Consider the following 225678-nt stretch of genomic DNA (forward strand, 5'->3'; position numbering starts at 1 on the left):
TTGCCGGAGCCGGACGGGCCGACCACGGCGACCACCTCGCCGCGGGCGACATGCAGGCTGACGCCGCGGAGTGCGAGCGTCTCCTCGTCCCCCGAACGGTAGAACCGGTACAGATCGTCGCACCGCAGTACATCGGCGCCCATCACGCCCACCGGAACGAGTCGGAGACGGTCTTCCACGGGTCGACGTTGTCGGCGTTCACCGGACCCACCAGGGTCAGCGCGACCAGCTTGCCGCCGCGGTAGAACAGGTATCGCTCGAAGGCGTCCCGCACCACCTTCCCGGTCACCGGATCCTGCGCCGAGTCCCCCTGGTACGTGACCAGCACGACCTTCCCCGCGGACCGGCTGATCTCGCTCACCTTGCCCATCGCGAACCGCGGCACGCTCCGCCCCAGCTCGGCGACGACCGTACTGCTCACCGACTGCGCCGTCGGCGCCGACGACGTACTCGACGGCGCGGTCTCGATCCGGTTCAGCTTGTCGGTGAACGACGTCGTCGTCCCGCTCACCGTGCGCGCCCACCCCTCCGGCACCTTCACCGAGAAACCGGCCCCCTGGAACGCGACGAATGCCTGGTTGTCCGGGATGTCCCCCGGCGGATTCGACTCGGTCGCCACCGGCTTCGACGGCTGAACCGGCTGAACCGGCTGAACCGACTGGCTCGAAGGCTGAGCCGACGGCTTGGGCGCACTTGAGGTCGAGGACGACTGCGCAGGAGACGGCGCGGCAGAGCCGCCACCGCAGCCAGTCATGAGAACGGCGGCACCGAGACACAGCACGAGGATCTTCATGCCGTCGACGCTAGGAAGCGGCGGGTAAGCGTCCGCCCCGCCCGAGGTTAGAGGACGGCAAAACCTTCCCCCACCACACCTTCCACCCCGGCATGATGGTGAAATGCGGCGTCGTGTCGTCAGAGTCGCCCTCGCGGCCGCCCTGGTCTCGCTGATCCTGGTGGCGGTCCCGCTGGCGATCGGCATCCGGATCTCGTTCTTCGCCGACGAACGCGCCGAACTCGAACGCGCCGCCCTGGCCGCCGCGGTCCAGGTCGGCCCCGACTTCACCGCCAACGACCCGGTCGAACTGCCCCGCCCACCCACCGACGGCCAACTCGCGGTCTACGACCGAACGCTCCACCGACGCGCCGGAACCGGACCACAGTCCCCCGACGACACCACCCGCGCCGGACTGGCCGGCCACGCCGTCCAAGGCAGCTCGGCCGGCTCGCTCGTCGTCGCCGTACCGGTGGCATCGTCCGAGCAGGTGATCGGCGTCGTCCGCGCGTCCTCGCCGGTCAGCGCGGTCTGGACCCGGATCGTGCTCGCCTGGCTCGCCGTCCTCGGCGGCGCCGTCGTCGCGCTGCTGATCGGCGTAGCGGTCGCGACCTGGCAGGCGAAACGCCTGAGCGCCCCGCTCGAGTCGCTGGCCCGGACCGCCGACGCGGTCGCCGCCGGTGACCTGTCGGCCCGCGCCACCCCGACCGGCATCGCCGAGGTAGATGCTCTCGGCAACGCCCAGAACGCCATGGTGGAACGGCTTGCGCGGGTCCTGGACCACGCCCGCCGGTTCGCCACCGAGGCAGCCCATCAGCTCCGTACGCCGTTGGCCGGGCTCCGCCTGACCCTCGAATCCGCCCAGACCGACCCGACCGCCGACCCCCGCGACGCGGTCGACGACGCGCTCCGCCAGACCGGCGGCCTGCAACGGACCGTCCAGGACGTCCTCGAACTCTCCCGGCTGCCTGCCGACGGCCCGCGCGGCGCCGCCGTCACGATCGCGGACCTGTTCGCCGAGACCGAGCACCGCTGGCACGGCCTGCTCGCCGACGCCGGCCGCCGGCTCGTCGTCACGATCGAGCCGCCGGTCGGCGACCGCTCCGTACCGCTGGCGAGCTGCCGGCAGATCCTCGACGTACTGCTGGACAACGCCCACACGCACGGCCGCGGCACGGTCCAGGTCACGGCCCACGACGTCCTCGACACCACCGCGATCGACGTCGAGGACGAGGGCAGCATCACCAGCGCTGCCCCCGCCCCCTTCGACAACGGCTCCAGTGATCACGGCTCCACGATCGGGTTGCCGCTGGCCCGCAACCTGACCGAGTCAGCGGGCGGCCGGCTCACCCTCGCGGCAGCGTCGCCGACCCGCTTCCGGCTGCTGCTGCCCGACGACCGGTCAGGGTAGCGACCGCAGCTGCTGCGCGGACGCCGCGCTCTGGAAACCGCGCAGCGGGAGGAACACGCCCTGGTTCCCGACGACCCGCTGCCCCTGCTTGCTGATCACGAACTTGATCAGCTCCTGCAGCACCGGGTCCATCGCACGGCCCGGCGCCTTGTTCAGGTTCAGGTACACCAGCCGGCTCAGCGGGTACTGCGCCGACGCGACGTTCTCGTACGTCGGTGCGTACGCCGGATCGTTGTCGTGGTTGCTCAACGACAGCACCTTCACCGGCTGGTCGACGTACGCCATGCCCGTGTACGCGATGCCGTACGGGTCGGTCGTCACGCGCTGGGCCTGCTTGAAGACCGTCGTGTCCCAGGAGACCTGCGGGTCGGTGCCGGCCGCCCGCCACTCGCCGCGGTTGCCGTTGTAGTCGAGGACGCGCTCGCGGACGAACTCCTCGAACCCGTTCCACGGCTGGATGCCGTAGATGTGGATCGGCTTGTCCTTCCACTCGCCGGTCAGGCCGAGGTCGCCCCAGGTCCGGATCGGCGTACCGCCGCGGTTGTGCGTGGTGGACAGCAGCCGGTCGAGCTGGTCGAACGACAGCTTGTTGATCGGGTTCGACGCGTTCACCACGAAGCCCATCGAGTCCAGGAACCCGAAGTGCCGGTAGCTGCCGCCGGAGATCGGGATCGAGGTCGGCCCGTAGCCGAACTTGGCCCGGAACGCGACGTCGTCGGACGGCTTGAGTTCGCGGGACACGAACACGCAGTCGAGCTTCCCGTCGATCAGCGCGAGCGCGCCGAGGCTGCCGGCGTACGGCGGGTCGATGGTGATCTTCACCTTCGGGTACATCCGGGTGAACTCGGTGACCCAGTCCTTCGAGAGCGCCGCGAGCACGTCGGACGCGGCGCAGTTGTAGGTGCCGCTGAGCTTGTTCTTGCCGAGCGGTTTGTACGCGGCGAGGCTGCTGTCGAGGCTCGGCTGGAGCAGCTCGGGCGTCGGCGTCGGCCGGCCGTGCTCCTGGTTGTACTTGTCCTGCTCATCGGTCTGCTTGGTGACCGTCTGCTGCGGCGCGACGGCCCAGATCGCCAGCTCCTTCGCGTTCAGGTCGGGAACGGCCAGGGCACTGACGGCGCCGGCGGCGGTCAGCGCCGCGCACGTGGCCAGGATCGTCGCGAGTCGTACCGGGCGGTGTCTCATGCTGTCCTCCTCGGGGGTGGACCGTCACCGTAGGAAGGAGCGTTGGTACGGCCTACGTTGCGCGCGTTCCCGGCGTTGAGTTCATAAAGATCACGGCCGCCGGCCGGTCCGCTGAAGCGGCGTTCGCCGTAGGGTTCGGGCTGTGCGCCTGATCAGTGTTGCCGTGCGGAGGCCGCGGCTGCGGTTGCGCGACCAGCTCCTGCTGCTGGTGACCGCGCTGGTCGCGGCCACGCTCGTGATCTCGGTGGTGATCGCGACGTACGTCGTTCGCGCGATCGTGCAGCGGCAGTTCGAGATCCGGGCGCTGACGATCGCCCGCGGGGTGGCGCTGGACACCCGGTACGCGGCGTGGCTCGGGAACGGTCCGCCGGTGGCGGGCGGTCCGGTCCAGCTCGAGGCGGAGCGGGTCCGGGCCGGGACGAACGCGCAGTACGTCGTGGTCGCGGACACGTCCGGGATTCGTTACAGCAGCCCCGATCCGGGACAGGTCGGCGTCCGGACCGGGCCGGAGCTGGCCGTCGTGCGCACGGGCGGTCAGCTGATGACGATCGACCACGAGCCGTCCGGTACGTCGGCCACCGGCAGTGTCCCGCTGCGCGCGGCCGACGGCCGGATCGTCGGCACGGTCAGCGTCGGGCTGGCGATGAGCCGCGTGAACGAACGCGTCTGGACCCTCACCCGCCAACTCGTTGCCGGCGGCATCGTCTCGCTGCTGCTCGGTGTCGGCGGCGCGATCGCGCTGGCCCGCCGCTTCCGCCGTACCACCCACGGCCTGGAACCCGCCGAGCTGGCCGACCTCCTCCGCGGTCAGGAGGCGATCCTCAGCGGCGTCCGCGACGGCGTCCTCGCCGTCGACCCCACCGGCACCGTCACAGCTTGCAACGCAGAAGCCGAACGCCTGCTCGACCCACCTCCGGTGGTGGGCAGAGCCGTCGAGGAGGCGGGGTTGCCGAGGGTCGTGGTCGAGTTGCTGACGCGGGTGGAAGCGCCGGTGGGTGAGAGTGTGGTGATCGGGGACAACACGTTGCGGGCGACCCGGCTGGCGGTGGTGCGCGACGGCGTCGACCTCGGGCAGGTGCTGGTACTGCGGGACCACTCGGACCTCGACCACATCGCCCGCGAGCTCGAGGCGACCCGCGCACTCACCGACGCGCTCCGGGCGCAGGCCCACGAACACAACAACCGCATCCACGCGGTCTCCGGCATGCTCGGGCTCGGCCACGTCGACGAGGCCCGCGACTACCTCCGCGAACTCGGCGGCTCCACCACCGTCTGGGGCGACCGGATCGCCGACCCCTACCTGGCCGGGCTGCTCACGGCGAAGTCGGCCGCCGCCTCGGAGGCCGGCGTACAACTGCGGCTCGGGGAAACGACCTGGGTCGACGGACGCCTGACCCAGCCCCTGGACTGCATCACCGTCGTCGGCAACCTGGTCGACAACGGCATCCGCGCCGCCGCCGGATCCGCCGCTGCATGGGTCGAGGTCACGCTCGCCTCGGACGAGCACGCGCTGGTAGTCCACGTCGTCGACTCCGGCCCCGGCGTACCGGAGGCGTCCCGAGCGGAGATCTTCCAGCAGGGCTTCACCACCCGGGACCTCGGCCGCGAGAACCACGGCCTCGGCCTGGCCCTCGCCCGGCGTACCGCCCGCCGCTACGGCGGCGACGTACAACTCACCAACCCCGGTGTGCACGGGGCGGTGTTCTCGGCGCGGCTGGAGGGCGTTGTCGCGGCCGCGGGGGTGGTGGTGCCGTGAGGCTGCGGGTGCTCGTCGTGGACGACGACTTTCGGGTGGCGAAGTTGCACGCCGACGCGATCGACACGATCGCGGACTGCGAGACGGTCGGCCAGGCTCGGAGCGCGGGCGACGCGATCCGCCTCGCGCGGACCCACCGCCCCGACCTCGTACTGCTCGACGAATACCTCCCGGACGCCCCCGGTACGACGCTGATCGGCCGGCTGGGCGCGCCGTGCATCATGATCACCTCGGCGAACGATCCCGGCACGGTCCGCCGGGCCTTCGCGGCCGGGGTCGTGAACTACATCCTCAAGCCCTTCCCGATCGAGGTCCTCGCCGAGCGCGTCACGGCGTACGCGCGCAGCTTGGCGACCCTCACCGGACCGCGCGCGGTCGACCAGTCGCAGATCGACCACGCGTACGCGGTCCTGCACAGCGGCGACCTGCCTGCCGCCAAGGGCCGCTCGCAGGAGACCACCGCCCTGGTCCGGGACATCCTGATCGCCGCCACCGGATCGGTCACCGCGGCGCAGGTCGCCGAGGACGCCGGCCTCTCCCGCGGCACCGCCCAGCGCTACCTCGCCGACCTCGCCAAGACCGGCCGCGTCACCCTCACCCTGCAATACGGCTCCACCGGCCGGCCCGAGCACCACTACACCTGGCGGCACTGAAAATTTCGCTGGGTGTGCTCGGTATTGCCGCGGTTCCGCCTTCCTGGGCAAGGTTTCAGGGCTCTTTCGGTGGAGTTCGAGGAGGCCTGAGGAATGACACTGGACATCACTCGGCGGCGGCTTTTGCAGGCTGCCGGTGCGACTGTTGCCGCCGGCTACGTCACGACCGAGGCAGGGGCCGCGTCCGCTGCGACCGTGCCGCCGGCGGTGGCTACGTATGCGGTGCCGGACGGGATCCCGCGGGGGTCGACGTTCCAGATGGAGGTGCGGGCCGGGGGTGGGCGGTGGACGCCGGTGGCGACGTACTCGGTGGATCTGAAGCTGATCGACGCGCAGACCGGGGCGGGGCAGATTCTCACGTCGTCGCTGGCGTACTTCGACTTCGCCGGGTCCGTGCAGGTCCGCGTCAAGTACACGAAGGGGCGGATCCGGACCGCGCGGATCCGGCCGTTGTCGTACGGGATGACGCCGCACGTCGAGCACGGGGACACGCTGGTGTTCACGCTGGATCGGCCGCGCAAGCTCGTCGTCGAGGTGAACGGCGAGATCTTCGATTGCCTGCACCTGCTGGCGCGAGCCGTGGAGACCGACGCGCCGAGCCCCGACGACCCGGACGTCATCTACTACGGACCCGGCGTGCACACGACCGCGACCGGCACGGTGGAGGTCCCGGACGGCAAGACCGTGTACCTGGCCGGTGGCGCCGTACTGAAGGCGTCGGTCAACTTCACCGGGACCACGAGCGGTGCGCTGGTCGGACGCGGGCTGATCTACGGGACCAGCGGTGGCGGCTGCACGATGGTGAAGGCCAAGCACATCCGCGTCGACGGCATCACGATGCTGAATCTCAAGACCGGGTACGCGATCACCGCCGGCGAGTCCGAGCAGGTGGCGATCACCGACTTCGGGTATTTCAGCGCCGGCCAGTGGGGCGACGGCATCGACGTGTTCTCGAGCAGCGACGTACTGATCGACAACTCGTTCCTGCGCTGCTCCGACGACTGCGTCGCGATCTACGGGCACCGCTGGGACTACTACGGCGACACCCGCAACGTCACGATCCGGAATACCAGCCTGTGGGCGGACGTCGCGCACCCGGTCAACATCGGCACCCACGGAAACACCGACGCGCCGGAGATGATCGAGAACCTGACCGTCAGCAACGTCGACATCCTCGACCACCGCGAGCCGCAGAAGTGGTACCAGGGCGCGATCGCGCTGAACCCGGGCGACAGCAACCTGGTCCGGAACGTGCGGATCGACAACGTCCGGGTCGAGGACTTCCGCTGGGGACAGTTCCTGCACCTGCGGGTCGCGTACAACACGTCGTACAACACCTCGGCCGGCCGCGGCATCGACGGCGTCTACGTGAAGGACCTCACGTACACCGGGCAGCACGCGCAGACCGCGATGATGCTGGGGTACGACGCGGCGCACGGCATCAGCGACGTCACGTTCCAGAACCTCGTGCTGAACGGCACCGTGATGGCGTCGACGATGCGCAAGCCCGGGTGGTTCACGGTCGCCGACATGGCGAACATGCACGTCAACGAGCACGTGACGAACCTCCGCTGGCTCGACGCCGCGACCGCGCCGACGACAGCACCGCCCGTCGTCACGACCCCCGGCACCGCGGACCTCGTCGCCGGCGCTCCCGTCGTACTGACGATCAGCGCCACCGGCTACCCGACCGGCTTCACCGCCACCGGCCTGCCGCCAGGTCTGATTGTCGACAATCCTACGGGCGTCATCTCCGGTACGTCGGCCGCCGGCACGTACGACGTCGCGCTGACCGTCACGAACGTAGCCGGCAGCACCACCAAGAACCTCGTCCTCACCGTGAAGTAGCACCCTCAACCGCCCCAAGGAGCAGGATGAAACGACGCACACTGTTCAAGACCGCCGCAGGCGCGGCCGCGGCCGCCGTCGGGGTCGCCGCCCTCGGCCGGACGGCCGACGCCGCTCCGGCCACCTTCACCCACCCCGGAGCACTGCACAACTGGGGTGACCTCAACCGGGCCAAGGTCCGGGTTGCCGCCGGCAACGACCCGTGGCTGTCCGGCTGGAACCGGCTGACCGCGAACGGGCACGCGCAGTCGACCTGGCAGCCGAACCCGCAGGCCACGATCATCCGCGGCGGCACCGGCGAGAACTACGGCATCCTCTACAACGACATCCACGCCGCCTACCAGAACGCGCTGCGCTGGCACGTCCAGGGCACCGCGGCGAACGGCGACTGCGCCCGCAACATCCTCAACGCCTGGTCCGCGACGCTCACCAGCGTCAGCGGCAACGCAGACCGGTTCCTGGCGGCCGGCATCTACGGCTACCAGTTCGCGAACGTCGCGGAGCTGATGCGCGACTACCCGGGCTTCGACCTGGCCCGATTCAAGACCATGATGCTGAACGTCTTCTACCCGATGAACAACTCGTTCCTGACCAACCACAACGACGCCTGCATCACGAACTACTGGGCGAACTGGGACCTGTGCACCATGAACTCGATCCTTGCCATCGGCATTCTCTGCGACGACGCCGCGAAGTACGACCAGGCGGTGAACTACTTCAAGAACGGCGCCGGCAACGGCGCGATCGCGCACGCGGTGCCGTTCGTGTACGACGACCAGGGCCTCGCGCAGTGGCAGGAGTCCGGGCGCGACCAGGGCCACACGATGATGGGCATGGGCCAGATGGGCGCGTTCTGCGAGATGGCGTGGAACCAGGGCGACGACCTGTACGGGTACGACAACAACCGCTTCCTGAAGGCCGCGCAGTACGTCGCGAAGTACAACCTGGGCGAGGACGTGCCGTTCACGAAGTACACCTGGGGAACCGGGCAGAACTGCGCGTACCAGGAGCACACGGTCATCTCGAGCGCGAGCCGCGGGCAGCTGCGGCCGGTATGGGAGATCCTGCATTTCCACTACACGCGCCGCAAGAACCTCTCGGTGCCGTACATCTCGGCGATGGCCGCCCAGGTCCGTCCCGAGGGCGGCGGCGGTGACTATGGCTCGACCAGCGGCGGGTTCGACCAGACAGGCTTCGGGACGCTCGCCTACGCCAAGTAGAACCAGCAGGGGCCCGGCCGATCATCGGCCGGGCCCTTGTCGTGTCTCAGGCCAAGGACACGTTGTCGAAGACCGCGGTGCTCAGCGTGAACGGGTCGCCCGAGACGACCGCGAGGCCGGCGTAGTACGGCGCTGTGCCGAAGGCCGGGATCTCACCCGGTACACCAGTCGCGTTCCAGGTCTCGCCGTCCGCGGAGACCTCGGCGGCGAAGACGTTCCCGGTACGCCGCAGACGCAGCCACGTCGCCGTACCGGTGGCGGACGTGGTCACGAGGCCGGTCGCGACGCGCAGTCGCTGGACGAACTGCGGCGCACCGCCGGTGTCCAGCACCACGCCGGACAGCTGGTCGAACGGCGACAGCGACTTGGTCATCAGCAGTCCCAGGCGGCCCGGCCCTTCACGGGTCACCAGCCGCGCCGTCAGCGTCGCGTCGCCGGACACCGGGACCCGGGCGAACTGCGCGGTCATCCCCTGCCCGATCACGTTCAGGTCGGAGCCGGCGCCGCGGATCGTGAAGCGGCCGTCGTAGCTGGTGATGCCGGGCGTCCTGATCGCGACGGCGCTGAAGCTGCCGAGCTGACGCTCGTCCAGTACGTAGTCGCCGATGTCGCCGTACTGCCAGGGCGCGGGCGGCGGAGTGGTGATCGTGAGGGTCAGCTTGGCCTCGGCGACACCGGCGGCGTTGCGCGCGGAGACAGCCAACTGCATCGTGCCCGTACGGCGCGGCACGCCACTGATCACACCACTCGTTCGATCCACCACCAACCCGTCCGGCAGACCACGCACGGCGAAAGTGACGGGATTGTTGCTCGCGGCAACGCGGTAGCGGAAGTCCACACCGACGTTGGCATCCGCGGCACTCGCACTGGTGATCACCGGGGCGATCGCCACCGGCACCGTCACCGTGATCCGCGGCGTGTCCGGCCCGGTCCCGGCGACGTTGGTCTTCGCCACCACGTAGTCGTACGTCTGCCCCGGCACCGCCGATACGTCCCGATACCGCGTCTCCACCCCGAACCCGACCGCCCGCACACCCGTAGCAATCACCCGATAACCCCCACCGCCCTGCCGCCGCTTGACACTGTACGTCCCGGCCGCATCCAGATCGGACCACGCCAACTCGCCGCCCACAGCCCGCAGCTCCCCCAGCGGGGTCCCGGGAATGGCGCCGACCCACCCCATCCGCGCCCCGCCCGGGCCCGGGTGCGTCGCTCCCTCGAGTGTCACGTTGTCGAACGTCGCCGTGGTCGACTCGGCGTACGGCTCGTCGACGCCCAAAGCCGAGCAAACCGCCAGGCCGGCGTACACATCCCGCCCGAGGTTCACCCGCGACGAGCCGACCTGCGTCCACGTGGTCCCGTCCGGCGAGATCAGTCCGGTGAGCCTGTCGCCGCGCCGGATCAGCCGGACCCAGTACGGCCGGCGGAGGCGGTACCCGTCGCCGGCGGCCTCGACGTACGGCGGTGGGAGCGGGGTCGCGGACTCCGGCAGCGTCCCGAGGTCCGAGATCGGGAAGCCGGCCGCGGTCGTGATGCACTCCTGCTGCGTCGGCGGTACGACGGTGCTCCCGGTCGCCGAGGTGGCGCCGCCTGACCGCACGCTCCACACCCCACTCCAGGTGTGCAGCGGCAACCCCTTGATCAGCATCGACGCCTGCGCCGACGACGCCGACAGGCTCTGCCGCAGCATCACCCCGACGGTCGCGTACTGCGAACTCACCGGATACACCACCCGCGCCGTCACCACTCCATCACCCCGCAACGGCACGTACACGAACCGAAAACTGTCCTCGACCCCGCCGATCTCCGCCCCACCGGCCTCGACCGTGAACCTTTCCCCGTCGTACGCCGTACCGCCCGTCACCACCACCCGCCCGATATCCCCACTCTGCCAGGGATCCGCCCGCGCAACAGTCACCGGCAACGACACCGCACTCGCACCGACCGCGTTCACCGCCTGCACCTGATACGACCCATGCAAGGCGCGGTCGACCCACGACGTGGCTCGGAGGCCCGAAGCAACAACCCGCCCGCCACGCAAGACCGTATAGCTGCTCGCCGCCACCCCACTCCGAGGCTCCACCGACCCCGCCCAGCTCACCACAACTCCGCCGTCCGTAGCCCGGGCTGTCAACCCGCCAGGCGTACCGGGCGGCGCCGCCAGAGCCACATCCCCAGGCTCCCGAGCCTGCGTGAACGTCCCCCACGCCGGATGATCATCGCTGTTCCCCTCGACATTGCGCGCCCCACCGCGAAACAGCACCCGTTCGGCATTCGGCGCACTCAGCCCCCGCCGACTGACGTAGTGCGCGTACACCAACTCGTAGATCGGCTGGAACACCCCACGATTGATCGGCGAGATCACGGTCTTGATGTACTTCCCCGTCCGGTCCAGATCCGCAGTGAACGGCACCGAGTCGCCCAGGTTGTACGCCGCCGTGTACTCGAACCCGCGCAGGATCCGGTCGTCGAGATGCCCGAACAGGTCGATCCCCTGGTTCCACGCCACCGCCGCACAGTTCGCGAGCAGTCCCAGCGCGAGCTGCGCATACGACTGCGACCGCCCGCTCTCCTGCCCCTGCCCGGTCGCCGACACCACGATGTGCTCGATCCGCCCGTTCCCCGCACCGGCCACGGCGTACCGTACGGCGTCCTCCAGCATTACCCGGTCCTCGCAGAACACCGCGATCGCGAGGATCGACTGCAGCGCCGCGAGATCCCAGTTGCCGTTGGCAAACAACGCGTTCCCGGAGATCGCCGGGTACCACACCTTCCGGAACGACTCCGCGCACCGTTGCACCGCGTCCGGCGGCCACCCGTCGTACAGGCGCAGGATCTCCGCGGCGTTGACGAACTTGAACACCTGCAGCCCGGCCCCGAGCTGCCCGTCCGCGCCGGTGATCGCGGTCAGGCTGTCCGCCCAGGCGTCGAGGATGTCCCGCGCCTTGTCGGCGTACCGCGCGTCGCCGGTCGCCGACCACATCAACGCGTTCTGGTACGCCGCGCCCGAATCGCTGACCGCCTCCGCCAGGTAGTTGGACGGCCCACGGCCCCACGAGGTGATCTGCCCGACGTTCCGGATCACGTAGTCGTACGACGACCTGTTGTTCGCCGCCATCGCCCGGAACCCGTCGTACACCGGGCCGACCTGCCCGGCCACGCACGTCCGCATCCGCTCGAGGTCGTCCGCGTCGTGCAGCACTCCGGGATGTCTGAAGATCGTCGCGGTCGATGCGGCGGCGGGTCTGAGCCGGCTCGCCAGCGCCGCACCACCGGAGGCGATCAGCAGCGTACGGCGGCTGAGTTCGGTCATCGGGAGCTCCTCTCACGGGCGGAGGGCGGTCAGCCAGCTCTCCACCAAGTTGACGAACTGGCGCGGACGCTCGTGGTGCAGGAAGTGTCCGCAGCCGTTCCACAGCACGATTCGTGACCCGTACGGCAACGACAGCCCGATGTCCCAGGACGCCATCGACGGGACGGATCGTAAGGTCAGCAAAGGGTGCGTGAGCCCGGCCAGCCGGACGGCCGCCGCCGGTCGGGCACCAAAGGCGTCGGGGTCGGTGTACATGCCGGCGTAGCTGTCTGCCAGGACATGTCCCGGCGTCGCGAGCAGCTGGTCCCGGACCGCACCGGCGGGCAGCCCCAGTTGGCGGGCGGCCGCGATGGCGCCGTCCCGACGGAGCGCGGCAAGGCGTTCCGCGAAGGTCGCCGCCTCGGCCGCGTCCGCGCCGTACGCCGGATCCACCGCGACGACCACCGACACCAGCTCCGGGTACTCGAGCGCGAGCTGTACGACGATCTGTCCGCCCATCGAGTGGCCGACGGCAACGACCGGGCCGAGCTGCAGCCGCTCGACGACGCCCGCCAGGTCACGCGCGTAGTCCGCCGGCCGGTACCCGTTCCGCAGTACCGGAGAGCGTCCGTGGCCACGAAGGTCGACCGTGACGACCCGGTGCCGCCCGAAGTTCAGGCCGTTCCAGGCGCGGGCGTCGCCGCCCCAGCCGTGGACCAGCAGCAAGGGCTCGCCGGCGCCGCTGTCCCGCACCCGGAGCGGCACCCCGGCTTCGACAATCGCCGTCATGGATGGCAGCATAGTTAACGTTTTCCATGCGGTGCAGAGGCAGAAAATTTCGAGCGGAACAGGAGTTCCCGCGTGGCCAGAGCGATCGCCGGGGGCCGCCCGACGGTGAAGGACGTCGCGGTCGCCGCGGGTGTCAGCGCGACCACCGTGTCCCGCGTACTCGCCGGCAACTATCCCGTCAGCGCCTCCACCCGCAACCGCGTACTCCGGGCCGTGCAGGACCTGGACTTCGTGATCAACGCCCAGGCCCGCGCGCTGGTCGGCGGCTCGACGCGGACCGTCGCGTTCGTCGTCCGGGACCTGGTCGGGCCGCTGTTCGCGTACATCGGGCAAGGCGTCGAGCAGCAGGCGACCGCCGAGGGCCGGGTCTGCCTGGTCTGCACGCATCACGGCGACGCCGACCGCGAGCTCGAGCTGATCGAGCTGATGCGCGAGCAGCAGGCCGAGGCGGTCGTGCTGGTCGGCGGCGGGCTGCGTACGCCGGCCCACGTCGAGCGGATGGCCCAGATCGCGCGCTCGCTGGAGCGCGTCGGCTCCCGGCTGGTCCTCTGCGGCCGCCCGCCGATCGGCCCGGACGCCCCGGCGACCGTCGTCGAGTACGACAACGAGGGCGGCGCGTTCGCCGTGACGAACTACCTGATCTCGCTCGGCCATCGCCGGATCGCGTTCATCGGCGCGGCCGAGCCGAACCACACCACCACCAGCGCCCGCTTCGAGGGTTTCGCACGGGCGCACGCCGCGCACGGCCTGGACGTCGGCGAAGGCCTGGTCGTCGGCGGGACGTTCGACCGCGAGTCCGGCTATCGGCAGACCAAGGCACTGCTCGCCCGCGACGCCGGGATGACCGCGATCCTCGGCATCACCGACATGGTCGCCAGCGGCATCCTCGCCGCACTCCGCGAGGCGGGGCTGCGGGTCCCGGAGGACATCTCGGTCGCCGGGTACGACGACATCCCGCTGAGCGCGGACCTCAGCCCGGCGCTGACCACCGTGCACCTCCCCCACGAGGAGCTCGGGCGGGCCGCCGTACGGCTGGCACTGCACCGCGACGAGTACGCGCTCGACCAGCATCTGATGCTCGGGACGCATGTGGTGATCCGGGACTCGACCGCTCCGCCCAAGGAGAACGATGCCTCCTAAGCGCAAGACCACGAACTCGCCGACCCTGGCCGACGTCGCCGCGCATGCGGGCGTCTCGCCGGCCACGGTATCGCGCGTGCTGGCCGGCAACTACCCGGTGTCCCGGTCGGCGAACCAGCGGGTGATGCGGTCGATCCGCGAGCTCAACTACGCCGCGAACACCCATGCGCGGGCGTTGGCCGGCGTGCAGTCGAAGACGATCGCGTTCATCCTCGCCGACGTCCGCGGGCAGTCGTTCGCGGACGCGGCGCACGGCGTCGAGCAGGAGGCGTCCCGGCGCGGCTGGCTGAGCCTGATCGGGACCAGCCAGGGCGACTCGGCCCGGGAACTCGCGCTCGTCCAGCTGATGCGGGAGCAGCGTGCCGGCGCGGTCATCCTGATCGGTGGCATCACCAACGAATCGGCGGACGACCGCGCGCGGATGACAGAGCTGGCCCGGTCGTTGCACGCGTCCGGATCACTGCTCGTCCTGTGCGGCCGCCCGGCGCTCGGTGACGACGTACCGACGGCTGTGATCGAGTACGACAACGAGCAGGGCGCGTACGCGATGACCAGCCACCTGTTGTCGCAGGGGCATCGCCGGATTCTGTTCCTGGCCGGGCCTGAGCGGCAGAGCACGAGCATGCAGCGGCTGGCCGGTCATCGCCGAGCGCTGCGCGACTTCGGCGTACCCGACGACGGGACGCTGGTCGAGCACGGCGTCTTCACCCGCGCGTCCGGCTACCAGCTCAGCAAGAACCGGCTGGCCGCGGACCAGGACTTCACCGCGGTCTTCGCGGCCACCGACGTCGTGGCCGCCGGGGTGTACGCCGCCGCGGCCGAGTTCGGCCTCACCGTTCCCGACGACCTCTCGGTGGTCGGGTACGACGACGTCGAACTGGCCCAGGACCTGCGGCCCCGGCTGACCACGGTGCACGTCCCGTACGAGGAGCTCGGCCGGACCGCGGCGCAGATCGCGCTGGACTCCCGGCACCAGCAGCCCGGCTGGACCGGCGACCACCGGCTCTTCACGACCCACGTGGTCGTCCGCAGCTCGGTCAGCCGGCGCGGCTGAGACAGGTCTCGCCCAGGACGGTCGCCAGCACCTCGGGAATTGAAGACCCCGAATCCACCGCCACACAAGGGATCTCGTACGCTGCGAGGTACGCCAACTGCGTGTCGGTGAACTCCACATCGAGGCCGACCACCCCGCGCGTACCCCGCGCGAACAGCCGTTCCAGCCAGAGCCGAGGCACCGGCTCGGCCCCGTTCACCGTGGTGACGACGAGCGCCAGCCCGGGCTCCCGGGCGGCGTCGGCCAGGCCGGCGAGTACGTCGCCGGCCCGGCCGCTGCTCTGACTGGCGACCACCACGTCGACGAGCGCGGACTCCTCGCGACGGTCGCGGTCCACCGGATACCCGGCGCGCCGCAGTACCTCACGCACCCGGGTCCGGGTCGCGGGCGCCACGTCCGGGTAGGCCCGCAGTACCTTCGAGACCGTCGAGATCGACACCCCGGCCTCGCGGGCGACCACCGCCAGCTTCCTCCGTGGGGCGGACATCGGAGTCACTGGCCCTTGAGGTACGCGTCCGCCTGCCGCTGCATCTCCGCCTGCAGGTCGTTCAGCCCGGCCTTCTCGACCGCCTTCTTCAGCGTGTCCAGCCCCTTGTCGACGTCGACCGCGCCGATCCACAGCGGGTTGCCGTACTGCGTCATCGCGGCGCTGACCTGGCTGTCCTGCCGTTTCACCGGCGTCACGTCCGGGACGAACGACGCGTACGGGTCGAGCGTGAAGTTGTCGTAGCTCTGCGCCCACTCGAACCAGGCGTCCTCGGTCGGCGTGATGTCCTTGATCTTCAGCTCGAGCTTCTGCCGCCAGCACAGCGCGAACCCCGGGAAGCCGTACTGGGTGAGCTGCTCGAACTTGTCGGTTCCGACCGGCTTCCAGTCCTTGCCCTCGACGCCGTAGCTGATCAGGTCGTGGTTCTCCTTGATCGAGACCCAGTCCTCCAGCTGCATCGCCCGCTCGCTGCTCTGGCCCTTGACGTTCAGTACGACGAAGTTGTCCGCCTGGAACGTCTGGTTCGGCTTCGCGGCCTTCCCGCCACGCAGCGGTACGACGTTCGCGATCTGCGCGGCCGGCACCGCCTTGCGCAGCGGCGCCAGCGACTGCGAGGAGAGGCCGTCCGTCATCGCCCACCGGGTCGCGATCCGGCCGGCCTCGAACTGCGACCCGATCGTGCTCGAGTCGACGTTCAGCGCGTCCTTGTTGATGATGCCGTCCAGGTAGTACTGGCGGACCTTGCGGAGCGCGTCCAGCACTCCGGGCGCCTCCCAGAACGGGATCGGGTGTGCCGACCCGGTGCTCTTGCCGTCCTGCGCCAGGAAGAACGGGAACGAGCCACCACTGAAGGTCTGCACGCTGACGTGCGGGTTCTCCCAGTCGTGCTGGTTCAGCCAGCCGACCGGCGCGAACGCGACCAGCAGCTTCGGCATGTTCGAGGAGATCCCGACCGGGGTGATCTTCGCCTTCTGCTTGACGTCGTACCAGTACTTCTCCAGCTGGCCGAACGTGGTGATGTCGCCGATCCCGAGCTTGTCGGCGAGGTCCTGGCGGACGGTGAAGTGGTGGAACCGGGCGGCCGAGTTCACCTGCGGGATCCCGTACAGCTTGCCGGACCACTTGTTCTGCTCGAGCAACTGCGGGGCCAGGTTCTTGCTCAGGTTCGGGTACTTCGGGATCAGATCGTCGACCGGGACGAGCGACTTGCTCGCGACCAGCTGGATCATGTTCAGCCAGCGGGCCTGCAGCGCGGTGTCGAACGTCTCGCCGGCGGTGAACTTGAGCAGCGTCTGCTGCTGGTAGTTCGACCACGCGGTGAACTGCGGCGTGATCGTGAAGCCCAGGTCCTTCTCGAGCTTCTCGTTGACCTTGGCAAGTACTGCGTCCCACCCGGCCGGGGCGTCGCCGGGGAGCAGCAGCGCGAGCGTGTCGGCGGACTTGCCGGAACCGCCGGTCGACGATCCGCCGCAGGCGCTGAGGCCGAACGCGGCTGCGAGGGACAGGCCGCCGCCGGCGGCCAAGAAGCCGCGCCTGCTGAGGCCGGCTGAGGGTGTGGCGGGCACGATGCCTCCTGATGATTACGGGCGTCAGCCTTTGGTGGCGCCCAGCGTGATGCCTTTGACGAAGTAGCGCTGCGCGAACGGGTACGCGAGCAGGATCGGGCCGATGGTGACGACCGTGAGCGCGAGCCGGAGCTGGTAGACCGGCGTCGTCTGCTGGGCCGCTGTCGGCAGCATCTGCGAGAACGAGACGTTCGAGATCAGGTTCTGCAGCAACAGCGGGAGTGGGTACTTGTGCACGTCGGACAGGAACAGCAGCGCCGTGAACCACTCGTTCCAGTAGTGCACCGCGTAGAACAGGCCGACGACGGCGAGGATCGGTTTGGACAGCGGCAGCCCGATCCGGAAGAAGATCGCCATCTCCCCCGCGCCGTCGACGCGGGCCGAGTCGAGGATCTCCTCCGGCAGCTGGCGGAACGCCGACACCTGGATGAACACCAGGAAAGGGGCCACCAGCAACGGCAGGATCACCGCGAAGTAGCTGTTCTGGAGTTTCAGGTACTGCGTGACCAGCAGGTAGAGCGGGACGAGTCCGCCGCTGAACAGCATCGGGATGTACGCGAAGACCGCGAGCGGCCGGCTGACGTACGGGAGCCGGCGGGCGATCACCCAGCTCAGGCCGGACGTGAAGCTCAGCGCGAGCGCCGTACCGACGAGCGTGATGAACACGGAGGCGACGTACGCGCTGACGAGAGTCGGGCCGGTGAAGATGAGCTTGTACGCCGACGTCGAGAACGGGTGCGGGACGAGGCTGTAGCCCTTGACCGCAAGAGTTTGCTCGTCGGTGAACGAACCGGAGAGGATCACCCAGAACGGGATCAGGCAGGCGATCATGAACAGCCCGACACCGACGATGCTGATCAGGGTGAACGGCTCGAGACCACCGGTCCTGCGGTCCTTGGTCCGGGTCGTCGCCTTCGCGAGGGTCATCGTGGTCACAGCAGACTCGTCTCCTTGGAGTACCGGCGCTGGATCAGCACCGCGGCCGACACCAGCACGAAGCCGACCACCGACTGGAACAGGCCGATCGCGGCGGTGGTGCCGAAGTCGCCGATCTGGCGCAGCGACCGGAACACATAGGTGTCGATCACGTCGGTGGTCGGGAACAGCGTCCCGTTGTCGCCGACGATCGCGTAGATCGTGCCGAAGTCGCCGTAGAAGATCCGGCCGACGCCGAGCACCAGCAGCACCGCGGCCGTCGGCTTCAGCAGCGGGAGCGTGATCCGGAGCGCCATCTGCGCGCGGCTCGCGCCGTCGATCTGGCCCGCTTCGTAGACGTCCTCCGGGATCGAGGTGATCGCCGCCAGGAAGATCACGCTCATGTAGCCGCCGAGCTGCCAGACCTTGACGAACGTGAGGATCCACGGCCACGGGCCTGGTTCGGTGTACCAGCTGACCGTCGGCAGCCCGAACCCGGCAAGCGCGTCGTTGACGACACCACCGGAGCCGTTCGGCCCGGACAGCAGCACCTGCAGCATGATCGCGATCACGACCGGCGAGACGAAGTACGGGAAGAAGATCGTCGACTGCGCCGCGCGCTTGAAGAACCGGCCGCGGATCTCGTTCAGCATGATCGCGAGCGTCACGCCCGCCGCCAGGGTCGCGGCCAGGAACAGGACGTTCAGGACGATCGTGTTCAGCAGGATCCGCTGCGCGTCGCCGGAGCTGAAGAAGTACCGGAAGTTCGCGAGGCCGTTCCAGGGGCTGCCGAAGATGCCCTTGCTGATGTCGAACTCCTTGAACGCCACCACCAGACCGGCCAGTGGCGCGTAGCTGAACACCAGGAAGAACACCACGGCGGGAACGGCCAGCACCCCCAGCCAGAGGCCCGAGCGGACGGTTCGGTTGGTCATTCTCGAAGCTCCTTTTGGAAAGCGCTTTCTATCTGCCGTGAAGGTAGCGCTCACGATTTTGGGTGTCAAGGCGTGGCAAACGTTGTCTTTTGGCTCAGGCGGCGCGGTCAAGATCTGTCACGGTGATGCCGTAGCGCAGCGGTTCGCCGTTGAGCAGGCGCTCGAGTTCGTCGGTCACGCAGCCGCCGAGACGGGCGAGTTCGTTGCCGTGCGAGCCGGCGATGTGCGGCGTGACGAAGGCGTTCGGGAGCGTGAACAGCGGCGAGTCCGCGGGCAGCGGTTCAGGCTCGGTGACATCGAGTACGGCGCTGATCCGGCCGGACCTCAGCTCGACGATCAACGCGTTCGTGTCGACGATCGGGCCGCGGGCGGTGTTGATCAACGTCGTACCGTCCCGGAGCAGGGCGAGCTCCGCGGCGCCCAGCATCTGCTCGGTTTCCGCGGTCATCGGGGCGTGCACGCTGACGATGTCGCTCGTCCTCAGGAGCGTCTCGAGATCGACGGACGGGAGGTCGGTGGCGTACGGGTCGTACACCTGGACGCGGAAGCCGAACGGGCGCAGCAGGTCCAGCACCCGGCGGCCGATCCGGGAGGCGCCGATCAGCCCGACCGTACGGCCGTGGTTGCCGACCTCGGGGTGGATGTAGCCGAGCCCGAACGTGCGCTCGCGCCGGTACCGTTCCCGCAGGTCGAAGGCGCCTTTCCCGGCCAGCAGGATCGCGCCGAGCGTGAACTCCGCGACCGGTACGGCGTTCGCGTCCGCGGCGGACGAGACCGCGATGCCGCGCTCCCAGACCTCGCGGCCGAGGTGCCCTTTCACGCTTCCGGCAGCGTGCAGTACGGCGCGCAACTTCGGCGCCGCCTCCAGAACGTGCCGGTCGACGGCGGGACAACCCCAGCCGGTGATCAGAACTTCCACTTCGGCCAGGCGATCCGGGTCGAACCGGTCGACCGGTCCGTCGAGCCGCACCAGCCGGTCGAGCCGGTGGCGGAGGTCCGGCGGGAACAGCAGCGGCCAGTGCTCGGCCGCGAGGGCGACCAGCGCCGGCGGTTTCTCAGGTGACATGCGGTCAGGCTGGCATAGAAAACGTTAACTATCAGGCCACCAAAATTTTCGAGCCCTCCTCCGCGCTACCAACCCTCATCCCCCACTGCAAAACTCCCAGCCGCCCGTTCAACCAGTTGGAGAGTGTTTGATGGCTCGTTTCAGGTCGATCGTGTTGGTCACGCTGGCCGTGCTGCTCGCAGTTGCCGGTGTCGCGCCGGTTGCTCGCGCCACACCCACCGGCACTCCGCTGCCGGTGCTGACCCAGGTGCGGTCGAGTGCCGGCTTCGTTCACCCTGGGCTGGCGGTGAGCGCTTCGTCGCTCGAGCTGGCCCGCACGCAGACCCGCGCGGGCGTCGAGCCGTGGGCGTCGTATTACGCCGCGATGACGGCAACGGCGTACGCCTCGAAGACGTTCAGCTCGCGCAATCAGGGCTCGGTCGTCGACCGCCCGGGCACCGCCGCCTTCAACTCTCAGGGCGTCGAGTCGAAGTTCATCGACGACGCGTTCCGCGCGTACACGCAGGCGATCCTGTACTTCGTCAACGGCGACCCGGTCTACCGCGAGAACGCGCTGAAGCTGATCCGCATCTGGGCCCACATGGACCCGAACACCTACGCCTACTACCCCGACGCCCACATCCACAGCGGCGCCCCACTCCTGCGGATGCTCGCCGCCGCCGAGATCCTCCGGTACTCCTCCGTCACCGCCCCGGCCCCCGACGGCTACGACCTGACCTGGACCGACGGCGACACGACAGACCTCACCGGCAACCTGATCGTCCCGCTCACCCAGACGTTCCTGTACCGGAACCGCAACTTCATGAACCAGCACAGCTACTCGCTGATCGGCGCCATCGCCGGCTACGTATTCACCGACAACCTCCCGCGCTACCGCGAGGCCGTCGAGTGGTTCTCGGTCAATTCGACCAACCCCGACGACGACACCAACGGCGCGCTCAGCAAGGTGATGCCGGTGATCTCCAAGGACGACCCGCGGAACCCGTACCACAAGACGTTCGTGCAACTGCAGGAGATGGGCCGCGACCAGGCGCACGCCTGGGACGACGTGACCATGCTGACCCAGCTCGCCCGCGTCATCGACATCCAGGGCACCAAGCTGGACCCGGTCCACGGCACCGTCTCGACCGCACCCGACGCGGTCTCGGTGTACGCGTTCGGCGGCGATCGCCTGCTCCGCGGCGCCGAGCAGTTCTTCGCGTTCATGCTCGGCAAGACGATCCCGTGGATCGACACCACCCAGCGCGGCGGCGTGCTGTCCCAGGCGTACCGCGGGCGGATCTTCGACCCGACGAACGAGCTCTACACGATCTACCGGCGCAAGCTCGGCCCGGCGATCGCCGCGATCGCGCCGAGCATCACCGAGGTCGCGACCAGGCAGGACTCGGGCGCACAGTTCTACTGGGGTACCTCGGCGTACAACTTCTGGAACAGCAACCCGGACTTCAACCCGGACTCGTGGCTGTCCTTCCCGGCCACGGTCGCCGGCGCGGCGCCTCCGGTGCAGCACGACGCGCTGGTTCAGGCGGAGACGCGGAGCACGCCGCTCACTCCCGGAACCTCGGTCGGCGACGGGTACGTGCGGATGCGGCCGCTGCCCGGCGGTACGACGATCGCCGTACGGACGATGCTGTACGACAGCCGCAACGGGTACAGCCCGGTCGGCGTACGGATCCGGACGAACGGGACGGCGACGCTGCAGATCCGGAAGGAGCAGGGGGTCGCGCCGTACTACACGCTGACGCTGCCGGACACGCACGGCGTCTGGCGGTACGTCACGTACGACATGGACACGAGCAAGCTGCGCGGGAACACCGGCGGGGACTCGCTCGCGTACTACACGGTGACCGGATCGCCCGCCGTCACGGTCGACGTCGACGCGATCAACCTGCAGGCGAAGGCGCAGCTCACGCCGCCGGTGTTCGCGCAGGGGTCCGACGTACGGCTGCTCGCGGTGGCCGGCGAGCCCTTCTCCACAACGCTTTCCGCCGGCAACGCGCAGTCCTACAGCGCAACACTTCCCGCAGGAGCGGCGCTCGACCAGGCGACCGGTGCGTTGACCTGGCAACCAACGGCCGCGCAAGTCGGGGACCACAAGACGTTCGTCGTCGCATCCAACGCGACTACCGACGCAGTACTGCGGGTGCGCCTGAGCGTCAGTGCGACACGTCAGGACGCGATCGCCGCGGCGCTCACCGGCTACGACCCGGGGACGACGTACGTCCGCTCGACGCGGGCCGCGGTGGACGCGGCGAAGGCGGCCGCCGAGGCGGCCGCCGCGGATGCCGGCCCCGCGGCGTTCTCCGCGGACCTTCTCGCGTTGCAGTCGGCGGTCGCGAAGCTCGAGCAGCTCACGCCGACGATGAGCGACGACGGCTCGTTCGACTACTGGGGCCACGCGACGTCGGCGTCCCTGTCACAAGTAGCCCTGGGCAACATGCTCGACGGCGACTTCAACACCTACTCCGGCGATCTCCGCGCACCGGCCGTCATCGACTTCGGCGCCGGCTTCCGGGTCACCGCGGACGCGTTCGGCCTGCAGGCGCGGTACAACTTCGGCAACCGGACGCAGGGCGCGAACGTGTATGGCTCGAACGACGGCCGAACCTGGACGTTGCTCACGTCGCGGGAGACCACCGACACCTCGAACCAAGGGTTCGCGCTGGAGAAGATCCCGGTCCGGGACGAGGTCAAGGGCCTCGGCTTCCGGTTCCTGAAACTGCAGGTGGACCACCCCGGCCCGCCCACGGACCCGGCCTACCCAGGGATCTCCAGCTTCAGCGAGTTCCGGATCTACGGGCAACGGGCGGAGATGAGTACGGCGCTCAACGCGGTCTCGCTGTCCTCCTCGGACGCCGACCCGAAGCTCGCGCAGAACGGCGACACGGTCACACTGACGATGTCGGCCACCGAACCACTGAGCCACGTGGAGGCATCGATCGAGGGCCTCGCCGCCGAGGTCACGCGGACCGACGACCAGCACTGGACGGCGTCCGTCGTACTCCCCGACGACGTCGCGTACGGGCGGGCCCTGCGGTTCAGCGTCGACTACACGACCGCCGCCGGGCAGCCCGGCGCGACGATCGTCGACACCACCGACGGTACGTCGCTCGCGCTGTGGAACACGCAGGTCCAGACGGTGCCGATCCAGCAGGGCTGGGTGGTCGCGTCGAGCCCGGCCTTCCCCGGCGTCGGCACGCCGGAGGCCAACGGCCGGCGGATGTTCGACGGCGATCTCGCCACCTTCACCGACACCACCACCGGCAACGGCTGGGTCACCGTCACTCCACCGAGCGGTACGACGCTGACGTTCGACACGGTCCGGGTCCGCCCGCGCAGCAACCTCCCGGACCGGGCCAACGGTGACCTCGTGCAGGGCTCGGCCGACGGCGGTACGACCTGGACGACGCTTGCCACGATCAACGGCATCACGGACGGCAACCAGTGGTACACCTTCCCGCTGGCGGCGCGTGCGACGTACCCGATGATCCGGATCGCCGACCAGCACGGCGGATTCACCAACCTCGCGGAGGTGCAGCTGCTGGCCGGCTGAAGCGGACCGCTGTTGTCACGCCACCGTTCGTGATTGATCCGGCGACGGTGGGCGACCGGACTGTCACCCGGTGACGTACTTCGCGTCGTTCTTACGTTGGTGTTGCCTACGACTTGCGCGAGCAGGTAATAATCAATGCAGTTCTTGACGTGGCTGGGGGGCCGCGTCCACGGGGAGGAAGTATGACTGGGGGCTTACCCTCGCCTGCCGTCACGGTGGTGGCGTTGCTGCCGGCACACAACGAGGAAGCGTCGCTACCGTCCGCACTGGCCGCATTACGCTGCCAGACGAGGCGTCCCGACCACATCATCGTGATCGCCGACAACTGCACCGACGGCACCGTGGAGGTCGCGCGGGCGCATCAGGTCGAGGTCTACGAGACCGTCGGCAACGTGCACAAGAAGGCCGGCGGCCTGAACCAGGTCCTCGACCTGTTGCTGCCGAGCCTGTCCGACGACGACGTGATCCTGGTCCAGGACGCGGACTCGTTCCTCGATCCGGGCTTCATTCAAGCGGGCTTGAAGGCGTACGCCGGGAACGTCGGCGGCGTGGGTGGTGTCTTCCGCGGCCGGATCGACTCCGGGACCCGCTGGGGCCGGTTCGTCGAGTGGCTGCAGGCCAACGAGTACGCGCGGTACGAGCTCGACATCCGCCGGCAGCGTGGCAAGGTGCTGGTGCTCACCGGTACGGCGACGTTGCTGCGGGTCGGCGTACTGCGGGAGGTGGTCCGGGCGCGGGCCGACGGGCGGCTGCCGGGTGCGCCGCAGGTGTACGACACCCGGGTCCTGACCGAAGACAACGAGTTGTCGTTCGCGTTGATGAAGCTCGGGTACATCCTGCGGTCGCCGTCCGGCTGCACGCTCACCACCGAGACGATGCAGAGCTGGCGGACGCTGGCGAACCAGCGGATCCGCTGGAAGCGCGGCGCGCTGGAGAACCTGTTCGACTACGGCTGGAGCCGCACGACCCGCCCGTACTGGGGCCGTCAGGCGCTCGGCGCGGTCGGCGTCCTGATCACGGCCGCGTACCTGGTGTCGCTCGGGTACGGCTTCGTGCACGGGCTGACCCTGCACGGCTTCTGGCTCGGGGTGACGCTCCTGTTCATGGCCGAGCGTGTCGTCACGGTCCGCCGGCGCGGAAAGCTCGCGATGGCGGTGGCGGCGACGCTCGTCGTGGAGATGGTCTACGACATGTTCTTGCAGGGCGTGCAGGCGACCGCCTACCTGCACGCGGCAACCGGACGCGAGAGGAGGTGGTAAATCGTGTACAGCGCCAGTGAACTCGCATCGACCGGTGCAGCGGCGGCCTTTTGGCTCCCGCTCGCCGGCTTCGCCCTCGTCATGCTCGGTGTCGCCCTGTGGCGCGCCGCCGGCACCTTCCGTCGCACCACCGACGACCAGTAGCACGTGGACCGGGCGCGGGCGCGGGGACCTTCGCCCGGTCGAACACCATCCTCGGGAAGGCATACTGACGTCATGCGGGGAGTACTGCGCGGACTGGGGATCGTGCTGCTGGTCGCCGGGCTCGGCGTGCTGGGATGGGTCGGCTGGCAGTACTTCGGTACCGGCATCGCGTCCAACCAGAAGATGGACCAGGCCGAGAATTCACTGCGAAATCAATGGAAAGCGCCGACGTCCACCAAGACCACCAATGCGACAGCCAAGCCGGCCGACGGCCAGGCGTTCATGTTGCTGCGGATCCCGAAGTTCGGCGCCGGCTGGGTGAAGCCGATCGTCGAGGGGGTCACCGCGGACGACCTCGCCCGCGGCATCGGCCACTACCCACAGACCCAGCTGCCGGGACAGCCCGGGAACTTCGCGATCGCGGGACACCGGGTGACCCACGGGTCGCCGTTCCGCAAGCTGCTGCAGCTGAACAAGGGCGACCAGGTGATCGTCGAGACCCAGAACGCCGTCTACACCTACGAACTCGACAGCTCGCCGCGCGACCTCACCGTCAAGGCCTCCCAGACCTGGGTCCTCGACCCGGTCCCGGGCAAGCACACCACGCCCACCCAGTCCCTGATCACCCTCACCACCTGCCAGGACCTCTTCCACTCCCCTGACCGCTCCGTTGCCTTCGGCCACCTCGTGAAGGTCACCGAGAAGTCCTGACCGGCGGCTGTCAGGCCGCGAGGAGGGCCTGGATGATCAGGTCGTTGCGGGCGTCTTGGCCGGCTGGGACGGTGGTGTGGACGCCTTCGCGGAGCAGCTGCGTGAGGCGGGACGGCTTGGCGGCCAGGTACTCGGCCCAGCGGACGATGTCGAGGTTCGGGTACTTCTTCGCGGCGTCGTGGAGCTGCGAGTTGATCCAGGCGCTGTTGCGCTGGTCGGCGACCTGGATCGCGGCGGACTTCGCGGTCCGGGAGATCTGGGTGTTGACCCAGATGACCTTCCGGTTCGAGCCGACGATGCGCATCGCGCGGTCCACCTGCGCGGCGAACACCGGCGGGTTGAAGACGTCGTTGGTCCCGGTCGCCATCAGGATCCGGCGCGGCAGCCCGTACTTCAGCGCCCAGTTCTCGAGCGCGTCGACGGCCGGCGCCGTCGGACGGCCGGACCAGTTGTGCACCGCGAGGCTGATGCCGCGGCTCAGCAGCTTGCTCGCCAGCGTCTTGCCGTCCTGGACAGCGATGCTGTCACCGAACATGCACACGCCGTCATGGTCGCGGACATAGGTGATCGTCGCCGCGGTCGAGATCGACCGGCCGAGGATCGTCCAGTCGCCCAGCTCGCCCGACCCGTACAGGTCGGCGGCGCTCGCGGTCTCGGCGGCCACGACTCCGGCAACGGCCGCCGCGGCCCCCGCCACGAACAGCTGCCGGCGATTCGGTTTCAGTGCTCTCAGACTCCCCACAGACAGGAACTGTGGGCTATACCAACTGCTACGCGCAAGTACGGCTATTCGAACGTTATATGCGGAGGGTGCGGATTGCAGCTTGTTGCAATCCGCACCCCCAGAACAAGCTCAGACGGGCCTCAGCTGACGGTCAGGATCTTGTTCCCCGTGAACGCCTGTGCATGGTCCCCATCGGTCGGGAACCACACCCGGTAGACGATCTGCCCACGAACCGCGGGCTTGACCCCGAAGGCGTACGCGCCCGACGTACTCAGCTTGACCGAGGCGATCGACTTCCACGCCCGGTTGACGTACTGCTGCAGGTAGACCGGCTTGCCGTAGTGCGCCGGTGCGACGTACCCGCTGAGCTTGCTCGCCTGTCCGAGCCGGATCGACGCCGGCGCCAGCGTGGCCGAGATCGTCGGCGCGACCTGCACGGTGAGGTCGGCGCTGCGGGTGCCCATCAGGTCGCCGTTGCCCGGGAACGTCATCATGAACACCGAGGAACCGGCCGGCTTGTACGCGTAGCTGACCGCGCCGGTGGAGGTCGTCTTGAGCGCCGCGAGCAGCTTGAACGTCTTCGAGTTCGCCGGCCGGACGTACAGGTTGACGGGCAGCCCGGCGTACGCCTTGTTGTCGATCCGGACCGTGCTGCCGCGCAGCGTGATCGTGCCGCCGTAGTTCAGCGAGGCCGCCGTGGTGCTGATCGCGGTCCGCATCCCGAGCAGCTGGGAGACCGCAATCGGGCTGTACTTCCCGCCGCGGTCCTTCGCCCAGGCGCCGTACGTGTACGTGACGCCTTGCGCGAGCCCGGTGTTCTTGTACGCCGCGGCGGTCCCCGAGTAGACGAGCGTGCCGGTGGTCGGCGTCGGCGCCTTGCTGCCCGAGTTCCGCCGTACGACGATCTGGTCGAGGTCCGGCAGCGCCGGCACCTTCCACGTCAGGTTGGCCGCCAGGTACGCGCCGCTCGCGTCGAACGTGAGCTGCGGCGGGGCGGCGTCCAGCGTCGAGAACACGCTGGTGAACGGCTCGAGATCGGTCCCGCCCGTCTCCTGGACGCCGCTGACGGAGATCCGGTACGGCGTGTTGTCGAGCAGCGGCGCCGACGGGGTCAGCACGGCCAGCCTGTTCTCCGCGTCGTACGCGACGGTGGCGCCGATCGTCGCGCCGGTCTTGCCGTGCAGCAGCCGGACGGTCGACGCGGTCACGCTGCTCGCGACGACGTCCCGGGCGAACGTGACGCTCGGCCGGGTGTCCAGCCCCTGGCCGCTGGCGAGGTCGGGCGGCGACACGTCGCGCACCGGGTAGTCGAGGCCCGGCTTGGTGCTACCGGTGCCGGCGTCCTCGACGGTCAGCGAGTACGGACGGGTGTCGCGAGAGCCGTTCGCGTTCCGGACCGCGATGAAGGTGCTGCCGGCCGGCACGCTCACGGCGGTCGCCGCGGTGAGCGGACCCCACTTCGGCCCGCCGGTCGCCGGATCGGTCGCCGGGTACGGCGTGACCGCGGACACCAGCGACTTCAGGTTGCCGTCGTACAGGTCGATCCGCGGGCCGAAGTTCACGGCGTACTTGTCGCCGTTGAACTCCGGACCGGTCAGCGAGACGCTCAGGTTCCGCGCGGCGGAGCTGACCACCTCGTACCAGTCGGTCTCGCCCTCGGTGCTGATCGTCGTACTGATCGAGCTCGACAGCGGGATCGCGCGCTCCGGCGAGTCGTTCAGGTCGATCGAGCTCATCGGGAAGTCCGGCGCCCAGCGGCCGCCGAGCGCGGCGTACGCGTCCAGCATGCCGGCGCCGAAGTACGGGTCGGTGCCGCGCGGGCCGGCGTCGCGGGAGTACGCCTTCAGCCGGGCCTTCAGCTGCGCCGGGGTGAGCGCCGGCCACTTGTTCTTCACCAGCGCCGCGACACCCGCCACGATCGGCGCGGCGCACGACGTACCGCTGCACAGCCAGTACGGCGACTGGCTGAGGTTGCGCGCGCCGGTGGTGACGATGTCCCAGCCCGGCGCCGCGAGGTCGACCCAGTCGCCGTACGAGCTGAAGTCGGTCAGGACGCCGCCCGCGTTGGTGGCCGCGACCGCGATCACCTCGGGGTACGCCGCCGGGTACTGCGCGACGTTGCTGCCGTCGTTGCCGGACGCCGCGACCACGATCACGCCCTTCGCGACCGCGCGCTTGATCGCGTCGTGCAGGACGGTGTTGTCGCCGGGGTTCGCGATCGAGATGTTCAGCACGGTGGCGCCGTGCGCGACCGCCCAGTCGATGCCCTCGACCAGGTCCAGGTCGTTGGCGACACCGTTCGATCCGGCGACCTTGATCGGCATCACCTTCGAGCTCCAGCCGACGCCCGCGATCCCGGCGCCGTTGTTCGCGCCGGCCGCGATGATGCCGGCCACCATCGTGCCGTGGCCGTTGTCGTCGACCGGGTTCGGCCGGGTGGTCGAGACCGCGTTGTAGCCGGCGACCAGGTGCCCGGCGAGGTCCGGGTGGCCGGCGTCGATACCGGTGTCGAGGACCGCGACGATCTGGCTGCCGGTGGACTTCGACACATCCCACGCCTGCGGCACCCGGACGGTGTTCAGGTACGCCTGCTGAGTGGAGGCGAAGTACGGGTCGTTCGGGACCGCGGCGACCTGGCGCCGGTAGCTCAGCGAGGCGAGCTCGACGGCCGGGTCGGCCTTGACCTTCTTCAGCAGGTCGCGCGCGGGCAGGTCGCCCTTGAGCTTCACGACGTCACCGGAGGACTCCTCGGCGGTGCCGAACTTCGACGCCGCCGCCTTCCGGGCCGACGCGGTGCTCTTGCGCTTGAACTTCACGAGCACCGCGTTCGGCTCGACGTCGGCCGCGGACGTACCGTGCCGCGCGAATCCGGGCCGGTACGGACCCGGCTCCGCCGCGGACCCGGACGATCCGGTCAACGCGACCAGCGAACCGGCCACCAATGCCGCCGGCAGCCCCCACCGCAGCAGCTGAACAGGACGAACCACAACGCCCCCAGGTCTGAGAGTTACGAACGCGGGGAGTATGTCAGAGGTCTGCTCCGGAATCCTCCTCGCCGGGATGTCAATACCTGCAACACGCGGTGGGGTGGCGCGCGGCGGTGGTTGCACCGACTCTGTTCACGTAAACATTCCTGGTGGCAACCGAGGAGCAGATGTGCACAGGACTCGGATGGTGATTGGTGTGCTGCTGGCCGCGCTCGGCCTCAGCTTGTTGGTGGTCCCGACAAGTACAGCGACGAGTACGGCAACGACGGACGGCTCGTTCCGGCCCGGTCAGCCGTGGCTCGACACGAACGGGCAGGTGATCCAGGCGCACGGCGGCCAGGTCGTCACCGCGAAGGACGAGGACGGCCGGAAGATCTACTACTGGTACGGCGAGGACCGCAGCAACGGGTACTACAACAGCCCCGGCGTGCACCTGTACTCGTCGTACGACCTGTACCGCTGGAAGGACGAAGGGCTCGCGCTGCGGGCGATGAGCTCGGTCGACCAGTTCGACAACGACAAGTACTTCGCGAAGCTCTACAGGCACTACACGCCCGCGCAGAAGGAGAGCGTCTGGCGGGACCTGTCCACGAACAACGTCCGTACCGACGGCTGGGCGACCTCGTCGATCCTCGAACGGCCGAAGGTCATCTACAACAGGTCCACCGGCAAGTGGGTGATGTGGGTGCACTCCGACGGACCGTCGTCCCCGACCAGTACGTCGAACTACGCGCGCGCCGAGGCGGGGGTCGCGATCGCGGACTCCCCGAAGGGGCCGTTCCGGTGGATCGACTCGTACCGATTGGACCACGTACCGAGCGACTCGGTGCCGTGGTGCGGCAGCGGGTCGTCGTTCGACCCGGCCGGCGGGATGGCACGGGACATGAACCTGTTCGTGGACGACGACGGGACGGCGTACATCATCTACTCCTCCGAGGAGAACCGGACGATGTACATCTCCAAGCTCAACAAGTCGTACACGTACCTGTCCGCGGCGCCCGACCAGGCCGTGCAGGGCAAGGACTTCACGCGGACGCTGGCGTGCAACCAGCGCGAGGCGCCGGCGATGTTCAAGTCCGAGGGGACGTACTACCTGCTCACGTCCGGCGCGACCGGGTGGGACCCGAACCCGCTGCACTATGCGACGTCGCAGAACATCCTCGGGCAGTTCACCGACCGCGGCGTACCGATCACCGGGGCCGGTGCGGCGACGACGTACTCTTCGCAGAGCACGAACGTGGTCACGGTCGACGCCAAGCAGAACAAGTTCCTGTTCATGGGTGATCGGTGGACGCCGAGCGATCTCGCGAACGCGCCGTACGTGTGGATGCCGATGAGCTTCGGCGAAGGCGGCTCGCTGACCGTGGGGCCGGACAACGAGTGGTCGTTGGGCGACCTCACGCCGTACACGCGGTGGACCGTTTCGAGCACGATCCCGGATCACGTATGGCTCGACGACACCAGCAACCTGCCGTCCTCGGTCACGGTGACTACTGCCCGCGGATCGCAGCAACTACCTGTCACGTGGGACCCGGCGAGCGTTGTGCAACCCGGCCCGGCCCAGCTCCGCGGCACCTTGTCCGACGGCCGGACCTTCACCCGCTCGGTCGTCGTCATACCCCACAACCTCCGGTACGCCGTCAACGCCGGCGGCACCGTCACCCCTGACTGGACCACCCTCGCCACAGCCGGCGGCCCGCTGCTCAACTCCTCACCGGAACAACCCCTGGGTACCGACCCCACGACGGGCACCACCTGGGGCTACACCGGCGCCAGCGCTCCGTCCGGCACCGGCAACCTCTACACAACCCTCCGCTATGCGAAGAACCACGAGCCCCTCGTCTATACCTTCGGCGGCCTCGAGCCCGGCACCTACACCGTCCACGCCGGCTACTACGACCCCTGGCCCTGGGCCAACCGCGCCGCCCAGGTCACCGTGAACGGCACCGTCGTAGACACCCAACGCCTCTTCACCACCACCGGCACCGCCGCCTCCTACCCCGGCATCCAGGTCGGGGCCAACGGCAACATCACGGTCACCATCACTCCCACCCGCTCCCCCGACATCCAACTCAGCTGGCTAATGCTCGCCCGCACCAGCTGATCCACCTCTCTTATATTGATCTCATGTCGAACCAGGCCAAGCCGTCGCGGCGCGGAGTCAAGGGGCATCCGAAGTCGGGGCCTTCGATCGGGGACGTGGCGCGCTTGGCCGGGGTTTCGGCGCAGACTGTGTCGCGGGTGTCGACCGGGGCGGAGCCGGTGCGTCCGGAGACCAAGGAACGGGTGCTGGACGCGATGCGCGAACTCGGGTACGCGCCCAACCACGCGGCCCGCGCACTCCGGCGCGGCAACTTCCGGTCGATCGGGCTGATCGCGCACCAGGTGATCCGCACCGGCGAGTCGAAAACCATCGAGGCGGTCATCGAAGCGGCCCGCCGCGAGGGGTACTCGGTCAGCCTGGTCGACGTCGAGACCCCCTCGTCGAGCGACGTCAGCGACGCGGTCCAGCAGCTCAACCACCAGGCGATTGACGGCCTGATCATCATCCGCGCCGAGACCGCCACGCCGACCGCGCTCGCCCTCCCGCCGACGCTGCCGGTCGCGGTCTCGGACTCGCGGTTCATCGGCCATCACCCGGCGATCGGCGCGGACCAGGCCGGCGGCAGCAAAGCCGCCGTACAGCATCTGCTGGACCTCGGCCACAAGACCGTGCACCATCTCGCCGGCCCGGACGACTCCGGCCCGGCCGACCTGCGCGCGACCGCCTGGCGGCAGACGCTGGAAGAGGCGGGCCGCAAAGTACCGGCGATCCTCCGCGGCGGCTGGTCCGCGGACTCCGGGTACGAACTCGGCAAAGCGATCGCAAAGCGCAAGGACGTCACAGCAGTCTTCGCCGCGAACGACGAGATGGCGTGCGGCCTGATCCACGCCCTGCACGAGGCCGGCCGCGACGTACCGCGCGACGTGAGCGTGGTCGGCTTCGACGACATCGACCTGGCCGAACACTTCTGGCCGCCGCTGACCACGGTCCGCCAGCAGTTCCAGCAGATCGGCAACGAACTGGTCGAGCTGATCCTCCGCCAGCTCCGCCAGCGCGCCCCGCTCACCGACTTCCACGGCACCGTCGCGGCACCGCTCGTCGTCCGCGAGAGCACCGCCGCACCCCGCAAGCGCCGCTGACCCTCCAGCTCGGGCCCGGCTGACTCCTTCGTCACACGCCCCTAGACATGTTCACGTAAACAAGCTAGCGTCCGGCTCAGATGTTTGCGTAAACAGAAACGAACAGAAACGGAGGTCGACGGACATGGCGGAGTCCGTGGCCCAGCAGCCGGCGCACCGGGTGGTCGTCACCCCCGCGACCCGGCGCAAACGGTGGTCGAAGGACGGGAAGGGCTGGCTGTTCGTCGGCCCGTTCCTGGTCGTCTTCGCGGTCACCTTCCTGGCCCCGATCGGGTACGCGATCTACCTCAGCCTGTTCCGCGAGCAGGCGTTCTTCGGCGGCCGCACCTTCGTCGGCCTCTCCAACTACGCCGAGGCGCTGCAGGACCCGAAGTTCTGGGAGTCCTTCGGCCGGGTGGCGATCTTCCTGGTCGTCCAGGTCCCGGTGATGCTGGTCCTCGCACTGCTCGCGGCGCTCGCGATCGACAGCGCCCGGCTGCACGCGGCCGGCTTCTTCCGGATCGTGATCTTCCTGCCGTACGCCGTCCCCGGCGTGGTCGCCGTCCTGATGTGGGGCTACATCTACGGCGACAACTTCGGCCTCGTGGCGAACCTCAACGACCTGCTCGGCACCGCCCTGAAACCGCTGAGCGGCAACTGGATGCTGCCGTCGATCGCCAACATCGTCACCTGGGAGTTCGTCGGCTACAACATGCTGATCTTCTTCTCGGCGCTCCGCACCGTCCCCGGTGAGCTGTACGAGGCGGCGGCGATCGACGGCGCCGGCACGTTCCGGACGATCCTCGCGGTGAAGCTGCCCGCGCTCCGCGGCGCGATCGTGATCGCGACGATCTTCTCGATCATCGGCAGCTTCCAGCTCTTCAACGAGCCGAACATCCTGCGCACCCTCGCGCCGAACGTGATCAACACCTACTACACCCCGAACATGTACGCCTACAACCTCTCGTTCGCCGGCCAGCAGTTCAACTACTCGGCCACCGTCGCGATCGTGATGGGCATCATCACCGCGATCATCGCGTACGTCGTCCAGCTCCGCGGCTCCCGGGAGGCGCTGTGAAAACCAAGCGCTCCAAAGTCCTGACCGCGGTAATGGTGCTGTACTTGCTCTACACAATCGTCCCGCTCGCCTGGCTGTTGCTGAGCGCAACCAAGACCCAGGACGACCTGCTCTCCACGCCAGGCCTGTGGTTCGGCAAGAGCTTCGCGTTCTTCGCCAACATCAAGGACACGCTGACGTACGACGGCGGCATCTTCCTGCACTGGCTCGCCAACACGGTCCTGTACGTCGTGGTCGGCGCCGGCGGGGCGACGCTGCTCGCGACCGCGGCCGGCTACGGGCTGGCGAAGTACAAGTTCGCCGGCCGCCGCGCGGTGTTCGCCGTACTGCTCGGAGCGGTCGCCGTACCGGGCACCGCGCTCGCGGTCCCGACATTCCTGATGTTCTCGAACCTCGGCCTGACCAACACCGTCTGGGCGATCATCATCCCGTCGCTGGTCAGCCCGTTCGGCCTGTACTTGATGTGGGTGTACTCCGCCGACGCGGTCCCGCCGGAGCTGCTTGAGGCGGCCCGGATCGACGGCGCCGGCGAGGTCCGCACATTCTTCACGGTGGCGCTCCGGTTGCTTGCCCCCGGCATCGTCACCACCTTGCTGTTCGCGATGGTCTCGACCTGGAACAACTACTTCCTGCCGCTGATCATGCTCAGCAAGCCGAATCTGTACCCGCTCACGGTCGGGCTCACCCAGTGGAGCAACCAGGCGACCGGAGTGGGCGCCCGCCCCATCTACAACCTGGTGATCACCGGATCGTTGCTGACGATCGTTCCGCTGGTGATCGCCTTCCTCCTTCTCCAGCGCTTCTGGCAGTCAGGCCTGTCCGCTGGTTCGGTCAAGTGAAAGGCACCAAGATGAAGGTAAGTCGGTGGGGCATCCGGCGGCTGGTGGTCGCCGGAGCCGCGCTCACGGCGCTCGCGGCGGTCGCCGCCTGCGGCGGTTCCAGCACGTCGAGCAGTTCGAGCAGTTCGAGCACCGGTTCGCCGGACGCGGTCGACGCGGCGTTGAAGGCGGGCGGCGAGCTCACGTACTGGAGCTGGACGCCGTCCGCGCAGGCGCAGGTCACCGCGTTCATGAAGCAGTACCCGAACGTGAAGGTGAACCTGGTCAACGCCGGCACCGGCAACGACCAGTACACCAAGCTCCAGAACGTCATCAAGGCCGGCTCCGGCGCCCCCGACGTCGCGCAGGTCGAGTACCAGGCGCTCCCGCAGTTCGCGCTGCCCGGTTCGCTCGTCGACCTGAACCAGTACGGGTTCTCGCAGTACGAGTCGTCCTACACCGCCTCCACCTGGTCCTCGGTGCACGCCGGCAGCGGGCTGTACGGCCTCCCGCAGGACTCCGGGCCGATGGCGCTGTTCTACAACAAGGAGGTCTTCGCCAAGTACGGGATCGCCGTACCGAAGACCTGGGACGAGTACGTCGCCGCCGCGAAGAAGCTGCACGCCGCGAACCCGAAGGCGTACATCACCAACGACTCCGGCGACGCCGGGTTCACCACCAGCATGATCTGGCAAGCCGGCGGTACGCCGTTCAAGACCGACGGCAAGAACGTCACGGTCAACCTGCAGGACGACGGCTCGAAGAAGTGGACCGGCACCTGGAACCAGCTCGTCCAGGGCGGCCTGGTGTCGAACATCCCCGGCTGGACCGACGAGTGGTACAAGGCACTCGGCGACGGCACGATCGCGACGCTGCCGACCGGTGCCTGGATGCCCGGCGTGATGGAGTCCTCGGTGAAGGCCGGCGCCGGCAAGTGGGCGGTTGCGCCGATGCCGACGTACGACGGTCAGCCGGCCACCGCGGAGAACGGCGGCAGCACGGAGTCGGTCCTCAAGCAGAGCAAGAACCCGGCACTCGCGGCAGCGTTCGTCCGCTGGCTGAACCATGACGAGGGCGTCAAGACGTTCCTCGCCAGCGGCGGCTTCCCCGCGACCACCGCGGACCTCAAGGACCCGGCGTTCGTCGGCAAGGCCAGCGCGTACTTCGGCGGCCAGAAGATCAACGAGGTCCTGACCGCGGCGGCGGGCGATGTCGTGAAGGGCTGGACGTACCTGCCGTACGAGCTCTACGCGAACAGCATCTACGGCGACACCGTCGGCAAGTCGTACCAGAACAAGTCCGACCTCAACACCGGCCTGAAAGCCTGGCAGGATGCCCTGGTTTCGTATGGTAACCAGCAGGGCTTCCAGGTGAACGGCTGACAAGGCCTCGAGAGAAACGAGATCCCGTGCCCGACTTCGCGATCGGCGAGTCCGACTTCCTGCTGGACGGCCGCCCGTTCCAGATCATCTCCGGTGCGCTGCACTACTTCCGGGTGCACCCGGACTGCTGGGCCGACCGCATCGCGAAGGCGCGGCAGATGGGGCTCAACACGATCGAGACGTACGTCCCGTGGAACCTGCACGCGCCGCGCCCCGGCGAGTTCGGCAGCACCGGAATCCTCGACCTCGGCCGCTTCCTGCGCGAAGTGGCCGCGGCCGGGATGTACGCGATCGTCCGGCCCGGGCCGTACATCTGCGCCGAGCTCGACAACGGCGGCCTGCCGCCCTGGCTGCTGCGCACGCCGGGCATCGGAGTACGGCGGTACGAGCCGCAGTTCATGACCGCGCTGACGTCGTACCTGGACAGCGTGCTGGAGATCGTCCGGCCGTTGCAGATCGACCAGGGCGGACCGGTTCTGCTCGTGCAGGTGGAGAACGAGTACGGCGCTTTCGGGTCCGACCAGACGTACCTCAAGGCGTTGACCGAGGTGATCCGCGCCCGCACCACGGTCCCGCTCGTCACGGTCGACCAGCCGACCGACGAGATGCTCGCCGCGGGCGGGCTGGACGGCGTACTGCGGACCGGGTCGTTCGGGTCCCGCGCCGCCGAACGGCTGGCGACCCTGCGCCGGCACCAGCCGACCGGGCCGTTGATGTGTATGGAGTTCTGGGACGGGTGGTTCGACTACTGGGGCGGGCGGCACCACACCACCTCGGCGGCCGACGCCGCGGCCGAACTCGACGCGCTGCTCGCCACGGGCGCGTCGGTGAACATCTACATGTTCCACGGCGGGACGAACTTCGGGCTGACCAGCGGCGCGAACGACAAGGGCGTGTACCGGGCGACGATCACGTCGTACGACTACGACGCGCCGCTCGACGAGGCCGGCCACCCGACCGAGAAGTTCTTCGCCTTCCGCGACGTGATCTCGCGGTACGCCGACGTACCTTCCGCGGTGCCGGCGGCGGCGCCGTCCGCGCCTGAGTTCAACGTTGCATTGGCGGACCCGGTCGGCCTGCTCGCCTGCCCGGGCGGGACCTGGTCGGAGCATCACGCCGTACCGACGCTGGACGACCTCGACGCCCGGCTGGCGATCTTCCGCACCGAACTCCGGCACGGCGGACCGGCCGCGCTGTCGTTCGGCGAGGTGCGTGACCGGCTCCAGGTGTACCTCGACGGCGCGCCGGTCGGCGTACTGGAACGGGAACGGCACGAACGCACGATCATGCTCCCGCACACCCGCGGCCGTCTCGAACTGGTCGTCGAGGACATGGGGCGCGTCAACTACGGCCCCCGCATCGGCGAACCGAAGGGCCTGATCGGTCCGGTGACGCTGGGATCCGCGGAACTGGACGACTGGTCCGTGTGCGTGATCGACCTCGACCACCTGCCCCGGCTGTGGCAGTCCGCCGGCGCCACGCCCACCACGGTCGGCACCGGTCCCACCGCCTGGCGCGCAACCTTCGAGACGGACGCGACGTCCGACCTGTTCCTGAAGACCGATGCCTGGGGCAAGGGTTACGCCTGGATCAACGGCTTCCCGCTCGGCCGCTACTGGCGCCGTGGGCCCCAGCAGACGCTCTACGTCCCCGCCCCCGTGCTCGTTGACGGCACCAACAACCTGACCGTCCTCGAACTCGAGACCCTGGAATCCCCCACCGCCGGCTTCGCCGCCGGCGCCTGGCTCGGCTACACCGACCTGTAGTGGAACTCCTGCTGCTGGGCGGAGTCGTCCTGCTCGGAGCGTTCGTGCAATGGCTGACCGGCATGGGCTTCGCGCTCGTGTCGGTCCCCGCGCTGGTGATCGTGCTCGGGCCCGCCGACGGCGTCACCTTCGCGAACTGCGCTGCCGGCGTCGTCTGCCTGCTCGGCCTGGCCCGCGGCTGGCGTCACGTCCGCCTCCGCGCGATGGTCCCGCTGATCATCGCGGCCGCCTGCACCGCCCCGATCGGCGCCTGGTTCGCTCGCGTCCTCCCCGCCCCCGTACTGCTGACCGTCATGGGTGCCCTCGTCACGCTCACCGCGACGCTCCTGCTGATCGGACTCCGGATCCCCGCCCTCAAAGGACTTCCCGGCGCCCTCACCGCCGGCGCCACCGGCGGTTTCATGAACACCGCCGCCGGCCTGGGCGGTCCACCCGTCTCGCTGTACGCCGTCAACGCCGACTGGACCATCCGCGAATTCGTCCCCAACGCCCTGTGCTACGGCGCAATGGTCAACCTCTTCTCGCTGCTGACCCGCGGCGTCCCACCCCTGACGGCCCCGCAATGGCTGGCCACCGCCGTCACGCTCCCCCTGGGCGCCGCCCTCGGCGCCCTCCTCGCCACCCGCATCCCCAACTCCATCGCCCGAACCCTCGTCCTCCTGCTGGCCCTGACCGGCGGCCTCCTCACCACCACCAAGGGCATCGCAGCCCTCTGAGAACGCTAGGACTCGGTCGGCAGCGTGTTCCCGCGTTCGTCCGGTGCCGCCGCGAACACCGACGGCTTGTCCTTCACCAGCGCACGCCAGCGGTTGAAGAACAGGTTGAGCAGTACGGCGGTGACGGCCGCGGCGCTGATGCCCGAGTCCAGGACGACGCCGACGCCCGACGGGAACTTGTCCCAGAAGTGCGGCCGCGCGATCGGTACCAGGCCCATCGCGATCGCCACCGCGACCACGACCAGGTTCAGGTTGTCGGCGTACTCGACCCGCGACAGGGTCCGGATGCCGCTCGCCGCGACCGATCCGAACAGTACGATCCCTGCCCCGCCGAGCACGGGCGCGGGGATCGCCGCGACCACCCGGCCGAAGATCGGCACCAGCCCGAGCAGGACCAGCACCCCGCCGCCGACCGCGACGGTGAACCGGGACTTGATCCCGGTGATCGCCACCAGCCCGACGTTCTGCGCGAACGCGCTCGCCGGGAACGCGCCGAACACCGGCGCGACGGTGCTCGACAACATGTCCGCGCGCAGCCCGTTCGCGACCCGCTTGTGGTCGACCGGGGTCTCGACGATCTGCCCGATCGCGACGATGTCGGCCATCGTCTCGGTCATGATCACGAAGATCACGATCGTCATCGCGACGATCGCGCCGGCGTCGAACACCGGCGTACCGAGCCCGAAGATCGGCGGGAACGCGACCACCTTCCCGTGCGGTACGGCGGAGAAGTCGGCCTTGCCCCACGGGACCGCGACCAGGGTGCCGGCGATCATCCCGATCAGGATCGACAACCTGGACACGAATCCCTGGAAGACCCGGCTGATCACCAGGATCACCAGCAGCGTCAGGCCGGCGAGCGCGATGTTGCTCGGGTTCCCGTACCCCTTTGCGCCGACCCCGCCGAGCGCCCAGTCGAACGCCACCGGCAGCAGCGACACCCCGATCACCGTGATGATCGACCCCGTGACGACCGGCGGGAACAGCTTGACCAGGTGCGCGAAGAACGACGACGCGATCACGCCGACCACGCCCGCCACCAGGATCGCGCCGAACACCGGCCGGACCCCGCCGTGCGACGCGATCGACACCATCGTGGACACGCTGGCGAACGAGATCCCTTGCACGATGGGCAATCGGGCACCGAACGGTCCGAGTCCCAGCGACTGCAGCAGCGTCGCGAGACCGCTGATGAAGATGCCGGCCGTGACCAGCAGCCCGATGTCCGGCGCGGACAGCCCGGCCGCGCTGCCGACGATCAGCGGCGGCGCGATCAGCCCGCCGTACATCGTCAGGATGTGCTGCGTGCCGTAGACAAGGAGCTGCGGGAAGGGCAGCCGTTCGTCTTCGGGGCGGGCGGGTGCAGCGGTGGTGGATGCCATGTCTGCCTCCTCAGCGGAGCGCTTTTCCGGTCTACGGAAAGAAGATTCCGAACAGCGATAGAGTGGCACACGGGTGAAACGGCGTCAACGGTTTGTTGAAGTGCAATCTGGCTTGTTCGCGGAGCATCGGGGATTGCTGTACGCCGTCGCGTACCGGCTGCTCGGGAGTGTGGCCGATGCGCAGGACGTCGTACAGGACGCCTGGCTGCGCAGCGCGGCGGTCCGGCGGGAGTCGTACGTCGGCCCGTGGCTCCCGGACCCCTGCTCACCACGCCGGATGCTGCCGAGGACGTCGTACGGGCGGACTCGGTGTCGACCGCCGTACTGCTCGTCCTCGAGGCGCTGTCGCCGACCGAGCGGGCGGTGTTCGTGCTGAACGAGGCGTTCGGGTACAGCTACGCCGAGATCGCCGGCGTCCTCAACCGGCAGGTCGCCGACGTACGGCAGCTGGCGCATCGCGCGCGGAAGGCGGTCGCCGCGCGGCGCCGGCGGTACGACACCGATCGTGCCACCCAGCAGCAGGTCACCGAACGGTTCCTCGCCGCCTGCGAGAACGGCGACGTGGAGGCGCTGATGGCGGTCCTCGCGCCGGACGTCACGCTGATCAGCGACGGCGGCGGACTCACCGGGGCGCCGCGCAAACCGGTCGCCGGGCCGCTGGCCGTCGCGCGCGCGTTCCTGGTCGGATCCGGGCGGCGTCCGGCCGGATCGCAGTACGCGATCGAGGAGCTCAACGGGGCGCCCGGCCTCACGATCCGGTCCACGGACGGGCCGGTGCTCGGGGTCACGCTGCACCTGGTCGACGGCGCGGTGCAGGCGATCCACGTGGTCAGCAATCCGGAGAAACTCCGCGGACTGTCACATCCGGCGTAGGTGCCTCGCCCGTGAGGCACCTCTACGGATCGGAGTCCTCGTGTACGCCGCCTACCTGGCCACCACCCTGCTCGGGGCCGGGGCGCTCGGGTTGGTGGCCGGGCTGGCGGTTCCGGTGCTGGGTGTGCTGGCAGCCGGTGGTCTTGTCCTGTACTTCCTCGGTGCGCTCACCGCGCACGTCCGCGCCCGCGCGCTGAACCTCGGCCCGTGGTCCCTCTACTTCCTCACCTGCTTGGCCGCTCTGGTGACCACTGTCCTGTACCGATGAATGGGTTCTTCGGTCCTATGCTGGGCGATCATGGTGGCGGACGGCGGCGATCCCTCGCGGTTGCGGCGGCTCAACGAGCGGGCGGTGCTGGCCGCGGTGCGTGCCGCCGGGGAGCTGCGGGTCGCGCAGATCGTCGAGGAGAGCGGGCTCGGGCGGACTGCCGTCGAAGAGGTGCTGGCGAGTCTGGTCGAACGGCGCTGGCTGGTCGAGGAGAGCCCCGCGATCCGCGGCCGCGGGCGGCCGGCCCGCAGCTACCGCTTCCGCGCGGAGGCCGGGTACGTCGTGGGGCTCGACATCGGCGCGTACTCCGTCCGCGGGGTGCTGGTCGACCTCGACGGCCGGATACTCGCGAACACCCGCCAGACGGTAACCCCCGAACTCCCCCGCGCCGAACGACTCGCCGTCGCCGACGAAGTGGTCACCGCCTGCGCCGCGGAAGCCGGCGTCCCCGCAAGCCGCGTCTGGGCAGTCGGCGCCGGCACCACCGGAATCGTCGACCCCACCGGCACAGTCGTCCAGGCCAACGCCATCCCCGACTGGGCCGGCACCAACCTCCCCACCCACTTCAAGACCCACCTTGCAGTAGCCGACAACGACAGCCAACTAGCAGCCCTCGCCGAACAAAGAAGAGCCTGGCCACCACCACCCGCCGCCGGCGGCGGCGGTCGCGTTGGTGGTGGTGGCGTTGGGGGCTTGGGTGGAGCGGGCTCGGCGCTGCCGACGGACATGGTGTTCTTGCATGCGGGGCGGCGCACGGGGCTGGCTCTGGTGCTGGACGGGAAGTTGCGGCGGGGGGCGTTCGGGGCGGCGGCTGACATGTCCGGCTTGCGTGGTGTGGCGTGGGAGGCGGCTCTCGGCTACTTGCACGACGTCGTGGCGGACGACGTTCCGGTGGTGGACAAGGCCGAGCGGGCCTTTGCCGCTGCGCGTACCGGGGATCGCGCGGCGCGTGCCGCGGTGCGGAGGTACGCGCAGGCGATGGCTGTCGCAGCAGCGACAGCGATTGCGATCGTCGATCCCCGCATGCTCGTCCTCGGCGGCGCGTTCTCACAGGCAGCCGACGTGCTCCTCGACCCGCTCCGGGCCGAGCTGGAGAAGCTCTGCCCGCGCGTCCCCGAGCTCCGCGCCTCCACCCTGGGCGCACTCTGCGTCGCGCTCGGCGCCGCGAGCCTCGCGCTGGACGCGCTCAACGACCGCCTCCTCTCCCCCGCCCGCGGACCGCTTCCGCAGTTGGCCGCACGCAGTATCTGAGTTCCGCCTTTGTTCAGCGGGCCGTTGACGGCCATCCGATCTCGCGGCTTAATAATGTCGGAAAGAGGCAATAATGCGCAAGAACGCGCATCCCCCTGCCAGGAAGTAGGTTCGCTGTGAACAGTCGGATCCGCCGCCGGACGTTCCTCACCGCCACCGGAGCCCTCGCCACCGCCACTGCGGTCGGCGACGTCGCCTACGCCACCCCGCACGCCCTAGACGCCACCGCCGACGCCTCCGGGTACGTCGACGTACAGCTGCTGAACATCACCGACCTGCACGGCTACCTGCAGCCGACGACGCCGAGCCAGGGCAGCGTGATCACCGGCGCCGGCGGCGTCCAGGTGACCGTCGGCGGTGTCGGGTACATGGCCACGCATCTCAAGCGGCTCCGCGAGGGCCGGAAGAACTCGCTCTTCTTCTCCTCCGGGGACAACTTCTCCGGCTGGCCGTTCGAGATCGACGCGCACGCCAACGAGCCGACCGTCGAGGCGCTCAACGCGCTCGGCCTGCAGTTCAGCACGGTCGGGAACCACGAGCTCGACCAGTCGGTGAGCTTCCTGGTCGACCACATGGAGCACGGTGCGCCGTACCCGGTGAACGGCCGCGACGACAACTTCGTCGACTCGACCGGCCACAAGTTCCGCGGCGCGAACTTCCGGTTCTACACGGCCAACATCGTGCACAAGGACACCGGCCGGACGATCGTCCCGCCGTACAACATCGAGTGGGTGGACGCCGGGCACGGCAAGAAGCTGCCGATCGCGTTCATCCACCTGACCGTGATGGACACCCCGACGGGCTCCACGTCGTACCAGCCGGGCCTCAAGTCGCTGTCCGACGTCGAGCAGGCGAACAAGCTCGCCGCCCAGCTGAAGGCCCGCGGCGTGAACGCGATCGTGATCAACATCCACGACGGCGGCGTCGCCGGGAACGACTACAACGCGGGCACGAACCCGTCCGGCCCGGTGTTCCAGCTGGCCGCGAACGCGTCCCCGGACATCGCCGCGATCGTCACCGGGCACTGGCACTGCCGGTTCAACATGATGGTCCCGGACCCGAACGGCGTACCGCGGCCGGTCGTCGAGGCCGGCAACCACGGCTCGCTGATCAACGAGATCAACCTCAAGCTGGACCCGCGCACCGGCGAGGTGATCCGCGAGCTCACCACGTCGACGAACCACGCGAACACCCGCGACGTCCCGGTCGACGAGGAGCTTCAGCACATCGCCGACTACTGGACCGCGAAGGGCCAGAAGCGGTACGCCGCCCCGCTCGCGAAGATCACCGGCGACTTCACCCGGACGGCGAACGCGTCCGGCGAGAGCACGATGGGCAACCTGGCCGCGGACTTCGCGTACTGGGACGCGAACCAGCACCGCGACGGCCGCGCCGACCTCGCGCTGATCTCGACCAAGCCGGTGTCCGGGTCGAACGCGCTGACCGGCGACCTGTTGTTTGCCAAGGGCACCAATGCGGCCGACGCCGACGGGACCGTGCTGTTCGGCGAGGCGTGGAACGCGTTCGGGTACGGCAACCCGATCCTGACCGTCACGCTGCCGGGGACCCAGCTGCATGCGGCGTTCGAGGCGCAGTGGGTGCCGCAGGCGAACGGGACCGTGAAGTTCGCGCCGTTCGCGGTGTCGCAGAACGTCAGCTACAGCTACGACACCGGCAAGCCGATCGGTCAGCGTGTCGACCCGACGAAGGTCCTCATCGACGGCAAGCCGCTCGACCTGACGCGGAACTACCGGGTCGCCGCGCTCGCCTACACGCTGATCGGCGGCGACGGTACGACGGTGTTCACCGGCTTCACCGACCCGGTCCGCAACGACCGCGACCACGAGGGCTTCATCGCGTACCTCCGGGCGCACCCGGTCCTCACCCCGTCCACGCTCGACCGCGCCCGTCCGGTGAGCTGACCTGCAAGGCCGGCGGCGGACTCCCGACGAGAACGTCCGCCGTCGGCCGGTGCATCAGACGTCGACCGGCAGATCCGCAGATTGTCGATCGTCGACAATCTGCAGGCCGCTGACCAGCCCGGACATCCCCGGGTGCGTCTTCGGCCGCCACGCGCACACGAACGCCCCGAACTGCAGCAACCCCGCGAGCCCGTCGAACGACTCGACGTACGTCGCGAGCCCGGAGAGCACGAAGTACCCGAAGCAGCCCGCCGCCAACGCGACGACCATCCGCCTGCCCGGCCGACCGCCGTCCGGAGCGACCCGTCGAAGCCGGACCGACAACTGCCCGATCGTCGCCTGCCGTTTGCTCAACGCCGGGACCGCCAGCAGCAACACCGCCGGCAGCCAGGTGGTCAGCACGACCTGGACGAACCGCCCACCGCCGGACTGGTACAGCCAGTGCCCCGACACCGTCACCGTGATCAGGTTCGCCAGTACGCCGAACGCGCCGCCGAGGACCGTCACCGAGACCAGGTCGATGATCATCCCGAGCCAACGCCGCCGGGTCGTCACGGGCCGCGGTTCGTCGACCGTCGCGCCCGGCGTCCGCCGATCGATCAGCCGCAGCGCCGGCGCGAGCAGCAGCCCGACCGCCGTACCGAACGTGTTGGTCAGCAGGTCGTCGACGTCGAACAACCGGTACGGGCAGTCGAACAGGAACCAGTTGCCGGTCAGCTGCGTGGTCTCGATCAGCAGCGAGACACCGAACCCGGCGAGCACGATCAGCACCGGATTGCGCCGCGTGTAGTGCCGGAGGTACGCGCCGAACGGGATGAACAGGAAGACGTTGAACACCGTCTGCTGCACCGCCGGATTCACCAGCAGCCCGCCGGCGCCGCGCGCACGTTCCTTCGCGATGTCGTCCAGGAACTGGAACGGGTTCAGTTGCGGATGGGTCAGCGCCTTGTGCGCCGCGCACCACGCGTCGTCGATCGTCGGCACCGGGAACAGCACGTACGCCACCACGGCGAGCCCGTAGACCAGCGAACTGAACGCGAGCAGCAGCGCCCCGAACCCCAGCTCACCCCGCCGCCGATAGGTCCGGTACACGAACGGCGTGAGCAGCACGAACGCCAGCGCTACGCCACCGACAACGGCCAGGACAGCAGGCAACACCCGGGACACGGTGGGAACCCTAGCCGTCAATCACCCTGAGTCGGTCGACGGACACTCTGAGCGAGGTGCCGCAGCATCGCGACGAACACGACCAGCCAGGCCGCGAAGGCGACCCACAGCTCCCAGCGCCCGATCGTGCTCACCACGGGCAGATTGTCGGCGTGGCTCAGGTAGATGCCCGCGACGGCGTACATCCCGAGCGGGAACACGATGCTCCACAGCGCCGCGTCGTACTCGAGCGGGATCCGGTGCCGGGTCGCGGCGACCATCGGCGCGTCGGCCATCTCGACGATCCGGGCGCCGGCCAGCACGGTGATCGACAGCGCCCCCATCGACACCCAGTACGGCGCCGTCAGGTCGGCCGGTTTCACCTCGTACAGCATCAGCCGGAGCGCGACGAAGATCCCGGCCGCGCCGTACAGGAAGACCCGCTCGACCGTCGCCGCGGCCACTGCCACCGACTGGCTCGCCACCACCCACACGAACCAGGTCCCGTTCGCGGTCGCCACCACCGGACGCTCGGCCCGCCCGAGCACCGGCGGTCCACGGCACGACGTACCCGAGAACCAGCCAGGCGAGGCCCGCCACCAGCAGCAGGACGAGCGTCATCGTGTGCATCCCGGCCAGCCCGAGCCGTACGCCGAGAACGTTGATCCCGGCAACGAACGTGAAGAACCCGAACGCCCGCCGCGGATCCAGGAAGTCCTCCGCGAGCGCGTCCCGGTACCGGACCAGCCGCCACCCGTTCAGCACCAGCAGGACGACGAACGCCGCCGCGCAGATCACCAGCAGGATCCGCGACAGCAGCACGAAGCCCTCGAGGCTCATCCCGACCGAGACGATCCCGGTGCCCATCACGACCGCGAAGTACGCGGGCGGAAGCCCCCGGACCGCCGACCGCATCCGATCGCCCATCCTCGGAGTCTGTCACGTCTCGTAATTGCCGGTGTATGACTACGGCATGACGGCGCACGGCGTACAGCGGGACAGTGTCCGCAGCAGCGGGCTCGAGGCGACGGTCGAACTGCTCAACCAGGTCTACCCGAACCGGGTCCGGCTGCTCGGCCGGACCCGGGACAACGGCTCACTGGCCCTCAGTACCGCCGACCACGGCGGCGTCGGCGCCGATCGGTGCCGGATGGAGATGCGGTTCGACGCGCTCACCGATCCGTGGCGCGACCTGAACGCGATCTGGCTGATGAAGGGCCGTCTCGGTCTCGGCGACCGGTCCGGCGAGCACACGCTGACCGCCGGCGACACCTTCCTGTACTCGGTCAAGGACGTGATGCGGTTCCGCCCGCGGCCGCTGGAGCTGGTCGTGATCCGGGTCGGCCAGGAGGACGTGGCACGGGTGGCCGCGCGGCACTTCGGCGCCGTACCGGCCGACCTCTGGCCGGGCGCGGGCCGTCCGGTGTCGCGGGCGATGAACACGCACTGGCAGATCCTGTCCGGCTACGTCCGCAAGACGCTGGCCGCGGCGCCGTCGGTCGCGGAGCATCCGCTGATCGCCGGGCAGCTGCTCGAGTACGTCGCCGCATCGATGCTCGCGGTCTTCCCGAACGCGACCATGCAGCTGTCCCACGTCGCGTCCCCGGGATCCGTCGGTACGGCGACCCTGCGCCGCGCGATCGCGTACGTCGACGCGAACGCGGACCAGGCGATCACCGTCGAGGACATCGCGACCGCGGCGGGTACGAGTGCGCGCGCGTTGCAGTACGCGTTCCGCCGGCACCTGGACTGCACGCCGCGCGAGTACCTGCGCCGGGTCCGGCTGGAACGCGCGCACCGCGAACTCCAGGACGCCGGCCCGGACGCCACCGTCGCGGCGATCGCGCTCCGCTGGGGCTTCACGTCAACCGGTTGGTTCGCCCAGCACTATCGGGCGGCGTACGGCTGCTCGCCGGGCGAGACCCTGCGCTGCTGAGCGATCACCGTCGCCAGCTCGTGCCGGTACACCGGCCGCGCCACGTCGCAGGTGTGGGTGAGATGCCGGTTCCGGAGCATCCGCTGGACCTCGTCGACGTCCACGCCGAGCGCACTCGCGGCGGTCGACAACGTCAGCCACCCCTCCCGCAGTTTCGCCAGGACGTCGACGTCGTCGCGGCGCAGCGGCAACTCCTTGCCGTGCGCGGCCAGCAGCCCGGCGGAGATCAGCCGCCGGACGCCGGTCTGCCCGAGGCCGAGGACCGCGCCCGCCTCCGCGACCGACATCCACTGGTCGAGACCTGACTGGACCACGTCGGACAGCAGCAGCCGGCGGTGCGACCGCGACCGGGCCGGCAGATGACCCGCGCGGACGAGTCCGGCGACGCGCTGCGGCGAGATGCCGAGCAGGACCGCGGCCTGCGCGGTCGTGATCAACGGGTCGTCCATCATGAGCGGCTCACCGAGCAACTCGGTCAGCCGTGTCCGATAGTCCCGCGCCAGATCCCCGACCGCCATCGCAACCCCTCCCCAGGTTCGCCGCCGCCATCACGAGCAGTGACACGGGTCCGGGGTCAGGCGCTCTGTGATGAATTCTGACACATACCGCGACGCAGTGACGCATGTCAGCAGCCACGACACCAGCGCGGCCTTCGGATCCCGGCGCGCGGCTTCGCGTTCCGGAGTGGCGGCTATTGGAGCAGGCCGTTCCAGTCGATGGTGGGGCCGCCGTGATCGTTGGCGTTCCGGACGAACTTCGCCGGGTCACCGGCCGCCCGCGGATTCGACGCGAGCCAGGCGGCGACCCGGTCCGGGTGCCGCCGGTCCAGCTCGTCGAGGTACGCCCGGCGCTCCTCGACGACCCGCAACTGCTCGGCGGCCGACCCGGCACGCTGCAGCCCGGGGAAGCTCGCCCGCCAGGCGAGACACAACGCCTCGTCGCTCAGGTCCGCCAGATCCTCACTCGCCTGCACCTTCCGGGCCGGCCGCCGCACAGGCCGCGGCGTACGCACCACCGGCTGTTGGCCGAACCAACCGATCCAGTGCGGTACGACGGCCGGCGCACCGACGACCGCGAGCAGCGCGATCAGCACCGCGGTCCAGGCGCCGGCCAGCGAACCCAGCCCGGCCAGCACGATCGTCCCGGCGCCGGACAGAACGGTGCACTTGGCAACGATCGTCCAGACTTCCCGCGGCCGCCGGGTGGTCTCGTCCGGATTCAGCACGACCAGCGCGATCATCCCGCCGGTGGCTCCGGCCACCGCGAACAACAGGATCAGCACGGACAGCGGCCAGTCAGCCGCGCCGACGACGCCGGCCAGCCCGGCGACACCGCAGAACCCCACCCAACCGATCCGGCACACCGTCGCGATCACTTCGACCTCCACGCTCGCCTCGCGCGGATTTATATCGTAACACGATACTCTAGGCCTATGGAGGCACTGACCAAAGCGGACTTCGAGGCGCTCGCCCGGTTCCGCTTCGGCATCCGGCGGTACCTGCGTTTCAGCGAGCAGACCGTCCGCGAGCACGGGCTGGCCCCGCAGCAGTACCAGTTGATGCTGGCGCTGAAGGGCTACCCGGGTCGCGACTGGGCCACGTTGCGTGAACTGGCCGACCGTCTGCAGTTACGGCACCACAGCGTGGTCGAGCTGGTCGACCGCGCGCAGGCTCAGGAGCTGGTACGCCGTGACCCGCATCCCGACGACGCCCGCTCCGTCCAGGTCCGGCTGACCCCGAACGGCGAACGCGCCCTGGCCCGCCTCAGCGCCCTGCACCGCGACGAGCTCCAGCGAATGTCCGCCGTCCTCACGCTCCCCGAGTGGACCGAGCCGTAAGCGCGGCCCGGACCGCCGCGATGGCCGGGGCGCTCGTACTCCCCCGGCGTACCGCGATCGAGATCGTGCGCGTGGGGTTGCCGTCGAGCGCGCGCGAACGGACGGCGGTGGTGTCGCACGCCTGCAAGGCCAGCCCGGGCACCAGCGCGACGGCCGCCCCGGCGGCGACCAGCCGAACATGCAGCAGTACGTCGGTCGACTCGAACGCGACGACCGGCTCGAAACCCGCCCGGCGGCAGGTCGCCTCGGCCGCCGCGGCCAGTTCACGGACCGCGTCCGGGACCATCGTGTGCGCGGCCGTCTGGAACGTCGCGATCCGGACCCGCCCGCGGACTGCCTCGTGCGCCGCCGCGATCTCCGCCTCGGCCTCTTCGAGGTGCCGGAGGATGTGCTCGGTGTGTTCGACCAGGATGAGCGCCTCCGCGGTCAGCCGGTCGCTCGACGACGCCGGCGTACGGACCCGACGGCCGCTGGTCGTCGCGGCGTGGACCGAGGAGGAGGGCATCCGGTTCGGCACCGACATGCTCGGGTCGGCGGTCGCGGCCGGGCGGCTGAGCCGCGACTACGCGTACGACCTGGTCGACGCGGACGGCCTGCGGCTCGGCGACGAGCTGGTCCGGATCGGCTTCCGCGGCGACCGCCCGGTCCGGCTCGACCCGCCGTACGCCTATGTCGAGTGCCATATCGAGCAAGGTCCGGTGCTCGCCGAGCAGGGGTACGCCGTCGGCGTGGTCACGGGGGTGCAGGCGATCTCGTGGCAGCACGTCACGCTGCACGGCCGGGCCGCGCACGCCGGTACGACGCCGACGGAGCTGCGCGTCGACGCCGGGCTGGCGGCGGCGCAGGTGGTCGTGCACCTCCGCGAGATGGTTGCTTCGGGCAAGTACGGGCGGTTGCGCGCGACGGTCGGCCAGTTGCGGACGTACCCCGGCGTACCGAGTGTGGTCCCGGATCGCGCGGAGCTGACCGTGGACCTGCGGAACCCCGACGACGTGCTGATGGCGGCGGCCGAGGCGGACCTGGCGGCGTACCTGGAGACGTTGGCGGTGCTCGAGGTGGAGACTCGGAGGATGGCGAAGACGACGGCGGTCCCGTTCGACCCGAAGATTCAAGAAGCGATCAGGGCGACCGCGGACGCCCTCGGCCTCCCGACGATGCGGCTGATGTCCGGAGCCGGGCACGACGCACAGGAGCTGGCGGCGATCACGCCGACCGCGATGATCTTCGTCCGCGGGCAGTACGACGGGATCAGCCACAACCCGCGCGAGTACTCGACCCCCGAGGACTGCGCGGCGGGGATCACCGTACTGGCGAACACGGTCGTACGACTGGCCTCGGAATGAACGGCCTCGAGTTCCATCGGAGCATGCCCGGGTACGCGCCGACGCCGTTGATCGAGGTGCCCGGAGCCGGCTGGGTGAAGGACGAGTCGAACCGGTTCGGACTGCCGGCGTTCAAGGTGCTCGGCGCATCCTGGGCGGTGAACCAGGCCCTCGGCCCGGCGCGGACGTTCGCCGAACTGGCCGCGGTGGTCCGCCCCGTCACGCTGGTGACGGCGACGGACGGGAACCACGGGCGGGCACTCGCCTACCTCGCCCGGCAACTCGGGCTGACGTGCCGGATCTACGTACCCGCGGGCCTCCCCGAACCCACCCTGCAAGCGATCCGCGACGAGGGCGCGACCGTCCTCGCCACGGGACGTCCGTACGACGGCGCGGTCCAGCTGGCGGCCGACAGCATCACGAACGACGACGTTCTCATCCAGGACACGGCCTGGCCCGGGTACGAGGACGTGCCGCGGTGGATCGTCGCCGGCTACGACACGCTGTTCGCGGAGATCGACGAGCAGTATCCCGGCGTACCCGAGCTGGTCGTGGTCCCGACCGGAGTCGGGTCGCTCCTGCAGTCCGCGCTCGAGCACTACCGCGGCCGCGCGAAGGTGCTCGCCGTCGAACCCACCACCGCGGCCTGCGTCGGTGCATCGTTGAAGGCCGGAAAGCCTGTCTCCGTTGACACTTCGGCACCGACGATCATGGCCGGGCTGAACTGCGGCACCGTCTCGTCGATCGCCTGGCCGACGATCCGCGACCACCTCGACGCGGCCGTCGCGGTCACCGACGACGAGGCGCGGGCCGCGATGGAGTTCCTGCACGCGCACGGCGTCCCCGCCGGACCCTGCGGTGCCGCGGCCCTCGCCGGCGCCCGGGCAGCCGCATCGCCGGCAGCCTCCGTCGTCCTGATCAGTACCGAAGGCGGCTAATTTCCTTCATCCCTTGACGATGCAGGAATCCCGGACCTACATTCACTTAACCGTCTAGAAAGTATCCAGACGGTGTCCGAACGGACCGAGGTGGCCGATGTCCGGAGGTAGTCCGCGGTTGCTGCGCACGCTCAACGAGCGTGCGGCGATGGAGCTGTTGATCGAGCACGGCCCGTTGACCCGGGCCGAGCTGGAGGAGCTCACCGGACTGTCGAAGGCGTCGGTCGCCGAGGTACTGCGACGGCTCGAGACCGCGGACCTCGTGCACAAGGACGGGTCCAAGCCGAGCGCCGCCGGGCCGCCCGCGCAGCTGTGGGCGATCCAGGGCACCGCCTCGCTCGTCCTCGGCATCGACGTGACGCCGAAGGCGATCGACGTGGCGGTCGCCGACCTCGCCGGCCAGGTGCGCGGCGAGGTGCAGGTCCGGACACCGAAGAAGTACGACGCGGTCGCGATCCTGTCCGACGCCGTGGCCGCGGCCTGTACGGCGGCGGGCGTGGCGACCGAGGACGTCGACCAGGCCGTGATCGGGATGCCCGGCGTGGTCGATCCGCACACCGGGCAGCTGACCTCGGTGCTGCAGGTGCCGAGCTGGTCCGGGTTCCACGTACTGAACTCGGTCCAGGAGGCGCTCGGGATCGAACACGTCCGGATCGAGAACGACGTCAACCTGGTCGCGCTCGAAGAGCTGGCCAAGGGAGCGGCGCGCGGCACCGACACGTTCGTCCTGCTGTGGATCGGCGAGGGCGTCGGCGCGGGCCTGGTGCTGCGCGGACAGCTCTGGCGCGGCGCCACCGGACGCGGCGGCGAGCTCAGCAGCCTGATCGTGCCGGACCCGGTCAGCCGTTCCCGCGTGTACGACGAACAGGGCGGACCGCTGGAAGGAATCCTCGACGCCCGCGCGCTGCTGCGACTGGCCGCCGCGCACGAACTCAAGGCCCGGACGCCGGTGGACGCGGTCCGCACCGGCTTCACCGACCCCGGCCGGTACGCCGGGTTCCTGGACGACCTCGCCTCCCGGATCGCGGTCGCGCTGATCAACGTGGTCGGCATGGTCGATCCGGAGCTCGTCGTCCTCGGCGGCCCCGTCGGCCAGACCGGCGGCGCGGGCCTGTGCGAACTGCTGACCCAGCGCCTGGCCGGCACGTTGCTGGCCCGGACGCCGATCGTGACCAGTGCCGTGCAGGGCAACCCGGTGCGGGCCGGGGCCCTCGAGTTCGGCCTGTCCTTCACCCGCGACCGGATCCTCGAAGCCGGCACCGCCGGCCGCTGATCCACCTCACCTCTTACTCCGCCTTCTTACTCCGCCTTCGCCTCCGATCCTGACCCTGGAGGATCCTCATGACCCTCGATCTGTCCCGTCGCGCCTTCTTCGCCCTGGGAGGCGTGGCCACGCTCGCCGCATGCAGCGGTAACAGCGGCAAACCCGGCGCCGGCAAGGGCGCCCTGATGACCCTGGCGTGCGAGAACAGCCGCACGTTCACCCGGAACTTCAACCCGTTCTCCCCGACCTCGCGCTGGGCCTCGACGAAGGCCATGTACGAGCCGTTGATGATCCAGAACTTCGCCACCGGCAAGCTCGAGCCGTCGCTGGCCACGGCGTACAGCTGGTCGAACGGCGGTCGCCGGCTCGAGCTGAAGCTGCGCAGCGGCGTGAAGTGGTCGAACGGCAAGCCGTTCACCGCCGACGACGTGGTGTTCACCTTCGAGCTGATGAAGGCGAACCCGGGCCTGATCGGTCCGGCCTCCGGCGTCTGGCACGACTTCCTCGGCGCGGTGTCCGCACCGGACCCGGCGACCGTCCGCTTCGACTTCCGCAAGGTGTACTCCCCCGGCCTCTACCTGCTCGTCGGGCAGTACGTCGTCAGCAAGGAGGTCTGGTCCGCGGTCAGCGACCCGGTGAAGTACACCGACGAGAATCCCGTTGCCACCGGCCCCTTCACGACGATCTCGGTGTTCGGCGCGCAGCAGTACCAGCTGACCCGGAACCCGCACTACTGGCAGCCGTTGAACATCCGCGGCCTGAACATCCCGGCGTACTCCGGCAACGACCAGATCGCGGCCGCCCTGGTCTCCGGACAGCTGGACTGGGGCGGTACGGCGGTCGACCCGGACAAGACGTTCGTCCCGAAGGACCCGAAGCACTTCGGGTACTGGTGGCCGCTGACGAGCACGGTGTTCCTCGCGATGAACACCACCAAGAAGCCCTTCGACGACGTCCGTGTCCGCAAGGCGATCAGCCTGGCGCTCGACCGGCAGCGGATGATCCAGGTCGCGCTGTGGGGCAAGAGCGAACCGGGCAACGCGAGCGGCCTGGCCGAGGGCGCGTTCAAGGCCTGGATCGACCCGGCCGTGGTGACCGCCGGCAAGTCCTGGGTGAGTCATGACCCGGCCGCGGCCGCCGCCCAGCTCGATGCTGCCGGCATCAAACTGGTGAACGGCAAACGGGTCGGCCCGGACGGCAAGCCGCTGCAGTTCACGATCGAGGTACCGACCGGCTGGACGGACTGGATCGCCTCGTCGCAGGTCGTGTCGCAGAGCCTGAACGCGATCGGCATCACGGTCGACCTGCGGACCCCGGCGGTCGAGACCTGGACGGACAACACGCAGAACGGCCGGTTCGACCTGACGCTGACGAACAACGACCTGTCCGCGACGCCGTTCGAGTTCTTCCGCGCGATGATGTCCAGCCAGACGTACGTCCCGGTCGGTACGCCGTCGCCGCTCAACCTGCAGCGGTACAAGGATCCACGGGCGGACGCGCTGCTGGAGAAGTTCGCCGCGACCTCGGACCAGGAGGCCCAGAAGGGGTTCTCGCGGCAACTGCAGGCGTTGTTCTCCGAGGACGCGCCGGCTGTCCCGCTGTACGGGCAGCCGAGCTGGGGCACGTACAACACCAAACGGTTCAGCGGCCTGCCGTCGAGCAAGGACCAGTACGCCCCGTTGAACAACCAGGGCGCGGGCACGACGTACCTGATCTGGCCCAAGCTCTCCTACACGGCGTGATCAGATGGCCTTCCTGATCAGGCGTTTCGGCTTCTACCTGCTGGCCGCGTTCGTCGCGGTCTCGGTCAACTTCTTCCTGCCCCGGCTGGCGCCCGGCGATCCGGCGTCGACGATGTTCGCGCAGTACGGCAAGAACCTGACACCGGCCGCGCTCGACAGTCTCAAGCAGGCGTACGGCCTGTCGAACGACCCGCTCGTCGTGCAGTACCTGCGCTACCTGGGCGATCTGCTGCACGGCAACCTCGGGGTGTCGCTGTCGCAGTTCCCGTCGCCGGTGACGTCGGTGATCGCCACCGGCCTTGGCTGGTCGGTGCTGCTCGGCGTGCTCAGCGTGCTGGTCAGCTTCGCGGTCGGCTGCGGGATCGGCGCGATCGCCGCCTGGCGGCGGTCCGGCGCGGTCGACCGGATCGCTCCGCCGGCGCTGATCTTCGTCGGCTCGTTCCCGTACTTCTTCCTCGCGCTGTTGCTGCTGTACCTGCTCGGCCTGAAATGGAGCGTGTTCCCGCTCGGGCACGCGTACGACGACGGACTGGTGCCGGAGTGGTCGTGGACGTTCGTGTCCAGCGTGATCAGCCACCTGACGTTGCCGGTGACAACGATCGTCCTGGTGTCGCTCGGCGCCTGGACGCTGAACATGCGCAACACCATGGTCGCGGTGCTCTCCGAGGACTACCTGGCGCTGGCCGAGGCGAAAGGCCTGCAGCCGGGCCGGGTACTGCGGCACGCCGCACGGAACGCGCTGCTGCCGAACGTGACCATGCTCGGCGTCGTCCTCGGCGGTGTACTGAGCGGGCAGATCCTGACCGAGATCGTGTTCTCGTACCCGGGTCTCGGCTACCTGCTGCTGCAGTCGGTCAACACCGTCGACTACCCGCTGATGCAGGCGTTGTTCCTGATCATCACGCTCGCGGTGCTCGGCGCGAACTTCGTCGTCGACTCGCTCTACGTCCTGCTCGATCCCCGTGTCCGGCTGGGAGGCGCCCGATGAGACCACCGCGTTCGTTCTCGTTCTGGCTCGGCGCCGGGGTGCTGGCGGTGCTCGTCGTCGCCGCCGTCCTCGCGCCGGTGCTGGCGCCGTACGGGCCTTCCGAGGCCGGGCCGCTGAACGCCTCGCCGTCGTTCGCGCATCCGCTCGGGACGACCGGCCAGGGGTTCGACGTCCTCAGCCAGTTCCTGTACGGCGCGCGGACGTCGTTCCTGGTGTCGTTCTCGGTGGCCGGGCTGACGACGCTGATCGGGATCGCGGTCGGCCTGGTCTCGGCGTACGCCGGCGGGTGGGTGGACGACGTACTGTCCTTGCTCACCAACGTGTTCCTGGCGCTGCCCGGCGTACCGCTGATGGTGGTGCTGGCGGCGTTCCTGCCGCCGGGTGAGCTGACCATCATTCTGGTGCTGACGTTCACCGGGTGGTCGTTCGGCGCGCGGCTGTTCCGGTCGCAGGCGCTCAGTCTGCGCGAGCGGGAGTTCATCGCGGCGAGCCGGCTGGCGCGGGAGGCGCGGTGGCGGATCATCGTGGTCGAGCTGCTGCCGAACATGCTGTCGATCACCGTTGCCTACCTCATCAATCAGGTAATCTACGCGATCACCGCCGAGGCCGGGCTGGAGTTCCTCGGCCTCGGGCACAGCAGCAAGGTCACCTGGGGGCACGATGCTGAACTGGGCGCAGAACGACTCCGCTCTCCTGCAGGGCTATTGGTGGACGTTCGTGATCCCAGGGCTCGGGATCGCGCTGACCGCGTCGGCGCTGGCGCTGATCAACCACGCGGTCGACGAGAAGGCCGATCCACGGTTGCGCGCGGCACCGATGCTGCGCCAGGCCTTCGGGTTGCGGACCCGCAGCGCGTCCCTCGTCACGCCGGTGGTGAGCCATGACTGAGGTACTGCGGGTCGAAGGGCTGCGGGTCGGGTACGCGACCGAGGACGGCAACGTGCTGGTCGTCGACGGGCTGGACCTGGAACTGCACCAGGGCGAGTTCCTCGGCCTCGCGGGCGAGTCCGGCTCCGGGAAGTCGACGGCGGCGCTCGCGCTGCTGCGGCTGCTCCGCCCGCCGGGCTTCATCTCCGGCGGCCGGGTGCTGCTCGGCGACGACGACATCCTGACGATGACCGACCAGCAGGTCCGCGACGTCCGCTGGCGCGAGGTGTCGATGGTCATGCAGAACTCGCTGAACGCGCTCAACCCGGTCGCCCGGATCGAGCGGCAGCTGGCCGAGGTACTGGACCGGGCGCGACCCGGCGAACGCGCCGCGGCCACGCCGGCGGAGCTGCTCGACCTGGTCGGCATCGACCGCCGCCGGGTCCGTGCGTACCCGCACGAGCTGTCCGGCGGGATGCGGCAACGGGTCGCGATCGCGATGGCGCTCGCGCTCCGGCCGCGGGTCGTGCTGATGGACGAGCCAACGACCGCGCTCGACGTCGTGGTGCAGCACGACATCATCGGCCAGGTCCGCGAACTCCAGGCCGAGCTCGGGTTCGCCGTACTGATGATCACCCACGACCTGCCGCTGCTGCTGCAGACCGCGGACCGGGTCTCGGTGATGTACGCCGGCCGCCTCGCGGAGACGGCCGCCGCCGCCGACTTCGCCGTACGGCAACAGCATCCGTACTCGCAGGCGCTGGTGTCGGCGGTGCCGTCGCTGACCGGTGGACCGGTACGGCTGGCCGGGCTGCCGGGGCAGCCGCCGGATCCGAGCGAACCGCCGACTGGCTGCCGGTTCCATCCGCGCTGCCCGCTCGCCGAGGAGGTGTGCTCGGTCGAGCAGCCACCGCTGGTCACGCTCGGCAACGGCCGCCGGGTCGCGTGCCACGTCACCACCAGGATCATGGAGGGTTCGCGATGAGTACGCCGTTGATGGAGGTCCGCGAACTCAGCAAGGTCTACCGGCCGAGCGGTCTCTGGTCCCGCTCCCGCGTGCACGCCGTCCGCGACCTGTCGCTGACCATCGACCCCGGCCAGATCGTCGCGCTGGTCGGCGAGTCCGGCAGCGGGAAGACCACGGCCGGGCGGATCCTCGCACGGTTGGTGACGCCAACGTCCGGTGCGGTCGACTTCGAAGGACGGCCGGCCGGTCAGCAGCCGGACCCGGCGGTGCAGATGATCTTCCAGGACGTGTTCGGTTCGCTGAACCCGGCGCACCCGGTCGGCCATCACCTACGCCGGGCGATCGTCCGCTCGCCGCATTCCGGCGACGTCGAGCAGACCATGTACGAGCTGCTCGGCTCGGTCGGGCTGCGGCTGGCGGAGCGGTTCGCGAAGAAGTACTCGCACGAACTGTCAGGCGGCCAGCGGCAGCGCGTCGGCATCGCCCGGGCGCTCGCCCCGGCGCCGCGGCTGGTGATCGCCGACGAACCGGTGTCGATGCTCGACATGTCGGTCCGGGTCGACATCCTCAACCTGCTGGCAGGCCTGCGCGACGAGCGCGGCGTGGCGTTGCTGTACATCACCCACGACCTGGTCAGCGCGCGGTACCTGGCCGACCGGATCACCGTGATGTTCAGCGGGTACGGCGTGGAGTCCGCGCCGGCCACCGCCCTGCTCGACGAACCGCTGCACCCGTACACCCGGTTGCTGATCGCATCCGTTCCCGGCTCCGACACCACGACCACCGCACCGACCGGCGCACAGGCGACACCCACGGACGAGGGCTGTCCGTTCGCGGCCCGCTGCCCGCTGGCGACCGCGAAGTGCGTGACCGACATGCCACCCGTGACCACCCTGCCCGGCGACCGCTGGGTGCGGTGTCACGCCGTCACTCCCTGAGGAGGCTGTGTGCTGAACATCGGTATCGACGGACGCAAGTTCCCCCAGGCGGCCGAGCTCGGCCCGTTCAAGCTGCTCGAACGGTGCCACGAACTCGGGTACGCCGGGGTGTTCTTCCGGACCGTCCTGGACATCACCCCCGACCTCGACCGGGCGGTACTGACCGACGTCCGGCGGCTCGCCGACGAGCTCGGGCTGCGGCTCGACATGGGCCTCGGCAAGGTCAACCCGTTCAACACCGCGGAGGCGCCGGAGGTCCGCGACCTCGGCGGCGGCGACTACCTCAAGGGCATGACCCGGATGATCGAGGCGGTGACCGCGATCGGCTGTCACGCCCTGTGGGCCGACACCGCGAACTACCAGCGGCACGGCTGGGGCCTGCACGCGATCGACCGGTTCCGCACCGACGTCACCTGGCCCGAACAGCTCGTTGCCACCCGCAACTTCCTGCGCCGGCTCGCCCCGGTCCTGCGGGACCACGCCGCGCAGGCCGCGGTCGAGACCCACGAGGAGATCACCACGACCGAGATCGTGCAGCTGATCGAGGACGTCGGCGCGGACGTGCTCGGCGTGACGTACGACCCCGCGAACGTCGTGGTCCGCGGCGAGGACCCGGTGCAGGCGGCCCGCCGGGTGGCGCCGTACACGCTACTCACGCACCTGCGCGACGTCGTGCTGTACCCGACGCCGCGGGGCCTCGCCCGGCAGATCCGCGCGTGCGGCGACGGGATGATCGACTGGACCGCGCTGCTGGAGCCGATCGTCGCCGAAGCGCCGGTGAGCGTGCTGACGATCGAGAACGTCGTCGACCGCGACTTCAACGACATCCCGATCTACGACCCGGCCTGGCAGGCGGGTCATCCCGACCTGGCCGTCGGCGAAGTACTCGAGCTGGTGCGGCTGTCGCAGCGCTACACCGACGACGTCGCCGCCGGCCGCAAGCCCGATCCCGACGGCTACTACACCGAGGAGCTCGACCCGATCGACTTCATCACCCGCTCGGCCCACACCCTCCGCGCCACCCTCAGCGAACTGGAGACCCGATGACGCACGCCCTCAAAGTCCTGGTGGTCGGGGCGCACCCCGACGAAGCCGACATGTACGCCGGCGGCACGTCCGCCCTGCTCGCCGACGCCGGGCACGCGGTGAAGTACCTCTCGCTGACCAACGGCGACGCCGGCCACCACGCCCTCGAACGCGGCCCGCTGGCGAGGCGCCGCGCGCACGAGGCGGTCGACGCGGCCCGGCTGCTCGGCGTCCTGGAGTACGAGATCTGGGAGTACCACGACGGGGAGCTCGAGGCGTCGATCGAGGTCCGCCGGCGGGTGATCGCGGCGCTGCGGTCGTGGCGGGCAGATGTGGTGATCGCCTTCCACGGCGAGGTCCCGGGACATCCCGACAACCGCGCGGCCGGACGGGTGGTCCGGGACGCGGTGTCGTTCACCAGCGTGCCGAACGTCGTACCCGACTCGCCCGCGCTCGACCGGCCGCCGCTGTGCCTGCTGATGCCGGACTACGGCTCGCTCGAAGGGCACCGGCACGACGTCGCGGTGGACGTCGACCCGGCCATCGAGGCCAAGCTGGGCGCCTGCGCCGCGCACGCGACCCAGTTCTTCGAGTTCGCGCCGTACCAGCGCGGGCTGATCGACCAGGTCCCGCCGGACGGCGACTGGCCGGCCCGGCGGGAGTTCATCCTGACGTACTGGGACGAGTTCATGGCGGTCGGCGAGGACGTCCGCCCGGCGCTGGCGAAGTACTACGGCGAGGAGCACGCGGACGCGGTCCGGCACGCCGAGACGTTCCAGCTCGCCGACTACGGCCGCACCGTCTCCGACGAGGAACTCCGCCGCCTGCTGCCGCTGTTCGGCTGAGCGGGCGGGGTCGTCGAGGATCGCACCATCAACCGGCTCGGCACGATCGTCCGGCGTTCGGCCGGCGGCTTCCCGTTGAGCTGGTCGAGCAGGATCTGGGCTGCCCGGCGGCCCAGGTCCTGGCTCTGCAGTGCGACCGAGGTGAGACCGGTCGCCGAGGCGGCGGCGGTGTCGTCGAAGCCGGCGACCGAGACCTCGGTGGTGCCTTCGCGCAGCCGTTGCAGGACGCCGAGGGCCATACCGTCGTTGAAGGCGAAGATCGCGGTGGGCGGGTCAGCGCGGGTGAGCAGACGGGCGGCCGCGGCGTACCCGGACTCGGTGGTGAAGTCGCCGCGGTCGGCCAGGGACGGATCGCGGGCGACGTGCGCGTCGGCGAAGGCGCGTTCGACGCCGGCGAGGCGGGCCGCCATCGCGAGGTGGTTCTCGGTGGGACCGTTGACGATGCCGATCCGCCGGTGGCCGAGCGCGAGCAGGTGCTGGACGACGGCGTACGCCCCGCCCTCGTCGTCCGGGTGCACCATCGGCAGGTCGTCGTCGGCGTACCCGATCACGACCGCCGGGTAGCCCTGGAGCAGTAGGTCGGACAGGCCGGTGAGCCCGGCGCCACCCTCGACCAGGAACCCGTCGACCAGGCTCCGGCGGTCGAAGCGGGTGAACGCCGACAGCGCGTCGCCGCCCGGCTCGCGGGTCGACAGCAGCAGCCCGTACCCGCGGGCCGCCACCTCCTGCTCGGCGCCGCCGATCAGCCGCATCAGGTGGTCGTTCCCGAACGTGAACCCGGCGGCGTGAGGCACGACGAGCGCCACCACCTCGGTCCGGCCGCGGGCCATCGCCCGGCCGCCGGCGCTCGGGCGGTACCCGAGCTGGGCGATCGCCGCCCGGACCCGCTCCCGGACCGGCTCGGTCACCGACTGCTCGTCGTTCACCACCCGCGAGACGGTCTGGTGCGAGACCCCGGCAGCGGCCGCGACGTCGCGCATGGTCGGTCGGCCTGCCAACTTCGCCTCCTCCAAGGATCGAACGGCCCGAAGCCTTGACGGCCCGGCCCTGGGAATCCTAGCGTTCCGTACCGGCGATGTGAACGTTCACGTGCTTGTCACTTTCCCCCGCCCGCTAGCAAGGGATTCCGACATGAACGACAAACCCGGGCTCACCCGCCGCCAGGCCCTCGCGGCCGGCGGCGGCGCCTTCCTCTTTCCCACCCTCCTCAACGCGCTGCCGGCGTCCGCGGCCTCGAGCCTCACGACGTCATGGGTCGGCAACACCTACTCGGGCGCCACCGAGTGGATGCAGGACTTCGTCTTCAACATCGCGGTCACCCCGGCCGGCGCGGTCTACACCGTGAGCTTCTGGGACGAGGCCGGCAACTACGCCGGCATCTACAAGGACGGCCACCTGACCGGCAACTGCCGCGGCGCCAACGGTGACGCGGTCGCCGTCAACAGCACGAACGCCTACCTGTCCGTCGGCAACGGCCTGACCGCCTTCACGTTGGCCGGTGCCGCCACCTCCCTGACCTTCCCGGTCGGCAGCCCGCCGGCCGCCGCGGCCGCCACCGATACCCAGGTGATCGCCACCGACCGGGTCCAGAACCGCGTCATGGTCTTCGACGCCAAGACCGCCGCCATACTGCGGACCTGGAGCGTGAACCAGCCCGGCGCCGTCGCGGTCGACAAGACCAGCGGCGAGATCTGGGTGGTCGCGAACATCACCCGGGACGCGAACGACGGCCACTTCTGGCACGTCGACACCGCGAAACCCGCGCAGATCCTGCACTTCGCCGCCACCGGTACGGCGCTCGGCGGCACCATCAACGGCCCCGCCGCGACCTGGATCCCGACCTCGCTCGCGGTCGACCGCGACGGCAGCCTGCTGGTCGGCGACAACGGCCCGCGCCGCCAGGTGCACACGTACAGCACGCCGTCGACAACCCCGCGACTGACCCGCAGCCTCGGCACGTCCGGCGGCATCGGCTCCGGTACGCCGGGCGTCGTCACGCCGGACAAGCTCTGGGGCATCGCAGGCATCGGCGGCGACGCAGCCGGGAACGTGTACGTCGCGATGTCCGAGTTCGGCTCCTGGCTGCGCAAGTACGACCCGAACGGCAACCTGGTCTGGGAGCTGATGGGCGCCGAGTTCGTCACCACCGCCGACTTCGACCCGGCCTCGGACGGCAAGGACATCTACAGCCAGCAGAACCACTACCGGATGGACTACACCAAACCGCCCGGCAGCAACGCGGCGTTTGTCGGGCACTCGCTCGACTCGGTCCGCTACCCGCAGGACGCGCGGCTGTACCTGCCCGGCCACCAGCACCACATCACGTCCCCGTTCCTGAAACGCCTCGGCGGCCGGCTCTACCTGTACGCCACCGGCATGTACGCCTCGCACCTGGTCATCTACCGGTACGACGGCGAGATCGCGCGCCCGTCCGGCGCGATCTTCAAGGCGCACTGGACCGGCGACGACCCGAGCTGGCCGCCGTACCAGCCCGCGGCCGGCGAGTGGATCTGGCGGGACGCGAACGGCGACGGGAAGTTCACCGCCGACGAGTACCTGCAGACCGGCACCGGGCAGAACTCCCCCGGCAACTGCTGGGTGTGGTTCGTCGACGACCGCGGCGACATCTGGGAGGGCGGCGACCGGGACCTGCGGCGCTATCCACTGAAGGGTTTCGACAGCTTCGCCAACCCGATCTACGACTACGCGAGCCGGGTCACGATCCCGCTGCCCGCACCGTTCAAGGTGGTCCGCCGGTTGCACTACGACGTCGCCACCGACGTGATGTACATGTCCGGCTACACCGCCGACCAGCCGTTCGAGAACGCGTACTGGAAGGAATGCGGCAAGGTCCTGGCCCGGTACGACCGCTGGAGCACCGGCAACACCACCCCGACCTGGACGATCCTGCTCCCCTGGGACACCACCGCGTCACCACTGGTCACGACGGTGTCCTGGAAGCCGGCCGGCGACTACATCTTCAGCTGCGGCGTCGCCACCCGGGGCAAGGTCTGGGCCTGGCGGGCGGCGACTGGCGCGGCCGCGGGCAACTGGTTGCCGGGAGCAAATGTCGGCGGCGTCGACCGGACCGGCTGGGTCGACGTACCGTACGGGCTGAACGCGGCCAAGCGGTCCGACGGGTCGTACCAGGTCACGGTTGAGGACGACCTGTTCAACAAGGTGCTGGTCTACAGCTGGATCCCCGGCTGACCGTGATCACGTCGACTGGCGCTGGACGAGATCGGTGCCGAACAGCGTCGCCTGCGGCGGCTGGTCCGGGTTCGCGATCCGGTCCAGGATCAGCTGCGCCGCGGCCTGCCCCTGGCGGCGGATCGCGACCGCCATCGTGGTCAGCCCCGGCCGCACCAGCGCCGCCGCGTCGATGTCGTCGAACCCGACCAGCGCGACGTCCCGCGGTACGTCGAGACCGCGGTCGAGCGCCTCCTGCATCGCACCGATCGCGACGAAGTCGTTGGTGCACACAACGGCCTGGGGCGGATGCTCCAGCGCGAGCAGCCGGTCCATGCCGGCGGCGCCGCCCTCCCGGCTGATCGCACCGTGCACGACGAGTTCGTCGTCGATCCGGATCCCGGCCGCCGCCAGCGCGGCGCGGTACCCGGCGACCCGGTCCGCGGGCGGTCCGATGTCGCTCGGCCCGGTGCTGCTCGGCCCACTGATGAAGGCGATCCGGTCCCGGCCCCGGGACAGCAGGTGCTCGGTCGCCAGCCGGCCGGCGCCGACGTCGTCCGTGGTCACGGTACTGATCCCCGGGTACGGCGCCCGGTGCCCGAACAGCACCACCGGGACACCGGCCTCGACCGCGGGCTCCGCGTCGGTGTGGTCGTCGTAGTACCCGGAGATGCAGATCCCGTCGACGCGGCGGGCCAGCATCTGCTCGACGATCTCGCGGCGCGACACCGGTTCGGCGTCGGAGCTGCAGATCAGCGCCTGGTAACCCTTCGGGGACAGCACGTCCTGCATCCCGCGGGCGAGCTGCGGGTAGAACGGGTTGGTGATGTCCGGGACGATCACGGCGACCGTGGTGGTCGGCTGGCCACGGAGGCTGCGGGCCGCCTCGTTCGGCCGGTAGCTGAGCTCCTCGATCGCGCGTTGCACCTTCGCGCGGGTGCCCTCGGACACCGGGCGGCGGCCGCTGAGCGCGTGCGACACCGTGGTGATGCTGACGCCTGCGCGCGCGGCTACGTCGACGATCCGCACCCGCTGCTTGCTGTCGACAAAACGTCTTGTTGCCATGCCCTGAAGTATGCCATCGCTACATCCCTTGATTTCAAGGGCTCTCTTGACACCGCTGCCGCTGTCCATCACAGTCGGAGCACTCCGAAACGCAAAACGTTCTGCATCCCTGTCCGGAGGTTGGCTCATGCCTGAAATCCCGCCCATCACCCGTCGTCGAGCTCTTGGGTACGGTGCCGCCGCTGCGGCCGGTGCCACGTTCGCCTCGACACTGACCGGGCTGACCGCCCTGCCCAGTGAGGCCGTCGTCGCGGCCGACGACCCGTCGGTCACCTTCACCGCCGCGTTCGATGACGTCACCGCGCTGTACGTCGCCCCGGCCGCACCCGAACTGGTCGTCACGATCACCTCGACGGTCGCGCTGACCGGCACCGTCAGCTGGAAAGTCCTTGCCCACGGCACCGAAGCGGCCGGTGCAGGCAGTACGCCGGTGACGGTCGCGGCCGGCGGTTCCGGCGCGGTCCGCTCCGCCCTCGGGCCGCGCACCCCGGACTTCTACGCCGTCCAGGTCGACCTCACCGACGGCACCGGCAAGCTCCTCGCCACCCGCACCCTCGGGCTCGGCGTGCTGCACCCGCCGACCGACGGCCTGCGGCCCGGGTCGTCGTTCGGTCTCGGCCTGCGCGGCGAGTCCGACCCGGTGATCACCAAGCGGATCGCGCAGCGGATGGGCGCCAAGTGGACCCGCGGCGTGCTGTCGATCTGGCCGGACGCGGTCTGCACCGCGCCGGGCAAGTTCTGGAACCAGGCGGCGATCGACAAGGCCCGCGCCGAGGTCGCCGAATGGCGCTCGTACGGTATCGAGCCGATCGGCTTCATCGCCTACAACATGTGGTGGAACGTCGCCCCCGGCCCGAACGGCGAGGCGCTCAAGCTGCACCAGAACAAGCCGCTCGACCTGAACGCGCACATCGAGATGACGTACCGCGCGATCGCCCCGATGCAGGACCTGGTGAAGAACTGGGAGATCTGGAACGAGCCGTGGGTCCACGGCTGGACCTGGAAGACCGGCGACGCCCAGGACTACCGCGACCTGCTCAAGAAGACCTGGGACCGGATCAAGCCGGAGTTCCCGGACGTGAACCTGATCGGCGGCGGCTCGGTCCCGTACCAGCGCGACATCGTGTACGCGAAGGGCTCCCAGGACATCGGCTACCTGGATGGCTCGGTCAACCACGCGTACGGCGTACCGGATCCGGTGCAGTACGCGCTGACCAAGGTCCAGATCAAGATGGACAAGCTCTGGTCGAAGTCGAACGGCCGCGCCGGCCAGTGGCAGACCGAGCTCGGGACGGCGGCTGACTCGTTCCCCGGCCTGCCGTTGGAGGACGTGCCCTACGCCGTCGCGCGGACGCTGGCACCGACGTACCTGCTGCATCTGCTCGCGGGTGCCGAGGAAGACTCGCCGATGAAGGTGTTCTGGTTCTCGCTGTCGTACGACAAGGGGTACTCCGGCGACACGTTCAACATCTACGACGTCGGCACGAAGACGCCGCGGCCCGCGGTGGTGGCGTACTCGGCGATGACCAGCCGGCTCGAGGACTCGCGGATGCTGCGGGAGCTGTACCCGGACGCGCGGTCCACGTGGGGCTTCCTGTTCGAGGACACCGACGGGCACGGTCGCGCGGCGTTGTACTCGGTCCCTCGCGAACCGGATGGTTATGCCCACAAGGAAAGCGGTTACCGGGGCACGCTCACGCTGCCGGACGCGCGCGGCATCAAGGTGTACGACTACCTCGGCCGCGAGCTCAGCGACGGCCGCGCGCCGCAGGTCACGCTGCCGGTGAACCCGTGGGAGGTCCTGTACTTCGACAGCGACCGCTCCCCCGAACAGCTCGCCACCGCGCTGACCAGGTCGGCGCGCTTCGACTACGACACGCCGCTCGACATCCGGCCGCTGTCGTTCACCCAGCCGATCGACGCGTCCGGCGCACTCGCCGTCCGGGTCGAGAACGTCACCCCGCAAAGCGTCAGCACGCTGCTGTCCGTGCAGGCGCCGGCCGGGTGGGTCCTGCAGACGCAGCAGGTGGAGGTGGACGGGCTCCGTCCCGGTGAGGTCCGGACCGTCCGGTTCCCGGTGGTTGCCTATCGCAACGATCCGTCGAACGCGTACCTGATCAAGTACTCCGCGAAGATCGCCGGGAAGCTCCGGCAGAGCGGCGAGCGGGAGATCCAGCTCGCGTACGCGCCGTACCGGACGATCACCATCGGCGCGGACGCGTCGCAGTGGGCCGGGATCGCGGGCGTGAGCGTCGCGAACACCTCGGCCACCGGCGACCGGAAGGAGTACCGGCTGTGGTCGGCGTGGGACGAGGACTTCTTCTACGTCCGCGCCGTCCTCGAAGACGCGGTGCACTTCGGGAACAAGCCGTTCCCGCAGGACCAGTACGCGTTCCCGTTCAAGGCGGACAGCCTGCAGCTCGCGTTCGACGCCGGCCCCAAACCGGACGACCTGCTCGCCGGGGACCGGCACTACGCGAAGTGCGGCGGGTCGTTGTCGCACCTGTACGTCGCGACGCTCGCGCAGGGCGGGGTGTCCGAGCTGCACCGGCAGGCCGCGCCCGGGACCAACTACCAGACGTTCTACCCGACCAACGCGCCGCTCGATCCGCCGCTCGGGCTGCTGCCGGCCGCCGAAGGACGGGCCTTGGTCACCCGGGACGAGACCGCGAAGACGACGACGTACGAGGTCGCGATCGCGTGGGACCAGCTGCCGGAGCTGGCACGGAGGACGGCCGCGCTCGGAGCCGGTGAGCACCTGCAGACCACGTTCGCGTTCGCGGTGGCCGACGCCGGGACGGGCGGGCACGGGATGACGTACTGGACGACGGAGAACGGCCCGGTCACCACCGGGTGCTACAACTTCGCGCCGTTCTGGGGTACCGGCGGGCTGGCGCTCGGCGGCCGCGTCGACACTCCGTGGGGACTCGGCCGATGACTGTGCCGATGCCGCCGTGGGAAGGGTCGGACGTGCGGATCACGGGCGTCCAGGCGTTCCTCACGGCTCCCGAGGGGACCACGCTGGTGGTGGTCCGGGTCGAGACCAGCGAGCCAGGCCTGTTCGGCGTGGGGTGCGCGACGTTCACGCAGCGCGCGAACGCGGTCGCCACCGCGGTGACCGACTACCTGGCGCCGCAGCTGATCGGGCGGGATCCGGCAGACATCGTCGACCTCACGACGATCCTGCACCTGAGCGGGTACTGGCGGTTCGGTCCGGTGCTGAACAACGCGATCTCCGGTGTGGACATGGCGTTGTGGGACATCAAGGGCAAGCTCGCCGGGATGCCCGTCTGGCAACTGCTGGGCGGCCGCACCCGTACCGCCGTCCCCCTCTACGGCCACGCCTCCGGCCGCGACCCCCAGGAAGTAGCCGACGAAGTACGAGCCCTCCTCGAAGCGGGCTACACGCACGCCAGATGTCAGGTAGCCGTCCCCGGCGGAAGCACGTACGGCGCTCCGTCCACCGGTTCTGCGACCGGAGCGTGGGATCCCCGGAAGTACGCCCGGACGGTGGTTGGGCTGTTCGAGCATCTCCGGCAGGAGTTGGGGGATGAGGTCGAGCTGATCCACGACGTGCACGAACGGGTGGCTCCGGTGGATGCGATCGGGCTGGCGCGGGAGCTGGAGCCGTACCGGTTGTTCTTCCTGGAGGACCCGGTGGCGCCCGAGGACCTGAACTGGTTGCGCCGGTTGCGCGAGCAGTCGTCGATCCCGATCGCGATCGGCGAGCTGTTCACGAACCCGGCGGAGTACCGCCCGCTGCTCGCCGAAGGGCTGTTCGACTTCGTCCGGGTACACCTGTCCGCGATCGGCGGCATCACCCCGGCCTGGCGGCTCGCGGCGGCGTGCGACCTGTTCGGCGTACGGACCGCCTGGCACGGTCCGGGCGACGTGTCGCCGATCGGGCACGCCGCGAACCTCGCGCTCGACCTGGTCAGCCCGAACTTCGGGATCCAGGAGCAGCACCCGTTCAACGCCGACGCCGAGGAGGTGTTCCCCGGCGTACCGCAGCCGCGGGACGGCCACCTGTGGCCGAGCGACCGTCCCGGCCTCGGCGTCGACTTCGACGAACGGGCCGCCGACAAGTACCCACCGCGGCCGCGCGACCCGTGGAAGCCGCCCCGCCGCCCGGACGGCGCAGTGCAACGCCCGTGAAAACCGTTTCTGGAAAGGACATTCCGATGAGAGCAAGAATCCCGGTGCTGCTGCTGTGCGGTAGCCTCGCGCTGGCCGCGACGGGCTGTACGGTCGGCGGCTCGGCCGACTCCGCCGCGGGCTCCGGCGCCAAGAAGACCCTGGTGGTCGCCGAGTGGACGAACCCGTCGGCGATCGAGGCGACCAAGAAGATCAACGCGATCTTCGAGAAGGAGCACCCGGGCGTCACGGTCAAGCTGGAGAACGCCCCGACCGCCGCCGGCGCCTGGGGCACGCTGACCAACAGCCTGCTGTCCGCGAAGTCGGTCGACGTACTCGCGCAGTTCGCGCCGACGCCGGCCAAGTTCCCGCCGGCCGACACCGGCCTGAAGTCGTCCGGTTCGGCCGCGCTGATCACGGCCGGCCAGATGACCGACCTGTCCGGTCAGGACTTCATGAAGTCGTACGACCCGGTGCTGCAGAAGTACGGCGCGGGCTACAGCGGCGGGATCTACGGCGTGGTCGCCGCGGAGTACATCGGCCACGGCGCGATCTGGTACAAGAAGGACCTGCTGGACAAGTACGGCGTGCAGGTGCCGACGACGTACAGCGAGTTCGTCGCCGCGCTGAAGAAGTTCAAGGACGCCGGCAAGACGCCGATCTTCGTGGCCGGCAAGGACGGCCTGCAAGGCATCGTGTACGGCGGCGCGGTCCAGCAGCTGCTGATGAAGGGCCAGACCGGGTCCGACTCGACCGCGGTCAGCGACCAGCGGGCGAAGGCCTTCTGGGCCGGTACCAAGACCTGGAACGACCCGGTCTACAAGGAGGCCGCGACCAAGTACACCGACGTCATGCAGTACATCGAGCCGGCCGCGTCCGGTGTCGCGCAGCTGACCGCGCCTGGTGTCTGGGCGGCGAAGTCCGACGACTTCCCGTTCTTCCTGGACGGGTCCTGGGACGGCAACACGATCAAGGAGGCGAACCCGGACCTGAAGTTCGGCTTCTTCGTGATGCCGGCCACCGACGACGCCGCGAACAACCGGATCCCGGTGAAGGCCGACCTGACCTGGATGGTGCCGACCTGGGCGCCGAACAAGGACCTGGCGATGGACTGGCTGCGGACCTTCTCCCGGCCGGAGAACTACAAGCTCTGGCTGGACGCGACCGGCTCGACGTCGACCCAGCCGGGCGTCACCTCGTCGACGCTGCCGTGGATGGACTGGCTGAACGAGCACAGTGACCAGCGGTTCGTCGCGCTCACCGACCCGTGGATCCCGGCCGGTGCGCCGCCGGAGGCCGCCGGACCGGACCTGACCAAGATGACGCCGTTCGGCAAGCAGAGCGTCGACGCCGCCCTGACCGGCGCGGCCGCGGCGTACCAGAAGTCGGTGGGGAAGAAGTAGCGATGACGACCTGTCCGTTCGGCACCCGCCGGACCCGCCGCTGGATCCCCTGGCTGTCGATCGCGATCCCGGGGATCGGCTGGCTGGTGTTCGGCCTGTACCCGTCCGTCGCCACGGTCGGCTACTCGTTCACGAAGTACTCCGGGCTCCCGGGCACCGCGCTCAACGTCTGCGGGCTGTGCAACTACCGGGACGCCTTCACCACGATGCTGCCGGACGTCGCGGGCAGCCTGAAAGTGACGATCATCTACGTGATCGCGGTGACCCTGCTGCAGAACGGGGTGGCGCTCGGACTCGCCGTGCTCTTGAAGGAGAAGCGCCCGCTGTACGGGTTGTACCGGGCGCTGATCTTCATGCCGCAGATCTTCAGTGTCGCGGTCGTCGGCGCGATCTTCTCGCTGCTGCTGGACCCGTACAGCGGGCCGGTGGCGCACATCCTGCGGTCGGCGTTCGGGATCACGTCGTCGCTGCTCGGGTCGACGAAACTCGCGCTGCCCCTGGTGATCGGCGTGAACGTGTGGATGTTCAGCGGGTACTCGATGCTGATCTACATCGCCGGGCTGCGGCACATCCCGAAGGACGTGTACGAGGCCGGCGCACTGGACGGCGCCGGCCGGTGGGCGGTGTTCCGGCACATCACCTGGCCGCTGCTCGCGCCCGCCACCACGGTCAACGTGTTCCTCACCGCGATGGGTTCGATCGGTGAGTTCGCGCTGATCCTGGTGCTCACCAACGGCAACTTCGGCACCCGGACCCTGGGGCTCTCGATGTTCACCACCGCGTTCGGCAGCAACTCGCAGCTCGGCTACGGCTCGATGCTGGCGATGCTGCAGTTCTTCCTCACACTCGTGATCGGCGGCGGCCTGCTGGTCGTGCTGCGTCGTCGGGAGGTCTCGCTGTGAGAGCTCGCCATTTCACGAGCCAGGCGGCCTGCCTGGTGATCTCGGTCGGGATGTTCGCGCTGCCGGTGATCTACCTGGCGCTGCAGTCGGTGAAGCCGTACACGGCGTTCCTGCGCGATCCGACCGGCATCCCGTCGGTGGTCAGCGGGACGAACTTCAGCCAGGCGTGGACGCAGGGCGACTTCGGCCGGCAGATGGTCAACAGCCTGGTGTACGCCGTGGTGCCGGGGGTGATCACGTTGATTCTCGGGGTGTTCCTGGCTTTCCCGATCTCGCGCGGGTACTTCCGGCACTCGAACGCGCTGTACGGGTTCTTCGTGTTCTCCGGGTTCCTGCCCGGCGGGCTGATCCCGCTGTTCGTGGAGGCGCAGGCGCTGCACCTGTACAACAGCATGGTCGGGTACCTGATCATGACCAGCCTCGCGGGCGCCGGGTTCTTCTTCTTCGTCGGCTACATCAAGGGGATCCCGCGCGAGCTGGACGAGGCCGCCGCGATGGACGGCTGCGGGTACGTCCGGTTCATCCTGCAGATCATCGTGCCGCAGATGAAACCGGCGCTGGCGACATTCGGGATCTTCGGGTTCATCGGCAGCTGGAACAACCTGATCCTGCCGCTGGTGATGCTGTCGGACTCGAAGCTGTGGCCGGTGACGCGCGGCCTGTACTCGTTCTTCGGCGAGTACAGCCAGAACTGGCCGTTGATCGCGGCCGGGACGCTGATCGTCGCCGGACCGGTGATCGTGGTGTTCGCAGTCCTGCAGCGCTATCTGGTCGACGGCGTCGCCGGCGGCGCGATGGCCGGCAGCCGCGGCGTCGCCCAGCCCGCCGTGGAGTCCGAGTGACGGACTGGCCCGCCGGAGCTCGGAGCATCCGCTTCGAGCTCCGGGACCGCCTGAACCACTCCGAGTTCAGCTGGCCCCACACGCTGGTCACCTACCGCGTCCGCTGGCCGGTCCCGGCCTACGACCAGCTGCAACTGATCGACGGCTCCGGTACGCCGGTCCCGTGCCAGCTGTCCGAGGTCCGCCGCGACCACGGCCTCCTCACCGAAGCCTCCGTCTCCTTCCTCACCGACCTTCCCCCAGGCGAATCCCGCACCTTCGAACTACGCCCCGGCCCGCCCACCATGGCCCGGAATTCACTGGTGGTCTCCTACGAAGCCGATTCGATCATCGTCGACACCGGTCGCCTGCGGGTCCGCCTTCCCCGGGACACCGCGGCGGGGATCGCCTTCGACCGCGGGACCGGCTGGCTCGGGCGGACGTCCTTCCGCAACGCCCCGCCGATCGTCGGATTGCAGACAATCCTGCAAGACGCCGGCGACCTCTTCGCGACCTTCCGGCTGATGTACGACTTCGACGGCGGCGGCCGGTACGTCGCGACGATCCGCTGTGTCGCCGGCTACGACCACATCGAGCTCGACGAGGAGATGAGCGGGCTCGGCGACGCGTTCTGGGAGCTGGAGTGGACCGGCTTCCGCCCCACGCACCGCTTCTCCTCCACCTGGCCGTACTCGCAGGACCTGTCCGTCCACGAGTGGCTCCCGATCGACGAGCCGCTGGTGATCGGCGACGCCGGCGAGGACCCGGCGTTCTTCGGCCGTGCCCGGACCGAGGATCCGGCCGCCGAGATGGCGTTCACGGTCGCGCCGTACGCGCCGTCGTACGCGTTCGACGTCCGCCCGCACGCGACGTTCTGGAACGCCGGCACCGGCGTCGGCGTCTTCGTCCTCGACCCGGAACATTGGGACGACCAACAGTACGCGTTGTGGGCGTCGTCGCCCGCGCTCCGGATCCGCTTCCGGTACGACGGCGTACTGCGGTGGACGTGGCCGTTGCGGGACGGCACGCGGCGCACGGGGATCGCGTGCTACGACCACGGCCTCGGCGTACCGCAGGAGTTCCGGACCACGCACGTCCGGCAGCTGCAGCACTGGTACAGCACGCTCAGCCTGGATCGCGTCAAGGACTGGCAGCTCTGGTACGACGGGACGCGGCCGCCGTCGCCGTACCACGACGGGCCGATCACGTCGGCGGAGGAGCTGCTCGACGAGCTGTTCGACGGGGCCGAAGGGCCGCGGCTGATCGCGCGGGGCGTGAACGACGTCGCCGGGTACAGCAACATCGGGCAGCGGCCGTTGTACGAGCGGCTGGTCGACGGGTACGCGCGGCTCGGCGACAAGCTCGACCCGGGCGATCGGGAGCGGGCCGAGGCGTTGCTGCTGCTGAATGCGTACGTCGCGGCGTCCGAGGAGATCGGGCCGATGCGGCGGATGTTCGGCGGGCACCCGAACTTCATGGCGGACGGGAAGGCGGCCCTCGGATGCTTCGCCTGGTTGTTCCCGGAGCATCCGGCCGCGGCGTCGTGGCTCGACCAGTTCGGGAAGTTCGTCGAACTGGTGGCGGCGTTCCACACCCGGCCGGCGGACGGGGACGCGCGCGGCGGGCGATGGACCGAAAGCCTGGCGACGTATGTGTGGGCCTTCTTGCGGCCGACCGTCCTCGGGAACATCTGCGGGATGCTCGCGGACGGGCGCAACCGGCTGGCGAACCCGCAGCTGGCGGCGATGGGTTCGTGGCTGGTCGAATCGTTGACTCCGCCAATGCTGTTCGGCGGGCGGGTGCATCCGCCCCAAGGGGCGCACGCGTACTGGCCGCGGCGTCCACCGCTGGAGTTGCGGCTGCTCGCGCAGGCGCTGCGGAACTACGCGCCGCTGGTCGCCGAGCATTTGCTGTGGGCAAGCAGTACGGACGCGTCGCTGCTCGAGCACCGGCCGGGCGCGGCCGATCCGTGGCGGTTCGCGGTCGAGGCGGGAACGGGGACGAACCCGCGACTGCGGAGCACGAAGCACGCCGGGTACGGCGTCACGCTGCGCGCGGACGTGGACCGGCCGACCGAGATCGCGGTGTTCCTGCAACAGACGGACCCGGGGCCGAACTACCGGTGGGGCGTACCTGGCGACAACGGTTCCGGGACGATCTACTACTACGCGGACGGCCGGAGCCACAGCGGGCACGGCCCGGAGGACGCGGGCGATCGCCGCGCGCCGGGCGCGACGTACACGAGCTCGTTCGGGGTCTGGGCGGACGGGTCGTACCGTTCGATCGGGCCGCATGCGCTCGAGCGGCCGCTGTACGACCTCGGCTGGGCGCAGTACGCCGAGATCGTCGGGGACGGGGTGTACCGGAGCCGGTCGGTGATGCTGATCGGGAGCGACTACCTCGTCGTGTACGACGCGGTGGCGCCGAACCAGCGGACCGCGTGGACCTGGTCGGTGGCGACCGCCGCCACCGGGTGGGACGCGAACAGCGTCGACGAGGTGGTGGACGAGCTGCCGTTCATCCACGTCGCGGGACGGGAGCTGTCGGAGTTCAGCACCGAGTACAGCCGCGGCGTACGCAGCGAAAGCCCCGCGGACGGCACCGGCGGCAACGTCCTCGCGCTCGTCAGCCACCGCCCGGACGTCGAGGTGACCGACACCCCGTGGGGATTTCAGGTCCGGACTCCCGACGCGGTCGACCACATCTTCCGGCGCTCGCCCTCCGTCTACTACGAGCCCGCCCAGATCGACCATGACGCCGCCATTCACTTCACCGGCACCGCAGGCGCCGTCCGCCTCTCCGCCGACGGCTCCCAGCGCCTCGCCCTCTTCCAAGGCTCCCGCATCGGCACCCCCGCCGTCACCCTCACCACCCCCGACCCGGCCCTCGCCGTCACCCTCGACCTCCCCACCTTCAAAGGCGTCTACTACTCCCCCACACCCACCGCCTTCACCCTGTCGGAAATACCCGGCGACCTCTACGTCGACGGCGCACCCGCCGACTCCACCGCCCTCCCCGCCGGCCGCCACCACTGGGAGATCACCACCGGCAAACCCCAACCCCTCCCACCCGAAATCACCCACCTCACCGGGGCAACCGTCCACTTCACGCCGGTCGCCGGCGCCGAGGACTACGAACTCCAGCTGAGCGAAGACGGCGGCCTCACCTGGCAGGCCATCGCCGAACTCACCGGACGCGAGCAGGACGTGCATGTGCGAGTGATCGCCCTCAACAGCGACCAACGCAGCGAACCGAGCCGCGACTATCCGGTGAGGATGTCCAACGACCCGCCGGACGGGCTGAAGGTCCAGGTGGTGGAGCGCGTCGCGACCGTGACGTGGGGCCAGGTCCTGGGAGCGTCCGGCTACCGGTTGTACCGGTCGACTGGTGGGGAGGTGTATCGCGGGCTTGGGCAGGAGTTCGTGGAGGAACTGGAGGACGGAGTGCACCAGTACACCGTCGCGACGGAGAACGCGGACGGCGTAGGCCCACGGTCCGCACCAGTGGACACCGATCCGGACAGCTGGCAGAACTGGCAGCCGCCGGGCGGAGCGACCTTCCGGCGCGGCCACACGTACAACCAGCCGCCGTCCACCGACCAGGGCGGGACCGCGTCGCCGTCCGCGGTCCCGCCTGGTGAACGGGGCCGATGACGGGCGGACGCGGTCCTGCCGTGGTGTGACCCCGCCGGGTACGGACGGGGTCACGGGGTTAAGTCTACTGATTTGGTAGACATTCCTGGTGGTGTCTCGGAGTGCGGACGGGACCCCGGTCGGAGGGTCGGGACATGAAGGGGGGTGAGTACGGGACGATCTGGAGGTGGCGGTGGGTGACGCGGAGTTGTGGGAGCGGGGACCGGACGGCTTCGGGGTGCGGAACGAGCGCCGACGGCAACGGTTCCGGTGGCTGAACCTGCACAGGCAGGTGCCGGCCCCGGACGAACCCGATCACGCCGACCGGGTGGCCGCACGGATCGACGACGAACGGGAGGCCCGGCGGTTGCGGGCGCTGCTGGAGAAGTTGCCGCGGCACGAGCAGGAAGTCGTCGAGCTGTGCTTCTGGAGCGGGCTCGACGCCCAGTCCGCGGCGGTCGCGCTCGACGTACCGCTCGGCACCGTGAAGTCCCGGATCGCCCGCGCACGCAAGCGGCTGCGCGAGCTCAGCGTCGACGTACCGTCGGATTCCCTGGAGAAGCTGCCATGAACGAACTGTTGACCCGCCGGCCCGACCACCCGCTGCCGCCCGAGACCCACGAACGCCTCCGCGCGGAACTGCTGGCCACCATCGAGACCAAACCCCGCCGCACGCTCGCCCCGCTCGTCGCGGCTGCCGCCGTGCTCGTCGTGGTGGCCGGCCTGGTGGTCGCGATCCGAACGTCGAAGCCACACACCGCACCACCCGCCGCCCAGCCGAACGCGACCAGAGCGCTGACGCCGGCCGAAACCGAGACCCTCCGCCAACAATGCCTGACCGAGGCGAACCGCATCACCAGCAAGGGGATGCCGCACCCGTTCACCGACTTCACAGTGCTGAAGGCGTTCGAGTTCAGCACCGTGCGGGACCCGAAGGTGGTGAACACCTGGCTGATCGGGCGCGGCGTCGAGACGTTCCGCAAGCTGCCGGGACTGGAGCAGCCCAAGTTCTGGCTGTGCAGCCGCACCGCGGGTGGGGTGATCAGCGAGTCGAGCATCCGGTTCGCAACGGGCGCCCGGATCACCGGAGGCCCGTTCCTGCGCTTCGCCCGGAACGCAGGCGTCTACACGAAGACGGTCGCCCGCGTCACGGTCCAGCCGAAGGGGCAGGAGCCGATCGACGCAGCACTGTGGAACGGCTTCTGGTTCGCGCCGACGGTCGGCCGTACCGGCTGGGGGCCATACGACTCCGGGGACCCCGGCCGCGACGACTTCGTGATCCGGGCGTACGACGCGGCCGGCAGACTGCTGAGCACCGAACCCGAGCCGACACCACGCACCGCGCCGGTGACCTGCCCGCAGGTGTTCGTGACGCTTCCGAACGGGAAGACGGACACCGTGCCGCAGACACCGACGCGACCCGAGTGTGTGGAGTACCGCTGGCCCTCCTAACCGACGGACGGGCCGAGGCCCAGGGACTGCGGCGTGCTGGAGTCGGGGGAAGGCTGGTGGAGGCCTTCGTCCAGCGCGCCGTACTCGGTCATCAGCGACGGGCTGCCGCCCCACGGGGTCTGTTCCTCGGCGATCAGGGTGTTGGTGGTGAGGAGCAGGCCGGCGACCGAGGCGCCGTTCTGGAGGGCGGAGCGGGCCACCCGGAGCGGGTCGATGATGCCCATGGCAAGCATGTTGCCGTAGCGGCCGTCGAGGGCGTCGAAGCCGTCGTCGACGTCCATCGCGGCGGTTCGTTCGAGGACCTCGGCGCCGGAGTAGCCGGCGTTCGCGGCGATCAGGTACGCCGGTTCGCGCAGCGCGCGCCGGACGATGTCGACGCCGATCCGGTAGTCACCCTGCACGTCGAGGTCGTCGAGCGCCGGCGATGCGTGCAGCAGCGCCATCCCACCGCCGGCGACGATCCCCTCGGCCATCGCGGCCCGGGTGGCCGACAACGCATCCTCGACACGGTGCTGCAGCTCCTTCAGTTCGACCGGTGTCGGTGCGCCGACCCGGATGATCGCGACCTTGCCAGACAGTGCGCCGATCCGCTCGGTCAGGACGTCCTCGTCGACGCCGAACGTCGCCCGCTCCAGCTCCGCGCGCAGCTGAGCGATCCGGAACGCGACGTCCTGCTCGTGCCCGGACCCGGCCACGATCGCCGTACGGTCGGCGTTGACCCGCACCTGGTCCGCGCGGCCGAGCTGGTCGAGCGTCATCGTCTCCAGGCTGAACCCGGAGTGCCGGCTGTACACCGCGCCGCCGGTGATCGCCGCGATGTCCTCGAGCTTGTGCAGCCGCCGGTCGCCGAACCCGGGCGCCTTGATCGCGACGCACTGGAACAGCCCGTTCACGTGGTTGTGCACCAGCATGCTGAGCGCCGTACCTTCGAGGCTCTCCGCGATGATCACCAACGGCCGCGGCTCCCGCATGATCTTGTCGAGCAGCGGCATCACCTCCTGCACCTTGGTGATCTTCTCGCTGCACAACAGGATGTACGGGTTGTCGAGGACGGCCTGCAGACTCCCCGGATCGGTCACCATGTACGGCGACAGGTAGCCGTTGTCGAACTCGAACCCCTCGACGAAGTCCACGCTCATCCCGTGTACGGCGGACTCCTCGACGGTGACGATCCCGCCGTCGCCGACCCGGTGCAGCGCGCGGGCGATGACCGCGCCGACCACGTCGTCGTCGTTCGCCGAGATCGCCGCGACCCGGGCGTAGTCGTGCTCGGTCTGGACCGGGTGCGCGACCTCGCGGAGCCGTTCGACCAGCCGGGCGACGGCCAGGTCGATGCCGCGTTTCACCAGCACCGGGTTGCCGCCGGAGCCGATCGCCGCCATGCCTTCGCGGATGATCGCCTGCGCGATCACGGTCGCGGTGGTGGTGCCGTCGCCGACGATGTCGTTGGTCTTGATCGCGGCTTCCTTGACCAGCTGGGCGCCCATGTTCTCGAACTGGTTCTTCAGGTGTACTTCGCGGGCGATCGTGACCCCGTCGTTGGTGACCACCGGGGAGCCGGTGATCTTCTCCAGGATCACGTTGCGCCCCTTCGGGCCGAGCGTCGACTTCACTGCGTCAGCCAGCTGATCAACACCGGCCAGCAGCAGTTCACGAGCAGTCTCTCCGAACCGCAGCTCCTTCGCCATGACTTCCCTCCAGAATCACGGAACGAGAATCGCGCGGCCGCGGATGCGGCCGGCGTCGAGGTCGGCGACCGCTTCGACGGCCGCGTCCAGCGGGTAGGTCCGGGTGTGCAGCGTGACCTTCCCGGCCTGCGCGAGCGCCATCAACTCGGCCAGTTCGTTGAACGTGCCAACGATGTTGCCGACGATGTTCCGCTCGGTGGAGATGATGTCCAGCGTCGGGATCCGCACCTGCCCGCCGTACCCGATCACGAAGTACGACCCGGCCCGGCCGGTCATCGCGAAGCCGTCCTGCTCCGCGCCCTGCTCGGCGACGAAGTCCAGGACGACGTGCGCGCCGGCACCGTCGGTCAGCTCCAGGACCTTCTCCACCTGATTGCCGTCAGCAACGACCGTCTGGTCGGCGCCGAGCTGCTCGGCCAGCTTCAACGCGTCCGGGTTGCGGTCCACGACGATGATCCGGGCCGCGGTCAGCGCCGCCAGGCACTGGACGCCGATGTGTCCCAGACCGCCCGCGCCGATCACCACCGCCGTCGTACCGGGTGGCAGCAGCGGCAGCGCCTTGCGGACCGCGTGGTAGGCCGTGATGCCCGCGTCCGCGAGCGCCGCGACGTCCTGCGGCCGGGTACTCGGATCGAGCTTCACGCAGGCCCGCGCCGACGTCAGCAGGTACTCCGCCATCCCGCCGTCGCTGTCCAGCCCCGGGAACGTGCTGTTCGAGCAGTGCATGTCGTCCCCTGCACGACACGCACGGCAGAGCCCACAGGTCGGCGTCGGGTGCAGGATGACCGTGTCGCCGACCTGCACGTTCGTGACCGCGGAGCCGACCTCGTGCACCCAACCGGCGTTCTCGTGCCCGATCGTGTACGGCAGCGCCGGATGCATCGCGGCATCCCACTGCCCCTCGATGATGTGCAGGTCGGTCCGGCACACGCCGGCGCCGCCGATCCTGACGACGACGTCCAGCGGGCCCTTCACGGCCGGTTCCGGTACGTCGTCGACAACTGGTTGCTGGTGGTACCCGTGCAGTCGAACGGCCTTCATCCCAGCTCCTCCTCGCCCGCACCGGTCTCGGCATACCGGTGCTTCAGCATTCCTCTGCAGATCCCGGTGTTGGCCTCGATCCCGGTCCGGGTCAGCCGGGCCAGCCCGAGATGCCGCGCCGCCGCCGGTGCGGCGACCGCCTCTCCGGTGCTGACATCGACGAGCAACGGCGCGTCCGGCCCGGCCGGCAACCCGAGCTCCGCCCGGCGGCGGAGCAGCCGCTCGAGGGCCGGCGACGGTGGTACGCCGGCGACCGTCAGCCCGGCGATCTCCGCCGGATCGATGCCGGACGCAACGAGCGGCCGACAGACCTGGTCGGTCCCGGCCAGCACCGCCTTGGACACGAACAACCGGCGGAGCTCGTCGAGCTCCGCCGTCGCCTCGCCGTCGAAGGACGCGACGAACCCCGCCCGGGCGGCCACCCCGGCGTTGATCTGCGCGGCCGCGAAGTGGTCCTCCAGGGCGACGTCGACCGTGCGCACGGACGGCAGTGCCGCGACCGCGTCGTAGGCGTCGGCCACCATCAGGAAGGCAAAGTTCGGTGCGCAGAAGTACGTCGGCAGGCGGAGGCGGACGACCGCGTCACCGGCGGCCGACACGACGCAGGTGGACACGAAGCCGAGCGTCGTGATCGGCTCGTCCAGCTCCGGGTCCCGGACCGCACCCAGCGCGTCCAGGACCCGGTCCCGCTCGGTCACCACTGCCGTCATCAGGACGTGACCAACTTCGAGTCGTCCTGCGCGGCCGGCGTCGCCTCCTTCAGTTGCAGTTCGCCGGGCACCTTGAGGTCGTACAGCTTGGCGGCGTTCAGGCCGAGGATCTTCTTCTTGCCCTCGACACCCAGCCGCGGGTAGTCGGCGAATTCCGGATCGTCCGGGAAATCCCAGTCGACGAAGCCCTCGATCTGCCACTTCGGTTCCCAGATCCCGTAGTCGCTGCCGAAGGTCATCTTGTCCTCGCCGACCCAGAACAGCAGCTCGCCCATCACCTTGGCGAAGAACCGCGGCCGGGCGTGCATCAGGCCGCCGATCACGACCGACAGGCCGGCGTACACGTTCGGCTCCTGGGTGGCCATGAAGCAGAAGTCCTCGATCCGCGGCAGGCCGACGTGCTCGACGATGAAGTTCAGGTCGGGGAAGTCGGTCGCGGCGTGGTCGACGTCCGCGACGTCGAACGCGTCCTTGTCCAGCGGCCAGATCGTGGGGCCCTTGTGGACGTGAATGTTCTTGATCCCGAGCTCCTGCGCCTTCGCCAGGTAGGTGTAGGCCGCCGGGTCGGTGAGCTTGTACCCGCGGGATCCCGCGTTCCACTCCGCCGTGTAGAGCTTGACGCCCTTCGAGCCGTACCGGCTGACGTTAGCTGCCAGCTCCTCGAGGCCGGCGTCACCGTCGCGCGGGTCGAACCGGGTGTTCAGCACGAACATCCCCGGGTGCTTCTCGCCGAGCGCCGCGTTCTGCTCGGTGGTGTTGAAGCCCTCCTTGTACCACTCCTTCAGGTACGTCGGCTGGAAGATCGCGACGTCCACGTAGCCGTCCTCGAAGACGTCCTTCATCAGGTCGTCCTCGGTGTAGCTCATGAACTTCTCGATCGGCCAGTGCGTCTCCTTCGGGGCCAGGCTCATGTACGCGTGGAAGCACTCGATCCAGCCCTTCGCGTACTGTTCCGCGCCCGGTACCCAGTTGTCCGGGCCTGCCTTCCAGAAGTGCATGTGGCTGTCGACCACGTAGTACTTCTCACCGTTCTTCTCGTACACGAGAGACCCCCTCTGTCAGCTGGATGCGGTCAGGTCGAAGCCGATGTAGTCGGCGGCGTCCTCGGGGTTGGCGAACAGGATGGTCCGGTCGTCGAGGTGCACCATCCGGCCGTAGTGGGTGGACATGTTCTCCTCGAACTCGGCCTGGTCGAAGTACCCCGGCTCCTCGCCGAGCGCCTCGGACACGTCGTCGTACACGACATCCATCCGGCCGGTCGCGTCCACCCGGATCATCGACGGCAGCGGCGTCACCGTGACGTTGTCGTAGGCCTTCATGACGTCCGCGACGATCACGCCGACCTGGTTGTTCATCAGCGTGAAGCCGCACCGGTTGGACGCCGTGCTGTCGGACTTGAACGGGCTCTCGACGACTGCCTTGAGCGTGGTCACTGTGCCAACTCCTTCGGTTCCTCGAGGCCCAGCGCGATGACGATGCCGCTGAACCGGCTCTTCACGCGGTCGAGCCCGTCCTCGAACCGCGGCGGTTTGGCGTCCGGCTGCGACCACAGCGGCTGCAACGTCCGGGCCGCGGCCAGTGCCTTTGCGGTCCAGGTGCTCGCCCAGCCGTTCATGATCGCCTTGTTGTGCGCGGCGAACTCCTTGTCCTCGGTCAGCAGCTCGAACATCGCGGTGGTGTAGCGCAGGTCGCGTTCGGCGAAGTCGTACTCCGCGGCGCCGATCACGGTCGGGGTGACGAAGTCGCCGTTGCGCGGCGCCGCCTGCTGCACCAGCTGGCTGCGGAACAACTCACCGACCAGCGGCTCGAAGACGATGTTCGCGGCGAAGATCGCCTCGCACCAGTCGTCGATCGCGGTCAGCGACTCGGCGAGCTCGCGGACACCCTGCCAGGCCGGGTCGTGGTTCCAGGTCTCCAGGTGCGCGGAGCCGTCGAAGCCCGGGATCTCCTCGGACAGCGTGAGGTTGTAGAGCGCGAGGTCCTGCGCGGCGCGGATCCGGTGCATGCTGTTCACCGAGATCGCGTTGTTGTGCATGTTCGTCGGCGCGCGCCGGTTCGCGTTCGCGTACAGGTACAGGCCGAGGCCGTGGTCGACGTGCATCCAGGCGCCGACGTGCTGCTCGACGAACCGCACCCAGTTCGGGTTCCACTGCTCGAAGGCCTTGGTCGCCTTGGCGGCCTCGACGTTCTGGGTGACCTGGCGGACGACGTTCGAGTTGTACCGGTAGAGCGTCAGCTCCCATTCCTCGTTCGGGTCCCGGAACTCGTGCCAGCCGGTGGCCGGCCACTCCTTCACGATCATCCCGCCGGAGCCCGGGCCGCGCAGCGGTGACGGCTTGTCCGAGCCCCACGCCTTGAGCACGGTCCAGTCCAGCGGGTAGCCGCCGCGGCCGTCGGCGAAGCCGTACAGCCAGCCCTGCGTCAGGTAGTGCCGCGGGTCGGGCTGGACGTCGACCGTGACGTCCTCGTAGTGGCTTTGCTTGCGCTTCTGCGGCTTGTAGTAGTTGTAGTGCCGCAACGTCGAGTCCGGGAACTCGCGGGCGCCGGCCTCGGCGTCGGTGAAGACCGGTTTGGGCACACTGCGTTCAGTCTTGGGTGATTCCTGTGTGGCGGTCATCGTGCCTCCAGCACCTTCGAGTCACCGGCGTCGCCGGTCGTCGTGAACTTGTCGTAGTAGATGTGCTTGGTCGCCACGCCGAGCCGTTCGAGCAGCGGGATCGCCGCCTCGACCATCGGCGGCGGCCCGCACACGTAGGCGTCGGCGCCGGCCAGGTCCGGTTCCAGCCGTTTCACCACGTCGGTGATCAGCCCGTTCTCGCCGTCCCAGTCGTCCTCCGACAGTGCGGCGACGTACCGGAACCGCGGCAGTTGCTCCTCCAGGGCCCGCAGCTCGTCCTCGAAGCACAGGTCGCGTTGCGTGCGGGCCCCGTAGTAGAACGTGGTCGGCCGGTCGATCCCCCGCTCGGCCATCGACCGGAGCAGCGCCAGGATCGGTGCCAGCCCGGCGCCGCCGCCGACGAAGACCAACCGGGCGTCCAGGTTGTCCCGGAGGGTGAACACCCCGAACGGCCCGGTCAGCTCCAGCCGGTCGCCGACCTGCAGCCGTCGGTCGAGGAACTCCGAGAACACGCCGCCCGGGTACACCTTGATGACGAACTCGAGCCTGCCGCCCTCCCGGCTGGAGGTGTTCGCCATCGAGAACGACCGCGTCTGATCGGTCTCCGGTACGGCGATGTCGACGTACTGCCCGGGGAAGTACTTCAGCTCCCCCGGCTCGGTGAGCCGCAGCACCAGGTGCCGCAGGTCGTGGGTCACCGGGGTGATGGCCACGACCTCGGCGGTGCGTTCCTGGATCGGCAGCCCGGAGCGGATCATGTCCGCGTCGTAGTTCAGCAGCTCGATCGTGAGGTCCTCGAAGGCGTGCGCGCGGCACAGCAGCGTGTAGCCCTCGTCCAGTTCGTACTCCGGCAGCGCGAAGGTCGAGTACCGGTCCAGGTCGATGTCCTCACCGTCGAGGACGAACGACTTGCAGGACGCGCACTGTCCCTCCTTGCAGCCGTGCATCAGCATCACGCCCTGCTCGGCCGCGGCCCGCAGGATCGTCTGGTCCTCGTCGACCTCGATCTCGATGCCGACCGGTTCGAACCTCACGACGTGCTTCATCAGGCGTCGGCGGGTGCGAAGCGTCCGGCGGGACCACCCTTCACGTAGCGGGCGGCGAACGCGGTGCGCTCGTCGTCGCTCATCTCGTTCAGCAGTACGTTCGGGCTCGCCAGCGGCGGGCACTTGCGCAGGTGGTCCAGCGTCCACATCTTCGTCGGGTCCAGGTCGAGATGCGGTTGCGCGACCATCGTCTTGCCGTCGTCGCGGACGAAGCCCATGTCCGACACCACGTCGGCCCAGTTCCACCCGTGGTACAGCGTCTCCCACTCGCGGTGGCCGATCAGCTTGCCCATGTTCGGGGTGTTACGGCCCATGTACGTCGGCCGGAAGGCGGTCTCGTCGGTCCACTTGCACATCTCGTGGCAGTACGTCCGCCACTGCCCGTCGACCTTCGCCATCACCATGTCCTCACGGACCAGGCACGGCACCATGCACGTCCAGCAGCGGTGCGGGTACTCGTAGTCCACGTCCTCGAAGACGATCGGCTTGTGCCCGTTCGGCATCGACAGCCGGTTGTAGTTCTCCCACCACTTGCCGTACTTGTCGTACCAGCCCGGGTACTTGTACTCGAACCACTCGAAGTCCTTGTCGGTCATCGGGTCGATCCGCCAGTAGTTGGCCAGCCACCCGGTGGCGAAGAACTGCGCGACCTCGTGCACGTAGCCCTTGTTCCAGATCTGGTTCCAGGACTCCTCGATCAGGTCGTGCGGGATCTCGAGTCCGTACTTCTCCAGCGGCACCAGGTAGCTGCGGTAGTAGTCGTCGTAGATCCACCGGCGCCACATCTCGGCGTACGACTCGCGGTCCTTGCGCCGGTCCTTGGTGCCGTACTCGATGAACGTGCCGATCGCCGCGTCGACGACGCGGTGGTTGTTCCACCAGGCGTACCGCAGGTCGCGGGCCAGCAGCTGGTGGTTGTCCTCGTCGGCGAGTGCCATCAGCAAGGTGGCGTACCCGTTGCTGATGTGCCGGGACTCGTCGGACTGCACCGAGTGGAAGACCGTCGGCAGCAGGTAGTCGCCGTTCGCGGCGGCCTCGGCCGGCATCGCGACGAACAGCGTGTTGGTGAACGCGGTCTCGGCCACGATGGTCAGGTAGATGCTGGCCGCGGTGATCGCGTCACCGGTGATGAACCCCTCGGCGAACTGCCGGCCGATGGTGCCGCAGTAGTCGCTCTGGAAGTTCCGCAGGCTGGAGTTGAAGCCCGCCGGGTCGATGTAGTTGTTCATGTACAGGCGTTTGAGGTTCTGCTGGATCGTCGAGTGCCTGACCTCGTCGATCATCTGGATGGCCTGCCCGTTGTGCAGTTCGGGGTTCGGCACGGTCCGGAACAGCAGCGGCATCGCCCGCGCGGCGGAGATCTCCGGCAGCGGGATGATGCTCAGGAACAGCTTCTGCCATTCCAGCCAGCGCTCCTGGACCTGGCGGAACATGTTCCCGCGGATCGCGCCGTCGGAGGCGCCGTACACCCGGTGGTCCTTCTCCTCCTGCATCGGGAAGTACGACCGCAGGACCTGCTTCAGCGGATCCTTCTTCTGCGCCTTGCGGAACGTGTAGTCGGTGCCGTACTGGGAGACCGGCTCGTGGTACGCCGGTTCCCAGGACAACTCCTGGATCTTCTGGTGGGCCTTCGCCACACTCTGGCGACTCATGGCACTCCTCCCGCTCATGTGACCGGCTGTCACCTGCAGTACAGCCCGGGCGGGAGTGTGATGGAGGTCTCAAATTGAGAAGCGGTCAGGATTCGCCGAAGTACGCCTTCCGGAGCTCCGCGAGCTTGGCGTCCTTCTCCTCCGTGAGCCGCTGATCGCCTTCCGGATCGGGCCGGATCCCCAGGCAGCGCAGTAGTTCCGCGGCCGGTTCGCCGGGATGTCCGGTGCTGCCGAGGACCGGGTGCAGGCCGGCGTCGGCGAGGTGTTCGAAGACCAGGTGTACGACCGACCACGGGTTGTAGGACTCGCCCTCCATCTGCCCAGCACAACCCACAGCGGAACAGTCGGTTGTCTCAATCTGAGACAGCAGTTGCGGCCCACTGGACTACGCTCGGAACAGGCGTCAGGGAGGCCCCGTGGACGAACTCACACCTACGGCGGACGACAACCTCCGGACCGCACGGGCCCGGTTGAACTTCCTCACGTTCGATCCCGTCGAGGTGCGCGACGTCCGTCCGCCGATCCTGGCCTCCTGGGTCCGCTCGCAGCACTGGAACCTCCCGCCGGACAGGATCCAGCTGCCGTACGTCGCCGACCCGGACCTCGAGGTACCGCTGGCCCGCAGCGCCGCCCCGGTCCTGCACCGCCTGCACGAGAACCTCGACGGGCAGCCGATCAGCGTCATCCTCACCGACCGGTCCGGCCTGGTCCTGGAACGGCTGACCGCGGACGGCGGGCTGGCCCGGCACCTCGACCGGGTCTACCTGGCGCCGGGGTTCAGCTACGCCGAGGAGTTCGCCGGGACGAACGGGATCGGGACCGCGCTCGAGGGCGGCGGGCCGATGCAGGTGTTCGGCCACGAGCACTACGCCGAGGACCTCGAGGACCTGGCGTGTGCCGGCGTACCGATCAAGCATCCGCTGAACGGCAAGACGATCGGGGCCATCGACCTGACCTGCTGGCGCAAGGACGCCGGGTCGCTGCTGATGGCGCTCGCGAAGACGACGGCCGAGAACATCCGTGCCGCGCTGCTCAAGGACAGCTCCACCCGCGAGCTGACGTTGCTGGAGACGTACCTGCAGCGCTCGCGCCGGCTCGGCGACCTGGTGATCGCGATCGACGAGGACCTGCTGCTGATGAACTCCAAGGCGCGGCAGTCGCTGGACACCGACGACCAGCGCGCCGTCCTCGGGTACGCGGCCGAGATCCTCACCGCCGGCGCGACCGAGGCGATCCTGACCGAGCTGCCGAGCGGCTCCTGGGTGCGGATCACCTGCCGGCCCGTCGGCGGGCGGCCCGGCGCCGGGATCATCCAGGTCACCCCGCAGTCGACGGCCGTCGACCTCCGGTCCGCGGAGTCCGGCCATCGCCCGCCGCCGCGGCCGGTGCTGCCCGGGCTGGTCGGCCGGAGCGCGCCGTGGCTGGGCAGCAGCCGTGAGGCCGACAACGCGTGCCGCGCCGGTCAGTGGGTCGTACTGACCGGCGAGCGCGGCGTCGGCAAGGTCGCCCTGGCACGGGCGGCCCATCGGCAGAACCGGGCGGGCCTGTTCCACGTCGTCGACGCCGATCAGCCGGTGGACACCTTCGTCGCCGAGCTTGATGCGGAGCTGGCCGACGACTCGGTGCACAGCCTCGCCGTACGGCATGCCGAAGCGCTCGATCCGGCCGGAGTGGCCCGGCTCGTGGAGGCCTTGTACGGCGTCCTCGAACGGCGGCCGGCCGAGCCGCCGTGGGTCGTGCTGACCCTGTGCTGTGAGGACGCGGCGCATCTCGGCGAACTGCTCACGCTGTTCCCGCTGACCGTCGAGGTACCGCCGTTGCGGCACCACATCGAGGACGTCCGCGAACTCGTCCCGTACTTCCTGGAGCAGCTCAGTCACGGCGAGCTCACCTGCGGACCGGACACGATGCAGCAGCTGCTCCGCTCGGCCTGGCCCGGCAACACCGCCGAGTTGTGCCAGGTACTGCAGCAGGTCGTCGTCCGGCGGCGCCGCGCGGGCGTGATCGTGCCCGCGGACCTGCCGGGCCGGACTCAGGCGGTCAGCCGCCGCAGCCTCAGCCAGCTGGAGGCACTCGAACGGGACGCGATCATCCGCAGCCTGATCGCCAACGACGGGCACAAGGGCCGGGCCGCGAAGTCGCTCGGGATGTCCCGGGCCACTATTTACCGGAAGATCCACGAATATGGAATACAGCCTCCGTAATTGTGATCGGAACTGCACCTGAGTTCGCGGTTCCTAACAGATTTGATCAACTTCCTCTTGCCGTGAGCGAGCCGCTCGGGGTGAGATTGGCAGATGACGGACACGCGACCCGCCGGGACGGCGGAGGGGCGGGGCTTCTCGTACCGCCCGTTCATCTGGCTCGCGGTCGCGACGTTCTCAATGGGCATCGACGGCTACGTGCTGGCCGGGCTGCTGCCGCAGATCGCCGGCGACCTCTCGGTCACCCCGGCCGCCGCCGGGCAGCTGATGTCGGTGTTCGCGTTCACCGCCGCGCTCGCCGGCCCGGTGCTCGGCACGCTGACATCGCGCTGGGAACGCCGTACGACGATCTCGCTCGCGCTGGCCGTGTTCATCGTCGGCAACGTGGTGGTCGCGGTCGCGACGAACTACCCGGTCGCCCTCGGCGGGCGGGTGATCGCGGCGCTCGGCGGCAGCCTGCTGAACGCGGCCGTCACCGGGTACGTGATCGCGCTGACCCCGTCGGAGCACCACGGCAAGGCGTTGTCGTTCGTGCTCGGCGGGTGGATGACCGCGACCGCGCTCGGCGTACCGATCGGGCTGGTGATCGGGCAGTCGAGCTGGCGGTTCCCGATGGTCATGGTCGCGGTGGTCGGCACGATCGCGCTGGCCGGGATCATGCTGCGGCTGCCCCGGCTGCATCTGCCCGGCGGCACGCTGATCGAACGACTCCGGCCGCTCGGGCAGCCGCGGCTGGTGGCCGGGCTGCTCGTCACCAGCGGCATCCTGTGCAGCAGCTACGCGTGTTTCACGTACGCGACGCTGATCCTCGAGCCGCACTTCCACGTGAAGTGGGCGATGATCGCGATCATGTTCGGGTACGGCGTGTCCAGCATGGCGGGCAATGCCGTGACGGGGCGCCTGGTCGACAAGTTCACCGCCTTGAAGGTGCTGACGGTCGTCCTCGTCGGGCTGTTCCTGAACGCGGTCCTCGGCATGGTCGCGCTGATCTTCGCGCCGGCCACCGTCGCGGCGGTCTGGGGTCTCGTGTGGTTCTTCTCGGCAGGCGTCGGCAACGGCGGCGGCGCCGTACCGCAGCAGGCTCGGCTCGCCTCGATGGCACCGGACTCGGCCGCGATCGTGATGGCGCTGAACGGCAGCGCGATCTCACTCGGCGGGGCGATCGGTAGCGCCCTGGGCGGCGTCGCGCTGACCGCGGGCGCCGCGCCGAACGGGCTGCTCGGCGTCTCCGCCGTCGTGCTGGCGATCACGGTCGGCCTGCACCTGCTGGTCGCGCGTGCCTCCAAAGCATCCCTCGGGTGACGACCTGCGCCCCTGAGACTGAGTTCTCGTACCGCCCGCTCGCCTGGCTGGCGGTGGCCACGTTCTCGATGGGCATCGACGGGTACGTCCTGACCGGGTTGCTGCCGCACATCGCGGCGGACCTGCACGTCAGCGTCGCGGCGGCCGGCCAGCTGATGTCCGCGTTCGCCTTGCCCGCGGCCTTCGCCGGAACGCCGTACGACGATCGCGGCCGCGCTGGCGGTGTTCGTCGTCGGCAACCTCGTCGTCGGGCTCGCGACGACGTACCCGATCGCGTTCGGCGGACGGGTGCTGGCGGCGCTCGGGGCCAGCCTGCTGAACGCGGCCGTGAGCGGGTACGTGATCGCGGTGACGCCGGTCCGGCACCGCGGGAAGGCGTTGTCGTTCGTGCTCGGCGGGTTGCTGACCGCGACCGCCCTCGGCGTACCGCTCGGGCTGCTGATCGGGCAGTCGAGCTGGCGTTATCCGATGATCCTGGTCGCCGTCATGGGCACGGTCGCGCTCGCCGGCATCCTGCGCGGACTCCCGCGCCGGCACCTCCCGGCCGGGCGGCTCGCCGACCAGCTCCGCCCGCTCAGCCGGCCGCGGCTGCTCGGCGGGCTGCTCGTCACCACCGGCGTCCTGGCCGGCAGCTTCACCTGCTTCACGTACGCCGTCCTGATCCTCGGCCCGTTCTTCCCGGCCGGCTGGATGATCGTCGCGATCATGTTCGGGTACGGCGTGGCCAGCGCGGCCGGGAACGCCGTCACCGGGCGGCTCGCGGACCGCTTCCCGGCGCCGCGGGTCCTCAGCGTCGTACTGGCCGTCCTGCTGCTGAACTCGGCCCTCGGGATGGTCGGCCTGGTGCTCAGCTCGGCCGCCGTCATCGGCGTGACCTGGTTCCTCGCGCAGGGCGTCGGCAACGGCGGTGCCGCCGTACCGCAGCAGGTCCGGCTGGCCGGCCTCGCACCCGAGTCCCCCGCGATCGTGATGGCGCTGAACGGCAGCGCGATCTCGCTCGGCTCCGCGATCGGCAGCGGCATCGGCGGACTCGCCCTGGCCGCCGGGACCGCGCCGCACGGCCTGCTCGGGATCGCCGCGGTCATCCTGGCGCTGACACTCGGACTCCACCTGGCCGTCGGGCGCGGCAGGTAGAATTCGGTCATGGCCGGAAAGTTGCGGACTGCCCTGGCGGCGACGCCGTCGTACCTGAAGATGGTGTTCGCGCCGGAGAGCATGGCGCGACTGGAGTCGCTCGGGGAGGTGGTCGTGCTGCCCGATCCGGCGAACGCCGACGCGTTGCGGGCCGCGCTGCCCGGGACCGACGTACTGATCACGTCGTGGGGTGCGGCGCCGCTGACCGCAGACGTGCTGGACCACGCTGACCGGCTGCGGCTGATCGCGCACAGTGCGTCGTCGGTGAAGCACTTCGTCACCGACGAGGTGTTCCGGCGCGGGCTGCGGATCACGCAGGCGGGGCAGGCGATGGCGGAGCCGGTCGCGGAGGTGTCGCTGGCGTTCACGTTGAGCCTGCTGCACCGGATCCAGCGGTTCGACCACGGCATGCACGCCGGCGGCTGGCGGGACGGCTTTGGCCCCGTGCCGCCGCAGCACGGGCTGACCGCGTCCCGGATCGGCGTCGTCGGCGCGTCGCGGACCGGCGTCGAGTACATCCGGATGCTGGTCGCGCTGGGCGCCGAGGTGGTTGCCTACGACCCCTATCTGACCGACGAGCGGGCGGCCGGGCTCGGCGTACGGCGAACCGGCCTGGACGAGCTGTTGCGCACCTGCCGGGTGGTGGCGCTGCATGCGCCGACGCTGCCGGAGACGCACCACATGATCGGGGCCCGCGAGCTGGCGCTGATGCCGGACGGCGCCGCGCTGGTGAACACGGCCCGGTCGTGGCTGGTGGACATGGACGCGCTGCTCCGCGAGCTGCGGTCCGGGCGGCTGGATGCGGCGCTGGACGTGTTCGACCTCGAGCCGCTGCCGGCCGACAGTGGGTTCCGCGGCCTGCCGAACGTGCTGCTCACGCCGCATCAGGCCGCGGCCACCGTCGAGTGCTACCTCGGCATGGGCGCGATCACGGCCGACGAGATCGAGCGGTACGCCGCCGGGCAGCCCCTGCGGTACGAACTGACCGAGGCCGCCCTCGCCCGGATGGGCTGATCAGCAGGTCGCCGCCGAACCGGTCCGCAGCGCGCGGCGGTGCAGCGGGTCCAGGTGGTGACGGGCCGCGACCGTCGCATCCGCGACCACCAGCGCAATGTCGCACCGCAGCCCGCTCTGCCGCAGGTGATCCACGCGGACCAGCTCGGCCAGCAGCTGGGTCGTGAGCGCGTCCAGCTTCTCGCGGATCACGTTCAGATCCGGGCCGCTGGTCGGCGCCTTCTCCGGGTGCGCCGCCCAATACGCCAGCAGCCCGCGCTGCACCACCTTGCTGGCGTCGATCTGCGCCTGGAAGAACGCCGCCGTCGAATCCGGGTCGATCCCGAGCTGGACGGCCGACGCCCGGACCGCGGTGAGAATCTGCTGCTCCCGGACCGGGTCGTCGACCGGCTTGCCGCTGAAGTACTTCGAGGCGGCGACGTCGTCACCGATCAGGATCCGCTGGACGACGAGCTCGGTCAGACCGTCGAACGCCACCTGACCGTCGTGCACTCCCCCGAGCCGCACGGACGTGTCAGGTGCCGCGTTCGCGGCCGGCGCCAGGAGTAACGACGTACCGGCCATGGTCGCCGCCACGGCGCCGGTGATCAGCTTGCGCAGCACTTGCTCCACCTCTCCCACGACGATTCCGAACGGCAGGCGACTGTACGCCGCCAAGGGTGCACTTTCAGACCCATCCGGCTCGCGACCGGCGCCGAAGTACCTCTGGAACCACATCTCCGAGGAAGGCCCGAGCCATGCCCGCGAACGCTACGGTGAGCTGATCGTGTCCGAACCCACCGCGCTCCCCTGGCCCGGCGGACCGCAGCAGCGGCCCGGCGCGGTCACGGACGGCGACCTGCTGGTCCTGACCGCGACCGGCGACACGGCCGCGTTCAGCACCCTCTACGACCGGGTCGCGCCCTGGGTCTTCGGCCTGGTCCGCCGGATCCTCCGGAACCCGGCGCAGTCCGAGGAGGTCACCCAGGAAGTGATGCTCGACGTCTGGCGGACGGCCACCCGGTACGACGCCGGCCGCGGCTCCGCGCACTCCTGGATCCTCACCATCGCGCACCGCCGCGCCGTCGACCGGGTGCGCTCCGAACAGGCCGCCGCCGACCGCACCGAACAGGCCGGTGCACGCTCGGTCGACGTCGACTTCGACCAGGTCGCCGAGACCGTGAGCACCCGGCTCGAGGCCGAACAGGTCCGCCGCTGCCTGGACAGCCTCACCGGGCTGCAACGCGAGTCGATCGAGCTCGCGTACTACAACGGCTACAGCTACCCGGAGGTCGCGCAGCAGCTCGGTGCCAAGCTGCCGACCGTCAAAGCGAGAATGCGCGACGGCCTGATCCGGCTCCGCGACTGCCTCGGAACCACGAAGGGGCCCGCGTGATGACCGAATCCGACGTCCACACCCTGACCGGCCCGTACGTCCTCGACGCGCTCCCGGACGACGAACGAGCCCGCTTCGAGGCGCACCTCGCCGACTGCGCGTTCTGCCGCACCGAAGTCGCCGAACTCCGCGCCGCCGCCGTCAAACTCGCCACCCAGGTCGCCGCGCCGCCACCGCCCGCGCTCAAGGCCGACGTGATGGCCGCGATCGAACACGTCCGTCAGCTCCCTCCCCTCGTCGAGGAGCGGGAAGCAGTCGTTCGCCGTCGCTTCGGCCGCCGGTCGGTACTCGCTCTCGCCGCCGCGGCCGCGGTGATCGCCGTCAGCGGCGGGATCGCGATCGACCAGTACCGCGGCCGGACGGCAGCCGAACAGGCCAGCCGGCAGATCGCCGCCGTACTCGCCGAACCCGACGCGCACACCGTCCACGGCCCCGTCCGCGGCGGCGGCCAAGCCACCGTCGTCACGTCCGACCGCGCCGACAAGTCGGTCGTCGTACTCCGCGACCTCCCGAAACTCCCGACCGGCCGGACCTGGCAGCTCTGGATGATGGACCCGCAACAGAACGCCCACTCCATCGGCCTCGCCACCGGCGACCTCACCCGCGTCATCACCGGCTCCACCACCGGCATGGCCACGTTCGGCCTCACCGTCGAACCCGACGGCGGCTCCCGCACCCCGACCCTGCCGGCGGCCGCGGTGGTGCCGCTGGCCTAGTACTCTCCCCGCATGGTGGAGGCAACAGCCGAAGTACGCGACCGGATCCAGTCAAGTTTCGACCGCCAAGGCCTGATGGAACACCTCGGCGCGCGAATCACCCACATCGGCGTCGGCGAGGTCCACATCCAACTCCCCAGCCGTCCCGAAGTCACCCAGCAACACGGCTACTTCCACGCCGGCGCCACCACCGCCATAGCCGACACCGCCGGCGGCTACGCCGCCTACACCCTCTTCCCCGAAGACACCTCGGTCCTCACCGTCGAATTCAAGATCAACCTCCTCGCCCCCGCCGAAGGCGCCCACCTGGAAGCCAGAGGCACAGTCATCAAACCCGGCCGAACCCTCACCATCTGCCACCTCGAAGTCTTCACCCCCAACCACACCCTGATAGCCACCGGCCAACAAACCCTGATCCAAATAGAATCCCGCACCGAACGCTGAGCGCCGGAAAGAGAGAACGATTCAGAGCGTTGGCTAGCTTCAACCGCCCAGACGGGACAAAGAAGCGGTAGGCGGAGCAGGTGGGCTCCGTGCGCATAGTTCGCGATCGACCAGGTGCCACGCATCCGGCGCGCACTGAGGGCAACAGCAGGTATCACCGCGACCGTAGTGAAGCGATACCACGGGTACGCCCCGTGCAGCGAACCCGCAGGCCGACAGTTAGGACGAATACCGCGAGTACGACGGGTGCAACGGGCGCTCGCGGAGTACGGCGACTGCTGCGGGTCGACCTACGGCGAGTACCCCGGTCCGGCGAATCGCGGAGGAGCCACGCATCCGGCGCACGCCGAGGGCGACAGCAGGTATCACGGCGACCGTAGGTGGACCAGCGACCCCGACTGCCACGGGTACGACGGATGCAACGAACGCTCCGGGAGTACAGCGAGAGCTGCGGGTCAACGTACGGCGAATACCCCAGGTCCGGCGAATGGCGGAGGTGCCGCGCAGCCGGCGCATGCTGAGGGCAACAGCAGGTATCGCACCGCGACCGTAGGTGGAGCAGATACCACGGGTACGCCGCGTGCAGCGAACCCGCAGGTCCGACAGGACGAATACCGCGAGTACGACGGGCGCAACGAGCGCTCGCGAAGTACCGCGAGTCCTGCGGGCCGACGTACGACGACTCCGGCCAGTGGCGGAGGTGCCGCGCATCCGACGCGCACCGAGGGCGACAGCAGGTACTCCGGTGACCGCGGGCGGAGCAGGTACGTCGCGTACGCCCCGCGCAGCGAACCGCAGGCGCGGCAGTTAGGACGATCGCCGCGAGTACGAGGGGTGCAGCGCACGCTCGCGGGGTACGGCGAGTGCTGCGGGCCGACATACGACGAATACCCCAGGTCCGACGAGTGGCGGAGGTGCCGCGCATCCGACGCGCACCGAGGGCAACAGCCGGTATCACGGTGACCGTAGGTGGAGCAGGTACGACGCGTACGCGCCGCGTCCGGCGACCGCAGATCCGGCGGTAGGACGATGGCCGCGAGTACGACGGGTACCGCGGGGCCGCAGGTATGACCACCACCGGGGACTCCAGGGGTCCGGCGGATGCCGCACGTGTGGTGGATGCCGTGGGTGTGGAGGTCGACGACGCTGCGTGGACTGGCGGCGGGCGGGTGTAAGGGGGCGCGTGAGTGCTGAAGCGGATGGCGCCGGGTGCTGGCGGTGTGGAGTTGAGGTTGGGCGGTGAGCGGCTTGCGGCGGGTGGGGCTCGGCTCTTGGGCGGATGAGTTGCAGCGCTTGGGGTGGGTCGGATGGTGGGTGAGCGTGGGTCGTGGGCTGTGGAGATCGCCGGGCTGATCGGGGAGCGCTGGATTTGGAGGCGCCTCGTGGTGGTCGGAGCGGGTGAACGGCGTACGCCGGTGGTGGGTTGCTCCGGATGGGTGAACGCGCTCGCCTTGGGGTGGGTGCGTGGGCGGTCTCGGGGTGGGTGCGTGGGCGGTCTCGGGGTGGGTTCAGATGGTGATGAAGGGTGGTGGGTCGGTGGCGGGTTCGGTGGGGGTGCGGGTGCCCCAGACGGCGAAGCGGGCGGCGGCGGTGAGGGTTGCTTCGTCGGCTTTCCAGCGGGTGGTGCGTGGGGTGGGTGGGTCTGTGTAGTCCCATGGGTTGGGGTTTGCGGGCTCGGCGGGGTTGTTGTTGGGGTGTTGTGGGCGTGTGGGGGTGGCACCCGGTGGTGGTGATGGTGCGGGTGTGTCGGGGAGTTCTTGTGGTGGGTTGGGTGGTGGTGGGTTGGGTGGTGGTGGGTTGGGGCGTGTCGGGGGTGTGGACGGAGTTGTCCTCTGGTTTGTGGTTGCGGGTCGCGCGGGTTCTGCGGCTGCGGGTTGGGCAGGGTGTGGGCGTGCGGGTTGGGTGGGGTGGGTGCTTTGTGGCTGGGCGGGGCCGGTGCTTGGGGCTGTTGATGTGGCCCAGGTGGGGCGGGCTACGTGGACTTTGCCGTTGGTGATGGTGATGTGCCAGCGGCCGGCGTGGAGGTCTACGTGGTGGCGGCGGCACAGGAGGGCGAGGTTGGTGAGGGTGGTGGGTCCTCCGTCGAGCCAGGAGGTGAGGTGGTGGGCGTCGCACATCACGGGTGGTGCGGCGCAGACGACGCAGCCGCGGTCGCGGGCGTTGAGGGCGTGGCGGATGGGGCGGGTGACGAGGCGTTCGCGGCGGCCGACGTCCAAGGGTTCGGAGTTGGAGCCGAGGACGAGCGGGATGATGCCTGCGTCGCAGGCGAGGCGGCGGACGGTGGCGGCGGAGAGGTCGTCGCCGTAGACCATCCGACCGGTCCCCGCGCTCTGGCCGGTTCCGCCGGTTCCGCCGGGCTGGCCGGTTCGGCCGGGCTGGCCGGTTCCGCCGGTTCGGTCGGTTCGGTCGGTTCCGCCGGGCTGGCTGGTTCCGCCGGTTCGGTCGGTTCCGCCGGGTCGGTTGGTTCGGCTGGGCTGGTGGGTTTGGCCGGTTGTGTTCGCGGTTGTGTTCGCGGTGGTGGTGCGGAGGTCGTCGAGGTCGATCGTGACCGTGATGTTGGCTTTGGCGCCGTAGCCTGGGGTGTCGGTGTCCCAGGCGTTCGAGGCGACGGTGAGGGCGGTGGTGAGGGCGTCGGCTTGGCGTTTGTCGCGGGGGCGGGGGTCGTGGTCGCCGTCGGTGGTTTTGTGGGGGCGGGCGCCGGTGTGGATGACGGTGCGGAGGAGTTCGGCGTTTTCGTTGGCTAGGTAGCCGCGGAACTTCACGCCGTTCTCTGCAGCCGTCAGGGTGAGGGACTCGCGCTGGTAGGCCTTTTGTTCTTCGGGTTCGGGGCCGTCGGAGTCGAGGAGGTTGCAGAGTTGCTTCGCGGCGGTGCGGAGCTCGTTGGGGGTGAGGTGGGCCGCTAGCCCGACGAGTTGGGTTTCGGCGATGTCGAGGTCTTCTACCGGGACGCGGGTACGGACGCGTTCTAGTTCGGTGGTGATTGCGGAGGCGTGGGCGGTTTGGAGGGTGTTGAGGGCTGCTTGGACGGTCTTGTACTTGGGGAGGGTGCGGGCCAGGCGGACGTCACGCCAGGCTTCGGGGCGGTTGCGGTGGTGGCGGAAGGTGAGGAGCTCGACCGTGTCTCGGGCGCCCAACTCCTGGGGGAGCCCGGACTCTTCGATGCGGGCGATGACTTGGAGGCGGAGGGATTCCAGGCGGAGGATCTCGGTGTTGAGGGTGTCGAGAGCAGGCAGGAGGTCGTGGTTGCTTAGGGCAATCACCTGCCGACCCTCGAGGATGTTCATGGGGAGAAGCTTAGGCAAGGCCTCCGACAGTTTCCAAGCTGGGATCGCCTTGTTTTTAAGGGAAATAGTTATCCACAGATTGCTGAAGGCGGCTGGGGTGAAAGTTGTGGTCATCGGAGCGATGAGTTTGGGGGTGCTGGGCTGTCTATAGGGGTGACAGCAGATCACCTGGAGGGTCTTGTGCGAGAGCGTTGGGTTTTGGGGTTGACTTCCCTTGGGTCGTTCATGGTGGCGTTGGACACGTTGGTGGTGGCTGCGGCGCTGACGACGATTCGGGGGGATCTTGGGGCTTCGGCGGAGCAGTTGGAGTGGACGGTCAACTCGTATGCGTTGAGTTTTGCGATGCTTCTGATGACGGCTGCTGCGATCGGTGACCGGCTGGGGCGGCGGCGTGGTTATGCGGCCGGTCTGGCGCTCTTCACGGCTGCGTCGGTGGCCTGTGCGTTGGCTACCTCGTTGCCGTTCCTGATCGTGGCGCGGACGGTGCAGGGTGCGGGGGCGGCGTTTGTGATGCCGTTGGCGATGAGTTTGCTGGGGGCGGCGTTTCCGCCGGAGCGGCGGGGGCGGGCGATCGGGGTGTTCAGCGGGGTGACGGGGATCGCCGTACTGGGTGGCCCGCTGATCGGTGGGGCGGTGACCGAGGGGCTGTCGTGGCAGTGGATCTTCTGGATCAACGTACCGATCGGTGTGCTGGCGATCGTGCTGGTGCTGGCGAGGATTCCGGAGAGTACCGGGCCGGCGCGGCGGCTGGATCTGGCCGGGGCGGTGTTGATCAGTCTTGCGGTGCTGGGGCTGGTGTGGGGCACGGTCCGTGGCGAGACGGCGGGCTGGACGAGTGCCGAAGTACTGTCGGCGTTCGCGGTCGGCGCGGTGATGCTGATCGCGTTCACAACCTGGGAACGGCGGACCGATCGCGCGATGGTGCCGCTCGCCTTCTTCCGGAACCGGACGTTCACGGCGGCGAACTCGGCCGGCTTCTTCCTCAGCGCGGCGTTGTTCAGCGCGGTCTTCTTCCTCTCGCAGTACATGCAGGTCGTGCTCGGGTCGGCGCCGCTCAAGGCGGGGCTGCAGTTGTTGCCGTGGACGGCCACGCTGTTCGTCATCGGGCCGATCGCCGGGCGGCTGGTGGACCGGGTCGGTGAGCGGCCGCTGGTCGTGATCGGTATGGCGTTGCAGGCGGCCGGCATGTTCTGGGTCAGTCGTGGCACCAGCCACTACTGGGAGCTCGTCGTACCGCTGATGGTGACCGGGTCGGGGATCTCGCTGGCGATGCCGGCGGCGCAGAGTGCGGCGATGGCCTCGTTGCCGCGGGAGTCGGTCGGGATCGCGTCCGGGGTCTACAGCATGAACCGGCAGCTCGGCGGCGTCGCCGGGGTCGCGGTGCTCGGGTCGGTGTTCAGCGCGTCCGGTGGGTACACCGGGCACGGTTTCACCCGGGCGCTGGCAGGTTCCGGCGTACTGTCGTTGCTCGCGGCAGTGTCCGGTCTGGCGATCGCGACCCGCCGCCGGACGGCCCCACGGGCGAACGCGGGCACGAAGGTGGTGGAAGGAGTCCGATGAATCTCGAGGAGGAGTTCGCGGAGCACCGGGGCGAGCTGGTCGCGCACTGCTACCGGATGCTCGGCTCGCTGCACGACGCGGAGGACGCGGTGCAGGAGACGTACCTGCGGGCCTGGCGCGGGCACGCGGACTTCGAGCACCGTTCGTCGGTCCGGACGTGGCTGTACCGGATCGCCACCAACGTGTGCCTGAACCTCCTGCAGCACAGCAGCCGGCGGGTGGTCCCGTCGGCGCTGGGTGCCCCGGGCAACGATCCGGAGGACATCCACGGCCAGGCACTCGAGGTGCCGTGGCTGGAGCCGTTCCCGGACCAGTTGCTCGGGGCGGATCCGGCCACCGTGGTCGGCGACCAGGCGAGTCTGCGGCTCGCGATGGTGGCCGCCATGCAGCACCTGCCGCCGCGGCAACGCGCCGTACTGATCCTGCGCGAGGTGCTGACCTGGCCGGCCGCGGACGTCGCGTCGTTGCTCGACACAACCACTGCCGCGGTGAACAGTTCGCTGCAGCGGGCCCGTGCCGAGCTCGCCCGGCTGCGGCCGCGCGAGGACGAGTTGAGCGAACCGCACGAACCGCTGCAACGGGCGCTGCTGGACCAGTTCCAGGCCGCGATGGAGAGCAAGGACCTGGTGCTCCTCGAAGGTCTGTTCACCGAGGACGCGCGCTGGGAGATGCCGCCGATCCCGACCTGGTTCAGCGGGCGTGCCGACGTACTGCGGCTGCTCGACGCGAAGCTCCGGCCGGGTCCGGACCAGCGCCGGCTCGTCGCCACCTCCGCGAACGGGCAGCCCGCGTTCGCGATGTACATCCGCGGCACCGACGGCCAGTTCCACGCGCACTCGGTGAAGGTGCTGACGCTCACGAAGGACGCGGTCTCGGCGGTGCTCGCGTTCCACCAGCCTGCTTTGTTCCCGGCCTTCGGGCTGCCCCTGATCCATGGGAGATCCTGATGTCTTTGGCAACTACATTGCGAGACCTGCACGTGCCCGGTACACCGTTGGTCGTCCCCAACGCCTGGGACGCCGCCTCCGCGCGGCTGATCGAAGAGGCCGGGTTCGCCGCGGTCGCGACCAGCAGCAACGCGACCGCCGCGGTTCTCGGGTACGACGACGGCGAGCACGCCCCGGTCGCCGACGTCCTCGCCGGCGCGGCCCGGATCGCGCAGTCGGTGTCGGTCCCGGTCACGGTCGACTTCGAACGCGGGTACCGGCTCGCCCCGGCCGAACTCGTCGAGCGCTTCCTCGCCACCGGCGCCGTCGGCGTCAACCTGGAGGACTCCGACCCGGCCGCCGGCACGATGGTCGATCCGGCCGAGCAGGCCGATTTCCTCGCCGCCGTACGGGCCGCGGCCGGTGACGCGCTGGTGATCAACGCCCGCATCGACGTCTTCCTCCGCAAGGCCGGGACGACGGAGGAACAGTTACGGAGCGCGCTCGATCGCGGTACGAAATACCTGGCCGCGGGCGCCGACTGCGTGTACCCGATCGGGATCGGCGACCTCGACGTGATCGGCACGCTGACGAAGGACCTCGCCGGTCCGGTGAACGTCGCGTACGGGCAGGGCGCGCACACGACCGCCGCGTACGCAGCACGCAGCGTGGCCCGGATCAGCTTCGGGCCGATGTTCCAGCGGCACCTGTACGGCGTGTTCGCCGCCAGCGTACTCCCCGCGCTGCAGGCGGACCGGAATCCGTTTACCGGATGAAGGCTTCGGCAACCGTCGGCGAGTCCTTGTGTGGAATCGGCCGGATCGGGTAAGACGGGCTAGGTAGTGGAAGGCAACCATCGAAGGAACGGGGAAAGACGATGGGTTTGTTCGACGAGATGAAGGACAAGGCCGAGGAACTGGCCAAGGACCATCCGGACCAGGTCAACGAGGGTCTCGAGAAGGCCGGCGACTTCGTCAACGAGAAGACCGGCAACAAGTTCGGCGACCAGATCGAGCAGGGTGAGAACTTCGCCCGCGACCAGCTCGGCGGCCAGGGCGGCGACAACAACCAGGACAACAACAACCAGTAGTCCTGACGCAGCACACCCAGCGGCCGCGGCCCCTCGCCGCGGCCGCCGCGTGTGCACCCTTTCTCTCAGCAGAATCCCAGCCCGCACTCAGCGCCAGATCACGGCCTCGATCTCCCGCCGTTCCTCCGCGAACACTCCGTCGTCGGCCGCGTCCGTGAGCAACGTCCGCAGGTCGGCCTCGAAGGCCTCCCGGTCCGCGCCGAACTGGTGCGGCGTCGAGCTCGACAGCGAGAACACCGCGGCGACCACCTCGTCGACGGTCCGGTCCTCGATCTCGTTCCCGCCGACGATCAGCCTCGTCGGCCCGGCGTACCCGGCCGCGCGCATCACGTCCTCCTCACCGCCCTGGGTGCCCTTCGGCAGCGCGCTCCGCCCGGCCCGGCGGACCGGCCCGAGGTAGCGCGTCACCAGCTCGTCGATCGCGGACCACGGCGGCCGCGGGTGCGGCAGCTCCGCCGTACCGTCGAGCCCGCGATGCGTCGTGGCACCGACGTGCACCCAGGCGCCGCCGGGCGCGAGCATCCCGCGGACGCGGTCCGCAACCAGCGCTTGATCCATCCAGTGGAAGGACTGCGCGAACGTCACCACGTCGAACGTTCCCAGCTCCGCCGGCAGTTCCTCGGCCCGCGACTGCCGCCAGCTCGTGTTCCGTACGCCGGTCTCCGCGGCCCGCGCCGCCGCCACCTCGAGCATGCCGGCGTCCGCGTCCACCCCGACCGCTTCGGCGAAGTACGGCGCCAGCAGCAACGTGACCGGGCCCGGTCCGCAGCCGACGTCGAGCAACCGGCCTTGACCGTTCAGCTCGAGTTCATCCCGGAGTACTTCGCCCAACGCGGCCGGATAGGCCATCCGCCCGACCGCGTAATGCTGCGCGCTGCCGGCGTACAACGTCTCGTCCCATTGCCAGTTCCAGTCACTCACCAGCAGAGGTTACTCTGCACCTCGGAAGGACGTTCGGACTTGCAGGGGGGAACTGCATGACGCTGGACTTTTGGCTGTTCTCAGGCGGACCGCGATGACTCCGCTGCGCCGGATCCTGGTCTGGATCTCCGGCGCCTCGGCCGGACTCGGCGCCGCGCTCGCGGCGACGGTGCCGTTCGAGAACGCCGAGCTCGTCGACATCTCCCGCCGCGGCGGGACGGCCGTCACGCACCACGTCGCCGTGGATCTCGCGGATCCGGACTCGTGGCCCGTGGTGGACAAGGACTTCCGGCAGCGGATCGAGGCCGGAAGCCCGTCGCTGGTCGTGTTCATCCACAACGCCGGCACGCTGGCCCCGCTCGGACCGGCGGACCGGGTCGACACCGCGCAGTACACGCGGAACGTACTGCTGAACTCAGCTGCCGCTCAGGTTCTCGGGCACTCGTTCCTCAGCGCGCTCGACGGCGCGGACTGCGAGCAGCACCTGATCATGGTCTCGTCCGGTGCCGCGAACCACCCGCATGAAGGCGAATCCAGCTACTGCGCGGGCAAGGCGGCGCTGGACCAATGGGTTCGTACGGTCGGTCTCGAGCAACGGCGCCGAAGTCCCGGCTGCCGGGTGCTCTCGGTCGCACCCGGCACGCTCGACACCGACATGCAGGCTCAGCTGCGCGCGGCCAGTCCCGACGTACTGCCGGAGACGGGCCGCTTCCGCGAGCTGGAGGCGTCGGGCAGGCTGGAGAAGCCTGAGACGGCGGCGCGCGCGATCTGGTCGCTGCTCGGCCGCGACCTCGACAGCGGCACGGTCCTGCACCTGCGCGACGTCACCTAGTGTCCCGTAAGCGATGTGGCTTGAACGATAGCGGTGTCCAGGTGCGTGCATCGGGGTGCTTGGTCAGTGGCCTCGATGCGGAGCATCGTGGGCGCTGGGCAAGTGCCGCGAGGTGCGTGCCTGGGCGCCGATAGCGCCAAGCTACATCGCTTACGGGACACTAGCGAGCCGGTGGACCAGATCCCGGGTCGCGGGGTACAGCTCGGCGTACGCGTCGACGAGCGTCCGGTACGTCGCCGCGGTCGACGGATCGGGCGCGACGACGTGATCCGGCCTGGTCCAGTCGGTCTCCGGCGGGACCGCGCCGACGCCGATCGCGGCGAGCAGCGCGTCGCCGTACGACGCCCCGATCGTCTGCTGGGGAACGGTTTGCCGGACGCCCGCGACATCGCTGACGATCTGCGTCCACAGCCCGCCCTGCGTCCCGCCGCCGACGGCCACGATCCGCTCCGCCGTATCGAACACGCCGAGGATCTGCCGTACGCCGCAGGCGATTCCCTCGTACGTCGCCCGCAGCAGGTGACCGCGTCCGTGCCGCAGCGTGAGGCCGGCGATCACGCCGCGCGCGAGCGGGTCGTAGACGGGCGTCCGTTCGCCGCTGAAGTACGGCAGCAGGACGAGGCCTTCGCTGCCGGCCGGTACGGCGGCCGCCTCCCGCAGGAGCGTCTCGAACGGGACGCCGCCGGTGAGGTCCTGCAACCAGGTGGTGATCGTCCCGGACGTCGCCATTCCGGCGGCCAGCGTGTGCGATCCGCGCTCGACGCCGGAGGTCGTCCAGAGCCCGCGGACAGTCGTTGGGGCGGCCAACACTTGGACGATGAACATGGTCGAGCCGTACATCAGCATCAGGTCGCCCGGACGGCGTACGCCGACGCTGAACGCCTCCGCCCACGCGTCGACGGTGCCCGCGACGACCGGCGTCCCTTCGGCGAGACCCGTCTGCGCCGCGGCGTCCCGGCGTACGGTGCCTACCTGTTCGGAGGGCCAGACCAGGCGGGGCAGGGCGAGGCCGGGCAGGACCTGCTCGGCCCAGTCGGTGGCCCATTCCTGGCGTTCGATGTCGTAGAACGGGTCGCACTGGCTGGCGGTGTGGTGGTCGAGAACCCACTCGCCGGTGAGGTGCGCGACGACGTAGGTGTGCGCGCTGAACCAGCGGTCCTGCGGGCGCCAGGCGTCGCCGGCGTCGCGCCTGAGCCAGGCGAGTTTCGGGCCGATCGCCTGGCTGGACAGGTCCTTTCCACAGCGTTCGAGGATCGCGTCGGCGCCGAACTGTTCGGTGATCTCGGCGATCTCCCGGGTCGAGCGGGTGTCGACGCCGTACAGGATCGCCGGGCGCCGCGGGCGCAGCTCGTCGTCGGTCTGGACGACGCACGGGCCGAGACCCGACACGCAGACCGCGACGACGTCGGCGAGGTCCAGCTCGGCGAGGACCGCCACGACGTCACCCCACCAGTCGCGGACCGGATCCATCTCGGCCCAGCCCGGCCGCGGCAGGCTCGGCGCGTGGTCGCGGCGCGCGACCGCGACCACCTCACCGTCGAGCGTGCAGCGAACGGCCTTCGTACTGCCGGTCCCGATGTCGACGCCGATGACGAAGCTCATCCCCTGATTGTCCAGGTGTACGGGACGTTCGCGGCGAGGGACACCTCCTCGCGGCGGTCCTGATGACGGACGACGACCGTGGTGTCGTGGTCGGCGGTGAGTACGGCGGTTGCCGCCTGAGGTGACCAGGTGAGGTCGACGCCGATGCCGCCGCGGGCGCGCAGACCGGTGATCGCGCCGTCCGGCCAGGCGTCCGGGAGGGCCGGGAAGACCTCGAGCTCGCCGGTGTGGCTCTGCAGCAGCATCTCGGCGATCCCGGCGGTGGCGCCGTAGTTGCCGTCGATCTGGAACGGCGGGTGCGCGCAGAACAGGTTCGGGTACAGGCCGGAGCCGTCGCCGACGTAGTCCGTACCGGAGGCGCCGGCCGGGGTGAGGAGTTCGCGGACCAGGCGGTGGGCGGCGGCGCCGTCGCGAAGCCTTGCCCACAAGGAGATCCGCCACGCCAGGGACCAGCCGGTGCTCTTGTTGCCGCGGAGCTCGAGGGTACGGGCGGCGGCCGCGGCGAGTTCCGGCGTACCGTCCGGAGTGATCTGGTCGCCGGGGTGCAGGCCGATCAGGTGCGAGGTGTGCCGGTGCAGCGGCTCCGCCTCGGGGAGGTCGTCGAGCCACTCCTGGAGCTGGCCAAGGGCGCCGATCTTCGGGTCCGGGATACGTTTGCGGGCTGCCTTCAGGTCGTCGACGAACGGGTCGGTGAGGTCGAGGATCTCGGCGGCCTGGGCGCAGCGGTCGAACAGGTCGGCGATCAGCGACAGGTCCATCGTTGCGGACGTGGTCACCGAGGCCGGGTTGCCGTCGGCGGCGACGTACTCGTTCTCGGGGGAGGTGGAGGGGGCGGTGCCGAGGGTGCCGTCCGGGAGTTCGATCAGCCAGTCGTGGGCGAACTCGGCGGCACCGCGCAGGGTCGGCCAGACGTCGTTCAGGTAGTCGCGGTCTCCGGTGAACGCGTAGTGGTCCCACAGGTGGCGGCACATCCACACGCCGGCCATCGGCCAGTTCGCCCACTTCGGATTGCCGTCCACCGGGGCCGTCCAGCACCAGGCGTCCGCGTTGTGGTGCGCGGCCCAGCCGCGGGCGCCGTACAGGTGTCCTGCGGTCTGCTTTCCGGCGTGGGCGAGGTTCTTCACGTAGGTGAGGAGCGGCTCGTGGCACTCGGAGAGCGAGGTGGTCTCGGCCGGCCAGTAGTTCATCTCGGTGTTGATGTTGACCGTGTAGTTGCTGCTCCACGGCGGCTGCAGGTGCTCGTTCCAGATCCCCTGCAGGTTGGTCGGCAGCCCACCGGGACGCGAGCCGGCGATCATCAGATACCGCCCGAAGTTGTAGATCAACGCCGCCAGCCCCGGGTCCTCCCCCGCCTCCCGCAACCGCCGCCCCGTCGTCAACTCCACCCTCGAAGGCAACGTAAGCACCGACCGCCGGAACAACTCCTGGTAATCCCGCACATGCTCCTCACGCAAACCCTCCGCGTGGGCGAGGGCGGCCTGGACAGCGGCGTCTGCTGCGGCGCGGCACTCCTCGTGGGTGCGGGTTGGGGCAGTGTGGGGGTCTTCGTAGCCGGTGGTGGTCGAGAGGACTACGTAGAGGTCGGTCGCGTTGGTGACGGTCAGCTTGTCGGCGGTCGGGGTGAGGGTGCCGTTCGTGTGGGCTCGGAGTACGACGGCGGCGTTCATGCCGCGGTCGTCGCCGTCGGAGTACTGGATCGGCTCGCCGGCGCCCTTGTGGGGCGGGGCGACCGAGGACGGGCAGGTGGCGAGCAGGGCCAGGCCGTTGTCGTCGACCGCGGCGGTGGTCGCGCGCAACTGGGACGTGAGTGTGAGGCTCAGCGACAGCGGCTGCGAGGCACCCAGACGTAGGACCAATGCCTGCGCCGGCGCACTCACGTACACCTCCTGCCAGACCTCCATCCCGTCCACCGTGTACTCCGCCCGCGCGGCCGCCGTATCCAGATCAAGCCGCCGCCGGTACGCCGTGACCTCGCCGCCGGCGAAGTCCACCAGCAGATCGCCCAGCGGCAGGTACGCCTGCGAATGCCCGCTCTGGAACCCGCCCGCCAGCTCCTCCGCGGCCCGCACGTCCGCACGCGCGATCGCCGCCCGCACGGCCTCGACCGCGGCCGGCCCCACCGCACCGTTCGGAGTGGCCAGCCGGCGGGTCGTCGCCGGGCTGCCCGACCAGCAGGTCTCGTCGTTCAGCGCGATCCGGTCCTGCGTCGTACCGCCGAACCACATCGCGCCGATCCGGCCGTTGCCGAGCGGCAGCGCCTCCAGCCAGTTCGCCGCGGGAGCGTCGTACGTCAGCTCGGTGGCGGCCGCAGTCATCCGATCTCTCATGCCGGAATCCTCCCCCGGCCGCGGTCCCGCCCGCGACCTGGGGTCCGGCTGGTGGTCAGGCGGCCGTCGCGAACTGCGTCGCGTACAGGTCGGCGTACAGCCCGCCCTGGGCGAGCAGCTCGTCGTGCGTGCCGCGCTGCTGGATCCGTCCGTCGTCAAGCACGAGGATCACGTCGGCGTTCCGGATCGTGGAGAGCCGGTGCGCGATCACCAGCGACGTACGGCCGGCCAGCGCGTTCGCGAGCGCGGTCTGCACGGCCGCCTCGGACTCGGAGTCCAGGTGCGCGGTGGCCTCGTCGAGGATCACGATCGACGGCGACTTGAGCAGCAGCCGGGCAATCGCCAGCCGTTGCCGTTCACCACCCGACAGCCGGTACCCGCGGTCGCCGACCACGGTGTCCAGCCCGTCCGGCAGGCTGTCGACCAGCGTCGCGATCTGCGCGGCCTCGAGCGCTTCGTGCAGCTCCGCGTCGGTCGCATCCGGCCGGGCCAGCTGCAGGTTCGCGCGGATCGTGTCGTGGTACATGTGCGAGTCCTGCGTGACCACACCGATTGCCGAGCGCAACGAGCTCTGGGTGACCTCGCGTACGTCGTGCCCGCCGACCAGCACGGCCCCGCCGGTGGCGTCGTACATCCGCGAGACCAGCGACGACAGCGTCGACTTGCCGGCGCCGGACGGTCCGACGACGGCGACCATCTGCCCGGGCTCGACGGTGAACGAGACGTCCTTCAGTACTTCTTCCCCGGTCTCCGCGGACAGCGTCGCGACCGACTCGAGCGAGGCCAGCGACACCTCCTCGGCGGACGGGTAGTGGAACGAGACGTGGTCGAACCCGATCGACGGCTCGGCGGAGGCCGGGAGCACCTTCGCGTCCTTGCGGTCGGCAACCATCGGCGGCAGGTCGAGCACCTCGAGCACCCGCTCGAAGCTGACCAGCGTGGTCATCACGTCGACCTGGATGTTGGACAGCGCGGTCAGCGGCCCGTACAGCCGGTTCAGGTACGCCGTCAGCGCGACGACCGTGCCGATGCCGAGCGTCCCGGCGACCGCGAGTACGCCGCCGACGCCGTACACGAGCGCGACCGCGAGCGCCGCGACCAGCGTCAGCGAGACCCGGAACACGCTGGCGTACATCGCGGTGGTGACGCCGATGTCACGGACCCGGGCGGCCTTGCCGGCGAAGTCCCGCGACGAGTCCTGGGTGCGGCCGAAGACCTTGGCGAGGACGGCTCCGGCGACGTTGAACCGCTCGGTCATCGTCTGCGCCATGGTGGCGTTCAGCTTGTACGTCTCTGCCGTTGCCTCCCGCAACTTTCCGGCGAGCAGCCGGGCCGGGATCACGAACAGCGGCAGCACGACCAGGGCGAGCAGCGTGATCTGCCAGGACATGACGAACATCGCGCCGAGGACGAGGACGACGCTGAGCAGGTTGCTGACCACGTTCGAGAGCGTGGACGTGAACGCCTGCTGGGCGCCGAGCACGTCGCCGTTCAGCCGCTGGATCAGCGCGCCGGTCTGCGTCCGGCTGAAGAACGCGATCGGCAACTGCTGGACGTGGTCGAACACGGCGGTGCGCAGGTCGTAGACGAGACCTTCACCGATCCGCGCCGAGAACCAGCGCTCGCCGAGCGTGATGGCGCCGTTGGCCAGCGCGAGCAGCGCGACCACGAGGGCCAGCCAGACGACGACGTTCGCGTGCCGCGGCACGATGCCCTTGTCGATGATCGCCTTGAACAGCAACGGCGTGACCGCGCCGGTGCCGGCGTCGAACGCCACCAGCACGAGAAACGCGGCCAGATAGCCGCGGTACGGACGGGCGAACCCGAGGATCCGGCGGAGCGTGCCCGCCGAGAGTTTGTGATGCCGGACCGAGGAGTCCTTGAGCAGCGAGCGCATCGCCCGCCCGCCCCCGCCTCCCCCGCCCGGGATTCCGGAAATCTGCGACATGCAGTGCCTTTCACCAGGGACCAGATATACTGAGGTTAACTCACTATGAGCAAACCTCACAAGATCCCTGTTTGTTCCCCCGCGTGCGCGGCAACCCCCGCGGACGCCGACCACTAGGCTCTGCACATGCGCGACCCCGACGACCTCGACGACGCCGCCGAGCAGATCGCGGCACTCCTGGACGGCATCGTGCGGCGGCAGCGCCGGGCCTCCCGCGAAGGCTTCGGGGAGAACGTGACCCACGGCCAATTCCGGGTCCTGCGCACCCTCGACCACGCCGACCAGCCGATCCGCCTCAGCGAACTCGCCGCCCGCCTCGGCATCGTCCCCCGCTCCGCCACCTCGGTCGTCGACGACCTCGAGTCCGCCGGCCTCCTGGCCCGCCGGCCCGACCCCCACGACCGCCGCGCCACCCTCGTCGCCCTGACCCCCGCCGGCCACCAGATCCTCACCACCCTGCGCCAGAAACGCCGCGACGTCATGGTCAGCCAACTCGCCCGCCTGACCCCCACCGAACAACAAGCCCTCGCCACCCTCCTCCACCGCCTGGCCGAGGAATAGGAACAGGCGCCGCACTCGCCGGGGAGCACGGCGCCTGCGAAGGAAAGCTGCGTCAGGCCTTTTTCAGGTGGGCGATGACGCCGTCGATGTCCTCGACGAGGCGGTTCTGGCGGACGAAGTGGCCGCCTGGTTCCTCATATGCGGTGAAGGGGATCTTGGCGGCAGTGAGGGCGGCCTTGAACTCGCGCTGGCCGGCCAGGACCTCGGTTTCGTTGGCGTAGTCGAACGGGTCGGGGCTCGGGCTGGTGCCGGCGACCATGAAGATGCGCTTGCCGCGGTAGCGCTCGAGGTTCTGCATCGGGTTGTCGTTGGTGACCCGGGTCTCGTCCCAGGCGGGGGCGCCGTAGATGGTGCCGCCGGCCAGGTCGACGGCCGCGGAGGAGACGTTCGCCCAGTGCACGACCAGGCCGGCGTCGCGGCGCAGGCTCGGCGGGCCGGAGTGGGCGCTGACCGACGCGAAGTGGCCGTAGTACTTCTCGGCGTACTTGAGCGCGCCGAAGCCGCCCATCGAGAAGCCCGCCACCGCACGGCCGGAGAACTCGGCGTAGGTGCGGAAGTTGGCGTCGATCCACGGAACCAGCTGGTTCAGGTGGAAGCTCTCCCAGTTGTGCGGGCCGCTGTTGCTGCTCACCGGGTTCGAATACCAGCCGGCCTTGCCGCCGTCCGGCATCACCACGATGATCGGCTTGCCCGCGGTCTTCTCGCGGATGCCGATGTGGTCGAACTCCATGAAGTCGCCGGTACCGCCGTGCAGCAGGTACAGGACCGGGTACGTGCGCCCGCTGGTGTGATAGTCACTCGGCAGCAGGACGTTCACGCCCGGCGCCCAGCTGATCTCGGCGGTCTGGAAGCGGTAGTACCACATCCGCGGATCGCTCTCGCTCCGATCCGTGATGTGCAGGCCGAACCCGTCGCCGGCGGCGTTCGCGGCGAGGGAGGTGGCCAGAATGGTGCCGGCGCCGAGGCCGGCGGCGACGGACAGCCCGCCGGCGGCCTTGAGCATCGTGCGCCGGGTGGGGCGTGGTGCGCTCACCATGATCTCCTGAGGAGTAAGGGACAGAACAGATCACCGTCGGTGACGGCGTCGATCTAAGTTAGTAGCATAACTTTGGGGTCAGCCCCGAACAGAGGAGGGTTGTGACAGCGAATCCGCCCCGCCGAAAGACCGGCGGTCGCCAGGCACAGATCACGGTCGCGGACATCGAACGCGAGGGCTTGCGGCTCGGCCTGCCGAACCTGACCGTGAACGGCGTCGCGACCGCGCTCGGCGTCAGCCCGACCGCGCTGTACCGGCACGTCGACGGCAAGCTCGGCCTGGAGGCGCTGGTCGGCGAAGCGGTGCTGCGCGATCTGCGGATTGTCGACAATCCTACGGATGGGATCCAAGCACATCTGCAGTCGTTCGCGCAGCAGATCCACGACTTCGTCCTCGGCCACCCGGGGCTGGCCGGCTACATGCAGGGCCTGTTCCCGCGCGGCGCCGCCGGGATCCGGCTCCAGCGGGAGGCCGTCGAGGCGCTCGGGCGGCGCGGCTACGGCCCGGGCGCCGCGATGATGCTGTCCGGCGGCGTCGCCGCGCTGGCGATCAACCTGAGCGCCGCCGAGGAACGCCATCGCCCGTACTTCGAGGGCTCACACCGCCGCGAACTCGAGAAGGTGTACGCCCTGCTCGCCGCCGACGACGTCCTCGCCGGCGCCCAGACCGAACTGCCCGAGATCAGCGGCGAGGCCTACTTCCGGATGGTGATGACGGCCTGCATCCGCGGCCTGGTGACCGCCGCGGCCCCCGGCCGGCCGGTCGACGACGTCCTCGACGAGCTCGGCTACCAGGCGACCTAGCTGCCGTCGTTGCCGTTGCTGCGGCTGTTGCCGTTGGCAAGAACGCGGGCGCTCGCAAGTTCGAAGAGCAGAGTGTTGATTGGGGTCGGGACGCGGGAATCGCGGCCGAGGCGGACGACGGCGCCGGTCCAGGCGTCGAGTTCGGACGGGCGGCCGGCGATCAGGTCGCGCTGCAGCGAGGTGGTGCCGTCGGCCGGCAGCTGGTCGATCCAGTCGAGCGTTCGCTCCACGACGTCGGCGGCCAGCTGGATCCCGCGGGCCCGGGCCAGGTCGCGGATCTCGCCGGTCGCCTCGGTGAGCAGCTGACGGGTCGCCGGCTGCGTCCGGAGTACGCCGTACCCGGCGCCGGTCGCCGTACCGAGGCCGCCGGTCGGGACCACCGAGAGGAACTTCGTCCACAGCGCGGCCCAGATGTCGGCCGGGATCGTCGCCTGCAGCCCGGCGCCGGCGACCGCGTCCCGGAGTCGCTCCAGGCGCGGCGTCGACCCGTTCTCCCATTCGCCGACGTTGAGCTTGCCGTTGCCGAGATGCCGGATCACGCCGGGACCCTCGACGTACGCGATCACCTCGGCGGCACCGGGCAGTACGGCGTCCCGCCCGTAGACCTGGGCGACCTGCTCGGGGGCCTCGACGCCGTTCTGCACGGTGACGATCGCGGTGTCCGGGCCGACCAGCGGGCGGATCGTCTCGATCACGCCGGGCAGCTGCCAGGTCTTCACGCAGACCAGCACGTACTCGACCGGGCCGATCTCGGCCGGGTCGTCGGTGGCGCGCACCGGCAGCCGGAGATCTCCCGCCGGGCTGTGCACGACCAGCCCGGCCGACCTGATCGCCTCCAAGTGATTGCCGCGAGCGACGAACGCGACGTCCTGCCCGGCCGCCGCCAGCCGGGCGCCGAAGTACCCGCCCACACCGCCGGCGCCGACGATCCCGAACTTCACGCCCATCTCCTCTGTTAGGGGTTCAGCTGATGATAGGAGCCCGCCGATTGCGGAGTTCGCGCAATCCGGCGGCGCGGGCCGCGGGCGGCTGGTTGATTGGCCGTCATGCGCACACCGACGACGACACCGGCCCAGGCGGCCGGGATGATCCGCCGCGACCAGGAACTGCTGCTCAGCCGGGTCGACGGCCGGACCGAGGACGAACTCCGGACGCCGTACGACGTCCACGACGGGCCGCTCGGGCACTTCTGCGACTCGCTGCACGACCTGGTCGCGCACGTCCTGATGTGGGACGAGATCACCCTCGCCGTCCTGCGGGACGCCCGGATGGGCCGGCTGCACTGGAGTCTGGACCCGCGCTGGGAGACCGCGGAGATCGGCAGCGCGCTCAACCGGGGCGGTGTCGAGGCCGGCCGGCTGATCCCGTCCGAACTGGTCCTGCACCGGTTCCGCAGCGTCGGCGCCGCACTGCTCGCGGAGATCACGCAGTACGATGAGGCCGCCTGGACGGATCCGGCCACCGGTGCGGGGTTCGACGGCGGGATCGGGGCGCTCGCTGAATACGTATCCACCACGCCCGACGGAATGCTGTTCGCGCACGCGGCGCGGCACCTGCAGCCGGTGTCTGCATGACGATTGTCGACAATCCACAGTTCGGCCCGGAGACCGACGCGCTGCTCAAACACCTGGCGGAGCTGCCGAGCTACCCGGACCTCGACCCGTACCAGGCGCTGCTCCTCGACCGGGAGGATCTCCCTGACCCGGCGATCGCCGGCGAGGCCGATCCGCGGGTGGCAACCGAGGACATCACGATCGCCCTCCCGGGGAGAGCACTGAGGGCCCGCGTCTACCGGCATTCGATCCGCCCGCGCCCGATCCTGCTCTGGCTGCACGGCGGCGGCTTCGTCGGCGGCGACCTCCGCGACATCGAGTACGCCACCTCCCGGATCGCTGCCTACGGCAACGTCACCGTTGTCTCGCTCAACTACCGCCTGGCCCCGGAAAGCCCTTGTCCAGCAGCACTTCAGGACGTCTACGACACGCTCGGCTGGCTACGTAACAACCTCGACGGTGACGGACGGATCGCGATCGGCGGCCAGAGCGCGGGCGGTGCCCTCGCCGCGGGCGCCTGCCTGCTCGCCCGGGACGCCGGTACGCCGCTCCCCGATCGGCAGATCCTCTGCTACCCGGTCCTCGACCTGCACCCGAGCTCCGACTGGCACGAGTGGTACTTCGGAACGCGCGAGCTCCCGGTGGGCGCCGTACCGCTCCAGGCCGCCTCGCTGGCCGGTCTCCCGCCGACGTTGATGCTGGCGGCCGGGCGGGACTGGTTGCGGGACGACGCGATCGCGTACGCGGACCGGCTCGAGCGGGACGGCGTACCGACGGAGTTCGTCGAGTACGCGGACACGATGCACGCGTTCCTCAACTTCCCGGCCGCACTGTCCGCCGGGCGGCATGCGGTCGAGCTGATCGCCGCGGATCTGCAGGCCGCGTTCAGTGCACGCCGCTCATGAGTCGGCGGATCGGCCGGACCGCGAGCGCGAGCAGGCCGCCCAGCAGGATCGCGACGCCGCCGATCACGCCGAAGTACGCCCGTTCGTGGCTGGTGCTGTAGAGCTTCGCGAGGACGCCGGACATCGCCGTTCCCAACGCGACCGATAGGAAGAACAAGGCAACCATCTGGGTCCGGAACGCTGCCGGGGCGAGCTTTGTCGACAGCGACAGACCGACCGGGGACAGCAGCAGTTCGGCGATCGTGAACACCAGCAGGATACCGGCGAGCCCGAGCAGCGGCGCGCTGTTCGGGCCACCGCCGGCCATCGTCAGGAACAGCAGGAACGCGACGCCCATCACGGCCAGCCCGGCGCTGAACTTGATCGGCGTCGACGGTTGCCGCGGCCCCAGCTTCGTCCACAGCGCGGCGAACACGCCGGACAGCACGATAATCATCACCGGGTTGATCGACTGCACGAACGACACCGGCATCTGCCAGCCGAAGATGTTCCGGTCCAGCCGCTGGTCGGAGTAGATCGTCACGACTGTGAACTGCTGCTGGTACAGCGACCAGAACGCCGCGCTGGCGATGAACAGCGGGATGAACGCCTGCACCCGGCGCCGCTCGACGTCGGTCAGCTGCTTGCTGCCGAGGATCACGGCGAAGTACACGACCGCCGCGACCGCGCTGATCACGGCGATCGCAGTGGCGTACCGAGACGCCGGGACCACGCCCGAGATCAGCAGCGCGACGACGACCAGGACCCCGCCCGCGGCGACCAGCACGGTACGCCGGAGCGCTGCCGGGGGCAACGGATTCGGAACCTCACGGGCGGAGGGGCCGAGGCGACGGCGGCCGGCGCCGTACTGCACGATGCCGAGGAACATCCCGGCCGCGGCCAGGCCGAAGCCGTAGTGGAAGCCGGCGCTCTTCTGCAGCAGGCCGGTCAGGATTGGTCCCACCAACGCACCGAGGTTGATGCCGAGGTAGAACAGCGAGAAGCCGCCGTCGCGACGCTCGTCGTGTTCGCCGTAGAGCGTGCCGACCAGGGAGGTGGCGTTCGCCTTCACCCCGCCGCTGCCGAAGCCGATCAGGACCAGGCCGACCGCGACGCCGCCGAGGGCCGGGATCAGCGCCAGCGCGATATGGCCGCACATCACCACGATCGCGGCGTAGAACAAGGTGCGTTCGGCACCCAGCAGCCGGTCGGCGAGCCAGCCACCGAGGATGGTCGACAGGTAGACGAGGCCGCCGTACGCGCCGACGATGCTGGTCGCGGTGCCCTCGTCGATACCGAGGCCGCCGCGTTCGGCGGAGTAGTAGAGGTAGATCAGCAGGATGCCCTGCATGCCGTAGAACGAGAACCGTTCCCACAGCTCGACGCCGAAGAGGTTGGCGAGCACCGGCGGGTGCCCGAAGAACGTGCGGTACTTGTGTGCGGTGCCCGTCCCGCTCACGGCTGGATCTCCTTGGGGTTGGCTTTCAGTGGTCGGCGCGGTGGATGAAGAAGCGGGCGGGGTCGCCGGCGGCGCGCGGGTTGGAGGCGAGCCAGGTGGCGAACGAGTCGGGGTGCCGGCGTTCGAGTTCGTCGAGGTAGGCACGGCGTACGTCGACCATCGCCTGCCGGTGGTCGGTGCTGACGGTCCGCTCCAGCTGGGTGAAGCTGCGGCGCCAGGCCAGGCACAGTTCCTCGTCGGTCAGCTCGCCGACGCTGCGGACAACAGCCGTCAGGTACTTCGGCAACGGCAGCTGCTCCGGCAAGGCGGGAGCCTTCGGCAACTTCTTGTCGGCCCGCCGGGTGCGCCGCATCCGCCACCGGATCCGCGCCGGCCGGCCCATCCCGTCACCACGCCGGCCACCCGCCGAGCCGTCGCCCGGTTCCGGCTTCCCGCGCCCGGATCCCGTACGGCGTGAGTCGTCGGCCAGGTACCAGGCCGCCGACCGTCGCCACTCAGGTCGCCCCACGGCGATCCCGGCGATTCCGGGCCCCACGACGAGCCTGCCGAGCCGGCGCCCCATGACGTGGCGCCACGGTTCATCGGCCCCCACGGGGAGCCGGCGCGGCTCGAGCCCCGCCCGGAGCGCGTCCGCCCCGCGGGTTTCGTCCAGGCGGGCGCACCGTTCGGCGATCCTGACCGGAGCCAGCTGACGACCGGCGGGGAGACACCGGCCACCAGCAGCACGAGCACGACGGTGCGCGCGCCGACCGCGGCGGCGTACCCGCAGATCGCCAGCACGCACAACGCCCCGAGCACCGCGCCGCGCGGCACGGTCCGGAGCAGGTCCGCGTTCGGCAGGTCGCGGCCCAGACCGATACTCAGGCAGACCGCCCCGATCGTGAACGCGGCGACCAGGAACGCCGCCAGATTGGTCGCCGGTGACACGAACACCAGCGCCGTGAGCACACCGATCGTGGCAAGCAGCCCCACGGCTACCCGCCAGATCCGCTCGTACCGCAGCCCGACGTCCACCATTCTCACCAAGTGCCCCATCACCCGGTCCTCCAACCGGAGTCGGACGGCTCCTAATCCAGTGTTACTCGTTTTAGGGATTTGATGAAGGCTCTCGTGGCCGGCGGGTCCGGAGGTTCGCCGTAGGTGGCGAGCAGGATGCGGCGGACGATCGGGAGTTCGGTGGCGTGGACGCCCGGGGTGCGGTGGGCGCGGAGTGCCAGGCCGGGGGTGGTGGTGACGCCGAGGCCGGCTCGGACGAAGGCTTGTTTGACGATCACGTCGTCGCTGGTGAACGCGATCCGCGGGGTGAATCCGGCGTCCGCGCAGTGCTCCAGCAGCTCCCGGCGGCAGTTCACGCAGCCGGCGATCCAGTCGGAGTCCTGGTGGTCGGCCAGCGTTTCCCCGGTACGGCGGCTGAGCAGGTGGATCGGGTCGTCGCGCAGGTACGTGTAGCGGAGGCCGTCGTCCGGCGTCTCGTCGTCGTACCGGAACACGATCGCGAGGTCGAGCTCGCCCGCGCGCAGCTGCTCGACGGCGACGCGCGGGTGGACGTCGGTGAGTTCGAGTTCGAGGTTCGGGTGGTCGCGGCGGAGGGCGACGGCGGCGGGCGGGACGAGTTCGCTGAGCGCTGAGCTGAACGCGCCGACCCGGACCCGCCCGGAGCGCAGGCCGACCAGCGCGGCGAGCTCGGCGTCGGCGGCGTCGACCCGGCCGACGATCTCGGCGGCGCGGCGCGCGAGCACCTCGCCTTCCGGGGTGAGCCGGATGCCGCGGCCGGACTTCTGGACGAGTTTCGCGCCGGTCGCGGCCTCCAGCCGGGCGAGGTGATGGCTGACGGTGGGCTGCGTGTAGTGCAGCGCGGTGGCCGCCGCGGTCACCGAGCCGTGCGCGGCGACCGCGGCCAGCACCCGGAGCCGGACGAGGTCGAGCATGTATCGATGGTATCTATGGGTTCGTCGCCGGATTGGCATTGGACGCATGAATCCGCCCGGGCGCAGGCTGGTGGTCATGACCGGGAAAGTGATCTGGCACATGACGATGTCCCTCGACGGCTTCATCGGCGACCGCGACGACGGCGTCGACTGGATGTTCCACGCCGATGCCGCCCCCTCCGGCCTTGGCGCGGAGGTGGTCGCCGGCTGCGGCGCGTTCCTCTGCGGCGGCCGCCTGGTCGACGTGATGAGCGAGAACCGCCCGTACGGCGGCAACTGGTCCGGCCCGGTGCTGATCTACACCCACAAGGACCCCGCGACGCGGCTGGTTCCGGAGTTCACGTATGTCTCCGGCGACATCCGCGACGTGGTCGCCGACGGCCTGAAGGCAGCGGCCGCGAAAGACCTGGTCGTCACGGGCGGCGCCGTACCGCGACTGGCCCTGGAGGCCGGCCTGGTCGACGAGATCGCCCTCCACATCGCGCCCGTCCTGCTGGGCGAGGGCACCCGCTTCTACGACAGTCCCGGGGTTTCGCCGACCCGTCTGAAGGTGCTCACGTCCGAAGGCCTGAACGTCAGATTCGCAGTTGTGAGGTGATCAGCTTCCCCACCTGATCCAGCTCGATCAGGAAGCCGTCGTGGCCGTACGGCGAGTTGATGAGGTGCAGCGGACCGGCCGGCGGATGAGCCGTGGTGATGGCCCTGGACTGCGCCGGGAGATAGAGGCGGTCGGAGTCGACAGCCGCGACGACCAGCCGGGACCTGAGACCGGCGAGGGTGGCCGGGAGGTCTCCGCGGTCACGGGTGATGTCGTGGGTGTTCATGGCCCGGGTGAGGACGACGTACGAGCCGGGGTCGAAGCGGTTCGCGAGTTTGGCGGCGTGGTGGTCCAGGTACGACTCGACGGCGAACCGCGGGTCGTCGGGCGCCTGCCGATCGCGGCCGAAGCGGGTGGCGAGCTCGTACTCCGACCGGTACGTCACGTGCGCGATCCGCCGCGCGATCCCGAGGCCGGTGGCCGGCGTACGGCCGGTGCCGTAGTAGTCGCCGCCCTGCCAGTCCGGGTCGGACGTGATCGCGGCGAGTTGCGGCGCACACCAGGCGATCTGCTCCGCCGTGGCGGCGGGCGTCGAGGCGAGGACGATCGCCGTACCGACGCGCTCCGGGTACATCAGCGGCCATTCCAGTGCGCGCATCCCGCCCATCGAGCCGCCGATCACCCCCGCCCAGCGGTCGATGCCCAGGGCATCGGTCAGCGCCGCTTCGGCAACAACCTGGTCCCGGACGGTGAGCGCGGGGAAGCGGCTCCCCCACGCCCGCCCGTCCGGGGCCTCGGTCGACGGCCCGGTGGTCCCCTGACAACCACCGAGCACGTTGGCAGCGACGACGTACCACTCCGCCGGGTCGAGGTACCGGGTCAGCCCGTCCCACCAGCCGGGCGTCGGCTGCCCGGGACCGGCCGGCCCGATCACGTGCGCGTCGCCGGTGAGCGCATGACAGATCAGTACGCCGTTGCTCCGGGCAACGTTGGGCCGACCCCAGGTCTCGTAGGCGATCCGGACACCGGGCAGCGTCGTACCGCTCTCCAGCCGGAGCTCCCCGACCTCGGCGAAGGACTTCACTTGGCGGCCGCGAACCCGACCTCGAGATCGGCCAGGATGTCGTCGAGGTGCTCGATGCCGACGGCCAGCCGGACCAGCCCCGGCGTCACGCCGGCCGCGGCCAGGTCCTCCTCGGCGAGCTGGCTGTGCGTCGTGGACGCCGGGTGGATGACGAGCGAGCGGACGTCACCGATGTTCGCCACGTGGCTGTGCAGCTTGAGCGCGTCGACGAACCGCTTGCCCGCGTCGACCCCGCCCTTGATCTCGAACGACACCACCGCACCCGCCCCGCGCGGTGCGTACTTCTGCGCCAGCTCGTACCACGGCGACGACGGCAGGCTCGCGTACGCGACGGAGTCCACCTCGTCCCGCTGCTCCAGCCACTGCGCCACCTTGAGCGCGTTGTCGACGTGCCGCTCGATCCGCAACGACAGCGTCTCCAGGCCCTGCGCGATCAGGAACGCGTTGAACGGCGACGCGGCCGGCCCGAGGTCGCGCAGCCATTGCACGCGGGCCTTCAGGATGTACGCCAGGTTGCCGAGGTCCGACCCGACGCCGAGGTCCCGCGCGTACGTCAGCCCGTGGTAGCTCGGGTCCGGCTGGTTGAACCCGGGGAACCGCTCCGGGTCGGCCGCGTAGTCGAACGTGCCGGAGTCGACGATCACGCCCGCGATCGCGGTCCCGTGCCCGCCGAGGTATTTCGTTGCCGAGTGCACCACGACGTCCGCGCCGTGCTCGAGCGGCCGGATCAGGTACGGCGTGGCAACGGTGTTGTCGACGATCAGCGGAACGCCTGCCGCATGCGCGATGTCCGCGACGGCGGCGATGTCGAGGATCTCGCTCTTCGGGTTCGCGATCGTCTCGGCGAAGAAGGCCTTGGTGTTCGGCCGGACGGCGGCCCGCCAGGACTCGACGTCGTTCGGGTCGTCGACGAACGACACCTCGATGCCGAGCTTCGGGAACGTGTAGTGGAACAGGTTGTACGTCCCGCCGTACAGGCTCGGGCTGCTGACGATGTGGTCGCCGGCCTCGGCGACGTTCAGCAGCGCCAGCGTTTCCGCGGACTGGCCGGACGCGAGCAGCAGCGCCGCCGTACCGCCCTCCAGGCTGGCGATCCGCTGCTCGACCGCGTCCTGGGTCGGGTTCTGGATCCGGGTGTAGATGTTGCCGAACTCCTTCAGCCCGAACAGCCCGGCCGCGTGGTCGGTGCTGTCGAAGGTGTACGACGTGGTCTGGTAGATCGGCAGCGCCCGCGCCTTGGTGGTCGGGTCGGTGGTCTGGCCGGCATGGATCTGCCGGGTCTCGAACGACCAGCTGGGTTCGGTCATCTCGTCCTTCTTTCGGGTCACGTTCCGTGATCAAAAGGTACTAAAAAGATCGACTTAGAGGTCTTTATCTCACAGAATGGACGGTTGCAATGCAACCGGTTGCATGGTGAACTCACGACCATGACTCGGATCGCGATCGCCGGCGCCGCCCACCCGCACGTGGGCTACCTGACCGCGGAGCTCGACCACCTCCCCGGAGCCACCCTGGTCGCGGTCGCCGACCCGTCCCGGGAGACCGCCGAGCGGTGGGCCGCGCCGTCCGGCGCCGAGGTCTTCACCGACCACCAGCAGATGCTGCGCGACGTCCGGCCGGTGGTGGTCATGGTCGCCGGGATCTACGGCGACCGCGGCCAGGCCGTCGTCGACGCGCTGAACGCGGGCTGTCACGTCCTGGCCGACAAGCCGCTGTGTACGACGCTCGAGGACCTGGACGCGATCGCGGAGGCCGCGCAGCGGACCGGCCGGCACGTGACGGTGCTCTTCGAGAAGCGCTACTACCCGGTGACGCTGGCCGCCCGCGAGATCCTCCCCCGGCTCGGCAGCATCCACGGCGTGACGTCGTCCGGCCCGCACAAGCTGAACCGTCCGACCCGGCCCGACTGGTTCTTCGAGCCCGCGCGGTACGGCGGCGTCCTGAACGACCTCGCCGTCCACGACATCGACGCGGCCCTGCTCTTCACCGGCCTCACGAGCGGCACGGTGAGCGGTGCGGTCGTCGGTGGATCGTACGGCGTGGCGACCCTGCGCGGCGCCGGTGCGGTGGTCACGGCCGGCGTCGACTGGCTGAACCCGGCCGGGTCGCCGGTGCACGGTGACTACCGGATGAAGCTGATCGGCACCGAGGGCACCGCCGAGCTGCTGTGGGCGCGGAACCGGCTCGTCCTCACCACCCACGAGGCGGCGCCGTACGACGTGCCGCTGCCGGCCGGCCACCGCCCGGCCGAGCTGCCGCTCCAGGCGCTTGCCGCAGGCAACGAACCGGACATCACCACCGAGCGCAGCCTGCTCGCGACCCGGATCGCGCTGCTGGCACAGCAGTCGGCCGAGCACGGCGGCGTACCCATCGACTGGTCCATCGGCCGAACAATCGGATGAAGAGGGGTCCCATGCGTTTTGCTGTCATCGGTGCCGGCGCGATCGGCACAGTGCACGCGCGGTTGATCGACGCGTTGGGTGCCGACGCGACGCTGGTCGCCGTCGTCGACCAGAACCTCGAGCGCGGCGGGAAACTCGCCGAGCAGTACGGCGCAAAGCCGTACGCCTCCGCGGCCGAGGCCTACGCAGCGGAAGAGCTTGACGCGGTAGGGATCTGCCTGCCCAGCGCACTGCACGCCGACGTCGCGATCGAGGCCCTGCAGGCCGGCAAACACGTCATCGTCGAGAAGCCCGTCGACATCACGCTCGACGCGGCCGACCGGCTGATCGCGGCGCAGCGGGCGACCGGGCTGACCGTGTCGGTGATCAGCCAGCGCCGGTTCCAGCCGCCGGTGGCGCAGATCCGGTCGGCGATCGACTCCGGCGCGCTCGGCCGGGTCACGTCCGGGATCGCCGAGTCCGCGTTCTTCCGCCCGCAGTCGTACTACGACGGCGACGACTGGCGCGGCACGCTCGCGGTCGACGGCGGCGGCGCGCTGATGAACCAGGGCATCCACGCGCTCGACCTGCTGGTCTGGATGCTCGGCCGCCCGGTGCAGGTCAGCGCGCAGACCGGCCGGCTCGCTCACGAGGGCATCGAGGTGGAGGATCTGGCCGGCGCGTCGATCGTGTTCGAGAGCGGGGCGATCGGCCTGATGCTCGCGAGTACGGCGGCGTACCCGGGCCGCCCGGTCCGGCTGACGATCCACGGCGACCAGGGGACGGCGATCCTCGACGACGACGAACTGGCGTACTTCGCGGCCGCGAACGCCGAGCCGCCCGCCGCCTCGGCGCCGGCCGGTCCGGACGGCTGGGGCCCGACCGAGCTGGCGCACCTCGAGCAGTACCGCGACTTCATCGCCGCCGTCCGGGAGGGCCGCCCGCCGGCAGTGACGCTGGAAGCCGGACGCCGGTCGCTGGCCACCGTGCTTGCCGTGTACGAATCCGCCCGCACCGGGCGTCCCGTCGAATTGGAGGACTGATGCGCATCGCCCTGGTCGGTACCGAGAACAGCCACGCCGACGAGATCGTCCGGCACCTGAACGTCGACCACGTGTCGGCCGACGCGCGGATCGTCGCGCTGGTCGGCGCCGACGACGACCGCAACCAGAAGCTCGCCGCGGCCGGCGGGATCACCCGGATCGTCCCGGCCTCGCAGGAGTTGCTGGGCGAGGTCGACGCGCTGATCGTCACGAACCGCGACGGCGCCCTGCACCGCGAGCACGCCGTACCGTTCCTCGAAGCCGGTGTGCCGGTGTGGGTGGACAAGCCGTTGGCGGCGAGTACGGCGGACGCGCAGGCCATCCTCGACGCCGCGAAGCGCGGTGGCGCCCCGGTCACGTCGTACTCCGCGGTGCGCTGGGTCGCGGACGCCGACGCGCTCGTGGACGAGGCGGTCGGCGAACTGCAGGCGATCACGGTGACCGGGCCCGCCGATCCGGACAGCGAGTACAGCGGGATCTTCTTCTACGGCATCCACTGCGCCGACCTCGCGCAGCGGCTGGCACCGGGCGAGCCGGGTCCGGTCGAGGTCGAGCGCATCGGGTCGACCGTGGTCGTGCGGTACCGGTGCGACGGCGTCCTCGTCACCTTGCAGCTGGTGAAGCCGACCGACGACGGACGGGTCCCGTTCCACGCGGAGCTCGTCGGGCGGACCGCGGTGGTCAGCCGCGACATCCGGCTCGACTCGGAGTACGTCGTACCGGGGCTGAAGGTCTTCCTGCGGATGCTGGAGACCGGCGAACGGCCGCTCGACGACGCGACAATGCTCGCGCCGATCACCGTGCTGGAGCAGGTGTGAGGCGGATCGTCGCGGCGCTGGCCCTGCTGCTGGCGTTGGGCGCTGTCGTTCCGGCGGGCGCGGCGCCGGCGCAGCGGACGTACACCCAGGACCGCGCGATGTGGGTGTGGGAGCAGAACTCGTACCCGGCGGTCTTCGACCGCGCGGCGCGGGACAAGCTCGGGCGGATGATGGACGACACCACCACGTTCGGCTCGGACCCGGTCCGGACGATCTACCTCGGCGTCGCGGCGTACCAGGGCGCGGCGTACCAGGGCAAGGACATGCTGCGGGACTCGCGCAACCGGGTCGCGTCGTTCGTCCGCTGGGCGCGCGGGCGCGGGTACCACGTGCAGGCGGTGATCGCGGGCGGGACGACGCCGCCGTACCTGGGGGCGTTGCCGAAGTACCAGCACCTGGCCGTCGCGGAGTTCACGAAGGTGCTCGACTACAACCGCGCCGTACCCGAGAACGCACGGTTCGACGGCGTGAACGTGGACATCGAGCCGTACCTGCTGCCGGAGTGGAAGCAGCCGGGGACGACGCTGCCGACCGACTGGCTCAACCTGCTGCAGAAGTTCGTCGACCTGCGGAACAGGTCCGGTCAACGGCTGCTCGTCGGGCCGGCGATCCCGTTCTGGTTCGACAGTTCGGACTGCTGCACGGCGATCACGTGGCACGGGAAGACCGCGCCGCTGAGCGACCACGTGCAGGACCTCACCGACTACGTGGCGCTGATGGACTACACCGACACCGCGACCGGGATCATCGCGCGGGCCGACCACGAGCTCGCGTACGCCGCCTCGATCGGCAAGGCGAAGTCGGTCGTGATCGGCGTCGAGACGAAGGACCTGTCCGGGACCAGCGATCCGCCGTCGGTGACGTTCTACGAGGAGGGCCGCACGTACATGGAGGCCGAGCTGGACAAGGTGTACGCCGCCGAGTCCTCGTCGCCGGCGTTCGCGGGCATCGCCATGCACCACTACGGCAGCCTCCTGCTGCTCCCGAGTGTCTGGGGAGCGGGCGGGGTGTACTACCCCCAGTAGCCCTCACACGGTCCGGCGCCGAACCGTTCCGTACCTATGAACAAGTACGAACGACGAGTGGCCAAGGCGGACTGGGAGACGGTGACGACCGAGGTGAACGACCTCGGCTGCGCCCTGCTCCCGCAACTCCTGACACCGGCCGAGGCTGCGTCGATCGCCGGGATGTACGACGAGGCACACCGGTTCCGGGCCACGATCGACATGGCCCGGCACCGGTTCGGCGAGGGTCAGTACCGGTACTTCGACGCCCCGTTCCCCGAGCCGGTCGACGCGCTACGGCACGCCCTCTACCCGCGGCTGCTGCCGATCGCGCGGGACTGGTACGCCAAGCTCGGCCGCGACGCCGAGTGGCCCGACACGCTCGACGAATGGCTGGACGTCTGCCACCGCGCCGGGCAAACCCGCCCGACCCCGATCCTGCTCCGGTACGGCGCCGGCGACTGGAACGCGCTGCACCGGGACCTGTACGGCGACAAGGTGTTCCCGCTGCAGGTCGTGATCAACCTCGACGAACCCGGCATCGACCACACCGGCGGCGAATTCCTGCTCGTCGAACAACGCCCCCGCGCCCAGTCCCGCGGTACGTCGACCCTCATCCCGCACGGCCACGGCCTGCTGTTCACCACCCGCGACCGCCCGGTCCGCTCAGCCCGCGGCTGGTCCGCCGCACCGGTCCGGCACGGCGTCTCCGCGATCCGCTCAGGCCGGCGCCATACCCTCGGACTGGTCTTCCACGACGCCACCTGATTCGATTCAGCTCCGACGCCGTCCGAAGACGCTAAATGAGGTCGTTGCAGATGTCCCACGCGGCCTGCCGGACCAGGGCGGCCGTGTCGGCGTCGAGGCCCTTGACCGGGGCGTCGATGCCGACCGGATCGGCGTTCAGCAGGGCGATCAGGAAGACGCAGGCACCGAGGTAGCTGCCCGCGAGGGTCGGGTGGCTGTTGTCGGACTCGTGCAGGACCGGCTTGTCGTGGGCGGCGAGGAAGCGTTCCCAGACCATGCCGACCGGGATCAGCGTCCCGTCCAGCTCGGCCGCGGCACCGGCGTACGCGTCGGTCAGCGCCTGCTGCGTCTCCGGTGCGTTGCTCCGCGCCCACGTCAGGTAGAACGCGGTCCGTGCCCCGGCCTCGGCGATCGCCCGGTGGAAGTCGCGGGCGCTCTCCCGGAACCGGTCCGGGCTCTTGATCGGCAGCGTGCTCTGCTCCTGCAGTACGACGATGTCGTAGCCGCCGTTCGCGATCGCGTCCAGGGCCTTGCCGGCGTTCAGGTGCTGGCGCAGCGAGGCGCCACCGACCGAGATCACCTTGTGCTCGAACTCGATCCCCCGCGCCCCGGCCAGGTCCTTCAGCAGCTTGGGCAGGTTGTTGTTGGACGTGAAACTGTTCCCGACGAAGAGAATGCGCACACCCGAACGCTACTACTCGTTTGACCCGCGGCGCCGGGCGTTGTTGGCTGTCGGAATGGTGCGGATGGTGGGGATCGAGGACGACGCGACGCTGCTCGACTGGCAGCGGGTGCACAACGAGATCATCCCGACGGCGCCGCTGTCGGTCGACGAGATCCGCGAGCGCGCGACCCGGAACGTGCTCGAGGTCGCGTACGACGACGACGTCCTGGTCGGCTGTTCGACGGTCCGCCCGCCGTCGGCGGAGACCACCGCGGCGGTGGTGATCGCCCGGGTGCTGCCGGCGTACCGGCGGCAGGGTTTCGGTACGGCGATCTACGAGCACTGCCTGCGCCGCGGGCGGGAGCTGGCCGACGGGATCGAGACGCACATCCTGAGCAGCAACGTCGACGGGCTGCGGTTCGCGAAGGCGCACGGGTTCGTCGAGGTGGAGACGTACCTGCTGCCGGGCGACACGATTCCGTTCGTCGAACTACGGTTGTGACCATGCGCTTCTCCGTGAACATCCCGAACTTCGGCGACTTCGCCGACGCCCACACCGTCGCTCGGGTGGCCCGCGCCGCCGAGGAGGCCGGCTGGGACGGGCTGTTCGTCTGGGACCACGTCGTACACAGCAAGGAGCAGCGGCGCGGGCAGCCGTTCGGCGATCCGTGGATGCTGCTGACCGCGGCCGCGCTCGCGACGTCCCGGATCGTGCTCGGTCCGCTGGTGACGCCGGTCGCGCGGCGGCGGCCCGAGCAGCTCGCCCGGCAGGTCGCGACGCTGGACGCGATGAGCGGCGGCCGGGTGATCTTCGGCGCCGGGCTCGGCGGGCCGATCGACGACGAGTTCGGCAGCTTCGGCGACGAGACCGACCCGAAGGTGCTGGCCGAGCGGCTCGACGAGGGCCTCGACCTGCTGGCGGCGTACTGGTCCGGCGAGCGGGTGAACCACGACGGCAAGCACTACCGCGCCGACGACGTGGAGTTGCTTCCGGCAACGGTTCGGCAACCGCGCCCGCCGGTGTGGATCGCCGGGTACTGGCCGCGCAAGGCCCCGATGCGCCGCGCGGCCCGCTGGGACGGCGCCGTACCGCTGTTCGCGAACGCCAACCACGGACAGGCACCGGCGGTCGAGGACGTCCGTGAGCTGATCGGTTTCCTGACCGACCAGCGCCCGGACCGGAGTACGCCGTACGACGTGATCGTCGGCGGCATCACCCCGCCCGCCGACGCCCGCGCGATCGTCGAACCCCTGGCCGAAGCCGGCGCCACGTGGTGGGACGAACGCCAACTGATCACCGGCCCCGACTTCCACCGCCTCACCCCGGTCCTGCGCCGGATCGAACAAGGTCCGCCTAGCCTGAGCTGAGCCAGGAATACCAAACGGTATCCCTGCCTTGGGTAAACCCTGGTAGCATGCTGGTATGTCTGAGATGACCTCCCTCAAGGTGCCGAAGCACGTGCGTGACACGGTCATGCGGTCCGCGCGCGCCGAAGGACTGACCGCCGCGGAGTTTCTGCAGCGAGTGACGGAGGAGCACGCCCGGCACCAGCGCTTCGCTGCCGTCCGCCGTGCCTACGCAGAGGGCAGCCACGACAGCGACTACGACGAACTCACCACGGCATGGGACGAGGCGGGCGAGGACGGCCTGGCAGATGCCTGAGCTCCGCCGCGGCGACGTGGTGTGGGTCGACTTCAACCCGACCCGTGGACGTGAACAGTTCGGTGATCGACCAGCGGTCATCATCTCCTCGAACGATTATCTGGACGCGGTGCCGGACCTCGCGATTGCCGTGCCTGTCACGACGAAGGACCGTGGCTGGCCCCACCACGTTCGGCTGAGCGGAACGAAACTCAAGCTACGCAAGGCCAGTTGGGCCCTGACGGAACAGCCGCGCACGATCAGCCGCGAACGGATCAGCCGGGCCGCGGGCCAGGTCGACACCGGTTGTCTCGACGAGATCGACACCTGGCTCCGGGACTTCCTGGATCTGCACTGAGAGCACAGCCCGGGTCCGAACCTAAACTGGCGGGCATGACCGACGAGCATCCGTCCTGCTGTGCGCCCTCGCGTGGTGAGAGTGCGGCGCCGCCGCCGGTGCCGGGTGGGCACGGGGAGCACGGGGTTGCGCAGGTGGTGCTCGGTGGTGGTGTGTTCACGATGGGCAACAGCCTTGGTGACGAGAACGCCGGTGACGGCGAGACGCCCGTCCATCAGGTCGAGCTCGCGCCGTTCAGTATCGACGCGACCAGCGTGACCAACGCGGACTTCGCGCGGTTCGTCGACGCCACCGGCTACCGGACCGAGGCCGAGACCTTCGGGTACTCCGCGGTGTTCCACCTCGCGCTGGCTGCCGCGCCGGACGAGGTGATGGGGCCGGCGTCCGGTACGCCGTGGTGGGCGGGCGTCCGCGGCGCCGACTGGCGGCACCCGGGTGGTTCGCGGTCCGACCTGGACGGGCTCGGCGACCACCCGGTCGTCCACGTCAGCTGGAACGACGCGACGGCGTACTGCAAGTGGGCCGGGCGCCGGTTGCCCACCGAGGCCGAGTGGGAGTACGCCGCCCGCGGCGGGCTGGACGGTCAGCGCTACCCGTGGGGCGACGAGCTGATCGGTGACGACGGCGCGTGGCGGTGCAACATCTGGCAGGGCGAGTTCCCGCGGACGAACACCGAGGAGGACGGCTTCCTCACGACCGCCCCGGTCCGCACGTTCGAGCCCAACGGGTACGGGCTGTGGCAGATGGTCGGGAACGTGTGGGAGTGGTGCGGCGACTGGTTCGGCCCGCGGTACTACAAGTTCTCCGCCGCCGCGAACCCGCCCGGTCCCTCGCTCGGCGCCGCCCGGGTGATGCGCGGCGGCTCGTACCTCTGCCACGACTCGTACTGCAACCGCTACCGCAACGCCGCCCGCTCGTCGAACACACCTGACTCGTCAATGGGCAACGCCGGCTTCCGTACTGTCGCTCGCTGACAACCCCGGCGTGGTCGCCGCGACCGCCGCAACGGCCGCAACACAGAGCAAGGCGCCCGAGGCCAGCGACGCGACCGGCGACGTCAACTGGGCGACAACACCGCCGCGGAGATTGCCGAGGTCAGGACCCGCCTGACCCACGATCTGCTCGGCGGCACTCACCCGCCCGAGCAACTCCGACGGCGTATGAAGCTGGACGATCGTACTGCGGGACACGACGGCGACCGTGTCCGCGGCGCCCGCGATCGCGAGACACGCCAACGCCAGCCACGGCACCGGCGAGAACGCGAACAACGCCAGGGCGATCCCCCACGCCGCCGACCCGGACAGCATCACGACCCCCTGCCGCGGCAACCGGGTGAACGACCCGGAGAACAACGACGCGGCCACCCCGCCGACGGCGATCGCGGTCAGGAACAACCCGAGCGTCCGCGGGTTGTTGCCGAACCGCTCCGCGTTGATCACCGGGAACAGGCTGATCGGCATCGACAACACCGTCGCCGCCAGGTCGGTGACCAACGCCCCGCGGATCACCGGCGTCGCACTCACGAACCGCAGCCCGTCCCACACGCCGCGGAGGCCGGGCTTCACGGCGCTCTCGAGCTGCATCCGCGGCAGCCCGAGTACGCCGTACATCGCCGCGAGGAAACTGAGTGCGTCGATCAGGTAGCAGACGCCGACGCCCCACGCGCCGATGATCACGCCGCCGAGTGCCGGGCCGATCAGCATCGCGCCCTGGAAACCGATCCGGTTCAGGGCGATCCCGGCGGCGAGCTGGTCCCGCGTGAGGAGCTTCGGGAGGACCGTCCGCGCGACCGGTCCGGCGGTCGCGCCGAACGCCGACTGGACGGCGATCAGCGCCAGGAGTACGCCGACCGGGACCCGGCCGAACAGCAGCTGACTCGCCATCACGGTCGCGACCATCCACTGGCCGATCGTGGTGACGAGGTAGATCTTGCGGCGCTCCATCCGGTCGACGAGCGTGCCCGCGAACAGGCCGAGCACGATCAACGGCACCGCCTGCGCCAGCCCGACAGCACCGGTCCAGGCCGGGCTCGACGTCTGATCCCAGACCTGGAACATCACCGCGACGAACGTGAGCTGACCACCGAATCCGGACAGCACCTGCCCGATCCACAACCGGCGGTACGTGAGAACCTTCAGCGGGCCGAGATCGATGAGCGCGTTCTTCACCGCAGCTTCTCCGCGATCCGGTCGTGGAAGCTCTTCCTCGCCAGGGCTTCCTCGACGTCGCGGACGACCTGGGACATCGGGTACGGCAGCTCGGCCTCGAGCTCGGCGAGCGCCTCCTCGGTCGCCCGCCACTCCGCCGCCAGGAGCTCGACGAGCTTCTTGGACTTCGCTGTCAGCGTGACCTGCTTGCTGCGCGCGTCCGCGCCCGGGACCGTCCGGACCAGACCGGCGGAGCGCATCGCGGCCACCTTCTGGCTGAGCGCCGAGTGCGTGCGGCCGATCGCGTCGGCCAGCTCGGTGATCGTCATCGGGCCCCTGAGGTGCAGCTGCAGCAGCTCGCGGACGTACGTCGGCTTCAGGCCCTGGACCGCCCGGTCGGTGTAGATCCGGCCGATCTCGCCGTCCATCCGGGTCAGCAGCTCGTGCAGCGGGCGCCACAGACTCTGTTCGGTGGGATCCTCCATGCGAGGATCATAACAGTACTTATATAAGTGCTGTTATTTTTACTGCCGGCCGACGGGCGGTACGCATCCAGACGGCGGCCACCGCCGCCGACAACACCCCGATCACAGCCAGCACCGCGAATCCGTACCGGGTGTCGGAATGTCCCGTGACAACCGACGCGATCAGCATCACCACCACCGTCGCCGCAAGCCCGAATCCGTTGGCTACACCAAACGCATGCCCGACACGTTCCTCGTCGACCGATGTCATCAGCAACGACCGGGTAGCAATCCGCGACTGCCCGAACAGGAACGCCCCGAGCAACACCAGCCCCATCAATGCCGGCACGCCGAAGAGCGGCTGCAACACCAGCAGCCCGCTACACACCACAAACCCACCGACCGCCAGCCGCATATCCCCCAACCACTTCCCCGACCACCGATAGACAGCCGCCGCCAACAAGAACCCAACCCCACCCAGCGCGTCCGTCACCCCCAACACACCCGCTCCTCGATGCCACTCCCCCACCACAAGCACCGGCATCAAAGCATTGAAAACCGTCACCACCACCAACCCCTGCCCAAACAAGACCACCAACGGCCCAACCCCAGCAGGCATACGGCCCGACGGGAGCTGGTTGGCGGGCACGGAGGCCTTCGGCGGGACGAATGATGTGCGCTTGGCGCCTACTGCTGCCGAGGAGCTGGATGTTGTTTCCGAGGGACGTGATGAACGTTGCCGGCAGCAGCAACCGGGGGCGCGAAGTCACCACCCCAACCTGCCAGCGAAACCTGACAACCACTGGCAGCGTTTATTTCCGCTACCGCCGTTGCGTAATTCCTGCTACGGTTCTTTTCGAAACCGCAGTAGCGATAAAGGAGACGCAGATGGTCGGGCGCGGACGGCCGCGGGACGCGGGGGTCGAGGCGCGGGTGCTGGAGGCCGCGATGACCGAGATGCGGGCGCGGGGGTACGACGGGATGTCGGTCGACCGGGTCGCCGAGCGGGCCGGGGTCGCGAAGACCACGATCTACCGGCGCTGGCCGAGCAAGGCCGAGCTGGTGATGGCGATGATCACCGAGCTGACCAGCGCGGTCCCGTTCGACCCGAGCGGCGACCCGCGGAACGACCTGGCCGAGTTCGTCGCCGGGATCGCCGCCGCGCTGGACGCGATCCCGACCACGCTGGTCGCCGACCTGGTCGCCGCGGCCGCCCGCGAGCCGCGGGTCGGTGTCGGCGTCCGCGCGCTCTGGGCGCACCGGCACGCCGCCGTCTCCGCGGCCATCGAGCAGGCGCAGGCGGACGGGCTGATGCCCGCGCACGCCGATCCGCGCATCATCGTCGACCAGCTGGTCGGCGCGCTGTACTACCGGCTCCTCGTCACCGGCGAGCCGATCGATCCCGCCTATGTGAGGGCGCTGGTGCTCAGCACCCTCGGACCGGAGCAGTCATGAAGAAGATCCTCGTTGCCCTCGGCATCGTTGTGGTGGTGCTCGCCGGCTGGACGGTGTTCACGGTCGCGCGACCGTTCGTCCTGCGCACCGAGCTCGACATCGACGCCTCGCCGGAGCGGGTCTGGCAGGTGCTCACCGACCGCCAGGCGTACCCGGACTGGAACCCGTTCATCACCTCGTCGACCGGCGACCTGAAGGTCGGCGGCACCATCGTCAACGTGCTCCGCGACACCAAGGGCAGTGAGACCACGTTCGACCCGACGCTGCTCGCGGTCGTCCCGAACCGGGAACTCCGCTGGATCGGCAAGGTCCCGCCGGGCGCGATCTTCGACGGCGAGCACTCGTTCCACCTGACACCGCTCCCCGGCGGCCGCACGCGCCTGGTGCAGGAGGAGAAGTTCACCGGCGCGGCCGTCCCGTTCACCCAGTCGTGGCTGAAGAACACGATCAAGCCGCAGTTCGACGCGATGAACCGGGCGCTCGCGGCGCGCGCAACCGGCATACCGAACAACGGATAACCACCACCCGGTTCAGCTGAGGGATGGGGTGGTGGCTTGGGGGATCAGGAGCTTGGGGGGTGTGGTGAGGCCGGTGGACCAGAGGTCGGTGGTGTTGTCGGGGTTGCGGACCGGGTAGAGCAGGGTGTTGTTGCCCTGCCAGACCGGCTGGTCGTCGATCGAGCGGGTCTCCGCCGGGTGCGTGATCCGGCGGGTGGCGAGATCGAGGACCGCGAGACGCCAGATCCCGTTGCCGACCTTCTGTTTGTACGCGATCCGCCGGCCGTCGGGTGACAGCGACGGGCACTCGACGTTCTCGGCGATCGCGGTCCCACGGTACGCGCGGTAGTCGGCCTCGATCAGGTACGTCTTCCCCTTGCTCGCCATCGTCACGTAGAAACGGTTGCCGTCGGCGCCGAACGTGATGCCCCAGTAGTTCACGTCCGAGGCGAAGTACCGCTTGCCGTTCACGAAGACGGCCAGTTCCTCGACGGTCTTCACCAGCCGGCCGGTCGGCACCTCGTACAGGCCGGTGCGGGTGGAGAAGCCGGTGGCGGCGTACGAGTCGCCGGTGACGAACATCGTCCAGTTCACGATCCTCCCGTCCGGCGAGACGCGGGCGCGGCTCGGCGTACCGGGGAGGGTGTCGCGATGGCGCTCGTGCAGGTTCGCGTCCAGTACGATCAGCTCGGTCTCCGCGGGGAGCGAGGACGGCTTCAGGCGCAGGCAGATCGCCGTACCGTGCGCCGCGGCGAAGCGGTCGCAGTGCAGGTCCCCGACGCGGCGCGCCGCGGACGGATCGGCGAGCGGTACGGCGGCGAGCTTGCCCGTGTCGGGTCCGGCCGCGAGGTTCCGGAAGAACAGCGTGTGCCCGTCGAGCCGGATCGGTTGCCCCGTGACGACCGGTACGGCGTTCTCGACGGCGCCGCCGGTCCGGGCGTGGGCGACGTACACGATCGCGCCGGCGAGCAGGGCGAGGATGCCGATCGCGGTGCCGAGCAGGCGGCGGGTCATCGGCGTACCTCCAGGGGTTTGAAGACCGCGGCGGCGATCGTGACGACGAGCAGGGCGCCGGCGATCGCGAGGAGAGCGGGGCGGAGGTCCCACAGCGTCCAGAGCAGCCCGACCCCGACGGCCGCGGCCATCCGGGCCAGCGCCTGACCGGTCTGCAGTACGGCGAGCCCGCTGGCGCGCAGGTGCTCCGGGAGAAGCGGGCCGACCGCGGCCGGCAGTACGCCGTCCGTGGCCGCGTAGAAGGCGCCGTGGAGCGGAAGGACGAGCCACCAGGCGCCGACCGGACCGCAGACGAGCAGGAGCGCGAGGATCAGCGCGAGGTGTCCGCCGAGGAACACCTTCCACCGCCCGATCCGATCCCCCAACCGCCCGAGCGGAATCGCCAGCAGCAGGAACGTCCCGGCCGTCCCCAACGGCAGCAGCGGGAACAGATTCGTCCCGATGTCCCACCGCCGCTGCACGGCCAGATACACGAACGAGTCGGTAATCGTGAACAACCCGAGCGCGGCCGCCCACACACAACACCTGCGAAAGTCACCATCTTTCAAGAGCCCGAAGACCGGCAGACTCACCTTGACGGGAGCGGGCGGAGCTTGGTCTCGGACGAAGCTGGTGAGGAGGATGACGGCGCAGGACGCTAGGGCGAAGCTGGTGACGAAGACTGCGTTGTAGTTGTTGAGGCTGGTCCAGAGGACGAGCGTGGCGACCAGCGGGCCGAGGAAGGCGCCGACGGTGTCGAGGGCTCGGTGGACGCCGAACGCGCGGCCTTGGGTGGCGGGGGTACTGCTGAGCGAGATCAACGCGTCGCGGGGAGCGGTGCGGATGCCTTTGCCTGCGCGGTCGACGGCCAGGACGGCGCCGATGGCGGGGACGGTGGAGCCGGCGGCGAGGAAGCCGAGTTTGGAGACGGCGGAGAGCGCGTAGCCGATGCCGGCGACGGCTTTGAGCCGTCGCCAGCGGTCGGCCACGTGTCCGCCGACCAGCCGCAGTACTGCGGTTGCTCCGGCGTACAGGCCGTCGAGGAGGCCGAACTGCAGTGGGTTCAGCCCGAGCCCGAAGACCAGGTACAGCGGCAGGATCGCGGTCACCATCTCGGCGGAGATGTCGGTCACCAGGCTGACGATGCCCAACGCAACGACATTCCCAGGAACCCTCCGCAGCGGTGTCCGGAGCGGGCCGACGGACGCGAGGTACATCAGTGGCAGCTGTACGTCGGGCTGCTGTCCAGGACCTTGCCGTCCAGGCCGATCAGCTGCGTGGCGAACGTGGTGTCGGTCATCGACAGCTTCAGCACACCGAAGTCCGAGAGCAGCTTGGCGGTCGCCGGATGCGCGGCCTTGATCGGGTACAGCGGCGCGCCGCCCATCCCGCCGATGATCTGCACCGGCCCGCTCGCGTCCTTCTTGCCGGCGGCGTCCTGCGGGTAGAACCGTTCGTAGTGGTGGTCGTGGCCGTTCAGGATCAGGTCGGTCTTGGCCGCGACGAGCGTCTTCCACAGCGGGTCGGCGTCCGGGTTGTCGCCGTGGTCACCGGAGCTGAAGCGCGGGTGGTGGTAGTACGCCGCGATGCAGCCCTTGGTGTTCTTCGCGAGGTCCTGCTTCAGCCAGGTGAGCTGTGCCGGCTCCTTGAGCCCTTCCTCCTTGACGAAGTCGTTGGAGTCGAGCGCGACGAAGTGCCAGTTGCCCATCTCCCAGCTGTAGTAGTTCTTCCCCTGCGGCGTCGCGATCGAGCCGAAGTACTGGTGATAGCCCTCGTACGGCGTGTTGTCGTAGGTCTCGTGGTTGCCCGGGATCGGGTGCGTGATGTTCTTGAACTTCCCCCACGTCTTCGCGTAGTACTTCTGGAAGTCCGACAGATGCGCGTCGTCGTACTGGTTGTCGCCCATCGTGATCACCGCGGCGGGGTTCATCGCCTCGACGAGTTTCGCGGTTTTCGGGTGGACGCAGCTCGAGTCCGACGCGGTGCAGCGGTCCGCGATGTCGCCGGCCGCCGCGAGCACGAACCCACCGGTCCCGCCGGCGCTCGTCGTGACCGTGATCGCCGTACTCTCCGCCGACGCGTTCCCGGCCAGGTCGCGGGCCCGCACCGAGTACCTGTACGCCGTGTCCGCCGTCAGCCCGGTGTCGTTGTACGTCGTACCCGGCGTCGACGCGACCACCTTCCCGTCCCGCAGTACGTCGTACTGGCTCACACCGACGTTGTCGGTCGAGGCGGTCCAGCCGAGCGCGACCGATGTCGCGGTGGTCGCCGTACTCTTCAGGCCGGTCGGGACCGTCGGCGCCTGGGTGTCGCCGGTGGAGTCGGTGACGCCGTACACCTCGATCTCCCAGAGCGAATAGCCGTACGACGTGGCCCGCTGGGTGCCGACCAGCCGGACGTACCGGCCGTGGCCCTGGAGTCCGGTCAGGTCGTCGGTAGCACCGTTGCCGTCAGCAACCTCCTTGACGGTGCGGAAGTTCGTGCCGTCGTCGGAGACCTCGATCCGGTACGCCTTCGCGTACGCGGCCTCCCAGTTCAGCTTGACGCGGTTGACCGACGACGCCTGGCCGAGGTCGACGCGCAGCCACTGCGGGTCGGCGCCTTCGACGCTCGCCCAGCGGGTCGTCGTACTGCCGTCGACGGCCTTCGCGGCGGTGAGGGTGTCGTCCTCGACGGTCGAGGCGATGACCGGTTTGCCCTGCGAGAGCAGGGCGTCGGCCGTGGTTCGGGCGTCGGCGGCGGCCGCACCGAGGGCGGCGAGCAGTCCGACGGGGAGCACCAGCGCGAGCAGGCGCAGTCTCATGAGATACCTCCGGGGGCGCGGAGCAGAATTGTTAGGAAGGTTACCTAACAGTGCTTGGTAGGTAAAGCCCTCGGTTTCGTTACATACGCCAGGCGCATCAACAGTGTCCAGAAGATTCATTGGACGGATCGACCGCGGCACCTGTTGGCTTGACGCATGGAGATGCGCACGTTGGGACGTTCAGGAATCGAGGTCAGCCCGCTCGGATTCGGCTGCTGGGCGATCGGTGGGCCGTTCGCGAACCCGGCCGGCGAGCCGCTGGGCTGGGGCGAGGTCGACGACGCGGAGTCGGTCCGGGCGATCCGCCGGGCGGTCGAGCTCGGCGTCACGTTCTTCGACACCGCGGACGTGTACGGCGCCGGCCACAGCGAGCGGGTCCTCGGCCGGGCACTGGCCGGGATCCGGGACCAGGTGGTGATCGCGACCAAGTGGGGCAACACGTTCGACGAGTCGACGCGGATCATGCACCACCAGGACACCAGCCCTGAATACGTATCCAAAGCCGTCCGGGCCTCGCTGGAGCGACTCGGGACCGATTACCTCGACCTGTACCAGCTGCACTTCGACACCACCGACGAGATCGCGCTGCCACTCCGCGAGGCCTGCGAGGAGCTGGTCCGCGAAGGGCTGATCCGGGCGTACGCGTGGAGCACCGACACCCCGCACAGCGCCGAGCTGTTTGCCCAGGGCAAGCACTGTGCGGCGGTCCAGCACGAGGCGAGCGTGCTGCACGACGCCCCGGAGTTCTTCGCGCTGTGCGAACGCGAGGACCTGGCGAGCATCAACCGCACCCCGCTCGGCATGGGCCTGCTCGGCCGCCGGGACGCGAACCGGCCGGCCACCGGCGCGGACATCCGCACCCGTCCGCCGTCCTGGCTGCGGTACTTCGGCGAAGGCGGCGTACCGGCGCCGGAGTGGTGGGAGAAGGTGTCCGCGATCCGCGACATCCTGCAGAGCGACGGGCGGACCCTCGCGCAAGGCGCGCTCGGATGGCTGTGGGCGCGGAGCCCGCGGACGATCCCGATCCCCGGCTTCCGAACGGTCGTGCAGGCGGAGGAGAACGCCGCCGCGATGACGCACGGACCGTTGCGGGACGAGCAACTCACCGAGATCGCCGGGCTGCTGGCGGCGTGAAACCCGGATCGGGCAGGGCCTGAGGCCTTGCCCGATCCGGTTGTTTATCGATATACCTACTGCGTGCCGAACTCATCTCGTGGTGCCGCGGAGGACGAGCCGCGCCGGTACGACGACTTCCTGCGGATCGGCACCCGCGGACCCGGCGAGCTGGGCGGTCAGCAGCGACGTGATCGCGTCTGCCATCGCCTCGTGCCCCGGATCGACCGTGGACAGCGCGGGGACCAGGTACGCCGACTCGTCGATGTCGTCGAAGCCGACCACCTGGACGTCGTCCGGGACCCGCAGCCCGGCGTCGGCGAGCGCCCGCATCGCCCCCATCGCGACCACGTCGGTCAGCGCGAACACCGCGTCGAACGCGACACCCCGGTCACGCAGCCCGCGGATCGCGTCGTACCCGTCCCGCAGGCCGAACGAGCAGCGGGTGTTCAGCTCCGGATCGACCGGTACGCCGGCCTCGGCGTGCGCGATCGCATACCCCTCGGCGCGGAGCGCGGGCATGGTCGCGGTACCGCCCGGGTCGCCGCCGATCATCGCGATCCGGCGCGCGCCGGTCGCGAGCAGGTGCGCGACGGCCTGCCGGGCGCCGTCGACGTTGTCCATCATCACGTGGTCGAAGCGGGACGGCAGCGCGCGTTCGCCGATCATCACCACCGGCGCGTCGGTGCGCAGCTGGCCGAGCTCGGCCGGGTCGATGTCGACCACGCTCAGGATCAGCCCGTCGTACATCCGCAGCCGGGAGAAGGCGACCGCCTCCAGTTCGCCCTCGCGGCTGGCGCCGGTCCGCTCGGTGACGATCCGCAGGTCGTGCGCCTCGAAGCGATCCGCCAGCCGGCCGGCGAGCTGCGCGAAGTACGGGCGTTCCAGCTCCGGTACGGCGAGACCGACCACGCCGGTGCGCCCGGCGCGCAGGTGCCGGGCGGCCAGGTTGACCTGGTACCCGAGCTCACCGATCGCGGCCAGCACCCGCTCGCGGGTCTCCGGACCGACGCGCGGGCGGCCGTTGATCACGTTCGACACCGTCATCGTCGAGACCCCGGCGAACCGCGCCACATCGGCCATGGTCACCACGCTCGACGGCTTTGCCATGCGGACCACTCTAAAGACAACGGAGGGCTCAATGCCTGAAGCACGCGTCGTCGTCGACCTCGACGTCCCCGGGCCGACCATCAGCCGGCACCTGTACGGGCACTTCGCCGAGCACCTCGGGCGGTGCATCTACGGCGGGTTCTACGTCGGCGAGGACTCCCCGATCCCCAACGTCGGCGGTATCCGCAGTGATGTGGTCGAGGCGCTCCGGGCGCTGGACATCCCGAACCTGCGCTGGCCGGGCGGGTGCTTCGCGGACGAGTACCACTGGAAGGACGGCATCGGCCCGAAGGCGGACCGGCCGTCGATGGTGAACACGCACTGGGGCAACGTCGAGGAGAACAACCACTTCGGCACCCACGAGTTCATGGCGTTGTGCGAGCTGCTCGGTGCCGCGCCGTACGTGAACGGGAACGTCGGCAGCGGCACCGTCCGCGAGATGAGCGAGTGGGTCGAGTACCTGACCCGCGAGGGCGACAGCCCGATGGTGCGGCAGCGTAAGGCGAACGGGCGGGACGAGCCGTGGCAGGTGCCGTTCTGGGGCATCGGCAACGAGGCCTGGGGCTGCGGCGGCAACCTGCGCGCCGAAGCGTACGCCGACCTCGCCCGCCGGTACGCGACGTTCCTGAAGGACCACGGCGACAACAAGCTGTACCGGATCGCGGCCGGCGCGGCGGACGACGACCTCGCCTGGACCGAGGCGCTGCTCAAGGCGGTCAGCTGTCTCGGCTGCGGGCGCGACCCGAAGAACATCTTCCAGGCGATCTCGTTCCACTACTACACGGTCGCGGGCACGTGGGAGCACAAGGGCAGCGCGACCGACTTCGGCCTCGACGACTACTACCGGACGATCCAGAAGGCGCACGGCATCGAACGTGTCATCAAGGCGCACTCCGCGCTGATGGACGCGTACGACCCGGAGCGCAAGATCGGCCTCGTGCTCGACGAGTGGGGTACGTGGTGGGACGTCGAGCCGGGGACGAACCCGGGGTTCCTGTACCAGCAGAACGCGATGCGTGACGCGCTGGTGGCGAGCCTGCACTTCGACGTGTTCCACCGGCACTCGGAGCGGCTGGTGATGGCGAACATCGCGCAGACCGTGAACGTGCTGCAGGCGATGCTGCTCACCGACGACAGCGGCGCGCTCGTCCGGACCCCGACGTACCACGTTTTCGAGATGAACAAGGGGCACCACGACGCCGCCGCCGTACCGGTGCACGTGGTCGAGGGTCGCACCCACGATCTCGACGGTACGGCGATGGACCTGGTGTCGGCGTCCGCGTCGGTCAAGGACGGGCGGGGCCTGGTGTCGTTGAGCAATCTCGATCCGGAGGCCGCGCTGGACGTCGTCCTCGACCTGCGCGGAGCGGATCCGGTGGAGCCGACCGGACGGTTGCTGACGGCATCGACCCCGCAGACGCACAACACCGCTGCCGCTCCGGACACGGTGGCGCCGGTCCCGCTCACGATCGCACCGGATCCGCGCGGGATCCGGGTGACGCTGCCGCCGCACTCGTTCGCGACGGTCAGCCTGGAGCTGTGACCTGGATCTGGAACTCGTGTACCCAGTTCGCGGGGTTGCCGGGGTCGAACTGCAGCGTGACCTCGCGCGCGTACCCGTGACTGCGGTAGCCGTTGTCCTGGATCCACCGCGCCAGCGTCTGCATGCTGCGCTCCGCCTCCATCATGTCGCCCTGGTGGACGATGGTGGCGGCCTGCGTCAGCTCCGGTAGCTCGAGCACGTCCACGTCGCCCGGATCGGCAGCCACCGGTACGGCGGCGTGGACGCGGATCGTGTCGCCGTCAGCGTCCTCGTAGTACGCGATCGGCGAACCGGCCGGGTCGACCCCGGCCCTGTACAGCCGGTCGAAGAGCTGCCCGAACAACGGCTGGATCACCGGCCCGATGTCCTCGCCCTCGTAGCTCGGCGCGATCGCGGACAGCTCGGCGACCCGGACCGGGGCGATGCGTTTCAGTACGACGTCCTCGGTGGGCATGTGGCCCTCCTTCTCGATCAGCCGGAGCCTCGTCTCGACACTCGCCAGCCGGCTCGCGCCGCGGGCCAACTCGTCCTCGAGCTGCGCCTGCCGCAGCCGGAGCATGCCGCGCAGTTCCTCGGCGGAGAGCTTCGCGTCGACGATCTCCCGCACCTGCTCCAGGCTGAAGCCGAGGCCCTTGAGCGCGACGATCCGGTTCAGCCGGCTGAACTGCTCGGCCGTGTAGAAGCGGTAGCCGGTCGTCTCGTCGACCTTGGCCGGGCGCAACAGCCCGAGCGCGTCGTAGTGCCGCAGGGTCCGCGCGGACACCTGGCCGAACGCGGCGAAGTCCCCGATGGTGAACATGCACCCACCCTGCGCCTTGACACTACGTCAAGGTCAAGAGAGCGCGCGCGTCCGGCGGTCGCGGATCGTGGTGAGGGCGAAGGTCGTGATGCCGAGCGCGAGGCCGCCGACGCCGAAGCCCGCGGCCAGCGTGCCGCGGCTGCTGAGCCGGGCGTCGCACTGCATCGGCGTGATGCCCTCGTCGGGCTGGAAGACCGAGCCGCAGGCGTCGCCGCCCGCGTGGACCGGGCGAACGGCGAGCACCACCCCGACGATCAGCAGGACTGCACCCACCGCGCCGAGGAGCTTGCTCAGCACCTGCCGCCCTCTCTGCTGCCGGCGTGCTCCAGGACCGACCACGAGTGGTGGGTCAGATCCCATATCCGCACGTTCACTCCCTGGCAGCTCGGTAAGATTTGATCAAATCTAACGCAGCTAGCAGCCACTGCTGAAGTTCGGCAGGACCCGCTGGTGGAATCTTCACCCAGTTCTAACGCACCCTGGTGCAGACCGGTTCACCCGATTTCAGCCGTCCTTCAGCCGTCGAGTACGGCGACCAGCGAGCCGCTCGCGCGCCCGTGGGCGACGTCCGCGAGCGCTCGGTCGACGGCGCCGAACGGGACCGTCGTGACGTGCGCGGTGACCGGGAGCCGCGCGACCAGCCGGAACAGCTCCTCGCCGTCCCGCCGGGTGTTCGAGGTGACGCTCCGCAGGTCGCGCTCGTGGAAGAGGTGCCGCTCGTAGTCGAGCGCCGGTACGTCGGACAGGTAGATGCCGGCGACCGCGACCGTCCCACCCGGGCGGACGGCTTCGAGCGCGTACGGGACCACGTCGCCCGCCGGCGCGAACACGATCGCCGAGTCGAGCGGTACCGGCGGACGGTCCGCCGTCTCCCCGACGAACACCGCGCCGAGCTCCCGGGCCAGCGCACGGTTGCGTTCACCGCGGGTCATCACGAACAGCTCGGCGCCCTGCGCGGTGGCGAGCTGCGCGGTCAGGTGCGCGCTGGACCCGAACCCGTAGATCCCGAGCCGGCCGCCGGGCGGCAGGTTGGCCCGGAGCAGCGAGCGGTAGCCGATGATCCCCGCACACAGGAACGGCGCAAGCTCCGCCGCGGGCCGGTCGTCCGGCAGCGCGTACGCGAACTCCTGCGGCACCACGGCGTACTGCGCGAACCCACCGTCGGCATCCCAGCCCGTATACGCCGACCGAGGACAGAGGTTCTCGGATCCGCCACGACAAAACGCGCACACTCCACAAGTCCCCCGCAACCACGCAACCCCCACCCGCTCCCCAACTCCAAAACGAGGTACGGCCCCCCGCCCGTTGGCCACCACCCGGCCGACTGCTTGGTGGCCGGGGATGACTCCTGGGTGCTTGCGCGGAAGATCGCCCTCCGCGAGGTGTAAGTCCGTCCGGCAGATGCCGCACGCCTCGACCTCGACCAGCAGCTCTCCAGCCGCCGGCTCCGGCACGGTACGACGTACCTGCTGGAGTGGCCCGCCGTCGATGGGACCAGGTTGCGCGACCGCCCATGCCTGCATCTCGTCCATGGCTCCATCATGCGACCCGACGGAGCGCCTTTTCGCGACGCTCCGCGACCTTCGAGCCGGATTCACGCCGCGCCATCCGCCGCAGCACGACGGGAGCGAGCAACAAACCAGCAGCCGCCCACAGACCGAGTACGCCGACAGTCTCCAGATGCCGCCACGACCGGCCGACCTCGATCGCCACCGCCTCCGACGGCAGCAGGGCGGACCGCATCCCCAGCCCCATCCAGTACACCGGCGTCAGCTGCCCGATCCACGCCAGCCAGCCCGGCAGCGCGGTGATCGGGTAGAAGATGCCGGAGATCGCGATCAGCCCGAGCATCGGCAGCTGGATCAGCCCCTGCGACCGCGCCGTGGTGAACACCGACCCGAGCACCGCACCAATCGGCAACGTCGCCAGCAGCCCGAGCAGCAGCACCCACACCAACGTGAACCAATGCGCCGCCCCGACCGCGATCCCACCAACCAGCAACAGACCCGGGACCAGCAGGATCGCCAGGTCGACAACCAGCCCACCGGCCACCGAGACCACCTTGCCGATCAGGTACGCCGACATACCGTTCGGTATCGCCTTCGCCCGCAGCAGCGTGCCGTCCTCGCGGTCCGCAGTGAGCAACTGGCTCATGCTGACCATCCCCATCGCGGCGTTCATCCCGAGGATGCTCGGCAACGCGAGCGCGCCCAGCTGAAAGCCGGTCGCACCGAAGTCGCGATGCCGCAGAAAGAACAGTGCAACCAGCATCAGCACCGGCCACAGGAAGTGGCTGACCAGCTCGGGACCATTGGTGAAGGACTGCCGCAGCTCGATCAGTCCACGCTGCCACCCGCGTTTCATGCCTGCTCCCGGACGAGTGCGAGATACGTGTCTTCGAGCGTCGCCCGGCGTACTTCGAGCTCGCCGAGCGCATCGCCGTACGTCCCGAACAGCTCGCGGACGAACGCGGTCCCATCGGCCGTCGACTTGCGGAACCGTTGACCGTCGACCGTCCAGCCCACCTCGTCCTCGCCGGCGATCAGCCGGGTCAGCTCGGGGACCGTACCGGACGCGATGATGCGGCCCGCGGCGAGCACCAGGATCCGGTGTGCGAGCTTGCTCGCCTCGTCGAGGTCGTGCGTGGTGAGCAGTACCGTCGTACCTTGCTCGGCCGCGAGCCCGCGGACCAGTTCATGGAACTCCGAACGGGCCTCCGGGTCGAACCCGGTCGTCGGCTCGTCGAGGAACAGAACGTCGGGTCGCCCAACGATTCCGATGGCGACGTCCAGCCGGCGGCGCTGACCTCCGGAGAGCGTCCGGAGCTTCTGGTCCGCGTGCGCGCTCAGCCCGACGGCGGCGAGCAGTTCGGCGGCCGGCCAGGGTTCGCGGTACGGCGCGTAGTACGAGCCGAGGTGCTGGAGGAGTTCGCGCACCCGCCAGTTGCCGTGGTCGCGCCAGGACTGCAGCACGATGCCGATCCGGGAACGCCAGCGTTCGCCGGCGGTGGCGGGGTCGGCGCCGAGCACGTCGACCGTCCCGGCCGAGCGGAGCCGGAAGCCTTCGAGGATCTCGATCGTGGTGCTCTTGCCGGCGCCGTTCGGGCCGAGCAGCGCGAGCACCTCGCCGGGGTGGGCCGTGAAGGACACGTCGTGCAGGACGTCGGTGTCGCCGTACCGCATCCGCAGGCCGTCAACTGTCATCACCATGATGCTGACGGTAGGTTGCGTTCACTCTGTCGGCAATCATGCTGCGATTGACTGCCCTCGCATTTCCCTTGCAAATAGGGCATTCTGTGCAATGAGGATGACGAGGAACGCAATTCGTTGCAATGAGCTGATGGTGAATGCGCGGGAGGTCGGCGATGCCGGGAGGCAGGCTCAGCCATCAGGACCGGCTGGAGATCGCGGACGGCCTGGCGAGCGGGCTCGGGTACGCCGAGATCGCCCGGCGACTCGACCGGCCGACGTCGACGATCAGCCGGGAGGTCGCCCGCAACGGCGGCGCGGGCGGGTACCGGGCGGATCATGCGCACTACGCGACCGCGTCCCGTGCGCGCCGTCGGCGTACGGCGTCCGTCGTGGGAGCCGCGCGGACCGTCGATCCGCGGCGGGCCTACGTCGAGCGGTTCGCCGCGATGATGGTGGAGGGCGGGTTGCCGCGGATGGCGTCGCGGGTGCTGGCGCTGCTCTATACGTCGGACGCGCGCACGTTGACCGCGGCAGAGCTCGTCCGGGAGCTGCGGGTCAGCCCGGCGTCGATCTCGAAGGCCATCGGGTACCTCGAGCAGGTCGGCATGGTGCACCGCGAGCCCGACCCGGTCCGCCGGCTGCAGCACTACGTGATCGCCGACGACGTCTGGCTGAAGGCGTGGGAGGTGAGCGCGCGGACCAACCACAACTGGGCGGAGACCGCGGCCGAAGGGATCGACCTGCTCGGCCCGGACACCCCGGCCGGGCAGCGGCTCTCGCACATGGCCGCCTTCTTCGACCGGCTCAGCGAGGACATGTCCGGCGGGGCCGGCTTCCAGGACTGCCTCGCCGTGCTCGCGGTCGCCCAGCTGGACGCCGGCGCGGTCGCCGACGTACTGGGGTGGCCTGTGGAGCGGGTGACCGGCGTACTGGAGTACGCGGCGAAGAACTCAGGGCAGGATGGTGGCGAGCAGCCGGCGCGTGAGGCCGCCCTCCGCGAGGCCTAGCTCGACCAGGTCGTCGAAGATCGCCTGATCGCCGGCCGCGGCGCGGATCCCGGCGTCGAGGATGCGGTCCGACCGGCTCAGCTGGGCGACCAGCGCGGTGTCCCGCAGATGCCGGGCGAGCAGCTTGGCGGTGCGGCGACGGTACGGCGTACCCGCGTCCGACGAGCCCGCCCGGAGCGCGTCCGCGATCGAACGGCCGGCGAGCAGACCGGTGGCGACCGCGTAGTAGATGCCCTCGCCGGTCATCGGGTTGATCAACCCGGCCGCGTCACCCGCGAGCAGTACCGGACCACGCTGCGGCCGCCACTTCCAGCCGGCCAGCGGCAGGTGGTGCCCCCACCACGACGTGCCGCCGTCGGTCGCGCCGGGCAGCAGGTCTTCCAGGTTCCGCATCAGGTCGGAGCGGGTCGGGCGGGTGCCGGCCAGCAGTTCGCCGTACCCGACGTTCGACCAGCCGTCACCGCGGTCGAAGGACCACGCGTACGACGGCTGCCGACCCGGTCCGTACGCGATCACCTGACTCGCCGTCCGGGCCTCCGGCGTCGGCGCATACCCACGGATCGCCAGCGCGACCGGCCCCGCCTTCAGCCCGAGCTCCCGCCGTACGACGGAATGCGCACCGTCGGCGCCGACGACGAACCGCGCGTCGAGGTCATCCACCGAGACCGACGCGCGGCCGACCGCCAGCCCGCGCACGCGCCGCCGGACGAACTGCGCACCCGCCGCCTGCGCCGCCTCCACCAGCCGACGATCGAACACCGTCCGCGGCACCACCCACGTCGGCCGCGACAACTCCCGGTCGACGCCCACAGCCCCCCGCGTCAGCACGAACCGCCGTACCGGCGTCCAGTCGTCGAGAATCCCGGTCACACCGACCCCGGCCAGCAGATCGAGCACATGCGGGGCGATCCCGTCACCACACGCCTTGTCCCTGGGGAAGTCGTGCCTGTCCAGCAACAACACAGACAAGCCAGGGTCCGCCGCCAACGCCCCCAACGCCGCCGCAGCTCCCGCCGGCCCCGCCCCCACCACGATCAGATCCCACACGCCCGACAGTCTCCCAGCTCCGAGCCGCGCCCGCTCAAACAGTCACCGCGAAGCCCCACCCTTACCCCGCCGACCCCCAAGCCGACGCCGCAAATCCTGTGTCGGCTCAACCCGAACCCGCCCACCCCGCCCATCCTCAACCTCGAAGTCCTCCCCCGGATCCCCTCGATCCCCATGAATGGCCTCCAAAGCCGCCTTCTGCTCCCGCGACAAGAACTCGTCCCCACTCATCCGACCTCCAGGCTCTGGCAGTTAGCAAGATATTCACCCCCACCAGGGTCAACCACCCACCAACACCACGACTGCGATCGCCGCGTGTTGTAAGAGCTGTGCCACCGTCAGCTGGTGTCAGGCGTGGTGGTCAGGCGCCTGGGCGGCGGCCTGGTTTGTTGGGGCGGCGGGGGGTGCGGCGGGAACGGGGGGTGGGGGTGGCGCCGGAGGAGGACGTGACGGGGCGGGCCTCGTCGAGGTCGACGATCTTCGGGGGTGGGGGGACGAAGACGGGGACGGTGTCCTCGTCGGGCGCCGGCGCGGGCGGGGGCGGTGGGGGCGGCTCGGCGCGGGCGGCCGACTCCTTGCTGACCCGCGGGCGCGGGGCCGAGACCGCGGGTGCGGCGATCGGGCTGCGTGGGCGGCGGCGGTGCGGAAGTCGAGTCCGGAGCTCGATGCCGAGTGCATCTATCAGCTTGCGGCAGGCAACGATCGAGAGCGCCACCGCGAACACCGAGCACGCAGCGAACAGCACCGCCTGCCCACCGGCCGCCCAGTTCGACGGCCCCGTCCGGAACATCGCCGCGACCATCGCCACCACGATCGCATTGGTGATGCCAAGGGCAACGGCCAGGCCGACCGTCCGGAGCAGCACCCGACGCTCCAGCCCGACATCGTCGGCCGCGGCAACCAACCCGGCGATCAAACCGGCAAGCACCGGCACTGTATAGACAAGTGCAAGCGTGAGCCCGGGACTGGCGACGAGGTAGAACACGTCGAACACCAGCGCCGTACCGGTCAGCGCGGCGGCGAAGCACACAACCATCGGCGGATACGCACGAAGTACCGCGACCGCATCCGCAGGCACGGTCCGGAACATCCGCAAGGCCAGCAACAACGACTCATCCCCTCGTCCACCCCCATTGTGCCGCTCCCCCGGCACGCGGAGTGAGATCGGCAACCAGCGAGTCGCGAGGGCGCCCAGGCCATCACAATCACCCGCTCCCGGGGCGCGCCGCGCTCGGACGCGCCCGCGGGCGACGATTGTGATGGCCTGGCGGTCCTACGCAGCCTGCTGTTCGGGTACGAGCTTGTCCCGCAGCTCGTCCAGGATCCGGCGCAGTACCCGGGACACCTGCATCTGGCTGACGCCGATGTCCTCGCCGATCTCGGACTGGGTCCAGCCTTCGACGAAGCGCAGTTGCAGGATCCGGCGGTCGCGCTCGCCGAGGTCGGCGAGTACCGGTTCCAGCATCTCGACCGTCTCCAGCTGGTCGATCGTGGCATCGTCGTCGTCCGCGACCACGTCCGCGAGCGTCAGCTCGGCGTCCGCCTCGGCCGGACGGTCGAGCGACAGGACGTTGAAGCAGCCCTTCGCCGCGAGCGCCTGCTCGACCTCGGTGACCTCGACCTCGAGGTGTTCGGCCAGCTCGGCCGGTGTCGGTTCACGGTTCAGCTCCTGCTCGAGCTCCGGGAGCTTGTTCGCGATCGTGCCCTGCATCTCCTGCAGCCGGCGCGGGATCCGCACCGTCCAGGCGCAGTCGCGGAAGTACCGCTTGACCTCGCCCCGGATGGTCGGGATCGCGAACCCGATGAACGGGGTCTCGGCCTCCAGCCGGTAGTGGTGCGCGGCCTTGACCAGCCCCAGGTAGGCGACCTGTTCGAGGTCGTCGGCCTCGGCGCCCCGGCCGCGGAAGCGGCGCGCGATGCCCTGGGCCATCTCCAGGTTGAGTTCGACGACCTGTTCGAGGAGTTCCTGGCGTTCGTCCTCGGCGGTGCTTGCCGCCCGGCGTTCCATCAGTTCCCGGGTAGCTGTCTCACGAGCGGCCCGATCGGTCGGGGCGCCGTACCGGGCCGAAGCCCGCTCCATCGTGTTCGTAACCATTGGTATGACCTCGCGACTGTCTTGTCACGGCGTGGCACTTCGCTGAACCACGGTCATGCCTGCACCGGAACACGTACCCAGCTGCGCGGATCTCATGCATGCGCCGTTCCGAAGCCCGATTCGTCACCGACCGCTGTCGGATCGGTCGATCGAACGCTCGTTTCAGCCCATCACGATCACAAGAAGTAAGGGTGCGGACACACGACCCAAAAGTGTGTACGATGCAGATGCAAGGCCAAATGCACGTGCATCTGCAGTCGCATACGAGAGGTGCAGCCTCATGAGCCAGATCTACAACGGCATGCCGGGCGATTCCGACAGCAGCCTCAGCTGGAAGAAGAGCCAGCGCAGCGGCCCGAACGGCAACTGCGTCGAGGTAGCAAAGCTGCCGGACGGCAGCACCGCGGTGCGTAACTCACGCTTCACCGACGGTCCCGCTCTGGTGTTCACCAAGGCCGAGATGGAAGCGTTTCTCGGTGGCGTTCAGGACGGCGAGTTCGACGACCTGATCTGAGCAGTACCACGCAGTACCAGGTAGTACCGGCACGACCCGCAGTACCGAAAGCAAGGGCCCCTTCGCCAGGCGAGTGACGAAGGGGCCCTTTCACGTGTGCGCACAGCCGGCCGATGAGCAGCCCCGCGGAACGGTCCCCATATAAGAGGCCTCAGGGCCGCCAGGATGCCGTACAAACGTCAGGGCCGACTCTCCGGCGAGAGTCGGCCCTGGCGTGCCTGAGGGGCAGGTACGGACTTACTGGACGGTGAGCGGCCAGAGCTGCTCGCTCGGCAGCTCGGAGGCCTTCCCGGTGGCCGAATTGTCAACAGTGATTCGCAATCCGGTGAACTTCGGGGTCATCACCCGCTGGTACCGCGAGGCGCGGTCCGGCTCGGCGGCGTACTCGGCAATCAGATGATCGCCCAGCCAGATCCGTACCATCTTCCGTCCTCCTCCGTTGGTCTCAGTGGTCATGGGGCCAGGCTCACGATCGGGTCTCCGTCGAGCTGACGGACACCGCGCAACCAGCCCTCGAAGGCCCAGCGCTGCTGCTCGGGGCAGCGCGCGACCAGGTCCCGGATCTCCCGTTCCGTCAGCTCCTCGGGCGCGCCGCCACCAGCCGTTCCGCCGGTGCGTGCCGCCACTTCACTGTCGCTGTCGTTCATCGACTCGGGTTCCCCAACCAGTCATGCCAACGGGGGGCCGTCGGCGCTCTGTAGGACCGGCCTGCCGGCTCACGCGATGTCACGTATCGCATGATCCAGCTCACCTTCTGTGCATGAAGCAATCATGGCGTCAGCACGTTACGAATGCAAGCGCCCGATGCACGTGCATCCGCACGTTTTCCAATTCGAGACCAGTTTCGCGCCCCGTACGCCTGATTCGGGCCGGATCGAGGCCCTCGAACGGTGTTCGTCGTACCGCAGGGCGCTTCAAATGTCTTGACAAACCGGACGACCCTTGACCGACTATGCTTACGCTCTGCGATCGTCGGGGACGGATCCGAAGACTCATTCGTCCGAACTTCGGCAGTTCGGTGCACCGACGTGCGATGATGTGCACCTGCGGGTGAGGTTGTGATGGGCAATGCTGGGGCCGCTTGGAGGTGGGTGTGACCGTGTCGGGCGCGCAAAGCGGACCGACCGCGCTGCGGATGGTGCTCGGAGGGCACCTGTGGCGGATGCGGATGGCGGCAGGCATCAGCCGCTCCGACGCCGGCTGGGAGATCCGGTCCTCGGAGTCGAAGATCAGCCGGATGGAGCTGGGCCGCGTCGGCCTGCGCGAGCGCGACGTCAGCGACCTCCTCACTCTTTACGGGCTGGACGACGACGAAGAGCGTGAGCGGCTGCTCGAGCTCGCCCGCCAGGCGAACAACCCCGGCTGGTGGCATCGGTACGGCGACGTACTGCCGAACTGGTTCCACAGCTACATCGACCTCGAAGCCGCCGCGCAGATCATCCGCGTCTACGAACTGCAGTTCGTTCCAGGCCTGTTGCAGACGGCCGAATACATTCGCGCGGTCATCCAGCTCGGGCGCGGCGTTGTACCGTCGGAGGAGATCGACCGCCGTCTGCGGCTCCGGCTGAGCCGTCAGGAGATCCTGACGCGGCCCGATCCGGTCCGGCTGTGGGCCGTCGTCGACGAGGCAGCGCTCCGGCGGCCGATCGGCGGCGTCCAGTGCATCATGGACCAGCTCGACAAACTGATCGAAAAGTCGCAGATGCCGAACGTGACGCTGCAGGTCGTTCCGTTCGCGCTCGGCGGTCACGCCGCGAGCGCCGGCGCGTTCTCGATCCTCCGGTTCCCGGAAGAGGACCTCCCGAACAAGGTCTACATCGAGCATCTGGACAGCTCGCTCTACCTGGACAAACCCGAGGAGCTCGACCAGTACACGTCCGCGATGGAAGCCCTGTGCGTCGCGGCTCCGGCGCCGAGCAAGACGATCGACATCCTCACCAAGATCCGCAAGGACTACGAATCCCAGATCGGCATTCTCTAGCGACGTTCCGGCCAGTCCTGTGCGCGGTGCGCTGGAGAGCGGGGCGAGCACGGGCAACAGGGAAGCCGGCATGCCCGCCCCACTGATCATGGGGTGCGGCTCGTGAAGACGAGCGGGTGGTCGGTCAGCTCCTCGAGAAGCCACTCCCACACCTGCGGCCGTCCGAGCGGGATGAGGTGGCCGCGATGCGGGACCGCCACCGCTGTAGCCCCTTCGTCGGCCGACACCGCGGCCGTCAACGCCTGCATCGCGTGACCGGAGCAGCTCTTCTCGACGAAGAGCGGACCGAGCCGGAGCCCCGGGCTCCTCGTTGCGATCGCCATGACACGACCGTACGAATCGCGAGCGATACGCCACCATACGTATCTACGACTCGTGACGCGCCCTTCCGAACGGCGACGAGTACTACCTCAAGGCCGTTTGAGGCTCGGGCTGCACCGGGCGACAGCCGAAATGCAAGGCTGTGGATAACTCAGCGACTGCGTACGGCTAGATCAAGCCGGCGATCAGGGCCCTGGTGTCGCGAGGGCTGAGCGCCATCGCGCGCAGGTGATCGAACGCGATGCCGAACCGCTCGAGGTCGGCCTCGAGTTCCAGGAAGACGGCGCCGGCGAGGCTCTCGGTGTAGACGATGTCGGGCGCCACGGACCCGAACTTGAAACAGCTGAAGGCGCCGCTCATACCGGGATGGGCACCGCGGTCGAAGGGCACCACCTGCAACGTGACGTTCGACCGCTCGCTCATCTCCACGAGGCGGCTGAACTGCGCCCGCATCACCGAGCGATCGCCGATCTGCCGACGAAGTACTGCTTCGTCGATGACCGCCCAGAACTCCAGCGGATCTCGCTCGTCACGCCGCTGCGTCAGTACCGCCTGCCGTTCCATCCGGGTCCGAACTCGCTGCTCGACGTCGTCGGGCGCCATCGGCCACCCGTCGGTCATCATCGCCCGGGCATACTCCTCGGTCTGCAGCAGACCGGGCACCAGCAACGACTCATAGTTGTTCACGGCCCGCGCCTCGGATTCGAATCCGATGTAGGTCGCGTACCCCTCCGTGATGACCTCGCTGAGCAGCGCGTCCTTGAACTGGTCGAGCCACCCGGGCTGCTGGGCACCCTTCGTCAGCTCGATCAGCTCGACGCGGCGGGAGCTGGGGACGCCGTACAGGTCGAAGAGCGTTTCAAGGGTGCCGTTGTGCGGCTTCGCGTGACCCTTCTCGATGCGCCAGAGCGTTCCCTGATTGACGCCGGTCCGCTCCTCCACCTGCTCCCGCGTCAACTTCGCGTCAGCACGCAACGCCTTCATCTCAGCCGCAAGCCGACGAAGCCGCACCGTCGGCGGCCCAGCTGGTCTCGGCACTGTCCACAACCTCTCGTTTCAGGCCCGGCAAGGTACACATCGAGAGCGCATCGATCGACCTACCGACCGTTGGACAGAATGCGCGGCCTACTCCGCCCCAGATTCGTATGGTACAAGAGCCATCACGCTCCGTACGTCCATGCCGTCTTGATCCATCCGCGGTGATCATTGCCCCGGAGCCGGCATCGGCTCGTCCGGATAAAGCTCATGCCAAAGCCAGGCGAGGAACTCGTCGTCGGAACTCCACTCGTCATACTCGGCCGCGACGTCGATCGCCCCCGGCCGCAGACCTTCCCGATGCCCCTGCAACAACTGGACGAACTCCTTCTTGAACGTCGCCCACTCGACGTCGTCCGGACCGGCCGACCGAGCCCGCTGACTCATCAACGCAAAGTTCTCGTTGCGCACCTCGGGGTGATAGTAGGCCTGCACAACGCCAAGGAAAGTGGCGAACGGCGCGCCCTTGTCCTTGAGCCAATACATGCCGGTATAGGACATTTTCTACCCTTCTGAGATTCTCGTCATGAAATTCATTGCTCGGGCGGGTCCGGGAACATCGATGTGATCTCGTAGCTCCGATCCGCGGCATTGCTCGCGAAGGCAACGACGATATCTCCGCCTTCGAACGTGGGGATGCGTTCGACACTCGGCTCCGGCCGACCGCTGAGGTCCTGTCCCTCTGAACGAGCCTTCACCCACTCTCTCCGGGCACGTTTCGCCTCGGACGGTTCCCCTACGAGGCGATACCCAGAGCACCATTCGTGGCCGTCCCGACCGAGAAGATCCGCGATGGGGACAGAGACCGGCCGTGGCACGGTTCCTGCTGTCCACGGACTGTCGAGCACCTCGCGAACCTCCGGACGCTTGACGGCACCGGCGTACGCCGCCACGAACGCCTCCGCATCGTGGATTCTGGCCGAGATGTGCGCGCAGTAGTGCATCCGGTCCTCGTCGAGTCCGTCGATACTCAGGGCTCGCTTGTCGGGGTCGGTTTGTGCGGGATCCTCGAGGCGGGCGACTCGGTCGGCGTACAGCTGGTCGTTGCCCATTGGGCCGTGGCGGATGTGGGCGTGGCCGTTGCCCTGGTCGATGGCTACGAAGATGCGTTGGACTTGTGGTGTGGCGTCGGTGACGGCGTCGAGCCAGGTGCGGTCGTCCTTGTTGGCGGCGATGTACTCGGCGGCGCCCTGGTATTCGAGGACTCGGCGTACGTCGCGGTCCATTGCTTTGATGACCTCGGGGCTGAGGCTCTTGGCCGCTTCGGGTAGGGCTCCGGGCGGCAGGCTCGCTTCCTGGGTGTCCCAGGCCCTGTCGTGCGCGGCCACACGTTCAGTGAGGTTGACCGGTTGGTCTGGAGCTGGTCGGTCTGCTGTGGGCTCGGTCGTGTCGTTGGAGTTCGACTCGCTGGTGGGCTCGGCGCGGTCGCTGGGCTCGTCCTGGTCGGGGGTCGGTGGATCGTCTGTTCCCCAGCCGAGGCGGGTGAACGCAGGGTCGTTGAGCATCTGGTCGCGGAGCTTCGCGGGCACCTGGTCGGAGGCATCGCGGACGGTCGAGTTCGAGTTGTCGGCCGGCTGATCTCCGTGGTGGGCGCGGTCGCCGGTCGGCGCATCCCGCTGTGCGTTGTCGAGGGACGCAGGTGCTGGGTCAGGAACTGAGCGGTCTGTGGTGGATTCGGGCTGATCGGACGCGTTTGGCGAGGGCACAGCGGGTGGATCGGTCAGGTACTCAAGACGCGCCAGGGTGTCGTCGCGACGAATCTGCTCCCGCAGTTCCGCGGGGTAATGCGCGAACCGGTCGTGTCCTGGGGTATCTGTTGGGCGGACAGATGGAGGCGACGGTTCGGGTCGATCGGATCGGTGGCGCGGGGAATCACTGGGAGAGACTTCCTCGGGCTGGGCAACAGGTCGGGTCGGTCTGTCCGTTGTCGTACCTTCGGCCGACGGAGGTGAGCTGCCATCACGTCGTACTGCTGAGTGGGTCCGCCTGTCCGGCAGGTCTGTCGACCTGATCTCGTGCCCTGGTCCTGTTCCCGCCGATGCCCGGTCTCTCGGCGGATCCCACGAGGTGCGTTCGCTCGGGACTGGCTCAATATTCTCGGCGCGGCTCGGCGTACCCGAATCATCGCTGCCTTGGGTGGATCGATCACCGTCTCCTGCATCGTCGCCGCGCCGACCTCGAAGTTCAGCCACCCCGGCTCCTCGTACTCGACGCAGGACTATCCAACGAACTGTAGTCGAATAGTCACCAACTGCATACATTCCGCCGATGCGGGCCCCAAGCGAGAGACAAATCCAGCGACCGCTGAATGTCTCTCATGGACTCTTTCTCAGGTGTTGTCGGTCAGCCAGGTTATTAGGGGTTTGGTGGCTTGCCAGTCGGTGCGGATTTGGGTGGTTAGGGCGGGGGTGTGGATGAAGGGGTCGAAGCCGTAGTTCTTGCCTACGTTGAGGGATTTGTGGCGGAGGAGGTCTATGCGGGGGTGGTCGGGGTCGTAGCCTCGGGGGGTGGTTTTCAGTTTTTCGCCGCCGATGGTCCAGCCGGCGTTGGTGAGGGTGGCGAGGATCTTTTCGAGTTGTCTGCCGCGGCGGTCGTCGGTGATGGCGGTGCGGACGCGGGCGAGGCGGTCGGAGCTTGCTTCGTAGAAGCCGGCGCCGACGCGGACGCCGGGGGCGGAGACCTGGACGTACCAGCCGGTGGCGGGGGCGACGGCGACGTAGGCGCCTTGGTGGGTCTTGTACGGCGTCTTGTCCTTCGCGAAGCGGACGTCGCGGTACGGGCGGAAGAGCTTCGCGGTACCGAACTCCTCCTCGAGCTCGGCCATCAGCTCCGCCATGGGGGCCCGGACCGACTCCTCGTAGACGTGCTTGTGGGCCGTCCAGAAGCTCTTGGTGTTGTCCATTTCGAGATCGTCGTAGAAATCCAGCGCGGCCGCCGGGAAACCGGTAAAACTCATGTGGTCACGATAGTTCGCCCAGTAGATCGGACAGGAACCCCATATGCGCGCGATCCAGGTCACCGAGTTCGGCGGCCCCGAGGTACTGGTCCCGGCCGAGCTCGAGCCGCCGATCGTGACGAAGGAGCAGCTGCTCGTCGAGGTCAGCGCCGCGGGCGTGAACTTCGCCGACACCCATCGCACGGACGGCACGTACCGCGGCGGCGTCACGTTGCCGTTCGTACCGGGGGTCGAGATCGTCGGGCGTACGACGACCGGCCGCCGGGTGCTGGCGCCGATCTTCGCGACCGGCGGCGGGTACGCCGAGTACGCGGTCGCGCCGAAGGACCGGGTCGTCGACGTACCGGACGGGGTCACCGACGGGCAGGCGCTCGCGCTGCTGATCCAGGGGCTGACGGCGTGGCACGTACTGCGGAAGAGCGCCCGGATGGACTGCGGCGATTCCGTCCTGGTGAACGCGGCCGCGGGTGGTGTCGGCTCGCTCGCGATCCAGCTGGCCAAGCACTTCGGGGCCGGCCGGGTGATCGCGGCGGCGTCGACGCCGGCGAAACGCGAGCTGGCGCTGGAACTCGGCGCCGATGTTGCCATCGACAACGACCTGGACGGCTACGTGGAACGGGTCCACAAGGCGGCGGGCGGTGGCGTCGACATCGTCCTGGATCCGACCGGCGGCCCGGCGACGCAGGCGGGGCTGGACTGCCTGACGGACTTCGGGCGGCTGGTGAACTACGGTAACGCCGGCCGCGACGGGCGGCCGCCGGTGGATCCGAGTGCGCTTGCCCAGCGCAACCTTTCGGTGGCCGGCTTCTGGCTGGTTCCGGCGATGGAGCTGGAGGGCATGTACGAGTTCCCGCTGACCGCGATGCTCGATCTGACCGCCCGCGGGCAGCTCCGCCCGTTGGTCGGCGCCGAGTACCCGCTGGAGGAGGCCCGCCGTTCGCACGAGGACCTGCTCGGGCGGCGGAGTACCGGCAAGCTGATCCTCAGGCCCTGAAGAAGGCGCGGATGTCCGCGGCCAGCACCTCCGGCTGCTCGAGCGCCGCGAAGTGCCCGCCGTGCGGATGCGACGTCCAGCGGACGATGTTGTTGCTCTGCTCGGCCTTGTGCCGCAACGGGATGAAGTTCTCGTGCGCGAGATCGAGCAGCGCGGTCGGCGTCCGCGACGGCTCGGGCGGTTGACCCCAGTACGCCGCGTGCGCGCGCTCGTAGTAGATCGCGCCGGACGACCCGCCGGTCCGAGTGAGCCAGTACAGCATCACGTTCGTGAGCAGGATGTCCCGGTCGATCTCCCCGTCCGACCAGGTCGCGAACTTCTCCGCGATCCACGCGAGCTGCCCGACCGGCGAGTCCGTGAGCGCGTACCCGAGCGTCTGCGGCCGGGTCGACTGCAGGTCGGCGTACCCCTGCTGCTCGGTCGCGAACGACTGCTGCCGCCGCCACGACGCCCACGTCCGCTCCTGTTCTGCGGAAGACAGCCCGGCCAACTCCGCGGCGGAGGGCTCCGACGTCGCGCCCGCGCCGGGGATGAGATTCAGGTGTACGCCGAGCACCCGTCCGGGGTCGATCCGCCCGACCTCACGCGAGATCGCCGCGCCCCAGTCCCCGCCCTGGACGCCGTACCGCTCGTACCCGAGCCGCTCCGTCAACGTCATCCACGCGCGCGCCACCCGCTGGTACTCCCACCCTGCCTCCCGCGTCGGCCCGGACAACGTGAACCCCGGGATCGTCGGGAAGACCAGATGGAAGTCGCTCAGCAGCGGCGCGACGTCCGTGAATTCGACGATCGACCCGGGCCAGCCGTGCGTCATCACCAGCGGGATCGCGTCGGGCGACGTCGACGGGAGGTGCGCGAAGTGCACGGTCGCCCCGTCGATGACGGTCGTGTACTGCGGCCACGTGTTCAAGCGGGCTTCAGCCGCCCGCCAGTCGTACCCGTGCCGCCAGTACGCGACGAGATCCTGCAGGTACTCCAGCGGTACGCCGCGTGACCAGCCGGCGCCCGGTAGCTCCGACGGCCACCGCACCAGGTCCAAGCGGAGGCGCACGTCGTCCAGCTCGCTCTCCGGCACGTCCAGCCGGAACGGTTCGATCGTCACCGCGGCACTGTGCCACAGAACGCGCGGATCAGGCGGTGACTTTCTGCTGCGCCCGGTCGCTGAGCACCTTGACCGCGATCGCCCCGATCAGGCAGAGCACACCGGCGATGATGACCACCGTCGTCAGCGTGCTGGCACTGTTCAGCGCGTTGTCGCAGGACATCGGCGTGATCCCGCCGGCCGGCCGGAACGCCGAGCCGCAGCTCGTCCCGCCCGAAGAGACCGACCGGAACCCGAGCAGCGCGCCGACGAGCAGCAGCACCGCCCCGGCCGCGCCGAGCACCCTGTTCAGCGTGATCACGGCAAACCCGGATCCACCGATGTTGGGCACGCCAACGGCCTGCCTGCTGAGCCCCGTAGCACTTCGTTCACTCCTCTTCGTCGGACCACCCGATCCGAACTTACGGTCCGGCCGGAAGGATCCCCACCCCGAGCAGCGGGCCAGGACCGATTCTTCACACAGTCCTTACTCAGAACATGACCCGCTGTGACGGTGATCTCAGATCAAATGGAAGTGACTTCCATCAGAGACGCTCTTCCAGATGCACCGTGATCGGGTCCCCCGGCTGTTTGCCGAGCAGGTCCCGGAGGGCCCCCTTCACCGGCAGCTTGTGGGTCCCGTCACCGAGCGCCATGAACGAACTCTCGAACGGGTGCCCGTCCATCGTGCCGCGGACCTTGACCAGCCCGCGGGTCCCGAAGTACTCGGCCGACCCCGGCATCTGCACGTAGGTCCAGCCGCCCTTGGCGTCGCTCTTCAGCAGCGGCGCGGTGAACGTCTTGTCCAGCTTGCTCATCGTGAGCTCCTCTCTACACCACTGGGTAGAGACTGCCGTCGGGATTTCGACATTATTCTGTGGATCGTGCAGATTGCGATCCGGCGGGGCGGGCGGGGCGACGTACCGCCGGTTCTGGGTCTCCTCGACGGGGCGACGCAGTGGCTGGTCGCCCGGGGGCGGACCGGGCAGTGGGGTACGACGCCGCATTCGACCAGCCCGGCCCGGGTCGCGCAGGTGACCGGGTTCGCGGACGACGGCGAGCTGTGGGTCGCCGAGGCGGCGGGGCGGGTGGTCGGGGCGCTCGCGGTCGGTACGGCGCTGGACTACGTACCGCCCGCAGCCGAGCCGGAGGTGTACGTACGGCTGCTCGTCACCGACCGCGCCGCCGCCGGGCAGAACCTCGGCGGTCTGCTGCTCGACCACGCCCGCGACCTGGCCCGCGCGGGCGGGATCCGGCTGCTGCGGGTCGACTGCTTCGCGGGCGACGACCAGGCGCTCGTCCGGTACTACGAACGGCAGGGGTTCACGCGGGACGCCGAGTTCGCCGTACCGCGGGTCAATGGGCCGGACTGGCCGGGTCAGGTGCTGGCGCAGCGGTTGTAGCTGACCGGTGGACGGCGCCGTGCGAGTCGGCGCAGTGCTCCTCGGCGCGGCCCGCGGTGGCGTGGTCGACCTGGAGCGTGGAGTGCGTCAGATGGTGGCGCTCGGCAAGAACCTGCTCGATCCGGATCCGGATCTGGTGGCAGTCCAGCCCTTCCGCGACCAGGATGTGCGCGGACGCGGCCGGCTCGCCGGAGGTGATCTCCCAGACGTGCAGGTCGTGCACCTCGACGACTCCCTCCACCGCGCACAGCTCGGCGCCGAGGGCCTGCGGGTCGATCGCGGCCGGGGCCGCCTCGAGGAAGATCCGGCCGGAGTCGCGGACCAGTCCGATGCCGGCCTTCAGCATCAGTACGGCGACCACGAACGCGGCGATCGCGTCCGCGCGGGCGAAGCCGGTGGTCAGCACGACCAGACCGGCGATCGCGGTCGCGATGAACGCGAACAGGTCGTTGAGGATGTGCTGGAACGCACCCTCGACGTTCAGGCTGGAACGGTTCGCCTTGCTGATCAGCCAGGTGGCGAGGACGTTCACGACGATGCCGACCAGGCCGGTGATCAGGACGAGCGCGCCCTGGACCTCGGGCGGGTGGATCAGGCGGTTGATCGCCTCGTAGACGAAGTACGCGGCGAGGAGCAGGAGCGTGATGCCGTTCGCCTGGGCGGAGAGGATCTCCACGCGCTTGAAGCCGTACGTGAAGCCGCCGCGCGGGGGTTTCGCGGCGAGCCGGATCGCGAGCAGGGCGAGGGCGATCGCGATCGCGTCGGTGAGCATGTGGGCGGCGTCGGTCACCAGCGCCAGCGAGCCGGCCGCGAACCCGACGATCACCTCGGCGATCATGAAGCCGACGATCAGCGCGAGTGCGCCGCTGAGAAGCTTGCGGTCGGCGGCCGCGTTGACGGCGTGCCCGTGCCCGTGTCCCGCGCTCATGCGTCCGACCTTTCCGGGTGACCATCTTTTTCAGGATGAATGGCGTCCGTGTGCTCGGTGTGCGCGACGGCGAGGTCCAGCAGCATCCGCACGTGCGCGTCGTCGAGCCGGTAGAAGGCGTTCCGCCCGTCCCGCCGTACGGCGACCACGCGGTGCGCACGCAGCAGCCGGAGCGCGTGCGAGGTCGCGGACTCGCTCAGCCCGGTGATCGCGGCCAGATCGCAGACACACAGCTCCCCGTCGAGCAACGCCACCAGCAGCTTCAACCGCCGCGGATCCCCGAGCAGCCCGAACACGTCCGCCGTGTCGACGATGTCCTGCTCCCCCGGCATCCTGGCATCAACACTCGCCACCCGCTCCGGATCCACCAACCGCACGCTACACGCATCCTGCTGCACATCTGCAGAACTCTTCATATATTCACGGTAGAGCACGAACCCACCCGCAGGCAACACTGTCCGTCGTGACCGGTCATCCCGAAGTAGCCACCACCGAACGGCGCTCGCTCGAACAGTTCCTCGACACCCAGCGCGCCGGCGTACTGCGTACCCTCGACGAACTGACCGACGCCGAGGCGGCGTCCCGTCCACTCCCGGCGACCGATCTGACCGTCGGCGGAGTGGTCAAGCACCTGGCGGCCATGGAGGATCTGTGGTTCAGCCACAAGCTGCTCGACGTACCGTCGGCCGAGCCGTGGCGGTCGGCGCCGTTCGGGGAGGATCCCGACTGGGAGTTCCACTCTGCAGCGGGCGACACCGTGGCCGAGCTACGGGAGTTGTACGAGCAGGCGTGTGCTGCGAGTCGGGTGATTGCCGCGCGATTCGGGTCGCTGGACGAGCTTGCCGCGCGCGGGTCGTTCGGGGGGAAGTTGGTGAGTCTGCGGTGGATCTATCTGCACATGCTCGAGGAGATCGCACAGCATCGCGGGCACCTCGATCTGTTGACGGATGCGGTGCGTCAGGCGAGGCCCAGGCGGTAGGCGTAGGCGACGGCTTGGGCTCGGTCGCGGAGGTTGGCTTTGGCGAAGAGGTGGTTGATGTGGGTTTTGACGGTGGCTTCGCTGACGACCAGGTGGCGGGCGATCTCGGTGTTGGAGAGGCCTTCGGCGATCAGGCGGAGGACTTCGAGTTCGCGGGGCGTCAGGCCGGAGTCGGTGGGTGGTTTGGGGGCCGTGGTGGTGCCTTCGATGAGGCGGCGCTGGACGTCGGCGTCGAGGATCGATTGGCCGTCGGCGGCGGCTTCGAGGGCGCGGCCGATGGATTCGGCGTCGGCGTCCTTGGTGAGGAAGCCACGGGCGCCGGCCTTCAGCGCGCCCATCACCGAGTCGTCGTCGCTGTACGTCGTCAGCACCACGACCTCGGTCCGCGGGTGCTCCGTGCGGACGATCCGGGTCGCCTCGACGCCGTCCATGGTCGGCATCCGCAGATCCACCAGCAGTACGTCGGGGTCGTGCGCGGCAACCAGTTCGACCGCCTCCCGGCCGTCGGACGCGGCCGCGATCACGTCGATCCCGGGAAGCAGTTTCAGCAACGTGACCAGTCCGTCCCGGACGACGGTCTGGTCGTCCGCAACTACCACTCGCACACTCACGCAGGCACCTTCAGTTCGACCCGCCAGCCCGTCGATGTCGGGCCGGCCTCCAATGATCCGCCGACCAGGTCGGCACGTTCGCGCATCCCGAGCAGACCATAGCCGCCCGGAGCCGCCCGCTCCGGGCGTTCCGGCTGCTCGTCCTCCACGGTCAGCGCGACGGCGGCGCCGTACGTCAACCGCACCCGCACCGGCGCACCCGGCGCGTGCTTGCGGGTGTTGACCAGCGCCTCCTGCAATGTCCGGTACAGCGTGCTCATCACCTCCGCCGGCAGCTCCCGCTCAACACCGTCCACCTCGAGGACAGCAGAAGCCCCGCTCTCCAGCCGGTACGCCGTGACCAGGTCGCCGAGCGCCCGTACGTCGGGAACCGCGTCCTCCCGCAGCGCCGCGACCGCCCGCCGCGCCTCGGCCAGCCCTTCCGCGGCCAACCCCTGCGCCCGCGTCACCTGCTCGATCGCCTCCGCCGACGCCCCGTCCCGGACCAGCATCAGCCGCGCACCCTGCAGGCTCAGCGACAACCCGGCCAGCGAGTGCGCCAGTACGTCGTGCACGTCGCGGGCGATCCGCGCCCGTTCGGCCAGCGCCGCGGCCCGGCCGTGCTCCTCGATCGCGGCCTGCTTCCGGGCCAGCGACACCTCGAGCTCCTCCAGCTGCTGCTCCCGCGACCGCCGGTTGACCGCCGCGAGGGTCAGCGCGACCAGCCCGAACGCTGCCCCGATCGCGCCCGGGACCGAGCGCGTGGTGATGTACAGCGGCACGCTGACGCCGACGATGCTGACCGCGACGACGGCCCACTCCAGCCGCCCGGGCCGGAAGTACCGGACCGCGCCCCGGCTGGCCCAGTACGGGATCACGATCATCGCGCTGGCCGGCAACGCGTACCAGAGCAGGCATCCGGCCGCCGTGAACAGCAGCATGCCGTACCCGGCGAGGCCCGGCGGCTCGCCGTACTTCAGGCCGAACAGCGAGACGTTGCTGGCGACAACGATCACCCCGAGTACGACGACCGCCCAGAACGGCAGCCGCTGCTCGTCCTTCCCGCGCGCCGCGACCACCACCGAGATGATCGTGATCACGCCGGGCACCGCGCGCAGCAGCAGGCCAGGCACGGAGGAGTCCCGTACCTGGCCCGCCAGCGTCCAACTCATGCTCACATCATGCCCGCTGAGCGGCAAGCGGAGCGTTCATCGCGAGCGCCCGGCGGTAGACCATCGCGTTCTGCGCACCGATCGTGAGGCCGATGGTCAGCGCGATCGTCGCCTGGCCGACCGGGCTGTGCGGCCAGAGCGCGGCGGCGGCGATCGTCGTACCGATCCGGAGGCCGATGGTGACGAGCCAGAGCACCAGGGTCGCGGCGGTGCCCTTCTGGAACAGTCCTCGGTCGGTCGTGCTGAGCCGGATGGTGGCGCCCCGGGCGAAGCCCAGGCCGAGCAGTACGACGCATTCGAGCGCCAGGAAGGCGAGCTCGCCGGCGGTCGCGAGGTGCGCGACCGAGGAGAGCGAGAGCAGACCCACACCGAGCAGGATCGCGGGCATCAGCGCCAGGCCCTTGGGAGTGACCAGGGAGCCGGTCACCTGCCGGCCGATCACCCGTACCAGTACCAGCACGCCAATCAGGATTCCGAGAATGGCCGACATTTCCTGTTCCTTCCGAGGGGTTCGTTGTTGGTCACAACACTCCTCGGATTCACCCTCCGGAACGTCAGCCCGGAGGTGAGACCCGGGTGGATCCCGGGCCTCAACCCCAGGGTTGAGTCACGCCAGCGACACCAGGTCCAGGTAGTCGTCGGACCAGAGGTCTTCGGTGGCGTCGGGGAGGAGCAGGACGCGGTCGGGGCGCAGCGACTCGATGGCGCCCTCGTCGTGGGTGACCATCACGATGGCGCCCGGGTAGCTGCCGACCGCGCCGAGGACCTCGTCGCGGGAGGCCGGGTCGAGGTTGTTCGTCGGCTCGTCGAGCAGCAGCACGTTCGCGCTCGAGTGCACCAGGCCGGCCAGCGCCAGCCGGGTCTTCTCGCCGCCGGACAGCACCCCGGCCGGCTTGTCGACGTCGTCGCCGCTGAACAGGAACGACCCGAGCACGTTCCGCACCTCACCGTCGGTCAGACCGGGCGCAACCGCGGCCAGGTTCTGCCGTACGGTCCCGGCCAGGTCCAGTGTGTCGTGCTCCTGGGCGAAGTACCCGAGCCGCAGGCCGTGCCCGGGTACGACGCGACCGGCGTCCGGCTGTTCCCGGCCCGCGAGCAGCCGGAGCAGCGTGGTCTTGCCGGCACCGTTCAGCCCGAGGATGACGACCCGGCTGCCGCGGTCGACGGCCAGGTCGACGCCGTCCAGCACCTGGAGGGCGCCGTACGACTTCTTCAGGCCGACCGCGGACAGCGGCGTCCGCCCGGACGGCGCTGGCGCGGGCAGCCGGATCTTCGCGACCCGGGACGCCCGGCGGACCGGCTCGAGGTCCGAGAGCAGCTTGTCCGCGCGCCGGGCCATGTTCTTGGCCGCGACCGCCGTGTTCGCGCCGGCCTGCATCTTCAGCGCCTGCGTGTGCAGCGCGGCGGCCTTCCGTTCGGCGACCGCGCGTTCCCGCTGCCGCCGCCGCTCGTCCAGCTCCAGCTGTTCCAGGTACTTCGTCCAGCCGGTGTTGTGCAGGTCGATCGTCAGCCGCTGCGGGTCCAGGTGGAAGACCCGGTTGACCGTTGCCTTGAGCAACTCCCGGTCGTGGCTGATCACGATCAGGCCGCCCGTGTACCCGAGCAGGAACTGCCGCAGCCACAGCACCGAGTCGGCGTCCAGGTGGTTGGTCGGCTCGTCGAGCAGCAGCGTGTCGTGCTGCGCGAACAGGATCCGGGCCAGCTCGACGCGCCGGCGCTGCCCGCCGGACAGCTCGCCGATCGGCTGCTGCAGCGCCCGGTTCGGCAGGCCGACGCCGGCCGCCAGCCGGGCCGCCTCCGCCTCCGCGGCGTACCCGCCGCCTGCCTGGAACGCCGCCTCGGCCCGCGCGTACGCCGCCATCGCCTTCTCCTGCGCTTCGCCCACCGCCGTACTCATCGCGGTCTCGGCCGCGCGCAACCGGCGTACGGCGTCGTCGAGGCCGCGGGCGGACAGGATCCGGTCGGTGACGGTGATCGCGGGATCGGCGGCCCGCGGGTCCTGCGGCAGGTAGCCGATCGACCCGGTGACGGCGATCTGCCCGGCGGCCGGGCGGGCCTCGCCGGCCAGGGTCTTCATCAGCGTGGTCTTGCCGGCGCCGTTGCGGCCGACGAGCCCGACGCGGTCGCCCGCACCGACGGTGAACGAGAGGTCGGCCAGCAGCAGCTGAGCGGCGACGCGAATGTCAACACCGCGAACGGTGATCATGATGGTTACTCTCCGTGATTACTAGTAGACGCACTTCACCTGTGGGAGTGAGTGCGTCAGCTAGACACAGAGGCAAGTAGCCATGTGTCCACGGTAGCCGGAGCGGGCAACCGGCGTCAGCTGGTTTTCGCCGGCAGCTCGATCACGAACCGCGCGCCGCCGCCCGGACGCTCGGTGACCCGGATGGTTCCGTGGTGCCACTGGACGTGCCGGGCGACGATCGCCAGGCCGAGACCGACGCCGCGGCCGCGCCCGGACGTCTCGCCGCGGCCGAACCGCTCGAAGATCCGGGCCCGGTCCTCGACCGCGATCCCGGGGCCGGCATCGTCGACGGTAATCACCACGCCGAGGCCGCCGGTCCGGACACCGACGCCCTTGCAGCCGCCGGCGTGGTCCTCGGCGTTCTCGACCAGGTTCGCGACCACACGCTCCAACCGCCGCTTGTCGGCCTGCAGAGTGAGTCCCTCGGCCTCGTGCTCCACCTCGGTCACCTCGCGCCCGGCGGCCGCGTCGGCGGCGGCCCGGACCAGGTCGGCGATCCGGACGATCTCCCGGCTGCCCCGGTCGCCGCCGTCGTCGCGGGAGATCTCCAGCAGGTCGATCACCAGCCGCCGGAACCGGTCCAGGTCGTCGCCGAGCAGCTCGACCGGTTCCCGGACCGCGGCCGGCAGTTCGTCCTTGTGGTTCTGGATCAGCTGCATCGAGTTCAGCATCGTCATCAGCGGCGTCCGCAGTTCGTGGCTGACGTCGCCGGCGAACCGGGCGTCCGCCGCCACCCGGCGTTCCAGGTCCGCGGCGGTCTGGTTGAACGACCGCGCCAGCCCGCCCAGGTCCTTGTCGTTCTCGGCCTGCAGCCGGGCGTCCAGCTTGCCGCGGGCGACCGCATCCGCGACCCCGGCGAGCTCGGCCAGCGGCCGCAGCGCGACCGTACTGGCGAGCCGCCCGACCGCGAGGCCGACCAGCGTCGTGGCGACCGCCGCCGCGATCAGCGTGATCTTCAGCGTCTCCAGGGTCGCGTCCAGGGCCGAGAGCGGATGCCACTCGAAGAACGCGTCGCCCCGGACCGCCATCGGTACGGCGACCGCGAGCACCGGCTGGCCGCCGACCTCGATCCGGCTCTGCATCGCCGTACCGCCGATCGCGGACTGGATCATGTCCGGCGGCAGGTCCGACGGTTTGCCGGTCATCGCGTACCAATGGCTGTCCAGGTAGAGCATCGAGGCCGCGGCGTCGGTGGACGGCAGGCTGTTCAGGATGCTCATCGGGGAAACGCCGGGCTGCAGCGTCGGAGTCGGGCACTCGACATGTTCGCGGGCCGGCTGACACGCCTTCGGGGTGCCGTACAGCCCGAAGCGGAGGGCCGCCGCGTTGTCCTCGGTGGTGAACTTCGCCGACTCCTCACGCTGCTGCGTCAGGTAGTCCGAGACCACGCCCCAGGTGACCATCGCCAGTACGGCGGACAGTCCGAGGGCGAGCAGGCCGTACGCCAGCATCACCCGGCCCCGGAGGGTGACTCGTCCCAGCAAGGTCAGCTCACCAGTCGGTAGCCCAGGCCGCGGGCGGTGACGAGGTGCTTCGGGCTGGCCGGGTCGCGCTCGATCTTCAGCCGCAGCCGCCGGACGTGGACATCGACGATCCGGCTGTCCCCGAAGTACCCGTAGCCCCAGACCTTCGAAAGCAGCTGTTCGCGGCTGAGCACCTTGCCCTCGGCACCGGCCAGCTCGGCGAGCAGCTTGAACTCGGTCCGGGTCAGCGGCAGCACCTCGCCGTCCCGCGTCACCTCGGCCCCCGGGACGTCGATCCGCAGGTCGCCGACCTCGAGCAGGTCCGCCTGCCGCGCGTTGGCCGGCTCCACCCGGCGCAGCAGGGCCCGGATCCGGGCCGACAACTCCTTGGCAACAAGTGGTTTCGTGACGTAGTCGTCGGCGCCCGCCTCCAGGCCCGCGACCACGTCGTGGCTGTCGGTGCGGGCGGTCACCATGATCACCGGGACGTCGCTGGAGCGGCGGATCTCCCGGCAGACCGTGAAACCGTCCCGGTCCGGCAGCATCAGGTCCAGCAGCACCACGTCCGGCGGTTCCCGGCGCAGGGCGGCCAGCGCGTCGTACCCGTTCGCGGCCTCGGCGACCTCGTACCCTTCGTCCTCCAGGGCAAGGCGCAGTACCCGCCGGATCCGCGGTTCGTCATCGACCAACAGCAGGCTGTGTGCCACAGACCCAGTGTGGCGCACCGGTGGGCGAACCGCCGGTAACGGTTGTCATGAACCCGTCATGTTCGGGCGGGCCGCCGGTGACAACTCCTTGACGCTTGCGTGACCGGGGTTCCGGCCGGATCCGGAAGTCCTAGCTTCGGCCGTATCGAGTCCCGGAGGAGGACCAATGGCCAGAAGACGGCTGGCGGCAGTAACCCTTGCCGCCGTGGCGAGCATCACGCTCGCGGCTTGCAGCAACGGCGGGAACACACCGTCCGGATCCAGTACGGCCGGTACCCCGGTCACCGGCGGCACCCTGAACATGCTGGGGACCGGCGACGTCGACTACATGGATCCCAACGTGAGCTACTACTCGATCGGGTACCTGAACCTGCGGATGTGGAGCCGTCAGTTGTTCACCTATCCGGCCGATCCCGGTAGTGACAACACCAAGCCGGTGGCCGACCTGGCCACGGACATCCCGACCGCGGCGAACGGCGGGATCAGCTCCGACGGCCTGACCTACACGATCAAGATCCGCCCGGGCGCCAAGTGGGACACCACCCCGGCCCGGCAGGTGACCGCGGCCGACCTGGTCCGTGGCGTCAAGCGGACCGCGAACCCGCAGCAGCCGTTCGGCGGCATCCCGGACTTCGCGAACCTGATCGTCGGGTACAAGGCGTTCGCGGACGGTTTCGCGAAGGCACCGAAGACGGTCGCCGGGATCAAGGACTACATCGAGAAGACGCCGCTGCCGGGCGTGGTCGCCAAGGACGACACGACCGTGGTCTTCCACCTCACGCAGCCGGCCACGTACTTCGTCGACATGCTGACGCTGCCGGCCTTCTCGCCGGCGCCGGTCGAGTCGCTGAACTACCTGCCGGCCAGCACCGAACTCGGGAACCACTTCCCGTCCGACGGCCCGTACAAGGTCGACTCGTGGGTTCCGACCAAGTCGATCACGTACTCCCGCAACCCCGCCTGGGACGCCGCCTCCGACCCGGTCCGCAAGGCGTACGTGGACAAGATCGTCGTCAACGAGACGGTCAGCCAGGACTCGATCCAGCAACAGCTGCAGACCGGGACCCCGACCGCCGACATGGAGTTCGACTCCGGCCCGCCGCCGTCGCAGCTGCCGGCCCTGATCGCGAAGAAGGACCCGAACCTGAACCTGGGCCTGACCGCGTCCAGCAACCCGTACGTCGTCTACAACACCGCGTCGCCGAACAACAACAAGGCGCTCGCGAACGTGAAGGTGCGGCAGGCGATCAGCTACGCGATCAACCGCTCCAACGTCCTCCAGGTGCTCGGCGGCCCGACCATCAACCCGCCGCTGACCCAGGTCCTGCCCGACAACATCGTCGGCTCCAAGAAGAACGATCCGTATCCGTACAACCCGGACAAGGCCAAGCAGATGCTGGCCGCGGCCGGCTTCCCGAGCCTGACCCTGAAGTTCCTGTACCGCAACGCCTCCGAGGGCAGCAGCAAGGCCTTCCAGACGATCCAGCAGGACCTGTCGAAGGTCGGGATCAAGGTCGTCGGCGTACCGTCGCCGAACGCGGACTTCTACGTGAAGTACCTGCAGGTGCCGACCGTCGCGCAGCGCGGCGTGTGGGACCTGTCGCTGGCCGGCTGGGGCGCTGACTGGTACGGCAACGCGGCGCTGTCGTTCTTCAACCCGCTGTTCTCCGGCGCGCCGTCGTTCCCGCCGATCGGCAGCAACTTCGGCCTGTACAACAGCCCGACAACGAACAGCATGATCGACCAGGCCATCAAGGCGCCGACCGAGGACCAGGCGGCCACGCTGTGGGCGAAGGCCGACGCACAGGTGATGGCCGACGCGCCGTTCTTCCCGCTGACCAACCCGAAGAACCCGAACTACCACGCGGCGCAGGTGCACAACGCGAACTACGTCCCGGCGATCCAGAACTTCGACCCGACGAACGTGTGGATCGACAAGGACAAGCAGGGCTGACCTCATGGCTCTGCTGGAAGTAAGGGACCTCAAGGTCTCCTTCGACACCCCGGACGGCACCGTCCGTGCCGTCCGGGGGTTGTCGTACGACGTGGAAGCCGGCCAGACCCTCGCCGTGGTGGGTGAGTCCGGATCCGGGAAGAGCGTCTCCACCCAGACCATCACCGGCCTCACCCGGGGCGCCAAGGTGTCCGGTACGGCGTACTTCGACGGGACTGATCTGATCAGCGCCGACGAACGCACGCTGCGCCGGTTGCGCGGCGCCCAGATCGGGATGATCTTCCAGGACCCGCTGTCCAGCCTGCACCCGCAGTACCGGGTCGGCTGGCAGATCGTCGAGATGATCCGGGCGCACGACCTGGAGATCAGCAAGCAGGCGGCCCGGAAGCGGGCCGCCGAACTGCTCACGCTGGTCGGCATCCCGCGGGCGGCGGACCGGATCGACGACTACCCGCACCAGTTCTCCGGCGGGATGCGGCAACGGGTGATGATCGCGATGGCGATGGCGCTCGACCCGGCGCTGCTGATCGCGGACGAGCCGACCACCGCACTGGACGTGACCGTGCAGGCCCAGGTGCTGAACGTGATGCGCCGGCTGCAGGAACAGTTCGGTACCGCGATCATCCTGATCACCCACGACCTCGGCGTGGTGGCCGAGATGGCCGACGAGGTGGTGGTGATGTACGCCGGGTCGGTGATGGAACGGGCACCGCGCCGCGACATCTTCTACCGCAACCACCACCCGTACACGCAGGGGCTGCTGGCCTCGCTGCCGGCCCGCAGCGGCGACCGGTTGACCCCGATCCCGGGGACACCGCCGAGCCTGATCAACCTGCCCAAGGGGTGCCCGTTCGCGGCCCGCTGCCCGCACGTGTTCGAGAAGTGCTCGGAACCGCCGCCGCTGCTGAACGTCGGCGGCGACTTCCGGCACCAGTCGGCCTGCTGGCTCCCCCACCACGCCGACCAGGCGGCAGACGACGAGGCGGTGGCATCGTGAACGACGAAGTACTACTCAAGGTGGACGACGTCCGCAAGGAGTTCCCGACCCACTCCAAGGAGGTGGTCCAGGCCGTTGCCGGCGTCTCGCTCGAGGTACACAAGGGCGAGACGCTCGGACTGGTCGGCGAAACCGGCTGCGGCAAGTCCACGCTGGCCCGGTGCATGGCGCACCTGTACGACGTGACGTCGGGGTCGGTGTGGTTCGAGGGCAAGGAAATCACCAAGCTGTCCCGGAAGGCGATGCAGCCGTTGCGCCGCGACGTCCAGGTGATCTTCCAGGACCCGTACGGATCGCTGAACCCGCGCCGCCGGGTCGGCTCGATCATCGGCGACCCGTTCGCCATCCACAAGATTGCTTCCGGTAACGAACGGAAGAAGAAGGTCCAGGAGCTGATGGAGCTGGTCGGGCTGAACCCCGAGCACTACAACAGGTTCCCGGCCGAGTTCTCCGGTGGCCAGCGGCAACGGATCGGGGTGGCCCGGGCGCTCGCGCTGCGGCCGAAGCTGGTGATCTGCGACGAACCGGTGTCGGCGCTGGACGTGTCGATCCAGGCGCAGATCATCAACCTGCTCTCGGACCTGCAGCAGGAACTGAACCTGACCTACGTCTTCATCACCCACGACCTGTCCGTGGTCCGGCACGTCAGCGACCGGATCGCGGTGATGTACCTGGGAAAGATCGTCGAGCTCGCGACGACGGCCGAACTGTTCGGGCAGACCCGGCATCCGTACACCCGGGCGTTGCTGTCGGCGCTGCCGGTGGCCGACCCGGACACCGCCGACAGCCGCGAACAGATCATTCTCGGCGGGGACATCCCGGCCGCGACGAACCCGCCGGAGGGGTGCAGGTTCCACACGCGGTGCCCGAAGGCCAAGCTCGACTGCGCGGCCGAAGTACCACCGCTGGAGCCGGTGCTCGACGACGGGCCCGACCACCGGACCGCCTGTTTCTACCCGTTGACGGTGGGCGAGGACCTGTCCACCGCAGTACCCGATTTGAAGGCATCATGACTGTGCATATGCCGCGACTCCGTCGCGGCGGGTCATGGGGCTCGACCTCCCGGTCTTCCCTCGTCGCTCCACTCGCTTCGCTCCCTCCGCTCCTCAGTCCAGACCGGGAGGCCCCATGACCGCCGCCATCGAGATGGTCGATGTTGTCGATGAGCCCAGAGCCATCGAAGGGCGCAGCCCGTTCTCGCTCGCGATGCGGCGGCTGCGCAGGGACAAGGTCGCGATGATCTCGCTGGCCGTGATCCTGCTGATCGTGCTGATGGCGCTGCTGGCCCCGCTGTTCGCGGCGGTCACCGGGCATCCGCCGAACGAGCAGTACCGCTCCATCGGGCTCACCCCGGACGGGTTGCCGCGCGGGCCGAACAGCACGTTCTGGCTCGGCACCGACGACCTCGGCCGGGACATCCTGGTGCGGATCGCCTACGGCGCCCGCATCTCACTGCTGGTCGGCGTGATCGCGACCGCGATCACAGTCGCGATCGGGGTCGTGCTGGGTCTCGCGGCGGGGTTCCTCGGGGGGATCACCGACACGATCCTGGCACGGCTGATCGACGTGGTGCTGTCGGTACCGTTCCTGCTGGTCGCGATCGCGCTGGTGTCCGTGACCGGGCCCAGCCTGACCGTGACGGTGCTGGTGATCGGCTGCTTCAGCTGGGCGTCCGTGGCCCGGATCGTCCGCGGCCAGGTGCTGTCGATCCGGGAACGCGAGTACGTCGAAGCGGCCCGGTCACTCGGCGCCGGCGACGGCCGGATCATGTACGTCGACGTGCTGCCGAACGTGATCGCGCCGGTGATCGTGTACACGACGTTGCTGATCCCGGTCGTGATCGTCACCCAGGCGACACTGTCGTTCCTCGGGCTCGGACTGCCGCCGCCAACGGCCGACTGGGGCGGGATGATCAGCGAGTCGCAGAACTACTACACGACCGCCTGGTGGTTCATCCTGTTCCCCGGTCTGGCGCTGCTGATCACCACGCTCGCCTTCAACCTCTTCGGTGACGGGGTCCGGGACGCCTTCGACCCCCGCGCGGATCGGAGCTGACCATGGCGATGTTCCTCCTACGACGGCTCGGTCACGGGATCCTGGTCCTGTGGCTGATCAGCGTCGCGGTGTTCGGACTGTTCTTCGTTGCCCCAAGCAACGTCGCGCAGACGCTCGCGGGCCGGCAGGGGACGCCGGAGACGATCGCGCTGATCAAGCACCGGCTGGGCCTGGACCTGCCGGTCTGGCACCAGTACCTGAATTTCCTCGGCAACGCACTGAAGGGGAACCTCGGGTACGACTACTACCACCAGGTGCCGGTGACAACGATCATCGGGCAGGCACTGCCGGTGACGATCTCGCTGGCACTCGGCGCGTCCGTCCTGTGGCTGCTGCTGGGCGTGTTCAACGGCGTCGTCTCGGCGGTGCACCCACGGTCGCTGGCCGACCGCGGGCTGACGTTGTTCTCGCTGTTCTTCTACTCGTTCCCGTCGTTCCTGCTCGGCCTGCTGCTGTTGTACTTCCTGTACTTCCGCCTCACGCTGGCCGGTTTCCACTGGTTCCCGGCCGGCGGGTACTCGCCGCTGACCGGCGGGTTCGGGACCTGGTTCCAGCACCTGTTCCTGCCCTGGATCGCGCTCGCACTGTTGCTGGCAGCAACGTACACCCGGTTGACCCGGGCCTCGATGCTGGACGTGCTCGGCGAGGACTACATCCGGACCGCGCGCTCCAAGGGCATCCGCGAGAACCGGGTGATCTACGTCCACGGCCTGCGCAGCGCGCTGACGCCGGTGGTCACGCAGTTCGGCATCGACCTCGGGCAGCTGGTCGGCGGCGTGGTCGTCACCGAGACCGTGTTCAGCCTGCCGGGCCTGGGGCAGACCGCGGTGGTGGCGATCAACCAGCAGGACCTGCCGGTGATCATCGGCATCGTCCTGTTCGCCTCGGCCGCGGTGGTCGTCGCGAACATCCTGGTCGACATCGGGTACGCCGTCCTCGATCCCCGGGTACGGCTGCACTGAGGTCAACCTGGGTGTGCGGAAGGACAGGAGGTAGTGGCCCCGTTCGGCCCGCCGGAACGTGCTAATACGGATTGGCTGCTACTACCTCCGGTCCTTCGGTACGTTGTTCTCATGATCGCGGTCTATGGAGCGGGCGGGATCGGCTGCTACGTGGGCGGCCGGCTCGCGGCGACCGGCGCGGCGGTGACGTTCGTCGGGCGGCCTCGGGTGGCAGCGGAGGTGGCGGCGCACGGGTTGCGGTTGACGGACTATCTGGGCGCCGACCTTCGGGTTTCCGAGGTGGCTTTCGCGACGTCGCCTGAGGCTGCCGCGGGGGCGGACCTTGTCTTGGTGACGGTGAAGTCGGCGGCTACTGCACAGGCTGCGGAGGAACTGGCCGAGGTGCTGGCGCCGGGTGCGGTGGTGGTGAGCTTCCAGAACGGCGTGCGGAACGCCGAGGTGCTGCGGTCGCGGTTGCCTGGGCGAGTGGTCGGCGGGATGGTGCCGTTCAACGTGCTGAACCGGGGCGGCGGCGTGTTCCACCAGGGCACCGAGGGGAAGCTCGACGTCCAGCGGGATCCGGCGCTTGCGCAGTATTCGGAGGCTTTCGAGCGGGCGGGGCTGCCGCTCACCCAGCACGACGACATCCTGCCGGTGCAGTGGTCGAAGCTGCTGCTCAACCTCAACAACCCGATCAACGCGCTGTCGAACCTGCCGTTGCGCGACGAGCTCTCGCAACGCGCGTACCGCCGCTGCCTCGCCGCCGCGCAGGCCGAGGCGCTCGAACTGCTCGCCGCGGCCGGGATCCGCCCGGCCCAACTCCTCGCGGTCCCGATGGAACGTTTCCCGTCCGTACTGCGGTTGCCGGACTTCCTGTTCCGCCGGCTCGCGGCCAAGGTGCTGGCCGTCGACCCGCTGGCCCGGACGTCGATGTGGGAGGACCTCGAGGCGGGCCGCCCGACCGAGATCGACTACCTGAACGGCGAGGTGGTCCGGCTCGCGACGTCGCTCGACCGGACCGCACCGGTCAACGCCCGGCTGGTCGCACTGATCCGGGAGGCCGAGACCGCGCGGCGTTCCTGGTCAGGACCCGAGCTGTTCCGGGAACTCCAGCGGTAGCTCTGCACGAACGTTCACGCTCACGGTCCGGTACGTGAAACCAAGGTGCTCGTTCAGGCGCCGCATGTTCTCGTTGCCTTCCTGGGTCCAGGTGTAGATCTCGGTGATGCCGTGCTCGGCCGCCCACGCCATGCTGGTCCGCTTGAGCGTCGACGCCACCCCTTTCCCCCGCCAGTCCGGCCGGACGGCGGTGTACCCGACCTCGGCCCGCTCGGGTACGTCGGTGTCGAGCCACAGCCCGGCGACACCGATCACCTCGTCGCCGGCCACGGCCAGGAACATCGAGGCCGGATCGTTGATCCACTCCGTCGCCCACTCCTGCGCCGTCACGTGCATCGGCGAGGTGGTGTCGAGATCCGGGAGCGTCGGGACCGCAACCTGCTCGTACGCCGCGGCCCACAGCTCGGGCCGCTCCGCGACCGGTACGACGGCGTACTCGGGCGGGACCACCGGCCAGGGCTCGTCCGCAATCCGGCGTACCTGCTCGACCTGGCGGAGGAACTCGGTGAACCCGAAGCGCTTCGCGAACGCCAGCGAACCGTCGTCGTCGATCGCGCACCCGGCGATCGTGAAGCCCTGCTCCGCCGCGTGTTCGGTCAGCACCCGCAGCAGCGCGGTGCCGACGCCCTGCCGGCGGGCGTCGGGGTGGACCCGCGCGATCACGGAAGCGCGGTCCGCCTCGTTCGAGCGGTCGGAGTTGCCGTGCGCCACCACCTGGCCGTCCAGCTCCGCGAGCAGCATCAGCCGCTGCGGCGTGTGCGCCTTCCGGAGCTCGGCGACACTTGGCGCGCGCTCGTACGGCAGGGCCGCGAGGCGCACCCGGCGCCAGGCCTCGTAGTCGGCGTCGGTCTCGACGGGCCGGATCCGGATCACCTGGTCATTAGGCGGTCCAACAGCCGGGAACGCCCAATGAATTTCAAACTATGAGACCAGTCGTCTCGTATGATGGCAACATGGATGTCGCGGTCATCGGTGGGAGTGTGGCGGGGCTGCAGGCTGCGTTGACGTTGGGGCGCGCTCGGCGGCAGGTGGTGCTGTTCGACGACGGGCGGGCGCGGAACCGGTCGGCGTCGCACGTGCACAACTACCTCGGCGCCGCGGACCTCGCGCCGGACGAGCTGCTGGCCGTCGGGCGGCGGCAGCTGGCCGAGTACGGCGTCGACGTACAGGCGCGGCGGGTCGAGGACGTGACGCCGGACGACGACGGGTTCGTGGTCGACGGGCGGCACGTGCGGGTCGTCGTACTGGCGACCGGGTTGTCGGACGAGCTGCCCGACGTACCGGGGGTGGCGGACGGGTGGGGGCAGTCCGTGGTGGCGTGTCCGCACTGCCACGGGTGGGAGGTGCGGGATGAGGCGCTGGTGCAGTTGGGGATGCGGGGCGCGCCGGATCGGTCGGTGGCGCGGGCGTTGCTGCTGAGCCGGTGGAGCGACGACGTGGTGCTGTGCACGGACGGCGATCTGCTCGGCGGGACGCAGCTGGATCGGCTGGCGGTCGCCGGGGTCAAGGTGCGGACGGAGCGGGTCGCCGAGGTCGGGTCCGGGGTACGGCTGGTCAACGGGGAGACGTTGGCCGCGCGACGGGTGTTCGTCGTGGTGCGGCAGCATCAGCAGAGCGACCTGGCCGAGCGGCTCGGGTGCCAGGTCTCGGACGGCGCGGTCGTGGTCGACGAAGGCGGACGGACCACCGTGCCTGGGGTTTACGCGGTCGGTACGACGGCGGCGCCGGCGCTGCTCGCGATCGGGGCGGCGGGGCACGCCAGTACGGCGGCGGTCGCCGTCCACGGGGATCTGCTGGAGTCAGACCTGGGCGGCGGCTGGTAGCCGGGAGCTGTCGGCGATCGGCCACGCGGACGGGGTGTCCGGGAGTTCGTCGAGTTGCAGGAGGCACCACGGCGAGAGGTCCGGGGTGGTGCGGACCTCGTCCCAGGAGGCCCAGCGGTAGTCGGCGACCTCGGCCGGGTTCGGCGTCGGGTCGCCGGTCCACCACGCGCGGTACACCGGGCACAGCTCGTTCTCGACGATGCCGTTCGGCATCTCCGCGCGGTACCGGAACTCCGGCAGGACGAGGTCCACCGCGGCGACCACGATCCCCAGCTCGTCCGCGAGCCGTCGGCGTACCGCGTGCCCGACCGGCTCCCCCGGAAGTGGGTGCCCGCAGCAACTGTTCGTCCAGACGCCCGGCCAGGTCAGCTTGTCCAGCGCGCGCCGGGCCAGCAGCACCCGGCCGGCGGCGTCGACGACGTAGCTGGAGAACGCCAGGTGCAGCGGGGTCGCCGCGTGATGGACCGTGGCCTTCGCCTCGGTTCCGATCGCGCGCCCGCCGTCGTCCACCAGTACCACCTGCTCGTCGATCACGTTGCCGAGCCTAATCGGGTTCTCCAGACAGCCGGGCGGATGCTAGCCTCACGGTGTGACCAAGCACTGCGTGATCTATCGACCGGCTCTGGGAGGGGCCGGCGTTCGGTAGTCCCCGCAGTCAGCACCACCCAGAGCCTCCGAGGCAGGAACCGTCCGGTTCCTGCCTCTTTCCGTTTGCCGGAGGCACTGGCCGCTTGTGCGGGTGCCTCGTCCTGAGAGGAACCCCTTTTCGATGAACGCTGTGATCGACCGGTTACGCCGTACCACCGACCTGATCGTCGGTGCGGAGGATCTGCGCGAACGCCTGGATTCCGGGCGGCCGTTGCGGATCAAGTACGGCGTCGACTGCACCGCGCCGGACCTGCACCTCGGGCACGCGGTCAACCTCTGGATGATGCGCCAGCTGCAGGACCTCGGGCACCGGGTGGTGTTCCTGCTCGGCGACCTCACTACCCGGGTCGGCGACCCGACCGGGCGGTCCTCGACGCGCCCGGTGCTGACTCCGGAGCAGATCGACGCGAACGCCGGGTCGTTCCTCGAACAGGTCTCGCTGGTGCTGCGGACCGATCCTGAGGTGTTCGAGGTACGGCGGAACTCCGAGTGGTACGACGCGATGCCGGTGGCGGAACTGCTCGGGTTGTTCGCGCAGGTCACGCAGGCACAACTGATGGCGCGGGACATGTTCCGGGAACGGGTCGCGGCGGGGCGGGAGATCGCCGCACACGAGCTGGTGTACCCGGTGCTGCAGGGGTACGACAGCTTCGCGATGCAGAGCGACCTGACGATCGTCGGGTCGGACCAACTGTTCAACGAGCAGCTCGGCCGGCATTTCCAGCAACGGCTCGGGGCGCCGCCGCAGGTGGTGATCACGACTACGATCACGCCCGGAATCGATGGTCGCGCCAAGCAGTCGAAGTCGCTGAACAACTACATCGGACTGACCGACAGCCCACAGGACAAGTTCGGCAAGCTGATGAGCATCCCGGACGAGCTGGTGGGGGCGTACGCGCGGGTGTACACGGAACTGCCTGAGGACACGGTCGCGGCGCTTGCGGATGCTTCTGGTCCGGCGGCGCGGGACGCGAAGCTGCGGTTGGCTGCGGCGGTGGTGACGCGGTACCACGGCGCCGGGGTGGCGAAGGCCGAACTGGAGGCGTTCCGCCGTACGTTCACCGATCGGTCGGAGCCGGCCGACGTACCGGAGCTGACCACCACCGACCCCCGCCCCACGGTGCTCACCCTCCTCCGGTTGGCTCACCCCACCGCCAGCAACTCAGAACTCCGCCGCCTCCTCCGCCAAGGCGCGATAACGATCAACGGCACCCGCCAGAACGACCCGACCTCCGAGGTGCCCCTCCCCGCAACCCTCAAATCCGGCCCCCGCACCTGGCACCGAATCATCAACTAACCATCCGCCGCGAACAACCGACGACGACACCACCCACCCGGGAGCTCTCACCAACCACCCGGCACGACCGCCAGCACCACACCAACCACCCGGAACGGACCTGTGGCACTCACCAACCACGCCGGCCCGCGCGAGCGCGGGCTCGAGCGGGCGGCGCAGCCGCCCCCGTGGGGTGGTTGATGAGTGGCTGGGGTCCTACGGCGTACCCGTCGGGGTTTCCGGGGACGACGTGTCGGGCGGGGGTGTGGTGTCGGGGGTGGTGGTTTCGGGTGGTGTGGTCGGGGTTTCCGTCGGGGTCGGGGTGTCGGACGGGGTGGGGGTGTCCGGGGGCGGCGTATCCGAGGGAGTGCTCGTCGGCGGCGGGGTGGTCGGGCGAGCTGTCGACGGTGGGATGTACGGCGGTTTGGTGGTCACCGGCGTGGTGGGGCGGACGGGGGCCTGAGTGGTGTGGGTAGGCGGCGGGGCGGTGGGGGTGGAGCCAGCGGTCGGCGGGGTGACGCCGGGCGTTGGGGTGACGCCAGGAGGAGGCGTCGTCGGGAGGGACTTGCCGTCGGTGGTGTGGGTGTTGCCCTTGTCGTCGGCGCCGGGGATCTGGTCGTGCGAGTCGGGGATCGACACCGTCTGCCGGCTGTACGACTGCATCCACCGAAGCACCGTCGACACGTAGCTCATCGAGTGGTTGTACCGCAGGACGGCCTGCACCAACTGCCGCGGATTGCTCAGATCAGCGCCGCCCTGACACAGGTAGTCCCCCGTCGCCCGCGAGGCATCGAAGACGTTGTGCGGATCGCGAATCCCATCACCGTTGCCATCAGCACCGAACGTCGCCCACGTCCCCGGGATGAACTGCATCGGCCCGACGGCCCGGTCCCACGTCGTGTCCCCGTCGTACACGCCGTGATCGGTGTCGGAGATCGCCGCCATCCCAGGGCCCCCGTTCAGCACCGGGCCGAGGATCCGGCCCCGCGTGTTGCCCTGGGCATCGACCCGGCCACCGCTCGCGTGCGACGACTCGACCTTCCCGATCCCGGCCAGCAGCGGCCAGGTCAGATGACACCCGGGCATCGCCGTCGCCACATCGCGAGCCGCCTTCTGGTACGCCGCGAGCACCGTCCCCGGGATTCCCGACACGTCCCCGGTCACGCCGACGGGCGGCTGCCGCGGCCCGTCCGTCGCACCGGTGTCAGGTACGTCGGACGTACCCGGCTGGACGCGCTGCGCCGGATCGGCCGGCAGCTGCCCGTCGGCACCGACCTGCGGCAGCTCGGCCGGCAGATCGACGTACGTCCCCGCCGGCAGGTTCTGCGCATCCACCACCAGCTGCCCGTTGAACGTACTCCCACCACCGGCAACGACCAGCACCATCGCACCGACCGGCGCGGCGCACGCCCAGGCGGCGGCGACCTTCACCCGCCAGCTGTCCCGGGAAGTCCAAGGGCGGTTGATCATCCGAAGCGTCCTTCCACGTAGTCGGCGGTGCGCTGGTCCTCCGGGCTGGAGAAGATCTGGCTGGTCGGCCCGGACTCGACGATCACGCCGGGCGTGCCCTGCTCGGCCAGGAAGAACGCGCACGACTGCGAGACCCGGGCCGCCTGCTGCATGTTGTGCGTGACGATCACGATCGTCACCTCCCGGCGCAGCTCGTGGATCGTCTCCTCGATCCGCCGCGTCGACGTCGGGTCGAGCGCCGAACACGGCTCGTCCATCAGCAGTACGTCGGGCCGCACCGCCAGCGACCGCGCGATACACAACCGCTGCTGCTGACCGCCGGACAGCGCCCCGCCCGGCGAACCGAGCCGGTCCTTGACCTCTTTCCAGAGCCCGGCCTTGGTCAGGCACTCCTCGATCAGGTCCTGCCGCTCGTCCCCGCGCACCCGGGTGCCGGTGAGCTTCAGCCCCGCGGTCGTGTTCTCCGCGATGCTCATCGCCGGGAACGGGTTCGGCTTCTGGAACACCATCCCGATCCGCTTCCGGGTGTCGGTGATCCGCCGTTCCGGCTCGTAGATGTCCTCCCCGTCCAGCAGCACCTTCCCGGCCAGCGCCGCACTCGGCACCAGCTCGTGCATCCGGTTCAGGATCCGCAGGAACGTCGACTTCCCGCACCCGGACGGGCCGATGAGGGCGGTCACCTGCCCGGCCTCCATCGTCAGCGAGACCTCCGACAACACCTTGTGCGCCCCGAACCAGGCCGCCACCCGCTGACTCTCGAGCTGACTACCACTCTCCACCGGCGGCAGCACCACCGTCTCCTCAGCAGCAGCCGGCACAGCAGGCAGTACGGACGTCATGAATCAGGTCCTTCCGATCGGGCGGTGGCTGGTCAGCTGTTGCGGCGGCGGCCGCGGCGGAAGAGGCCGGACAGGTACGACGCGCCGGCTACGACGCCACGGCGTACCGGATGACCCGGGGTCGCGATCAGGCGGATGCCGGGGGAGGCGACGCCTGCGACGAGGCCGGCGATCAGGAAGGCGGGGATGCCCCAGGCGAGCCAGCCGAGGGAATCGCCCTGGGTAGTGGCGGCCACCGGCTTGATCGTGCCGTTCGCCTGCGGCTTGTCACTCGGGGAACCTGTCGACGGCGAGGCACCGGGAGTGTTCGGGCCGGCACTCGGCGAGTCGGTCGGGTTCGGCGTGCCGTTGTTCCCGTTGTTGCCCCCATTGTTGCCGTTGGCACCGTTTCCGTTGCCGGTGTTGTTGCCGTTGTTCCCGCTCGGGGTGCCGTTCTGCCCGCCACCCGGCGCGTTCGTCGACGGGGTCGCTGTCGGCTTCGGCTTGTCGGGGACCGGGTCTGCGGGCGGAACGGGCGGCGTACCGGTCTGGTTCTCGACCGCGTCGGCGACCTTCAGTGCCTGGTCCTGCATCGGCTGGGTGAGGGCGAGATACCCGTCCGGCAGCTGCCCGGCCTCCTGCCCGTACTGCTGCCCTGACGTCGCCATCCACCGCAGCGAGTCCGCGATGCGGCGTGCTTCGGCCGGCTTCAGCGTGCTCGTCGGAACCTCGGCGTAGCTGATCATCGTGCCGGGGTAGGCGCGGATGTCCATCTTCGCCGGGTCCAGCTGCCAGACGCCGGTCGACTTGTCCACACCGGCGCCGTCGAGCGCGTACGTCATGCTCTCGACGTCCGGTTTCACATACGCGTCCGAGCTGTTCCGCAACGACACCGACTGCATGCCGGTCTTCTCCAGCTGCGAGGTAGTCGACAGCGCGAGTAGGTGCCGGACACCCTGGTTCTGCGCATCCATGCGCTTGGGCACGATGACGACCGGGAAGGTGTTGCTCTGGGCCATCGGGGCTTGGCTCAGCGGCCACGCCGTCATCAGCGAGTCCGATGCCTCGGACCAGGAGTTCGCCGGCGCGGCCCCCAACTGCTGTGGCGAGAATCCCGCCCACGTGGACGCGTCGCTGATGTTCGGCACCGTCCAGCCGTCGCGCAGGTCGTAGTCGTTACGTGGCAGTTCCCAGTTGGCGTACGCCTTGTTGACCGTCATCCCCCACGGGTCGGCCTTGCCCTGCAGGAAAGCCCTCGCCGACGGGTCGGCCCAGATCCACCGGGTCACGGCCTGGATCACGTCGGTCTGCGCAGGCGGGATCGCAATCTGGGTACCGTTGGCGTCCGATGCCCCGACCCAACGGGTCGCCTCCGGGTTCAGTTGGAGGAACTCCGGATCCTGCAGAACGGTCGCGGGGTTGGTCGCCGCGTTCGGATTCACGAGGGCGGCAGGAACCGCGCCGCTGCGCCACTTGCCCGGGTACGACTGGGTCAGCAGCTTGGCTGTCAGCCGCTGATTGAGTTTGATGTCGTTCACCTGTCCACCGCCGAACGACTCGTCGATCTGCCAGTTGAATCCGATGGCGAACCCGGACACGGCAAGCGGCGCGTACCCCGGTTTCCGTGCTGCCGCTGGAGAGTCCTGCTCGCTGGGGTCGGTCACGACGGCCGCGTCGGCAGCGTACCCCGACGACGAGATCGGATCGCTCTGTCCGAGCTGCGTTCGTGATTCGGGCTCCCAGGCCCGGGTGTAGTCCAGGGCCGCCGGGCTGGACGGCTGGCATCGTGCCGGGACCCAGCGGCGCATCGCTTCCCCCATGAGCTCCGACCCGATGAACTTCGCCGAGTCGGTGCGCTGCGTGCAGGTCGGTGACTCAGGAGCGAACGAGAGCTTGAAGACGTACCGCTTGTACCAGTTCGCCAGTAGTTCCCAGTTGCCCGGTCCGACATCACTGCCGCTGGTGGCGAATCCCGCACACCTGGTTGCCTCGGCCGCGGAGATGAAGTCGGTGCTCCGGCAAGGATGACGCGTGACCGGCACGACGACCAATGAGCACCCGGTGCCCTGCGAGCACCCCAGACTGGGGTTCTCGGTCTTGGTGTTCGCCCAGGTCTGTACGTCGCCGGTCCCGTTGGCTCGGGTGATGCCGATGCGCTGGTTCGCGGTTCCAGGTGTGTAGTCGTCGACGCTGGAGCCGGTGACAACGGTGCCGATACCTGGAACGGTCCACCTGTCCGGCCATCCCGCTCGCGGAACCGCATGGTAGGTCCCGTCGGCCTTGCGGAACGGGATCGACCAGCTCGACACCGGCGCCGCGGGATTGGTGACCCGCCACTGTGAGGTTTCCGGCGGCAGGTAAGCGTTCCCGAGCAGCGACGAAAGCTGGTTACCGCCGATCGGGCTCGCCATCCAGCAGTCCGAGCGGTCCGGGTCGGCGCCACGACACTGCATCACGACCACGGGAAACTGGAAGGCCGTTTGGTTGGTGTCACCCTGGCTCGGCGTCATTCCGGTCCAGGAGACGGTGAGATTCTGCCGGGCGAGGTCGGCCGTCCGGGAAACGGTCACGGTTGAGCTCCCCTGTGACAGGGTCACCGGGTTCGCGGACGGGTCCGCGAACACCGGGGTGTCCGGGATCACCGGTTCGTCCGCCGTGACGGTCACCGGCCGGTCGGGAACAGCTGCGAGGGCCGACGGTGCGGACAGGGCGAACAGGAACGCGACCGCGAACAGCGCGGCGGAGCGCCTGTGGATCAACCTCACGATGACCTCCGGGAAACTACGAACAGGCCGGCGCAGAGCGGAGCGCCGACTACGACAAGCGTTTCCTGCGGCGCGTTCGGTCAGGTCGCCAGCACGTTAACTGGACATGAATCGGGTCATGGCCGAAAAGGACGGACCGGTGGGCGAGAGGGAATCTCTCGCCCACCGGTCGTGTCAGGGTCGCCTGGGGTCAGGCGACGCCGCAGTTCGCGCCGAGCTCGACGAAGCCGTTCGCCTTGATCACGTCACCGGCGGTGGTGGTCGCCGGGTCGGTGTCGGACGGCTCGCAGATGAACGGCGTGCCACCGGTCGACGAGAAGCCGGTGCCGTCGCCGAACAGGTCGGCCAGGTAGTCCGGGACGATCCCGTTCGGCGCCTTCACGACCTGGTACAGCGTGCGGTCGTACGCGTCGGAGTCCGGAGTCGGGATGGTGCCCAGCGCCGTACCGGCCTGCTGGGCCGGGGTGAGCAGGCCGTAGCGACCGACCGAGACCGGCGCGATCGCACCGGAGGTCGCGGCCACCGGGGCCGGGTCGTGCTCCTGTACCTGCGCGCCGTTCACGTTGTCCTTGACGCAGGACGGCAGGCTCGTGTTGTTGATGCCGACCAGGCCGGCCCAGGTCGCCCGGGTGCCGGAGTTGATCTGCGGGATGAGCGGCACGATCGCCAGGTTGTTGCCGCCGAGCTGGCTCCAGTTGGTGATCGTGCAGTTGTAGATGGCGGTCAGCTGCGCGTCGGTGAGCGAGGTGACACCGGTCGCGTCGGCGTTGTGCATCCAGCGCAGCTGGTCCTTGGCGTACGGCAGGAACAGCGCGTCGGCGCAGTCGCCGGACTGCTTGCCACGCGACGAACGGGCCGAGTCGACGTCGGTGCGCGTGCAGAGCGCCGAGATGCCGGCGCCGGAGCCGTTCGGGCGGGTGATCGAGACACCCGGACGGATCGTGACGGTCGACGAGCCGGTGGCGTCGAACGACGCGATCCGGCGGGCCGGGGTGGGGGTACGGCCGTTGTAGAGGTTCATCAGGTCGTCGAGCACCAGTTCGCTGGTGTCCGAGCCGACGATCACGACGTCGTCGGAGTCCGGGGTGAAGCTCGGGTCGGCGGCGGCCGAGAGTGCGGAGGTGGCGACCACGGCGAGCGCGGCGGCGGCGATCGCGGTGGCACGGGCGGTACGGATGAAACGCATGTCGGGAATACCCTTCCTTTACTGCGTTCGTACACGGGTCTGCTTGACCCGTGGCCACCGTGTCCGACGGTGACGACTCCAATTCATCGCGTCAATGCCGACAACTCCCGGCTATTCGGTGAACCAGACATGATGCTGCGGTCAGCCGGAAACGCATAGATCACCGGACACTCGCGCGTGCATATTCGTTCGACCGGCCGAGGACATTCCGCGCATATTCCCCGGACCGGTTGTACGTCGTCACCGCGGCCCACCAGCCGGCACCGGTCCGCATCGTCGGCGTCGACGCGCACAGGTAGACCGCGGCGGTCGCGGCGGCGTCGTCGAGGTCGTTCGGTCGCGCCGTACCGTCGCCGTCCGCGTCGACGCCGAGAGAACGCCAGGTGCTCGGCAGGAACTGCATCGGCCCGACGGCGTGATCCCACCGGGTGTCGCCGTCGTACGCTCCGCCGTCGGTGTCCGGGATCGCCTGTACGCCAGGGCTTCCGTCGAGGGCCGGACCAACGATCGGCGGGGTGCTCGTACCGTCGTCGCCGACCACCGCGCCGCGGAACGAACCGTGCGCGGACTCGACCGAGCCGATCGCCGCGAGCGTCACCCAGCTCAAGCCGCAGGACTCCGGCGCCGACTGCTCACCCAGGGCGTACGCCGCGAGGACGCGCGGCGGGATCGGAACCAGCGTGCTCATCCGGGTGGCCCAGGCCCGGCAGCGGCCGGCCCGGCCCCAGGCGTCGTGGGGGGCCGGGCCGGCGGCGGGCGGTACACCGGTGGCCGGAGCCGGGGGCGGTACGCCTCCCGAAACCACCAGTGGACCGTCCGTGGTGCGCCCGGAGGGAGAGCGCACCACGGTGATCACCACGACCGCGATCAGCACCAACGCGATCGCGGCCGTGACGAGTTTCGCTTTCAGCTGCACGGTTCCGTGAGGCCCCAGGCCGCGGTGTTCAGGGTGTCCGGGGTGCCGGTGAGGCCGAGGGCCGGGTTGTACGCGTCCCTGCCGAAGTCCACGTCGACGTCGTCGGCGGTCCCGCCGATCCCGTCCGCGCCGACCCCGTACAGCCCCGGGAAGTTGCCGTCGGCATCCATCAGGTTCGCGACCGGGCCAGCCGGGTCGGTGTCGTAGTTGCCGACCAGGTGGCCGATCTCCCGGGACACCAGGTTGCCGAGCGCCTGGCCGACGAACGCGACCCAGTCGCTGTCCGCGGACAGGTACCGGTTGAGGCTGACCGCGCCGCCGGCCGCGCTGATCCGGTCGAGCTGGACCAGCGCGGTCTCCTCCTGGGCGAAGTTGCCCGGGTCGACCGACTGCGCCGACCCGATCCGGCCGATGCCGGACTCCGCCGCACCGCCGCCGACCACGACCCGGGACACGCCCTCGGTGCCGAAGGTGTCGGCGTCGTCCCGGCTGTTCCGGATCCGGACGTCGGCGTTCGGGTTCTTCGCGCGCAGGTCGGTCCGGACGTTCTCGGTGACCACGGCAACGACCTTGTCGATCACTGCCGACTCGTCGGCCGGCGTCAGACCCCAGTTCGGCAGGTACGCCGCCAGCCCGGACAGCTGCCGGACACCGGAACCACCGAGCGGCGTGGTGTCGATCTGCCCGCCGTCGAAGTCCAGGAAGAACGTCTGCGGCGTCGCCGCGGACTCGGTCCCGGGGCGGAACGTGCCGAGCGTCAGGTCGTACGGACCGAAGCCGTCGGTGACCGACACCGAATACCAGCCGGCCCGGTCGGCGACGTACGCGAAGTCGACCGCCCCGCGCGGCAGCGGGGACGACGCCGGGGTCCGGGTGCTGGTGATCCGGTCGGAGCTGACCGCCTGGGTACCGTCCGGCTTGACGACCGTGAGGCGCTTGCCACCGGCCGCGAGGCTGCCGCCGAGTACGTCGCCTTTCGCGAGCTGGACTGCGTAGAAGTCCTTGTCGACCGGGGCCGACGCGATCAGCAGCTGGTACGCGCCGGTGTCGGCACCCCCGTGGCCGCTGCCCGAGTCGTGCGGATCCGCGGGCAGGCTGCCGGCCGCACTGTGGCCGGCGACGACCACGTAGTAGTCACCAGTCGCGGTCAGCGCGTACGTGAGCTTGCCGGCCAGGCCGCCGCCGCTGTTGTCGTCGGAGACAAGCAGTGCGCCGCCCGCGTCGTACAGGCCGACCACGGTGTCGGTGCTGGCGGCCGAGCCGGCGGTGTTGACGGTCACGGTCTGCCCCGCCGTACCGGAGAGCCTGTAGAAGTCGAAGTCTCCGGTCTTGTCGCCCAGGTCACCGTGCGGGCCGTCGCCGAGCTGGCCGGACGTGGTGACCGCGCGGACGCCAGAGCCGATCCCGGTCGCGGTGGCGAGGTCGAGCGAACCGTTGTCCTCGGCACCGGTCGCGATCGCCACCGGTGCCGGCGAGAGCGTGCCGTGTACGGTCGCGGTGGCCGGCTCGGACTCGGTGTACGACAGCCCGGCGGCCGAGGCGAGCGGTAAACAGGCCGAAGAGACGAGGGTGACCGCCGACACGGCGAGCAGCCCGCGGCGAATCATCGGATTCATGACGAGTTCCTCCCAGAAAGCTCCATGAACAATTCCCGCGTGCAATCGTAGGGACGAAAATCCCGGCCCGATCCTTTCCGGCGGTTTGTTCAATTTCTGGGAATGACCAGTTAATTCACACCAGATTGGGCAGCATTCCGGCGACCAGTTCGAAGATCCGCCAGACCAGCGCGAGCAGGACCGGCGCGCCGATCAGGTACGACTCCCAGCGGCCGATCCGGGTGCGGAACCAGATCACCCCGGCCCCGACCACCAGCAACGCCTCGAGCCAGAGCACCAGCGGCCAGATCGCGGACAGGTCGACCCCGAACGCCTTCTGACTGCTCGGCACCTGGGGGCGCCCACCCGGGTCGGGCTGCACCTGACCGTCGGCGAGGTCCGCGTCGACGTACACCGTTGCGCTCGGCAACAGCTTGCCCTCGGCCGTGACCAGGGTCAGCCGGGAGCTGCCGTCGACGGGCGCCGCCGGCAGCGGATCGCCGGCCCGCCGGATGCCGATCACCCGGTAGCCGAAGGTGCCCTGACCGGTGACGACCTGGAACCGGGTGCCGACATTCAGCTTCGGCACACTGCGGAACGGCGCGCCGAAGGTCAGCGCGCGGCCGTAGACGACCGAGATCCCGGCCTGCCCGGGCAGCACGGTGTCGGACCGGTGCCCCGGCCCGTCCCGCAGGATCGCGCCGGTCGTCCCCTCCTTGATCACCTGCCGCAACTGCAGCCCCGGTACGTCGAGGACCGCGACCGGATCCCCCTGCGTGATGCCGGGGCCTAGCGGTGCGGTCGCCTCCGCGAGTTCGCCGCGGATCTTGTCGTAGGCCACGTCCTGCGCGCGGTTGAACTGGAGCGCCCCGAGCAGCGTCACGTAGACCAGGAAGCTCAGGATGCCGAGCGCGAACAGCCGCAGCGCGTCCGCGGTGAGCTGTGGGCGCAGATTCAGCTCGGCCTCAAGGCGCGCCTTGACCTTGGCCGGCGTGGTGCGGAGCGGGGGCGCCGTACCGATTGCGGTCACTTGCCGGCCCGCTTCTGCTGCAGGTAGCGGGAGACCAGGGTCGGGACCAGCAGGATCAGCAGGACCTCGATCGCGGTCAGGATGCCGAGGTTGCGGAGCATGCTGCCGCCGCCGCGGTTGCCGTTCAGCTCGGTCACGCTGCCGGTCGGGGTGTACGCGTTGTTGTTGCCTGAGGCATTGACCACCTGGCCGGTCTCGGGGTCGATCGACTGCCCGGACGTCGGGCCGCCGCTGGGCAGTACGGCACCGGGCGTCGTGCTGGTCTGACCCGCGCCCGGCTGGTTCGGGTTGCCGGTGTTGTTGTTCGTACCGTTGTGGTTGCCGCCGTTGTTGGTCCCGTTGTTGTTCGAGCCCGTGTTGTTGTTGGACCCGTTGTTGTTCCCGCCGTTGTTGTTCGAGCCGTTGTTGTCGCCGCCGTTGTTGTTCGAGCCGTTGTTGTTGCCCGGGTTGGTCGGCTGGTTGGGCCCGGCTACGCACTTGCCGTTGACGGCCGGGCCGGCGCCGTCCTTGTCGCAGGGCAACGGCTGCGGGGCACGCTCGGCGAGCAGGTTGCGGCTCAGGTTGGTGCCGTCGAAGGTCGGGTTGCCGCACTTCCTGATGTCGGTCGCCGACGACGGGCTGCCCGGCACCTTCGCCACCTGGGCGAACGCGGCCTGCACCAGGTTCAGCGGGAGCGGCGAGTAGCCGAGCGGCTGGGCCTTCTGCTGGCCCTGGCACAGGAAGTACGAGGCGAAGTCGGCGAGCGTCTGGCCTTTGTCCGCGCTCAGATTGGTGGTCGGCAGGATCATGTACGAGTACGACGACAGCGGGTAGCTGCGCGGGTCCGCGTTGTTGTAGACCCCGGTCAGCTTCTGGGTCAGGTAGAGCGGCCCCGGCGTCGTCTCGATCTGCGCCCTGGTCAGCGCCACCGCGGTGTTGTACGCCGTCGGCTCCGTGTAGTACCCGGCGTTGTTGCGGACCTTCACCACCGGGTAGCTCTTGCCCAGCGCGTACGAGTACTCGACGTACCCGATCGCGCCGTCGGCGTACGTCGCGGAGATGTACCCGGCCATCTGGCTGGAGCCGCCCTGGGACTTCACGCCCGGGAAGTTGGTGGTCGGGTAGTACGACGTCTGCCCGCACTTGCGGCCCTGCGTCGACTGGCAGAACGCGTCCCACTGCGCCTTGTACTGCGTCGCCATCCAGAGCGTGAACTGCGCGGTGGTCCCGGACCCGTCGGACCGGACCACCGGGATGATCTTCTTGCTCGGCAGCTGTTTGCCGTTGTTGTCCCGGGTGATCTGGGCGTCGTTCCAGTTCGTGATCTTGCCGGTGAAGATCTTCGTGATCGTGTCGCCCGACAGCCGCAGGTCGCGGTACAGCTGCCCGCCGACCCGGATCTGATACATGAACGACGTACCGCCGGCGACGATCGGCATGTAGGCGTACGGCCGGTTCGAGACGTCGGTGGCACCGGTCAGCGGATCGGTGCCCTGGTACGGGATCTCGCTGATCGCGAAGTCCACCAGGTTGCCGGCGAAGTCGAGCCGGCCGCGCGAGGAGCCGCCGCCGCCGTACTGGACCCGCATCCCGCGGGGCTCGACGTCACGGATCCACTGGTCGAGGGCGTTCTGGGACCAGGTGGACCCGGACCCGTAGATCGGCACGTACGCCGTACTCCGCGCGGCGGCCGGCAGGCCCGCGAAGGCACAGCTGAGCAGCACCGCAAGGACGAAGGCACTGAGCCGTCGCATCGTGACGATTCCTCTCATCGGGTTCCGGACCGGCCACGGGAGGCCATCCAGCGGGAGAACACGAACAGCAGCAGGACCAGGACCAGCAGCAGGGCCGCGGCGCCGAACGCGCGGCTGATGTAGTTGCCCTCGGGCGACTGCGACATCTTGAAGGTGAACAGCGGCAGCGAGACCATCGGCCCGGAGAACGGGTTCAGGTTCATGTACGTCGTGAAGCCCGCGGTCAGCAGCACCGGCGACGTCTCGCCGATGCCGCGGGCGGTACCGAGTACGAGCGCGGTCGCGAGACCGGGACGCGCCGTCGGCAGCACCACCGACCAGACCGTGCGCCACTGGGTCGCGCCGAGCGCCAGCGACGCCTCCCGCAACCCGCCCGGGACCAGCCGCAGCACGACCTCGGACGAGCGCGCGATGATCGGCAGCATCATCACCGAGATCGCCATCGCCGCGACGAAGCCGGACAGCCGGAAGCCCAACCCGATCAGCAGTACGACGTACGCGAACAGGCCGGCCACGATCGACGGCAGCGCGGTCATCGCCTCGACCACCGAGCGGACCAGCCGCGAGCCGCGGCCGCCGATCTCGGTGAGGTAGACCGCGCAGAGGATGCCGAGCGGCAGCGTGATCGCGATCGCCATCGAGATCTGGATCATCGTGCCGGCCAGTGCATGCAGGGCGCCGCCGGTGGTGAGCGGCTCGAGCGGTCCCGCCGTCCGGAGGTCCTGGGTGAAGAAGTTCTTGTGCACCAGGGACTTCGCGCCGCGGGCGAGGGTGTAGCCGATCACGGTCGCGAGCGCGAACCCGACCAGACTCGCGGCGCTGTGCGCGAGCAGGACGGCGAAACGGTCGGCCAGTACGACGCGACCGCGGCGCAGGCCGGTGAGCATCAGGTAGAGCGCGGTGAACGAGAGCCACCAGCAGACGATGAAGCCGAGCGTGCCCTCGGTCGGCAGGATCCGGTTGTAGAGCACCCAGGTCAGCGACAGGCCCGCGAGCGCGGACCCGATCAGGCAGGCCCGGTCCTCGACGTCGACGACCCGTAGCCGGCGGCGTTCGGGTTCGGGAAGGTCCGGCAGGGCGGCAGTACTCATCAGATCTCCGTTCCGGCGCCGCTGCGGCTGCGGGCGACCACGAAACCCGCGATCAGGTTGACGATCAGCGTGATCACGAACAGCACCAGGCCGGCCGCCATCAACGCGTTCAGCTGCGAGCCCGAGGCCTCGCCGTACCGGAGTGCGATCATCGAGGAGATCGTGATCGAGCCGGACTGCAGCACGTGCCAGTTGATCTCGAACAGCGGCGACACGATCATCACCACCGCGATCGTCTCGCCGAGCGCGCGGCCGAGGCCGAGCATCGTGCCGCCGATGATGCCGCCGCGGCCGAACGGCAGCACGACGGCCCGGACCACGCCCCAGCTGGTCGAGCCGAGCGCCAGCGCGGCCTCGCGTTCGCCCTGCGGGGTCTGGTCGAACACCTCGCGCATCACCGCGCAGGCGATGGGCAGGACCATCATCGCGACCACGATCCCGGCGATGAACGCCGACGACGCGTACGTCGCCCCGTCGAACACGGCCGCGTGCGGATCGGTGTCGACCTTGAAGATCGGTATCCACCCGAACCAGCTGGTGATCCACCGGGACACGTGGATGACCCACGGCTGGAACAGGAAGAATCCCCACAGGCCGTAGACGATCGACGGCACCGCGACCATCAGGTCGACCACCGCGACCAGCGTCTTCTTCAGCCCGCGCGGCGCCCACTGGCTGATGTACAGCGCGGTGCCGAGCGCGAGCGGGAACGCGAACAGGATCGCGACGGTCGCGATCACCACCGTCCCGAACAGCACCGACGCGACGCCGATCTTGTTCGCCTCGGGGTTCCACGCCTGCTCGGTGAAGAACTTCCAGCCGTACCGCTGCAGGGTCGGCTTCGCCTGGTAGGCGAGGAACACACCGATGCCGCCGGTGATCAGCAGCACCAGGCCGCCGCCGCCGCGGGCGATGATCCGGAACATCAGGTCGGACGGGGACAGCGACGACCGGAGCCGTCGCGGGGTGAGGGTCTCTTCGCTCACTGCTCCGGCTCTCGCTGGACGATGACAGGGGACAGGTACGCCGTCGTGATGACGGCATGCTCAACCGCTTGCGTAAAACGATGGAAAGCACGGCGCGCGTCGATCCGGCGGGCGAACACCACCGGGCACTGGACGTCGGTCCCGTCGTCGGTGGCGATCTCCCAGCGCCAGCGGCCGTCCGCGTCCCGGCGCAGTGTCGGCTCGGCCTCGCGGGCGAGCCGGCGGACCGAGACCAGCACGTCGAGCGGGGACCGTACGTCGCCGCGGCCGATCGCCAACGGGCGGTTGTTGCCGGACAGCAGCCGCCAGATCCGGTCACCGCCTCGTGGGTCCTCGAGGAACTGCATCCGCACCCCCACCGCTTCCCTCCAACCTCTCCCCCAGCGCAGTCGGTATGGAGCGTCACCAGATGCGGACAACGCGTAGTGAACTAGACCGAAGCGGGACATGAACACGATCGATGGCCAATCGACATTTCGCCGTAATGTACGGACAAAAGATTCCTGCTATTGCGGGTCCGGCTTTTGTGCCAGGGTTGAGCAATGACGTTCCTGATTACGGGCGCGACCGGAAACGCCGGCGGCGCGGTACTGCAATCGCTGGCGGCACAGGGCATCCCGGCGCGGGCGTTGGTCCGGACCACGACCGAACTGCCGGCCGGGATCGAGCCGGTCACCGGCGACCTCAATCGGCCGGAAACCTTCATCGATGCATTAGCCGGAAGCACCGGGATTTTCCTGCTCAGCGGTTACGAACGGCTCGCCGAATTACTCGCGAACGCGGTCCGGGCCGGGGTCCGGAAGGTCGTCGTACTGTCCAGCAGTTCGCTCGACGGCGAGCCGGCGAACGCGGTCGCCGGGTATCACCACGCCACCGAGGAAGCGGTCCGGGCCGCGGAATTGGATTGGACCTTTCTGCGGCCGAATTCGTTCATGTCGAACACGCTGCGGTGGCGCGACCAACCCACGACTCCGAGGTACTGCGGCTCACCGGGCCGGTCGCGCTGACACCGGTCGAGCAGGTCGCGGTCCTCGCGGAGGCGCTCGGCCGGCCGCTGACGGCGTACCCGATGAGCCGCGCGGAGACCCATGCGGAGCTGCAGGCCACGATGCCCGCACCGTACGCCGACGCGATCGAGTCGTTCTTCGGCGACGGCACGATCGACGAGACCTCGGTGAATACGACCGTTGCCGATGTCACCGGCCACCCGGCACGCACCCTGCAGAGCTGGGCGACGGAGAACCGCGCGCTATTCGGCCAGTAGCTGTTCGCGGAGGATGTCGGCGTGGCCGCGGTGCTGGGCGAACTCGCGGAGGACCTGCAGGTATACCCAGCGGAGCGTCCGTGGGCCTCTCGGGTGCCCGGTCACGACCGTGTCCAGGGGCAGGTCGGCGACGATCTCCCGTGCGGTGGCGCACGCCTGCTGGTGGGCGGCCGTCAGCGACGCGATCGTCTCGTCGTCGGCCAGCCGGAACGAGTCGTCCGGGTTCTGCCCCATCCCGAGCTCCCGGCGGGATTTGCCGGCCACGCCCTCCTCGAACCACACCCGCTGCATCCACGTGAGGTGCTTGAGCAGCCCGAGCAGCGTCGTCGCCGACGGGACGAGCCGGCGGCGGACCTGTTCCTCGCTCAGCCCGTCGAGCGTGGCCTCGATCGCACTGCGGTGCTCCTCGAGGAACGCCTCCAGCTGCGTCCGTTCGTCGTCCAGCAGTACGTCGAACGAGCCCATCAAACCCCCAGCGCTTCCAGGTATTCCGCCGAGCTACAGGTACTGCCCAGCCGGGGGAAAGCGTAGCTGACCGCGAACGCGTGGGCGTCGCCGTCCAGCCCGGTCATCGCGTCGGTGAGGAAGAACGTCTCGTACCCGAGATCGGACGCCGCGCGCCCGGTCGACTCGACGCCGAGGTTCGTCGCGATCCCGGCCAGTACGACGTTCGCGACGCCGCGGGACTGGAGCTCGGCGTCCAGCGACGTCCGGCCGAACGCGCCGATCGTTCGCTTCACGATCTCCAGGTCCCCCGGCTGCGACTCGGCCCCGGGCGCGAACCCGCTGCCGTCGGGCTGGACGTCGACACCCGGGCGCTCCACCCGGACGTTCACCACCAGCCCGCCGGCCTTCCGGGTCGCCGCGGCCAGTGCCACGGATCGCTCCAGTACGTCGGCGCCGCTCAACGGCGCGGTCGGCAACGCGACGATCCGTGACATCAGGTCGATCAGGACGAGCGCGGTACGGCGTCCTTCAAAAGGGTTCACGTGCCGAGCTTAAGATCGAGCACGTCGAGGCCCGCGAGGTAGCCGATTGCTGCCGCGTTCTTGCCGGTAACGGTCACGCTGAACTGGTGCGTACCGGCGGTCAGCTGAACGGTGCCCAGGTCAACGGTCTGGGTCCCGACCCCCGACGCCTGGTAGCCGTCGAACGGCACCGCCGTACCGCCGTCCACCTGGACGTCGAGGGTCCCGTAGTCGGCGGCCTTCGTGAGCACGGTGGACAGCTGGTACGACCCGGTCGTCGGGACCGAGAACGCGAACACCGCCTTGTCGCCGGCCTTCGCACCGTGGATCCACGCCTGCGCCCCACCGGACCAGCTGACCCCGCAGCAGTTTCCCTGCGGATCGACGGCAACGGTGGACGACACCGGCGGCAGCATCCCCTCCCCTTCGACCCGCAGCGTCCGCCCGCTCGTCCCCGTCACGGCCGCCGACCTACTCCCCACATTCCCGGCCAGATCGACAGCCGCCACGCGATAGCTCCAGCTCTCCCCCAGCCCGAGGCCGCGGTGCAGGAACCCGGGTAGCGGCGTCGTCCCCAAAAGCTTTTCGGTCCCACCCGCCTTCGTCCCGTACACGCTGTAGTACGCGACCCCACTCTCGTCAGCCACGTCCGACCAGGTCACGTTGATCGCGTTGTCGGGCCGGCCGGTGGCGGCGAGCCCGGTGACAGCGCCCGGCGCCCGGCGGTCGGCGTACGGCCTGGTGAGGGACTGGACGACGTACGACGACGCCGTCCACGCCGGGCCGGTCGGCCGGAGCTCGACGTCCAGGCGGTTGCGGCCCGCCGTGAGTGCTGCCGGGAGCTGGTAGTTGTCGTCGAGCCAGCGTTGGTGAGTGTTGCCGAGAGGTTGCAGCCAAGTGCCCGCATCCTTGCCGTTGACAACCACCTGCGCCGATTGCCCAGGACTGTTCTGGTCGCTGGTGCGGCGGAGGGTAACACCCTTGTTGGCAGGGTCGATTGCTAGCTGGAAGCGGACTGGTTGCGTGGTGGAGCGGACCTGGCCGGTCAGCGTGATGTCGTCGTGATCGCCTTCGTAGACTGACGTCAGGTCGGCCTGCGTGGCGTTGTCGGTGTACGCGTGCTGCTGACGGCTCGTGGCGCTGCCGACGTCGACGCGGTCGGTCTCGCGGGCGCCGAAACCGGCCGCCTTGTAGAGGAACGCGGTCGACCCGTAGATCGCGGGATGGTCGTCCTGCTGCCCGTGTTCGATGCCGAAGTCGAGCTGGTTCTCGAACGCGACCGAGTCGGTGATGTGCAGCCGCCAGGCGCCGTCGCACTCGTTCGTGCAGGACCCGGCGCGGACCTCGTGTGCGGAGTTGCCGTGGAACGGGGTCGAGTAGGTGCCGGCGTTGAAGTACCAGCCGGACTCGTAGTAGTCCTCGGTGCCGGTGCCGTGGATGGCCGGCGTCCGCTCGCCGTCGGCGTACACCCGCTCGTCGCCCTCGAGGTACCCGCGCGTGTTGCCGTCGGCAAGCAGTCCTTCCATGGTCTGCGAGACGCCGACGAACTTGCCGCGGCCGGCGACGTCCGCGAACGTCCAGTCGCTGCCCTGGGTGGTCTCGCCGCGCTTCGAGATCGCGGTGAAGTACCCGATCTTCCCGGTCGCCAGGTCAGCCGCCTTGCTGCCGTCGCGGGCGGCCGTCACCTCGGCCTGCCCCTTCAGCGGGTACGCCGTCGGGTTGACGAGCGTCACGGTCGCGCGGCCGACGTACGGCATCGGCCACCAGGACGAGTACCAGCCGTCGGGGTCCATCGCGAAGAACAGCGAGTGCACCGGGTTCTCGCCGAGGCCGGAGCCGAAGAACTCGCCGAGCGGGGCGTCGACACGCTTCTGCCCGTCGATCGTCACCTGGACGCGGACACCGGCGAGCAACGTGTCGGACGGCTTCACCCGGGCCGCGTCGGCGTCGGTCGCGGCGTACGTCATCGCGTGCTCGCCGCTCCAGTTCTGCTTGCTGATCGAGTAGTTGTGGGCCTGCTCGTCGGCGACGTGGTTCGGGCCGACGTCCAGCTTGTCGCCGGAGTCCACCCAGTACGCGAACTCGTTGAAGTCCAGGTCCGACGACACGAACTGGTTGGTGATCGTGATCTGCGACTTGCCCGCGGTCAGCGACGCCGGCAGGTCCACGGACTGGTCGTACCATTGCGCGCCCTGCGCCTTCAGCGGCGCCCATTCGCCGGCCGGGGCGCCGTCGACGAGGATCTTCGCGCGCTGGTTGCCGATCCGCAGGTCCATCCGCCGGGTCAGTTTCACGCCGGTGTTCGCCGGGTCGATCTTCATCGTGAACGTACTGCCGCCGAGGAACGCGCGGCCGTCGTCCGCCAGGCTCTTCAGGTCCAGCCCGACGATGTCCGGCAGCTTCAGCCGGAGCGCGCTCAGCTCACCGGGGCCATACGTGTCCGCCAGCGTGACTTGCTTGCCCGGGGCAAGGTTCAGCGGCGTGGACGTCGTCCGCGCGCCGGGCTGGGCCGGCTTCGGGTCCTTCGTCCCGGCCGCGTTCAGCAGCTTGAGGACATCCTCGGCCTTGTCGGTCGGGTCGAACGTCGAGATGCCGTTCGCGTCCGGGAACTTGCGGTAGTCGACGTGGTAGAAGAGCGGGTTGTTCTGGGTGGTGATCCGCATCGAGGACCGGTACGGCATCGGCACCCGGATGTACACGCCGCCGCTGGACTGCACGCCGTTCGCGACCAGCGGGTAGCTGAACGGGGCGCCGAGCTTGCCGTCGACGATGTCCTGCAGCGAGCCGTGCAGTACCTGCTTGCCGTCCAGCTCGACGGTGATCGTGCCGGTCTTGGTCACGTTGCCGTCGTCGCGGGTGAACCAGATCGACGCAACCTCGCCGGCGCCGCTCGCCTCGGCGATCACGCAACCCGCGTCCGTCGTCCGCAGACACGAGTACGTGCCGTCGAAGCCGTCGTTGTTGGTGCCGTCGCGGCCGAAGCTCGAGAACTGTTTGGTACGGACGCCGGTCTGGAGTTCGGGTAACCGGTCCAGGTTCCGGTACACCTGCCAGCCGACCGGACCGTTGTCGTTTCCCGGTGGAGCTGCCGATGCGGTGGTGGGTAAGGCGAGCAGTGCGCAGGCTGTGAGGGCGATGGCACGACGGAGCATGGGCGGGTTCCTTCGTGGTGGGAAATCGATTTCTGAGATGTTTACCACCGATGTTTCCCGATGAGAAGGCCTCAGGCAGACTGGACCCCGCACACAACTTCAGACTCTGCAGGAGATTCGATGAGTTCTGCTAAAGCCCAGATCGGCGTCACCGGCCTTGCGGTGATGGGCCGCAACCTGGCCCGGAACCTCGCGCGCAACGGGTTCCGCGTCGCCCTGCACAACCGGTCCCAGGCGCGCACCGACTCGCTGGTCGCGGAGTTCGGCTCCGAGGGCGAGTTCGTCCCGTCCACCGACCTGGCGGGCTTCGTCGAGTCGCTGGAGCCGCCGCGCCGGGTGATCGTGATGGTCAAGGCCGGCGCCCCGACCGACGCGGTGATCGACGAACTGGTCCCGCTGCTCGACGAGGGCGACATCGTCGTCGACGCCGGCAACGCGCACTTCCTGGACACCCGGCGCCGCGAGGCCGCGCTGAAGGAAAAGGGCCTGCACTTCGTCGGCTCCGGCGTCTCCGGCGGCGAGGAGGGCGCGCTGAACGGCCCGAGCATCATGCCCGGCGGCTCCCCCGAGTCGTACGCCGCACTCGAGCCGATGCTGACCAAGATCTCCGCGCACGTGAACGGCGAGCCGTGCTGCGTGCACGTCGGCCCGGACGGCGCCGGCCACTTCGTGAAGATGCTGCACAACGGCATCGAGTACGCCGACATGCAGCTGATCGCGGAGGCGTACGACCTGCTCCGGCACGTACTCGGGCTGTCCCCGGCCGAGCTCGCGGACGTGTTCCGGGAGTGGAACACCGGCGACCTCGAGTCGTTCCTGATCGAGATCACCGCCGAGGTGCTCAGCCAGACCGACCCGACCACGGGCGGCCCGTTCGTGGACGTCGTCCTCGACCAGGCCGAGCAGAAGGGCACCGGCCGCTGGACGGTCCAGTCCGCGCTCGACCTCGGCATCCCGGTCAGCGGCATGGCCGAGGCCGTCTTCGCGCGCTCGCTGTCCGGCGACGTCGTACGGCGGGAAGCGGCCGCCGGCGTCCTGCCCGGTCCGGGCGAGGTGAAGGCGGACGTCGACCGGGAGCAGTTCATCGAGGACGTGCGGCACGCGCTGTACTCGTCGAAGCTGGTCGCGTACGCGCAGGGCTTCGACGCGATCCGGGCCGCCAGCGAGGAGTACGGCTGGGACATCGACCTCGGCGCGATGGCGACGATCTGGCGCGGCGGCTGCATCATCCGGGCCCGCTTCCTGGACCGCATCAAGGAGGCGTACGACCGGAACCCGGAGCTGCCGTCGCTGCTCGTCGACGACTACTTCCGGGACGCGGTCGCCGGCGGCCAGGAGGCCTGGCGCCGGGTGGTCGCGACCGCGGCCACGGTCGGCGTACCGGCACCTGGCTTCTCGGCCGCCCTGTCGTACTACGACGGCCTCCGCGCGGAGCGGCTGCCTGCCGCGCTGATCCAGGGGCTGCGTGACCTGTTCGGCGCGCACACGTACAAGCGCGTGGACCGCGAGGGGAGCTATCACCTGGAGTGGTCGGGCGACCGTTCCGAGAGCACCCAGTAGACGGCGACCGCAGCCACACACAGGAAGCCCGCAGCACCGCGGCTGGCCACGGTGAACCCGTGTCCGGCCGCGACGGTGCTCAGCAACGCAGTACCGAGTGATGCGCCGACCTGTTGCGACGTCATCACCATGGCGCCGGCGACCGCACTGTCGGGGCCGGCGCCGAGGGTGGCGGTGCTGTTGGCAGTCACCAGCACCCATCCGGCACCCAGGCCGACCAGCAGGAACACCGGCATTACATGCAGCCAGTAGCTGCTGTCCGGTTGCAATAACCCGAGCAACGCAAGTCCTGCGGCGATGGTCAACAGCCCCGGGCAGATGAGCGTTCTTACGTTGGCTTTCGCGAGTAGCCGGCTCACGGCGCGTACGCCGACCATCAGGCCGACTGTCAGCGGCAGGAAGCTCAGACCTGCGCGGATCGGCGAGTAATGGCGGACGGTCTGCAGGTAGAACGTCAGGAAGAACAATGCAGCGAACATGCCGATGGCCAGGCTAAACACGGCCAGATACGAGCCGCCGCGCTTACGGTCTCTCAGAACCCTCAGCGGCAGCAGCGGGTTGCGTACACGAGCCTGCACGGCCAGGAACGCTGCCAGCAGCGCTACACCGACACCGAGGGATGCATAAGTCAGCGGTGCACCCCAGCCGTCCGACTCTGCTCGGGCGAAGCCGAACATGACCGCCATCAGCCCTGCCGTCGCCAGCAACGCCCCTAGTACGTCCACGCGCACTCCGGCGGTGCGTTCAGCCGGTTGGACGGCGTACACGATGCCTGCCGCGGCCAGGGCGGCGATGGGGACGTTCACGTACATGGACCAGCGCCAGTCGAGGTACTGCGTCAGTACGCCGCCGGCCAGCACGCCCAGGCCCGAGGCGCTGCCCATCACCGCGCCGTAGATCCCGAACGCCTTGCCACGCTCGGCCGGCAACGGGAACGACGCCGCGAGCGTGGCCAGCACGGCCGGCGTCAGCAAGGCCCCGAAGACACCCTGCATCGCCCGCCCGGCCAGCAGCATGGATCCGCTCGTCGCAGCCCCGCCGAGCGCGGAGGCAGCCGCAAAACCGGTCAGCCCGATCAGGAGCGCCCGCCGCCGCCCGATCAGGTCGCTCAACCGTCCGCCGAGCAGCAGAAACCCGCCGTACCCGAGCGCGAACAACGTGATCACCCACTGCCGCGCCGGATCCGACATCCCCAGGTCCTGCTGCATCGACGGCAGCGCGATGTTCACGATCGTCAGATCGATCCCCACCATCAACTGCGCCGCCGCCACCGCCCCCAACGCCCACCACCGCCGCACGTCCAGCTGCGGTCCAGCCTCAGTCTGCATGTCCTCATCCTTAAGTGAACAGCTGTAGTGCTACGACTGTAGGGCAACATCCGTTGCAATACAATCGGCCGCATGGATGGCGCGAGTACGCGAAGCCGGAACCGGCGCGGGCAGGGCGAGCTGCTGCGGCGGGAGATCATCGACGCGGCGTTGCGGATGCTGAACGAGCTCGGTGACGACGAGGCGCTGTCGTTGCGTGCGGTCGCCCGCGAGGTCGGGATCGCGGCGACGTCGGTCTACATCCACTTCGCGGACCGCGACGAACTGGTGTTCGCGGCACTCGAGCAATGCACCGGCGACCTCCTGCGCGACCTGGAGGCAGCCGAGGCGTCCGGCGGCGACAATCCCGTACGGCGGCTACGCGCGCGGCTACTGTTCCTCGGCAGCTGGACGCGCGACTACGCCGGCCTCTACAAGGTGCTGCACGAGAGCACACTGAACCGCCGCAGGAACCTGATCTTCAAGGAGGAGCTGTCGGTCCGCGCGATCGCCGCGGTGCAGGCGTGCATGGACGCCGGGCTCGCACCGGCGGGTGACGCGGCGGCGGTCGCGCTCGATCTGCGCGCGGCGGTGCACGGCGCGGTCTCGATCCGGATCAACGAGCCGGAGGCGTCGCTGCCACCGCTCGAGGACCAGATCGATCGCTTCCTCGGCAAGCTGGTTGGCGTCTCGATCGAACATATGTTCTAATAACGGTCCAGCGCCAGTCAGAAGGAGATCGCCGCAACGATGACTGTAGACACCTTCGCAGTAGAAGCACCCGCAGACCTGGTCGACACTCCCGACGTTGTCGAGACTCCTGTCGAGACTCCTGCCGAGACCGCCGAGGTCGTCGAGCCGCCGAAGCCGAAGAAGGCTCCGGCGAAGAAGGCGGCCGGCAAGAAGGCCAAGACCATCGAGCTCACGCTGACCGTCACCGGCACGGCCGACGGCGAGTGGCACGCCGAGCTCAAGCAGGGCACGACGTACCTGGCCCGCGACCTGGCCGTCGCCGCGGCCGCGGTGTCGCGCGCGGCCAAGGAGCTGCACGAGGACCTGTCGACCCCGATCGACGAGGTGATCGAGGAGGCCCGCTCACAGCAGGCCGCCAAGGTCGCCGCGCTCGAGGCCGAGCTGGAGGCCGCCCGCAAGGCGCTCGCCGACCTCGATTGACGGGAGGCCCGATCCCGGCGCAGTCTTCCCGTGGTGGTCAACTTCCCTGATGACCACGGGCAGGGCCCGTCCGCAACTGTGTGAGGTGGTTGCGGGCGGGTCCTGGACACCCCAGCCTCTTGCCCTGAGCAACAACCGGGGAACGGGGCATGAACACGGTGTGACCGGAACGGCACGCCGAAGTGGTGGGCACGGGGCGGGGCCAGGCCTTACCGTGGGTGATCTGCGGGTTTGGCCGCTCCGGGGTGAGAAGGGGTCAGATGAGCACTCTCCAGGACCTGGGTTCGCTGCTGATGGTGCGCGGCGCGGACGAGCTCGACCATGCGGGCGGCACGCTGTACGTGCACCTGCACCGGGTGGCCAAGCGGCTCGGTTCGCTCGGCGCCTCCGACACGCTGGTGCTGGCCGCGCTGGCGCACGCGGCGTACGGAACCGACGGCTATCCGACGCATCTGTTCGACTGGCAGACCGAGCGTCCGGTACTGGAGTCGGTGATCGGCGCCGACGCCGAGGCGATCGTCTACCGGTACGGCGCGTGCGACCGGGAGACGACCTGGCGGGACCTGGCCGAGCACCGCACGGTCACCGACCGTTTCACCGGCACGTCGGAGGAGCTCGACGCCGCGGACCTGCGGGACTTCGTCGACCTGACGATCGTGAACGAGCTCGACGTCCTGGATCACGACGCCGAGCGGGCCGAGCAGCTGGGCCCGTTCCTCCAGGAGCTGTTGCCGCGCTGGCAGTCGCTCGCCTCCCCGGCGGTCCTCGCCGAGGCCGGACGGATCGTGCACCTGTAACACTGGGGGCGTGAAACGGTTCCTGTGGCGGGGGTTCCTGGGACTTCTCGGGCTCTGGCTGATCGTCACCCTCGCGTCGTTCGGCTACAACTTCGCCACCAACGGAACGGCCGCACCACCACCCGGCCTCAAGTACGTCGAAGCCGGCGGCATCAACACCCGCTACGACACCTGGGGTACGTCGGGCACGCCCGTGGTTCTCGTCCACGGAGCAGCCGAGTCCGTCGACACCTGGTCCCGACTGGTGCCGATCCTCGCGAAGAACCACCGCGTCTACGCGTACGACATCACCGGCTACGGCTACTCCGAGCGCAAGGCGCCGTACACGATCGAGCATCTCGCGGGCCAGCTGCTCGGGTTCCTGGACGCGATGCAGCTCGGTGGGCCGGGCCAGCCGCGGCCGATCCTGGTCGGGCACTCGCTCGGCGCCGGGGTCGCGGCCGAGGCAACGCTGGAGGCGCCGGACCGGGTCGGCGGGATCATGTTCCTGGACGGCGACGGCCTGCCGCTGCCGGGCGGGAAGCCGGGTCCGCCGAGCTGGCTGATCGTCCCGCCGTACCGGACGTCGCTGTTCCGGCTGGTGCTCGACCAGGGCTGGTTGCTGAAGAAGATCTACAACAGCGTGTGCTCCCCCGACTGTCCCCAGATGGACGTCGACGAGTGGACCCGCCCGTTCCGGCAGCCCGGCGCGGAGCAGGCCGTGTGGCAGATGACCGCGAACGGGATCCCCGCGGTCCCACCCGACCGCCTCGCGAAGCTGAAGGAGCTGAAGCTCCCGAAGTCGGTGGTCTTCGGCGCGAAGGACACCAGCGGCGGCAACGCGGCCGAGACCGCGACCCGGATCGGTGCGCCCGCCCCGACGCTGATCCCGAACGCGAACCATCTGACGCCGATCTCGGACCCGGGACCGGTCGCGGCGGCGATCGACGCACTTCGCTGATCGCAGATTCCTGGAATTCCGGTCGCTGCCGACGGATGATCGGGTCATGGCCCGATACGAAGTGGTTGCGCGTGCGAAGCCCGATCGGCGACTCTCCAACGCCGACTACATCGACCTGGCCCTGCACTCCTGGTCACTGGACAAGGGGATGCGGTTCCAGCGGATCGAGGACCTGCCGGACGGCTCGATCGCGATCGTGCTGCAGCGGAAGATGTCGCCGCTCAAGCACGACGCCGCCTGCGCGATGGCGAACCGCAGCCTCGCCCAGCTCGGCATCGCGGCCCGCGACGTCCAGCGGATCGACCTGCACCGGATGAGCCGCAAGGGTGGCCGGGCGCTGGTCCGCTCCTGGTCCGGCCCGAACAACCCGCCCGGTCCGGGCACCGCCGGCGACCGCGAACCGCGGCGGCCGAAGCCGACGCCGCCGCACCTGCGGGAGCACCTCACGGAGTGAAGACCTCGAACCGCGCCGCGTACTTCGTGCCGAGCAGCGTCCCGGCCGGGCGCGAGGCGCCTTCGAGGAACTCCTCCGGATCGAAGGCCTGCGCCAGCCCGTCGAGGTAGGCCTTGTGCGCGTTCAGCGACCGCAGCCCGACCTCGAAGGTCTCGGTCGTGTCCACTCCGTGCCGCGAGTTCGGCGACCCGGCCGCCCAGACCTGCCGTACGCCGTCCCACTTGTCGCCCGCATCCGGGAAGATCCACCGGTTCGCGGCGTCCCGGACCGCGTCGAGCGTCGCCCGCCCGGTGTTGATGTGGTCGGCCTGGTTGAGCGCCGCCGCGCCGTCCCAGGTGTCGCGGAAGTTGTTGGTGATCACGATCTCCGGCTGGTGCCGCCGGATCGCGGCGGTGATCACGCGGCGGAGCGCGACGCCGTACTCGATCGTGCCGTCGGGCTGGCCGAGGAACTCGACCGCCGACACCCCGACGATCCGGGACGACTCGATCTGCTCGGCCTCCCGCAGCGGGCCGCACTCGGCCGGGTCGACGCCGTCGATCCCCGCCTCCCCGGATGTCAGCAGGCTGTACACGACCTGCTTGCCCTGCCCGGTCCAGCGCGCGATCGCGGCCGCCGTACCGAACTCCAGGTCGTCCGGGTGCGCGACGACCGCGAGCGCCTTGTGCCAATCCTCGACAACCGGTTCAAGCTCCATGTCCAGAGGCTAAGCCCCGAAGACCTGCCGGGTGTAGGCGTTCTCGAAGACCCGCTGCGGGTCCAGCCGGTCACGGACCGCGAGGAAGTCGTCGAAGCGCGGGTACCGGGCGCGCAGGTCGGCTGCGGTCAGCGTGTGCAGCTTGCCCCAGTGCGGCCGGCCGCCGTAGTCGGCGACGATTTTCTCGAAGGCCCGGAAGTACGGGTCGTGCGGCAGCCGGTGGTACTGGTGGATGGCGATGTACGCCGTCGCGCGGCCGGACGCGGTGGACAGCCAGATGTCGTCCGGCGCGGCGACCCGGACCTCGATCGGGAACGGGATCCGCTCGCCGGACCCGTCGATCCAGTCCCGCAGCCGGCGCAGTACCTCGACCACATGCTCCCGCGGTACGGCGTACTCCGACTCCCGGAACACCACGTTCCGCTCCGAACAGAACACCTTGTACGACGCGTCGACGTACTCGCGGGCCGACAGCGCGCGGGACGCGAGCTGGTTGATCCGCGGCACCATCGCGGGCCGCCGGACCGCGAGGCGGTTGGTCAGCTCGAACACCTTGTTCGACAGCAGCTCGTCGTCGACCCAGCCGCGGACCCGGCCGACCGGCGCCGCGGCGACGTTCGCGCCGACCCGGTTGTTCCGCTTGGTGAGCGCGATGCCGGTGTGCGGGAACCAGTAGAACTCGAAGTGATCGTTGCCGTCGGCAAATTCGTCGAACCCGTCGAGGACGTCGGCCAGCGGTAGCGGCATCTCCTGCGCGCGGAGCAGGAACGCGGGCACGCACTGCAGGGTCAGCGAGCTGATCACGCCGAGCGCGCCGACCGAGATCCGGGCCGCGGCGAACACGTCCGGGTGTTCCTCGGCCGAGCAGTGCAGCACCGACCCGTCCGCGGTGACCAGGTCGAGCCCGACGATCTGGGTGGCCAGGCCGCCGAGCTTCGCGCCGGTCCCGTGGGTGCCGGTCGAGATCGCGCCGGAGATCGTCTGCTTGTCGATGTCGCCGAGGTTCGCCATCGCCAGGTCGAAGGCGGCGAGGCCCGCGTTCAGCTTCCGCAGGCCGGTGCCGGCGCCGACCGTGACCCGGCCGGACGCCTGGTCCGCGTGCAGGATCGAGGACAGGCCGTCCAGCTGGACCATCACCTCCTGCGGCACCGAGCAGCCGGTGAACGAGTGCCCGGCGCCGACCGCCTTCAGCTTCTTGCCCTGCTCGGCGGCAGTCTTCACCGCGGCCGCGAGCTCGTCGACCGATCCGGGGCGTAGGGCCTCGATGCCGGTCGCCGACTCGGTGCCGGACCAGTTCCGCCAGGTGCTCATCCGAAGTTCTTCCCTTCGCCCCGGTACGTCGTGAGCTCGCGGACGTTCTCGCCGTCGATCGCATGCAGCACGTCGAACCGTTCCAGCATCTCGCCTGCCTTCGCGTAGCGCATCCACACCCGGTCGCCGATCCGCAGCCGGTCCGCTTCCGCGCCCTGCACGGGCGTCTGCACCTCGCCGGCTCCTTCGGTCCCGAGCAGCTTCAGCCCTCGCGGCTCGGTCGGCGCCGGGAGCCGGGACTTCTTGGCCGGACCGGACGCGACGTACCCGCCGCCGAACAGCGTCGCGATCCGCGGGGCGGGCCGGCGTACGACGTCCAAGGCGTACGCCATCGCGTGCTCGGGCTGGAAGATGTCGTACTTGTCGAAGAGGGTCGGGCCGTACAGGCCGGAGCCGGCGGTGACCTCGGTGACGACCGGGTCGGCGCTGCTGATCTCCAGGCTGCCGGTGCCGCCGCTGTTCACGATCCGCAGCGGGGCGACCTGCTTGACCGCGTCGACGACCGCGCCGCGCCGGTCCGCGAGCTCCGCGGCCGAGCGGCGCTTCACCCAGCGGACGGCGGGCGAGGTGTCCGGCAGGCCGGCGATCTGCGCCTCGTAGAACATCACGCCGGTCAGCTCGAACGCGCTGTCGGCGGCCACGGTCCGGGCCAGGGTCGCGACGTCGGTCGCGGTCCGCAGCGGGGACCGCCGGACGCCGAGGTGCTGACCGAAGATCCGCAGCGAGGCGTCGACGTCCAGGCAGACCTGGATCCGGGCGGTCCCGGTCGCGGTCGCTTTGATGAGGCCGAGGTGCTCGGGCGAGTCGATCATCAGCGTGATCCGGGACGCCGCCTCGGGGTCCTCGGAGAGTTCGCGGAGCGCCGACCGGTGCGTGGTCGGGTAGCCGAGCAGGATGTCGTCGACGCCGTTCCGGGCCAGCCAGAGCGCCTCGGGCAGCGCGTAGCTCATCACGCCGTGGAACCCCGGCCGCTCCAGCGCGGCGGCGATCAGCGGACGGCAGCGGACCGACTTCGACGCGACCCGGATCGGCGTCCCGGCGGCCCGGCGTACCAGGTCGTCGGCGTTCCGGCGGAACGCGGCCAGGTCGATCACGGCGTACGGCGCGTCGAGCTGCACGGTCAGACGGGCATACCGGTCGAAGTCACCCATAACCGGAGTGTAGGTCACGAAATACTGAAAGGTAATACATCTTTGAGGTGAACCAGGGATTCTCACGGGCGCGACCCGCGGCCCACCCGGGCGAGGGTGAAGGCGAACCCACTCGGAAAGGTCTCCCATGAACATCAGCCGCCGCACCCTCCTCAAGACCGCCGCCGCGACCACCCCGCTCCTGCTGACCGGTGCAACACCCAGCCTCCCCCCGTTCGGCCCGGTCCGGCAGATCGACGCGGGTGTTCTGAACGTCGGGTACGTCGAGCTCGGCCCGGCGAGCGGCACACCGGTCGTCCTGCTGCACGGGTTCCCGTACGACATCCACAGCTTCGAGGAGGTCGCCCCGCTGCTCGCCCGGCGCGGCTACCGGGTGGTCGTCCCGTACCTGCGCGGCCACGGCAGTACGACGTTCCGCTCGGCGTCGGCACCGCGGAACGTGGACCAGGCCGCGTTCGCGCTGGACGTACTCGCGCTGATGGACGCCCTGCGGATCGAGCGCGCCGTGCTGGCCGGGTACGACTGGGGCTCACGGACGGCGGACATCATCGCGGCGCTCTGGCCGGAACGGGTACGCGCGCTGGTGTCGGTCACCGGGTACCTGATCACGAACCTGGAGGCGAACAAGAAGCCGCTCCCGCCCGCGGCCGAGAACGCCTGGTGGTACCAGTACTACTTCGCCACCGAGCGCGGCGCGCAGGGGCTGCATGAGTACAAGCGGGAGCTCGGCGAGTTCATCTGGAAGTTCAACTCGCCGACCTGGAAGTACAGCGCGGCGACGTACGCGCGGACCGCGGCGGCGTTCGACAACCCGGACTACGAGGCGATCGTGATCGGGAACTACCGCTGGCGGCAGAGCCTGATCCCGGCCGAGCCGGAGTACGCGGCGCTGGAGGCCAAGCTGCAGAAGGCGCCGACGATCGCGGTGCCGACGATCACGATCGACGGCAGGCACGACCCGTTCACCCCGGCGGGGAACGGGTCGTCGTACCGCGAGCACTTCGTCGGACGGTACGAACACCGCACGGTCGACGTCGGGCACAACGTCCCGCAGGAGGCGCCGCGGGAATTCGCCCGGGCGGTCGTGGACGTCAGTCGATGACGGCTTCCAGGGCTGGTACGACGGTGTGCGCCCAGTCGGCCTGTTGCGCCGCCGCGGTGGACGTTGTTGCCAGGAGGGCGACTGTTGCGCCCTTCACGACAGACAGGTCTACGTAGGACTCTGCGCCGGAGTACGAACGGACCGCGGTGGCTGCTGTGGTGGTGGCCCAGAGCTGTTGGATGGAGAGGTCGCCGCCTGAGCCGCAGGCTTGCATGCGGCTTTGGTAGCCCTGGAAGTACGCGCTCGCGTTAGCCGCGTTCTTGAAGCGCAAGAGCAAGGCCGTGGCGGGTAGGGCGTCGTTGGTGCGGTAGCTGCCGGTCAAGGCGTACACCGGGACGGGGAGGGAGCCGTTGACGGGTTGGCCGGAGCAGCCGGACGGTAGGGCTTCGTACGACGCCTGGTGGGCGTCACGGCGGCGCGTCCAGGTCTTGTTGCCGACAAAGCCCGCCTCGGCGCCGCCTGGGTCGGTGTAGGTCGTCCAGCCGGCGCCTAGTTTCTCCGGTGCCGGCAGGTTGCCGGCTGTGAGCGGTCCGGCGCTGGCCGGCGGTGGAGCGGTCGCCTGCTCCGGGAGCTGCGGCGGGACGGCTGCATCCGTCGGCTGATCGGTAGACGCGTAGTGCTGGGGACAGGCACCGTACCGCTGACTGTGCTCGGGATCGCCTGTGACGGAGTCGGCTGCACAGCAACGGGTTGCGAACTGCACGCTGTCAGCACGACCGTGAGCCAGCAGGCAGCTACGAGGGCCTTCACTTCGGCTCGAAGTGCTGGTAGTCGGGCTTGGCCCAGCCGGCGCCCCAGAAGTAGCCCTGGCCGACCAGGGCCTTCGTGGTGACGCTGTTCGCGAACAGCATGCCCGGGCGGACCGCGGCGCGGTTGCGGTACGCCAGCCCGTTCGACGGGTACCAGACGCCGTTCGCGGCCAGGTACGGGTTCTCGACGGTGTTGATGTCGATCGCCCAGCCGTACGAGTGCGGCGACAGCGAGTACGGGTCGCCGGTCACCCGGCGGCAGTTGAACGCCGACGTGTTGTCCGCCGCCATCGCCCGGACGTCGTTGCCGCCGAACACGTCCACCCGGCGCATCTGCCGGATCGGGAACCTCGCCGCGAACGTCGAGGTCCAGACCGTGATCATCTTCGCGACCGCCGCGTCCCGGAGGATCAGCTCGCCGCGGTGCACGCGGCCGTCGAAGCCCCAGTAGTTCAGCTGCAGCAGCCGCAGCGACGACGGCTTCACGGGACAGCCGGCCCGGTACGTGTTCGGCACCATCGCGGCGGAGACGGCGTACACCTTGGGGTTGAGTGCCGCCTTCACCACGATCTTGGCGAGCGGGGAGTACTCCATTGCGGCCTGGTTGACGCCACGGGTGACCACGCGGACGGTGCGGGTGGCCGGCAGGTCGTCGGGGACCCGGAGCCGGAAGTTGCCTTTGGCATCCATTGTCGCGACGTTCAGCAGCTGCCACTTGCCGCCGCCGAGGTACTGCTGGAGCGCGACTTCCTTGCCCGGTTCGGCCGGGACCAGCTTGCCGGTGACGGAGACGCCGGTGAGCGTCGCGTACCAGGCGGCCGGGGTGACGAGGACGATCTTCCGGTCCTGGATCGGCACCGTCCGGTAGTCCGAGATCGCGAGCGCGGTCTCGGCCTTGACGCCGATCATCGTGCGGAACGCCCAGCTGCCGGTGGCCGCCGACACGTAGCTGAAGCGGTACGCGCCGCCGGCCGTGGTGCGGGTGGAGCCGCGCAGCACCCAGGCGCCGGGGACGCGCTGCCAGAGCGTGACGTACGAGCCGGTGATCGGCTTGCTGATCCGGCCGGTGAAGACGGTCGGCCGGTCCTCCCAGGACGGGGCAGGTTGGTCCAGCGTGATCGACCAGTCCGGCGTCGGCGTCGGCGACACCACGGCCGGAGTCGGTGTCAGGGTTGGTGTTGGTGTTGGTGTTGGTGTGACACCTGCCAGCAGTACCGCCACGATCCCGAGCAGCCGCATCCGTCTTCCCTCCCTGGACATCACCTACCTCTGTTAGAGGCGGTCACACCCGCGGGACGTCACACGGAATCGCGAAGTTTCTACTCCTGCAGCCGTTTCACCGCCGCGTCGATGCGCTCGTCGGTCCCGGTCAGCGCGACCCGGATGTGCCGCTCGCCGGCGGTGCCGTAGAACGCGCCCGGCGCGACCAGGATCCCCTTGTCGGCGAGCGCTCCGACGGAGCCGTACGCGTCGTACGACGGGTGCGAGGCCCACAGGTACAGCCCGCCGTTCGACAGCGTGATCTCCCAGCCTGCCTCGGTCAGGGCGTCCCGCAGGACCGCGCGGCGGCGCAGGTACCGGCCGCGCTGCTCCTCCACGTGCGCGTCGTCCGCGAAGGCCGCCGCCATCGCGGCCTGGATCGGGGACGGCACCATCAGCCCGGCGTGCTTGCGGACCGCGAGCAGCTCGGTCACGACGGTCGGGTCGCCCGCGACGAAGCCGCCGCGGTACCCGGCCAGGTTGGAGCGCTTGGACAGCGAGTGCACCGCGAGCAGGTTGTCGAAGCTGCCGCCGGACACGTCCGGGTGCAGCACCGACACCGGCTTCTCGTCCCAGCCGAACTCCGTGTAGCACTCGTCGCTGACCAGGAGTACGTCGTTCGCCCGGGCCCACTCGACCGCGCGCCGCAGGTCCGCCGCCGGGGTGATCTCGCCCGACGGGTTGCGCGGCGAGTTCAGGTACGCGACCCGGACCGGTCCGTCGTACGCCGCCGGGTCCGCGACCGGGACGCTGGTCGCCCTCGCGAGCGCGGCACCAGCCTCATACGTCGGGTAGGCCAGGTCCGGGATCAGCACGGTGTCGCCGGCGCCGATGCCGAGCAGCGTCGGCAGCATCATGATCAGCTCCTTGGTGCCGATCACCGGCAGCACGCCGGCCTTCGGGTCGACACCGATGACGCCGAGCCGCCGCTCCATCCAGTCCACCGCGGCCTGCCGCGCCGCCGACGTACCGATCGTCGTCGGGTACGCCGGGGCGTCCGCCGCGTCGGCCAGCGCCTGCTTCACCAGCTCCGGCACCGGGTCGACCGGACTGCCCACGGACAGGTCGACGATGCCGTCGGGATGCGCGGCCGCCTTCTGCTGATAGGGGGCGAGCTTGTCCCACGGGAAGTCGGGCAGGCGGCTGGAGGTCTCGAAGATCACCCGGCCATTCTCCCCCAAACGCTCGGCGGCTGTGATCCGCTGTCCACAACGCCAGCGAACACTACGATCGGTCCCGTGACATACGACGTGGCCGTGGTGGGCGGCGGGGCGATGGGATCGGCCGCCGCGTGGGCGCTGGCGGCCGCGGGCCGGGAGGTCGTCGTACTGGAGCAGTTCACGCTCGGTCACGACCGGGGCGGGTCGCACGGCGCCACCCGGCTGTACCGGGCCGCCGTGGACGACGCCGAGATCGCGGAGCTCACCGAACGCGCCAGGCCGTTGTGGCGGCAGTTGGAGTCGGAGTCGGGCGAGACCCTGCTCGAGGAGACGGGTGGGATCGACCACGGGATGAGCGTCGCGGTCGTCGACGGGTTCCGGTCGTTGCATGGGGCAACCGGATCGGTACTGCCGGCGGCGGAGGCGGCCGAGCGGTGGCCAGGGTTCCGGTTCGAGACGCCTGTGCTCTTTCAGCCCGGTTCTGGACGCCTGTACGCCGAGCGGGCGGTTCACGCGCTGCAGGTCGTGGCTGGTCGTTCCGGCGTCGAGTTTCGCGTGCAGTCACCAGTACGGGCGCTACGGACCCGGGACGGACTGGTCGAGCTCGACGTACCGGGTGGGGCTGTGAGGGCTCGGCAGGTCGTGGTGACGGCAGGACCATGGACACCGAAGGTCGTGGACGGGCTGGTGCCGTTGCCGCCGTTCACGGTCACACAGGAACAGCCACGGTTCTTCGCGCCGGTGTCCGACGGGCTGGAGTGGCCGAGCTTCGTACACCACGGGCCGACCAGCTACGGCCTGTACGAGCCAGGGTCCGGCGTTAAGGTCGGTCTGCACGCAACGGGGCCTGTAGTGGACCCCGACGCGCGTGACTTCCAGCCAGAGCCCTCCCGGGACGCACAGCTGCTGCAGTACGTCGAGAACTGGTACCCAGGGCTCGACCCGACCCGGTCGACGGCGATCAGCTGTCTGTACGACAACACGCCCACGGCGGACTTCGTGATCGACCGCGCCGGACCGGTCACGGTGGCCGCCGGGTTCTCCGGGCAGGGCTTCAAGTTCGTGCCGCTGGTCGGCGCGTTCGTCCGCGACCTGGTCACCGGCGGGCCAGACACTCCCGCACGGTTCAGGTTTCAGAGATAGAGGCCGGTCTGGCCGTCCTCGAGGCGACCGGCCGCGACCGCGTGCAGGTCGCGCTCGCGCAGCAGGATGTAGTCGTCGCCGCGCACCTCCACCTCGGCCCGGTCCTCCGGGTCGAACAGCACCCGGTCGTCGACCTCGACGGTGCGCACGTTGGCGCCGATCGCGACCACCTTCGCCCACGACAGCCGGCGGCCCATCTGGGCCGTGGCGGGGATCAGGATGCCCGCCGACGACTTCCGCTCGCCCTCCTGCTCGACCGAGACCAGGACCCGGTCGTGCAGCATCCGGATCGGGAGCTTGTCGTCGGAGAGCCGCTTGCGAGGAGTCACCGGCGACCCACCAGCCGGCGGATCACCAGCAGTACGCCGACCACGCCGACGACCGCACCGGCGACCGCGACGATCTTCTGGGTGCGCAGCTGCCCGTCCTCGTCGAAGACCTGGGACTTGGCCTGCTCGACCTGCCGCTCGAGCACGGCCTTCGGGTTCGCCCGGTCGACCAGCTCGTCCACGGTGGAGGCCAGGCGCTCCCGGGTGGCGGCGATGTCCGCCTCGATCTGCTCGGCGGTCCGAGCCTTCGTGTCCGACACGTGTCGGCTCCCTTCCGTCGGCGGGGCATGCCCCGATCTGCCCCGGTCACCCCCATCCTCGCAGGTCAGCCCCGCAAGTCCACGACCACCTTGATGTCTTCCGGTTCCCGTACCAGTGCTTTCGGCCATTCGGACAGCGGTACGGTCCGGGTGATCAGGCGATCCAGCCAGGGCTTGTCGGCCTTCAGCAGCACGTTCACGGCGTCCGCGTAGTGCCGCTTACCGGCGTTGACCGTGCCTACGAGTGCGGCGTTGCGCACAACCAGCTGCCGTACGAGCGTGTCCAGCGGTACGTCGACGGTTGCCGGGCCAGGGTGGATCCCGGCGAGGCACAGGACGCCCGCAGGCGGCAGGAGCGCCGCACAGTCGTAAACGAGCTGCCCGACCCCGGTGGCCTCCATCACCACATCCGGTACGACGTCCAGCTGCTGCAGGTCCGTCAGGTACGTCGCGCCGAGCTCCCGCACCAGCTCCGGCTTGGGGCCGTCGTTCACGCGATCCAGCACGTGTACGTCGTACCCGCGCTGCTTTGCGATCAGTGCGGCCAGCAGACCGATCGGCCCGGCGCCCGTGACGAGCACGTGCCGCGGGGCGTAGTACGACCGCTGCCCTACCCGGTCGATCTGCTCCCACGCCTTCGTCATGATGCTGGCCGGTTCCACGAGTACGCCGAGGTGCCCGAGCGCGGCAGGCACCGGTACGGCGAAGTACGGGTCGACCCGCCAGCGCTCGGCGCCGTACCCGTCCATGTCCTTGATGCCGCGCTCCGTGTACTGCCCGTTGCGGCAGAAGTCCCACTCGCCCCGCGCGCACGCCGGGCAGGGCACCGGGTCGGGCCGGCGTACCACTCCCGCCACCAGGTCGCCCGTGGCGAAACCCGAGCCCGCGGGCGCCTCCAGCACCCGTCCGAGCGACTCGTGCCCGATGACGAGCCGGTCCGATCCCGGCCGGCCGCTGCCGAAGGCTCCGGAGACCAGCTCCAGGTCGGTCCCGCAGATACCGGTGAGCAGGCCTTCCACGAGGATCGACCCGTCGGCGACCGGCGGATCGGCGACCTGGCCGAGGGTCGCGGAGTCGGACTTGCCCGGCGTGACTGTCATGGCCCGCATGAGGTCAGGCTAGCCGCGCCGCCGAGAGGCCCGACGTAGCATGACGCTGACCAGTACCGATCCGTGGAGGACCTGATGTCCGATCGTCTGTCCGTCGGCGACACCGCACCCGACTTCACCCTGCCCGATGCCGACGGCAACGACGTGGCGCTCGCGGATCTGCGCGGGAAGAACGTGATCGTCTACTTCTACCCGGCCGCGATGACCCCGGGCTGCACCAAGCAGGCCTGCGACTTCCGCGACTCGCTCGACTCCCTGCAGGCCGCCGGGTACGCGGTGCTCGGCATCTCCCCGGACAAGCCGGCCAAGCTCGCGAAGTTCCGCGAGCGTGACGCGGTGACCTTCCCGCTGCTCAGCGACCCCGACAAGGAGGTGCTGACGGCGTACGGCGCGTTCGGCGAGAAGACCATGTACGGGAAGAAGGTGACCGGCGTGATCCGGTCCACGTTCGTCGTCGACCCGGACGGGAAGATCGCCGTCGCGCAGTACAACGTGAAGGCCACCGGGCACGTCGCCAAGCTCCGTCGCGACCTCGGTCTCTGAGGAACTCTCGACCGTTTCACGGCGATGGTCCATGGAACGGTCGTTTGAGCAAACCCGTGCTGTGATTTGGGTCACAGAAACATCTCAGCGGTCTGCAGCAGAGTCGGCACACAGGGTGAGTTTTCGAGCATTCCTGTGAATGAGCCGTACTCCGGAGACGGTTCCGGTTCGGCGACGGGTGTATCACGACCGTTCCGGCCTTCACCGTGACATGCGGAAATTGGGTAATCTGCGCGCGCAGTCAGCCTCTGGCCGCATCTGGGAGGGAGGGACCTGCCGCGATGGGAAAACACTCCTCAGCGGTGACGGGACGTAACAGCAACCGCCGAACGGTGTACCTCACCGCGGTCGGGCTGCTGGTGCTGTCGCTCGGCGCCGTGTTCGTGGTCCGGTCCTTCGGGGCCGGCTCCGGGACCGACGGACTGCTGTCCGGCGGCAAGGCGTGCTCCGACCCGACCCAGATCCGGCTGTCCACCACGCCCGAGATGCAGTCGCCGCTCGAGGCCGCCGCGAAGTCGCTGTCCGCCAAGGGCGGCAAGGACGGCGCCGCCTGCTACCAGATCACGATCACCTCGGCGCCGTCGGCAACGGTCGCCCGGGACGTCGCGCACGGCAGCGACGGCCGGCCAGACCTCTGGGTGCCGGACTCCTCGCTGTGGGTCGCGCAGGCCGACGACGGCGAGAGCGTCCCGAGCATCGCGGTCCCCTCGGTCGCCAGCTCCCCGCTGGTCCTGGTCGGCCGCAGCGAGAACTTCGGCGACACGTCGAGCTGGCTGCGGCTGCTCGGCGCCACCGAACCGGCCCTGCTCGACCCGCTGAACACCTCGCCCGGCGCGCTCACGCTGCTCGCGGTGCAGTCGGAGCGGCAGAAGACGTCGACGTCGGACACCCAGGTGTCGCAGGTCGTCGTACCGCTCGCGCAGCGGCTCGGGTCGATGGCCAAGCCGTACAACGACGTGAACGCGCTGTTCGGCCGCGCGGACCAGGACGGCAGCAAGACCGTCGTACCGGCGTCCGAGCAGAGCTTCGTGAAGTACCAGGAGGCGCACCCGGACGCCCAGCTGAAAGCGATCCAGCCGGCTACCGGCACGCTGACGCTGGACTACCCGATCGTGGTCACCGCGAAGTCCGACAACCAGTCGGCCAGCGACGCCGCACAGGCGCTGGCCACCGAGCTGCTCAGCGACTCGGCCGCCCAGGCGCGGGACCAGGCCGGCTTCCGTGACACCACGCTCAGCCCGCTGAGCGGCGGCCGCGGCGTCGGCAACGTCACCCAGCTGACCAAGCCGACCAGCTCCGCGATCGAGGCGACGCTGCAGAACTGGACCCGGCTCTCGCTGTCCACGCACTCGCTTGCCGTCATCGACGTCTCCGGCTCGATGGCCGAGAAGGTCGGCAACAAGACCCGCTGGCAGCTCACCGTCGAGGCGGCGTCCAGCGGCCTGAGCCTGTTCCCGGACAGCGCCGAGCTCGGTCTGTGGACGTTCTCCACCAAGATCGGCTCCGACAACGCCGACTACAAGCCGCTGGTCCCGATCGCCCCGCTCACCAAGGCGCAACGCCAGACGATCATGGGCCAGCTGAGCAGCCAGCACCCGATCGTCGGCGGCGGCACCGGCCTGTACGACACCGCGATCGCGGCCGTCCGCCAGGTCCGCCAGACGTACAAGTCGAGCGCTGTCAACACGATCCTGCTGTTCACCGACGGCAAGAACGACGACCCCGGCAGCCCCACCCTGGAGAAGGCCGTCCAGACCCTCCAAGGCCTCCAGGACCCGTCCCGCCCGGTCCGCATCATCGCCCTCGGTATGGGCCCTGAGGCGAACGCCAACGAACTCACCGCCCTGGCCCAGGCCACCGGCGGCCAGGCGTACGTCGCGAAGAACCCCAGCGACCTCAAGAGCGTCTTCATCGACGCCCTCCAAAGCCGCTGACCCGGCAGCCTCCCCTAGGATGTACCTCCAAGGGGAGGCACCACGCCTCCTCGGCCAGAGTGGTGGAACGGCAGACACACCGGCTTTAGGTGCCGGCGCCCCCGGGCGTGCGGGTTCAACTCCCGCCTCTGGCACAACCGCGTTGCATACCTGCCACACCTAGCCGAAACGTGTTCAAGTGGCTGGCTTGGCGAGCCGGGGTGGTCCCTGTGACCGCCCTACCGCTAGCCGTCATCCCAGCCATCACGACCGCCGCACCTGAGCGCGGCGGGCCTACATCAGCTCCCGCCACGCGCGGAGCGTTTCCCCTGCCCACGTTGGCATCCGCACGTACATCGAACCTCGTCTACGGCCTGTCCGCCGTGGACAACCGAGGACGCATCGTCGACCGGCCGATCATGCGCGCACTCGACTGGCCGCCGCTCCTAGCCCTCAGCATCACCGAGGCCGATGGTGCCCTCACCATGACACCCGATCCCACCGGGCCGTACGGGGTGACCTCGCAAGGCAATGTGCGCATCCCTGCGCCGCTGCGGCATAGGTGCGCACTGGCTGCCGGAGACCGGGTGCTGTTGGCCGCCGACCCCGAGTCGTCGCGCCTGACGATCTATCCGCCAGCCGCGCTAGACCTACTCCTGGGCGGTGAGGCGGCATGAGCACACCAACCGACGCCGATATCGAGGCAGCCCGCCTACTGCTGTCCAAGCTCGGTGTATCCGCCGCTGACCTCCTGGCCGCCACCGAGCCCCGGCCGCACGCGCCGACCTTTGCGGAATACGTACCCGTCGTCAGCGCGGCTGTGAGCCCCGGAACCCGTCGCGTCTACTCCTCGTACTGGAACCGCATCGTCAACGCCTGGGGCGAACGCCAACTCACAGAACCCACACCCACCGAAATCGAACAACTCGCCAGAACCATCAAAGAAAACGCCACCGTACGACGAAACGCACGCGGCGGACGCTACGCCGCAGAACACACCATCTCCGCACTCCGCTGCATCTACCGCAGAGCCACCGCCGACGGAATCCTCACCGAACAACAAAACCCAGCACTCAAGGTCAACAAACCCCGACGCCAAACATCCAACCGGCGCGCCATCCCCGACCAACAACTCGCAGAAATCAATCACACCGCCGCCACCACCGGAAACGACCCCGCACTAGACACCCTCATCCTCAGACTCCACACCGAAACCGCCTGCCGACGCGGCGGAGCACTCGCCCTCACCCCCAACGACCTTGACCCCACCCAATGCCTCATCCGCCTCAACGAAAAAGGCGAAACCACCCGCTGGCAACCCATCTCCCCCACCCTCATGACCCACCTCATCCACCACGCCAAGACACGCGGCGCACAACCCCACCAACAACTACTCCGCTACGCCAACGGGAAACCGATCACCAAGCGCCGCTACGACAACCTCTGGGTGCGCCTCGGCAAACACCTCCCCTACGTCCACACCCAACAAATCTCCACCCACTGGCTACGCCACACCACTCTCACCTGGGTAGAACGCAACTTCGGCTACGCAACCGCAAGGGCCTACGCAGGCCACACCGACAACACCAACGCCGGAACCACCGCCACCTACGTCCGAGCCACCCTCCCCGAAATCGCCACCGCCCTCGCCGCCCTCACCGGCGAACCACACCCACTCGCCAACAACTAGCCCGCGCAACAAGACGGCCCGCTCTCGCACGAGAGCGGGCCGCTGCTATTGCTGTACAGGTAGGACGCGTGCAGGTCAGATCTTTCGGCCGTCATGCAGGTAGGCCACACTGCCCGCCTCAAAGGCGCGCAGCGCGGCTTCTAGCCGCCGCCACACGTACGGGCGAAGCCGTTCCTGGGCCTGCGACTCAGTACCGAAGGTGTATTTCTTCAACTCACCATCACGAAGGTGGATGTTCTCAACCTCCGACGCCGACAACGCGCCGCCATCGAAAACAAACATGAGTGAGTCGTCCCACGGGCCGTGCGGCGATACCCAGTCAATGCAAGCCAACTCAAGGCGAGACGACGGCACTTTGAGATCCAGTTCTTCAAGCAGTTCACGACGAAGGCCATCAACGGGCGGCTCGTTCGCCTCGATCATTCCACCCGGCAAGTCCCAGTCCGGCTTGTAGGCAGGGTCCACGAGCAGGATCCGACCGTCGCAATCCTTCAAGATCGCATCCGCACCGACGCGCTTTCGCGCTTGCTTCGCGTTCCCCTCGGCAAGGTAGTTCTTGAACGCCTCGGGGTCCCGCTCGTACAGGGGAAGGTCAGGATTCATAGCACTTCCGGTTGAGCATTAGGCGGATCATTCGCCAACCATTGTTGCAGCCAGAGCCTCTGCCGGAGCGTATCCGAAAGTTTGTCACCAAACTCCCGGACGACTGAAGAACCGCTATATGGCATCAACTGACCTTGGATATCCTGGAGCTGCTGCACGACCAAATGAGATCCCAATGACTGCGTGGACTCAATTACCTCATCCGCGACCGCACAGGCTTCTTCAGGTTCCCGCTGCTCAAGCAGAGCGAGACTCAAGAACAGCTGTCCGAATGCCCGGCTCCGCGTGCGGTTTGCTGGCCTCAATTCGATAATGCGTTCCGCGCGCGACTGCGCTTCAGCATGCTTGTTCAGTTGACGCATGCACCGGGCTGCCTCGCTTGCCAACGCGCCTTCGTCAAAGTGGCTGACCCACATTGAAGGCTCCTCAGAATGGCTCTCGCCTAGCGCATCCTCGGCCTTACCCAGCAGTTCGAGCGTTTGGCGTTCCCGCCCAAGCGCCGCGTGACCTCGCGCCTGCATCGCAAAAACCCGTGCCGACAACTCTGGGTTCGCCGGGCCTTGCGTGAGTCCCTGCTCCCCTGCTTGGGCAAACCGAATTGCTTCCTCGGGTTTCGCGCGATGGTGTGCAAGATGACTCATGCTGGCGAGTACGTGCACTCGCAACTGGTGATCCTGACCAGCTTTCGATAGGTCAAATGCGCGCAGAAAGTGGTTATACGCTCGGTCGTCGCGTCCGGCATCGTGCGCCATCCAGCCGGCCATCTCTGTTAGCCCCGCGGCCGCCGTGAAGATGGCCGAATTTTCAGCGGTATAGTCGCCGCCGAAGAGTCGCGGGCCGACGTCAGTATTCAGGTACTTCACGACTGCCGAATACAGGTGCCCGCCGCCGACTTGCCGATCTGCCGACCGAAATGACTGCATCGCCAGAACATCTGATTCATCGACAGGTGCCCGCGATGGTCGCGCAATAGATACGGCCTCGGACAAGCGCGCCTGCGCTACATCGTCCCGGCTCAGTTGACTGTCGGGTTCTCCAATGAGCTGCGCATACAGTTCGAGTTGCCGACTCGTCATTTCTTCAAAGACCTGATCGAGTGCCGCCAGTGTGACTGGCCGGGCGCCGATCTCTTGACGAGCCTCCCAACGGGTAATCATCCGCTCGCTGACACCGACTCGATTTGCGAACTCGCGGCCGCTCATGCGCAAGGCGCCGCGCACAGCGCGAACCCTGCCACCCGTCCACCGCACATCGGTCACCCGGTCAGTCTCTCACTCGACTCTTGCGGCTTCCACTCGGGGGAGTTCGACCGTATGTCGGTGAAATGTCGGCGGAGTGTCTGGAGTTGGTCCTAGCTTCAACCGCCGACCGCAGGAAGCATCTACAGGACTCGGTCCCGCCGAGACTGGAGGCTGAACACGAACGGGGAAACAGGATGGCTACTCGGATGGTCTGCGGATATCTGAAAAGGCCGTTCATGGCCGATGCCAGGGAGATTGCGGCTGCGCGGAAGAAAATTACCGACTACGCGGTGGCCAATCAACTTGACCTCGCCATGATCTTCGAGGATGACGATTACCTCGAACGAGCGCAATTACAGGAGTGCTTCTATCTACTCTTGCATGTGGACGAGCGAGCAATGATCATCCCCGACTTGTCCCATCTTGATGGGCTCGGTGGTCCTCCGCAAGCCGCACTGCGCGCGTTTGAAAACGAAGGCGTGAAGATCCTGGTCGCTCGGCCCATTGAGCCATCGGAACATGCGAGAGAAACGAGCAAAGAGAGTTGAAGACGAGAAACGTTAGGCGTAGGAAATTGCGGCGCTGGGAGATCCGAGAAGGTGCTGTAAACCGCCGAAACGGTGTCGGCCTCGACGGTGAGGACGCCCGGAACGTTTCGTATCTGACGCCGGTCTGCGTCCTGGCCTACGCCGCGAGTGGCGGCTGGGCGGGACACGTCAGAACACGACACTTTCGGTTGCGTGAGATTCGTGTACGCAACGGCTACTACGCCCGAAAGCCAGTCAGGCTGACATATAAGCCATGAATGCGCCTGCATTGCCAGCCTGACTGTTCCACCGTTTGTGTCTGGGCTTCCCCTGTCCTGGACACAAACATCACATTGAAAGGCCGGGTCACCCCAGCCCCTGGACAGAGTTCGGGGTGTCCCGGCTTGGAGGCGGCGAGGCCCCCGGGAGAGATGTCATTTCCGGGGGCCTCGCCGTAGACGACTGGCGCACCTGATGCGGCCGTAGGTCGCCCGGGGGCCGTTAGGCGCCGGGCGTGGGGCGGTAGTGCAGCTGAGTGTCTTCCGCGCTGCGATGCGTCTCCTGCATCACGATCGGCCTGTCGTTATGCGTTGCGATCCGGCGCGTGGTCAGCATCGGGATTCCGGGCGGGATGAGCAGCGCGTGGGCGTCGTCGGGGGTTGGGTTGCGGGCGCTGACGTAGTCGTTGAAGTCGAGTGCCATGCCAGCGACCCGGGCTGCCTGGTACACACGGCGAGCCGAGATGTACGGCATGTCGCGTAGTCCGCGGAGCGCTTTCATGACGGTTGCGGGCAGGTAGACGCGTACGGCAATGCGGGTGCCGGCGTCGTTCTCCAAGAGCCGATCCGACATGTAGAACGCACTGCCTGCTGGGACGCCGAACGCCAGAGCTAGTTGGGTTCCGGCGTCGATCTGAGAAGTCTTCTCGGACTCGACCTGTCGCCACTCACCGAGCGTCGATTCGGAGTCGACGTAGTTGCCGTCTCCGTCAACGGTGATCGTGCGGTGGTGGGTGTTGGTCGGCCAGTCACCAGCGCGCCGCACGAACACGCCCTTGCCGTGAATGGCCTGCACGAGCCCCTCGGTCTGAAGCAGCCCAATCGCGCGCCGGATCGTCACCCGGTCGACGCCGTGAGTTTCGGCCATGCGTCGTTCTGACGGCAGGACGGCGGCCGGGGCCAGTCGGCCGGACGTGATCTGGTCTCGCAGTTCGGCCGCGATCTGTTCGGTCAGGGTCATGTGACGCCCGTCCGCGCTGGACGAGCCGCCGTCGCTTCCGGTCGTGCTCTTCATCGCTACTCCTCACCGCCTGACCTGGCCGCCTCTCGCGGTCCGGGAGTCCTTGATTTCCGTTCCGGGAGCGAAGTCAGGCCCTGTCAAACGTTGAGCTTCCATCAACAGTTCGCCCCGAGCTGCTTCGCTACCTCCGTCGAGGATATTGGTTGCAACCAGTGGTAGCAAGCAGTTACAGTGAATGTGCGGTTCCAACAAGCGGTTGAACCAGCGAAGGGAGTACGCCAACCGCCCTTCTGTCCCCATTCTGACCTGTTGATGTCCTGCACATCGTCCTGTCGGAATGGCTGCAGAACTGGGAAAGTCCAACGGGGTGATCAGTTGTCTGGTCCCGATTGATTGGAGGCGGTGGCGAATTGCGAAACGTCGGCAGTGGTGGTCACGTGTTCCGGACGCGGTGCGTCTGCGGCAACCGGAAGGAACGCGGGCAGGCGAGTTGCCGCAAATGTGCACGGCGGTTCCGTTGGGACCGGCGTAGGGCACGCTGATTCGAGCCACGCCGGTTATTGCCGGTTGTGGCTCTTGCTGATCCCCTTTCGGTCTACGAGCGAGGGAGAGGGGGTGATGCACTGTGGTAATCGCGATTTCTGGTTTGCTGCTCTTCGGTGCGCTGTTCGTGCTGATGGTGGCGCGGCTGGGTTTGAAGGCTAGTCATGGCGTGATCGCGTTCCTGTTCGGGTATTTCGTGGCGAAGAGCCAGTACAGCCCGATGGTTCAGGATCTGTTGAACAAGATCGCCGGACACTAGCAGCACGAGCTGACATGTAGTTCCCGTGGAGTTCAGAGAAAGGAGTAACGCCTATGGCCCTTGACGTTGGATAGATGATGGGTGGTGACACTCTCTTGAGAAACAACGGAAGTTCCAGCGGTAAATATTCGCGCGGTGATGGTCACGGTTATGGTCGTGGTCTGACGGCGGTTGAGTTGTCTGAGATGAACTCCCGCTTCCACGCGATCCTGAAAGCCCCGATGGGCGACGAGTTCCAGCACGCGGCGGTCATGTCCGCGTGCGATGTTCCCCGGCTGATCGCCGAAGTGCACCGGCTCGCGCTGCGGTACGCCGATCTCGTGGCCGCCTGCCGCGCCGGCCTGTTGGACGCGGCCGAGAACGGCGACAACCCGCAGTCGTCGGACGCGTGGCGGTTCGTCCTGGACGAACTCCCGCCGCTACCGGAAACGCATCCGCTCGCGCAGCGGTGGCGCGAAGCCCACGTGGACGGCTGGGGTGACGCCTGATGGGACAGCGCTCACGAATCCGGGGGTGGGATGCCCCCGGCCGTCGCGGTCGGCGCGGCGGACTAGTGATCTACGAAGGCAGGCCCGAGGGTGGACTGTCTGACACGGCGTTCCTGTTCGGGCTGGGAGTGCGGGCGTTCTGGCGGTTCCGGTCCGAGCTGGCCCCGCTGTACTGGTGGGCCGGTTGCCTGCTGGCCGGGGCATGGCTGCACCGGGTGCATCCGTCGTGGTGGCCGGTCCCTGTGGTGGCCGGTGCAACGGGTCTGTTGGTGCTGGCGTGGCTTCCTCGGCGGCCGTTGGAGCGGATGGCGGTTCGCTGGCCGTTGCTGGCCCGCTGGCGGGTCCGGCTGTGGTCGGCCGGGTTCGTGGCCGCCGTCGCTGCCACGGTCGCTCTCGGCGCCGTCTACGGTCCGAGCGCCCGAGATCTCTCGACGTATGCCCTGTTCGTGACGGTCGGGCTCGGGCTGCCGTGGTGGTGGCGCGAGGACCGCCGCCGCCTGTCTCGCGTCCGGCTGATCCGGGAGAAGTTCCCCGACACCGCCGAACAGGCCGGGCTCGCGGGTGCCCGGATGGTGTCGGCCGACGTAACCCGGTGGGGCTGGTCCGGCCGGATCAAGATGCGGCGCGGACAGCACTACACCGACGCCGTGAACGCCGTACCGGCCTTGGAGTCCGCCTTGGGTTCACGCGTCGGCGCGGTCCGGGTCGAAGCCATCGCCGACGACGCCGCAGAGTTCACCCTGAGGCTGGTGGAACGCGACCCCCACAAGGACCCGATTCCGTGGATCCCGCGTCTCGGGAAACGTCCCGCGTCGATCAAGGACCCGTTCACGGTCGGGGTGTGGGAAGACGGCACCGACTGCCGCCTGTCGATCCTGCGCCAACATGTCCTGATCGGCGGCGCCACCGACTCCGGCAAGTCCGGTCTGTTGAACGTCATCCTTGGCCGGGTTGCCGAATGCTCCGACGCGGCCGTATGGGGCATCGACCTCAAGGAAGGGATGGAACTCGCCCCCTGGCGCAAGGTGCTGAACCGGCTCGCGACCAATCAGAACGAGGCCGCCGGCCTCCTGCGAGAAGCGGTCACCGAACTCGAGCGCCGCGCCGCTTTCCTCGCAGAACAAGGGATCCGCGAATGGGAACCCACCGCGGACGCTCCCGCGCTGATTGTGATGATCGACGAGTACGCCGAGCTACCGAAAGCCGCGCGGCTGCTGGCCGACTCGATCGCCCGGCGCGGCCGCGCCGTCGCCGTCACCCTGCTGGTCGCGACCCAGCGGCCAACCCAGAAGACCATGGGAGACGGCACCGCTATCAGGTCCCAGATGAACATCCGGTTCTGCCTGCGCGTGGTCGAACGCGGCGACGTCGACCTGATTCTCGCCGCCGGAGCACTCACGGCCGGATGGGACACGACCGGGTTCGATGCCCCCGGCAAGTTCCTTGTTCGGGGACCAGGACTCGACACACCCCGCCGCGCCCGCGCCTACCGGATCACCGACGCACAAGTTCAGGTCACCGCCGACCGCAACGCCCGCCCCGCCAACACCCGACCGCAAGACACAACCAGCCACCACCCCGACCACCAACCGGCCGGGCATGCGTCCGATGCTCCGCAGGACGGGGCTCGGGGGACGCTGAGCGGCTCGGGAAACTCCGGGGTGGCCTCGGGTGTATCCGGGCCGGATCTGGCGCTGTGGGACGCGTTGAAGGCCGCGCCGCTCGACGGGGCCACCATCAACGACCTGATGACCGCCTCGGGCCGGTCGAAACGATGGGTGCACTACCGGCTCCAGAAACTGAGGCAGTCCGGCAAGGCCGAGACCATCGGCAACGGCCGCTGGCGCGCCACACCCCGCCCCACACCGGCCGCCGCACCCGGCACCGGACCCGGCAGAGCCTCGACCGGCGAGGACGCCAGCGAGCTGTCTGTGACGGCCGAGCTAGGCGACAGAGAGTAACGGCCGGCGGGAGTGCACACGGTGCACGTGCACGGCCCTCGCCCGCACGTTAGGGCACACGCTCGCCCGCCGTGCACTCCCGCGTGCACACCCGAAACGATCACACAACGTCACACCAACGCTGACCTGAACTGATGACCAGAGACCAGGAGTTGAGTTGGCCGGATCGATCGCGAGGAGGAACGCGCCGATCCGGCCAACGGCACCGAGCACAACGGGAGTGGCACGACCTGCCGCCTATGCGTGCCACCCCATTGACCCACGCCGACGCCTTCGGGCCACCACAGAAAGCGAGGGCCGCACATGCACAACATGCCAAGCCCTGCAACCTTCGGCAGCGGCCTGCCGCTGCCCAATCTCCTGCCACCGGCCGCACTCACCGATGTCTACTGCGTCGTCACGCCGGTCGATGCACGCGGGCGACTAGCCGACAGCTCGCCAGTGCGAGTTACGAGATGGACCCCAGGCCAACCCGTCGCAATCACCCATCGAGTACTCGCCACCTGTCGCGTGATCGAGGTCCGTGCCACTGGTCCGTATGCGATCACTCGCCAAGGGCACCTACGAATTCCCGCGCCGATACGGCACCTATGCGGGATAGAGACCGGGACGCGTCTACTCGTTATCGCGACCCCACGACGTGGACTCACTCTGTATCCGATGGGCGCACTCGCGGAGATCTTGAACCGAGCGAGCTCCGATGACTAGCAACGAGATCGAGGCCGCTCGCCTCCTGCTTGCCCGCCTCGGTGTGACACCTGAACAACTCATACAGCACCAAGCCACAGCGCCGGTGACGACGCCCACGTTTGCGGAGTACGTCCCCATCGTGAGCGCCGCCGTCAGCTCCGGCACCCGCCGCGCCTACTCCTCGTACTGGAACCGCATCGTCAACGCCTGGGGCGACCGCCAACTCACCGAACCAACTCCGAGCGAAATCGAACGCCTCGCCAGAACCATGAAAGAGAATGCCGTGCCCCGGCGCAACACACGCGGCGGACGCTACGCAGCAGAACACACCATCTCCGCACTCCGCTGCATCTACTGGCACGCCACCGCAGACAATCTCATCACCGACCAGCAGGATCCCGCACGCAAAGTCGCCAAACCCCGCCGTCAGGGATCGAACCGCCGTGCCATCCCCGACACACAACTCGCCGAAATCAACCACACAGCCGCTACCACCGGAAATGACCCGGCCCTAGACACACTAATCCTCCGACTCCACACCGAAACGGCTTGCCGACGCGGCGGAGCACTTGCCCTCACCCCCAACGACCTCGACCCGCACCAATCACTTATCCAACTCCACGAAAAAGGCGAAACCAGCCGCTGGCAACCCGCCTCTCCTACCCTCATGACCCACCTACAACACCACGCACAAACGCGCGGCGCGCTACCCCACCAACAACTATTCCGCTACACCAACGGCAAACCCATCACCAAGCGCCGCTACGACCACCTCTGGCAACGCCTAGGCAAACACCTCCCGTTCGTCTACACCCAACAGATCTCAACCCACTGGCTCAGGCACACCACCCTGACCTGGGTTGAACGCAACTTCGGCTACGCAACCGCAAGGGCCTACGCAGGCCACACCGACAACACCAACGCCGGAACCACCGCCACCTACGTCCGAGCCACCCTCCCCGAAATCGCCACCGCCCTCGCCGCCCTGACCGGCGAACCACACCCACTCGCCAACAACTAGCTCAAAGCATCACGGCTCGCGAAACCAACTCAACTCCTGAAGGGATCCACCGACTGCACTTAGAGAGTGCCGCCCTCACCAACCATCTGAACCTTGCCCTTTCCCGGATCACATAGCAGGATCTGTCCGTGCCAACGAACATCACAGGCCGACCGTCGTGGGAGGCCGCCATGCGCGAGCGCATCGAGCAATTGGCCTGGGTCACATCGGCAGAAACTTCCGAAATCCCCGAGGGATTCCATGCCGCGCTACACATCGGGATCAATGGAGAGACATATATCGACCTCTCCCTCGTCCCCGAGAATTCAAGGCTCCAACTGACATTCGAGGATGCCACCCCACATCCTCGGCCAATCCATATCAGAGGACTAAAAAGAGAGGCATTTGTCAGCCTTATTCGAACGAATGTCCAGCCGGCGCCTGAGAAGGTAGACATCCACCTGGACGTCGGAACCGAAGGAAACGTCGCGATCACCTCCGAGGCGCCGGCTCACCTTCTTACCGTCGGCGCCGAAAGGAATTACACCGGCCAGATTGAGATTCTGTCCGGAATGGTGACTCTGGCGAATGATCTACCCGAGGAAACACCCGTCCTCTTGAACGGTGGCCATCTGTCACTCGTCGCCTCTCGACAGAATCTGCGGGTCAGCGGCAAATCGGCGATTACAACGTCCGGGGGGAGCCCGATCCGTATTGATCGACTGACAATTCATGAGCGGGTCGATCTGAAGTTCACCTCAAATACGCCGCCGATAGTCGCAAACTTGGTGGGGGACGTTCCCAAGTCGTCCCTCATGATAACGGACATCCCAGGAAATTCTTGGACATGGCAGGTGGAGAACATATCCGCGCTTGCAATAGCTATCGAGAAGCCGGTTCGAATTCCGTCAAGATCTGCCGATCGCATTCAGATCTCGGGGCCAATCAGCATCGAGTTTGGCGCGAACTCGACAGCAAGCGATCTAACCTTTACTCCAAACGAAGCAGGAACCCCGAAATTGGTGGCGCTAACAGGATCCGTCATCGACAATTTGAGCGGAACCGTAGCTCTGGGGCCCGTAAGTGGATGCGTTCTGACAGGCTCAAACGATGGCTTCGATATTACTCAGGTAACTTCCGCAATGACTGATCCTGCACTAAGGTCGAGCGTCTTGACGGGCTTTAGAATTCCTGGCCAACTTCCAGGTAGACATATTCTCGCCTCAATGAGCGACGTCTACTATCTCGATCCAGATACCAGAAGCTTGCCGGGATCAGAACATGGCTGGCATAAACAGTTATGTCGCTGGTGGAGTTATAAGCAAGACAATGAATCCAAACAACGTGACGCGATGCGCGAACTGCGCCAGAACATCGAAGTGCTCCGAGAGCTTCAGCGTCTCGTCATCGAGAAGGGATCGCCAGGCTCCACACGCACAAAGGTTGCATGGAACTCCTACAGGCTGCGCCACCGAGGTACCACGAGTCGAGTTGAGTACCTGTCACTCGCGGCTTACCGACTCGTCGGCTACGGCGAGAGGCCAATGCCCGCCTTCACGACCTGGCTTGTCACTGCCGCCTGCACTGCAGGCCTCCGTCTGGGGTTACATCCAGATCTGTCGCCG

General features: G+C 69.2%; 214 protein-coding genes, 1 tRNA gene and 2 pseudogenes (2 of these 217 running past the window's edge). 110 read left to right on the top strand and 107 right to left on the bottom strand.

What is annotated here, in order from left to right; genetic code table 11:
- Together ACXJJ3_RS11800 and ACXJJ3_RS11805 are read right to left on the bottom strand one after the other, a co-directional pair.
- On the bottom strand, nucleotides 1-179 hold the 5' end (the start) of the coding sequence (locus tag ACXJJ3_RS11800) for an ABC transporter ATP-binding protein (protein ID WP_458170031.1). 514 nt of this gene lie to the left of the window's left edge; 179 of the gene's 693 nt are visible here — the first part of the coding sequence; the start codon lies at nucleotides 177-179; its stop codon lies off the left edge, out of view.
- Nucleotides 143-619 (bottom strand): hypothetical protein, encoded by a 477-nt coding sequence (locus ACXJJ3_RS11805; protein WP_458170032.1) that lies wholly within the window; start codon nucleotides 617-619, stop codon nucleotides 143-145. Before ACXJJ3_RS11805 ends, ACXJJ3_RS11800 begins: the two co-directional genes overlap by 37 nt.
- Nucleotides 620-896: 277 nt before the next feature.
- Between ACXJJ3_RS11805 and ACXJJ3_RS11810 the strand changes: the two genes are divergently transcribed.
- Nucleotides 897-2183 carry a sensor histidine kinase gene (locus ACXJJ3_RS11810; RefSeq protein ID WP_458170033.1) on the top strand — a complete coding sequence of 429 codons (1287 nt, stop codon included), beginning with the start codon at nucleotides 897-899 and terminating at the stop codon, nucleotides 2181-2183.
- Here ACXJJ3_RS11810 and ACXJJ3_RS11815 read toward each other — a convergent pair.
- Nucleotides 2175-3365 (bottom strand): PstS family phosphate ABC transporter substrate-binding protein, encoded by a 1191-nt coding sequence (locus ACXJJ3_RS11815; RefSeq protein ID WP_458170034.1) that lies wholly within the window; start codon nucleotides 3363-3365, stop codon nucleotides 2175-2177. The two genes, ACXJJ3_RS11810 and ACXJJ3_RS11815, sit on opposite strands and share 9 nt — an antisense overlap.
- A 142-nt stretch (nucleotides 3366-3507) precedes the next feature.
- Here ACXJJ3_RS11815 and ACXJJ3_RS11820 point away from each other — a divergent pair, with 142 nt between their 5' ends.
- The 4 genes from ACXJJ3_RS11820 to ACXJJ3_RS11835 all read left to right on the top strand — a co-directional run bounded on the left by ACXJJ3_RS11820 (nucleotide 3508) and on the right by ACXJJ3_RS11835 (nucleotide 8842).
- Nucleotides 3508-5121, top strand: a complete 1614-nt coding sequence (locus ACXJJ3_RS11820; RefSeq protein ID WP_458170035.1) for an ATP-binding protein — start codon at nucleotides 3508-3510, stop codon at nucleotides 5119-5121.
- On the top strand, nucleotides 5118-5774 hold the full coding sequence (locus tag ACXJJ3_RS11825; protein ID WP_458170036.1) for a response regulator: 657 nt from the start codon (nucleotides 5118-5120) through the stop codon (nucleotides 5772-5774). Before ACXJJ3_RS11820 ends, ACXJJ3_RS11825 begins: the two co-directional genes overlap by 4 nt.
- A gap of 93 nt (nucleotides 5775-5867) precedes the next feature.
- Nucleotides 5868-7622, top strand: a complete 1755-nt coding sequence (locus tag ACXJJ3_RS11830; RefSeq protein WP_458170037.1) for a glycosyl hydrolase family 28 protein — start codon at nucleotides 5868-5870, stop codon at nucleotides 7620-7622.
- A gap of 26 nt (nucleotides 7623-7648) precedes the next feature.
- Nucleotides 7649-8842 carry an alginate lyase family protein gene (locus tag ACXJJ3_RS11835; RefSeq protein WP_458170038.1) on the top strand — a complete coding sequence of 398 codons (1194 nt, stop codon included), beginning with the start codon at nucleotides 7649-7651 and terminating at the stop codon, nucleotides 8840-8842.
- Between the two features lie 46 nt (nucleotides 8843-8888).
- On the opposite strand, the gene ACXJJ3_RS11840 is transcribed toward ACXJJ3_RS11835, so the two are convergent.
- Nucleotides 8889-12155: an alginate lyase family protein gene (locus tag ACXJJ3_RS11840; RefSeq protein ID WP_458170039.1), complete on the bottom strand. Its 3267-nt coding sequence runs from the start codon at nucleotides 12153-12155 to the stop codon at nucleotides 8889-8891.
- A 12-nt stretch (nucleotides 12156-12167) separates the two neighbouring features.
- Complete coding sequence (locus ACXJJ3_RS11845; protein WP_458170040.1) at nucleotides 12168-12923, bottom strand: alpha/beta fold hydrolase; 756 nt, start codon at nucleotides 12921-12923, stop codon at nucleotides 12168-12170.
- Nucleotides 12924-12995: 72 nt separating this feature from the next.
- Here ACXJJ3_RS11845 and ACXJJ3_RS11850 point away from each other — a divergent pair, with 72 nt between their 5' ends.
- A complete protein-coding gene (locus ACXJJ3_RS11850) occupies nucleotides 12996-14063 on the top strand; it encodes a LacI family DNA-binding transcriptional regulator (RefSeq protein ID WP_458170041.1) in 1068 nt (355 codons plus the stop codon).
- Nucleotides 14053-15117 carry a LacI family DNA-binding transcriptional regulator gene (locus ACXJJ3_RS11855; protein ID WP_458170042.1) on the top strand — a complete coding sequence of 355 codons (1065 nt, stop codon included), beginning with the start codon at nucleotides 14053-14055 and terminating at the stop codon, nucleotides 15115-15117. The genes ACXJJ3_RS11850 and ACXJJ3_RS11855 overlap by 11 nt, the downstream gene beginning before the upstream one ends.
- Here the strand turns inward: ACXJJ3_RS11855 and ACXJJ3_RS11860 are convergent.
- The 5 genes from ACXJJ3_RS11860 to ACXJJ3_RS11880 all read right to left on the bottom strand — a co-directional run bounded on the left by ACXJJ3_RS11860 (nucleotide 15101) and on the right by ACXJJ3_RS11880 (nucleotide 20085).
- On the bottom strand, nucleotides 15101-15604 hold the full coding sequence (locus ACXJJ3_RS11860) for a LacI family DNA-binding transcriptional regulator (protein ID WP_458170043.1): 504 nt from the start codon (nucleotides 15602-15604) through the stop codon (nucleotides 15101-15103). The two genes, ACXJJ3_RS11855 and ACXJJ3_RS11860, sit on opposite strands and share 17 nt — an antisense overlap.
- A 5-nt stretch (nucleotides 15605-15609) precedes the next feature.
- The gene (locus tag ACXJJ3_RS11865) at nucleotides 15610-17169 is read right to left on the bottom strand and encodes an ABC transporter substrate-binding protein (protein ID WP_458170044.1); all 1560 of its coding nucleotides are present in this window, start codon (nucleotides 17167-17169) and stop codon (nucleotides 15610-15612) included.
- A gap of 24 nt (nucleotides 17170-17193) precedes the next feature.
- Nucleotides 17194-18096, bottom strand: a complete 903-nt coding sequence (locus ACXJJ3_RS11870) for a carbohydrate ABC transporter permease (protein WP_458171882.1) — start codon at nucleotides 18094-18096, stop codon at nucleotides 17194-17196.
- A 5-nt stretch (nucleotides 18097-18101) separates the two neighbouring features.
- Entirely contained in the window at nucleotides 18102-19019 is a 918-nt protein-coding gene (locus ACXJJ3_RS11875) for an ABC transporter permease (protein ID WP_458170045.1), read from the bottom strand.
- 94 nt (nucleotides 19020-19113) lie between these two features.
- On the bottom strand, nucleotides 19114-20085 hold the full coding sequence (locus ACXJJ3_RS11880) for a hydroxyacid dehydrogenase (RefSeq protein WP_458170046.1): 972 nt from the start codon (nucleotides 20083-20085) through the stop codon (nucleotides 19114-19116).
- Nucleotides 20086-20215: 130 nt separating this feature from the next.
- Between ACXJJ3_RS11880 and ACXJJ3_RS11885 the strand changes: the two genes are divergently transcribed.
- The 4 genes from ACXJJ3_RS11885 to ACXJJ3_RS11900 all read left to right on the top strand — a co-directional run bounded on the left by ACXJJ3_RS11885 (nucleotide 20216) and on the right by ACXJJ3_RS11900 (nucleotide 25752).
- Nucleotides 20216-23638: a discoidin domain-containing protein gene (locus tag ACXJJ3_RS11885; protein WP_458170047.1), complete on the top strand. Its 3423-nt coding sequence runs from the start codon at nucleotides 20216-20218 to the stop codon at nucleotides 23636-23638.
- Nucleotides 23639-23820: 182 nt separating this feature from the next.
- The gene (locus tag ACXJJ3_RS11890; protein WP_458170048.1) at nucleotides 23821-24897 is read left to right on the top strand and encodes a glycosyltransferase; all 1077 of its coding nucleotides are present in this window, start codon (nucleotides 23821-23823) and stop codon (nucleotides 24895-24897) included.
- Between the two features lie 3 nt (nucleotides 24898-24900).
- Complete coding sequence (locus tag ACXJJ3_RS11895; RefSeq protein ID WP_325036186.1) at nucleotides 24901-25041, top strand: LPXTG cell wall anchor domain-containing protein; 141 nt, start codon at nucleotides 24901-24903, stop codon at nucleotides 25039-25041.
- A gap of 72 nt (nucleotides 25042-25113) precedes the next feature.
- Nucleotides 25114-25752 (top strand): class E sortase, encoded by a 639-nt coding sequence (locus ACXJJ3_RS11900; RefSeq protein ID WP_458170049.1) that lies wholly within the window; start codon nucleotides 25114-25116, stop codon nucleotides 25750-25752.
- A gap of 10 nt (nucleotides 25753-25762) precedes the next feature.
- Here the strand turns inward: ACXJJ3_RS11900 and ACXJJ3_RS11905 are convergent, their stop codons facing one another.
- Nucleotides 25763-26494 (bottom strand): hypothetical protein, encoded by a 732-nt coding sequence (locus ACXJJ3_RS11905; RefSeq protein ID WP_458170050.1) that lies wholly within the window; start codon nucleotides 26492-26494, stop codon nucleotides 25763-25765.
- 122 nt (nucleotides 26495-26616) lie between these two features.
- Nucleotides 26617-29463, bottom strand: a complete 2847-nt coding sequence (locus ACXJJ3_RS11910) for a S8 family serine peptidase (RefSeq protein WP_458170051.1) — start codon at nucleotides 29461-29463, stop codon at nucleotides 26617-26619.
- A gap of 184 nt (nucleotides 29464-29647) precedes the next feature.
- Here ACXJJ3_RS11910 and ACXJJ3_RS11915 point away from each other — a divergent pair, with 184 nt between their 5' ends.
- The 7 genes from ACXJJ3_RS11915 to ACXJJ3_RS11945 all read left to right on the top strand — a co-directional run bounded on the left by ACXJJ3_RS11915 (nucleotide 29648) and on the right by ACXJJ3_RS11945 (nucleotide 38385).
- Nucleotides 29648-31567 carry a glycoside hydrolase family 43 protein gene (locus tag ACXJJ3_RS11915; protein WP_458170052.1) on the top strand — a complete coding sequence of 640 codons (1920 nt, stop codon included), beginning with the start codon at nucleotides 29648-29650 and terminating at the stop codon, nucleotides 31565-31567.
- A gap of 23 nt (nucleotides 31568-31590) precedes the next feature.
- Nucleotides 31591-32646, top strand: a complete 1056-nt coding sequence (locus ACXJJ3_RS11920; protein WP_458170053.1) for a LacI family DNA-binding transcriptional regulator — start codon at nucleotides 31591-31593, stop codon at nucleotides 32644-32646.
- A 124-nt stretch (nucleotides 32647-32770) separates the two neighbouring features.
- Nucleotides 32771-33703 (top strand): carbohydrate ABC transporter permease, encoded by a 933-nt coding sequence (locus tag ACXJJ3_RS11925; RefSeq protein ID WP_458170054.1) that lies wholly within the window; start codon nucleotides 32771-32773, stop codon nucleotides 33701-33703.
- Nucleotides 33700-34542 carry a carbohydrate ABC transporter permease gene (locus ACXJJ3_RS11930; RefSeq protein ID WP_458170055.1) on the top strand — a complete coding sequence of 281 codons (843 nt, stop codon included), beginning with the start codon at nucleotides 33700-33702 and terminating at the stop codon, nucleotides 34540-34542. Before ACXJJ3_RS11925 ends, ACXJJ3_RS11930 begins: the two co-directional genes overlap by 4 nt.
- Nucleotides 34543-34553: 11 nt before the next feature.
- Nucleotides 34554-35903 carry an ABC transporter substrate-binding protein gene (locus tag ACXJJ3_RS11935; protein ID WP_458170056.1) on the top strand — a complete coding sequence of 450 codons (1350 nt, stop codon included), beginning with the start codon at nucleotides 34554-34556 and terminating at the stop codon, nucleotides 35901-35903.
- 26 nt (nucleotides 35904-35929) lie between these two features.
- Nucleotides 35930-37669 (top strand): beta-galactosidase, encoded by a 1740-nt coding sequence (locus ACXJJ3_RS11940; RefSeq protein ID WP_458170057.1) that lies wholly within the window; start codon nucleotides 35930-35932, stop codon nucleotides 37667-37669.
- Entirely contained in the window at nucleotides 37669-38385 is a 717-nt protein-coding gene (locus tag ACXJJ3_RS11945; protein WP_458170058.1) for a TSUP family transporter, read from the top strand. The genes ACXJJ3_RS11940 and ACXJJ3_RS11945 overlap by 1 nt, the downstream gene beginning before the upstream one ends.
- A gap of 5 nt (nucleotides 38386-38390) precedes the next feature.
- Here ACXJJ3_RS11945 and ACXJJ3_RS11950 read toward each other — a convergent pair whose 3' ends face one another.
- Nucleotides 38391-39767: a nucleobase:cation symporter-2 family protein gene (locus ACXJJ3_RS11950; protein WP_458170059.1), complete on the bottom strand. Its 1377-nt coding sequence runs from the start codon at nucleotides 39765-39767 to the stop codon at nucleotides 38391-38393.
- Nucleotides 39768-39867: 100 nt separating this feature from the next.
- On the opposite strand from ACXJJ3_RS11950, the pseudogene ACXJJ3_RS11955 reads away from it, so the two are divergent.
- From ACXJJ3_RS11955 to ACXJJ3_RS11975, 5 genes and pseudogenes are all read left to right on the top strand, one after another.
- A pseudogene (locus ACXJJ3_RS11955) lies at nucleotides 39868-39933 on the top strand (hypothetical protein); the annotation flags it as partial.
- A gap of 80 nt (nucleotides 39934-40013) precedes the next feature.
- On the top strand, nucleotides 40014-40640 hold the full coding sequence (locus ACXJJ3_RS11960) for a sigma factor-like helix-turn-helix DNA-binding protein (protein ID WP_458170060.1): 627 nt from the start codon (nucleotides 40014-40016) through the stop codon (nucleotides 40638-40640).
- A gap of 40 nt (nucleotides 40641-40680) precedes the next feature.
- Nucleotides 40681-40908: a DoxX family protein gene (locus ACXJJ3_RS11965; protein WP_458170061.1), complete on the top strand. Its 228-nt coding sequence runs from the start codon at nucleotides 40681-40683 to the stop codon at nucleotides 40906-40908.
- Nucleotides 40909-40938: 30 nt separating this feature from the next.
- On the top strand, nucleotides 40939-42159 hold the full coding sequence (locus ACXJJ3_RS11970; protein ID WP_458170062.1) for an ROK family protein: 1221 nt from the start codon (nucleotides 40939-40941) through the stop codon (nucleotides 42157-42159).
- A gap of 116 nt (nucleotides 42160-42275) precedes the next feature.
- Nucleotides 42276-44081, top strand: a complete 1806-nt coding sequence (locus ACXJJ3_RS11975) for a bifunctional metallophosphatase/5'-nucleotidase (protein WP_458170063.1) — start codon at nucleotides 42276-42278, stop codon at nucleotides 44079-44081.
- A 54-nt stretch (nucleotides 44082-44135) separates the two neighbouring features.
- Here ACXJJ3_RS11975 and ACXJJ3_RS11980 read toward each other — a convergent pair whose 3' ends face one another.
- From ACXJJ3_RS11980 to ACXJJ3_RS11990, 3 genes and pseudogenes are all read right to left on the bottom strand, one after another.
- Complete coding sequence (locus ACXJJ3_RS11980) at nucleotides 44136-45239, bottom strand: VanZ family protein (RefSeq protein WP_458170064.1); 1104 nt, start codon at nucleotides 45237-45239, stop codon at nucleotides 44136-44138.
- Nucleotides 45240-45265: 26 nt separating this feature from the next.
- On the bottom strand, nucleotides 45266-45775 hold the full coding sequence (locus ACXJJ3_RS11985) for an SLAC1 family transporter (protein WP_458170065.1): 510 nt from the start codon (nucleotides 45773-45775) through the stop codon (nucleotides 45266-45268).
- A 67-nt stretch (nucleotides 45776-45842) separates the two neighbouring features.
- Nucleotides 45843-46154: pseudogene (locus ACXJJ3_RS11990) on the bottom strand (SLAC1 family transporter); the annotation flags it as partial.
- 31 nt (nucleotides 46155-46185) lie between these two features.
- Between ACXJJ3_RS11990 and ACXJJ3_RS11995 the strand changes: the two are divergent.
- Nucleotides 46186-47163: a helix-turn-helix transcriptional regulator gene (locus tag ACXJJ3_RS11995; RefSeq protein WP_458171883.1), complete on the top strand. Its 978-nt coding sequence runs from the start codon at nucleotides 46186-46188 to the stop codon at nucleotides 47161-47163.
- Here ACXJJ3_RS11995 and ACXJJ3_RS12000 read toward each other — a convergent pair.
- The gene (locus ACXJJ3_RS12000; RefSeq protein WP_458170066.1) at nucleotides 47115-47681 is read right to left on the bottom strand and encodes a helix-turn-helix domain-containing protein; all 567 of its coding nucleotides are present in this window, start codon (nucleotides 47679-47681) and stop codon (nucleotides 47115-47117) included. The genes ACXJJ3_RS11995 and ACXJJ3_RS12000 overlap by 49 nt on opposite strands.
- 173 nt (nucleotides 47682-47854) lie before the next feature.
- Nucleotides 47855-48550, bottom strand: coding sequence for a hypothetical protein (locus ACXJJ3_RS12005; protein ID WP_458170067.1), 696 nt, complete (start codon nucleotides 48548-48550; stop codon nucleotides 47855-47857).
- A 45-nt stretch (nucleotides 48551-48595) separates the two neighbouring features.
- Here ACXJJ3_RS12005 and ACXJJ3_RS12010 point away from each other — a divergent pair, with 45 nt between their 5' ends.
- Nucleotides 48596-49000 (top strand): MarR family winged helix-turn-helix transcriptional regulator, encoded by a 405-nt coding sequence (locus ACXJJ3_RS12010; RefSeq protein WP_458170068.1) that lies wholly within the window; start codon nucleotides 48596-48598, stop codon nucleotides 48998-49000.
- Here ACXJJ3_RS12010 and ACXJJ3_RS12015 read toward each other — a convergent pair.
- Nucleotides 48972-49505: a LysR substrate-binding domain-containing protein gene (locus ACXJJ3_RS12015; RefSeq protein ID WP_458170069.1), complete on the bottom strand. Its 534-nt coding sequence runs from the start codon at nucleotides 49503-49505 to the stop codon at nucleotides 48972-48974. The genes ACXJJ3_RS12010 and ACXJJ3_RS12015 overlap by 29 nt on opposite strands.
- On the opposite strand from ACXJJ3_RS12015, the gene ACXJJ3_RS12020 reads away from it, so the two are divergent.
- From ACXJJ3_RS12020 to ACXJJ3_RS12065, 10 genes are all read left to right on the top strand, one after another.
- Complete coding sequence (locus tag ACXJJ3_RS12020; RefSeq protein ID WP_458170070.1) at nucleotides 49411-50343, top strand: hydantoinase/carbamoylase family amidase; 933 nt, start codon at nucleotides 49411-49413, stop codon at nucleotides 50341-50343. The genes ACXJJ3_RS12015 and ACXJJ3_RS12020 overlap by 95 nt on opposite strands.
- A 23-nt stretch (nucleotides 50344-50366) precedes the next feature.
- Nucleotides 50367-51260, top strand: coding sequence for a pyridoxal-phosphate dependent enzyme (locus tag ACXJJ3_RS12025; protein WP_458170071.1), 894 nt, complete (start codon nucleotides 50367-50369; stop codon nucleotides 51258-51260).
- Between the two features lie 97 nt (nucleotides 51261-51357).
- On the top strand, nucleotides 51358-52533 hold the full coding sequence (locus ACXJJ3_RS12030) for an ROK family transcriptional regulator (protein WP_458170072.1): 1176 nt from the start codon (nucleotides 51358-51360) through the stop codon (nucleotides 52531-52533).
- Nucleotides 52534-52601: 68 nt separating this feature from the next.
- Nucleotides 52602-54266: an ABC transporter substrate-binding protein gene (locus ACXJJ3_RS12035; RefSeq protein ID WP_458170073.1), complete on the top strand. Its 1665-nt coding sequence runs from the start codon at nucleotides 52602-52604 to the stop codon at nucleotides 54264-54266.
- A 4-nt stretch (nucleotides 54267-54270) separates the two neighbouring features.
- Nucleotides 54271-55254 carry an ABC transporter permease gene (locus ACXJJ3_RS12040; RefSeq protein ID WP_458170074.1) on the top strand — a complete coding sequence of 328 codons (984 nt, stop codon included), beginning with the start codon at nucleotides 54271-54273 and terminating at the stop codon, nucleotides 55252-55254.
- Complete coding sequence (locus tag ACXJJ3_RS12045) at nucleotides 55251-56138, top strand: ABC transporter permease (RefSeq protein ID WP_458170075.1); 888 nt, start codon at nucleotides 55251-55253, stop codon at nucleotides 56136-56138. Before ACXJJ3_RS12040 ends, ACXJJ3_RS12045 begins: the two co-directional genes overlap by 4 nt.
- Entirely contained in the window at nucleotides 56135-57106 is a 972-nt protein-coding gene (locus tag ACXJJ3_RS12050) for an ABC transporter ATP-binding protein (protein ID WP_458170076.1), read from the top strand. The genes ACXJJ3_RS12045 and ACXJJ3_RS12050 overlap by 4 nt, the downstream gene beginning before the upstream one ends.
- Entirely contained in the window at nucleotides 57103-58026 is a 924-nt protein-coding gene (locus ACXJJ3_RS12055) for an ABC transporter ATP-binding protein (protein ID WP_458170077.1), read from the top strand. Before ACXJJ3_RS12050 ends, ACXJJ3_RS12055 begins: the two co-directional genes overlap by 4 nt.
- A 9-nt stretch (nucleotides 58027-58035) precedes the next feature.
- Nucleotides 58036-59073, top strand: coding sequence for a sugar phosphate isomerase/epimerase family protein (locus ACXJJ3_RS12060; protein ID WP_458170078.1), 1038 nt, complete (start codon nucleotides 58036-58038; stop codon nucleotides 59071-59073).
- Nucleotides 59070-59897, top strand: coding sequence for a PIG-L deacetylase family protein (locus ACXJJ3_RS12065; protein ID WP_458170079.1), 828 nt, complete (start codon nucleotides 59070-59072; stop codon nucleotides 59895-59897). Before ACXJJ3_RS12060 ends, ACXJJ3_RS12065 begins: the two co-directional genes overlap by 4 nt.
- Here the strand turns inward: ACXJJ3_RS12065 and ACXJJ3_RS12070 are convergent.
- Nucleotides 59840-60895, bottom strand: coding sequence for a LacI family DNA-binding transcriptional regulator (locus ACXJJ3_RS12070; RefSeq protein ID WP_458170080.1), 1056 nt, complete (start codon nucleotides 60893-60895; stop codon nucleotides 59840-59842). The two genes, ACXJJ3_RS12065 and ACXJJ3_RS12070, sit on opposite strands and share 58 nt — an antisense overlap.
- 133 nt (nucleotides 60896-61028) lie before the next feature.
- Between ACXJJ3_RS12070 and ACXJJ3_RS12075 the strand changes: the two genes are divergently transcribed.
- Nucleotides 61029-63107: a hypothetical protein gene (locus ACXJJ3_RS12075; RefSeq protein WP_458170081.1), complete on the top strand. Its 2079-nt coding sequence runs from the start codon at nucleotides 61029-61031 to the stop codon at nucleotides 63105-63107.
- A gap of 6 nt (nucleotides 63108-63113) precedes the next feature.
- Here the strand turns inward: ACXJJ3_RS12075 and ACXJJ3_RS12080 are convergent, their stop codons facing one another.
- A complete protein-coding gene (locus tag ACXJJ3_RS12080; RefSeq protein ID WP_458170082.1) occupies nucleotides 63114-64151 on the bottom strand; it encodes a LacI family DNA-binding transcriptional regulator in 1038 nt (345 codons plus the stop codon).
- 127 nt (nucleotides 64152-64278) lie between these two features.
- On the opposite strand from ACXJJ3_RS12080, the gene ACXJJ3_RS12085 reads away from it, so the two are divergent.
- From ACXJJ3_RS12085 to ACXJJ3_RS12120, 8 genes are all read left to right on the top strand, one after another.
- Entirely contained in the window at nucleotides 64279-67089 is a 2811-nt protein-coding gene (locus ACXJJ3_RS12085) for a hypothetical protein (RefSeq protein WP_458170083.1), read from the top strand.
- Nucleotides 67086-68306, top strand: coding sequence for an enolase C-terminal domain-like protein (locus tag ACXJJ3_RS12090; protein ID WP_458170084.1), 1221 nt, complete (start codon nucleotides 67086-67088; stop codon nucleotides 68304-68306). Before ACXJJ3_RS12085 ends, ACXJJ3_RS12090 begins: the two co-directional genes overlap by 4 nt.
- A gap of 26 nt (nucleotides 68307-68332) precedes the next feature.
- Nucleotides 68333-69688 carry an ABC transporter substrate-binding protein gene (locus ACXJJ3_RS12095; RefSeq protein WP_458170085.1) on the top strand — a complete coding sequence of 452 codons (1356 nt, stop codon included), beginning with the start codon at nucleotides 68333-68335 and terminating at the stop codon, nucleotides 69686-69688.
- Nucleotides 69689-69690: 2 nt separating this feature from the next.
- Entirely contained in the window at nucleotides 69691-70590 is a 900-nt protein-coding gene (locus ACXJJ3_RS12100) for a carbohydrate ABC transporter permease (RefSeq protein WP_458170086.1), read from the top strand.
- Nucleotides 70587-71432, top strand: a complete 846-nt coding sequence (locus ACXJJ3_RS12105) for a carbohydrate ABC transporter permease (RefSeq protein WP_458170087.1) — start codon at nucleotides 70587-70589, stop codon at nucleotides 71430-71432. The genes ACXJJ3_RS12100 and ACXJJ3_RS12105 overlap by 4 nt, the downstream gene beginning before the upstream one ends.
- Nucleotides 71429-75064 (top strand): hypothetical protein, encoded by a 3636-nt coding sequence (locus ACXJJ3_RS12110; protein WP_458170088.1) that lies wholly within the window; start codon nucleotides 71429-71431, stop codon nucleotides 75062-75064. Before ACXJJ3_RS12105 ends, ACXJJ3_RS12110 begins: the two co-directional genes overlap by 4 nt.
- Nucleotides 75065-75236: 172 nt before the next feature.
- Nucleotides 75237-75614, top strand: coding sequence for an RNA polymerase sigma factor (locus tag ACXJJ3_RS12115; RefSeq protein ID WP_458170089.1), 378 nt, complete (start codon nucleotides 75237-75239; stop codon nucleotides 75612-75614).
- On the top strand, nucleotides 75611-76495 hold the full coding sequence (locus ACXJJ3_RS12120; protein ID WP_458170090.1) for a hypothetical protein: 885 nt from the start codon (nucleotides 75611-75613) through the stop codon (nucleotides 76493-76495). The genes ACXJJ3_RS12115 and ACXJJ3_RS12120 overlap by 4 nt, the downstream gene beginning before the upstream one ends.
- Here ACXJJ3_RS12120 and groL read toward each other — a convergent pair.
- The 9 genes from groL to ACXJJ3_RS12165 all read right to left on the bottom strand — a co-directional run bounded on the left by groL (nucleotide 76492) and on the right by ACXJJ3_RS12165 (nucleotide 85565).
- Nucleotides 76492-78183 carry a chaperonin GroEL gene (gene groL, locus ACXJJ3_RS12125; protein ID WP_458170091.1) on the bottom strand — a complete coding sequence of 564 codons (1692 nt, stop codon included), beginning with the start codon at nucleotides 78181-78183 and terminating at the stop codon, nucleotides 76492-76494. The two genes, ACXJJ3_RS12120 and groL, sit on opposite strands and share 4 nt — an antisense overlap.
- 15 nt (nucleotides 78184-78198) lie before the next feature.
- Nucleotides 78199-79224, bottom strand: a complete 1026-nt coding sequence (locus tag ACXJJ3_RS12130) for an NAD(P)-dependent alcohol dehydrogenase (protein WP_458170092.1) — start codon at nucleotides 79222-79224, stop codon at nucleotides 78199-78201.
- A complete protein-coding gene (locus tag ACXJJ3_RS12135) occupies nucleotides 79221-79934 on the bottom strand; it encodes an iron-sulfur cluster assembly protein (protein ID WP_458170093.1) in 714 nt (237 codons plus the stop codon). Before ACXJJ3_RS12135 ends, ACXJJ3_RS12130 begins: the two co-directional genes overlap by 4 nt.
- Nucleotides 79934-80977 carry an amidohydrolase family protein gene (locus ACXJJ3_RS12140; protein ID WP_458170094.1) on the bottom strand — a complete coding sequence of 348 codons (1044 nt, stop codon included), beginning with the start codon at nucleotides 80975-80977 and terminating at the stop codon, nucleotides 79934-79936. The genes ACXJJ3_RS12135 and ACXJJ3_RS12140 overlap by 1 nt, the downstream gene beginning before the upstream one ends.
- A gap of 15 nt (nucleotides 80978-80992) precedes the next feature.
- Nucleotides 80993-81367 carry a propane 2-monooxygenase effector subunit MimD gene (gene mimD / locus ACXJJ3_RS12145; protein ID WP_458170095.1) on the bottom strand — a complete coding sequence of 125 codons (375 nt, stop codon included), beginning with the start codon at nucleotides 81365-81367 and terminating at the stop codon, nucleotides 80993-80995.
- On the bottom strand, nucleotides 81364-82551 hold the full coding sequence (locus tag ACXJJ3_RS12150) for an aromatic/alkene monooxygenase hydroxylase subunit beta (protein ID WP_458170096.1): 1188 nt from the start codon (nucleotides 82549-82551) through the stop codon (nucleotides 81364-81366). Before ACXJJ3_RS12150 ends, mimD begins: the two co-directional genes overlap by 4 nt.
- On the bottom strand, nucleotides 82548-83585 hold the full coding sequence (locus ACXJJ3_RS12155) for an FAD-binding oxidoreductase (protein ID WP_458170097.1): 1038 nt from the start codon (nucleotides 83583-83585) through the stop codon (nucleotides 82548-82550). Before ACXJJ3_RS12155 ends, ACXJJ3_RS12150 begins: the two co-directional genes overlap by 4 nt.
- A gap of 11 nt (nucleotides 83586-83596) precedes the next feature.
- Complete coding sequence (locus tag ACXJJ3_RS12160) at nucleotides 83597-85249, bottom strand: hypothetical protein (RefSeq protein WP_458170098.1); 1653 nt, start codon at nucleotides 85247-85249, stop codon at nucleotides 83597-83599.
- An 85-nt stretch (nucleotides 85250-85334) separates the two neighbouring features.
- Entirely contained in the window at nucleotides 85335-85565 is a 231-nt protein-coding gene (locus tag ACXJJ3_RS12165) for a hypothetical protein (protein ID WP_458170099.1), read from the bottom strand.
- Between the two features lie 100 nt (nucleotides 85566-85665).
- Between ACXJJ3_RS12165 and ACXJJ3_RS12170 the strand changes: the two genes are divergently transcribed.
- The 4 genes from ACXJJ3_RS12170 (at nucleotide 85666) to ACXJJ3_RS12185 (ending at nucleotide 90903) form a co-directional block, all read left to right on the top strand.
- A complete protein-coding gene (locus ACXJJ3_RS12170) occupies nucleotides 85666-87453 on the top strand; it encodes a sigma-54-dependent Fis family transcriptional regulator (protein ID WP_458170100.1) in 1788 nt (595 codons plus the stop codon).
- Between the two features lie 93 nt (nucleotides 87454-87546).
- Nucleotides 87547-88755, top strand: a complete 1209-nt coding sequence (locus ACXJJ3_RS12175; RefSeq protein ID WP_458170101.1) for an MFS transporter — start codon at nucleotides 87547-87549, stop codon at nucleotides 88753-88755.
- 222 nt (nucleotides 88756-88977) lie between these two features.
- The gene (locus tag ACXJJ3_RS12180) at nucleotides 88978-89889 is read left to right on the top strand and encodes an MFS transporter (protein ID WP_458170102.1); all 912 of its coding nucleotides are present in this window, start codon (nucleotides 88978-88980) and stop codon (nucleotides 89887-89889) included.
- A gap of 9 nt (nucleotides 89890-89898) precedes the next feature.
- Nucleotides 89899-90903 carry a hydroxyacid dehydrogenase gene (locus ACXJJ3_RS12185; protein WP_458170103.1) on the top strand — a complete coding sequence of 335 codons (1005 nt, stop codon included), beginning with the start codon at nucleotides 89899-89901 and terminating at the stop codon, nucleotides 90901-90903.
- On the opposite strand, the gene aroQ is transcribed toward ACXJJ3_RS12185, so the two are convergent.
- Nucleotides 90904-91506, bottom strand: coding sequence for a gamma subclass chorismate mutase AroQ (aroQ, locus tag ACXJJ3_RS12190; protein ID WP_458170104.1), 603 nt, complete (start codon nucleotides 91504-91506; stop codon nucleotides 90904-90906).
- 163 nt (nucleotides 91507-91669) lie between these two features.
- Here aroQ and sigK point away from each other — a divergent pair, with 163 nt between their 5' ends.
- The 3 genes from sigK to ACXJJ3_RS12205 are packed head-to-tail and all read left to right on the top strand — an operon-like array spanning nucleotide 91670 to nucleotide 93438.
- Entirely contained in the window at nucleotides 91670-92278 is a 609-nt protein-coding gene (gene sigK, locus ACXJJ3_RS12195) for an ECF RNA polymerase sigma factor SigK (protein ID WP_458170105.1), read from the top strand.
- Nucleotides 92278-92994 carry an anti-sigma factor gene (locus ACXJJ3_RS12200; protein WP_458170106.1) on the top strand — a complete coding sequence of 239 codons (717 nt, stop codon included), beginning with the start codon at nucleotides 92278-92280 and terminating at the stop codon, nucleotides 92992-92994. Before sigK ends, ACXJJ3_RS12200 begins: the two co-directional genes overlap by 1 nt.
- Nucleotides 92995-93006: 12 nt before the next feature.
- On the top strand, nucleotides 93007-93438 hold the full coding sequence (locus ACXJJ3_RS12205; protein ID WP_458170107.1) for a PaaI family thioesterase: 432 nt from the start codon (nucleotides 93007-93009) through the stop codon (nucleotides 93436-93438).
- Between the two features lie 1508 nt (nucleotides 93439-94946).
- On the opposite strand, the gene ACXJJ3_RS12210 is transcribed toward ACXJJ3_RS12205, so the two are convergent.
- Complete coding sequence (locus ACXJJ3_RS12210) at nucleotides 94947-96836, bottom strand: DUF222 domain-containing protein (protein WP_458170108.1); 1890 nt, start codon at nucleotides 96834-96836, stop codon at nucleotides 94947-94949.
- 111 nt (nucleotides 96837-96947) lie between these two features.
- On the opposite strand from ACXJJ3_RS12210, the gene ACXJJ3_RS12215 reads away from it, so the two are divergent.
- The 4 genes from ACXJJ3_RS12215 (at nucleotide 96948) to ACXJJ3_RS12230 (ending at nucleotide 100298) form a co-directional block, all read left to right on the top strand.
- The gene (locus ACXJJ3_RS12215) at nucleotides 96948-98282 is read left to right on the top strand and encodes a DHA2 family efflux MFS transporter permease subunit (protein WP_458170109.1); all 1335 of its coding nucleotides are present in this window, start codon (nucleotides 96948-96950) and stop codon (nucleotides 98280-98282) included.
- Nucleotides 98279-99229 carry a sigma-70 family RNA polymerase sigma factor gene (locus tag ACXJJ3_RS12220; protein WP_458170110.1) on the top strand — a complete coding sequence of 317 codons (951 nt, stop codon included), beginning with the start codon at nucleotides 98279-98281 and terminating at the stop codon, nucleotides 99227-99229. Before ACXJJ3_RS12215 ends, ACXJJ3_RS12220 begins: the two co-directional genes overlap by 4 nt.
- Nucleotides 99229-99984 (top strand): isocitrate lyase/PEP mutase family protein, encoded by a 756-nt coding sequence (locus tag ACXJJ3_RS12225; protein ID WP_458170111.1) that lies wholly within the window; start codon nucleotides 99229-99231, stop codon nucleotides 99982-99984. The genes ACXJJ3_RS12220 and ACXJJ3_RS12225 overlap by 1 nt, the downstream gene beginning before the upstream one ends.
- Nucleotides 99985-100085: 101 nt before the next feature.
- Nucleotides 100086-100298: an antitoxin gene (locus tag ACXJJ3_RS12230; protein ID WP_458170112.1), complete on the top strand. Its 213-nt coding sequence runs from the start codon at nucleotides 100086-100088 to the stop codon at nucleotides 100296-100298.
- Between the two features lie 87 nt (nucleotides 100299-100385).
- Here the strand turns inward: ACXJJ3_RS12230 and ACXJJ3_RS12235 are convergent, their stop codons facing one another.
- Nucleotides 100386-101219, bottom strand: coding sequence for a class I SAM-dependent methyltransferase (locus ACXJJ3_RS12235; protein WP_458170113.1), 834 nt, complete (start codon nucleotides 101217-101219; stop codon nucleotides 100386-100388).
- Nucleotides 101220-101313: 94 nt separating this feature from the next.
- On the opposite strand from ACXJJ3_RS12235, the gene ACXJJ3_RS12240 reads away from it, so the two are divergent.
- Nucleotides 101314-102051 (top strand): SDR family NAD(P)-dependent oxidoreductase, encoded by a 738-nt coding sequence (locus tag ACXJJ3_RS12240; RefSeq protein ID WP_458170114.1) that lies wholly within the window; start codon nucleotides 101314-101316, stop codon nucleotides 102049-102051.
- A 150-nt stretch (nucleotides 102052-102201) separates the two neighbouring features.
- On the opposite strand, the gene ACXJJ3_RS12245 is transcribed toward ACXJJ3_RS12240, so the two are convergent.
- The 3 genes from ACXJJ3_RS12245 to ACXJJ3_RS12255 are packed head-to-tail and all read right to left on the bottom strand — an operon-like array spanning nucleotide 102202 to nucleotide 107877.
- Complete coding sequence (locus ACXJJ3_RS12245) at nucleotides 102202-103653, bottom strand: FGGY-family carbohydrate kinase (protein WP_458170115.1); 1452 nt, start codon at nucleotides 103651-103653, stop codon at nucleotides 102202-102204.
- A complete protein-coding gene (locus ACXJJ3_RS12250) occupies nucleotides 103650-105980 on the bottom strand; it encodes a glycoside hydrolase family 95 protein (protein WP_458170116.1) in 2331 nt (776 codons plus the stop codon). Before ACXJJ3_RS12250 ends, ACXJJ3_RS12245 begins: the two co-directional genes overlap by 4 nt.
- A 55-nt stretch (nucleotides 105981-106035) precedes the next feature.
- Nucleotides 106036-107877 carry an ABC transporter ATP-binding protein gene (locus tag ACXJJ3_RS12255; RefSeq protein ID WP_458170117.1) on the bottom strand — a complete coding sequence of 614 codons (1842 nt, stop codon included), beginning with the start codon at nucleotides 107875-107877 and terminating at the stop codon, nucleotides 106036-106038.
- Nucleotides 107878-108054: 177 nt separating this feature from the next.
- Between ACXJJ3_RS12255 and ACXJJ3_RS12260 the strand changes: the two genes are divergently transcribed.
- The gene (locus tag ACXJJ3_RS12260) at nucleotides 108055-108489 is read left to right on the top strand and encodes a MarR family winged helix-turn-helix transcriptional regulator (protein ID WP_458170118.1); all 435 of its coding nucleotides are present in this window, start codon (nucleotides 108055-108057) and stop codon (nucleotides 108487-108489) included.
- 52 nt (nucleotides 108490-108541) lie between these two features.
- Here ACXJJ3_RS12260 and ACXJJ3_RS12265 read toward each other — a convergent pair whose 3' ends face one another.
- The gene (locus tag ACXJJ3_RS12265; protein ID WP_458170119.1) at nucleotides 108542-109522 is read right to left on the bottom strand and encodes an alpha/beta hydrolase; all 981 of its coding nucleotides are present in this window, start codon (nucleotides 109520-109522) and stop codon (nucleotides 108542-108544) included.
- Nucleotides 109523-109626: 104 nt separating this feature from the next.
- Here ACXJJ3_RS12265 and ACXJJ3_RS12270 point away from each other — a divergent pair, with 104 nt between their 5' ends.
- Entirely contained in the window at nucleotides 109627-110328 is a 702-nt protein-coding gene (locus ACXJJ3_RS12270; protein WP_458170120.1) for a hypothetical protein, read from the top strand.
- Here ACXJJ3_RS12270 and ACXJJ3_RS12275 read toward each other — a convergent pair.
- On the bottom strand, nucleotides 110325-111269 hold the full coding sequence (locus ACXJJ3_RS12275) for a 2-dehydropantoate 2-reductase (protein WP_458170121.1): 945 nt from the start codon (nucleotides 111267-111269) through the stop codon (nucleotides 110325-110327). The two genes, ACXJJ3_RS12270 and ACXJJ3_RS12275, sit on opposite strands and share 4 nt — an antisense overlap.
- Before the next feature lie 105 nt (nucleotides 111270-111374).
- On the opposite strand from ACXJJ3_RS12275, the gene ACXJJ3_RS12280 reads away from it, so the two are divergent.
- Together ACXJJ3_RS12280 and ACXJJ3_RS12285 are read left to right on the top strand one after the other, a co-directional pair.
- Entirely contained in the window at nucleotides 111375-111902 is a 528-nt protein-coding gene (locus ACXJJ3_RS12280) for a hypothetical protein (RefSeq protein ID WP_458170122.1), read from the top strand.
- Nucleotides 111899-112786 (top strand): alpha/beta hydrolase, encoded by an 888-nt coding sequence (locus ACXJJ3_RS12285; RefSeq protein WP_458170123.1) that lies wholly within the window; start codon nucleotides 111899-111901, stop codon nucleotides 112784-112786. Before ACXJJ3_RS12280 ends, ACXJJ3_RS12285 begins: the two co-directional genes overlap by 4 nt.
- Here ACXJJ3_RS12285 and ACXJJ3_RS12290 read toward each other — a convergent pair.
- The 4 genes from ACXJJ3_RS12290 to ACXJJ3_RS12305 are packed head-to-tail and all read right to left on the bottom strand — an operon-like array spanning nucleotide 112767 to nucleotide 116152.
- Nucleotides 112767-114224 (bottom strand): peptide MFS transporter, encoded by a 1458-nt coding sequence (locus ACXJJ3_RS12290; protein WP_458170124.1) that lies wholly within the window; start codon nucleotides 114222-114224, stop codon nucleotides 112767-112769. The genes ACXJJ3_RS12285 and ACXJJ3_RS12290 overlap by 20 nt on opposite strands.
- Before the next feature lie 25 nt (nucleotides 114225-114249).
- Nucleotides 114250-114528, bottom strand: a complete 279-nt coding sequence (locus ACXJJ3_RS12295) for a hypothetical protein (protein ID WP_458170125.1) — start codon at nucleotides 114526-114528, stop codon at nucleotides 114250-114252.
- Entirely contained in the window at nucleotides 114495-115259 is a 765-nt protein-coding gene (locus tag ACXJJ3_RS12300) for a hypothetical protein (RefSeq protein ID WP_458170126.1), read from the bottom strand. The genes ACXJJ3_RS12295 and ACXJJ3_RS12300 overlap by 34 nt, the downstream gene beginning before the upstream one ends.
- Nucleotides 115260-115291: 32 nt before the next feature.
- Nucleotides 115292-116152 carry a LysR family transcriptional regulator gene (locus ACXJJ3_RS12305; protein WP_458170127.1) on the bottom strand — a complete coding sequence of 287 codons (861 nt, stop codon included), beginning with the start codon at nucleotides 116150-116152 and terminating at the stop codon, nucleotides 115292-115294.
- 76 nt (nucleotides 116153-116228) lie between these two features.
- Here ACXJJ3_RS12305 and ACXJJ3_RS12310 point away from each other — a divergent pair, with 76 nt between their 5' ends.
- Nucleotides 116229-116750: a dihydrofolate reductase family protein gene (locus ACXJJ3_RS12310; protein WP_458170128.1), complete on the top strand. Its 522-nt coding sequence runs from the start codon at nucleotides 116229-116231 to the stop codon at nucleotides 116748-116750.
- On the opposite strand, the gene metX is transcribed toward ACXJJ3_RS12310, so the two are convergent.
- A complete protein-coding gene (gene metX, locus ACXJJ3_RS12315) occupies nucleotides 116728-117774 on the bottom strand; it encodes a homoserine O-acetyltransferase MetX (protein ID WP_458170129.1) in 1047 nt (348 codons plus the stop codon). The genes ACXJJ3_RS12310 and metX overlap by 23 nt on opposite strands.
- The gene (locus tag ACXJJ3_RS12320; RefSeq protein WP_458170130.1) at nucleotides 117771-119081 is read right to left on the bottom strand and encodes a bifunctional o-acetylhomoserine/o-acetylserine sulfhydrylase; all 1311 of its coding nucleotides are present in this window, start codon (nucleotides 119079-119081) and stop codon (nucleotides 117771-117773) included. Before ACXJJ3_RS12320 ends, metX begins: the two co-directional genes overlap by 4 nt.
- Before the next feature lie 120 nt (nucleotides 119082-119201).
- On the opposite strand from ACXJJ3_RS12320, the gene ACXJJ3_RS12325 reads away from it, so the two are divergent.
- The 5 genes from ACXJJ3_RS12325 to ACXJJ3_RS12345 are packed head-to-tail and all read left to right on the top strand — an operon-like array spanning nucleotide 119202 to nucleotide 123788.
- A complete protein-coding gene (locus ACXJJ3_RS12325; RefSeq protein ID WP_458170131.1) occupies nucleotides 119202-120176 on the top strand; it encodes a Gfo/Idh/MocA family protein in 975 nt (324 codons plus the stop codon).
- A gap of 11 nt (nucleotides 120177-120187) precedes the next feature.
- Nucleotides 120188-121198 (top strand): Gfo/Idh/MocA family protein, encoded by a 1011-nt coding sequence (locus ACXJJ3_RS12330; RefSeq protein ID WP_458170132.1) that lies wholly within the window; start codon nucleotides 120188-120190, stop codon nucleotides 121196-121198.
- Nucleotides 121198-122016, top strand: a complete 819-nt coding sequence (locus ACXJJ3_RS12335; RefSeq protein ID WP_458170133.1) for a Gfo/Idh/MocA family protein — start codon at nucleotides 121198-121200, stop codon at nucleotides 122014-122016. Before ACXJJ3_RS12330 ends, ACXJJ3_RS12335 begins: the two co-directional genes overlap by 1 nt.
- Nucleotides 122013-123041 (top strand): hypothetical protein, encoded by a 1029-nt coding sequence (locus tag ACXJJ3_RS12340; RefSeq protein ID WP_458170134.1) that lies wholly within the window; start codon nucleotides 122013-122015, stop codon nucleotides 123039-123041. Before ACXJJ3_RS12335 ends, ACXJJ3_RS12340 begins: the two co-directional genes overlap by 4 nt.
- Nucleotides 123042-123077: 36 nt before the next feature.
- Nucleotides 123078-123788 carry a 2OG-Fe(II) oxygenase gene (locus ACXJJ3_RS12345; RefSeq protein WP_458170135.1) on the top strand — a complete coding sequence of 237 codons (711 nt, stop codon included), beginning with the start codon at nucleotides 123078-123080 and terminating at the stop codon, nucleotides 123786-123788.
- Between the two features lie 31 nt (nucleotides 123789-123819).
- Here the strand turns inward: ACXJJ3_RS12345 and ACXJJ3_RS12350 are convergent, their stop codons facing one another.
- A complete protein-coding gene (locus ACXJJ3_RS12350) occupies nucleotides 123820-124449 on the bottom strand; it encodes an SGNH/GDSL hydrolase family protein (protein ID WP_458170136.1) in 630 nt (209 codons plus the stop codon).
- A gap of 55 nt (nucleotides 124450-124504) precedes the next feature.
- Between ACXJJ3_RS12350 and ACXJJ3_RS12355 the strand changes: the two genes are divergently transcribed.
- Genes ACXJJ3_RS12355 through ACXJJ3_RS12375 form a run of 5 tightly spaced genes read left to right on the top strand, consistent with a single transcriptional unit; the run spans nucleotide 124505 to nucleotide 127405 of the window.
- Nucleotides 124505-124933: a GNAT family N-acetyltransferase gene (locus ACXJJ3_RS12355; RefSeq protein WP_458170137.1), complete on the top strand. Its 429-nt coding sequence runs from the start codon at nucleotides 124505-124507 to the stop codon at nucleotides 124931-124933.
- 2 nt (nucleotides 124934-124935) lie between these two features.
- A complete protein-coding gene (locus ACXJJ3_RS12360; RefSeq protein WP_458170138.1) occupies nucleotides 124936-125799 on the top strand; it encodes an LLM class flavin-dependent oxidoreductase in 864 nt (287 codons plus the stop codon).
- A gap of 55 nt (nucleotides 125800-125854) precedes the next feature.
- A complete protein-coding gene (locus ACXJJ3_RS12365) occupies nucleotides 125855-126094 on the top strand; it encodes a hypothetical protein (protein WP_458170139.1) in 240 nt (79 codons plus the stop codon).
- The gene (locus ACXJJ3_RS12370) at nucleotides 126087-126431 is read left to right on the top strand and encodes a type II toxin-antitoxin system PemK/MazF family toxin (RefSeq protein WP_458170140.1); all 345 of its coding nucleotides are present in this window, start codon (nucleotides 126087-126089) and stop codon (nucleotides 126429-126431) included. The genes ACXJJ3_RS12365 and ACXJJ3_RS12370 overlap by 8 nt, the downstream gene beginning before the upstream one ends.
- A 35-nt stretch (nucleotides 126432-126466) precedes the next feature.
- A complete protein-coding gene (locus ACXJJ3_RS12375; protein ID WP_458170141.1) occupies nucleotides 126467-127405 on the top strand; it encodes a formylglycine-generating enzyme family protein in 939 nt (312 codons plus the stop codon).
- Here ACXJJ3_RS12375 and ACXJJ3_RS12380 read toward each other — a convergent pair.
- Genes ACXJJ3_RS12380 through ACXJJ3_RS12390 form a run of 3 tightly spaced genes read right to left on the bottom strand, consistent with a single transcriptional unit; the run spans nucleotide 127367 to nucleotide 129640 of the window.
- The gene (locus tag ACXJJ3_RS12380) at nucleotides 127367-128599 is read right to left on the bottom strand and encodes an MFS transporter (RefSeq protein ID WP_458170142.1); all 1233 of its coding nucleotides are present in this window, start codon (nucleotides 128597-128599) and stop codon (nucleotides 127367-127369) included. The two genes, ACXJJ3_RS12375 and ACXJJ3_RS12380, sit on opposite strands and share 39 nt — an antisense overlap.
- The gene (locus ACXJJ3_RS12385) at nucleotides 128596-129063 is read right to left on the bottom strand and encodes a MarR family winged helix-turn-helix transcriptional regulator (protein WP_458170143.1); all 468 of its coding nucleotides are present in this window, start codon (nucleotides 129061-129063) and stop codon (nucleotides 128596-128598) included. Before ACXJJ3_RS12385 ends, ACXJJ3_RS12380 begins: the two co-directional genes overlap by 4 nt.
- 19 nt (nucleotides 129064-129082) lie before the next feature.
- Complete coding sequence (locus ACXJJ3_RS12390; RefSeq protein WP_458170144.1) at nucleotides 129083-129640, bottom strand: hypothetical protein; 558 nt, start codon at nucleotides 129638-129640, stop codon at nucleotides 129083-129085.
- A 290-nt stretch (nucleotides 129641-129930) separates the two neighbouring features.
- On the opposite strand from ACXJJ3_RS12390, the gene ACXJJ3_RS12395 reads away from it, so the two are divergent.
- Together ACXJJ3_RS12395 and ACXJJ3_RS12400 are read left to right on the top strand one after the other, a co-directional pair.
- Nucleotides 129931-130497: a TetR/AcrR family transcriptional regulator gene (locus ACXJJ3_RS12395; RefSeq protein ID WP_458170145.1), complete on the top strand. Its 567-nt coding sequence runs from the start codon at nucleotides 129931-129933 to the stop codon at nucleotides 130495-130497.
- Complete coding sequence (locus tag ACXJJ3_RS12400; RefSeq protein WP_458170146.1) at nucleotides 130494-131015, top strand: SRPBCC family protein; 522 nt, start codon at nucleotides 130494-130496, stop codon at nucleotides 131013-131015. The genes ACXJJ3_RS12395 and ACXJJ3_RS12400 overlap by 4 nt, the downstream gene beginning before the upstream one ends.
- A gap of 12 nt (nucleotides 131016-131027) precedes the next feature.
- Here ACXJJ3_RS12400 and ACXJJ3_RS12405 read toward each other — a convergent pair whose 3' ends face one another.
- Genes ACXJJ3_RS12405 through ACXJJ3_RS12415 form a run of 3 tightly spaced genes read right to left on the bottom strand, consistent with a single transcriptional unit; the run spans nucleotide 131028 to nucleotide 134790 of the window.
- Entirely contained in the window at nucleotides 131028-132008 is a 981-nt protein-coding gene (locus ACXJJ3_RS12405; protein ID WP_458170147.1) for a TolB family protein, read from the bottom strand.
- Complete coding sequence (locus ACXJJ3_RS12410) at nucleotides 132005-133204, bottom strand: MFS transporter (protein WP_458170148.1); 1200 nt, start codon at nucleotides 133202-133204, stop codon at nucleotides 132005-132007. The genes ACXJJ3_RS12405 and ACXJJ3_RS12410 overlap by 4 nt, the downstream gene beginning before the upstream one ends.
- The gene (locus tag ACXJJ3_RS12415) at nucleotides 133204-134790 is read right to left on the bottom strand and encodes a discoidin domain-containing protein (RefSeq protein WP_458170149.1); all 1587 of its coding nucleotides are present in this window, start codon (nucleotides 134788-134790) and stop codon (nucleotides 133204-133206) included. The genes ACXJJ3_RS12410 and ACXJJ3_RS12415 overlap by 1 nt, the downstream gene beginning before the upstream one ends.
- 162 nt (nucleotides 134791-134952) lie before the next feature.
- On the opposite strand from ACXJJ3_RS12415, the gene ACXJJ3_RS12420 reads away from it, so the two are divergent.
- Nucleotides 134953-135924: an aldo/keto reductase gene (locus tag ACXJJ3_RS12420; RefSeq protein WP_458171884.1), complete on the top strand. Its 972-nt coding sequence runs from the start codon at nucleotides 134953-134955 to the stop codon at nucleotides 135922-135924.
- A 72-nt stretch (nucleotides 135925-135996) separates the two neighbouring features.
- On the opposite strand, the gene ACXJJ3_RS12425 is transcribed toward ACXJJ3_RS12420, so the two are convergent.
- Complete coding sequence (locus tag ACXJJ3_RS12425) at nucleotides 135997-137013, bottom strand: LacI family DNA-binding transcriptional regulator (RefSeq protein ID WP_458170150.1); 1017 nt, start codon at nucleotides 137011-137013, stop codon at nucleotides 135997-135999.
- A 31-nt stretch (nucleotides 137014-137044) separates the two neighbouring features.
- On the opposite strand from ACXJJ3_RS12425, the gene ACXJJ3_RS12430 reads away from it, so the two are divergent.
- On the top strand, nucleotides 137045-138556 hold the full coding sequence (locus ACXJJ3_RS12430) for an alpha-N-arabinofuranosidase (protein WP_458170151.1): 1512 nt from the start codon (nucleotides 137045-137047) through the stop codon (nucleotides 138554-138556).
- On the opposite strand, the gene ACXJJ3_RS12435 is transcribed toward ACXJJ3_RS12430, so the two are convergent.
- The 5 genes from ACXJJ3_RS12435 to ACXJJ3_RS12455 form a co-directional block, all read right to left on the bottom strand.
- Nucleotides 138540-139355 carry a MerR family transcriptional regulator gene (locus tag ACXJJ3_RS12435; RefSeq protein ID WP_458170152.1) on the bottom strand — a complete coding sequence of 272 codons (816 nt, stop codon included), beginning with the start codon at nucleotides 139353-139355 and terminating at the stop codon, nucleotides 138540-138542. The two genes, ACXJJ3_RS12430 and ACXJJ3_RS12435, sit on opposite strands and share 17 nt — an antisense overlap.
- A gap of 33 nt (nucleotides 139356-139388) precedes the next feature.
- On the bottom strand, nucleotides 139389-139652 hold the full coding sequence (locus ACXJJ3_RS12440) for a hypothetical protein (RefSeq protein ID WP_458170153.1): 264 nt from the start codon (nucleotides 139650-139652) through the stop codon (nucleotides 139389-139391).
- 218 nt (nucleotides 139653-139870) lie between these two features.
- Nucleotides 139871-140887: a zinc-dependent alcohol dehydrogenase family protein gene (locus tag ACXJJ3_RS12445; protein WP_458170154.1), complete on the bottom strand. Its 1017-nt coding sequence runs from the start codon at nucleotides 140885-140887 to the stop codon at nucleotides 139871-139873.
- 7 nt (nucleotides 140888-140894) lie between these two features.
- On the bottom strand, nucleotides 140895-141719 hold the full coding sequence (locus tag ACXJJ3_RS12450) for an ABC transporter permease (protein ID WP_458170155.1): 825 nt from the start codon (nucleotides 141717-141719) through the stop codon (nucleotides 140895-140897).
- On the bottom strand, nucleotides 141716-142564 hold the full coding sequence (locus ACXJJ3_RS12455; RefSeq protein ID WP_458170156.1) for an ABC transporter ATP-binding protein: 849 nt from the start codon (nucleotides 142562-142564) through the stop codon (nucleotides 141716-141718). Before ACXJJ3_RS12455 ends, ACXJJ3_RS12450 begins: the two co-directional genes overlap by 4 nt.
- 155 nt (nucleotides 142565-142719) lie before the next feature.
- On the opposite strand from ACXJJ3_RS12455, the gene ACXJJ3_RS12460 reads away from it, so the two are divergent.
- Nucleotides 142720-143553, top strand: a complete 834-nt coding sequence (locus ACXJJ3_RS12460; RefSeq protein WP_458170157.1) for a helix-turn-helix domain-containing protein — start codon at nucleotides 142720-142722, stop codon at nucleotides 143551-143553.
- Here ACXJJ3_RS12460 and ACXJJ3_RS12465 read toward each other — a convergent pair.
- The 3 genes from ACXJJ3_RS12465 to ACXJJ3_RS12475 form a co-directional block, all read right to left on the bottom strand.
- Entirely contained in the window at nucleotides 143497-144600 is a 1104-nt protein-coding gene (locus tag ACXJJ3_RS12465; RefSeq protein ID WP_458170158.1) for an NAD(P)/FAD-dependent oxidoreductase, read from the bottom strand. The genes ACXJJ3_RS12460 and ACXJJ3_RS12465 overlap by 57 nt on opposite strands.
- Before the next feature lie 361 nt (nucleotides 144601-144961).
- Nucleotides 144962-145708, bottom strand: coding sequence for a hypothetical protein (locus ACXJJ3_RS12470; protein ID WP_458170159.1), 747 nt, complete (start codon nucleotides 145706-145708; stop codon nucleotides 144962-144964).
- Between the two features lie 165 nt (nucleotides 145709-145873).
- Nucleotides 145874-146695 (bottom strand): SigB/SigF/SigG family RNA polymerase sigma factor, encoded by an 822-nt coding sequence (locus tag ACXJJ3_RS12475; protein WP_458170160.1) that lies wholly within the window; start codon nucleotides 146693-146695, stop codon nucleotides 145874-145876.
- 280 nt (nucleotides 146696-146975) lie between these two features.
- Here ACXJJ3_RS12475 and ACXJJ3_RS12480 point away from each other — a divergent pair, with 280 nt between their 5' ends.
- Nucleotides 146976-147209: a DUF397 domain-containing protein gene (locus ACXJJ3_RS12480; RefSeq protein ID WP_458170161.1), complete on the top strand. Its 234-nt coding sequence runs from the start codon at nucleotides 146976-146978 to the stop codon at nucleotides 147207-147209.
- A 237-nt stretch (nucleotides 147210-147446) separates the two neighbouring features.
- On the opposite strand, the gene ACXJJ3_RS12485 is transcribed toward ACXJJ3_RS12480, so the two are convergent.
- Together ACXJJ3_RS12485 and ACXJJ3_RS12490 are read right to left on the bottom strand one after the other, a co-directional pair.
- Nucleotides 147447-147665 (bottom strand): hypothetical protein, encoded by a 219-nt coding sequence (locus ACXJJ3_RS12485; RefSeq protein ID WP_458170162.1) that lies wholly within the window; start codon nucleotides 147663-147665, stop codon nucleotides 147447-147449.
- Nucleotides 147662-147856: a hypothetical protein gene (locus ACXJJ3_RS12490; RefSeq protein ID WP_458170163.1), complete on the bottom strand. Its 195-nt coding sequence runs from the start codon at nucleotides 147854-147856 to the stop codon at nucleotides 147662-147664. The genes ACXJJ3_RS12485 and ACXJJ3_RS12490 overlap by 4 nt, the downstream gene beginning before the upstream one ends.
- 446 nt (nucleotides 147857-148302) lie before the next feature.
- On the opposite strand from ACXJJ3_RS12490, the gene ACXJJ3_RS12495 reads away from it, so the two are divergent.
- Complete coding sequence (locus ACXJJ3_RS12495) at nucleotides 148303-149190, top strand: helix-turn-helix domain-containing protein (protein WP_458170164.1); 888 nt, start codon at nucleotides 148303-148305, stop codon at nucleotides 149188-149190.
- 86 nt (nucleotides 149191-149276) lie between these two features.
- Here ACXJJ3_RS12495 and ACXJJ3_RS12500 read toward each other — a convergent pair whose 3' ends face one another.
- From ACXJJ3_RS12500 to ACXJJ3_RS12520, 5 genes are all read right to left on the bottom strand, one after another.
- Complete coding sequence (locus tag ACXJJ3_RS12500) at nucleotides 149277-149513, bottom strand: hypothetical protein (protein ID WP_458170165.1); 237 nt, start codon at nucleotides 149511-149513, stop codon at nucleotides 149277-149279.
- 166 nt (nucleotides 149514-149679) lie between these two features.
- On the bottom strand, nucleotides 149680-150549 hold the full coding sequence (locus ACXJJ3_RS12505) for a helix-turn-helix domain-containing protein (RefSeq protein WP_458170166.1): 870 nt from the start codon (nucleotides 150547-150549) through the stop codon (nucleotides 149680-149682).
- A 165-nt stretch (nucleotides 150550-150714) separates the two neighbouring features.
- Nucleotides 150715-151047, bottom strand: coding sequence for a hypothetical protein (locus ACXJJ3_RS12510; protein ID WP_458170167.1), 333 nt, complete (start codon nucleotides 151045-151047; stop codon nucleotides 150715-150717).
- Nucleotides 151048-151079: 32 nt separating this feature from the next.
- On the bottom strand, nucleotides 151080-152075 hold the full coding sequence (locus tag ACXJJ3_RS12515; RefSeq protein ID WP_458170168.1) for a hypothetical protein: 996 nt from the start codon (nucleotides 152073-152075) through the stop codon (nucleotides 151080-151082).
- A gap of 800 nt (nucleotides 152076-152875) precedes the next feature.
- On the bottom strand, nucleotides 152876-153502 hold the full coding sequence (locus ACXJJ3_RS12520; RefSeq protein WP_458170169.1) for a DUF2461 domain-containing protein: 627 nt from the start codon (nucleotides 153500-153502) through the stop codon (nucleotides 152876-152878).
- Between the two features lie 43 nt (nucleotides 153503-153545).
- Between ACXJJ3_RS12520 and ACXJJ3_RS12525 the strand changes: the two genes are divergently transcribed.
- Nucleotides 153546-154496: a quinone oxidoreductase family protein gene (locus ACXJJ3_RS12525; RefSeq protein WP_458170170.1), complete on the top strand. Its 951-nt coding sequence runs from the start codon at nucleotides 153546-153548 to the stop codon at nucleotides 154494-154496.
- Here the strand turns inward: ACXJJ3_RS12525 and ACXJJ3_RS12530 are convergent.
- The 3 genes from ACXJJ3_RS12530 to ACXJJ3_RS12540 form a co-directional block, all read right to left on the bottom strand.
- Entirely contained in the window at nucleotides 154486-155598 is a 1113-nt protein-coding gene (locus ACXJJ3_RS12530) for an epoxide hydrolase family protein (RefSeq protein WP_458170171.1), read from the bottom strand. The two genes, ACXJJ3_RS12525 and ACXJJ3_RS12530, sit on opposite strands and share 11 nt — an antisense overlap.
- A 28-nt stretch (nucleotides 155599-155626) precedes the next feature.
- A complete protein-coding gene (locus tag ACXJJ3_RS12535) occupies nucleotides 155627-155899 on the bottom strand; it encodes a hypothetical protein (RefSeq protein ID WP_458170172.1) in 273 nt (90 codons plus the stop codon).
- Between the two features lie 223 nt (nucleotides 155900-156122).
- The gene (locus tag ACXJJ3_RS12540) at nucleotides 156123-156395 is read right to left on the bottom strand and encodes a DUF1905 domain-containing protein (RefSeq protein WP_458170173.1); all 273 of its coding nucleotides are present in this window, start codon (nucleotides 156393-156395) and stop codon (nucleotides 156123-156125) included.
- A gap of 66 nt (nucleotides 156396-156461) precedes the next feature.
- On the opposite strand from ACXJJ3_RS12540, the gene ACXJJ3_RS12545 reads away from it, so the two are divergent.
- Nucleotides 156462-156980 carry an N-acetyltransferase family protein gene (locus ACXJJ3_RS12545; RefSeq protein ID WP_458170174.1) on the top strand — a complete coding sequence of 173 codons (519 nt, stop codon included), beginning with the start codon at nucleotides 156462-156464 and terminating at the stop codon, nucleotides 156978-156980.
- Here ACXJJ3_RS12545 and ACXJJ3_RS12550 read toward each other — a convergent pair.
- Both ACXJJ3_RS12550 and ACXJJ3_RS12555 read right to left on the bottom strand, forming a co-directional pair.
- On the bottom strand, nucleotides 156934-157908 hold the full coding sequence (locus tag ACXJJ3_RS12550; protein WP_458170175.1) for a cation diffusion facilitator family transporter: 975 nt from the start codon (nucleotides 157906-157908) through the stop codon (nucleotides 156934-156936). The two genes, ACXJJ3_RS12545 and ACXJJ3_RS12550, sit on opposite strands and share 47 nt — an antisense overlap.
- A complete protein-coding gene (locus tag ACXJJ3_RS12555) occupies nucleotides 157905-158324 on the bottom strand; it encodes an ArsR/SmtB family transcription factor (RefSeq protein ID WP_458170176.1) in 420 nt (139 codons plus the stop codon). The genes ACXJJ3_RS12550 and ACXJJ3_RS12555 overlap by 4 nt, the downstream gene beginning before the upstream one ends.
- A 47-nt stretch (nucleotides 158325-158371) precedes the next feature.
- Between ACXJJ3_RS12555 and ACXJJ3_RS12560 the strand changes: the two genes are divergently transcribed.
- Nucleotides 158372-158887, top strand: a complete 516-nt coding sequence (locus tag ACXJJ3_RS12560; protein WP_458170177.1) for a mycothiol transferase — start codon at nucleotides 158372-158374, stop codon at nucleotides 158885-158887.
- Here ACXJJ3_RS12560 and ACXJJ3_RS12565 read toward each other — a convergent pair.
- The 6 genes from ACXJJ3_RS12565 to ACXJJ3_RS12590 all read right to left on the bottom strand — a co-directional run bounded on the left by ACXJJ3_RS12565 (nucleotide 158866) and on the right by ACXJJ3_RS12590 (nucleotide 165067).
- Nucleotides 158866-159498, bottom strand: a complete 633-nt coding sequence (locus tag ACXJJ3_RS12565) for a response regulator (protein WP_458170178.1) — start codon at nucleotides 159496-159498, stop codon at nucleotides 158866-158868. The genes ACXJJ3_RS12560 and ACXJJ3_RS12565 overlap by 22 nt on opposite strands.
- Nucleotides 159495-160649 (bottom strand): sensor histidine kinase, encoded by a 1155-nt coding sequence (locus ACXJJ3_RS12570; RefSeq protein WP_458170179.1) that lies wholly within the window; start codon nucleotides 160647-160649, stop codon nucleotides 159495-159497. The genes ACXJJ3_RS12565 and ACXJJ3_RS12570 overlap by 4 nt, the downstream gene beginning before the upstream one ends.
- Before the next feature lie 7 nt (nucleotides 160650-160656).
- Nucleotides 160657-161139 carry a hypothetical protein gene (locus tag ACXJJ3_RS12575; RefSeq protein ID WP_458170180.1) on the bottom strand — a complete coding sequence of 161 codons (483 nt, stop codon included), beginning with the start codon at nucleotides 161137-161139 and terminating at the stop codon, nucleotides 160657-160659.
- A gap of 117 nt (nucleotides 161140-161256) precedes the next feature.
- Complete coding sequence (locus ACXJJ3_RS12580) at nucleotides 161257-162855, bottom strand: ABC-F family ATP-binding cassette domain-containing protein (RefSeq protein WP_458170181.1); 1599 nt, start codon at nucleotides 162853-162855, stop codon at nucleotides 161257-161259.
- A 116-nt stretch (nucleotides 162856-162971) separates the two neighbouring features.
- Nucleotides 162972-164381, bottom strand: a complete 1410-nt coding sequence (locus ACXJJ3_RS12585; protein WP_458170182.1) for a HAMP domain-containing sensor histidine kinase — start codon at nucleotides 164379-164381, stop codon at nucleotides 162972-162974.
- 2 nt (nucleotides 164382-164383) lie between these two features.
- Nucleotides 164384-165067, bottom strand: a complete 684-nt coding sequence (locus tag ACXJJ3_RS12590) for a response regulator transcription factor (protein ID WP_344191075.1) — start codon at nucleotides 165065-165067, stop codon at nucleotides 164384-164386.
- 166 nt (nucleotides 165068-165233) lie between these two features.
- Here ACXJJ3_RS12590 and ACXJJ3_RS12595 point away from each other — a divergent pair, with 166 nt between their 5' ends.
- The 6 genes from ACXJJ3_RS12595 to ACXJJ3_RS12620 all read left to right on the top strand — a co-directional run bounded on the left by ACXJJ3_RS12595 (nucleotide 165234) and on the right by ACXJJ3_RS12620 (nucleotide 172133).
- The gene (locus tag ACXJJ3_RS12595) at nucleotides 165234-167021 is read left to right on the top strand and encodes an ABC transporter substrate-binding protein (protein WP_458170183.1); all 1788 of its coding nucleotides are present in this window, start codon (nucleotides 165234-165236) and stop codon (nucleotides 167019-167021) included.
- A gap of 4 nt (nucleotides 167022-167025) precedes the next feature.
- The gene (locus tag ACXJJ3_RS12600) at nucleotides 167026-168018 is read left to right on the top strand and encodes an ABC transporter ATP-binding protein (RefSeq protein ID WP_458170184.1); all 993 of its coding nucleotides are present in this window, start codon (nucleotides 167026-167028) and stop codon (nucleotides 168016-168018) included.
- The gene (locus tag ACXJJ3_RS12605) at nucleotides 168015-169031 is read left to right on the top strand and encodes an ABC transporter ATP-binding protein (RefSeq protein WP_458170185.1); all 1017 of its coding nucleotides are present in this window, start codon (nucleotides 168015-168017) and stop codon (nucleotides 169029-169031) included. Before ACXJJ3_RS12600 ends, ACXJJ3_RS12605 begins: the two co-directional genes overlap by 4 nt.
- Nucleotides 169032-169146: 115 nt before the next feature.
- Nucleotides 169147-170073: an ABC transporter permease gene (locus tag ACXJJ3_RS12610; RefSeq protein ID WP_458170186.1), complete on the top strand. Its 927-nt coding sequence runs from the start codon at nucleotides 169147-169149 to the stop codon at nucleotides 170071-170073.
- A 2-nt stretch (nucleotides 170074-170075) separates the two neighbouring features.
- The gene (locus ACXJJ3_RS12615) at nucleotides 170076-171035 is read left to right on the top strand and encodes an ABC transporter permease (protein ID WP_458170187.1); all 960 of its coding nucleotides are present in this window, start codon (nucleotides 170076-170078) and stop codon (nucleotides 171033-171035) included.
- 111 nt (nucleotides 171036-171146) lie between these two features.
- Complete coding sequence (locus ACXJJ3_RS12620; protein ID WP_458170188.1) at nucleotides 171147-172133, top strand: 2-dehydropantoate 2-reductase; 987 nt, start codon at nucleotides 171147-171149, stop codon at nucleotides 172131-172133.
- Here ACXJJ3_RS12620 and ACXJJ3_RS12625 read toward each other — a convergent pair.
- On the bottom strand, nucleotides 172098-173006 hold the full coding sequence (locus ACXJJ3_RS12625; protein WP_458170189.1) for a GNAT family N-acetyltransferase: 909 nt from the start codon (nucleotides 173004-173006) through the stop codon (nucleotides 172098-172100). The genes ACXJJ3_RS12620 and ACXJJ3_RS12625 overlap by 36 nt on opposite strands.
- An 80-nt stretch (nucleotides 173007-173086) precedes the next feature.
- Here ACXJJ3_RS12625 and ACXJJ3_RS12630 point away from each other — a divergent pair, with 80 nt between their 5' ends.
- Nucleotides 173087-173956, top strand: a complete 870-nt coding sequence (locus ACXJJ3_RS12630; RefSeq protein WP_458170190.1) for an NAD(P)/FAD-dependent oxidoreductase — start codon at nucleotides 173087-173089, stop codon at nucleotides 173954-173956.
- On the opposite strand, the gene idi is transcribed toward ACXJJ3_RS12630, so the two are convergent.
- Nucleotides 173933-174490 carry an isopentenyl-diphosphate Delta-isomerase gene (gene idi, locus ACXJJ3_RS12635; RefSeq protein WP_458170191.1) on the bottom strand — a complete coding sequence of 186 codons (558 nt, stop codon included), beginning with the start codon at nucleotides 174488-174490 and terminating at the stop codon, nucleotides 173933-173935. The two genes, ACXJJ3_RS12630 and idi, sit on opposite strands and share 24 nt — an antisense overlap.
- Nucleotides 174491-174725: 235 nt before the next feature.
- On the opposite strand from idi, the gene tyrS reads away from it, so the two are divergent.
- Complete coding sequence (gene tyrS / locus ACXJJ3_RS12640; RefSeq protein ID WP_458170192.1) at nucleotides 174726-175901, top strand: tyrosine--tRNA ligase; 1176 nt, start codon at nucleotides 174726-174728, stop codon at nucleotides 175899-175901.
- Nucleotides 175902-176096: 195 nt separating this feature from the next.
- On the opposite strand, the gene ACXJJ3_RS12645 is transcribed toward tyrS, so the two are convergent.
- The 11 genes from ACXJJ3_RS12645 to ACXJJ3_RS12695 all read right to left on the bottom strand — a co-directional run bounded on the left by ACXJJ3_RS12645 (nucleotide 176097) and on the right by ACXJJ3_RS12695 (nucleotide 189817).
- Nucleotides 176097-177350 (bottom strand): lytic transglycosylase domain-containing protein, encoded by a 1254-nt coding sequence (locus tag ACXJJ3_RS12645; protein ID WP_458170193.1) that lies wholly within the window; start codon nucleotides 177348-177350, stop codon nucleotides 176097-176099.
- Complete coding sequence (locus ACXJJ3_RS12650) at nucleotides 177347-178189, bottom strand: phosphate ABC transporter ATP-binding protein (RefSeq protein ID WP_458170194.1); 843 nt, start codon at nucleotides 178187-178189, stop codon at nucleotides 177347-177349. The genes ACXJJ3_RS12645 and ACXJJ3_RS12650 overlap by 4 nt, the downstream gene beginning before the upstream one ends.
- Before the next feature lie 32 nt (nucleotides 178190-178221).
- Nucleotides 178222-180933 (bottom strand): hypothetical protein, encoded by a 2712-nt coding sequence (locus ACXJJ3_RS12655; RefSeq protein ID WP_458170195.1) that lies wholly within the window; start codon nucleotides 180931-180933, stop codon nucleotides 178222-178224.
- Nucleotides 180934-181123: 190 nt separating this feature from the next.
- Nucleotides 181124-182119 carry a substrate-binding domain-containing protein gene (locus ACXJJ3_RS12660; RefSeq protein ID WP_458170196.1) on the bottom strand — a complete coding sequence of 332 codons (996 nt, stop codon included), beginning with the start codon at nucleotides 182117-182119 and terminating at the stop codon, nucleotides 181124-181126.
- A gap of 160 nt (nucleotides 182120-182279) precedes the next feature.
- Complete coding sequence (locus ACXJJ3_RS12665; RefSeq protein ID WP_458170197.1) at nucleotides 182280-183035, bottom strand: lytic murein transglycosylase; 756 nt, start codon at nucleotides 183033-183035, stop codon at nucleotides 182280-182282.
- Nucleotides 183026-184651: a PPC domain-containing protein gene (locus tag ACXJJ3_RS12670; RefSeq protein ID WP_458170198.1), complete on the bottom strand. Its 1626-nt coding sequence runs from the start codon at nucleotides 184649-184651 to the stop codon at nucleotides 183026-183028. The genes ACXJJ3_RS12665 and ACXJJ3_RS12670 overlap by 10 nt, the downstream gene beginning before the upstream one ends.
- A 115-nt stretch (nucleotides 184652-184766) precedes the next feature.
- A complete protein-coding gene (locus ACXJJ3_RS12675; protein WP_458170199.1) occupies nucleotides 184767-185660 on the bottom strand; it encodes a sortase domain-containing protein in 894 nt (297 codons plus the stop codon).
- Entirely contained in the window at nucleotides 185657-187393 is a 1737-nt protein-coding gene (locus ACXJJ3_RS12680) for a phosphate ABC transporter substrate-binding protein PstS (RefSeq protein WP_458170200.1), read from the bottom strand. The genes ACXJJ3_RS12675 and ACXJJ3_RS12680 overlap by 4 nt, the downstream gene beginning before the upstream one ends.
- 14 nt (nucleotides 187394-187407) lie before the next feature.
- Nucleotides 187408-188484, bottom strand: coding sequence for a phosphate ABC transporter permease PstA (pstA, locus tag ACXJJ3_RS12685; protein ID WP_458170201.1), 1077 nt, complete (start codon nucleotides 188482-188484; stop codon nucleotides 187408-187410).
- Nucleotides 188484-189470: a phosphate ABC transporter permease subunit PstC gene (gene pstC, locus ACXJJ3_RS12690; RefSeq protein ID WP_458170202.1), complete on the bottom strand. Its 987-nt coding sequence runs from the start codon at nucleotides 189468-189470 to the stop codon at nucleotides 188484-188486. The genes pstA and pstC overlap by 1 nt, the downstream gene beginning before the upstream one ends.
- Nucleotides 189467-189817, bottom strand: a complete 351-nt coding sequence (locus ACXJJ3_RS12695) for a hypothetical protein (protein WP_458170203.1) — start codon at nucleotides 189815-189817, stop codon at nucleotides 189467-189469. The genes pstC and ACXJJ3_RS12695 overlap by 4 nt, the downstream gene beginning before the upstream one ends.
- A gap of 195 nt (nucleotides 189818-190012) precedes the next feature.
- On the opposite strand from ACXJJ3_RS12695, the gene ACXJJ3_RS12700 reads away from it, so the two are divergent.
- Both ACXJJ3_RS12700 and ACXJJ3_RS12705 read left to right on the top strand, forming a co-directional pair.
- Nucleotides 190013-190477, top strand: coding sequence for an SDR family oxidoreductase (locus tag ACXJJ3_RS12700; RefSeq protein ID WP_458170204.1), 465 nt, complete (start codon nucleotides 190013-190015; stop codon nucleotides 190475-190477).
- The gene (locus ACXJJ3_RS12705) at nucleotides 190420-190734 is read left to right on the top strand and encodes a hypothetical protein (protein WP_458170205.1); all 315 of its coding nucleotides are present in this window, start codon (nucleotides 190420-190422) and stop codon (nucleotides 190732-190734) included. Before ACXJJ3_RS12700 ends, ACXJJ3_RS12705 begins: the two co-directional genes overlap by 58 nt.
- Here ACXJJ3_RS12705 and ACXJJ3_RS12710 read toward each other — a convergent pair.
- The 3 genes from ACXJJ3_RS12710 to ACXJJ3_RS12720 are packed head-to-tail and all read right to left on the bottom strand — an operon-like array spanning nucleotide 190720 to nucleotide 194854.
- Nucleotides 190720-191199: a DinB family protein gene (locus ACXJJ3_RS12710; RefSeq protein WP_458170206.1), complete on the bottom strand. Its 480-nt coding sequence runs from the start codon at nucleotides 191197-191199 to the stop codon at nucleotides 190720-190722. The genes ACXJJ3_RS12705 and ACXJJ3_RS12710 overlap by 15 nt on opposite strands.
- Nucleotides 191199-191723, bottom strand: coding sequence for an isochorismatase family protein (locus ACXJJ3_RS12715; protein ID WP_458170207.1), 525 nt, complete (start codon nucleotides 191721-191723; stop codon nucleotides 191199-191201). Before ACXJJ3_RS12715 ends, ACXJJ3_RS12710 begins: the two co-directional genes overlap by 1 nt.
- Entirely contained in the window at nucleotides 191720-194854 is a 3135-nt protein-coding gene (locus ACXJJ3_RS12720) for a DUF2961 domain-containing protein (RefSeq protein ID WP_458170208.1), read from the bottom strand. The genes ACXJJ3_RS12715 and ACXJJ3_RS12720 overlap by 4 nt, the downstream gene beginning before the upstream one ends.
- Nucleotides 194855-194974: 120 nt before the next feature.
- On the opposite strand from ACXJJ3_RS12720, the gene gndA reads away from it, so the two are divergent.
- The gene (gndA, locus tag ACXJJ3_RS12725) at nucleotides 194975-196414 is read left to right on the top strand and encodes an NADP-dependent phosphogluconate dehydrogenase (protein ID WP_458170209.1); all 1440 of its coding nucleotides are present in this window, start codon (nucleotides 194975-194977) and stop codon (nucleotides 196412-196414) included.
- Here gndA and ACXJJ3_RS12730 read toward each other — a convergent pair.
- Nucleotides 196372-197742 carry an MFS transporter gene (locus ACXJJ3_RS12730; protein WP_458170210.1) on the bottom strand — a complete coding sequence of 457 codons (1371 nt, stop codon included), beginning with the start codon at nucleotides 197740-197742 and terminating at the stop codon, nucleotides 196372-196374. The genes gndA and ACXJJ3_RS12730 overlap by 43 nt on opposite strands.
- Nucleotides 197743-197814: 72 nt before the next feature.
- On the opposite strand from ACXJJ3_RS12730, the gene ACXJJ3_RS12735 reads away from it, so the two are divergent.
- The 5 genes from ACXJJ3_RS12735 (at nucleotide 197815) to ACXJJ3_RS12755 (ending at nucleotide 201085) form a co-directional block, all read left to right on the top strand.
- Entirely contained in the window at nucleotides 197815-198432 is a 618-nt protein-coding gene (locus tag ACXJJ3_RS12735; protein ID WP_458170211.1) for a TetR family transcriptional regulator, read from the top strand.
- 39 nt (nucleotides 198433-198471) lie between these two features.
- On the top strand, nucleotides 198472-198894 hold the full coding sequence (locus ACXJJ3_RS12740) for a DUF6319 family protein (RefSeq protein ID WP_458170212.1): 423 nt from the start codon (nucleotides 198472-198474) through the stop codon (nucleotides 198892-198894).
- A 260-nt stretch (nucleotides 198895-199154) separates the two neighbouring features.
- A complete protein-coding gene (locus ACXJJ3_RS12745) occupies nucleotides 199155-199691 on the top strand; it encodes a DUF6817 domain-containing protein (protein ID WP_458170213.1) in 537 nt (178 codons plus the stop codon).
- A gap of 10 nt (nucleotides 199692-199701) precedes the next feature.
- On the top strand, nucleotides 199702-200631 hold the full coding sequence (locus ACXJJ3_RS12750; protein WP_458170214.1) for an alpha/beta fold hydrolase: 930 nt from the start codon (nucleotides 199702-199704) through the stop codon (nucleotides 200629-200631).
- A gap of 46 nt (nucleotides 200632-200677) precedes the next feature.
- Entirely contained in the window at nucleotides 200678-201085 is a 408-nt protein-coding gene (locus ACXJJ3_RS12755; RefSeq protein WP_458170215.1) for a hypothetical protein, read from the top strand.
- On the opposite strand, the gene ACXJJ3_RS12760 is transcribed toward ACXJJ3_RS12755, so the two are convergent.
- Genes ACXJJ3_RS12760 through ACXJJ3_RS12770 form a run of 3 tightly spaced genes read right to left on the bottom strand, consistent with a single transcriptional unit; the run spans nucleotide 201075 to nucleotide 204244 of the window.
- A complete protein-coding gene (locus ACXJJ3_RS12760) occupies nucleotides 201075-201782 on the bottom strand; it encodes a PIG-L deacetylase family protein (protein ID WP_458170216.1) in 708 nt (235 codons plus the stop codon). The genes ACXJJ3_RS12755 and ACXJJ3_RS12760 overlap by 11 nt on opposite strands.
- A 9-nt stretch (nucleotides 201783-201791) precedes the next feature.
- Nucleotides 201792-203093 carry a D-arabinono-1,4-lactone oxidase gene (locus ACXJJ3_RS12765; RefSeq protein ID WP_458170217.1) on the bottom strand — a complete coding sequence of 434 codons (1302 nt, stop codon included), beginning with the start codon at nucleotides 203091-203093 and terminating at the stop codon, nucleotides 201792-201794.
- On the bottom strand, nucleotides 203090-204244 hold the full coding sequence (locus tag ACXJJ3_RS12770) for an amino acid deaminase/aldolase (protein WP_458170218.1): 1155 nt from the start codon (nucleotides 204242-204244) through the stop codon (nucleotides 203090-203092). Before ACXJJ3_RS12770 ends, ACXJJ3_RS12765 begins: the two co-directional genes overlap by 4 nt.
- Nucleotides 204245-204371: 127 nt before the next feature.
- Between ACXJJ3_RS12770 and ACXJJ3_RS12775 the strand changes: the two genes are divergently transcribed.
- Nucleotides 204372-205346, top strand: coding sequence for an alpha/beta fold hydrolase (locus tag ACXJJ3_RS12775; protein ID WP_458170219.1), 975 nt, complete (start codon nucleotides 204372-204374; stop codon nucleotides 205344-205346).
- Here ACXJJ3_RS12775 and ACXJJ3_RS12780 read toward each other — a convergent pair.
- The 3 genes from ACXJJ3_RS12780 to dapC form a co-directional block, all read right to left on the bottom strand.
- A complete protein-coding gene (locus ACXJJ3_RS12780; protein ID WP_458170220.1) occupies nucleotides 205336-206049 on the bottom strand; it encodes a hypothetical protein in 714 nt (237 codons plus the stop codon). The two genes, ACXJJ3_RS12775 and ACXJJ3_RS12780, sit on opposite strands and share 11 nt — an antisense overlap.
- Nucleotides 206050-206092: 43 nt before the next feature.
- On the bottom strand, nucleotides 206093-207334 hold the full coding sequence (locus ACXJJ3_RS12785; RefSeq protein ID WP_458170221.1) for a M15 family metallopeptidase: 1242 nt from the start codon (nucleotides 207332-207334) through the stop codon (nucleotides 206093-206095).
- An 80-nt stretch (nucleotides 207335-207414) separates the two neighbouring features.
- Complete coding sequence (gene dapC / locus ACXJJ3_RS12790) at nucleotides 207415-208515, bottom strand: succinyldiaminopimelate transaminase (protein WP_458171885.1); 1101 nt, start codon at nucleotides 208513-208515, stop codon at nucleotides 207415-207417.
- 78 nt (nucleotides 208516-208593) lie between these two features.
- Between dapC and ACXJJ3_RS12795 the strand changes: the two genes are divergently transcribed.
- A complete protein-coding gene (locus tag ACXJJ3_RS12795; protein ID WP_458170222.1) occupies nucleotides 208594-209658 on the top strand; it encodes an FAD-dependent oxidoreductase in 1065 nt (354 codons plus the stop codon).
- Here ACXJJ3_RS12795 and ACXJJ3_RS12800 read toward each other — a convergent pair.
- From ACXJJ3_RS12800 to ACXJJ3_RS12810, 3 genes are all read right to left on the bottom strand, one after another.
- Complete coding sequence (locus ACXJJ3_RS12800) at nucleotides 209649-209987, bottom strand: GroES family chaperonin (RefSeq protein WP_458170223.1); 339 nt, start codon at nucleotides 209985-209987, stop codon at nucleotides 209649-209651. The genes ACXJJ3_RS12795 and ACXJJ3_RS12800 overlap by 10 nt on opposite strands.
- Nucleotides 209984-210247, bottom strand: a complete 264-nt coding sequence (locus tag ACXJJ3_RS12805; protein ID WP_380191319.1) for a DUF3618 domain-containing protein — start codon at nucleotides 210245-210247, stop codon at nucleotides 209984-209986. Before ACXJJ3_RS12805 ends, ACXJJ3_RS12800 begins: the two co-directional genes overlap by 4 nt.
- Before the next feature lie 65 nt (nucleotides 210248-210312).
- Nucleotides 210313-211356 carry a glucose 1-dehydrogenase gene (locus ACXJJ3_RS12810; protein WP_458170224.1) on the bottom strand — a complete coding sequence of 348 codons (1044 nt, stop codon included), beginning with the start codon at nucleotides 211354-211356 and terminating at the stop codon, nucleotides 210313-210315.
- A gap of 75 nt (nucleotides 211357-211431) precedes the next feature.
- Between ACXJJ3_RS12810 and bcp the strand changes: the two genes are divergently transcribed.
- The 5 genes from bcp (at nucleotide 211432) to ACXJJ3_RS12835 (ending at nucleotide 215502) form a co-directional block, all read left to right on the top strand.
- Nucleotides 211432-211899: a thioredoxin-dependent thiol peroxidase gene (gene bcp, locus ACXJJ3_RS12815; protein ID WP_458170225.1), complete on the top strand. Its 468-nt coding sequence runs from the start codon at nucleotides 211432-211434 to the stop codon at nucleotides 211897-211899.
- A 302-nt stretch (nucleotides 211900-212201) separates the two neighbouring features.
- On the top strand, nucleotides 212202-213833 hold the full coding sequence (locus ACXJJ3_RS12820) for a substrate-binding and VWA domain-containing protein (RefSeq protein WP_458170226.1): 1632 nt from the start codon (nucleotides 212202-212204) through the stop codon (nucleotides 213831-213833).
- Between the two features lie 53 nt (nucleotides 213834-213886).
- Nucleotides 213887-213967 (top strand) — tRNA-Leu (locus ACXJJ3_RS12825).
- Nucleotides 213968-214150: 183 nt separating this feature from the next.
- Nucleotides 214151-214489 carry a hypothetical protein gene (locus ACXJJ3_RS12830; RefSeq protein ID WP_458170227.1) on the top strand — a complete coding sequence of 113 codons (339 nt, stop codon included), beginning with the start codon at nucleotides 214151-214153 and terminating at the stop codon, nucleotides 214487-214489.
- A complete protein-coding gene (locus ACXJJ3_RS12835) occupies nucleotides 214486-215502 on the top strand; it encodes a tyrosine-type recombinase/integrase (protein WP_458170228.1) in 1017 nt (338 codons plus the stop codon). Before ACXJJ3_RS12830 ends, ACXJJ3_RS12835 begins: the two co-directional genes overlap by 4 nt.
- A gap of 75 nt (nucleotides 215503-215577) precedes the next feature.
- On the opposite strand, the gene ACXJJ3_RS12840 is transcribed toward ACXJJ3_RS12835, so the two are convergent.
- A complete protein-coding gene (locus ACXJJ3_RS12840) occupies nucleotides 215578-216105 on the bottom strand; it encodes an NUDIX domain-containing protein (protein ID WP_458170229.1) in 528 nt (175 codons plus the stop codon).
- Nucleotides 216102-217364 carry a hypothetical protein gene (locus ACXJJ3_RS12845; RefSeq protein WP_458170230.1) on the bottom strand — a complete coding sequence of 421 codons (1263 nt, stop codon included), beginning with the start codon at nucleotides 217362-217364 and terminating at the stop codon, nucleotides 216102-216104. Before ACXJJ3_RS12845 ends, ACXJJ3_RS12840 begins: the two co-directional genes overlap by 4 nt.
- 176 nt (nucleotides 217365-217540) lie before the next feature.
- Between ACXJJ3_RS12845 and ACXJJ3_RS12850 the strand changes: the two genes are divergently transcribed.
- A complete protein-coding gene (locus ACXJJ3_RS12850; RefSeq protein WP_458170231.1) occupies nucleotides 217541-217894 on the top strand; it encodes a hypothetical protein in 354 nt (117 codons plus the stop codon).
- A 480-nt stretch (nucleotides 217895-218374) separates the two neighbouring features.
- On the opposite strand, the gene ACXJJ3_RS12855 is transcribed toward ACXJJ3_RS12850, so the two are convergent.
- Entirely contained in the window at nucleotides 218375-219166 is a 792-nt protein-coding gene (locus ACXJJ3_RS12855) for a GntR family transcriptional regulator (RefSeq protein WP_458170232.1), read from the bottom strand.
- A gap of 571 nt (nucleotides 219167-219737) precedes the next feature.
- On the opposite strand from ACXJJ3_RS12855, the gene ACXJJ3_RS12860 reads away from it, so the two are divergent.
- From ACXJJ3_RS12860 to ACXJJ3_RS12880, 5 genes are all read left to right on the top strand, one after another.
- Nucleotides 219738-219914: a hypothetical protein gene (locus ACXJJ3_RS12860; RefSeq protein WP_458170233.1), complete on the top strand. Its 177-nt coding sequence runs from the start codon at nucleotides 219738-219740 to the stop codon at nucleotides 219912-219914.
- 185 nt (nucleotides 219915-220099) lie between these two features.
- Nucleotides 220100-220402, top strand: coding sequence for a hypothetical protein (locus tag ACXJJ3_RS12865; protein ID WP_458170234.1), 303 nt, complete (start codon nucleotides 220100-220102; stop codon nucleotides 220400-220402).
- A gap of 65 nt (nucleotides 220403-220467) precedes the next feature.
- A complete protein-coding gene (locus ACXJJ3_RS12870; RefSeq protein WP_458170235.1) occupies nucleotides 220468-222363 on the top strand; it encodes an FtsK/SpoIIIE domain-containing protein in 1896 nt (631 codons plus the stop codon).
- Between the two features lie 700 nt (nucleotides 222364-223063).
- Nucleotides 223064-224074 carry a tyrosine-type recombinase/integrase gene (locus ACXJJ3_RS12875; protein ID WP_458170236.1) on the top strand — a complete coding sequence of 337 codons (1011 nt, stop codon included), beginning with the start codon at nucleotides 223064-223066 and terminating at the stop codon, nucleotides 224072-224074.
- 170 nt (nucleotides 224075-224244) lie between these two features.
- On the top strand, nucleotides 224245-225678 hold the 5' portion of the coding sequence (locus ACXJJ3_RS12880; protein WP_458170237.1) for a hypothetical protein. Its footprint extends 186 nt past the window's final position; 1434 of the gene's 1620 nt are visible here — the first part of the coding sequence; it begins with the start codon at nucleotides 224245-224247; its stop codon lies beyond the right edge, outside the window.

It is taken from the genome of Kribbella sp. WER1 (genome assembly GCF_054189145.1).

What these genes read in the sequence shown, in the direction of transcription:
- tyrS (WP_458170192.1), top strand. Translation starts at nt 174,726, where the DNA reads ATGAACGCTGTGATCGACCGGTTACGCCGTACCACCGACCTGATCGTC.
- ACXJJ3_RS12360 (WP_458170138.1), top strand. Translation starts at nt 124,936, where the DNA reads ATGCGCTTCTCCGTGAACATCCCGAACTTCGGCGACTTCGCCGACGCC.
- ACXJJ3_RS12615 (WP_458170187.1), top strand. Translation starts at nt 170,076, where the DNA reads ATGGCGATGTTCCTCCTACGACGGCTCGGTCACGGGATCCTGGTCCTG.
- ACXJJ3_RS12475 (WP_458170160.1), bottom strand. Translation starts at nt 146,695, where the DNA reads ATGGTTACGAACACGATGGAGCGGGCTTCGGCCCGGTACGGCGCCCCG.
- ACXJJ3_RS12255 (WP_458170117.1), bottom strand. Translation starts at nt 107,877, where the DNA reads ATGCGCTCGCTGCTCAAGGACTCCTCGGTCCGGCATCACAAACTCTCG.
- ACXJJ3_RS11900 (WP_458170049.1), top strand. Translation starts at nt 25,114, where the DNA reads ATGCGGGGAGTACTGCGCGGACTGGGGATCGTGCTGCTGGTCGCCGGG.
- ACXJJ3_RS12045 (WP_458170075.1), top strand. Translation starts at nt 55,251, where the DNA reads ATGAGACCACCGCGTTCGTTCTCGTTCTGGCTCGGCGCCGGGGTGCTG.
- ACXJJ3_RS11925 (WP_458170054.1), top strand. Translation starts at nt 32,771, where the DNA reads ATGGCGGAGTCCGTGGCCCAGCAGCCGGCGCACCGGGTGGTCGTCACC.
- ACXJJ3_RS12785 (WP_458170221.1), bottom strand. Translation starts at nt 207,334, where the DNA reads ATGCGGCTGCTCGGGATCGTGGCGGTACTGCTGGCAGGTGTCACACCA.
- ACXJJ3_RS12285 (WP_458170123.1), top strand. Translation starts at nt 111,899, where the DNA reads ATGACGATTGTCGACAATCCACAGTTCGGCCCGGAGACCGACGCGCTG.
- ACXJJ3_RS12075 (WP_458170081.1), top strand. Translation starts at nt 61,029, where the DNA reads ATGAACGACAAACCCGGGCTCACCCGCCGCCAGGCCCTCGCGGCCGGC.
- ACXJJ3_RS11855 (WP_458170042.1), top strand. Translation starts at nt 14,053, where the DNA reads ATGCCTCCTAAGCGCAAGACCACGAACTCGCCGACCCTGGCCGACGTC.
- ACXJJ3_RS11810 (WP_458170033.1), top strand. Translation starts at nt 897, where the DNA reads ATGCGGCGTCGTGTCGTCAGAGTCGCCCTCGCGGCCGCCCTGGTCTCG.
- ACXJJ3_RS11870 (WP_458171882.1), bottom strand. Translation starts at nt 18,096, where the DNA reads ATGACCCTCGCGAAGGCGACGACCCGGACCAAGGACCGCAGGACCGGT.
- ACXJJ3_RS12420 (WP_458171884.1), top strand. Translation starts at nt 134,953, where the DNA reads ATGCGCACGTTGGGACGTTCAGGAATCGAGGTCAGCCCGCTCGGATTC.
- ACXJJ3_RS11815 (WP_458170034.1), bottom strand. Translation starts at nt 3,365, where the DNA reads ATGAGACACCGCCCGGTACGACTCGCGACGATCCTGGCCACGTGCGCG.
- ACXJJ3_RS12730 (WP_458170210.1), bottom strand. Translation starts at nt 197,742, where the DNA reads ATGCAGACTGAGGCTGGACCGCAGCTGGACGTGCGGCGGTGGTGGGCG.
- ACXJJ3_RS12765 (WP_458170217.1), bottom strand. Translation starts at nt 203,093, where the DNA reads ATGAGCACCTGGCGGAACTGGTCCGGCACCGAGTCGGCGACCGGCATC.
- pstA (WP_458170201.1), bottom strand. Translation starts at nt 188,484, where the DNA reads ATGAGTACTGCCGCCCTGCCGGACCTTCCCGAACCCGAACGCCGCCGG.
- ACXJJ3_RS12500 (WP_458170165.1), bottom strand. Translation starts at nt 149,513, where the DNA reads ATGGCGATCGCAACGAGGAGCCCGGGGCTCCGGCTCGGTCCGCTCTTC.
- ACXJJ3_RS12260 (WP_458170118.1), top strand. Translation starts at nt 108,055, where the DNA reads ATGCGCGACCCCGACGACCTCGACGACGCCGCCGAGCAGATCGCGGCA.
- ACXJJ3_RS12205 (WP_458170107.1), top strand. Translation starts at nt 93,007, where the DNA reads ATGGTGGAGGCAACAGCCGAAGTACGCGACCGGATCCAGTCAAGTTTC.
- ACXJJ3_RS12085 (WP_458170083.1), top strand. Translation starts at nt 64,279, where the DNA reads ATGCCTGAAATCCCGCCCATCACCCGTCGTCGAGCTCTTGGGTACGGT.
- ACXJJ3_RS12055 (WP_458170077.1), top strand. Translation starts at nt 57,103, where the DNA reads ATGAGTACGCCGTTGATGGAGGTCCGCGAACTCAGCAAGGTCTACCGG.
- ACXJJ3_RS12100 (WP_458170086.1), top strand. Translation starts at nt 69,691, where the DNA reads ATGACGACCTGTCCGTTCGGCACCCGCCGGACCCGCCGCTGGATCCCC.
- ACXJJ3_RS12865 (WP_458170234.1), top strand. Translation starts at nt 220,100, where the DNA reads ATGAACTCCCGCTTCCACGCGATCCTGAAAGCCCCGATGGGCGACGAG.
- ACXJJ3_RS12775 (WP_458170219.1), top strand. Translation starts at nt 204,372, where the DNA reads ATGAACATCAGCCGCCGCACCCTCCTCAAGACCGCCGCCGCGACCACC.
- ACXJJ3_RS11950 (WP_458170059.1), bottom strand. Translation starts at nt 39,767, where the DNA reads ATGGCATCCACCACCGCTGCACCCGCCCGCCCCGAAGACGAACGGCTG.
- ACXJJ3_RS12620 (WP_458170188.1), top strand. Translation starts at nt 171,147, where the DNA reads ATGATCGCGGTCTATGGAGCGGGCGGGATCGGCTGCTACGTGGGCGGC.
- ACXJJ3_RS12355 (WP_458170137.1), top strand. Translation starts at nt 124,505, where the DNA reads ATGGTGCGGATGGTGGGGATCGAGGACGACGCGACGCTGCTCGACTGG.
- ACXJJ3_RS11970 (WP_458170062.1), top strand. Translation starts at nt 40,939, where the DNA reads ATGGTGGCGGACGGCGGCGATCCCTCGCGGTTGCGGCGGCTCAACGAG.
- ACXJJ3_RS12425 (WP_458170150.1), bottom strand. Translation starts at nt 137,013, where the DNA reads ATGGCAAAGCCGTCGAGCGTGGTGACCATGGCCGATGTGGCGCGGTTC.
- ACXJJ3_RS11830 (WP_458170037.1), top strand. Translation starts at nt 5,868, where the DNA reads ATGACACTGGACATCACTCGGCGGCGGCTTTTGCAGGCTGCCGGTGCG.
- ACXJJ3_RS12370 (WP_458170140.1), top strand. Translation starts at nt 126,087, where the DNA reads ATGCCTGAGCTCCGCCGCGGCGACGTGGTGTGGGTCGACTTCAACCCG.
- ACXJJ3_RS11890 (WP_458170048.1), top strand. Translation starts at nt 23,821, where the DNA reads ATGACTGGGGGCTTACCCTCGCCTGCCGTCACGGTGGTGGCGTTGCTG.
- ACXJJ3_RS12460 (WP_458170157.1), top strand. Translation starts at nt 142,720, where the DNA reads ATGCCGGGAGGCAGGCTCAGCCATCAGGACCGGCTGGAGATCGCGGAC.
- ACXJJ3_RS12405 (WP_458170147.1), bottom strand. Translation starts at nt 132,008, where the DNA reads ATGACCCGCCGCCTGCTCGGCACCGCGATCGGCATCCTCGCCCTGCTC.
- ACXJJ3_RS12330 (WP_458170132.1), top strand. Translation starts at nt 120,188, where the DNA reads ATGCGTTTTGCTGTCATCGGTGCCGGCGCGATCGGCACAGTGCACGCG.
- ACXJJ3_RS11875 (WP_458170045.1), bottom strand. Translation starts at nt 19,019, where the DNA reads ATGACCAACCGAACCGTCCGCTCGGGCCTCTGGCTGGGGGTGCTGGCC.
- ACXJJ3_RS11935 (WP_458170056.1), top strand. Translation starts at nt 34,554, where the DNA reads ATGAAGGTAAGTCGGTGGGGCATCCGGCGGCTGGTGGTCGCCGGAGCC.
- ACXJJ3_RS12305 (WP_458170127.1), bottom strand. Translation starts at nt 116,152, where the DNA reads ATGCTCGACCTCGTCCGGCTCCGGGTGCTGGCCGCGGTCGCCGCGCAC.
- ACXJJ3_RS12080 (WP_458170082.1), bottom strand. Translation starts at nt 64,151, where the DNA reads ATGGCAACAAGACGTTTTGTCGACAGCAAGCAGCGGGTGCGGATCGTC.
- ACXJJ3_RS12325 (WP_458170131.1), top strand. Translation starts at nt 119,202, where the DNA reads ATGACTCGGATCGCGATCGCCGGCGCCGCCCACCCGCACGTGGGCTAC.
- ACXJJ3_RS12595 (WP_458170183.1), top strand. Translation starts at nt 165,234, where the DNA reads ATGGCCAGAAGACGGCTGGCGGCAGTAACCCTTGCCGCCGTGGCGAGC.
- ACXJJ3_RS12375 (WP_458170141.1), top strand. Translation starts at nt 126,467, where the DNA reads ATGACCGACGAGCATCCGTCCTGCTGTGCGCCCTCGCGTGGTGAGAGT.
- ACXJJ3_RS12680 (WP_458170200.1), bottom strand. Translation starts at nt 187,393, where the DNA reads ATGCGACGGCTCAGTGCCTTCGTCCTTGCGGTGCTGCTCAGCTGTGCC.
- ACXJJ3_RS12165 (WP_458170099.1), bottom strand. Translation starts at nt 85,565, where the DNA reads ATGGAGGGCGAGTCCTACAACCCGTGGTCGGTCGTACACCTGGTCTTC.
- ACXJJ3_RS12120 (WP_458170090.1), top strand. Translation starts at nt 75,611, where the DNA reads ATGAACGAACTGTTGACCCGCCGGCCCGACCACCCGCTGCCGCCCGAG.
- ACXJJ3_RS12480 (WP_458170161.1), top strand. Translation starts at nt 146,976, where the DNA reads ATGAGCCAGATCTACAACGGCATGCCGGGCGATTCCGACAGCAGCCTC.
- ACXJJ3_RS12660 (WP_458170196.1), bottom strand. Translation starts at nt 182,119, where the DNA reads ATGCGTTTCATCCGTACCGCCCGTGCCACCGCGATCGCCGCCGCCGCG.
- ACXJJ3_RS12600 (WP_458170184.1), top strand. Translation starts at nt 167,026, where the DNA reads ATGGCTCTGCTGGAAGTAAGGGACCTCAAGGTCTCCTTCGACACCCCG.
- bcp (WP_458170225.1), top strand. Translation starts at nt 211,432, where the DNA reads ATGTCCGATCGTCTGTCCGTCGGCGACACCGCACCCGACTTCACCCTG.
- ACXJJ3_RS12550 (WP_458170175.1), bottom strand. Translation starts at nt 157,908, where the DNA reads ATGAGCGCGGGACACGGGCACGGGCACGCCGTCAACGCGGCCGCCGAC.
- ACXJJ3_RS12720 (WP_458170208.1), bottom strand. Translation starts at nt 194,854, where the DNA reads ATGCTCCGTCGTGCCATCGCCCTCACAGCCTGCGCACTGCTCGCCTTA.
- ACXJJ3_RS11920 (WP_458170053.1), top strand. Translation starts at nt 31,591, where the DNA reads ATGTCGAACCAGGCCAAGCCGTCGCGGCGCGGAGTCAAGGGGCATCCG.
- ACXJJ3_RS12485 (WP_458170162.1), bottom strand. Translation starts at nt 147,665, where the DNA reads ATGACCACTGAGACCAACGGAGGAGGACGGAAGATGGTACGGATCTGG.
- ACXJJ3_RS12450 (WP_458170155.1), bottom strand. Translation starts at nt 141,719, where the DNA reads ATGAAACGCGGGTGGCAGCGTGGACTGATCGAGCTGCGGCAGTCCTTC.
- ACXJJ3_RS12230 (WP_458170112.1), top strand. Translation starts at nt 100,086, where the DNA reads ATGGGTTTGTTCGACGAGATGAAGGACAAGGCCGAGGAACTGGCCAAG.
- ACXJJ3_RS12695 (WP_458170203.1), bottom strand. Translation starts at nt 189,817, where the DNA reads ATGCAGTTCCTCGAGGACCCACGAGGCGGTGACCGGATCTGGCGGCTG.
- ACXJJ3_RS12430 (WP_458170151.1), top strand. Translation starts at nt 137,045, where the DNA reads ATGCCTGAAGCACGCGTCGTCGTCGACCTCGACGTCCCCGGGCCGACC.
- ACXJJ3_RS12755 (WP_458170215.1), top strand. Translation starts at nt 200,678, where the DNA reads ATGGCCCGATACGAAGTGGTTGCGCGTGCGAAGCCCGATCGGCGACTC.
- ACXJJ3_RS12575 (WP_458170180.1), bottom strand. Translation starts at nt 161,139, where the DNA reads ATGTCGGCCATTCTCGGAATCCTGATTGGCGTGCTGGTACTGGTACGG.
- ACXJJ3_RS12855 (WP_458170232.1), bottom strand. Translation starts at nt 219,166, where the DNA reads ATGAAGAGCACGACCGGAAGCGACGGCGGCTCGTCCAGCGCGGACGGG.
- ACXJJ3_RS12645 (WP_458170193.1), bottom strand. Translation starts at nt 177,350, where the DNA reads ATGATCAACCGCCCTTGGACTTCCCGGGACAGCTGGCGGGTGAAGGTC.
- ACXJJ3_RS12210 (WP_458170108.1), bottom strand. Translation starts at nt 96,836, where the DNA reads ATGACCACAACTTTCACCCCAGCCGCCTTCAGCAATCTGTGGATAACT.
- ACXJJ3_RS12000 (WP_458170066.1), bottom strand. Translation starts at nt 47,681, where the DNA reads ATGGCGGTCGGGGATCTGGCGCGGGACTATCGGACACGGCTGACCGAG.
- ACXJJ3_RS12710 (WP_458170206.1), bottom strand. Translation starts at nt 191,199, where the DNA reads ATGGGCTCGTTCGACGTACTGCTGGACGACGAACGGACGCAGCTGGAG.
- ACXJJ3_RS12175 (WP_458170101.1), top strand. Translation starts at nt 87,547, where the DNA reads ATGACGGACACGCGACCCGCCGGGACGGCGGAGGGGCGGGGCTTCTCG.
- ACXJJ3_RS12365 (WP_458170139.1), top strand. Translation starts at nt 125,855, where the DNA reads ATGTCTGAGATGACCTCCCTCAAGGTGCCGAAGCACGTGCGTGACACG.
- ACXJJ3_RS12700 (WP_458170204.1), top strand. Translation starts at nt 190,013, where the DNA reads ATGACGTTCCTGATTACGGGCGCGACCGGAAACGCCGGCGGCGCGGTA.
- ACXJJ3_RS12415 (WP_458170149.1), bottom strand. Translation starts at nt 134,790, where the DNA reads ATGAGACTGCGCCTGCTCGCGCTGGTGCTCCCCGTCGGACTGCTCGCC.
- ACXJJ3_RS12035 (WP_458170073.1), top strand. Translation starts at nt 52,602, where the DNA reads ATGACCCTCGATCTGTCCCGTCGCGCCTTCTTCGCCCTGGGAGGCGTG.
- ACXJJ3_RS12215 (WP_458170109.1), top strand. Translation starts at nt 96,948, where the DNA reads ATGGTGGCGTTGGACACGTTGGTGGTGGCTGCGGCGCTGACGACGATT.
- ACXJJ3_RS11835 (WP_458170038.1), top strand. Translation starts at nt 7,649, where the DNA reads ATGAAACGACGCACACTGTTCAAGACCGCCGCAGGCGCGGCCGCGGCC.
- ACXJJ3_RS12135 (WP_458170093.1), bottom strand. Translation starts at nt 79,934, where the DNA reads ATGACGGCAGTGGTGACCGAGCGGGACCGGGTCCTGGACGCGCTGGGT.
- ACXJJ3_RS12240 (WP_458170114.1), top strand. Translation starts at nt 101,314, where the DNA reads ATGACTCCGCTGCGCCGGATCCTGGTCTGGATCTCCGGCGCCTCGGCC.
- ACXJJ3_RS12610 (WP_458170186.1), top strand. Translation starts at nt 169,147, where the DNA reads ATGACCGCCGCCATCGAGATGGTCGATGTTGTCGATGAGCCCAGAGCC.
- ACXJJ3_RS12875 (WP_458170236.1), top strand. Translation starts at nt 223,064, where the DNA reads ATGACTAGCAACGAGATCGAGGCCGCTCGCCTCCTGCTTGCCCGCCTC.
- ACXJJ3_RS12455 (WP_458170156.1), bottom strand. Translation starts at nt 142,564, where the DNA reads ATGGTGATGACAGTTGACGGCCTGCGGATGCGGTACGGCGACACCGAC.
- ACXJJ3_RS12510 (WP_458170167.1), bottom strand. Translation starts at nt 151,047, where the DNA reads ATGTCCTATACCGGCATGTATTGGCTCAAGGACAAGGGCGCGCCGTTC.
- ACXJJ3_RS12835 (WP_458170228.1), top strand. Translation starts at nt 214,486, where the DNA reads ATGAGCACACCAACCGACGCCGATATCGAGGCAGCCCGCCTACTGCTG.
- ACXJJ3_RS12185 (WP_458170103.1), top strand. Translation starts at nt 89,899, where the DNA reads ATGGCCGGAAAGTTGCGGACTGCCCTGGCGGCGACGCCGTCGTACCTG.
- ACXJJ3_RS12650 (WP_458170194.1), bottom strand. Translation starts at nt 178,189, where the DNA reads ATGACGTCCGTACTGCCTGCTGTGCCGGCTGCTGCTGAGGAGACGGTG.
- ACXJJ3_RS12065 (WP_458170079.1), top strand. Translation starts at nt 59,070, where the DNA reads ATGACGCACGCCCTCAAAGTCCTGGTGGTCGGGGCGCACCCCGACGAA.
- ACXJJ3_RS11860 (WP_458170043.1), bottom strand. Translation starts at nt 15,604, where the DNA reads ATGTCCGCCCCACGGAGGAAGCTGGCGGTGGTCGCCCGCGAGGCCGGG.
- ACXJJ3_RS12300 (WP_458170126.1), bottom strand. Translation starts at nt 115,259, where the DNA reads ATGGGGCACTTGGTGAGAATGGTGGACGTCGGGCTGCGGTACGAGCGG.
- ACXJJ3_RS12570 (WP_458170179.1), bottom strand. Translation starts at nt 160,649, where the DNA reads ATGAGTTGGACGCTGGCGGGCCAGGTACGGGACTCCTCCGTGCCTGGC.
- ACXJJ3_RS12400 (WP_458170146.1), top strand. Translation starts at nt 130,494, where the DNA reads ATGAAGAAGATCCTCGTTGCCCTCGGCATCGTTGTGGTGGTGCTCGCC.
- ACXJJ3_RS12555 (WP_458170176.1), bottom strand. Translation starts at nt 158,324, where the DNA reads ATGAAGAGTTCTGCAGATGTGCAGCAGGATGCGTGTAGCGTGCGGTTG.
- ACXJJ3_RS12025 (WP_458170071.1), top strand. Translation starts at nt 50,367, where the DNA reads ATGCCCGGGTACGCGCCGACGCCGTTGATCGAGGTGCCCGGAGCCGGC.
- ACXJJ3_RS12345 (WP_458170135.1), top strand. Translation starts at nt 123,078, where the DNA reads ATGAACAAGTACGAACGACGAGTGGCCAAGGCGGACTGGGAGACGGTG.
- ACXJJ3_RS11885 (WP_458170047.1), top strand. Translation starts at nt 20,216, where the DNA reads ATGGCTCGTTTCAGGTCGATCGTGTTGGTCACGCTGGCCGTGCTGCTC.
- ACXJJ3_RS12310 (WP_458170128.1), top strand. Translation starts at nt 116,229, where the DNA reads ATGACCGGGAAAGTGATCTGGCACATGACGATGTCCCTCGACGGCTTC.
- ACXJJ3_RS12445 (WP_458170154.1), bottom strand. Translation starts at nt 140,887, where the DNA reads ATGGACGAGATGCAGGCATGGGCGGTCGCGCAACCTGGTCCCATCGAC.
- ACXJJ3_RS12010 (WP_458170068.1), top strand. Translation starts at nt 48,596, where the DNA reads ATGGAGGCACTGACCAAAGCGGACTTCGAGGCGCTCGCCCGGTTCCGC.
- ACXJJ3_RS12540 (WP_458170173.1), bottom strand. Translation starts at nt 156,395, where the DNA reads ATGAGCAAGCTGGACAAGACGTTCACCGCGCCGCTGCTGAAGAGCGAC.
- groL (WP_458170091.1), bottom strand. Translation starts at nt 78,183, where the DNA reads ATGGCGAAGGAGCTGCGGTTCGGAGAGACTGCTCGTGAACTGCTGCTG.
- ACXJJ3_RS12335 (WP_458170133.1), top strand. Translation starts at nt 121,198, where the DNA reads ATGCGCATCGCCCTGGTCGGTACCGAGAACAGCCACGCCGACGAGATC.
- ACXJJ3_RS12850 (WP_458170231.1), top strand. Translation starts at nt 217,541, where the DNA reads ATGGCTACTCGGATGGTCTGCGGATATCTGAAAAGGCCGTTCATGGCC.
- ACXJJ3_RS12130 (WP_458170092.1), bottom strand. Translation starts at nt 79,224, where the DNA reads ATGAAGGCCGTTCGACTGCACGGGTACCACCAGCAACCAGTTGTCGAC.
- ACXJJ3_RS12050 (WP_458170076.1), top strand. Translation starts at nt 56,135, where the DNA reads ATGACTGAGGTACTGCGGGTCGAAGGGCTGCGGGTCGGGTACGCGACC.
- ACXJJ3_RS12090 (WP_458170084.1), top strand. Translation starts at nt 67,086, where the DNA reads ATGACTGTGCCGATGCCGCCGTGGGAAGGGTCGGACGTGCGGATCACG.
- ACXJJ3_RS12770 (WP_458170218.1), bottom strand. Translation starts at nt 204,244, where the DNA reads ATGGGTGACTTCGACCGGTATGCCCGTCTGACCGTGCAGCTCGACGCG.
- ACXJJ3_RS12245 (WP_458170115.1), bottom strand. Translation starts at nt 103,653, where the DNA reads ATGAGCTTCGTCATCGGCGTCGACATCGGGACCGGCAGTACGAAGGCC.
- ACXJJ3_RS12745 (WP_458170213.1), top strand. Translation starts at nt 199,155, where the DNA reads ATGAGCACTCTCCAGGACCTGGGTTCGCTGCTGATGGTGCGCGGCGCG.
- ACXJJ3_RS12095 (WP_458170085.1), top strand. Translation starts at nt 68,333, where the DNA reads ATGAGAGCAAGAATCCCGGTGCTGCTGCTGTGCGGTAGCCTCGCGCTG.
- ACXJJ3_RS11840 (WP_458170039.1), bottom strand. Translation starts at nt 12,155, where the DNA reads ATGACCGAACTCAGCCGCCGTACGCTGCTGATCGCCTCCGGTGGTGCG.
- ACXJJ3_RS12630 (WP_458170190.1), top strand. Translation starts at nt 173,087, where the DNA reads ATGGATGTCGCGGTCATCGGTGGGAGTGTGGCGGGGCTGCAGGCTGCG.
- ACXJJ3_RS12030 (WP_458170072.1), top strand. Translation starts at nt 51,358, where the DNA reads ATGTCCGGAGGTAGTCCGCGGTTGCTGCGCACGCTCAACGAGCGTGCG.
- ACXJJ3_RS12670 (WP_458170198.1), bottom strand. Translation starts at nt 184,651, where the DNA reads ATGAATCCGATGATTCGCCGCGGGCTGCTCGCCGTGTCGGCGGTCACC.
- ACXJJ3_RS12160 (WP_458170098.1), bottom strand. Translation starts at nt 85,249, where the DNA reads ATGAGTCGCCAGAGTGTGGCGAAGGCCCACCAGAAGATCCAGGAGTTG.
- ACXJJ3_RS12385 (WP_458170143.1), bottom strand. Translation starts at nt 129,063, where the DNA reads ATGGAGGATCCCACCGAACAGAGTCTGTGGCGCCCGCTGCACGAGCTG.
- ACXJJ3_RS12840 (WP_458170229.1), bottom strand. Translation starts at nt 216,105, where the DNA reads ATGAATCCTGACCTTCCCCTGTACGAGCGGGACCCCGAGGCGTTCAAG.
- ACXJJ3_RS12200 (WP_458170106.1), top strand. Translation starts at nt 92,278, where the DNA reads ATGACCGAATCCGACGTCCACACCCTGACCGGCCCGTACGTCCTCGAC.
- ACXJJ3_RS12410 (WP_458170148.1), bottom strand. Translation starts at nt 133,204, where the DNA reads ATGTACCTCGCGTCCGTCGGCCCGCTCCGGACACCGCTGCGGAGGGTT.
- ACXJJ3_RS12040 (WP_458170074.1), top strand. Translation starts at nt 54,271, where the DNA reads ATGGCCTTCCTGATCAGGCGTTTCGGCTTCTACCTGCTGGCCGCGTTC.
- ACXJJ3_RS12490 (WP_458170163.1), bottom strand. Translation starts at nt 147,856, where the DNA reads ATGAACGACAGCGACAGTGAAGTGGCGGCACGCACCGGCGGAACGGCT.
- ACXJJ3_RS12520 (WP_458170169.1), bottom strand. Translation starts at nt 153,502, where the DNA reads ATGAGTTTTACCGGTTTCCCGGCGGCCGCGCTGGATTTCTACGACGAT.
- ACXJJ3_RS12015 (WP_458170069.1), bottom strand. Translation starts at nt 49,505, where the DNA reads ATGCCCTCCTCCTCGGTCCACGCCGCGACGACCAGCGGCCGTCGGGTC.
- ACXJJ3_RS12740 (WP_458170212.1), top strand. Translation starts at nt 198,472, where the DNA reads ATGACTGTAGACACCTTCGCAGTAGAAGCACCCGCAGACCTGGTCGAC.
- ACXJJ3_RS12320 (WP_458170130.1), bottom strand. Translation starts at nt 119,081, where the DNA reads ATGACCGAACCCAGCTGGTCGTTCGAGACCCGGCAGATCCATGCCGGC.
- ACXJJ3_RS12735 (WP_458170211.1), top strand. Translation starts at nt 197,815, where the DNA reads ATGGATGGCGCGAGTACGCGAAGCCGGAACCGGCGCGGGCAGGGCGAG.
- ACXJJ3_RS12525 (WP_458170170.1), top strand. Translation starts at nt 153,546, where the DNA reads ATGCGCGCGATCCAGGTCACCGAGTTCGGCGGCCCCGAGGTACTGGTC.
- ACXJJ3_RS12810 (WP_458170224.1), bottom strand. Translation starts at nt 211,356, where the DNA reads ATGCGGGCCATGACAGTCACGCCGGGCAAGTCCGACTCCGCGACCCTC.
- ACXJJ3_RS12435 (WP_458170152.1), bottom strand. Translation starts at nt 139,355, where the DNA reads ATGTTCACCATCGGGGACTTCGCCGCGTTCGGCCAGGTGTCCGCGCGG.
- ACXJJ3_RS12580 (WP_458170181.1), bottom strand. Translation starts at nt 162,855, where the DNA reads ATGATCACCGTTCGCGGTGTTGACATTCGCGTCGCCGCTCAGCTGCTG.
- ACXJJ3_RS11880 (WP_458170046.1), bottom strand. Translation starts at nt 20,085, where the DNA reads ATGTCACCTGAGAAACCGCCGGCGCTGGTCGCCCTCGCGGCCGAGCAC.
- ACXJJ3_RS12150 (WP_458170096.1), bottom strand. Translation starts at nt 82,551, where the DNA reads ATGACCGCCACACAGGAATCACCCAAGACTGAACGCAGTGTGCCCAAA.
- ACXJJ3_RS11915 (WP_458170052.1), top strand. Translation starts at nt 29,648, where the DNA reads ATGGTGATTGGTGTGCTGCTGGCCGCGCTCGGCCTCAGCTTGTTGGTG.
- ACXJJ3_RS12220 (WP_458170110.1), top strand. Translation starts at nt 98,279, where the DNA reads ATGAATCTCGAGGAGGAGTTCGCGGAGCACCGGGGCGAGCTGGTCGCG.
- ACXJJ3_RS12280 (WP_458170122.1), top strand. Translation starts at nt 111,375, where the DNA reads ATGCGCACACCGACGACGACACCGGCCCAGGCGGCCGGGATGATCCGC.
- ACXJJ3_RS11845 (WP_458170040.1), bottom strand. Translation starts at nt 12,923, where the DNA reads ATGACGGCGATTGTCGAAGCCGGGGTGCCGCTCCGGGTGCGGGACAGC.
- ACXJJ3_RS12395 (WP_458170145.1), top strand. Translation starts at nt 129,931, where the DNA reads ATGGTCGGGCGCGGACGGCCGCGGGACGCGGGGGTCGAGGCGCGGGTG.
- ACXJJ3_RS12250 (WP_458170116.1), bottom strand. Translation starts at nt 105,980, where the DNA reads ATGAGAGATCGGATGACTGCGGCCGCCACCGAGCTGACGTACGACGCT.
- ACXJJ3_RS12225 (WP_458170111.1), top strand. Translation starts at nt 99,229, where the DNA reads ATGTCTTTGGCAACTACATTGCGAGACCTGCACGTGCCCGGTACACCG.
- ACXJJ3_RS12760 (WP_458170216.1), bottom strand. Translation starts at nt 201,782, where the DNA reads ATGGAGCTTGAACCGGTTGTCGAGGATTGGCACAAGGCGCTCGCGGTC.
- gndA (WP_458170209.1), top strand. Translation starts at nt 194,975, where the DNA reads ATGAGTTCTGCTAAAGCCCAGATCGGCGTCACCGGCCTTGCGGTGATG.
- ACXJJ3_RS12020 (WP_458170070.1), top strand. Translation starts at nt 49,411, where the DNA reads ATGAGCGCCTCCGCGGTCAGCCGGTCGCTCGACGACGCCGGCGTACGG.